At 33.4% G+C, this 228,746-nt stretch carries 274 protein-coding genes, 13 tRNA genes and 1 rRNA gene (2 of these 288 cut by a window edge); 114 read left to right on the top strand and 174 right to left on the bottom strand.

Annotation, left to right across the window (positions count from 1 at the left end):
• The 4 genes in view from MY1_RS02300 to MY1_RS02285 are tightly spaced (at most 7 nt apart) and all read left to right on the top strand, a layout consistent with a single transcriptional unit that may run on beyond the window.
• A protein-coding gene (locus MY1_RS02300) for a chlorite dismutase family protein (protein ID WP_048109508.1) crosses the window boundary here: on the top strand, positions 1–189 show its 3' end. 489 nt of this gene lie to the left of the window's left edge; 189 of the gene's 678 nt are visible here — the last part of the coding sequence; the start codon falls outside the window, past its left edge; the stop codon is at positions 187–189.
• Entirely contained in the window at positions 189–734 is a 546-nt protein-coding gene (locus MY1_RS02295; protein WP_007549950.1) for a DUF1802 family protein, read from the top strand. Before MY1_RS02300 ends, MY1_RS02295 begins: the two co-directional genes overlap by 1 nt.
• On the top strand, positions 731–1,726 hold the full coding sequence (locus MY1_RS02290; protein WP_007549949.1) for an aldo/keto reductase: 996 nt from the start codon (positions 731–733) through the stop codon (positions 1,724–1,726). The genes MY1_RS02295 and MY1_RS02290 overlap by 4 nt, the downstream gene beginning before the upstream one ends.
• 7 nt (positions 1,727–1,733) lie before the next feature.
• Positions 1,734–2,072, top strand: a complete 339-nt coding sequence (locus MY1_RS02285) for a hypothetical protein (protein ID WP_007549948.1) — start codon at positions 1,734–1,736, stop codon at positions 2,070–2,072.
• On the opposite strand, the gene ahbA is transcribed toward MY1_RS02285, so the two are convergent.
• The gene (ahbA, locus tag MY1_RS02280; protein ID WP_048110300.1) at positions 2,069–3,085 is read right to left on the bottom strand and encodes a siroheme decarboxylase subunit alpha; all 1,017 of its coding nucleotides are present in this window, start codon (positions 3,083–3,085) and stop codon (positions 2,069–2,071) included. The genes MY1_RS02285 and ahbA overlap by 4 nt on opposite strands.
• A 106-nt stretch (positions 3,086–3,191) precedes the next feature.
• Here ahbA and MY1_RS02275 point away from each other — a divergent pair, with 106 nt between their 5' ends.
• The 4 genes from MY1_RS02275 to MY1_RS02260 are packed head-to-tail and all read left to right on the top strand — an operon-like array spanning position 3,192 to position 6,427.
• Positions 3,192–3,845: a precorrin-2 dehydrogenase/sirohydrochlorin ferrochelatase family protein gene (locus MY1_RS02275; protein ID WP_007549946.1), complete on the top strand. Its 654-nt coding sequence runs from the start codon at positions 3,192–3,194 to the stop codon at positions 3,843–3,845.
• Positions 3,842–5,107, top strand: a complete 1,266-nt coding sequence (hemA, locus tag MY1_RS02270) for a glutamyl-tRNA reductase (RefSeq protein ID WP_007549945.1) — start codon at positions 3,842–3,844, stop codon at positions 5,105–5,107. Before MY1_RS02275 ends, hemA begins: the two co-directional genes overlap by 4 nt.
• 31 nt (positions 5,108–5,138) lie before the next feature.
• Positions 5,139–6,119, top strand: a complete 981-nt coding sequence (gene hemB / locus MY1_RS02265) for a porphobilinogen synthase (protein WP_048109506.1) — start codon at positions 5,139–5,141, stop codon at positions 6,117–6,119.
• Positions 6,116–6,427: a hypothetical protein gene (locus MY1_RS02260; RefSeq protein WP_007549941.1), complete on the top strand. Its 312-nt coding sequence runs from the start codon at positions 6,116–6,118 to the stop codon at positions 6,425–6,427. The genes hemB and MY1_RS02260 overlap by 4 nt, the downstream gene beginning before the upstream one ends.
• 28 nt (positions 6,428–6,455) lie before the next feature.
• On the opposite strand, the gene MY1_RS02255 is transcribed toward MY1_RS02260, so the two are convergent.
• On the bottom strand, positions 6,456–7,376 hold the full coding sequence (locus tag MY1_RS02255) for a hypothetical protein (RefSeq protein ID WP_007549939.1): 921 nt from the start codon (positions 7,374–7,376) through the stop codon (positions 6,456–6,458).
• A gap of 120 nt (positions 7,377–7,496) precedes the next feature.
• On the opposite strand from MY1_RS02255, the gene MY1_RS02250 reads away from it, so the two are divergent.
• Positions 7,497–8,042 carry a DUF1722 domain-containing protein gene (locus MY1_RS02250; RefSeq protein WP_007549938.1) on the top strand — a complete coding sequence of 182 codons (546 nt, stop codon included), beginning with the start codon at positions 7,497–7,499 and terminating at the stop codon, positions 8,040–8,042.
• Between the two features lie 20 nt (positions 8,043–8,062).
• The gene (locus tag MY1_RS10065; RefSeq protein WP_007549936.1) at positions 8,063–8,203 is read left to right on the top strand and encodes a deoxyribodipyrimidine photo-lyase; all 141 of its coding nucleotides are present in this window, start codon (positions 8,063–8,065) and stop codon (positions 8,201–8,203) included.
• Between the two features lie 5 nt (positions 8,204–8,208).
• On the opposite strand, the gene MY1_RS02245 is transcribed toward MY1_RS10065, so the two are convergent.
• A complete protein-coding gene (locus MY1_RS02245; protein WP_007549935.1) occupies positions 8,209–9,588 on the bottom strand; it encodes an NAD(P)H-binding protein in 1,380 nt (459 codons plus the stop codon).
• Positions 9,589–9,841: 253 nt separating this feature from the next.
• On the opposite strand from MY1_RS02245, the gene MY1_RS02240 reads away from it, so the two are divergent.
• Both MY1_RS02240 and MY1_RS09465 read left to right on the top strand, forming a co-directional pair.
• Positions 9,842–10,684: a cobalamin B12-binding domain-containing protein gene (locus MY1_RS02240; RefSeq protein ID WP_007549934.1), complete on the top strand. Its 843-nt coding sequence runs from the start codon at positions 9,842–9,844 to the stop codon at positions 10,682–10,684.
• A 119-nt stretch (positions 10,685–10,803) separates the two neighbouring features.
• Positions 10,804–10,986, top strand: coding sequence for a hypothetical protein (locus tag MY1_RS09465; protein ID WP_007549933.1), 183 nt, complete (start codon positions 10,804–10,806; stop codon positions 10,984–10,986).
• 5 nt (positions 10,987–10,991) lie between these two features.
• On the opposite strand, the gene MY1_RS02235 is transcribed toward MY1_RS09465, so the two are convergent.
• Together MY1_RS02235 and MY1_RS02230 are read right to left on the bottom strand one after the other, a co-directional pair.
• Entirely contained in the window at positions 10,992–11,615 is a 624-nt protein-coding gene (locus MY1_RS02235) for an HD domain-containing protein (RefSeq protein ID WP_007549932.1), read from the bottom strand.
• Between the two features lies 1 nt (position 11,616).
• A complete protein-coding gene (locus MY1_RS02230) occupies positions 11,617–12,234 on the bottom strand; it encodes a hypothetical protein (protein ID WP_007549930.1) in 618 nt (205 codons plus the stop codon).
• A gap of 187 nt (positions 12,235–12,421) precedes the next feature.
• Here MY1_RS02230 and MY1_RS10060 point away from each other — a divergent pair, with 187 nt between their 5' ends.
• Positions 12,422–12,544, top strand: coding sequence for a hypothetical protein (locus MY1_RS10060; RefSeq protein ID WP_007549928.1), 123 nt, complete (start codon positions 12,422–12,424; stop codon positions 12,542–12,544).
• Positions 12,545–12,589: 45 nt separating this feature from the next.
• On the opposite strand, the gene MY1_RS02220 is transcribed toward MY1_RS10060, so the two are convergent.
• A tRNA-Leu gene (locus MY1_RS02220) sits at positions 12,590–12,691 on the bottom strand.
• A 258-nt stretch (positions 12,692–12,949) separates the two neighbouring features.
• Positions 12,950–13,378 carry a hypothetical protein gene (locus MY1_RS02215; protein ID WP_048109490.1) on the bottom strand — a complete coding sequence of 143 codons (429 nt, stop codon included), beginning with the start codon at positions 13,376–13,378 and terminating at the stop codon, positions 12,950–12,952.
• A gap of 280 nt (positions 13,379–13,658) precedes the next feature.
• On the opposite strand from MY1_RS02215, the gene MY1_RS02210 reads away from it, so the two are divergent.
• Positions 13,659–13,964 carry a single stranded DNA-binding domain-containing protein gene (locus tag MY1_RS02210; RefSeq protein ID WP_007549924.1) on the top strand — a complete coding sequence of 102 codons (306 nt, stop codon included), beginning with the start codon at positions 13,659–13,661 and terminating at the stop codon, positions 13,962–13,964.
• 65 nt (positions 13,965–14,029) lie between these two features.
• On the opposite strand, the gene MY1_RS02205 is transcribed toward MY1_RS02210, so the two are convergent.
• On the bottom strand, positions 14,030–14,635 hold the full coding sequence (locus MY1_RS02205; RefSeq protein ID WP_007549922.1) for a hypothetical protein: 606 nt from the start codon (positions 14,633–14,635) through the stop codon (positions 14,030–14,032).
• A gap of 78 nt (positions 14,636–14,713) precedes the next feature.
• Positions 14,714–15,712: a coiled-coil domain-containing protein gene (locus MY1_RS02200; protein ID WP_237698780.1), complete on the bottom strand. Its 999-nt coding sequence runs from the start codon at positions 15,710–15,712 to the stop codon at positions 14,714–14,716.
• 60 nt (positions 15,713–15,772) lie between these two features.
• On the opposite strand from MY1_RS02200, the gene MY1_RS02195 reads away from it, so the two are divergent.
• Positions 15,773–16,084 carry a hypothetical protein gene (locus tag MY1_RS02195; protein WP_007549920.1) on the top strand — a complete coding sequence of 104 codons (312 nt, stop codon included), beginning with the start codon at positions 15,773–15,775 and terminating at the stop codon, positions 16,082–16,084.
• Here the strand turns inward: MY1_RS02195 and MY1_RS02190 are convergent.
• Positions 16,073–16,741, bottom strand: coding sequence for a phosphatase PAP2 family protein (locus MY1_RS02190; RefSeq protein WP_048109484.1), 669 nt, complete (start codon positions 16,739–16,741; stop codon positions 16,073–16,075). The genes MY1_RS02195 and MY1_RS02190 overlap by 12 nt on opposite strands.
• A 132-nt stretch (positions 16,742–16,873) precedes the next feature.
• Here MY1_RS02190 and MY1_RS02185 point away from each other — a divergent pair, with 132 nt between their 5' ends.
• Complete coding sequence (locus MY1_RS02185) at positions 16,874–18,085, top strand: phosphoglycerate kinase (RefSeq protein ID WP_007549918.1); 1,212 nt, start codon at positions 16,874–16,876, stop codon at positions 18,083–18,085.
• On the opposite strand, the gene MY1_RS02180 is transcribed toward MY1_RS02185, so the two are convergent.
• The 15 genes from MY1_RS02180 to arsM all read right to left on the bottom strand — a co-directional run bounded on the left by MY1_RS02180 (position 18,074) and on the right by arsM (position 32,846).
• Positions 18,074–18,421 carry a hypothetical protein gene (locus MY1_RS02180; protein WP_007549917.1) on the bottom strand — a complete coding sequence of 116 codons (348 nt, stop codon included), beginning with the start codon at positions 18,419–18,421 and terminating at the stop codon, positions 18,074–18,076. The two genes, MY1_RS02185 and MY1_RS02180, sit on opposite strands and share 12 nt — an antisense overlap.
• 1 nt (position 18,422) lies before the next feature.
• Positions 18,423–18,866 (bottom strand): iron-sulfur cluster assembly scaffold protein, encoded by a 444-nt coding sequence (locus MY1_RS02175; RefSeq protein WP_007549916.1) that lies wholly within the window; start codon positions 18,864–18,866, stop codon positions 18,423–18,425.
• Positions 18,863–20,107: a cysteine desulfurase gene (locus tag MY1_RS02170; RefSeq protein ID WP_007549915.1), complete on the bottom strand. Its 1,245-nt coding sequence runs from the start codon at positions 20,105–20,107 to the stop codon at positions 18,863–18,865. The genes MY1_RS02175 and MY1_RS02170 overlap by 4 nt, the downstream gene beginning before the upstream one ends.
• A gap of 2 nt (positions 20,108–20,109) precedes the next feature.
• Positions 20,110–20,427 (bottom strand): Rieske (2Fe-2S) protein, encoded by a 318-nt coding sequence (locus tag MY1_RS02165; RefSeq protein ID WP_007549914.1) that lies wholly within the window; start codon positions 20,425–20,427, stop codon positions 20,110–20,112.
• Complete coding sequence (gene sufD / locus MY1_RS02160; RefSeq protein ID WP_007549913.1) at positions 20,424–21,821, bottom strand: Fe-S cluster assembly protein SufD; 1,398 nt, start codon at positions 21,819–21,821, stop codon at positions 20,424–20,426. Before sufD ends, MY1_RS02165 begins: the two co-directional genes overlap by 4 nt.
• A gap of 27 nt (positions 21,822–21,848) precedes the next feature.
• The gene (gene sufB, locus MY1_RS02155) at positions 21,849–23,249 is read right to left on the bottom strand and encodes a Fe-S cluster assembly protein SufB (RefSeq protein WP_007549911.1); all 1,401 of its coding nucleotides are present in this window, start codon (positions 23,247–23,249) and stop codon (positions 21,849–21,851) included.
• 249 nt (positions 23,250–23,498) lie between these two features.
• Positions 23,499–24,683, bottom strand: a complete 1,185-nt coding sequence (locus MY1_RS02150; RefSeq protein WP_007549909.1) for a coiled-coil domain-containing protein — start codon at positions 24,681–24,683, stop codon at positions 23,499–23,501.
• Between the two features lie 207 nt (positions 24,684–24,890).
• Complete coding sequence (locus MY1_RS02145; RefSeq protein ID WP_237698779.1) at positions 24,891–27,011, bottom strand: PKD domain-containing protein; 2,121 nt, start codon at positions 27,009–27,011, stop codon at positions 24,891–24,893.
• A 197-nt stretch (positions 27,012–27,208) separates the two neighbouring features.
• Positions 27,209–28,009 (bottom strand): uroporphyrinogen-III synthase, encoded by an 801-nt coding sequence (locus MY1_RS02140; RefSeq protein ID WP_007549903.1) that lies wholly within the window; start codon positions 28,007–28,009, stop codon positions 27,209–27,211.
• On the bottom strand, positions 28,002–28,763 hold the full coding sequence (gene cobA, locus MY1_RS02135; protein WP_237698778.1) for a uroporphyrinogen-III C-methyltransferase: 762 nt from the start codon (positions 28,761–28,763) through the stop codon (positions 28,002–28,004). Before cobA ends, MY1_RS02140 begins: the two co-directional genes overlap by 8 nt.
• Entirely contained in the window at positions 28,748–29,683 is a 936-nt protein-coding gene (hemC, locus tag MY1_RS02130) for a hydroxymethylbilane synthase (RefSeq protein WP_007549901.1), read from the bottom strand. The genes cobA and hemC overlap by 16 nt, the downstream gene beginning before the upstream one ends.
• Positions 29,680–30,957 (bottom strand): glutamate-1-semialdehyde 2,1-aminomutase, encoded by a 1,278-nt coding sequence (gene hemL, locus MY1_RS02125; protein ID WP_007549900.1) that lies wholly within the window; start codon positions 30,955–30,957, stop codon positions 29,680–29,682. Before hemL ends, hemC begins: the two co-directional genes overlap by 4 nt.
• Before the next feature lie 49 nt (positions 30,958–31,006).
• Positions 31,007–31,672: an MIP/aquaporin family protein gene (locus MY1_RS02120; RefSeq protein ID WP_007549899.1), complete on the bottom strand. Its 666-nt coding sequence runs from the start codon at positions 31,670–31,672 to the stop codon at positions 31,007–31,009.
• Between the two features lie 5 nt (positions 31,673–31,677).
• Complete coding sequence (locus MY1_RS02115) at positions 31,678–32,079, bottom strand: arsenate reductase ArsC (protein WP_007549898.1); 402 nt, start codon at positions 32,077–32,079, stop codon at positions 31,678–31,680.
• 8 nt (positions 32,080–32,087) lie between these two features.
• Positions 32,088–32,846, bottom strand: a complete 759-nt coding sequence (gene arsM / locus MY1_RS02110) for an arsenite methyltransferase (protein WP_007549897.1) — start codon at positions 32,844–32,846, stop codon at positions 32,088–32,090.
• Between the two features lie 63 nt (positions 32,847–32,909).
• Here arsM and MY1_RS02105 point away from each other — a divergent pair, with 63 nt between their 5' ends.
• Complete coding sequence (locus MY1_RS02105; RefSeq protein ID WP_007549896.1) at positions 32,910–33,284, top strand: winged helix-turn-helix transcriptional regulator; 375 nt, start codon at positions 32,910–32,912, stop codon at positions 33,282–33,284.
• 397 nt (positions 33,285–33,681) lie between these two features.
• On the opposite strand, the gene MY1_RS02100 is transcribed toward MY1_RS02105, so the two are convergent.
• The 6 genes from MY1_RS02100 to pstC all read right to left on the bottom strand — a co-directional run bounded on the left by MY1_RS02100 (position 33,682) and on the right by pstC (position 38,810).
• Entirely contained in the window at positions 33,682–34,668 is a 987-nt protein-coding gene (locus tag MY1_RS02100) for an inorganic phosphate transporter (protein WP_007549895.1), read from the bottom strand.
• Between the two features lie 7 nt (positions 34,669–34,675).
• Entirely contained in the window at positions 34,676–35,305 is a 630-nt protein-coding gene (locus MY1_RS02095) for a DUF47 domain-containing protein (RefSeq protein ID WP_007549894.1), read from the bottom strand.
• Positions 35,306–35,401: 96 nt separating this feature from the next.
• Complete coding sequence (locus MY1_RS02090; protein WP_048109473.1) at positions 35,402–36,085, bottom strand: phosphate signaling complex PhoU family protein; 684 nt, start codon at positions 36,083–36,085, stop codon at positions 35,402–35,404.
• Positions 36,086–36,919 carry a phosphate ABC transporter ATP-binding protein PstB gene (gene pstB / locus MY1_RS02085; protein ID WP_192805772.1) on the bottom strand — a complete coding sequence of 278 codons (834 nt, stop codon included), beginning with the start codon at positions 36,917–36,919 and terminating at the stop codon, positions 36,086–36,088.
• Positions 36,916–37,842, bottom strand: a complete 927-nt coding sequence (pstA, locus tag MY1_RS02080; RefSeq protein WP_007549891.1) for a phosphate ABC transporter permease PstA — start codon at positions 37,840–37,842, stop codon at positions 36,916–36,918. The genes pstB and pstA overlap by 4 nt, the downstream gene beginning before the upstream one ends.
• Positions 37,839–38,810, bottom strand: coding sequence for a phosphate ABC transporter permease subunit PstC (gene pstC / locus MY1_RS02075; protein ID WP_007549889.1), 972 nt, complete (start codon positions 38,808–38,810; stop codon positions 37,839–37,841). The genes pstA and pstC overlap by 4 nt, the downstream gene beginning before the upstream one ends.
• A 116-nt stretch (positions 38,811–38,926) precedes the next feature.
• Here pstC and MY1_RS02070 point away from each other — a divergent pair, with 116 nt between their 5' ends.
• Positions 38,927–39,970: a phosphate signaling complex PhoU family protein gene (locus tag MY1_RS02070; protein WP_007549886.1), complete on the top strand. Its 1,044-nt coding sequence runs from the start codon at positions 38,927–38,929 to the stop codon at positions 39,968–39,970.
• Between the two features lie 46 nt (positions 39,971–40,016).
• Here MY1_RS02070 and MY1_RS02065 read toward each other — a convergent pair whose 3' ends face one another.
• The 5 genes from MY1_RS02065 to MY1_RS02045 form a co-directional block, all read right to left on the bottom strand.
• Entirely contained in the window at positions 40,017–40,703 is a 687-nt protein-coding gene (locus MY1_RS02065; protein ID WP_048109472.1) for a hypothetical protein, read from the bottom strand.
• 149 nt (positions 40,704–40,852) lie between these two features.
• Positions 40,853–42,121, bottom strand: a complete 1,269-nt coding sequence (gene pstS / locus MY1_RS02060) for a phosphate ABC transporter substrate-binding protein PstS (protein ID WP_007549883.1) — start codon at positions 42,119–42,121, stop codon at positions 40,853–40,855.
• Positions 42,122–42,238: 117 nt separating this feature from the next.
• A complete protein-coding gene (locus MY1_RS02055) occupies positions 42,239–43,024 on the bottom strand; it encodes an ABC transporter permease (protein WP_048109471.1) in 786 nt (261 codons plus the stop codon).
• Positions 43,021–44,016: a daunorubicin resistance protein DrrA family ABC transporter ATP-binding protein gene (locus MY1_RS02050; RefSeq protein ID WP_007549881.1), complete on the bottom strand. Its 996-nt coding sequence runs from the start codon at positions 44,014–44,016 to the stop codon at positions 43,021–43,023. The genes MY1_RS02055 and MY1_RS02050 overlap by 4 nt, the downstream gene beginning before the upstream one ends.
• A 201-nt stretch (positions 44,017–44,217) precedes the next feature.
• Complete coding sequence (locus MY1_RS02045) at positions 44,218–44,670, bottom strand: PRC-barrel domain-containing protein (protein ID WP_048109464.1); 453 nt, start codon at positions 44,668–44,670, stop codon at positions 44,218–44,220.
• Positions 44,671–44,757: 87 nt separating this feature from the next.
• Between MY1_RS02045 and MY1_RS02040 the strand changes: the two genes are divergently transcribed.
• Positions 44,758–45,075 (top strand): nitroreductase/quinone reductase family protein, encoded by a 318-nt coding sequence (locus MY1_RS02040; RefSeq protein WP_048109462.1) that lies wholly within the window; start codon positions 44,758–44,760, stop codon positions 45,073–45,075.
• Here the strand turns inward: MY1_RS02040 and MY1_RS02035 are convergent.
• Positions 45,059–45,703 (bottom strand): hypothetical protein, encoded by a 645-nt coding sequence (locus tag MY1_RS02035; RefSeq protein ID WP_048109459.1) that lies wholly within the window; start codon positions 45,701–45,703, stop codon positions 45,059–45,061. The genes MY1_RS02040 and MY1_RS02035 overlap by 17 nt on opposite strands.
• 81 nt (positions 45,704–45,784) lie before the next feature.
• Here MY1_RS02035 and MY1_RS02030 point away from each other — a divergent pair, with 81 nt between their 5' ends.
• Entirely contained in the window at positions 45,785–46,261 is a 477-nt protein-coding gene (locus tag MY1_RS02030) for a hypothetical protein (RefSeq protein WP_007549877.1), read from the top strand.
• A gap of 5 nt (positions 46,262–46,266) precedes the next feature.
• Here MY1_RS02030 and MY1_RS02025 read toward each other — a convergent pair whose 3' ends face one another.
• A complete protein-coding gene (locus MY1_RS02025) occupies positions 46,267–46,626 on the bottom strand; it encodes a tetratricopeptide repeat protein (RefSeq protein WP_007549876.1) in 360 nt (119 codons plus the stop codon).
• A gap of 50 nt (positions 46,627–46,676) precedes the next feature.
• Entirely contained in the window at positions 46,677–48,191 is a 1,515-nt protein-coding gene (locus tag MY1_RS02020; RefSeq protein WP_048109452.1) for a peptidase, read from the bottom strand.
• Between the two features lie 80 nt (positions 48,192–48,271).
• On the opposite strand from MY1_RS02020, the gene MY1_RS09790 reads away from it, so the two are divergent.
• Complete coding sequence (locus MY1_RS09790; RefSeq protein WP_007549874.1) at positions 48,272–48,436, top strand: hypothetical protein; 165 nt, start codon at positions 48,272–48,274, stop codon at positions 48,434–48,436.
• Between the two features lie 35 nt (positions 48,437–48,471).
• Here the strand turns inward: MY1_RS09790 and MY1_RS09785 are convergent, their stop codons facing one another.
• Together MY1_RS09785 and MY1_RS02015 are read right to left on the bottom strand one after the other, a co-directional pair.
• The gene (locus MY1_RS09785; RefSeq protein ID WP_007549872.1) at positions 48,472–48,615 is read right to left on the bottom strand and encodes a hypothetical protein; all 144 of its coding nucleotides are present in this window, start codon (positions 48,613–48,615) and stop codon (positions 48,472–48,474) included.
• Between the two features lie 53 nt (positions 48,616–48,668).
• A complete protein-coding gene (locus MY1_RS02015) occupies positions 48,669–49,553 on the bottom strand; it encodes a hypothetical protein (RefSeq protein ID WP_007549870.1) in 885 nt (294 codons plus the stop codon).
• Positions 49,554–49,663: 110 nt separating this feature from the next.
• On the opposite strand from MY1_RS02015, the gene MY1_RS02010 reads away from it, so the two are divergent.
• Positions 49,664–49,739, top strand: a tRNA-Glu gene (locus tag MY1_RS02010).
• A gap of 36 nt (positions 49,740–49,775) precedes the next feature.
• Here the strand turns inward: MY1_RS02010 and MY1_RS02005 are convergent.
• Positions 49,776–51,188 carry an MFS transporter gene (locus tag MY1_RS02005; RefSeq protein ID WP_237698777.1) on the bottom strand — a complete coding sequence of 471 codons (1,413 nt, stop codon included), beginning with the start codon at positions 51,186–51,188 and terminating at the stop codon, positions 49,776–49,778.
• A gap of 123 nt (positions 51,189–51,311) precedes the next feature.
• On the opposite strand from MY1_RS02005, the gene MY1_RS02000 reads away from it, so the two are divergent.
• Positions 51,312–51,965 carry a phospholipase D-like domain-containing protein gene (locus MY1_RS02000; protein WP_048109450.1) on the top strand — a complete coding sequence of 218 codons (654 nt, stop codon included), beginning with the start codon at positions 51,312–51,314 and terminating at the stop codon, positions 51,963–51,965.
• Here MY1_RS02000 and endA read toward each other — a convergent pair.
• Entirely contained in the window at positions 51,962–52,525 is a 564-nt protein-coding gene (endA, locus tag MY1_RS01995) for a tRNA-intron lyase (RefSeq protein ID WP_048110277.1), read from the bottom strand. The genes MY1_RS02000 and endA overlap by 4 nt on opposite strands.
• 95 nt (positions 52,526–52,620) lie before the next feature.
• Here endA and MY1_RS01990 point away from each other — a divergent pair, with 95 nt between their 5' ends.
• On the top strand, positions 52,621–53,130 hold the full coding sequence (locus tag MY1_RS01990) for a 50S ribosomal protein L16 (protein WP_007549865.1): 510 nt from the start codon (positions 52,621–52,623) through the stop codon (positions 53,128–53,130).
• On the opposite strand, the gene MY1_RS01985 is transcribed toward MY1_RS01990, so the two are convergent.
• A complete protein-coding gene (locus MY1_RS01985; RefSeq protein ID WP_048109448.1) occupies positions 53,122–53,385 on the bottom strand; it encodes a hypothetical protein in 264 nt (87 codons plus the stop codon). The two genes, MY1_RS01990 and MY1_RS01985, sit on opposite strands and share 9 nt — an antisense overlap.
• 63 nt (positions 53,386–53,448) lie before the next feature.
• Here MY1_RS01985 and MY1_RS01980 point away from each other — a divergent pair.
• A tRNA-Gly gene (locus tag MY1_RS01980) sits at positions 53,449–53,525 on the top strand.
• A gap of 1 nt (position 53,526) precedes the next feature.
• Here the strand turns inward: MY1_RS01980 and MY1_RS01975 are convergent.
• Both MY1_RS01975 and MY1_RS01970 read right to left on the bottom strand, forming a co-directional pair.
• Positions 53,527–53,958: a hypothetical protein gene (locus MY1_RS01975; RefSeq protein WP_007549863.1), complete on the bottom strand. Its 432-nt coding sequence runs from the start codon at positions 53,956–53,958 to the stop codon at positions 53,527–53,529.
• Positions 53,951–55,264, bottom strand: a complete 1,314-nt coding sequence (locus MY1_RS01970) for a cation:proton antiporter domain-containing protein (protein WP_048109447.1) — start codon at positions 55,262–55,264, stop codon at positions 53,951–53,953. The genes MY1_RS01975 and MY1_RS01970 overlap by 8 nt, the downstream gene beginning before the upstream one ends.
• A gap of 408 nt (positions 55,265–55,672) precedes the next feature.
• Between MY1_RS01970 and MY1_RS01965 the strand changes: the two genes are divergently transcribed.
• Positions 55,673–57,190, top strand: coding sequence for a chemotaxis protein (locus MY1_RS01965; protein ID WP_048110274.1), 1,518 nt, complete (start codon positions 55,673–55,675; stop codon positions 57,188–57,190).
• Here MY1_RS01965 and MY1_RS01960 read toward each other — a convergent pair.
• From MY1_RS01960 to MY1_RS01945, 4 genes are read right to left on the bottom strand one after another with little or no spacing between them, the layout of a single operon-like run.
• Positions 57,187–59,229, bottom strand: a complete 2,043-nt coding sequence (locus MY1_RS01960; protein WP_007549860.1) for a cellulose synthase family protein — start codon at positions 59,227–59,229, stop codon at positions 57,187–57,189. The two genes, MY1_RS01965 and MY1_RS01960, sit on opposite strands and share 4 nt — an antisense overlap.
• A gap of 53 nt (positions 59,230–59,282) precedes the next feature.
• Positions 59,283–60,233: a 4Fe-4S binding protein gene (locus MY1_RS01955; RefSeq protein WP_048109446.1), complete on the bottom strand. Its 951-nt coding sequence runs from the start codon at positions 60,231–60,233 to the stop codon at positions 59,283–59,285.
• Positions 60,234–60,269: 36 nt separating this feature from the next.
• Positions 60,270–60,581, bottom strand: a complete 312-nt coding sequence (locus MY1_RS01950; protein ID WP_007549858.1) for a hypothetical protein — start codon at positions 60,579–60,581, stop codon at positions 60,270–60,272.
• 1 nt (position 60,582) lies between these two features.
• The gene (locus MY1_RS01945; RefSeq protein ID WP_007549857.1) at positions 60,583–61,428 is read right to left on the bottom strand and encodes a sulfurtransferase; all 846 of its coding nucleotides are present in this window, start codon (positions 61,426–61,428) and stop codon (positions 60,583–60,585) included.
• Between the two features lie 92 nt (positions 61,429–61,520).
• On the opposite strand from MY1_RS01945, the gene MY1_RS01940 reads away from it, so the two are divergent.
• The gene (locus tag MY1_RS01940; protein WP_007549856.1) at positions 61,521–62,336 is read left to right on the top strand and encodes an NAD(+)/NADH kinase; all 816 of its coding nucleotides are present in this window, start codon (positions 61,521–61,523) and stop codon (positions 62,334–62,336) included.
• Positions 62,326–62,832 (top strand): NOB1 family endonuclease, encoded by a 507-nt coding sequence (locus tag MY1_RS01935; protein WP_007549854.1) that lies wholly within the window; start codon positions 62,326–62,328, stop codon positions 62,830–62,832. The genes MY1_RS01940 and MY1_RS01935 overlap by 11 nt, the downstream gene beginning before the upstream one ends.
• On the opposite strand, the gene MY1_RS01930 is transcribed toward MY1_RS01935, so the two are convergent.
• From MY1_RS01930 to MY1_RS01890, 9 genes are read right to left on the bottom strand one after another with little or no spacing between them, the layout of a single operon-like run.
• The gene (locus MY1_RS01930) at positions 62,791–63,549 is read right to left on the bottom strand and encodes a sulfurtransferase (RefSeq protein WP_048109445.1); all 759 of its coding nucleotides are present in this window, start codon (positions 63,547–63,549) and stop codon (positions 62,791–62,793) included. The genes MY1_RS01935 and MY1_RS01930 overlap by 42 nt on opposite strands.
• Before the next feature lie 33 nt (positions 63,550–63,582).
• Positions 63,583–64,269, bottom strand: coding sequence for an ERCC4 domain-containing protein (locus tag MY1_RS01925; protein WP_048109438.1), 687 nt, complete (start codon positions 64,267–64,269; stop codon positions 63,583–63,585).
• 51 nt (positions 64,270–64,320) lie between these two features.
• Complete coding sequence (locus MY1_RS01920) at positions 64,321–64,752, bottom strand: prefoldin subunit beta (RefSeq protein ID WP_007549849.1); 432 nt, start codon at positions 64,750–64,752, stop codon at positions 64,321–64,323.
• 24 nt (positions 64,753–64,776) lie between these two features.
• On the bottom strand, positions 64,777–65,019 hold the full coding sequence (locus tag MY1_RS01915; RefSeq protein WP_007549848.1) for a KEOPS complex subunit Pcc1: 243 nt from the start codon (positions 65,017–65,019) through the stop codon (positions 64,777–64,779).
• Entirely contained in the window at positions 65,006–65,215 is a 210-nt protein-coding gene (locus tag MY1_RS01910) for an eL43 family ribosomal protein (RefSeq protein WP_007549847.1), read from the bottom strand. The genes MY1_RS01915 and MY1_RS01910 overlap by 14 nt, the downstream gene beginning before the upstream one ends.
• Position 65,216: 1 nt before the next feature.
• Complete coding sequence (rrp42, locus tag MY1_RS01905; protein WP_007549846.1) at positions 65,217–66,035, bottom strand: exosome complex protein Rrp42; 819 nt, start codon at positions 66,033–66,035, stop codon at positions 65,217–65,219.
• Positions 66,036–66,770 carry an exosome complex exonuclease Rrp41 gene (gene rrp41 / locus MY1_RS01900; RefSeq protein ID WP_007549845.1) on the bottom strand — a complete coding sequence of 245 codons (735 nt, stop codon included), beginning with the start codon at positions 66,768–66,770 and terminating at the stop codon, positions 66,036–66,038.
• A complete protein-coding gene (gene rrp4 / locus MY1_RS01895; RefSeq protein ID WP_007549844.1) occupies positions 66,770–67,450 on the bottom strand; it encodes an exosome complex RNA-binding protein Rrp4 in 681 nt (226 codons plus the stop codon). The genes rrp41 and rrp4 overlap by 1 nt, the downstream gene beginning before the upstream one ends.
• Positions 67,450–68,136, bottom strand: coding sequence for a ribosome assembly factor SBDS (locus MY1_RS01890; RefSeq protein ID WP_048109434.1), 687 nt, complete (start codon positions 68,134–68,136; stop codon positions 67,450–67,452). The genes rrp4 and MY1_RS01890 overlap by 1 nt, the downstream gene beginning before the upstream one ends.
• Before the next feature lie 157 nt (positions 68,137–68,293).
• On the opposite strand from MY1_RS01890, the gene MY1_RS01885 reads away from it, so the two are divergent.
• From MY1_RS01885 to MY1_RS01835, 11 genes are all read left to right on the top strand, one after another.
• Entirely contained in the window at positions 68,294–68,506 is a 213-nt protein-coding gene (locus MY1_RS01885; RefSeq protein ID WP_048109432.1) for a hypothetical protein, read from the top strand.
• Between the two features lie 56 nt (positions 68,507–68,562).
• On the top strand, positions 68,563–68,847 hold the full coding sequence (locus MY1_RS01880) for a hypothetical protein (protein ID WP_007549839.1): 285 nt from the start codon (positions 68,563–68,565) through the stop codon (positions 68,845–68,847).
• Positions 68,848–68,959: 112 nt separating this feature from the next.
• Positions 68,960–69,127 carry a hypothetical protein gene (locus MY1_RS09780; protein ID WP_179365903.1) on the top strand — a complete coding sequence of 56 codons (168 nt, stop codon included), beginning with the start codon at positions 68,960–68,962 and terminating at the stop codon, positions 69,125–69,127.
• Entirely contained in the window at positions 69,127–69,522 is a 396-nt protein-coding gene (locus MY1_RS01870; RefSeq protein WP_048109428.1) for a DUF6659 family protein, read from the top strand. Before MY1_RS09780 ends, MY1_RS01870 begins: the two co-directional genes overlap by 1 nt.
• Entirely contained in the window at positions 69,519–69,701 is a 183-nt protein-coding gene (locus MY1_RS01865) for a hypothetical protein (protein ID WP_007549836.1), read from the top strand. Before MY1_RS01870 ends, MY1_RS01865 begins: the two co-directional genes overlap by 4 nt.
• Before the next feature lie 16 nt (positions 69,702–69,717).
• Complete coding sequence (locus MY1_RS01860) at positions 69,718–69,924, top strand: hypothetical protein (protein ID WP_007549835.1); 207 nt, start codon at positions 69,718–69,720, stop codon at positions 69,922–69,924.
• A 235-nt stretch (positions 69,925–70,159) separates the two neighbouring features.
• On the top strand, positions 70,160–70,798 hold the full coding sequence (locus tag MY1_RS01855; protein WP_048109427.1) for a DNA-directed RNA polymerase subunit D: 639 nt from the start codon (positions 70,160–70,162) through the stop codon (positions 70,796–70,798).
• Between the two features lie 45 nt (positions 70,799–70,843).
• Positions 70,844–71,191, top strand: a complete 348-nt coding sequence (locus tag MY1_RS01850) for a 50S ribosomal protein L18e (protein WP_081470630.1) — start codon at positions 70,844–70,846, stop codon at positions 71,189–71,191.
• A complete protein-coding gene (gene rplM / locus MY1_RS01845; protein WP_007549832.1) occupies positions 71,184–71,645 on the top strand; it encodes a 50S ribosomal protein L13 in 462 nt (153 codons plus the stop codon). The genes MY1_RS01850 and rplM overlap by 8 nt, the downstream gene beginning before the upstream one ends.
• On the top strand, positions 71,642–72,091 hold the full coding sequence (gene rpsI / locus MY1_RS01840) for a 30S ribosomal protein S9 (RefSeq protein WP_007549830.1): 450 nt from the start codon (positions 71,642–71,644) through the stop codon (positions 72,089–72,091). The genes rplM and rpsI overlap by 4 nt, the downstream gene beginning before the upstream one ends.
• 3 nt (positions 72,092–72,094) lie before the next feature.
• Positions 72,095–72,820, top strand: a complete 726-nt coding sequence (locus MY1_RS01835; protein ID WP_007549828.1) for a nucleotidyltransferase family protein — start codon at positions 72,095–72,097, stop codon at positions 72,818–72,820.
• Here MY1_RS01835 and leuD read toward each other — a convergent pair.
• The 4 genes from leuD to MY1_RS01815 are packed head-to-tail and all read right to left on the bottom strand — an operon-like array spanning position 72,798 to position 76,560.
• Positions 72,798–73,382, bottom strand: coding sequence for a 3-isopropylmalate dehydratase small subunit (leuD, locus tag MY1_RS01830; RefSeq protein WP_007549826.1), 585 nt, complete (start codon positions 73,380–73,382; stop codon positions 72,798–72,800). The two genes, MY1_RS01835 and leuD, sit on opposite strands and share 23 nt — an antisense overlap.
• Before the next feature lies 1 nt (position 73,383).
• Entirely contained in the window at positions 73,384–74,799 is a 1,416-nt protein-coding gene (gene leuC / locus MY1_RS01825) for a 3-isopropylmalate dehydratase large subunit (protein ID WP_007549824.1), read from the bottom strand.
• 7 nt (positions 74,800–74,806) lie between these two features.
• Complete coding sequence (locus MY1_RS01820; RefSeq protein ID WP_007549822.1) at positions 74,807–75,292, bottom strand: LeuD/DmdB family oxidoreductase small subunit; 486 nt, start codon at positions 75,290–75,292, stop codon at positions 74,807–74,809.
• On the bottom strand, positions 75,289–76,560 hold the full coding sequence (locus MY1_RS01815; RefSeq protein ID WP_007549820.1) for a 3-isopropylmalate dehydratase large subunit: 1,272 nt from the start codon (positions 76,558–76,560) through the stop codon (positions 75,289–75,291). Before MY1_RS01815 ends, MY1_RS01820 begins: the two co-directional genes overlap by 4 nt.
• 91 nt (positions 76,561–76,651) lie before the next feature.
• On the opposite strand from MY1_RS01815, the gene MY1_RS01810 reads away from it, so the two are divergent.
• Both MY1_RS01810 and MY1_RS01805 read left to right on the top strand, forming a co-directional pair.
• Positions 76,652–77,428: a coenzyme F420-0:L-glutamate ligase gene (locus tag MY1_RS01810; protein WP_048109425.1), complete on the top strand. Its 777-nt coding sequence runs from the start codon at positions 76,652–76,654 to the stop codon at positions 77,426–77,428.
• Positions 77,429–77,477: 49 nt separating this feature from the next.
• On the top strand, positions 77,478–78,026 hold the full coding sequence (locus MY1_RS01805) for a hypothetical protein (RefSeq protein WP_007549818.1): 549 nt from the start codon (positions 77,478–77,480) through the stop codon (positions 78,024–78,026).
• A gap of 28 nt (positions 78,027–78,054) precedes the next feature.
• On the opposite strand, the gene MY1_RS01800 is transcribed toward MY1_RS01805, so the two are convergent.
• Positions 78,055–78,384 carry a hypothetical protein gene (locus tag MY1_RS01800; protein WP_007549817.1) on the bottom strand — a complete coding sequence of 110 codons (330 nt, stop codon included), beginning with the start codon at positions 78,382–78,384 and terminating at the stop codon, positions 78,055–78,057.
• Positions 78,385–78,484: 100 nt separating this feature from the next.
• On the opposite strand from MY1_RS01800, the gene MY1_RS01795 reads away from it, so the two are divergent.
• Positions 78,485–79,012, top strand: a complete 528-nt coding sequence (locus MY1_RS01795; RefSeq protein WP_048109423.1) for a hypothetical protein — start codon at positions 78,485–78,487, stop codon at positions 79,010–79,012.
• Here MY1_RS01795 and MY1_RS01790 read toward each other — a convergent pair whose 3' ends face one another.
• The 4 genes from MY1_RS01790 to MY1_RS09775 are packed head-to-tail and all read right to left on the bottom strand — an operon-like array spanning position 79,013 to position 82,554.
• Positions 79,013–79,447: a hypothetical protein gene (locus tag MY1_RS01790; protein WP_007549815.1), complete on the bottom strand. Its 435-nt coding sequence runs from the start codon at positions 79,445–79,447 to the stop codon at positions 79,013–79,015.
• Positions 79,448–79,501: 54 nt separating this feature from the next.
• On the bottom strand, positions 79,502–80,464 hold the full coding sequence (locus MY1_RS01785) for a 2-oxoacid:ferredoxin oxidoreductase subunit beta (RefSeq protein ID WP_048109417.1): 963 nt from the start codon (positions 80,462–80,464) through the stop codon (positions 79,502–79,504).
• The gene (locus MY1_RS01780; RefSeq protein ID WP_007549813.1) at positions 80,454–82,364 is read right to left on the bottom strand and encodes a 2-oxoacid:ferredoxin oxidoreductase subunit alpha; all 1,911 of its coding nucleotides are present in this window, start codon (positions 82,362–82,364) and stop codon (positions 80,454–80,456) included. The genes MY1_RS01785 and MY1_RS01780 overlap by 11 nt, the downstream gene beginning before the upstream one ends.
• 49 nt (positions 82,365–82,413) lie before the next feature.
• Entirely contained in the window at positions 82,414–82,554 is a 141-nt protein-coding gene (locus MY1_RS09775; protein WP_007549812.1) for a hypothetical protein, read from the bottom strand.
• 53 nt (positions 82,555–82,607) lie between these two features.
• Here MY1_RS09775 and MY1_RS01775 point away from each other — a divergent pair, with 53 nt between their 5' ends.
• Positions 82,608–83,579 (top strand): 2-hydroxyacid dehydrogenase, encoded by a 972-nt coding sequence (locus tag MY1_RS01775; RefSeq protein WP_048110271.1) that lies wholly within the window; start codon positions 82,608–82,610, stop codon positions 83,577–83,579.
• Between the two features lie 206 nt (positions 83,580–83,785).
• Here MY1_RS01775 and MY1_RS01770 read toward each other — a convergent pair whose 3' ends face one another.
• The gene (locus MY1_RS01770) at positions 83,786–84,160 is read right to left on the bottom strand and encodes a ChuX/HutX family heme-like substrate-binding protein (RefSeq protein ID WP_007549810.1); all 375 of its coding nucleotides are present in this window, start codon (positions 84,158–84,160) and stop codon (positions 83,786–83,788) included.
• 21 nt (positions 84,161–84,181) lie between these two features.
• Positions 84,182–84,469 carry a hypothetical protein gene (locus MY1_RS01765; protein WP_007549809.1) on the bottom strand — a complete coding sequence of 96 codons (288 nt, stop codon included), beginning with the start codon at positions 84,467–84,469 and terminating at the stop codon, positions 84,182–84,184.
• 82 nt (positions 84,470–84,551) lie between these two features.
• Between MY1_RS01765 and MY1_RS01760 the strand changes: the two genes are divergently transcribed.
• From MY1_RS01760 to MY1_RS01745, 4 genes are all read left to right on the top strand, one after another.
• Positions 84,552–85,862: an NAD(P)/FAD-dependent oxidoreductase gene (locus MY1_RS01760; RefSeq protein WP_007549808.1), complete on the top strand. Its 1,311-nt coding sequence runs from the start codon at positions 84,552–84,554 to the stop codon at positions 85,860–85,862.
• 52 nt (positions 85,863–85,914) lie between these two features.
• Positions 85,915–86,457, top strand: coding sequence for a hemerythrin domain-containing protein (locus MY1_RS01755; protein ID WP_007549807.1), 543 nt, complete (start codon positions 85,915–85,917; stop codon positions 86,455–86,457).
• Positions 86,458–86,586: 129 nt separating this feature from the next.
• Entirely contained in the window at positions 86,587–87,030 is a 444-nt protein-coding gene (locus MY1_RS01750) for a CBS domain-containing protein (RefSeq protein ID WP_007549805.1), read from the top strand.
• 86 nt (positions 87,031–87,116) lie between these two features.
• Positions 87,117–87,647 carry a hypothetical protein gene (locus tag MY1_RS01745; RefSeq protein WP_007549804.1) on the top strand — a complete coding sequence of 177 codons (531 nt, stop codon included), beginning with the start codon at positions 87,117–87,119 and terminating at the stop codon, positions 87,645–87,647.
• An 11-nt stretch (positions 87,648–87,658) separates the two neighbouring features.
• Here MY1_RS01745 and MY1_RS09640 read toward each other — a convergent pair whose 3' ends face one another.
• From MY1_RS09640 to MY1_RS01670, 16 genes are all read right to left on the bottom strand, one after another.
• On the bottom strand, positions 87,659–87,799 hold the full coding sequence (locus MY1_RS09640) for a hypothetical protein (RefSeq protein ID WP_007549803.1): 141 nt from the start codon (positions 87,797–87,799) through the stop codon (positions 87,659–87,661).
• Between the two features lie 162 nt (positions 87,800–87,961).
• A tRNA-Ser gene (locus tag MY1_RS01740) sits at positions 87,962–88,062 on the bottom strand.
• Positions 88,063–88,130: 68 nt separating this feature from the next.
• On the bottom strand, positions 88,131–88,577 hold the full coding sequence (locus tag MY1_RS01735) for a cupredoxin domain-containing protein (protein WP_007549802.1): 447 nt from the start codon (positions 88,575–88,577) through the stop codon (positions 88,131–88,133).
• Positions 88,578–88,604: 27 nt separating this feature from the next.
• A complete protein-coding gene (locus MY1_RS01730; protein WP_007549801.1) occupies positions 88,605–89,603 on the bottom strand; it encodes an RNA-guided pseudouridylation complex pseudouridine synthase subunit Cbf5 in 999 nt (332 codons plus the stop codon).
• Positions 89,600–90,160, bottom strand: a complete 561-nt coding sequence (locus tag MY1_RS01725; protein WP_007549800.1) for a cytidylate kinase family protein — start codon at positions 90,158–90,160, stop codon at positions 89,600–89,602. Before MY1_RS01725 ends, MY1_RS01730 begins: the two co-directional genes overlap by 4 nt.
• The gene (locus MY1_RS01720; RefSeq protein ID WP_007549799.1) at positions 90,157–90,789 is read right to left on the bottom strand and encodes an EMC3/TMCO1 family protein; all 633 of its coding nucleotides are present in this window, start codon (positions 90,787–90,789) and stop codon (positions 90,157–90,159) included. The genes MY1_RS01725 and MY1_RS01720 overlap by 4 nt, the downstream gene beginning before the upstream one ends.
• A 1-nt stretch (position 90,790) precedes the next feature.
• Positions 90,791–91,378: an adenylate kinase gene (locus tag MY1_RS01715; protein WP_237698776.1), complete on the bottom strand. Its 588-nt coding sequence runs from the start codon at positions 91,376–91,378 to the stop codon at positions 90,791–90,793.
• Positions 91,356–92,786 carry a preprotein translocase subunit SecY gene (gene secY, locus MY1_RS01710; protein ID WP_007549797.1) on the bottom strand — a complete coding sequence of 477 codons (1,431 nt, stop codon included), beginning with the start codon at positions 92,784–92,786 and terminating at the stop codon, positions 91,356–91,358. The genes MY1_RS01715 and secY overlap by 23 nt, the downstream gene beginning before the upstream one ends.
• Complete coding sequence (locus MY1_RS01705) at positions 92,779–93,204, bottom strand: uL15 family ribosomal protein (protein ID WP_007549796.1); 426 nt, start codon at positions 93,202–93,204, stop codon at positions 92,779–92,781. Before MY1_RS01705 ends, secY begins: the two co-directional genes overlap by 8 nt.
• A gap of 1 nt (position 93,205) precedes the next feature.
• Positions 93,206–93,673: a 50S ribosomal protein L30 gene (locus tag MY1_RS01700; RefSeq protein ID WP_007549794.1), complete on the bottom strand. Its 468-nt coding sequence runs from the start codon at positions 93,671–93,673 to the stop codon at positions 93,206–93,208.
• A 6-nt stretch (positions 93,674–93,679) separates the two neighbouring features.
• Complete coding sequence (locus MY1_RS01695) at positions 93,680–94,432, bottom strand: 30S ribosomal protein S5 (protein WP_007549792.1); 753 nt, start codon at positions 94,430–94,432, stop codon at positions 93,680–93,682.
• Positions 94,433–94,434: 2 nt separating this feature from the next.
• Positions 94,435–94,917, bottom strand: coding sequence for a 50S ribosomal protein L18 (locus tag MY1_RS01690; protein ID WP_048109403.1), 483 nt, complete (start codon positions 94,915–94,917; stop codon positions 94,435–94,437).
• A 36-nt stretch (positions 94,918–94,953) separates the two neighbouring features.
• Positions 94,954–95,865: an ornithine carbamoyltransferase gene (gene argF / locus MY1_RS01685; RefSeq protein WP_007549790.1), complete on the bottom strand. Its 912-nt coding sequence runs from the start codon at positions 95,863–95,865 to the stop codon at positions 94,954–94,956.
• Entirely contained in the window at positions 95,862–97,244 is a 1,383-nt protein-coding gene (ftsY, locus tag MY1_RS01680; protein WP_007549789.1) for a signal recognition particle-docking protein FtsY, read from the bottom strand. Before ftsY ends, argF begins: the two co-directional genes overlap by 4 nt.
• Before the next feature lie 4 nt (positions 97,245–97,248).
• Complete coding sequence (pfdA, locus tag MY1_RS01675) at positions 97,249–97,674, bottom strand: prefoldin subunit alpha (protein WP_048109401.1); 426 nt, start codon at positions 97,672–97,674, stop codon at positions 97,249–97,251.
• Between the two features lie 105 nt (positions 97,675–97,779).
• The gene (locus MY1_RS01670) at positions 97,780–98,400 is read right to left on the bottom strand and encodes a superoxide dismutase (protein WP_007549787.1); all 621 of its coding nucleotides are present in this window, start codon (positions 98,398–98,400) and stop codon (positions 97,780–97,782) included.
• 77 nt (positions 98,401–98,477) lie between these two features.
• Between MY1_RS01670 and MY1_RS01665 the strand changes: the two genes are divergently transcribed.
• Positions 98,478–100,526, top strand: coding sequence for a S8 family serine peptidase (locus MY1_RS01665; protein WP_048109396.1), 2,049 nt, complete (start codon positions 98,478–98,480; stop codon positions 100,524–100,526).
• On the opposite strand, the gene pckA is transcribed toward MY1_RS01665, so the two are convergent.
• Positions 100,495–102,051, bottom strand: coding sequence for a phosphoenolpyruvate carboxykinase (ATP) (pckA, locus tag MY1_RS01660; RefSeq protein ID WP_338038916.1), 1,557 nt, complete (start codon positions 102,049–102,051; stop codon positions 100,495–100,497). The genes MY1_RS01665 and pckA overlap by 32 nt on opposite strands.
• Before the next feature lie 201 nt (positions 102,052–102,252).
• Here pckA and MY1_RS01655 point away from each other — a divergent pair, with 201 nt between their 5' ends.
• A complete protein-coding gene (locus tag MY1_RS01655) occupies positions 102,253–102,660 on the top strand; it encodes a 50S ribosomal protein L32e (protein ID WP_007549784.1) in 408 nt (135 codons plus the stop codon).
• Complete coding sequence (locus tag MY1_RS01650; protein ID WP_007549782.1) at positions 102,644–103,096, top strand: 50S ribosomal protein L19e; 453 nt, start codon at positions 102,644–102,646, stop codon at positions 103,094–103,096. Before MY1_RS01655 ends, MY1_RS01650 begins: the two co-directional genes overlap by 17 nt.
• Here the strand turns inward: MY1_RS01650 and MY1_RS01645 are convergent.
• The gene (locus MY1_RS01645; RefSeq protein WP_007549780.1) at positions 103,093–103,392 is read right to left on the bottom strand and encodes an MGMT family protein; all 300 of its coding nucleotides are present in this window, start codon (positions 103,390–103,392) and stop codon (positions 103,093–103,095) included. The two genes, MY1_RS01650 and MY1_RS01645, sit on opposite strands and share 4 nt — an antisense overlap.
• Entirely contained in the window at positions 103,389–104,165 is a 777-nt protein-coding gene (locus MY1_RS01640; RefSeq protein ID WP_048109394.1) for a D-aminoacyl-tRNA deacylase, read from the bottom strand. The genes MY1_RS01645 and MY1_RS01640 overlap by 4 nt, the downstream gene beginning before the upstream one ends.
• Positions 104,166–104,204: 39 nt before the next feature.
• On the opposite strand from MY1_RS01640, the gene MY1_RS01635 reads away from it, so the two are divergent.
• From MY1_RS01635 to MY1_RS01625, 3 genes are read left to right on the top strand one after another with little or no spacing between them, the layout of a single operon-like run.
• The gene (locus MY1_RS01635; RefSeq protein WP_048109392.1) at positions 104,205–104,378 is read left to right on the top strand and encodes a protein translocase SEC61 complex subunit gamma; all 174 of its coding nucleotides are present in this window, start codon (positions 104,205–104,207) and stop codon (positions 104,376–104,378) included.
• Position 104,379: 1 nt separating this feature from the next.
• A complete protein-coding gene (locus MY1_RS01630; protein WP_007549776.1) occupies positions 104,380–104,838 on the top strand; it encodes a transcription elongation factor Spt5 in 459 nt (152 codons plus the stop codon).
• 34 nt (positions 104,839–104,872) lie between these two features.
• Entirely contained in the window at positions 104,873–105,355 is a 483-nt protein-coding gene (locus MY1_RS01625; protein ID WP_007549775.1) for a 50S ribosomal protein L11, read from the top strand.
• A 1-nt stretch (position 105,356) separates the two neighbouring features.
• Here MY1_RS01625 and MY1_RS01620 read toward each other — a convergent pair whose 3' ends face one another.
• Positions 105,357–105,788: an Lrp/AsnC family transcriptional regulator gene (locus tag MY1_RS01620; RefSeq protein WP_007549774.1), complete on the bottom strand. Its 432-nt coding sequence runs from the start codon at positions 105,786–105,788 to the stop codon at positions 105,357–105,359.
• A gap of 194 nt (positions 105,789–105,982) precedes the next feature.
• On the opposite strand from MY1_RS01620, the gene MY1_RS01615 reads away from it, so the two are divergent.
• Both MY1_RS01615 and MY1_RS01610 read left to right on the top strand, forming a co-directional pair.
• A complete protein-coding gene (locus MY1_RS01615) occupies positions 105,983–106,645 on the top strand; it encodes a 50S ribosomal protein L1 (protein ID WP_007549773.1) in 663 nt (220 codons plus the stop codon).
• Positions 106,638–107,504 carry a 50S ribosomal protein L10 gene (locus MY1_RS01610; protein WP_048109389.1) on the top strand — a complete coding sequence of 289 codons (867 nt, stop codon included), beginning with the start codon at positions 106,638–106,640 and terminating at the stop codon, positions 107,502–107,504. The genes MY1_RS01615 and MY1_RS01610 overlap by 8 nt, the downstream gene beginning before the upstream one ends.
• Positions 107,505–107,506: 2 nt before the next feature.
• Here MY1_RS01610 and MY1_RS01605 read toward each other — a convergent pair whose 3' ends face one another.
• The 4 genes from MY1_RS01605 to MY1_RS01590 all read right to left on the bottom strand — a co-directional run bounded on the left by MY1_RS01605 (position 107,507) and on the right by MY1_RS01590 (position 109,907).
• Positions 107,507–108,139 (bottom strand): trimeric intracellular cation channel family protein, encoded by a 633-nt coding sequence (locus MY1_RS01605; protein ID WP_007549771.1) that lies wholly within the window; start codon positions 108,137–108,139, stop codon positions 107,507–107,509.
• A gap of 76 nt (positions 108,140–108,215) precedes the next feature.
• On the bottom strand, positions 108,216–108,512 hold the full coding sequence (gene rpl12p, locus MY1_RS01600) for a 50S ribosomal protein P1 (RefSeq protein ID WP_007549768.1): 297 nt from the start codon (positions 108,510–108,512) through the stop codon (positions 108,216–108,218).
• Positions 108,513–108,615: 103 nt separating this feature from the next.
• Complete coding sequence (locus MY1_RS01595; RefSeq protein ID WP_048109378.1) at positions 108,616–108,963, bottom strand: hypothetical protein; 348 nt, start codon at positions 108,961–108,963, stop codon at positions 108,616–108,618.
• Between the two features lie 434 nt (positions 108,964–109,397).
• Positions 109,398–109,907 (bottom strand): hypothetical protein, encoded by a 510-nt coding sequence (locus tag MY1_RS01590; protein ID WP_007549764.1) that lies wholly within the window; start codon positions 109,905–109,907, stop codon positions 109,398–109,400.
• Between the two features lie 78 nt (positions 109,908–109,985).
• On the opposite strand from MY1_RS01590, the gene alaS reads away from it, so the two are divergent.
• Complete coding sequence (gene alaS, locus MY1_RS01585) at positions 109,986–112,676, top strand: alanine--tRNA ligase (protein ID WP_007549763.1); 2,691 nt, start codon at positions 109,986–109,988, stop codon at positions 112,674–112,676.
• 7 nt (positions 112,677–112,683) lie between these two features.
• Entirely contained in the window at positions 112,684–115,563 is a 2,880-nt protein-coding gene (leuS, locus tag MY1_RS01580) for a leucine--tRNA ligase (protein WP_007549762.1), read from the top strand.
• Positions 115,564–115,747: 184 nt separating this feature from the next.
• Here the strand turns inward: leuS and MY1_RS01575 are convergent, their stop codons facing one another.
• The 3 genes from MY1_RS01575 to MY1_RS09580 form a co-directional block, all read right to left on the bottom strand.
• Positions 115,748–116,170, bottom strand: a complete 423-nt coding sequence (locus MY1_RS01575) for a DoxX family protein (protein ID WP_007549761.1) — start codon at positions 116,168–116,170, stop codon at positions 115,748–115,750.
• 113 nt (positions 116,171–116,283) lie between these two features.
• Positions 116,284–116,766 carry a hypothetical protein gene (locus MY1_RS01570; RefSeq protein WP_007549760.1) on the bottom strand — a complete coding sequence of 161 codons (483 nt, stop codon included), beginning with the start codon at positions 116,764–116,766 and terminating at the stop codon, positions 116,284–116,286.
• A gap of 128 nt (positions 116,767–116,894) precedes the next feature.
• On the bottom strand, positions 116,895–116,996 hold the full coding sequence (locus tag MY1_RS09580; RefSeq protein WP_157832749.1) for a zinc-ribbon domain-containing protein: 102 nt from the start codon (positions 116,994–116,996) through the stop codon (positions 116,895–116,897).
• Positions 116,997–117,294: 298 nt separating this feature from the next.
• On the opposite strand from MY1_RS09580, the gene MY1_RS01565 reads away from it, so the two are divergent.
• Positions 117,295–117,585: a rhodanese-like domain-containing protein gene (locus tag MY1_RS01565; RefSeq protein WP_007549756.1), complete on the top strand. Its 291-nt coding sequence runs from the start codon at positions 117,295–117,297 to the stop codon at positions 117,583–117,585.
• A gap of 45 nt (positions 117,586–117,630) precedes the next feature.
• Here the strand turns inward: MY1_RS01565 and MY1_RS01560 are convergent, their stop codons facing one another.
• From MY1_RS01560 to MY1_RS01550, 3 genes are read right to left on the bottom strand one after another with little or no spacing between them, the layout of a single operon-like run.
• The gene (locus tag MY1_RS01560; protein ID WP_007549755.1) at positions 117,631–118,131 is read right to left on the bottom strand and encodes a hypothetical protein; all 501 of its coding nucleotides are present in this window, start codon (positions 118,129–118,131) and stop codon (positions 117,631–117,633) included.
• The gene (locus tag MY1_RS01555) at positions 118,131–118,406 is read right to left on the bottom strand and encodes a hypothetical protein (protein WP_007549753.1); all 276 of its coding nucleotides are present in this window, start codon (positions 118,404–118,406) and stop codon (positions 118,131–118,133) included. Before MY1_RS01555 ends, MY1_RS01560 begins: the two co-directional genes overlap by 1 nt.
• Positions 118,403–118,816 carry an arginase family protein gene (locus MY1_RS01550; RefSeq protein ID WP_007549752.1) on the bottom strand — a complete coding sequence of 138 codons (414 nt, stop codon included), beginning with the start codon at positions 118,814–118,816 and terminating at the stop codon, positions 118,403–118,405. Before MY1_RS01550 ends, MY1_RS01555 begins: the two co-directional genes overlap by 4 nt.
• 160 nt (positions 118,817–118,976) lie before the next feature.
• Between MY1_RS01550 and MY1_RS01545 the strand changes: the two genes are divergently transcribed.
• A complete protein-coding gene (locus MY1_RS01545) occupies positions 118,977–119,180 on the top strand; it encodes a hypothetical protein (RefSeq protein WP_007549751.1) in 204 nt (67 codons plus the stop codon).
• On the opposite strand, the gene MY1_RS01540 is transcribed toward MY1_RS01545, so the two are convergent.
• The gene (locus MY1_RS01540; RefSeq protein ID WP_007549750.1) at positions 119,177–119,776 is read right to left on the bottom strand and encodes a nitroreductase family protein; all 600 of its coding nucleotides are present in this window, start codon (positions 119,774–119,776) and stop codon (positions 119,177–119,179) included. The genes MY1_RS01545 and MY1_RS01540 overlap by 4 nt on opposite strands.
• 39 nt (positions 119,777–119,815) lie before the next feature.
• Positions 119,816–120,025, bottom strand: a complete 210-nt coding sequence (locus MY1_RS01535) for a hypothetical protein (RefSeq protein WP_007549749.1) — start codon at positions 120,023–120,025, stop codon at positions 119,816–119,818.
• Between the two features lie 114 nt (positions 120,026–120,139).
• Here MY1_RS01535 and MY1_RS01530 point away from each other — a divergent pair, with 114 nt between their 5' ends.
• Positions 120,140–121,153: an NAD(P)/FAD-dependent oxidoreductase gene (locus tag MY1_RS01530; protein ID WP_007549748.1), complete on the top strand. Its 1,014-nt coding sequence runs from the start codon at positions 120,140–120,142 to the stop codon at positions 121,151–121,153.
• On the opposite strand, the gene MY1_RS01525 is transcribed toward MY1_RS01530, so the two are convergent.
• Positions 121,150–121,854 (bottom strand): YkgJ family cysteine cluster protein, encoded by a 705-nt coding sequence (locus MY1_RS01525; RefSeq protein WP_007549747.1) that lies wholly within the window; start codon positions 121,852–121,854, stop codon positions 121,150–121,152. The genes MY1_RS01530 and MY1_RS01525 overlap by 4 nt on opposite strands.
• 35 nt (positions 121,855–121,889) lie before the next feature.
• On the opposite strand from MY1_RS01525, the gene MY1_RS01520 reads away from it, so the two are divergent.
• Both MY1_RS01520 and MY1_RS09635 read left to right on the top strand, forming a co-directional pair.
• Positions 121,890–122,210 (top strand): hypothetical protein, encoded by a 321-nt coding sequence (locus MY1_RS01520; protein ID WP_007549746.1) that lies wholly within the window; start codon positions 121,890–121,892, stop codon positions 122,208–122,210.
• A 44-nt stretch (positions 122,211–122,254) separates the two neighbouring features.
• Positions 122,255–122,362: transfer RNA gene (locus tag MY1_RS09635), tRNA-Gln, on the top strand.
• Positions 122,363–122,374: 12 nt separating this feature from the next.
• Here MY1_RS09635 and MY1_RS01515 read toward each other — a convergent pair.
• The 10 genes from MY1_RS01515 to MY1_RS01470 all read right to left on the bottom strand — a co-directional run bounded on the left by MY1_RS01515 (position 122,375) and on the right by MY1_RS01470 (position 134,743).
• On the bottom strand, positions 122,375–122,974 hold the full coding sequence (locus MY1_RS01515) for a 30S ribosomal protein S7 (protein WP_007549744.1): 600 nt from the start codon (positions 122,972–122,974) through the stop codon (positions 122,375–122,377).
• A 2-nt stretch (positions 122,975–122,976) separates the two neighbouring features.
• The gene (locus MY1_RS01510; protein WP_007549743.1) at positions 122,977–123,414 is read right to left on the bottom strand and encodes a 30S ribosomal protein S12; all 438 of its coding nucleotides are present in this window, start codon (positions 123,412–123,414) and stop codon (positions 122,977–122,979) included.
• Between the two features lie 3 nt (positions 123,415–123,417).
• A complete protein-coding gene (locus MY1_RS01505; RefSeq protein ID WP_007549741.1) occupies positions 123,418–123,882 on the bottom strand; it encodes a NusA-like transcription termination signal-binding factor in 465 nt (154 codons plus the stop codon).
• A 64-nt stretch (positions 123,883–123,946) separates the two neighbouring features.
• Entirely contained in the window at positions 123,947–124,270 is a 324-nt protein-coding gene (locus MY1_RS01500; RefSeq protein WP_007549740.1) for a ribosomal L7Ae/L30e/S12e/Gadd45 family protein, read from the bottom strand.
• 82 nt (positions 124,271–124,352) lie between these two features.
• A complete protein-coding gene (locus tag MY1_RS01495) occupies positions 124,353–125,819 on the bottom strand; it encodes a tetratricopeptide repeat protein (protein ID WP_048109373.1) in 1,467 nt (488 codons plus the stop codon).
• 54 nt (positions 125,820–125,873) lie between these two features.
• A complete protein-coding gene (locus MY1_RS01490; protein ID WP_048110265.1) occupies positions 125,874–127,028 on the bottom strand; it encodes a hypothetical protein in 1,155 nt (384 codons plus the stop codon).
• A 68-nt stretch (positions 127,029–127,096) separates the two neighbouring features.
• Positions 127,097–127,327: an LSM domain-containing protein gene (locus tag MY1_RS01485; protein WP_007549737.1), complete on the bottom strand. Its 231-nt coding sequence runs from the start codon at positions 127,325–127,327 to the stop codon at positions 127,097–127,099.
• 25 nt (positions 127,328–127,352) lie between these two features.
• Positions 127,353–131,144 carry a DNA-directed RNA polymerase subunit A' gene (locus MY1_RS01480; protein ID WP_007549736.1) on the bottom strand — a complete coding sequence of 1,264 codons (3,792 nt, stop codon included), beginning with the start codon at positions 131,142–131,144 and terminating at the stop codon, positions 127,353–127,355.
• Positions 131,144–134,491, bottom strand: a complete 3,348-nt coding sequence (locus MY1_RS01475; protein WP_007549735.1) for a DNA-directed RNA polymerase subunit B — start codon at positions 134,489–134,491, stop codon at positions 131,144–131,146. The genes MY1_RS01480 and MY1_RS01475 overlap by 1 nt, the downstream gene beginning before the upstream one ends.
• Positions 134,492–134,743, bottom strand: coding sequence for a DNA-directed RNA polymerase subunit H (locus MY1_RS01470; protein ID WP_007549733.1), 252 nt, complete (start codon positions 134,741–134,743; stop codon positions 134,492–134,494). It lies immediately after the preceding gene.
• A gap of 179 nt (positions 134,744–134,922) precedes the next feature.
• Here MY1_RS01470 and MY1_RS01465 point away from each other — a divergent pair, with 179 nt between their 5' ends.
• The 4 genes from MY1_RS01465 to MY1_RS01450 all read left to right on the top strand — a co-directional run bounded on the left by MY1_RS01465 (position 134,923) and on the right by MY1_RS01450 (position 138,471).
• Positions 134,923–135,738, top strand: a complete 816-nt coding sequence (locus MY1_RS01465) for a PEFG-CTERM sorting domain-containing protein (RefSeq protein WP_007549732.1) — start codon at positions 134,923–134,925, stop codon at positions 135,736–135,738.
• A 106-nt stretch (positions 135,739–135,844) separates the two neighbouring features.
• Complete coding sequence (locus MY1_RS01460) at positions 135,845–136,687, top strand: PEFG-CTERM sorting domain-containing protein (RefSeq protein ID WP_007549731.1); 843 nt, start codon at positions 135,845–135,847, stop codon at positions 136,685–136,687.
• Between the two features lie 63 nt (positions 136,688–136,750).
• Positions 136,751–137,602 carry a PEFG-CTERM sorting domain-containing protein gene (locus tag MY1_RS01455; RefSeq protein ID WP_370464190.1) on the top strand — a complete coding sequence of 284 codons (852 nt, stop codon included), beginning with the start codon at positions 136,751–136,753 and terminating at the stop codon, positions 137,600–137,602.
• 71 nt (positions 137,603–137,673) lie between these two features.
• Complete coding sequence (locus tag MY1_RS01450) at positions 137,674–138,471, top strand: PEFG-CTERM sorting domain-containing protein (RefSeq protein ID WP_007549729.1); 798 nt, start codon at positions 137,674–137,676, stop codon at positions 138,469–138,471.
• Between the two features lie 7 nt (positions 138,472–138,478).
• On the opposite strand, the gene MY1_RS01445 is transcribed toward MY1_RS01450, so the two are convergent.
• The 3 genes from MY1_RS01445 to larC are packed head-to-tail and all read right to left on the bottom strand — an operon-like array spanning position 138,479 to position 141,655.
• Positions 138,479–139,636, bottom strand: coding sequence for a cysteine desulfurase family protein (locus tag MY1_RS01445; protein ID WP_007549728.1), 1,158 nt, complete (start codon positions 139,634–139,636; stop codon positions 138,479–138,481).
• Positions 139,633–140,430, bottom strand: coding sequence for an ATP-dependent sacrificial sulfur transferase LarE (gene larE / locus MY1_RS01440; protein WP_048110256.1), 798 nt, complete (start codon positions 140,428–140,430; stop codon positions 139,633–139,635). The genes MY1_RS01445 and larE overlap by 4 nt, the downstream gene beginning before the upstream one ends.
• Complete coding sequence (gene larC / locus MY1_RS01435) at positions 140,423–141,655, bottom strand: nickel pincer cofactor biosynthesis protein LarC (RefSeq protein ID WP_007549724.1); 1,233 nt, start codon at positions 141,653–141,655, stop codon at positions 140,423–140,425. The genes larE and larC overlap by 8 nt, the downstream gene beginning before the upstream one ends.
• Before the next feature lie 92 nt (positions 141,656–141,747).
• Here larC and MY1_RS01430 point away from each other — a divergent pair, with 92 nt between their 5' ends.
• The 3 genes from MY1_RS01430 to MY1_RS01420 all read left to right on the top strand — a co-directional run bounded on the left by MY1_RS01430 (position 141,748) and on the right by MY1_RS01420 (position 145,139).
• Positions 141,748–142,662 carry a malate dehydrogenase gene (locus MY1_RS01430; RefSeq protein WP_007549722.1) on the top strand — a complete coding sequence of 305 codons (915 nt, stop codon included), beginning with the start codon at positions 141,748–141,750 and terminating at the stop codon, positions 142,660–142,662.
• A gap of 33 nt (positions 142,663–142,695) precedes the next feature.
• A complete protein-coding gene (gene larB, locus MY1_RS01425) occupies positions 142,696–143,478 on the top strand; it encodes a nickel pincer cofactor biosynthesis protein LarB (RefSeq protein WP_007549720.1) in 783 nt (260 codons plus the stop codon).
• A 125-nt stretch (positions 143,479–143,603) separates the two neighbouring features.
• Complete coding sequence (locus MY1_RS01420) at positions 143,604–145,139, top strand: B12-binding domain-containing radical SAM protein (RefSeq protein WP_007549719.1); 1,536 nt, start codon at positions 143,604–143,606, stop codon at positions 145,137–145,139.
• Here MY1_RS01420 and MY1_RS01415 read toward each other — a convergent pair.
• From MY1_RS01415 to MY1_RS01395, 5 genes are all read right to left on the bottom strand, one after another.
• Positions 145,134–145,457 (bottom strand): hypothetical protein, encoded by a 324-nt coding sequence (locus MY1_RS01415; protein WP_048109370.1) that lies wholly within the window; start codon positions 145,455–145,457, stop codon positions 145,134–145,136. The genes MY1_RS01420 and MY1_RS01415 overlap by 6 nt on opposite strands.
• A gap of 74 nt (positions 145,458–145,531) precedes the next feature.
• Positions 145,532–145,714 carry a hypothetical protein gene (locus MY1_RS01410; protein ID WP_048109368.1) on the bottom strand — a complete coding sequence of 61 codons (183 nt, stop codon included), beginning with the start codon at positions 145,712–145,714 and terminating at the stop codon, positions 145,532–145,534.
• 98 nt (positions 145,715–145,812) lie between these two features.
• Positions 145,813–147,093 (bottom strand): thrombospondin type 3 repeat-containing protein, encoded by a 1,281-nt coding sequence (locus MY1_RS01405; protein ID WP_007549716.1) that lies wholly within the window; start codon positions 147,091–147,093, stop codon positions 145,813–145,815.
• A gap of 134 nt (positions 147,094–147,227) precedes the next feature.
• Positions 147,228–148,403: an EB domain-containing protein gene (locus tag MY1_RS01400; RefSeq protein WP_048109366.1), complete on the bottom strand. Its 1,176-nt coding sequence runs from the start codon at positions 148,401–148,403 to the stop codon at positions 147,228–147,230.
• A 54-nt stretch (positions 148,404–148,457) separates the two neighbouring features.
• A complete protein-coding gene (locus MY1_RS01395; protein WP_048110253.1) occupies positions 148,458–151,643 on the bottom strand; it encodes a hypothetical protein in 3,186 nt (1,061 codons plus the stop codon).
• A gap of 94 nt (positions 151,644–151,737) precedes the next feature.
• Between MY1_RS01395 and MY1_RS01390 the strand changes: the two genes are divergently transcribed.
• A complete protein-coding gene (locus MY1_RS01390; protein WP_007549711.1) occupies positions 151,738–153,090 on the top strand; it encodes a cation diffusion facilitator family transporter in 1,353 nt (450 codons plus the stop codon).
• Here the strand turns inward: MY1_RS01390 and MY1_RS01385 are convergent.
• Entirely contained in the window at positions 153,087–154,265 is a 1,179-nt protein-coding gene (locus MY1_RS01385) for a ZIP family metal transporter (protein WP_048109364.1), read from the bottom strand. The two genes, MY1_RS01390 and MY1_RS01385, sit on opposite strands and share 4 nt — an antisense overlap.
• Entirely contained in the window at positions 154,255–155,286 is a 1,032-nt protein-coding gene (locus MY1_RS01380; protein WP_007549709.1) for a multicopper oxidase domain-containing protein, read from the bottom strand. The genes MY1_RS01385 and MY1_RS01380 overlap by 11 nt, the downstream gene beginning before the upstream one ends.
• 162 nt (positions 155,287–155,448) lie before the next feature.
• On the opposite strand from MY1_RS01380, the gene MY1_RS01375 reads away from it, so the two are divergent.
• A complete protein-coding gene (locus tag MY1_RS01375) occupies positions 155,449–155,946 on the top strand; it encodes a hypothetical protein (protein ID WP_007549707.1) in 498 nt (165 codons plus the stop codon).
• On the opposite strand, the gene MY1_RS01370 is transcribed toward MY1_RS01375, so the two are convergent.
• Positions 155,939–156,250 (bottom strand): hypothetical protein, encoded by a 312-nt coding sequence (locus MY1_RS01370; protein ID WP_007549705.1) that lies wholly within the window; start codon positions 156,248–156,250, stop codon positions 155,939–155,941. The genes MY1_RS01375 and MY1_RS01370 overlap by 8 nt on opposite strands.
• Positions 156,251–156,351: 101 nt before the next feature.
• Here MY1_RS01370 and MY1_RS09770 point away from each other — a divergent pair, with 101 nt between their 5' ends.
• The 4 genes from MY1_RS09770 to glmS all read left to right on the top strand — a co-directional run bounded on the left by MY1_RS09770 (position 156,352) and on the right by glmS (position 159,665).
• On the top strand, positions 156,352–156,504 hold the full coding sequence (locus MY1_RS09770) for a hypothetical protein (protein ID WP_007549704.1): 153 nt from the start codon (positions 156,352–156,354) through the stop codon (positions 156,502–156,504).
• A 150-nt stretch (positions 156,505–156,654) separates the two neighbouring features.
• Positions 156,655–157,248: a 30S ribosomal protein S13 gene (locus MY1_RS01365; protein WP_048109362.1), complete on the top strand. Its 594-nt coding sequence runs from the start codon at positions 156,655–156,657 to the stop codon at positions 157,246–157,248.
• 9 nt (positions 157,249–157,257) lie between these two features.
• Complete coding sequence (locus MY1_RS01360) at positions 157,258–157,848, top strand: 30S ribosomal protein S4 (RefSeq protein ID WP_007549701.1); 591 nt, start codon at positions 157,258–157,260, stop codon at positions 157,846–157,848.
• A gap of 56 nt (positions 157,849–157,904) precedes the next feature.
• Positions 157,905–159,665 (top strand): glutamine--fructose-6-phosphate transaminase (isomerizing), encoded by a 1,761-nt coding sequence (gene glmS, locus MY1_RS01355; protein ID WP_048109360.1) that lies wholly within the window; start codon positions 157,905–157,907, stop codon positions 159,663–159,665.
• On the opposite strand, the gene cobT is transcribed toward glmS, so the two are convergent.
• Genes cobT through MY1_RS01340 form a run of 3 tightly spaced genes read right to left on the bottom strand, consistent with a single transcriptional unit; the run spans position 159,652 to position 161,974 of the window.
• Positions 159,652–160,725, bottom strand: coding sequence for a nicotinate mononucleotide-dependent phosphoribosyltransferase CobT (gene cobT / locus MY1_RS01350; protein ID WP_007549699.1), 1,074 nt, complete (start codon positions 160,723–160,725; stop codon positions 159,652–159,654). The genes glmS and cobT overlap by 14 nt on opposite strands.
• Positions 160,722–161,333, bottom strand: a complete 612-nt coding sequence (locus MY1_RS01345; protein ID WP_007549697.1) for a hydroxyacylglutathione hydrolase family protein — start codon at positions 161,331–161,333, stop codon at positions 160,722–160,724. Before MY1_RS01345 ends, cobT begins: the two co-directional genes overlap by 4 nt.
• The gene (locus MY1_RS01340; RefSeq protein WP_007549695.1) at positions 161,330–161,974 is read right to left on the bottom strand and encodes an NAD(P)H-hydrate epimerase; all 645 of its coding nucleotides are present in this window, start codon (positions 161,972–161,974) and stop codon (positions 161,330–161,332) included. Before MY1_RS01340 ends, MY1_RS01345 begins: the two co-directional genes overlap by 4 nt.
• 73 nt (positions 161,975–162,047) lie before the next feature.
• Between MY1_RS01340 and MY1_RS01335 the strand changes: the two genes are divergently transcribed.
• Positions 162,048–162,662 (top strand): translin family protein, encoded by a 615-nt coding sequence (locus tag MY1_RS01335; RefSeq protein ID WP_007549692.1) that lies wholly within the window; start codon positions 162,048–162,050, stop codon positions 162,660–162,662.
• A 23-nt stretch (positions 162,663–162,685) separates the two neighbouring features.
• On the opposite strand, the gene MY1_RS01330 is transcribed toward MY1_RS01335, so the two are convergent.
• Positions 162,686–162,770: transfer RNA gene (locus tag MY1_RS01330), tRNA-Leu, on the bottom strand.
• A gap of 52 nt (positions 162,771–162,822) precedes the next feature.
• Here MY1_RS01330 and MY1_RS01325 point away from each other — a divergent pair.
• From MY1_RS01325 to MY1_RS01290, 8 genes are read left to right on the top strand one after another with little or no spacing between them, the layout of a single operon-like run.
• Positions 162,823–163,059, top strand: a complete 237-nt coding sequence (locus MY1_RS01325) for a DNA-directed RNA polymerase subunit N (RefSeq protein WP_007549691.1) — start codon at positions 162,823–162,825, stop codon at positions 163,057–163,059.
• Between the two features lies 1 nt (position 163,060).
• Entirely contained in the window at positions 163,061–164,299 is a 1,239-nt protein-coding gene (eno, locus tag MY1_RS01320; RefSeq protein ID WP_007549690.1) for a phosphopyruvate hydratase, read from the top strand.
• Between the two features lie 7 nt (positions 164,300–164,306).
• Positions 164,307–164,930 (top strand): 30S ribosomal protein S2, encoded by a 624-nt coding sequence (gene rpsB / locus MY1_RS01315; protein WP_007549689.1) that lies wholly within the window; start codon positions 164,307–164,309, stop codon positions 164,928–164,930.
• Positions 164,930–165,763 (top strand): MEMO1 family protein, encoded by an 834-nt coding sequence (locus MY1_RS01310; protein WP_007549688.1) that lies wholly within the window; start codon positions 164,930–164,932, stop codon positions 165,761–165,763. Before rpsB ends, MY1_RS01310 begins: the two co-directional genes overlap by 1 nt.
• Positions 165,760–166,707 carry a mevalonate kinase gene (gene mvk, locus MY1_RS01305; RefSeq protein WP_007549687.1) on the top strand — a complete coding sequence of 316 codons (948 nt, stop codon included), beginning with the start codon at positions 165,760–165,762 and terminating at the stop codon, positions 166,705–166,707. The genes MY1_RS01310 and mvk overlap by 4 nt, the downstream gene beginning before the upstream one ends.
• 23 nt (positions 166,708–166,730) lie before the next feature.
• Complete coding sequence (locus MY1_RS01300) at positions 166,731–167,483, top strand: isopentenyl phosphate kinase (RefSeq protein WP_007549686.1); 753 nt, start codon at positions 166,731–166,733, stop codon at positions 167,481–167,483.
• Entirely contained in the window at positions 167,476–168,117 is a 642-nt protein-coding gene (idi, locus tag MY1_RS01295; RefSeq protein WP_007549685.1) for an isopentenyl-diphosphate Delta-isomerase, read from the top strand. Before MY1_RS01300 ends, idi begins: the two co-directional genes overlap by 8 nt.
• Complete coding sequence (locus tag MY1_RS01290) at positions 168,114–169,094, top strand: polyprenyl synthetase family protein (protein WP_007549683.1); 981 nt, start codon at positions 168,114–168,116, stop codon at positions 169,092–169,094. Before idi ends, MY1_RS01290 begins: the two co-directional genes overlap by 4 nt.
• Before the next feature lie 46 nt (positions 169,095–169,140).
• Here MY1_RS01290 and MY1_RS09630 read toward each other — a convergent pair whose 3' ends face one another.
• From MY1_RS09630 to MY1_RS09765, 3 genes are all read right to left on the bottom strand, one after another.
• Positions 169,141–169,314: a hypothetical protein gene (locus MY1_RS09630; protein WP_157832748.1), complete on the bottom strand. Its 174-nt coding sequence runs from the start codon at positions 169,312–169,314 to the stop codon at positions 169,141–169,143.
• Positions 169,315–169,380: 66 nt separating this feature from the next.
• The gene (locus MY1_RS01285; RefSeq protein WP_007549680.1) at positions 169,381–170,181 is read right to left on the bottom strand and encodes a helix-turn-helix transcriptional regulator; all 801 of its coding nucleotides are present in this window, start codon (positions 170,179–170,181) and stop codon (positions 169,381–169,383) included.
• Between the two features lie 173 nt (positions 170,182–170,354).
• A complete protein-coding gene (locus tag MY1_RS09765; RefSeq protein WP_007549679.1) occupies positions 170,355–170,504 on the bottom strand; it encodes a hypothetical protein in 150 nt (49 codons plus the stop codon).
• A gap of 418 nt (positions 170,505–170,922) precedes the next feature.
• Between MY1_RS09765 and gltX the strand changes: the two genes are divergently transcribed.
• On the top strand, positions 170,923–172,629 hold the full coding sequence (gene gltX, locus MY1_RS01280; RefSeq protein WP_007549677.1) for a glutamate--tRNA ligase: 1,707 nt from the start codon (positions 170,923–170,925) through the stop codon (positions 172,627–172,629).
• Between the two features lie 11 nt (positions 172,630–172,640).
• Complete coding sequence (locus tag MY1_RS01275; RefSeq protein ID WP_007549675.1) at positions 172,641–173,510, top strand: fumarylacetoacetate hydrolase family protein; 870 nt, start codon at positions 172,641–172,643, stop codon at positions 173,508–173,510.
• Here the strand turns inward: MY1_RS01275 and MY1_RS01270 are convergent.
• Positions 173,507–174,283 (bottom strand): GNAT family N-acetyltransferase, encoded by a 777-nt coding sequence (locus tag MY1_RS01270; protein WP_007549673.1) that lies wholly within the window; start codon positions 174,281–174,283, stop codon positions 173,507–173,509. The two genes, MY1_RS01275 and MY1_RS01270, sit on opposite strands and share 4 nt — an antisense overlap.
• 51 nt (positions 174,284–174,334) lie before the next feature.
• Here MY1_RS01270 and MY1_RS01265 point away from each other — a divergent pair, with 51 nt between their 5' ends.
• From MY1_RS01265 to MY1_RS01250, 4 genes are read left to right on the top strand one after another with little or no spacing between them, the layout of a single operon-like run.
• Positions 174,335–174,643 carry a Rieske (2Fe-2S) protein gene (locus tag MY1_RS01265; RefSeq protein WP_007549672.1) on the top strand — a complete coding sequence of 103 codons (309 nt, stop codon included), beginning with the start codon at positions 174,335–174,337 and terminating at the stop codon, positions 174,641–174,643.
• A 36-nt stretch (positions 174,644–174,679) separates the two neighbouring features.
• Positions 174,680–174,949, top strand: a complete 270-nt coding sequence (locus tag MY1_RS01260; RefSeq protein ID WP_007549671.1) for a stationary phase-response protein — start codon at positions 174,680–174,682, stop codon at positions 174,947–174,949.
• 25 nt (positions 174,950–174,974) lie between these two features.
• Complete coding sequence (locus MY1_RS01255) at positions 174,975–175,733, top strand: class I SAM-dependent methyltransferase (RefSeq protein WP_007549670.1); 759 nt, start codon at positions 174,975–174,977, stop codon at positions 175,731–175,733.
• A gap of 40 nt (positions 175,734–175,773) precedes the next feature.
• Complete coding sequence (locus tag MY1_RS01250) at positions 175,774–176,121, top strand: hypothetical protein (protein ID WP_048109351.1); 348 nt, start codon at positions 175,774–175,776, stop codon at positions 176,119–176,121.
• 181 nt (positions 176,122–176,302) lie between these two features.
• Here MY1_RS01250 and MY1_RS01245 read toward each other — a convergent pair.
• Positions 176,303–176,374 (bottom strand) — tRNA-His (locus MY1_RS01245).
• A 275-nt stretch (positions 176,375–176,649) separates the two neighbouring features.
• Here MY1_RS01245 and MY1_RS01240 point away from each other — a divergent pair.
• A complete protein-coding gene (locus tag MY1_RS01240; protein ID WP_007549668.1) occupies positions 176,650–177,666 on the top strand; it encodes a magnesium transporter CorA family protein in 1,017 nt (338 codons plus the stop codon).
• Between the two features lie 237 nt (positions 177,667–177,903).
• Here the strand turns inward: MY1_RS01240 and MY1_RS01235 are convergent, their stop codons facing one another.
• The 4 genes from MY1_RS01235 to MY1_RS01220 form a co-directional block, all read right to left on the bottom strand.
• Positions 177,904–178,176, bottom strand: a complete 273-nt coding sequence (locus tag MY1_RS01235) for a hypothetical protein (RefSeq protein WP_007549667.1) — start codon at positions 178,174–178,176, stop codon at positions 177,904–177,906.
• A 79-nt stretch (positions 178,177–178,255) separates the two neighbouring features.
• Entirely contained in the window at positions 178,256–178,927 is a 672-nt protein-coding gene (fsa, locus tag MY1_RS01230; RefSeq protein WP_007549665.1) for a fructose-6-phosphate aldolase, read from the bottom strand.
• Entirely contained in the window at positions 178,924–179,898 is a 975-nt protein-coding gene (locus MY1_RS01225) for a transketolase family protein (protein WP_007549664.1), read from the bottom strand. The genes fsa and MY1_RS01225 overlap by 4 nt, the downstream gene beginning before the upstream one ends.
• A complete protein-coding gene (locus MY1_RS01220; protein WP_007549663.1) occupies positions 179,895–181,562 on the bottom strand; it encodes a ribulose-phosphate 3-epimerase in 1,668 nt (555 codons plus the stop codon). The genes MY1_RS01225 and MY1_RS01220 overlap by 4 nt, the downstream gene beginning before the upstream one ends.
• A 69-nt stretch (positions 181,563–181,631) precedes the next feature.
• On the opposite strand from MY1_RS01220, the gene MY1_RS01215 reads away from it, so the two are divergent.
• Both MY1_RS01215 and MY1_RS01210 read left to right on the top strand, forming a co-directional pair.
• Positions 181,632–182,015 (top strand): hypothetical protein, encoded by a 384-nt coding sequence (locus MY1_RS01215; protein ID WP_007549662.1) that lies wholly within the window; start codon positions 181,632–181,634, stop codon positions 182,013–182,015.
• Positions 182,016–182,050: 35 nt separating this feature from the next.
• Positions 182,051–183,523 (top strand): leucyl aminopeptidase, encoded by a 1,473-nt coding sequence (locus tag MY1_RS01210; RefSeq protein ID WP_007549661.1) that lies wholly within the window; start codon positions 182,051–182,053, stop codon positions 183,521–183,523.
• A gap of 277 nt (positions 183,524–183,800) precedes the next feature.
• Here the strand turns inward: MY1_RS01210 and rrf are convergent.
• Positions 183,801–183,920: ribosomal RNA gene (gene rrf / locus MY1_RS01205) — 5S ribosomal RNA — on the bottom strand.
• A gap of 91 nt (positions 183,921–184,011) precedes the next feature.
• Here rrf and MY1_RS01200 point away from each other — a divergent pair.
• Together MY1_RS01200 and MY1_RS01195 are read left to right on the top strand one after the other, a co-directional pair.
• Positions 184,012–185,799: a ribosome biogenesis/translation initiation ATPase RLI gene (locus MY1_RS01200; protein ID WP_007549660.1), complete on the top strand. Its 1,788-nt coding sequence runs from the start codon at positions 184,012–184,014 to the stop codon at positions 185,797–185,799.
• A 5-nt stretch (positions 185,800–185,804) separates the two neighbouring features.
• Entirely contained in the window at positions 185,805–186,632 is an 828-nt protein-coding gene (locus MY1_RS01195) for a class I SAM-dependent methyltransferase (protein ID WP_007549658.1), read from the top strand.
• Here MY1_RS01195 and MY1_RS01190 read toward each other — a convergent pair whose 3' ends face one another.
• Positions 186,633–186,851 (bottom strand): hypothetical protein, encoded by a 219-nt coding sequence (locus MY1_RS01190; protein ID WP_048109348.1) that lies wholly within the window; start codon positions 186,849–186,851, stop codon positions 186,633–186,635.
• 38 nt (positions 186,852–186,889) lie between these two features.
• On the bottom strand, positions 186,890–187,387 hold the full coding sequence (locus tag MY1_RS01185; protein WP_048109346.1) for a GNAT family N-acetyltransferase: 498 nt from the start codon (positions 187,385–187,387) through the stop codon (positions 186,890–186,892).
• A gap of 75 nt (positions 187,388–187,462) precedes the next feature.
• On the opposite strand from MY1_RS01185, the gene MY1_RS01180 reads away from it, so the two are divergent.
• Entirely contained in the window at positions 187,463–188,569 is a 1,107-nt protein-coding gene (locus MY1_RS01180) for a site-2 protease family protein (protein ID WP_048109344.1), read from the top strand.
• On the opposite strand, the gene MY1_RS01175 is transcribed toward MY1_RS01180, so the two are convergent.
• On the bottom strand, positions 188,561–189,643 hold the full coding sequence (locus MY1_RS01175) for a nickel-dependent lactate racemase family protein (RefSeq protein ID WP_007549653.1): 1,083 nt from the start codon (positions 189,641–189,643) through the stop codon (positions 188,561–188,563). The two genes, MY1_RS01180 and MY1_RS01175, sit on opposite strands and share 9 nt — an antisense overlap.
• Positions 189,644–189,693: 50 nt before the next feature.
• On the opposite strand from MY1_RS01175, the gene pyrE reads away from it, so the two are divergent.
• A complete protein-coding gene (pyrE, locus tag MY1_RS01170) occupies positions 189,694–190,299 on the top strand; it encodes an orotate phosphoribosyltransferase (RefSeq protein ID WP_007549652.1) in 606 nt (201 codons plus the stop codon).
• Positions 190,300–190,411: 112 nt separating this feature from the next.
• On the opposite strand, the gene MY1_RS01165 is transcribed toward pyrE, so the two are convergent.
• Positions 190,412–190,485: transfer RNA gene (locus tag MY1_RS01165), tRNA-Ile, on the bottom strand.
• A gap of 33 nt (positions 190,486–190,518) precedes the next feature.
• Positions 190,519–191,160, bottom strand: coding sequence for an iron-containing redox enzyme family protein (locus MY1_RS01160; protein ID WP_007549650.1), 642 nt, complete (start codon positions 191,158–191,160; stop codon positions 190,519–190,521).
• A gap of 80 nt (positions 191,161–191,240) precedes the next feature.
• Here MY1_RS01160 and MY1_RS01155 point away from each other — a divergent pair.
• Positions 191,241–191,334: transfer RNA gene (locus MY1_RS01155), tRNA-Glu, on the top strand.
• A gap of 44 nt (positions 191,335–191,378) precedes the next feature.
• Positions 191,379–192,230: a polyprenyl synthetase family protein gene (locus MY1_RS01150; RefSeq protein WP_007549648.1), complete on the top strand. Its 852-nt coding sequence runs from the start codon at positions 191,379–191,381 to the stop codon at positions 192,228–192,230.
• Here the strand turns inward: MY1_RS01150 and MY1_RS01145 are convergent.
• Genes MY1_RS01145 through MY1_RS01095 form a run of 11 tightly spaced genes read right to left on the bottom strand, consistent with a single transcriptional unit; the run spans position 192,220 to position 202,559 of the window.
• A complete protein-coding gene (locus MY1_RS01145) occupies positions 192,220–193,704 on the bottom strand; it encodes an NADH-quinone oxidoreductase subunit N (RefSeq protein WP_007549646.1) in 1,485 nt (494 codons plus the stop codon). The genes MY1_RS01150 and MY1_RS01145 overlap by 11 nt on opposite strands.
• Positions 193,705–193,716: 12 nt before the next feature.
• Positions 193,717–195,795, bottom strand: a complete 2,079-nt coding sequence (locus tag MY1_RS01140; RefSeq protein ID WP_007549644.1) for an NADH-quinone oxidoreductase subunit 5 family protein — start codon at positions 195,793–195,795, stop codon at positions 193,717–193,719.
• Between the two features lie 3 nt (positions 195,796–195,798).
• On the bottom strand, positions 195,799–197,355 hold the full coding sequence (locus MY1_RS01135) for a complex I subunit 4 family protein (RefSeq protein WP_007549643.1): 1,557 nt from the start codon (positions 197,353–197,355) through the stop codon (positions 195,799–195,801).
• Entirely contained in the window at positions 197,355–197,660 is a 306-nt protein-coding gene (gene nuoK, locus MY1_RS01130) for an NADH-quinone oxidoreductase subunit NuoK (protein ID WP_048109341.1), read from the bottom strand. The genes MY1_RS01135 and nuoK overlap by 1 nt, the downstream gene beginning before the upstream one ends.
• Positions 197,641–198,153: an NADH-quinone oxidoreductase subunit J family protein gene (locus tag MY1_RS01125; protein WP_007549641.1), complete on the bottom strand. Its 513-nt coding sequence runs from the start codon at positions 198,151–198,153 to the stop codon at positions 197,641–197,643. The genes nuoK and MY1_RS01125 overlap by 20 nt, the downstream gene beginning before the upstream one ends.
• Positions 198,146–198,643 carry an NADH-quinone oxidoreductase subunit I gene (locus tag MY1_RS01120; protein ID WP_007549640.1) on the bottom strand — a complete coding sequence of 166 codons (498 nt, stop codon included), beginning with the start codon at positions 198,641–198,643 and terminating at the stop codon, positions 198,146–198,148. Before MY1_RS01120 ends, MY1_RS01125 begins: the two co-directional genes overlap by 8 nt.
• Positions 198,643–199,941, bottom strand: coding sequence for an NADH-quinone oxidoreductase subunit NuoH (gene nuoH, locus MY1_RS01115; protein WP_007549639.1), 1,299 nt, complete (start codon positions 199,939–199,941; stop codon positions 198,643–198,645). Before nuoH ends, MY1_RS01120 begins: the two co-directional genes overlap by 1 nt.
• Positions 199,942–201,078, bottom strand: a complete 1,137-nt coding sequence (locus tag MY1_RS01110; protein WP_007549637.1) for an NADH-quinone oxidoreductase subunit D — start codon at positions 201,076–201,078, stop codon at positions 199,942–199,944.
• 2 nt (positions 201,079–201,080) lie between these two features.
• Entirely contained in the window at positions 201,081–201,662 is a 582-nt protein-coding gene (locus MY1_RS01105) for an NADH-quinone oxidoreductase subunit C (protein ID WP_007549635.1), read from the bottom strand.
• Entirely contained in the window at positions 201,662–202,186 is a 525-nt protein-coding gene (locus MY1_RS01100; protein ID WP_007402311.1) for an NADH-quinone oxidoreductase subunit B, read from the bottom strand. Before MY1_RS01100 ends, MY1_RS01105 begins: the two co-directional genes overlap by 1 nt.
• A gap of 40 nt (positions 202,187–202,226) precedes the next feature.
• The gene (locus tag MY1_RS01095) at positions 202,227–202,559 is read right to left on the bottom strand and encodes an NADH-quinone oxidoreductase subunit A (protein ID WP_048110249.1); all 333 of its coding nucleotides are present in this window, start codon (positions 202,557–202,559) and stop codon (positions 202,227–202,229) included.
• A 153-nt stretch (positions 202,560–202,712) separates the two neighbouring features.
• Here MY1_RS01095 and MY1_RS01090 point away from each other — a divergent pair, with 153 nt between their 5' ends.
• Positions 202,713–203,177 carry a redoxin domain-containing protein gene (locus MY1_RS01090; RefSeq protein ID WP_007549633.1) on the top strand — a complete coding sequence of 155 codons (465 nt, stop codon included), beginning with the start codon at positions 202,713–202,715 and terminating at the stop codon, positions 203,175–203,177.
• Positions 203,178–203,189: 12 nt separating this feature from the next.
• Here the strand turns inward: MY1_RS01090 and MY1_RS01085 are convergent, their stop codons facing one another.
• From MY1_RS01085 to MY1_RS10165, 6 genes are all read right to left on the bottom strand, one after another.
• Complete coding sequence (locus MY1_RS01085; protein WP_007549632.1) at positions 203,190–203,702, bottom strand: acyl-CoA carboxylase biotin carboxyl carrier protein subunit; 513 nt, start codon at positions 203,700–203,702, stop codon at positions 203,190–203,192.
• A 6-nt stretch (positions 203,703–203,708) separates the two neighbouring features.
• Positions 203,709–205,196 (bottom strand): acetyl-CoA carboxylase biotin carboxylase subunit, encoded by a 1,488-nt coding sequence (locus MY1_RS01080; RefSeq protein ID WP_007549631.1) that lies wholly within the window; start codon positions 205,194–205,196, stop codon positions 203,709–203,711.
• Positions 205,197–205,201: 5 nt separating this feature from the next.
• The gene (locus MY1_RS01075; RefSeq protein ID WP_007549630.1) at positions 205,202–206,749 is read right to left on the bottom strand and encodes an acyl-CoA carboxylase subunit beta; all 1,548 of its coding nucleotides are present in this window, start codon (positions 206,747–206,749) and stop codon (positions 205,202–205,204) included.
• A 118-nt stretch (positions 206,750–206,867) separates the two neighbouring features.
• Positions 206,868–207,164, bottom strand: a complete 297-nt coding sequence (locus MY1_RS01070; protein WP_007549629.1) for a hypothetical protein — start codon at positions 207,162–207,164, stop codon at positions 206,868–206,870.
• Positions 207,165–207,181: 17 nt separating this feature from the next.
• Positions 207,182–208,339 (bottom strand): AAA family ATPase, encoded by a 1,158-nt coding sequence (locus tag MY1_RS01065; RefSeq protein WP_007549628.1) that lies wholly within the window; start codon positions 208,337–208,339, stop codon positions 207,182–207,184.
• A gap of 8 nt (positions 208,340–208,347) precedes the next feature.
• Positions 208,348–209,463 (bottom strand): hypothetical protein, encoded by a 1,116-nt coding sequence (locus MY1_RS10165; RefSeq protein WP_007549627.1) that lies wholly within the window; start codon positions 209,461–209,463, stop codon positions 208,348–208,350.
• Positions 209,464–209,548: 85 nt separating this feature from the next.
• Here MY1_RS10165 and MY1_RS01055 point away from each other — a divergent pair, with 85 nt between their 5' ends.
• Positions 209,549–210,349 carry an inositol monophosphatase family protein gene (locus MY1_RS01055; protein ID WP_007549625.1) on the top strand — a complete coding sequence of 267 codons (801 nt, stop codon included), beginning with the start codon at positions 209,549–209,551 and terminating at the stop codon, positions 210,347–210,349.
• An 84-nt stretch (positions 210,350–210,433) separates the two neighbouring features.
• On the opposite strand, the gene MY1_RS01050 is transcribed toward MY1_RS01055, so the two are convergent.
• Positions 210,434–211,273, bottom strand: a complete 840-nt coding sequence (locus tag MY1_RS01050) for an FAD-binding oxidoreductase (protein ID WP_007549623.1) — start codon at positions 211,271–211,273, stop codon at positions 210,434–210,436.
• Positions 211,274–211,468: 195 nt separating this feature from the next.
• Between MY1_RS01050 and MY1_RS09455 the strand changes: the two genes are divergently transcribed.
• On the top strand, positions 211,469–211,630 hold the full coding sequence (locus MY1_RS09455; protein ID WP_007549620.1) for a DUF1059 domain-containing protein: 162 nt from the start codon (positions 211,469–211,471) through the stop codon (positions 211,628–211,630).
• A 45-nt stretch (positions 211,631–211,675) separates the two neighbouring features.
• On the opposite strand, the gene MY1_RS01045 is transcribed toward MY1_RS09455, so the two are convergent.
• From MY1_RS01045 to MY1_RS01035, 3 genes are all read right to left on the bottom strand, one after another.
• Positions 211,676–212,752, bottom strand: a complete 1,077-nt coding sequence (locus tag MY1_RS01045) for a glutamyl-tRNA reductase (RefSeq protein ID WP_007549619.1) — start codon at positions 212,750–212,752, stop codon at positions 211,676–211,678.
• 11 nt (positions 212,753–212,763) lie between these two features.
• Positions 212,764–213,513: a hypothetical protein gene (locus MY1_RS01040; RefSeq protein ID WP_007549618.1), complete on the bottom strand. Its 750-nt coding sequence runs from the start codon at positions 213,511–213,513 to the stop codon at positions 212,764–212,766.
• A gap of 197 nt (positions 213,514–213,710) precedes the next feature.
• Positions 213,711–213,788 (bottom strand) — tRNA-Asp (locus tag MY1_RS01035).
• A gap of 96 nt (positions 213,789–213,884) precedes the next feature.
• On the opposite strand from MY1_RS01035, the gene MY1_RS01030 reads away from it, so the two are divergent.
• A tRNA-Lys gene (locus MY1_RS01030) sits at positions 213,885–213,958 on the top strand.
• A 3-nt stretch (positions 213,959–213,961) separates the two neighbouring features.
• On the opposite strand, the gene argH is transcribed toward MY1_RS01030, so the two are convergent.
• On the bottom strand, positions 213,962–215,422 hold the full coding sequence (gene argH, locus MY1_RS01025) for an argininosuccinate lyase (RefSeq protein ID WP_007549616.1): 1,461 nt from the start codon (positions 215,420–215,422) through the stop codon (positions 213,962–213,964).
• Between the two features lie 49 nt (positions 215,423–215,471).
• Here argH and MY1_RS01020 point away from each other — a divergent pair, with 49 nt between their 5' ends.
• The gene (locus MY1_RS01020) at positions 215,472–215,795 is read left to right on the top strand and encodes a metal-sulfur cluster assembly factor (protein ID WP_007549614.1); all 324 of its coding nucleotides are present in this window, start codon (positions 215,472–215,474) and stop codon (positions 215,793–215,795) included.
• Here MY1_RS01020 and MY1_RS01015 read toward each other — a convergent pair.
• Genes MY1_RS01015 through MY1_RS01000 form a run of 4 tightly spaced genes read right to left on the bottom strand, consistent with a single transcriptional unit; the run spans position 215,792 to position 219,035 of the window.
• Entirely contained in the window at positions 215,792–216,541 is a 750-nt protein-coding gene (locus MY1_RS01015) for a succinate dehydrogenase/fumarate reductase iron-sulfur subunit (RefSeq protein ID WP_007549612.1), read from the bottom strand. The two genes, MY1_RS01020 and MY1_RS01015, sit on opposite strands and share 4 nt — an antisense overlap.
• Complete coding sequence (locus MY1_RS01010) at positions 216,542–216,886, bottom strand: succinate dehydrogenase/fumarate reductase transmembrane subunit (protein ID WP_048109335.1); 345 nt, start codon at positions 216,884–216,886, stop codon at positions 216,542–216,544.
• A gap of 1 nt (position 216,887) precedes the next feature.
• Positions 216,888–217,322, bottom strand: a complete 435-nt coding sequence (locus MY1_RS01005) for a succinate dehydrogenase/fumarate reductase transmembrane subunit (protein ID WP_007549609.1) — start codon at positions 217,320–217,322, stop codon at positions 216,888–216,890.
• Positions 217,323–219,035, bottom strand: coding sequence for a succinate dehydrogenase/fumarate reductase flavoprotein subunit (locus MY1_RS01000; RefSeq protein WP_007549608.1), 1,713 nt, complete (start codon positions 219,033–219,035; stop codon positions 217,323–217,325). It lies immediately after the preceding gene.
• A 95-nt stretch (positions 219,036–219,130) separates the two neighbouring features.
• On the opposite strand from MY1_RS01000, the gene MY1_RS00995 reads away from it, so the two are divergent.
• Positions 219,131–219,640 carry a PadR family transcriptional regulator gene (locus MY1_RS00995; RefSeq protein WP_007549607.1) on the top strand — a complete coding sequence of 170 codons (510 nt, stop codon included), beginning with the start codon at positions 219,131–219,133 and terminating at the stop codon, positions 219,638–219,640.
• Between the two features lie 80 nt (positions 219,641–219,720).
• Positions 219,721–220,569, top strand: coding sequence for an isocitrate lyase/PEP mutase family protein (locus MY1_RS00990; protein WP_007549606.1), 849 nt, complete (start codon positions 219,721–219,723; stop codon positions 220,567–220,569).
• A 29-nt stretch (positions 220,570–220,598) separates the two neighbouring features.
• Here MY1_RS00990 and MY1_RS00985 read toward each other — a convergent pair whose 3' ends face one another.
• A complete protein-coding gene (locus tag MY1_RS00985) occupies positions 220,599–220,883 on the bottom strand; it encodes an AlbA family DNA/RNA-binding protein (protein ID WP_048109332.1) in 285 nt (94 codons plus the stop codon).
• Between the two features lie 117 nt (positions 220,884–221,000).
• Here MY1_RS00985 and MY1_RS09450 point away from each other — a divergent pair, with 117 nt between their 5' ends.
• A complete protein-coding gene (locus MY1_RS09450; protein ID WP_081470627.1) occupies positions 221,001–221,558 on the top strand; it encodes a HEAT repeat domain-containing protein in 558 nt (185 codons plus the stop codon).
• Here the strand turns inward: MY1_RS09450 and MY1_RS00980 are convergent.
• Positions 221,540–221,613 (bottom strand) — tRNA-Ala (locus tag MY1_RS00980). The genes MY1_RS09450 and MY1_RS00980 overlap by 19 nt on opposite strands.
• 123 nt (positions 221,614–221,736) lie before the next feature.
• Between MY1_RS00980 and MY1_RS00975 the strand changes: the two genes are divergently transcribed.
• The 7 genes from MY1_RS00975 (at position 221,737) to MY1_RS00945 (ending at position 226,433) form a co-directional block, all read left to right on the top strand.
• Complete coding sequence (locus MY1_RS00975) at positions 221,737–222,582, top strand: FAD-binding oxidoreductase (RefSeq protein ID WP_007549603.1); 846 nt, start codon at positions 221,737–221,739, stop codon at positions 222,580–222,582.
• Positions 222,583–222,626: 44 nt separating this feature from the next.
• Positions 222,627–222,700 (top strand) — tRNA-Pro (locus tag MY1_RS00970).
• Between the two features lie 50 nt (positions 222,701–222,750).
• Entirely contained in the window at positions 222,751–223,353 is a 603-nt protein-coding gene (locus tag MY1_RS00965) for a nucleotidyl transferase family protein (RefSeq protein WP_007549602.1), read from the top strand.
• 478 nt (positions 223,354–223,831) lie between these two features.
• A complete protein-coding gene (locus MY1_RS00960) occupies positions 223,832–224,749 on the top strand; it encodes a branched-chain amino acid transaminase (RefSeq protein ID WP_007549599.1) in 918 nt (305 codons plus the stop codon).
• A complete protein-coding gene (locus tag MY1_RS00955; protein WP_007549598.1) occupies positions 224,750–225,685 on the top strand; it encodes a Gfo/Idh/MocA family protein in 936 nt (311 codons plus the stop codon).
• On the top strand, positions 225,682–225,951 hold the full coding sequence (locus tag MY1_RS00950; RefSeq protein WP_048109330.1) for a Trm112 family protein: 270 nt from the start codon (positions 225,682–225,684) through the stop codon (positions 225,949–225,951). The genes MY1_RS00955 and MY1_RS00950 overlap by 4 nt, the downstream gene beginning before the upstream one ends.
• A 5-nt stretch (positions 225,952–225,956) precedes the next feature.
• Positions 225,957–226,433: an acyltransferase gene (locus tag MY1_RS00945; protein WP_007549596.1), complete on the top strand. Its 477-nt coding sequence runs from the start codon at positions 225,957–225,959 to the stop codon at positions 226,431–226,433.
• Here the strand turns inward: MY1_RS00945 and MY1_RS00940 are convergent.
• The 3 genes in view from MY1_RS00940 to MY1_RS00930 are tightly spaced (each overlapping or abutting the next) and all read right to left on the bottom strand, a layout consistent with a single transcriptional unit that may run on beyond the window.
• Positions 226,430–226,660: a hypothetical protein gene (locus MY1_RS00940; RefSeq protein ID WP_048109328.1), complete on the bottom strand. Its 231-nt coding sequence runs from the start codon at positions 226,658–226,660 to the stop codon at positions 226,430–226,432. The two genes, MY1_RS00945 and MY1_RS00940, sit on opposite strands and share 4 nt — an antisense overlap.
• The gene (locus MY1_RS00935) at positions 226,657–227,649 is read right to left on the bottom strand and encodes an MraY family glycosyltransferase (protein WP_007549594.1); all 993 of its coding nucleotides are present in this window, start codon (positions 227,647–227,649) and stop codon (positions 226,657–226,659) included. Before MY1_RS00935 ends, MY1_RS00940 begins: the two co-directional genes overlap by 4 nt.
• Positions 227,650–228,746: the 3' portion of a DEAD/DEAH box helicase gene (locus tag MY1_RS00930; RefSeq protein ID WP_048109326.1), read on the bottom strand. The gene runs 1,030 nt beyond the window's last position; only the last 1,097 of its 2,127 coding nucleotides appear in the window; the start codon falls outside the window, past its right edge; the stop codon is at positions 227,650–227,652.

The following is a 228,746-nucleotide window of genomic DNA, read 5'->3' as shown; positions in this document are numbered from 1 at the left end:
ACAACATATTCTTTTGGCATTCATGATGAAGACTTCATGTTAGCATTTGAAGTGGACGAAATCAGAGATTTTCAAGATTTGATAATGGATTTGAGAGAAACAAGAGTTTCAAAATATGTACAAAAAGATACTCCAATGATCGTATGTGTTAAAAAAGACATTGTTCCTTTGATAGGAAGTCTTGGATAGTGGAATCTCTAAAAGAATGGGCAACTATTGTTAGTGCACTAGAAAACGGTGATCAAACAGTTCTTTTAAGAAAAGGTGGGATATTAGATGTCACATCAGGATTTAGGATTGAATCAAAAAAGTTTCTATTGTTTCCCACACAAGAGCATCAAGAATACAATCACATAAAACCACAATTTCATAAATATCTCGAACAAGTAAAATCAAACCCACCAAAAAACGGATTTAACAGAATTACATCGTATGCTGAAATATTGGCAGAAATAGACATTTCAGTAGAAGAGACAATAAAAAAATTATCCTCATTTCATATTTGGAGTGATTCCTACATCAATGAAAGAAGAAATTGGAAACCAGAAAATCCTATGAAAGTCATGTTTTTAAAAGTCTACAAGATTCCGGAATTAAGTATACCATTAAAATCTGAATACCAGGGTTGCAAATCTTGGATAAACATAAATGAAGAAATTACAGAGGGGAAAACTGTTTTGAGTAATACAGAAATTGAATCAAAACTAGATGAGTTCAAGGAGATAGTAAATTGAAGTATAAGACATTAGGGAGAAGCGGAATCAAAGTATCTGAAATTGGATTTGGGGCATGGACACTAGGTCTCGATTGGTGGGGTAAGAAAATAGAAGAAGATGAAGGAAAACGAATGCTCAAAAAAGCATACGATTTAGGAATTAATTTCTTTGAAACAGCTGATATGTATGGTAAAGGAATAACCGAGAAACTAATTGGACAAGTTTTCAAAGGAATGAGAAATGAAGTAGTAATTTCGACAAAATACGGATATGATTTTGCAAATGCAGAGCAAATAGGACATGCAGAACTACCTCAAAGTTTTGAACCAGAGTTTACAAGAAAGGCACTTAGTGCATCACTTGAAAGACTACAAACAAATTATGTAGATGTTTATGGATTACATAATCCAAAATTAAATCACATTAGAGATAACACCACTTTTAATTTATTTGATAATTTAATCCAGGAAGGAAAAATAAAAGCGTCACAAGTTGCACTTGGTCCAGCAATAGGATGGGCACAGGAAGGACTAGAAGCTATGGAAAGAAAAAGTGTCACAGCAGTTCAAACAGTGTATAATATTTTAGAACAAACACCAGGAAATGAATTAATTGAAAAAGCAGAGAAACAAAATGTTGGAATTTTAGTCAGGGTACCTGATGCATCAGGAATTCTCACAGGCAAAGTAAAAGCAGAGACGGTAATTCCAAGCAATGATCATAGAAAAGACAGAAAACAAGAATGGAGGCAAGAGGCACTAAAAAAAGTAGAACAGTTCAGACCAATTGCTGAACGAAACGGATTAAACATAACAGAATTTGCAATTAAATTCATTTTATCAAAAAAATCAATCGGATCTGTCTTACCCACAGTTGTAAGTGTTGAAGAAATTGAATCATTTGCAGCAATATCAGACGGTAAATATCTGAATTCCTCAGATATGAAAGAGATTGATGACTTGTATAATACATGGCCTACATACGAATTAAAAGCAACTCAAGCAAATTAGTTTTCAAATGGACAAATCATTAGATGTCATAAAGACATTAGAGATTATAGACAGAATGAAATTTGCAAAGATTGGAGAATATAAAAAATGGAATGCCATAGTTAAAAAAATTAAAAATAATGCGGAACTAAGTCCTTTAGATTTAAAATATTTTTCAAGCATGACAAGAATTTACAAAAATTCAAACAAAACTGTGAGAAGTAAAGCATACCACACAAAACTATCAAAACAGGATGAAAAACCACCATGTAAGATTTGTAGGAATAATTCAGAGTATTATTGCAACATGAATGATCAATACTTTTGTATGATTCATGTAGTAGGACACGATGAAAACGAATTCTAAGATGCTGAGATTGTTTCTTCTAAAGTAAAATTATTTTCAACAAAATATTCAACACGGGTCTTTTTAAATTCACGTGTACTAAACAATATTTTGTAATCATCCACATTAATTTGATTTTGAATAGTTTTTGCAACCTCTCCTGCTTCACTTTCAGATTTACAATGAATCATAGAAAATACACTATATGGCCAATCAGGATATGTTGGTCTTTGGTAACAATGACTGACTTGAGGGAAAGCACCTAATTTCGAACCAACTTCTGAAATTTTATCATCAGGTACATTCCAAACAATCATGCCATTAGCTGTAAAACCAACTTCCCTATGTCGCAAAATTGCGGCAAATCTTCTCATAACTCCAATTTCCTCATAATACTTTAGTTTATCAAATAATTCACTTTCAGTGAGTCCGAGTTTTTTTGCAGGAATTAAAAATGGTCTATCAACAATATCCATATCTTTTTGCAATTCACGGATGAATTCTTTGTCTTCTTCAGTAGGAACAAATTTTATATTTTTAATTTCTTTTTTTGCTTCAGTTGGTGCAATATCATGTTTTTTTTCATCAACCATATCCAGTTTTACTCCAATTTTGAACAATTGGATTGTTGGAAGCATTCTAACTTTTTTAATCCCTTTTAAAACAGAAAATTTGTCAACCTCAGATTTCAAATCTGAACCAGGTGGCACAGCTAAAGTAAACCATAGATTAAACTGATGATCCCGTTCATAGTTATGACTTACACCAGGATGACGATTAATTTGATTTGCCACATATTCTAATTTATTAGATTCAATCTCCATTGCCACCAATGAGCTTTTGTAACCAAGTCGTCTTGTATCAAATATGGCACTAAGCTGTCGCAGTACTCCAATTTTTTTTAGATTCACTAGTCGTTCTTTTATTATTTCAGGAGTAGTTTCAAATTTTTTTGCAATGTCGTCAAAAGGCATTGGGGTGAGTGGAAAAGTCCATTGAATCTCATTAAGAATTTCCTTATCCAGATCATCCATGGATTGAGTCAATATAACACCAATCTCATCATTCAATTAAAAATGTAGCTAGGGCATTACGCATTAGTGTTTAATGTATAAATAGAAACAATTATTGTTTTGATCGGTGATAGTTAATCTAAATCTTCAGGGCAAAGTAGTTATCGTCATCGGAGGAGGAAACGAAGCACTAAAACGAATTAATTCATTATTAAAAGAAGAGTGTCAGATCATAGTAATTAGCAATACGATAAACAATCAGATAAAAAACCTAATAAAAAATAAAAAAATTAAATTTAAAAAACAAAATGTCCAAGATACATCTATTCTTTCAATCCATAAACCATACATGGTAATCACAACAACAAATGATAAAAAACTAAATCAAAAAATAATTAATGATGCCAAAAGTAAAAAAATCATAGCATATAGTTCTGATAATCCAGAATTAAGTGATTTTTCGAATCCTGCAATTATAGATTTTGAAAATTTAATTCAAATTGCAATATTTACAGGTGGAAAAAGTCCAGCAATGGCTAAAAAATTGAGAATTGAATCAGAGAGAGTATTCAAGAAGTTAATTACAAAAGAAGAAATCAGTCAAATGAAAATTCAGAATATTGTAAGAGAAATTGCAAAAAATAAGATCGCCAAACAAAATGAAAGAAAAAACTACCTCAATAGCATAATGAGTAACAAAGAGATCAAACAGTTAATAAAAGAAGGTCAGCTGAAAAAAGCAGAAAATCAAGCTAGATCAATATTGAGGAACTGGAAATGAACCAAAACATAATCAATGCAAGGATTACTTTTCGTAACGCACCTATTCATATTCTTGAAAGATTTACCATAAGGGACTTAGAAAATGCATATGTTCACTTCAAAAAACATTCAGGGTTAGAGGAATGTGTAATTATTCAAACATGTAATAGAATAGAACTGTTTGGTAAAGCAAAAAATTACAACATTGACAAAATTAAAAAAACATGGGCCTCATTAACTGGACTGGAAGAAGAAGCATTTGAAGAAAACATAGAAGTTGTTGAAAACCTGGAAGCTATTCATCACCTACTAAAACTCACATCAGGATTAGATTCAATGGTCATAGGAGAAGAGCAGATTCTAGGACAGATAAAAAACTCCATAACATCGGCTAGAAATGCAAAGGCGTCTGGTCAGCACCTAAATAATTTATTTGATAAAGCAATCAGAATAGGAACAAGAATTAGGAATTCCTCAGGAATTAATCGTGGAGGCATCTCAGTTGGATCAATGGCAGTAAAATTAGCTGAAGAAAACGTAGACGAGTTAAAACTAAAGAAAATTTTGCTAATTGGAACTGGCGAGGTATCAACGCTTGTTGCAAAATCACTTGCACGAAGAGGATATGATTTTGTTGTAACTAGCAGGACAATGGATAGATCCCAGGCATTTTGTGAAACCATGGGAGGAAAACCTGTAAAATTCGAAGATGTCTTATCTGGATTTGAAAATTATGATGTATTATTTGTCGCAACAACTGCTCCTTACTTTTTAGTTACTCAAGAAAGAATAGTAAAAGCAATGAAAATAAAGAAAAGTGGAATGATGATTCTAGATTTATCAAACCCTAGAACAGTTGATGAGAAAGTTGCAACTATAGGTGCAGTGAAATTAATGAATTTAGATCAAATTGCCGAGATGGTTGAAAAAAATATGAAATCACGATTAAACAAGGTAAAAAGTGTTGAAAATATAATTAGTGAGGAAGTATCTGTACTAGAGGCCTCAATGAAAAGATTAGATGCAGAACCATTGGTAAAAGATGTCTTCAAAAATATAGATTCTCTAAGAGTAAAAGAATTACAAAAAGCACTTCAAATGCTTAATGAAAAAGATGAGAAAAAAATCAAAATTATTGAAGAATTGACAAAGGCTGTAGTAGAAAGTATCGTATCAACACCTATGAATAATATCCGCAAGGCATCAGAACAAGGTGAGCCAGATATTATCGAAATGGCAAGTAAATTATTTGACTATAAAAAACAAAAAGAATTAGACTAGAATTATATCTGACCCAGAATAAATTTTGATGATGTCATTTCCAACCAGACGACTTCGTAGATTAAGAACATCAGAAAAAATGCGAGAATTAATTCAGGAAACCACTTTAACACCAAGAGATCTAATTTGTCCAGTATTTGTTCAAGAAGACCTCAAATCTCGAATAAAAGTTGAATCAATGTCAGAAATTGAGAGATTACCTTTAGAAGACATCAATGACGAAATTGGAACAATCTCTGATCTAAACATCCCATCTATCATGCTGTTTGGAATTCCTACAAAGAAAGATGATGCAGGTACTTCGGCATTTGATGATAAAGGAATTGTTCAAAAGGCGATTTCTCAGATTAGAGAAAATTTTGGGGATAAAATAGTAATCATGGCAGATGTATGCTTATGTCAATTTACATCAACAGGTCATTGTGGAATAATCAAGGGAGATAAAGTAGATAACGACTCTAGTCTAGAAACACTAGCAAAAATTGCAGTCAGTCAAGCAAAAGCTGGTGTTGATACTGTTTCACCATCTGCAATGATGGACGGACAAGTATCTGCCATTAGAAAAGCATTAGACGAAGAAGGTTTCAAAGATGTGTCCATAATGTCGCATTCTGCAAAACACCGTTCATCATTTTATTCACCATTTAGAGATGCAGCAGAATGTGCACCAAAGTTTGGAGATAGAAAGACGTACCAAGTTCCATTTACAAATGCACGTGAAGCAATGATGGAAGTTGAAATGGACATCAACGAAGGAGTAGATATTGTAATGATTAAGCCAGCTTTAGCATATCTTGATTTGATAGCAGAAACTCGTAGAAGATTCAATGTTCCAGTTGCAGCATATAGTGTATCTGGAGAATATGCATTAGTTAAAGGCGCATCAAAACAAGGCTGGATAAATGAAAAAGACATTACAGAAGAGATACTTTATTCAATTAAACGAGCTGGTGCAGACATGATTGTAACATATTTTGCAAAATCTGCAGCAAAGTTTCTTCAAAAAGCATGAGAAACGATGAACGTTTTGAGATAGAAAGGGCTTTTGATTTATTACCACACATAGTAGGCTCAAGCTGGGCAGTAATTTGGTTTAGATTAAACAAAATTAAAAATCCTACTCGTGAAGAGTATAGGAAAAAAGTTTTAGAATACCTAAAAATGATGGAACCTGTCTTTGAATCATACAAAACAGACAAAGGTCTTACAGAGATAGCAAAATACATTGAATCAAGAAAACAAGAAGAATATCATAAAATTATTTCTGGGACAAACGTAGAAGTTGAGAAGAGATATAATCGATATATTGACTATGGATAAAAAAATAAAAAAGAGTTATGAAAAAAGCCTATGGTAGTCCTAAAGGAATAGACATCTTGCCATATGGTTCAGATATTCTAAAGAAATATTCCTTAGATGAATCATATTCAAATGTAGTTCCACCATATCCAATGTTTGGTCCAAATAACATGTTGAATATTTCAGAGGTACCAGGTTTTACGACAATTTGTCCATTTGTAAAATCCATTCCAGAATACTTGAATGCTTTATCGCCATTCCAAACATCATAGTTACAAACTGCAGGACCAGTACACATCATAGAAACATTGTCATTACTAGTGTTTACAGCTAAAATTCTTATGGATAAAATAGCTTGCCCACTTTCAGATATTTCAAATGAATTTCCTTCAGTGTCTAGACCTGTCCAATAATAAACTAGAGGACCTACATGGTATGATTGTCCATTTGCAATTATTGTGTAAGCTTCGATTGCATGTTTTGCGGTTCTTTCACAATTTAATCTAGGATATGCCTGTTTGATTTCGGCGCATTTTTCTAATTCTGCTTCAAGTGATGCAAGTTTTGAATCATCGGATGAAACAGGTAGAGATTCAGGAGATTTAATTTCAGCAGAAACTGAAATCACTCCGGTTTTTATCAAATGCTGAATACCATTGACAAATTCTTTATCTGTAATTGTTCCATCTGCCCACCATCCTGCATTATTTTTTATCCATTCAGGAACTGATTGAGATTTTTCTGCAGACATAGTAGTTGGAGGAATTACAATTACATTTTCTTTTATCAAAAATTGTATTCCTTGAATGAATTCAGATTCAGATATTGTACCATCTGCCCACCATCCTGCATTATTTTTTATCCATGCTGGAACTCCTTCTGCACTAGCAAATGTAGTTGAACCAACCAAAATAATTGCAGTTATGATGGTAATTGTTGTTTTCATTATTGATTTTTTAGCAGTTATCATATTTAAGATGGTGCTAAATTTCCATATAGTGCTAACTCCTAAGAAAAGAGAAATTTAGACTAGTGCCAATAGGAAAAAAATGAAATTGGTTATTTAAGCAATGAAACAAAAATAAAAAAAGTGAATAAACTAAATCCATACTTTAATGATAAAGATTGCAAAATATCTGAAAAAGACATATCAGATTATGTGATACAAAGATTTGAAGATGTAAAAAGTTCAAATAAATTCAAAAACATGTTAGCGTTTCACACTGCCAACAAATTCATGATAATGGCACATGATCAAGTAGAGTTAAAAAAATTAGGAAATATTGTTGCAAGTCATAGAAAAATACCATTTTCAGAATTATTACAAGAGTATGAGAATCATCTAAAACTCGCAATGGATAAAAAACCAACAGTAAGAACACATTCTAATGTAATCATGCATATTTTTGGTTATTTTTTAAAACATTTAGATCAAAATGAAAAAAGAACATTTTTGAATAATTTAGATCAATTTAGGGAGGGTAAAAAAACCATAGGTCAGATTCTCTTAGAGATAAGCCCTATTACTTATCGTTGTGATGATACATATCTTGCAAGTCAAACATATTTTTTGTTATATTCAGATATTGAACATAGATCAATATTTCAACCAACAAATATCAAAGAGGATGAATAACGTAATTAAGATAATATCAAATGTCAAAATATAATAAATTTCTATTTGTATTTTGTCGAGATTTAAGATTAGAAGACAATACAGGATTAATTTATGCATTAAAAAACTCTAATCAAGTTATTCCATGTTTTATTATAGATACGGAGATTATTAATAATTAAAAAATCTAAACAGGTTTCCCTTTGTTTTGATAATCAATGACCTTGTGAAAAGTATTATGAGATGCAATTATTGCAATCGATACAACAGCAAGTCCTATAAAATTCCTTAAAGCGAACATTTCATTTGGAGGTGAAGCCAATATAGAAGTATTAAAAACAAGATTGAAGTTATCAAGTGACCAAAAAATCAGAGTTATCCAAGATAAAACACCGCTGATCATAAATCCCAATCTAGTTTTACTATTAACAAAAATAATTGCAGATACAATTCCAGCATACCAAATAATTCCAGCTAAAAGCCAAATTGGCGTATAAACTTCAGGCCGATCATCAAGCCAATAATGCGTAGTTCCAATTATTGCCATCACAGTTAGGGAACCAAGTAAGAGTTTTTGATTTATTTTAAAGCCAGTTTTTTCTTCTCTATGATTTATTTCGGGAGGATTTTCTCTCATCTCTTTTGTTGCAATATCAATGGATTCTCTAACTGATTTTAATTGAATTGGGATAATCTTAGTAATCGAATCGTCATTTACGACTGTATCATGAACTAAACTATCTATCAATGGGCGTGCTAGAGAAGCCTTTACAGGAGTAATTAGATCCACCCAATACGATGAAAGCCTAGTTGTTAGAAAAGGAATTTGGATTACAAAGAGATTTTTATTTAGATAAGCAGAGTAAACACGCATTAATTCTTCATACGTCATTTTATCTGGTCCTCCAATTTCATAGATTTTACCACTTGTTTCAAGATGACTCATACAACCTACAAGATATTTTATAACATCATCAACCGCAATAGGTTGTGCAAGTGATTTTACCCATGACGGTGTAACCATAATTCGTAATCGTTCTACAAGATATCGAAGCATTGCATATGAACCTCCTTGGGCACCTATGATCAAAGATGCTCGTAATTGAGTTACAGGAATACCACCAGAAGCAAGTATTTCACCAACTTCTTTTCTGCTCTGCATGTGAGGGGATAATTCCAAACTGTCATTTACTAACCCACCAAGATAGATTATTCTTTTCACATTAGCTTTGGTAGCAGCTTTGAGAAAATTTTGAGCTTGAATTCGCTCTCTTGCTGCAAATTCCCTCCAATGTTCCTTATCTCCTTCCATTGAATGGAGAAGGTAATAGACAATATCAATTCCAATCATTGCTTTTTCTAATTGCTCAACATCAAAAACATCAGCCTGGACGTACTTTACATTATGTGTATCAGAAAGCTTTCTCCTACTCATCCCCTTAATAGTAAAACCAGAAGAAGCTAATGTCGAGATTAACCTAGAACCAATAAATCCAGTAGCACCCGTAACTAATATGGAATAAGAAGCGAATCCAGAAGATGTAGGATGACCTATTTTTTGATTCATGATTTATTTAATTTGAGATTACTTGATACACCTATTTTCAAATAAGATAACTGCAAATCATAGAAAAAGTGCATAAAAACGCTTAATCAAATTAATTATTTAAACTAGTGCTACAGTAAATGACTAGTGCCAAATACTAATAAAAATCGAAAATATGTTTCAAAACAAGGCTAATTTCATTTAAGGTATAAAAAATTTAGCACTAGATGTAAAAGTTAGCATTAATTAAATAGTGCATATAATAAAAATTTACATGGTATACATTAGGGCTAAAAAAGTAAAATCAGATAATTATCTATATTTAGTAAAAAGTGTCTGGGATTCTAAAAAAAATACATCAAAACAAGAAATTGTAAAATATTTAGGAAAAGCATCAGAAGTAGTTAAAGATGACATACCACTAGACTATAGAAATGATCCAAAGATTTTAGCGGTTTTGGCATCACATAATCCAAAAGATATAACAAAAAGAGAGGAATCAACAAAAAAATCAAAGCAAGCACTTTACAAAAAATTAACTGAGGGAGATATTCAATCATCTGTAAAAATTTATGAAGAATATATGAAGATTTTTGATCCAGCTGACTTTTTTGATAAGATTTTAAGACCAGTGATGTATAAAATAGGAGAAGATTGGGCAAACAATACAATCAGCATTGCAACAGAACATGTTGCAAGTAATGTTGCACAAACACTAGTTAAAATCATAATGGATAAAGTATCAAGTAATACAAACAAAAAGAAAATTCTAGTATGTGTTCCACTTGGAGAAGAGCATCATTTAGGATGTGATGTGTTAGAGACTTATCTTTCAATAAAGGGATTTAAAGTATACAACATAGGAACATCAATACCCACAGAATCAATACTTAGTTTTATTGAATATAACAAACCAGACATAGTATTGGTTTCAATAACTTTGGAAGACAACATATCAGCAGGTCAAAGATTAGTCAAAAAAATAAAAGATCAATATAGCATTCCAATATTAGTAGGCGGATTTGCATTTCAATCTGAAAAAACTCATAAATTTAATGCCAACGTTATTCCGGATGTAAATTTGGATGAAATTCCAAAGATTATCAGAACGACATAAAAAACAACATAATTAAAAATTAGCACTAGTCTCATATTCAATTTCAGTTTATATCAATATAACACGTAAATGAAATATGCAAAAAAAGAACCAATTACGAATCCTTGTGGTGAAATTTAATGGGTAGAACATGTAAAGGAATTTGCCAGATGCATAAAGCAGAACCAGTTCCAAATAAGATCAGATATGAAATTGGACAAAAAAGGTGTACTTTTTGTGGTATATTTTTGTCACTGGACGATACTCGATGTATTTGTTGTAAAGCGGTTTTGAGAACAAGAGCCAGAGGCAAGAAAAATTGAATCAACTATTGAATTTCATTTTTTAGTTGATTCAAAAAATTATTCAAAATTTTGGTTCTTTTTTTAGCCTCAATTTTACCAGATTGTGTATTCATGAGGGATTCCAATTGGAGCAGTTTTTGATAAAAATGATCCAGGGTCCAAATTTTATCGTCTGGAAGTCTATTTTTACAAAATGGATCTTTTACATTATAAAATGGTCTTTTTTCAGAACCACCAACTGCAAAAACTCGAGCAATTCCTATCGCTCCAATGGCATCCAATCTATCGGCATCCTGAAGAATTTTACCAACTATTGTTGAAGGAATTTTATTTTGAGAGAAACTATGATCATGTATGGCATCAGAAATTATTTGAATTTCTTCATTATCAAAATTAAATTTTTTTAAAATTTTTTTTGATTTTGCAGCACTTTGTATTGAAGAAAGTTTTGAGCGTTTGTCAGACTTTGGATATGAGACTATATCGTGAAGTAAAACTGCGCAGAGAACAAGTTTTTTGTTTACTCGTTCTTTTTTACATATCATTTGGGCATTTTTATACACACGCATTATATGAGCAAAGTCGTGTGCAGAATCATTATCTATTAACCCTCGTACTTCCTTTTTTAACAAATTTACAACGTCCATATTAAAATCTCCACAGCCTTGGCCTTACAAATTTTAATTTTTTGTATGTAATTAAATGGGCCCAATTAATTGAGGTAAAAAATATAACAGTACCAATACTTATTCCATCTAATAATAAAATTCCAATATAGCGTTCTTCAAAAATTTCAAGAAGAGGGGTTAAAACAATATTACTGATAGACAACATTACATAATAAGATAAAGCCCTTCCAAACCAAAATCCAACATACAATCCAAAACTTTTTGCCCTCATCAAGCCATATGTAATAAACAACATGTTACTAGGAAGTGGGGTAGCTCCAAATAGAAAAGATGCAATAAAGTATCCATGTTTTTTTCTATTAAGAAAATCACCGATTATATCAAGATTGGATTGTTGTTCAGAACCTACAAATTTTCTAAAATAACTACTTATGTTTTTTAAAATGAATCTTCCAATTGTTGCTCCAGTTGCTCCAATTATTGAAAGGGTCATCAAATTCAAACTTGGGTCTAATGCATAAAATGATGATAGAATAATCCATGTCGGGGGCACTAGTATTGGAGAAGCATTTACTCCAATGAGAATAAGAAAAATTCCAAAATAAGAAAACTCGGTAATAATTTCTAAAATATCCAACTTATCTTCGATATAATCACGATTTTTTTATTTCTAAACCCTTGGATTGAACTTTAAGCATGAAAATACAACAAAATGATCGTAAAAAGACAAAAAATTACAAAAAAAACAGATCAATGATCAGAAATTGGAAGAAATTGCATCAATCGTTCAATATACTTATAAGCAAATTACGCATATACAACACATGGCAGAAGGAAGATGGAAATGTTTTAGATGCAATCTTACATTCAAAGATGAAAATATTGCAATGATGCACAAAAAAATTTCAAAACATTCCATTACCAAAGTAAAACAAATCGTAGCCTAAATTTTTCAAAAAATATCGAATATTTTCAGAATTTTAAGAGGATAGTGCAGAGGGTGGGATTTGAACCCACGAACTCCTGAGAGAAAGGATTTCCTATTTTTGAGGATCTTGAGTCCTTCTCGGTTGACCGGGCTTCGATACCTCTGCAATGAGACTCAATAATGACCGATATTTTTCGATTGCTATTGGATTAAAATTTGAGAAAAGATCGTAAAATGTCAAGAGTTTTTTAGAATATATTTTCCAAGTATGAAACATTACAAAAATAGTTTAAAAAATAAAGATAATACGTTTTGTGAAAAAATAAAATAGGATAAACCCAAAATCTCACTTGGTAATTAGTGATTATAAGGGTAAAAGATCATAAAATAAGATGTAAAAAATAAAAAAGAAAAATCACTCACACTAGTTTTTTACTTGTGTGAATGGGGTTATCCAAGATTGGACAATGTTTCTATTCAAGTCAGCAAAAGCACTTACGTTATCATTGAATGTTTTGATATTTTGTACTGTTGCATCAATTGTGGTTTTTACAATTTGATTTTGGACAGTATTTGCTTGAACAACTTGCTTGTTAATATCTACAAATGTAGTTTTCATTGCATCTGGAATTTCAGTTGAAAGACCATTCTTTTTTGCAAATTCTTGCTGCATTGAGAGTGAAGCATCGATTGTTTTTTCGCAAGCTTTGACACATTCTTCTTGCAAATGGGTCATTGATTGAAAATACTGTGGTACATTTTTTGTAACGTTTTCAAAGTATTTTTGAACATTTTGCTTGTACATTGAATATGCATTACCCGACTGATTTGATTGTGGGTTTTGTGTATTCATGCCATTGATTTCATATTGGGATATATATATTATTGGTAATAAATGGTAATCAATGGTAATAGTTGGGTATAATCGTCATTTATAACAAAAATACGAAATTATCCCAGATCGAACATAAAATGCTAAAATTAACATAATTTTCACATATTTTTATTGTTCATGCTACCAAATCAATGGGTTTAGAAAATCTCAAGATATTTTTTGAGATTAAATTGAACTTTTTTAATCAATCAAAAATATTTAAAAAAGCTTATAATTGTCCAAACTAGAGTCAAAACACATGGCAGAATTTCAATCAGTAGCAGAAGTAAAAAAAATGCGAAGCGGTATTAATCTTAAAGCTGAAGTAAAAAGTAAAGGAGAACCAAGAACAGTGAATCTCAAGACAGGTGGTACTGTTGATGTATGCGATGCAGTAATATCTGACGGTGCAGATGACATGAAACTAACATTATGGGGAGATGATATTAAAGCAGTAAATGTAGGAGATACAGTAGTAATTACAAATGGATACACAAATGAATTCAAAGGAGAAGTTTCCTTAACAAAAGGCAAATTCGGCAAGATGGAAATTAATCCACAGTAATTTTTAATGTAGATTTTTTACTCATCAACTAGTTTCAAAAATTATAATTTAAGCAAAATAATCATTCAGAAACTTCGTTTATTGTTTTGGATATTTTTCCAGTCTATAAAGTATAAAATAATCCCTATAATTAACATAAAAATACCAAAAATCAATAAAATACCAGATATTGCTAAAGGTAAAATTTTATTTATAAATGGAGAATTTGGATTTGATAACCCATTAGAATTATCAGGATCTTCAGAAATCATCACTACAACATCAACCATTCTAGAACCATGATTTTGAATTTCAAAGTTTAATGTGTCAGATTTAGTAATTTCTAGCATCTCAAAAATTATTGGACCATCTTGTGGAAATACACCGAAATCATCTCCATAAATATTAGAAATTGATATTGAAAGATTATCCCCATTATCATAGTCAAGTATCTGAACTCCCCATAACAAAGGAATGTCATAAGATTTTGGACTGTAAGAATAATATCCTAACCCACCTGGATAAATTGAGATTTTTTCAGATATTTGATTAAACATTCCTTCAAACATAGAAGGAGCATAAAAATCTCCATCAGTAAAACTAGAAGTTGGAAAAACAGATACGATAATCAAAAGAGATACAATCACTAGCACTAAACCAGAAATACCAATTATAGGACCACGTTTTTTCATTTTAATTAAAATTCTAAAGATAAGGCCTACTTTAACACTAACGATATTTCTGAGAGATGTTATCTAAATGAGATAAAATTACTTTCTAGATTTTGACTTTTTCTTTGATGCCTTCTTTGCTGGAGCTTTGGACTTTTTCTTTGATGCCTTCTTTGCTGGAGCTTTGGACTTTTTCTTTGATGCCTTCTTTGCTGGAGCTTTGGACTTTTTCTTTGATGCTTTCTTTGCTGGAGCTTTGGACTTTTTCTTTGATGCTTTCTTTGCTGGAGCTTTGGACTTTTTCTTTGATGCTTTCTTTGCTGGAGCTTTGGACTTTTTCTTTGATGCTTTCTTTGCAGCTTTTAGTTTTGATAATTTTCGTTTTTTAGCCAATATTGCCTGAAGAGTAGAAGACGCTTTTTCAAGTGCTTTTGCAGCCGCTGCCTCAGCTTTAGTTTTTTTCTCTAAATCCTTAGTCAGTTTTTCAGCAGCCTTACGACTGGCACTCATTTTTTCTCGCAAAGAGGGTTTAGATTTGGCCTGTTTTTGGATTTTTGTGCTTATTTTTGATTTAACATCATTGATTTGTGCGACCTCATCGGTGATCTTTTTTGCCATTTTTTCCCTGATTTTTATCTCAGATTCCAGTTCCTGAATATGATCTTGAATTGTATTAATTCTAAATTTTGCATTTTGTTCCTCTTCGGGATTTTTAGCAAATTCCAGTTCTTGTTCAAAATTAGTTAAAGATTCTTTTTCACTGTTTAAACGCTCGTTTGCAGACGCAATTAATCTTTCAATACTTTCTAATTGGGATGTTTTTTGATTAAGTACTCCAGAGACATCGGTTACATCTTCCTTTTCAGATTCAATTTTTCTATCAATAGAGTGTAAACCTGATGACGATCTTCTTTCAAGTGATCGCAACTGTTGGAGTTGTCTTTCAGACTGTTTTCTTAAATTAGTTGCTTGTTGTTTCTTTTGTCTTAGTTTAACTACTAATTTTTCTAGTGATGCCAATATTTGATTCAAGACAAATCCGTCGGTTAAGTTATGAATATAATCATGATTTGACTTACCAGTTAAGAAAATTAACATACATTGATCGCAGAAATAGATTTTTAAAAAAATATTAGTATAAAGAATTATTAAAAAAGAATGGATTTTCATCCAAAAGACTTGCCAATAGCTAAGACGTATGATCTCAAAGATGTCAAAGATGCATCAGATGCTGTTGATGATATGGTAAAAATTGGGTTCAATAATCAAAAAGAAGGCTTCAAAGTTCTAATGCCAAAGGAAGCAAAGATTGCAAAAAGAATTGGATACACCGTGACAACAGGTGTCACACATGGGCTTAGACAAAAAAATGAAATCAGAGATATAAAATATTGGACATATCATCACGACAAAGATCATTATGCCATAGTCTTGATTAGCAATAAAATATTAACAGAATTAGGTTTTTGATTTTTCAAATATTTTGTATAATTTTGTTCTTTTTGCCATTACACCAGCTAACATTATTCCAAGAACTGTACCTCCTATCACATCCATTGGGAAATGCTGAAGAACATACACCCTGCTTATCGACACCAATAATGGGTAAAGTAACAACAAGTAACATCCCCTAGGAAATCGTTCAGATAAGGCATAGCCAAGCACTATTCCAAATATTATTGCCCTGGCTGCATGCCCAGAGGGATAAGAAGCATTGTACCCACCTTCACAAAACAAAGCAAATGTATCATGACTTATTTCAACTGGAAACGGAGTACCAACATATTCAAAATCTGGCCTATCTCTGTCCACTCCACATTTTATGTATCCAGTAAGCAATGTGGATAAAACGATTAAAATCATCAAAGTAATTCCAATTCTTCTAGTCTTTTTTACCAAAAGCATCAATATGCCAAAACCCAGCATCCAAATGGTATCACCGCTTTCAGTAATGATTTGCATCGTAATATCTAATGCAGGATTATCATCATTATTTGCAACAAAAGAAATTACAGACTGATCAAAGCCTTCTGTAATTTGAAAATAAACCAACATAGATAAAATTACAAATAAAAATACCAGTAAAACAAATGATCTAGACCGTATATCAAAAATCCAATTTTGCAATCAATTAAACCTCAAGTATGTTATTTTTAATTTTTCTCAAGTAGATAAGCATTGAAAATATTTTCAAAATTTATCAAACCATAACAAAAAAGATCGGCTAAAGAATTTAACCAAGGGGATAATAGAAGAGGCGTGAAGGTACTCACATTAGATGATTTTGACCTAAAAGGTAAAACCGTTTTTTTGCGAGTTGACATGAATTGCCCCATAGATCCGGATACTATGGAGATCTCTGGAACTAAACGTATTGAAGAAGCTATTGAGACCTTAAAATCTCTAGAAGAAGCAAAAGTTGTTGTTGCATCTCATCAAGGGAGAGTTGGAAACAAAGACTATACAGGAATGGACAATCATGCCAAAGTTCTTGAAAAATTAATGGGTAAGAAAATCAAATACGTGGAGGATGTCATTGGCATTGCTGCACAAAATGAAATAAAGAATTTGAAAAATGGTGAAATATTACTTTTAGATAATTTACGTTTATGTGCTGAAGAAAATTACGAGTTCACACAACAAGAAGCTGCAAACACGATTATGGTCAGCAGGTTATCAAAGTTGTTTGATCTTTGTGTGTTGGATTCATTTCCTAGTGCACATAGATCACATCCATCCATAGTTGGATTTCCTTATGTTCTTCCAGCATGTGCAGGAAGAATCGTAGAAAGAGAGGTAAGAAACCTCGACGAGATAATGACAGTTGCAAAAGCACCGCATGTGATAGTGTTGGGAGGTTCCAAGGTTCCTGACAGATTAGAGGCAATAAAATTACTGATTCAAAATGGCCGCGCAGACCATGTATTGTTAACAGGATTAATTGGAAATGTATTCATGCGTGCACAGGGAAGAATTCGTTACCCATTGGGGATAAAAAGAGAAGATGAAGTGGTATCTAAAGCCCATGCTCTTATTGGTGAGTATCCAGATGTTTTTTCAACACCAGTAGACATTGCAATTGACAAAGATGGAGATAGAGTAGAGATGGATGTACGAGAACTTGAGGTTGGAGACAAAATTTATGATTTGGGACCAAAAACTGTAGAACACTATTCAAAATTAATTGCTGGTGCAGGAACTGTTTTCATAAGCGGGCCTGCAGGGTTCTTTGAGAAAGAAAACTTTAGTTTTGGAACAAAGGGGCTGCTCACATCGGTTGCAAATTCCATGGCAACAACAATAGTTAGCGGAGGTCATTTGACATCGGCATTAAAAAAATATGGACTTGCAGAACAAATAGATCATATCAGCACTGCAGGTGGAGCACTGGTTCTTTATCTAACAGGTGAAAGACTACCAATGATAAAAGCACTAGAAGAAGCAGCTACAAAATACAGATCAAATAGTTGAATTACACAAAGGGTTAGGGCAAATCGGTTTTTCATTCATTCCAAGATACACATCGAAATTACATGTATTGCAGTGTTGTTTTTTCATAGGTTCAAACAACTTCATCCAAATCGTTGTAAAGTTTTGTGCAATATTTCTTGCAAGACCAGAATTGCAAATATCCATAAAATACGATTCAATGTCATCTATAATCCAGGAAGGATCCAGATCGCCATTCTGTTTTATCTTTTCAAAAATTTCATCATTAGTAAATTTTTCATCAACATCATTATGGTTTTCAAAAATTATTTTTCTGATTTGAAGTTGAATAGGAGTTACAGGAACAAAGCTATCCATGTTAGTACAGGCTTGCTGCCTCTTCTTTTAACTTATCGACATCTTGCGAATCTTTCATATGAGTTCCAAGATAAGAGTAGAGAGCAGATTTCAATACCTTAAGCGAAAGCAATGCACATTTTATTCGAACTGCCTGCAAATGTTCTAACCCAAGCTCACTTAATACATCATGTTTAGTAATATTTCGAACTTCATCAATTCCCTTACCTTTTGTAATCTCAGTTAGTACTGAAGAGCAGGCCATACAGATGGCACAGCCTTTACCATGAAATTTGATATCAGATACCTTGTTATCGGTAATTTTCATATCAATGTCAATACTATCACCACATAATGGATTTGAGTCATGAAAAGTAACATCAGGATTTTCTATTTTTCCAAAATTAATTGGATTTCTTGAATAATCAATTATCATCTCATGATAAATGTCTGCATTGCCGCTCATAATTTGAAAATCCTCGCAACTTTAGTTAATGCTGTAATTAAAGAGTCAACTTCTTCTTTAGTATTGTAAATGTAAAAACTAGCTCGAGATGTAGCTGCAACATTTAGTCTTTCCATCAATACTTGAGCGCAATGATGTCCTGAACGAACTGCAATTCCTTCCTCATCTATTATTTGAGCTACATCATGAGGATGAACATCTGAAAAATTAAATGATATTACACCTCCTCTTTTAGAAATGTCTTTTGTGCCATAAATCGTAAGTCCCTTTACTTGGGATAGTTTTTCAATAGCATATTTAGTCAGTTCAATTTCATGTTCTCGTATATTTTCCATTCCAAGTTTTGTAAGATAGTCAATTGCAGTGCCTAACCCAATAACATCAGCGATGTTTGGAGTGCCAGCTTCAAATTTGTAAGGCAGATCATTCCAAGTGGTTTCATACTTGTGCACTTCTCTTATCATATCACCACCACCATGAAACGGATTCATAGTTTCCAATACAGATTTTCGTACCCATAAAACTCCAATTCCCGTAGGTCCTAGCATTTTATGACCAGAAAATGCAAAAAAGTCACAACCTAATTTCTCAATGTTTACAGGCATATGAGGTACAGCTTGTGCACCATCAACTAAAGTAAGAACACCATGTTCTTTACATTTTGAGATTATTTTTTCTGCATCAGTAATTGTACCAAGAACATTAGACATTAAACTAAATGTTACAAGTTTTACTTTACCTGTTGCAAGGTATTTATCAAGATCATCTAAAATTAATTCTCCATTATCATCCATTCCAATGTATACTAACTTGGCTCCCTTTTCCTGTGTCAAAAGCTGCCAAGGTACGATATTGCTGTGATGTTCATATTCAGTGGTAACTATGATATCATCTTTTTGTATATGATTTCGACCCCATGCATATGCAACTAAATTAATTGCTTCAGTTGTTCCCCTAACAAAAATAATCTCTTCTCTATTTGATATATGAATAAAATTTGCAATCTTATCCCTAGTAGATTCATAAAGTTCGGTTGCCTCTTCTGCCAAAGCATAAACTGCCCTGTGAATGTTTGCGTTATGATTTCTATAATAATCAGTAATGGCATCAATTACTTGGTTTGGTTTTTGTGTTGTAGATGCATTATCCAGATACACAAGTGTTTTGTTATCTCTAACTATACGTTGTAAGATAGGAAAATCTTTTCGTAAATTCGCAAAAGTAGTTTGTGCGCTTTGCATTTCTAAACCTCCACATAGATCTCGTTTTGATCTATTTTAACATTGTATGTGTTTAATGGTATTTCAGCAGGAAGATTCTCAGGTTTACCATTTTGCAAATTAAAAACAGAGAGATGTAACGGACATCGCACACCTTCATCAGTAAGAAATCCTGTAGAAAGATCCGCATCTGCATGAGTACATATTAGATCAGTTGCAAAAATTTTTCCTTTTTGATTTGCTAAAAGAATTTTTTTATCGTCATGTGTAAATCCAAAAAGCTGACCTGTCTTTACTTGGTCTAATTTACACGCTTTAATCCACTGGGCCAGGTTAATCACCGATACTTGTAGTGCTGCTCAATTTCAGAATCTTCGTTGTAACGTGTTTCTTCAATTTCAACAAACTTTGTGAGCTCTTCATCAGTGTTAATTGTTAATTCGCGTGATTCCCATTTAGATTCAATCAAGTATGCAATCCATGCTCTAACTTGGTATGACATTTTTCGAGATAATGGCTCCAAGAATCCTTCAATAATTGTTCTTTCAGCCTCAGCTTCGGTAAGACACCTTGTTTTTAAATAGAAAATCTGTTCCTCATCAATTTGGGCAACAGATGCAGAGTGTGTTGCTTTAACGTCATTTGTAAAAATCTCCAGTCCTGGAATGGCATCAGATTTTGCATCCTTATCAAGTAGGATAGAGCGACCAGACAAAAATGAATTTGATTTTGTTGCTTTTTCTTTAATTCTAATCATTCCTTTGAAAAGTGATTTTGATTTATTTCTTAAAATTGATTTTTCAACTACTCGGGCATCAGTAGATGGACTTTCATGATTCACGTTTGTTTGAATATCAAAAGATTGTTCATTGTTTCCAAATATCACTTCAGAGTCATTTGAGGATGCACCAGTTCCATTAAGAAAATATTCTATTTTGTATCTAGATAGCATTGATCCAAACAATCCAGAGTACCAATTTACTTTGGCATCTTGTCCCAAGTCGGTTCTTCTAGTAGAAAAGTTTACAGTTGTTTGATCCATCATTTGCAATGTTGTAACATCAAGTTGTGCATTTGCGGCAATGTTTGTGTTTAATAATTCAAGGTATGCTTGTTGTTTTTGTGCCTTAAAAGAATATAATTCCTGAATGATTACCGCCTTACTGCTTTCATCTGCAAAGATAACATTTCTTGCAATGGTAGAAATTCCATCATCGGATAAGCAAGACAAGATATGAATTGGTTTTTCAAGTATCAAATTACGTGGTATGTGGATAAAGATTCCGGAATTAAATGCAGCATTGTTTAGTGCAGTAAACTTATCTTCTTTTGAATTTGATGCCTCTAATGCTTTTTTTACTAGTTCAGAATTATTTTTTATTGCATCATCAATGGAAGTGATTACCAATCCTTTTGATTTTAGATCATCAGGGATGTGAATTTTGTGTGTATTACTTCCTATTTGGATTATGCTAGTCTCTTTTTCTAATTCAGATAATCTTTTTTGAAGAAATGATGGAACATTACTAGTCGTAGTTGCAGAAAATGAAACTTGTTGAGGATCCATTTTTTTTGCGTCAGTGTATTTGTTGTATAATGGAGACGTCTCAATTGGTAATGCATCATAAATGGATAATGAACTCTGTCGGTATTTCTTTAACCAATCAGGTTCATTTCGTGATGAAGAGATTTCTTCAACATGTCGAGAGTTAATTTGCGATAGTGTTTGAGACATGATTAATCGAAATTGAAAGTGAGTGGTTTAACCCACTGAGTCGTCCATCTCTAATTTGATGAGGCGATTTAATTCTACGGCATATTCCATTGGTAATTCTTTTGTGAATGGTTCCATGAATCCATTGACAATTAGAGATAGTGCTTCTTCTTCTGTAAAACCTCTAGTCATCAGATAGAAAATTTGTTCATCTCCAATTTTTCCTACAGTTGCTTCATGGGTAATTGTTGCGTCTTCTTGATTAATTTCCATGTAAGGATATGTATCAGTTTTTGATGTATCATCTAATAGTAATGCGTCACATCTTACAGTTGATTTTACATTGGTTGCGCCCTTTGCAACATTGAGTAATCCTCTGTAAGTTGATCTTCCATCTAGTCTGCTGACAGATTTTGATGTAATTTTTGATGTTGTGTTTGGTGCAAGGTGAACCATTTTAGCTCCAGTATCTTGGTGTTGTCCTTTTCCTGCAAAAGCAATTGATAGTGTTTCACCGTATGCTCGCTCACCTAACAGATAGATTCCAGGATATTTCATTGTGAGTTTACTTCCAATGTTTCCGTCAATCCATTCTACAGTTGCACCTTCATATGCATAAGCACGTTTGGTAACTAGATTATACACATCACTACTCCAGTTTTGGATTGTGGTGTAACGTAACTTTGCATCTTTGTGAGCTACTAGTTCAACTACTGCTGAATGTAATGATTCAGAAGAGTAAACAGGTGCAGTGCATCCTTCGATATAGTGAACCTCAGAGCCTTCGTCAGCTATGATAAGGGTTCTCTCAAATTGTCCAATGTTTTCAGCGTTAATTCTGAAATATGCTTGTAATGGCATGTCAACTTTGACTCCTGGTGGAATATAGATAAATGAGCCACCACTCCATACTGCACTGTTTAATGCTGCAAACTTGTTGTCCTCCGGAGGAATAATTTTACCGAAATATTTTTTGAAAATTTCAGGATATTGTTTTAGTGCAGAGTCAGTATCCAAAAACAAGACACCTTGTTTTGCCAAGTCTTCTCTTAGACTGTGGTAAACAACTTCTGATTCGTATTGTGCACCAACACCTGCCAAGAACTTTTTTTCAGCTTCTGGAATTCCTAATTTATCAAAAGTAGCTTTTACTTCAGCTGGAACATCGTCCCAATTCTTTTCAGTTTTCTCAGTTGCTTTTGCATAATAGTAAATATTTTGAAAATCAATAACACTAAGATCTCCACCCCAAGTTGGCATTGGTTTTTTCATGAAAATTTCAAAAGATCTCAATCTAAAGTCAAGCATCCATTGTGGTTCATCTTTCATTTTGCTAATTGCAATAACAGTCTCTTTTGAGAGTCCTTTTTTACTGAGATGTACATACAAGTCAGTAGAGTCTTTAAAATCATATTTTGTATAATCCATGTTTAGATTTTCTGTAGCCATGCATAGCATAACATCGTTATATTATAAATACATGAGGAAAAATAGGCACAGCTAAATAGCTTAAGCTAAACTTGAGAGTTTAAACAAAATATCGATTTGAAAATCAATATTATGCACAGATGTACGCATAATAGAATATTTTAATGATAAAAAATATTCAGAACATTTTCAAATTGATTTAATTGACATTAGATAAATTTGATGCTCTCAAAGTTCATCAAGTCAAATCCATAAAAATAAAAAAAGAGATTAGTTGACAGGAACTGCGAAACCATTTTCAATCATTCGAAGCGCCGAATCAGATTTTAAGCACATTGGCAATCCGTTTGATGATTTCATTACAAGACTGTATCCTTCACGACATTCAATTTCTCCAGCATCAATTCCTGCAGCTACTTGCTGTCGTGGTGAAATCCACGCTAATTGCGCAGATTTTGCCTTTTCAATGAATTCTGCTCTAAGTTCTTGTTTTTCCTCATCAGTTAAGATAGACGATTTTTCTCGCAATTCAGATTTTAGTGCCTTCATCTCTGCATGTCTTGCTAAAATATCAGCTTTTTTCTCATCAGTGAGTTTACCTAACATTGCAGATGCATGATCTTTGAATTTTGTTTGTAGTTCAGATCTTTTCTCATCTAAATCACCATGCTTTTCTTGGTACTTTGCTCTAAGATCATACATTTTCTCTTGAGAAATATCAGAAGACATTATCATGGCTCGCAATCTTTGAGATATATCATGATTTTCTTTCATTCTCTCCAGTGCATCAAAGTGTTTTTCTTTGAAATCCATTGCAGCATCATGATTTTCTTTTTTGTATGCTTCTCTTTGTTCAGGTGTCATTTCACACCATTCAGAAACTTTGGCTAATTTTTCAGCGTCAGTGATTTCTGTAGCACGTTCATCAGCAGTCATTTCACAAAATCTTTGATATTCTGCTTTATGATTACTCATTTCTGTGTGTCTTTTTTGCATCTCATCTACTAACATTTGATGCTCATCAATGTAAGCATCTCTTCCAGATTCATCTAATACACAATATGCATCCAGTCTATCTTTTAGATCTGTTTTATCAAAATCTGTCAAAAATGATTCCTTGTCAGCATCAGACATTAAACAATATTTTTCTAGTTTGTCTGTCATGTCATAATCAGATTTTTGTTTAATTTCTTTGATGAAAGATTCAATAGAAATTTTGCGTTCATCTTCGCTTTGCTCACAAATACTTGCCAGTCTGTCTTTGAATTGGGCTATTCTTGGATGATCCAAAAAGAACTGCTCTTTTTCAGTATCAGTCATGTTGCAAAAGTTTGCAAGTCTTTCTTTGAGGTCGTTTTGTTTTTCATCTGATTCAGCATATACCACATTTCCAGCAGCAACGCCAGTAACCATGATCAGTGAAAAAACAATACTTAGAAGTTGTGTCTTTTTCATTATCAGATTTTGATGAACTATCCATATAAAGAATAACGGATCAATAATCAGGAATGGCTATTAACAAGAGACAGTCAGATAGGTGTGCTCAATCTATTAGTCCATCTATAACTGATGCAATAATTCATTCTTTGGTTTTCTGTATCATTTGTAATGTCAAAATCAAAGATAATACATGTTATTAGATAAAATAATTCAGATTTAAAATTAAGATTGTTTGGCAGTTGCAGTTGCTGTTGGTGCAGCGTTAACTGGGTCAACTGTAATTGTCACAGTATCAGTTGATGAACGGCCATTGTCATCAAAGACTTTGAGTTCAAAGACTAGTACTTTGATTTCATTATTTGCAACAATTGGAGATGTAAATGATGGAGTTACTGAAGATGTTGAAGACAGGGTTACTGTTTCACCAGATATTTGGCTCCACATGTATGATAGTTTTTGTTCTTCTGGATCATTGCTCTTGCTACCATCTAATGAAATCTTGACATTCTCATTTACAATTTGATCAGGACCTGCATCTGCTACGATTGGTAGATTCAATGTATTTACAACTTTAATGGTCATGCTATCAGATGAAGATAAGATACCATCGGATGCAGTACATGTCATGCTGATGGTTTGGTCTGTAGTTACTGCTGGAAGTGTTACAGATGTACTTAGAGATGAAGGCATATCAATTACAATATCACTGTTTGATGAAGTCCATGTGGATGTTACTGCATCACCATCTGGGTCATATGCTGAACAAACTAGATTAACCATGGTTCTCTCATCAGCAATTTGATCAACACCAGCATCTACGATTGGTGCACTGTTTTCTGGAACTACAAGGAGAATCAATTGGTCACTTCCCTTTTGGTTTTCAGAGTCAGTTACTGTTAATTGGAATACCATTCGTTTAGTTTCACCAGAAACTACTGATGGTGCTTTAAATGAGAATGTTGGCTTTGTAGGATCAATTGTAACTGTCTCTCCTGCTAGTTGTTTCCATTCATATGTGATTGGTAGACCTTCAGGATCAAAGCCTGAACCAGTTACAGTTACTTGAGATTCTCCAATAATCTTTCTATCTGGACCTGCATTTGCTCTTGGTGGCAAGTTTACAGTACTAACAACTACAGATACATCATCTTTGTCAGAATTGCCAGAAGGATCAGTTACAGTTAGTTCGAAAGTCAGAGTTTCAGAACTAGTATTAATCATTGGTGAGAAGAAATACACAGAGAATGAAGCCTGCTCGTATAATTCTATATTCATTCCAGATGTTTGTTTCCAAGAATATCGTAATTTGCTTTCAGCATCATCAGGATCAGTAGCTGTTCCAATTAATTTTACTAGTGCTTTTTCACCTACACTTTGATCTGGACCTGCATCAGCTAATGGGCCAGCGTTAGATGGAATTACTTTAACTAATGCTAATGCATTTGCCCATCCATTTCCAGCTGAATATCCAGTTACTTGGAACGATAGAATCATTTCGGTTTCATCTGGAAGTTCAGGAGCTGTAAATGTTACTGTTGGACCAGTGTATGAATTCAATGATACTCCTGTTCCAATTAGTTGTACCCAAGAGTAACTGATTGGTTGTCCATTTGCAGTTTGACCAGTTGCACTAAGTGTAACGGTGTCTCCTTCATGTACAGTTTGCATTGGGCCTGCTTGAATTGAAATTAATCTATTTGATAAAAGACCAGTTAATGGATAAACGCTTACGGTGTCACTTCCTACACCGCCAAAGCCATCTTCAACAGTAAGTTCGAATGTTAGAGGATTGGTTTGAGAATAATCAATATGCATTGGAAGAATAGTCAGATATTTTCCAGTAGTAGAAGATAATGGAATTGTTTGACCTGCAATTTGTTTCCAGTTATAGGTCAATGAATCACCGTCAGGATCGACAACGCTGCTGACTAAAGTAACTACGTTAATTGTTTTAAATGTGACTTGGTCTCTGCCTGCACTGACAATTGGAGCATGATTAACCGGGTTTACAATGACTTCAACGGTATCAGAACTTGCTGCACCAAATGGGTCAGTTACGGTTAATGTGAATGTCAAGACTTTGATTTGACCGTTTACAACCTCTGGTGCCATGAATGTTGGCATTGCAACATTATTTGAAGATAGTTTGACTGGTTCACCGTCAACTTGCACCCATTCAAATGTTAGAGTGTCGTCATCAGGATCAACTCCTTCGCCGACTAGTGTAACGATTCTATTTTCAACAACTTCTACGGTATTGGTTTGAGCAAAAGAGTAAGTTGATACTGTGCCAGCTAAAAATAGACTAAAAACTACAGATAGTAAGATAATATGCGAATTCACTGATTTATTATAAAATATCGGATATATATTAACTATACATATGACTTGTCTTTGGCAAGTTGATCGGAAAAAAGAAAGGTCAAAGTTGGGGAATACAAAATGAAAGTTTGGTATTTAGCCAGATTCAGAATTATTTCGAAAATAACAAAGTCAACAATCAGTAAATCATACAGATGTGATCAAAATTTCAGGAAATTCTAGGTAATTGAAAAAATAGTTTTCACAGTATCAAATGCACCTGAAACAGTATGGACCTGAGATATAGTATTTTTAATTTTAAATTTTTTGAGCTCATCAGATGTAAATGGTCCAATTGAGATTACTGATAATTTTGTCATATTTTCCAACAATGAGTTTTCATCATAATCTTTTGTCATTATTTCAAAAAATGCTCTAACAGATGATGCGCTGGTAAACACAATTCCATCTACTTTATTTTTTGAAAATAATTCCCTAAATTCATTCCATTGAGAGATATCCCTAAAGGCACAAACATCGTATAGATGAATTTCCTTTACGTTAATTCCTATTTTTTCCAATAATTCTTTCAAAAAAGGTGTTGAAGCACCACTTCTTGGAACAATTACTTTTTTTCCAACCGCATGTATTTTTGTAAATAATTCTCCAACGCCTACTGAGGAATAGATATTTGGCATGTAAGCAACTTTGATTCCTTCATTTTCTAGTGCAATTTTTGTTTTAGGCCCCACTGCCATCACCATAGTATTTGCTACAGCAAGTTGGAGTTTTTCAAATTTGGATATTTTTTTTGCAGTATCAAAAAGTAGAGTTACTGCCTTTGAGCTCATAAATACAGAGTAGTCGGGATTGTATTGTGTTATGGATTCTAAAAACTCATCTACAATTTTTTCTCCCTTACTAACTAGTTCAATAGTTGGTAACGAGATTGGGATTGCGTTATTTTTTGTCACCAAATCTATGAATTCAGCGGAATCATCTTTAGAACGAGTGATTGCAATTACTTTTCCTTTAAGCATTTTTTCTCCATCCTATAACTTGAGACAAATTGACAACTTTTCCTATAATGATATTTGTAGGAGGGGTAATTTTATTTTCCTTTACGAGTTTTGCGATATTTGAAACAGTACCAATAATCATTTTTTGTTTTGGTGTAGTACCATTTTGGATTACAGCTACAGGAGTTTGTTTATCTAATCCACCTGCAACAAGTTGTTTACATATTACATCTAGTCGAGACAATCCCATCATTATTACAATAGTATCCACAGATTTTGCAAGACGTTTCCATTTTACTGATTCATTTTTCTTTTCAGGATCTTCATGGCCTGTAACAAATACAACAGATGATGCATGCTTTCTATGAGTTAGTGGAATTCCAGCATAAGTTGCAGAACCAATTCCAGATGTGATTCCCGGAACAATCTCATACTTTACTTTGTTTTCTTTAAGAAATTCAGCTTCTTCTCCACCTCTACCAAAAATTATTGGATCACCTCCCTTTAGCCGAACTACGTTTTTCTTTGATTTTGCAAACTTTACCATCAAGTCATTTGTGTTATTCTGGTGTGTAGTGTCATCCCCTACTGCCCTTCCTACGTATATTTTTTGAGCAGTCTTTGGAATCATTGAGATTATTTTCTTGCTTACCAGTCTATCATACAATACAACATCGGCTTTTTGCAATAGTTCTACTGCCCTTAGTGTGATCAGTTTACTATCACCTGGGCCTGCCCCAACTAGATACACCTTACCTGTCATTGTTTGTTCCATTCCTCCACTTTTTTTCTCCAATTTATTGCAAGGTCATTTACGCCTTTCTTGCGTAATTCCATTCCTACGGTCTTACCTAAAGATGCAGGATCATACTTGCTTCCAGACTTTTTTACAAAAAGAGATTGTTTACCATCAACAGAAAAAGCAGAAACGCTCAAAGTCATTTCATCTCCATTTGATTTAGCATATGCACCAATTGGAAATCGGCATCCAGAATCAACATAATCAGAAAGAGCACGTTCTGCTTCTATTTCCAATCTAGAGTCAGAATCTTCAATCTTTGCCAACATTGAATTTGTATCAGAATCATTTTTTCGTGAAACTATTGCAAGTGCTCCTTGGCCAGGAGATGGTGAAAAATCATCAATAGATAATTGTGTAAATGTAGTGTCTACGCCCAATCTTGTGATTCCTGCTTGTGCCAATACTATGGCATCAAATTCATTTTCAAAGACTTTTCTAATTCTGGTTTCAATGTTGCCACGAATTGGACGAACTATAACATCAGGTCTCTTTCTTGTTATTTGTACAGCTCGTCTCAATGAACTTGTACCGATAACAGCTCCTGGTTTTATAGAATCAAGATTAGTTCCATCAGATGAGATAAAAATATCATTTACCATCTCTCGTTTTGGGACAGATGACAAAATCAAGTTATCAATTAATTGCGAGGGAACATCTTTGAGACTGTGTACTGCAAAGTCCACTTCATTGTCAGCAACGGCTCTGTCAATCTCTTTTTCAAATATTCCTTTTTGATCAATTGTAAATAATGGTCTTGCATCAGTATCACCTTTAGTTGTAATTGTTTTAATTTCAAATTCAGCATCTGGATTTATTTTTTTTAGTTCAGATTTTACCCAGTTTGTTTGTGCGATAGATAGCTGACTGCCTCTTGCGCCAATTACATATTTCAATTCTTCACCGATTTTAATGCAACATCATAAGCATTTATGGTATTTTCTAGATCAGTTTTTGTGTGTGCATCAGATAAGAAGACTACTTCAAATTGAGAGGGCGCAATAAAAACGCCATTTTTTAATAATATAGAAAACATTTTTTTGAATTTTTTTGCATCTGCATTCATTGATGAGATATAATCCACTACAGGTTTGTCTGTGAAGAAAATTTGAAACATTGATGATGTAAAGTTAATTTGATGCGGTATTTTCAGGTCAGTAGCGATATCATCAATAGCATGAGTAAGCATGATATTGTATTTTTCAAGTTTTGAATATAGTTTATTTTTTATTTTATTGATTGTCTTAATTGATGCTATAGCTGCACTAACAGATGTGGGATTTCCTGCATATGTGCTTGCTTGGTAGACTTTGCCTCCAGGAGAAAGAAGATCCATAATCTCTTTTTTGCCACCTACTGCTGCAACTGCAAAGCCACTTCCCAAAGCCTTTGCCAAAGTTGTGATATCGGGTTTAATTCTGAAATGTTGTTGAGCCCCTCCAGGAGATATTCTAAATCCAGTAACAACTTCGTCAAAAATCAAAGGAACGTCATTATCTTTTGTAATTTTTCTAATCTCAGATAAAAAGTTCTTTTCAGGTAAAATTAATCCCATGTTTGCAAGTATTGGTTCAACAATAACGCCAGCAATGTCTTTATTTTTTGATATTATTCTTTCAAGTTCTTCGGAATTGTTGTATTGTACAACAAGTGTGTTTTTTGATACCTCATCTAATCCACCATCAGAAACAGAAATTCCATTATGTGCAGACCCAGAACCTGCCTTTACCAAAACAGAATCATGGGCACCATGGTAACATCCCTCAAACTTTATGATTTTTTTCTTTTTTGTAAAACCGCGAGCTAATCTTATAGCAGTCATTGTAGCTTCGCCCCCAGTGTTTACAAGTCGAACTTTTTGAATTGAAGGAAAGTTACTAACAATTAGTTTTGATAGTTCTATTTCAGATTGAGTAGGAGTACAAAACATTGTTCCTTGAGTGAGTTGTTTTGATACTGCGCTTAGAACCTCTTTACGTCGATGTCCTAAAAGTAACGCACCATATCCGTTACAGAAATCAATGTATCTTTGATTATCTTCATCCCAGATGTATGCTCCATTTGATTTTTTTGCAAAAAATGGATACGGTTCAAAATATCTAACAGGACTATTCACACCAGAAGGAATTACTTTTTTAGATTCGTTGAATAGTTTTTGAGATTTTGACAATAATCAACTCTATTTTTGGTCATTATTATTCGTAATAATTGCTAGAAGGCTATTTTTGGTTACGAAATTTGTTTCTAAATAAAAATGCAGTAATTACAGTTCCGACATATGGAGCAGTCCAATATAACCATAAATTTTCAAACACTCCAGAAAACAATGCAGGTGCCAATGCCCTTGCAGGATTCATAGACGCGCCTGAGATAAAAGCCAAAAAAAAGATATCCAGCCCGACAATCCCACCAATTACTATTCCTCCGAATCCTCGTAATCCTTTTGTGTAAACTACAGTAAAGATTACAGTCATAAGTAAAGCAGATGCTAAAACCTCAACGGGAAATACCAGAGACATTGAGAAATCAGGATTAGGTGCGTTTGCACCAAGATTTGCTTCTGTTCCAATAAAGGTCAAAACAAACAATGAACCAAGTAATGCGCCAATGATCTCAGCTGTAAAATAAATTACTATCTGAATTTTAGAGATATGTCCAGTGATGTAAAAACCAATAGTCACTGCCGGATTAAAATGAGCTAGTGACACTTTACCAAAACAGTAAATCCCAATAATTAATGCGATAAATGGTGCAACGGCTGCAAAAGCAATTCCAAGTGTTCCACCAGTTTGCACATCATACACAATAGAACCAGTTGCAAATACAACAAGAATAAAAGTACCAATTAATTCTACGATGAAAATTTGCAAGTTAGAATAAGTCATTAGTTCTATTCCTCAAATGATTTGATCAAATCCATCACCTTTGATTTAATCTGATCACGAATTTCTCTTACTTGTTCAATTGGTTTTCCTTTAGGATCAGGGATTTGCCAATCAAGAACATCTTTTAGAAATAGCGCAGGACATGACTCTTGGTCTATACATCCCATGTTTACAGCTTTTTCAGATTCAGATATTATCTGTTGTGAGATAGTTTTTGGAGTTTGATTTTTCATATCAATACCAATTTCATTCATTGCTTGTAAAACAATGGGATTTACTTTATCACTAGGCTTTGTTCCTGCACTAATAACTTCAAAGCCTTTTGGCATGAATTTTTTAAAAAATGCTTCAGCCATTTGGCTTCTTCCAGCATTTTCAACACATACAAAAAGAATTTTTTTTGTCATGTTTTAAATTACTTAATCGCCTTTATCACTAGACTTGTAATTCTTCTTCCATTTACTTTTTCTCTTTCCATGTATACTCTTTCTTCCAAGATCTCAATCTTTTCAAAACCTGCTTGTTTCATTGATGAGATATAATTTTCTTTAGTCAAGGCACCATCAATACATTCACACCACTGTTCAGAGTTTATCTGATTTGGTGATATCTCTACATCAGTTATTAGATCAGATATTACCATTCTCCCTTCATTTTTTAAAATTCTAAAAACTTCCTTGAACGCATTTGTTTTGTTTGTCGTTAGATTGATAACACAATTGCTAATCACAGCATCCACAGAGTTATTGTTTAGTGGGATGTTTTCTTCAATGTCTCCTTTTCTAAATTCCACATTAGAATAATTTCCATTTAGAGCATTTTCTCTAGCTTTTTCCAACATCTGATCTGTCATATCAATTCCAATGGCTTTGCCTGAATTTGATACTTTTTTTGCAGCTAAAAATATGTCGATTCCTGCACCTGAACCCAAATCAACAACAATCTCTCCTTCTTTAAGTTCAAGGTAATTTAACGGGGCTCCACACCCAACTCCCAAAATTGCTTCTTGTGGGATTGATTCAAGTTCTTTTTGTGCATAACCAATTAATTTTGTTGCATCAATTGGAGAATCTCCTGATTTACACTCCCCAGGCATACAACAACAATTTGTATTTCCAGTAACTGCTATCTTTGAATATCTTTTTTTGATCTCTTCTTTGATTGATTGTTCCATATGATAGTTTACTAGGTAAACTATTAAAGTTGTCAAGTAGAAACTAATGAAGTTAGTGTAAACATGGAAACTAATAGAAAAAAGCTACCTGTAATTGCAAACAAATGTGAATTTGATGGTTATGATGTATCAAAATTACTAAAAGAAACTTCTACCATACGAGATTTGATAACAAAGAGAGCAACACTTGAAATTCTATTTCCTCTATGCTGTACAACTGAACCAGTAAGACACAAACAGTTCAAAAAATCCCTTAAAGGAATTAGCAGTAAGACATTATCCACAAGATTATCTGAACTTGTTTCTGAGGGGATTCTGACTAGAGAGACATTTGCGGAAGTACCTCCACGAGTAGAATACAGACTAACGCAAAAGGGACAAGAACTAATTGAATCAATTACTGATCTCCTTAATTGGATGAAAAAATGGTCAAAGTAAATCTTGAAAAACTGTTTTGAAAAAATGATGTATTTTGAACCACGATAAATTTCATAATCTATATAGAAATCACATCATTAAATCCTATTACAAATATCATCACAAGATGGGCAAAATATTACATCCTTAGAAAATTTTCCTCTTCGTAGAATTTCGGTTTCCATACTTCCACACTTTTTGCATTTAATTTTATGCACGATTAGTTTATCAATATATGATCTAAAAGAGTATTCTATATAATTTACAAATAACATGTAAAAAAATAAAAAAATATGATTTAGTAAAATAATTAACATACAAATAATGTTTAGAAAAATGTATTTTTGAAATTATGTTCTATATACATTTCACATACATAATTAGAATTTTTCATTACACATCATCTCAGAATTTCAGATTACATAAAAAAATTGAATAGAAGCATGATAGCATATGCAATTACAGCACTTGCAGGAATTGTAATAATCCAAGCCCACACTATTCTTTTACCTATTCCCCATCTAACTGCAGAAAGACGTCTAACTGCACCTGCACCCATGATTGAGCCAGAAATTGCATGAGTTGTACTGGCAGGAATTCCAATATGAGCCAAAATAGCTAAGATGGTAGCTCCACTGGTTTCAGCTGCAAATCCTTGGTATGGCTTTAGCTGTGTTATTCTTGCCCCCATTGTTTTTACAATTCTCCATCCGCCAAAAAATGTGCCAAGACTAATTGCTACTGCTGCAATCAATATCACCCAGAAAGGCACTTCAAAAGTTGTCAGAATTCCTTCAGTCAACAAAATTAAAACAATTATTCCCATAGTTTTTTGGCCATCATTTGCACCATGAGTAAGTGAAAAATAAGTTGCAGACACTAGTTGCAATTTACCAAAAGCAGAATTCACATTAGCGGGGTTTTTGTTTGCAAATGCTCTGACAATTAATGATGCAAGTAAAAACGCACCAATCAATCCAACTACAGGAGAAACAAGGATTCCTGTAACTACTTTTTCTAATCCACTAAAAATTATTGCGTGAGATCCTGCACCTGCAAGACCTGCACCAATAATACCACCAACAAGTGCATGACTACTTGAAGAAGGAAGTCCCAACCACCAAGTAATTAAATTCCATACAATTGCACCAAACAGTGCTGCCATCACAATATGAATTGTGACAAAATCAGGATCAATGATTCCTTTTCCAATTGTAGTTGCAACTGCTACTCCAAAAAGAAATGGTCCAACAAAGTTAGCAATTGCTGCAAGAGTTACAGCATGAAGAGGTTTTAGTACTCTAGTTCCAACAACTGTTGCAATAGAATTTGCTGCATCATGAAAACCATTGATAAAATCAAAAGTCAGGGCTACTATTATGGCACCGATAGCAAGTTCATACATAATACCACTAACCGTATTTCAGAACTATGTCTTCAATGACATCTGCAACATCCACACATCTATCAGATGCAGTTTCCATTGTTTCATAGATATCTTTTAGTTTGATGATAGTTATAGGATCATTACTCTCAAAGAGTTTTTCAATAGATTTTCTATACAAATCATCTACAGTGTGCTCAATTACGCTAGTATTTCGACAGTGAGTTATCATATCTTTAGTATTTTTGATGTTTCTTAATTTTGAAACCATGTATTCAACTTCTTTTGTTGCATTGACAAGCTCTTTTGCTATTTCTAATGTGTATGGTGGAGCAGTAGTAATTTTGTAACTATGTGTTCGTGCAGAAATTCCATCCATGAAATCAATTACATCGTCTATTTTTGAAGCAATTCTTTGCATGTCTTCACGATCAAAAGGAGTGATGAATGTTTTATTTAATTCAGCAAAAATATCTCGAGTAAGAATATCTGCCTCACTTTCAAGCTTTTTTATTATTTCATGTTGTTGAACATTATTAAGATCTGAAAATAATACAACCAATGCTTCTGCAGTCTCTACGGCTTTTTTTGCTAGATCATTAAAAATTTTTAAAAGTTGTTTGTCATTGGATTTCATCCATGAAAACATATGTCCCATGAATTCAGTGAAAATGGATGTACATTAAAACTGTTATCTAGATAGGAGTATAATTTTAAGATCTACAAATTTTTACAGTAGTAGAGATATCAAAAATTAATTAGGATTAGAACTTGAATCGTGTTCGGTTTTTGTATGTGAAGCGATTCTTTCATCGGTTGGACGGTGTTTGCCAGTAACAATGTAATTAATTGCATCACTCATGAATACTGCATGATCACCAATTCGTTCTAAATATCTCAACAAAAGGGCTTCAGCAAGAGCACATCTAGTATTAGTAGATTCTATAAGTTTTGGTAATCTTTCACGATAAATTCGATCAATGAATTTTTCATCTTCTCTAATTTCAATAGCTTTTCGTATATCCAATTCAGCAAAGGATAAAACAGCTTCTTTGATCATGTGCTTTACTTTTTTTGTAGATTCAACAAGGGATGCATTGGTGCATTCAGATACATCACCAAACAAATCACGAACAAGAGTGATATCATAAGCATACCTTCCAAATCTAGAAAACGCGTATGAAATTTCTGTAGACGAACGAATTAATCTAAAGTCATCTGCAACAGGTTGATATTTTAATAGCATGTCAAATGTGAGATCTTCCACTTCATAGTATTTTACACGTATAGAATCAGATAATTTGAGAACTTGATCTTTTGTATTTGTTCCTGTCAGATACGAATCAATAGCCAAAGAGATGGATTCAATTACCATATCACCCATTTCAGACATGATAAATGACAATTTGTGTAGTGATGGATCTATTAAACGAGTCATTTAACCAAAGTGTCCTTGCACATATTTTGCGGTTAGTTCATCTTTAGGATCTGTAAATAGTTTCTTTGTTTCACGAAATTCTATCAGGTCACCTAGATACATAAATCCAGTATAATCTGAAACACGTATTGCTTGTTGCATATTATGAGTTACAATGATTATAGCATAATCTTTTTTTAATTCTGTGATTGTTTCTTCAATTTTTTGAGTGGCAATTGGGTCAAGTGCTGATGCAGGTTCATCCATCAATAACACTTCAGGTTGTATAGCAAGTGCTCTAGCAATACAAAGACGTTGTTGTTGACCACCAGATAATTCAATGGCAGATTTTTTAAGATCATTTTTTACTTCATCCCATAGATAAGCCATCTTCAAAGAATCCTCAACAATTTCATCGAGAATTCGTTTATCACGAACTCCATTTAGTCGGAGTCCTGCAGTTACATTATCATAAATGGACATTGTTGGAAACGGATTTGGTTTTTGGAAAACCATTCCAACTTTTCTTCGGTGATAAATTGGATCTATATCTTTTGAATAAAGATCAATATCATCAATCATGACTTTACCTGTAACTTTGGCATTTTTTGTCATATCATGCATTCTGTTTAAACACCGAAGAAATGTAGTTTTTCCACAACCAGATGGGCCGATTAATGCTGTAACAGATTTTTCTTTGAATTTCATTGTAACATTTTTCACTGCTTCTATACCATCATAACTTACTGTAACATTTTCTGTAATCATTTTGTATTTTGATTCAATAGATTTTGAATCGATATTAGTAAGATTAGAGGTTGTCATATCAGTTGATTTTGTACTCAATGCAGTCATTTTATAGCATTACTCCTCTGTTTGATGAATTTACCAAAGAGTAGATTTTTTTTATTTGAAAAATAATATCTGACTCCCAAATTAATTCCAAGTATAATCATAATCAAAACTAATGCAGCCCCCCATCCCTGAAGTTGGGCACTATCATAAGGCAATAAAGAGAGCCGCCATATTCTCAAAGGTAAAGCATCCATTGGAGTATCCATACTGCTAAAGAATTGACTACTTCCAAGAATTGTCATAATTAATGGAGCAGTTTCACCACCAATTCGAGATACAGAAAGTAGTATTCCAGTAATCATACCGCTCTTTGCAGCAGAGATTACAATTCTAAATGTAATAATCCATTTTTTTAGTCCTAATGCAGTTCCAGCTTCTCGATAAGTAGTTGGTACCATTTTCAATGACTCTTCTGTAGTTCGCGCAACAATTGGAAACATTATCAAGGACAAGGCAAATGCTCCAGCCCAAACTGAGAAATGACCAAGAACTAAAACAATTATCAAAAATGCAAAGATTCCAAGAATGATTGATGGAAATTCCATAAATACATCATTAAAGAATCTAACTGATCTTGCAAGCTTGTTGTCACCATATTCAGAAAGAAAAATACCAGACATTACACCTATTGGAACGCCAATTAAACTAGACAATCCAATAATTATCAAGGTTCCTTGAATTGCAGGCCCTATTCCTCCTTCCCCAGAACCAATAGAACCAGGAGTTTCAGTTAAAAATTCAATACTAATTGCAGTTATACCATTTTTGAATACTTCAACTAAGATACTACCCAATGGAATAATAGCAATTATTACACAAGAAAAAACAATTATTCGAACAATCTTATCTACAAGTAATCTTTTTGCAACATTTTGTTTGAATAATAAACGATATTCTTGTCTTCGGGTTTGAATATCATTCAATTATTAATTGCACCTTCTTTAATTTTTAACATTCTTGTTACAAGCAAATGAGCAACAACATTAATCACAATAGCAATTAACAAAAGAATCAACCCAATTCCAATTAGTGCAGGCATGTGAATAGATGCAGGTGATGCTTCAACGAATTCATTTGCAATGATACTTGACATGGTTTGACTTGGACCAAATAACGACGATGGTATTGCACCAAGTCCAGTTGCATTTCCAATTAGCATCGTGACTGCCATTGTTTCGCCGACAGCCCGGCCTAGACCTAGAATAGAAGCACCTATCAGTCCAGTTTTAGAATATGGAAATATTGCAAGTTTGAACATCTCCCATTTTGTTGCACCAAGCATGTAAGCTGCCTCCTTTTGTTGTTGAGGCACAGCCTTCATTATCTCTCGAGATACTGCAGAAACTGTTGGAATTATCATAATTGCGAGTATAACACTTGCAGTTAGAATATCCAATCCATATGGATTGCCAGAAAATAACCAAATATTATCTCCAAATGCATCATGTAATGGAGTTTCAAACCAATCTCGAAAATAAATTCTAAAAACATACAATCCCCATAGTCCATAAATTACACTTGGAACTGCAGCTAAAAGTTCTACTAAAAATCCCAGAGGAGCTCCAATTTTAGGAGGGGCATCTGAGATAAACATTGCAATTCCTATGCTTAGCGGAACACCGATCATCATTGCAATTGCAGATGTAGTCAATGTACCCAAAATGTAAGGTAATGCACCAAATGATTCTCTGCCTTCCACAGCATTCCAATCAGTTTTTGTGATAAACGACAATCCTTCTTCCTCCCATACAGGATATGATTCTGAGACTAGTTGAAATGCTATCAATACAACTACTATCAAAACATATGCACCAGCAGTAGTAACCCCGATCTTGAATATTTTATCTGAAATTATTTTTCTTTGTTTTATATTCAGATTTACTTTATTCACATTTTTTTGTTAAAAAAATTGGATATCTAGCATATCACTATACTTTACGTGTTGATCATAATTCTATATAGTTTATCGACTAAATTGTAATTAGTAAAATTTCTGTAAAATAGACAGTGAAACTATCTGAAAACACTAAACAAACAAGGAAAATTCAGCTTAGTGGAGGTTCCACATACATCATATCAATGCCAAAAGAGTGGATTGAGGAATTAAAAATTAAAGTCGGAGAAAATGTAACTATAGTAAAAAATTCAAACAAATCATTAACTCTATTTCCAAGAGAACATGGTAATGATAAAAATCAAACTACGGCCACTATAATTTCTAGTCAAAAAGATTCAGGGGAATCAGTTAAAAGAAAAATAATTGCGGCATATCTTGCAGGGTATAAAACAATTCAAATCAAAACTAAAGGTATGAAGATTCCTTCAGAACATTCAAGAAGTGTACGAGAGCTGGTTCACTCATCTATGATAGGAACCGAGATCGTTGAATCTAGTTCAGAGGCAATGACTATTCAAATTTTAACTAGATTGCCAGAATTATCATTTGAATCTGCACTAAAGAGAATGCATCTAATGGCCATCAATATGATTAAAGAGTCAATAGAGGCTTTAGAAGAAAAAGACACTCCACATGCAGATGAAGTTATCAATATGGATGATGAAGTAGATAGATTTGGACTTTATATGCGGCGAAATTTAGTTTTGGCAGTTGAAAATCAAAGCATACTTGAAGATATGGGGTTAAAACGACCATCAGATTGTCTTGAATATAGGACTATAGTAGGCAAAATAGAAAGAATAGGAGATCACGCAAGTCTAATTGCAAAGAGAATTAAATTTATTGAAGATGAAATTGATCCAAAAACCATATCAAAAATTAAAAAATTATCTGAAAAAGCACTAGAAGTTTTTGAAGAATCAATGATGTCTGTTCAAAATCATGATTTTCAAAAAGCGGAAAATGTTGCAGAAAAGGTAAGCAAAATAATTGAGGAAGAAAAAGAAATTATGTCAAAGATAAACGACAATGGAAAAAATTCAACAGTAATAAAATTTATTTTAGAAGATCTGAGGAGAATTATAGAATATTCAGGAGATATTGCAGAAGTTGCAATTGATGAAAATATTCAGAGTATTATTTCTGAAGAATAAAATACACATAAAATATTATCATGTAAAATAAAAAAAGAAGGGAGGTTTATTTTTGATAGAAACCGTGTTCCCAACTGCTTGTGGATTTTAGATCACTTGAACTGATTGTTTTTGCATGTTCAGTTTTTTTCATGGCGTCCATAGCAGGATTACCTGGAGTGTAGCCACTACATTCAAATGCATATTGATCTACAACTGCAAATCCTTTACCAGTGTAACCTTCTTCGTTATCAGCCCTTGAAACCAGAACATAGTTAGTAATTTGACAATCTTTGTATTTGAAAGATCTAACTACATCACCGCCTGCAGCAACTAGTACTTCAACATCAAAGAATTTGAACGGATACTCCATTCCTGCATTTAGGGCATTTTTTTGAGCCTGATCAGCAGCTTGATAAAGAAGTGGTGTTCCACCTGCAATTTTTTCCATAGTAAATGCAGGTTTAGCTCGACCAGTAACACCAGATGGTGCTCTCGGATCATCATCCTGATTCAACGTTGTAGTACCAAACCCACCGCTTTGAGAAAATAGTTGGATTGGAACCATTTCAGTACCATCTCGAAATGAAAATATTGCGGTTGTAGAAATTTTTTCAACAAACACAAATTTTTCTGGTTGAACTGCAACTGTGGCTGCATCAATATCAGCAATATCAAGACCTGTAAAAGATGCAATAGCAAACACTGCAATTACACTTAGTGTCGTGACACTCACTATTTTTTTGTAGTTCATTGATATAGAAATTAATTTAGGTACTATAAATTGAATCAATGTTCTTTACATATAGAACATGATGATAGATGGTAATCGTAGTACTATATAGAAGAAGAAAATAAAAAATGAAGAAAATAAAAAATAAAGAAAATAAAAAATGAAGAGATTTAGACTTTTAGAATACCTTGAGATATAAGATATTGCAGTCCTTGGATATAGTCCTCATCAGTGATTAATCCATCTGCCCACCATTTTGCATTGTTTCTAATCCAATCTGGAATGTTTGAATTTTTGGTTTCTGTTTTAGATGTAGTTTTAACATCATAGTTCCAAAGAATTTCACCATCATATTTTACCTTAGAAAGTCCTTTTTTACTCAACTCCACAACATTGTCTGGAAGTTTAGGATACAACAGACTATGTGAAAATTCCTGTCCATCAGTTATCATCCAATGAATCATGTGAAGTGTGGTTTTTGCTTGTTCTTTGTTCTTTGAAGTATCTTTTAGATCTTCATATAACAGAAGATACGTCAAACTTGAGATAGGATATGAATTAGGACCGGGTGCATTTACCATAGACACTGCTGACCAATCGGCTTCAGATGCAGGAAGTTTATCAACAATACTAGCTGCGGAAGCAGCAATACTATCAATTGTGGGTTCAACAAATTTATTTTTGTCACCATTTTGAACAGAAGCAACAGTCATTCCGGTTTGGAATGCGTATGCCAATTCAACATAACCAATTGAATATGTTGTAGATTTTATAATTCCTGCAACACCTTCATTTCCTGCAGCAGCTAAACCTACTGGCCAAGGAACTGATTTTCCTTTTCCCACTTTTGCATTCCAACCATCTGGATCAACGGTAGCAAGGTAATCAGTGAACACAAAAGTAGTTCCAGATCCATCTGAACGGTGTGCCACTACAATATCTTGATTAGGAAGATTCAATCCAGGATTGTGTTCTTTGATTAATGGATCGTTCCATTTAGTAATTTCACCAAGAAATATACCAGAAATTACTTTTCCAGTTAATTTCAATCCACTTTTAGGAATTTCAGGAATATTGTATGGTATTGTTACTCCTCCCATTGTTTCAGGAATATGTAATGTGTTTGGAGCTAGACCTCGTTCTTTAACAGTTAATGGTGCATCAGTCGCTGCAAAATTTACAGTTTTTTCAATGTGCTGTTTAATTCCACCACCACTGCCAATTGATTGATAGTTTAGGTTTACATTCTTAAAATCGGCATTGTATTCTACCCTCCATAAATCAATCAGCGGAAATGGAAATGTAGCACCAGCACCATTTATGTTATAAACAAAACTGGTGTTTGGAGCTGCAGGTTCTGATTCAGCATTTACATTTAGTGGTGCCATAATAGCAACTATAGTTGCGATCATAAGCATAGATGTCGTCTTTGTTATCATTGAAATATCATATTTTGTAATTTATTTAGCAATAACAATAATAGATTACGAAAAAACAATATCACTCTATTAACTATATAGAAAATCAAAACAATTGTTCAGTAAGATTAGTTTTTCCTAAAATGGTTTGTTGACTTCTCTTGTAAAGACATAGCTTGCCAAACCAATCATCACTAAAACAAACACAGCAATTACTCCAATACTTAAGAATGCAGAAATTCCTCCTTCTGAAACTCCAGTCATCATCTCTCTAACAAGTAAAACAGTATAGGTCACAGGATTGAATTTTGCTATGGTTGCCAACCAATCAGGTAGTAATTCAAGAGGAAATAGTGCTGGACTCAACATAAATAATGGCATCCCAAGAAAATTAATCACTCCCCAAAAAGTCTCCTGAGACTTTGCAGTGGCTGCAACTATAACAGAAATTCCAGAAAAACCAAGAGAAAACAATACAACAATTGCCATAATTGGTGCAATCATCAACAGATTTGGAAAATTTACACCGATTGCCAAAGCAATTCCAACTATCAAACTAGCTTGCATTGCAGAGATTAAAGAGATTGCAGACATTTTTCCCAGTGCAATAGAGGAACGTGAAATTGGAGATGTTAATGCCTTATTCATAAATCCATATCGTCTATCCCACAAAGTATTGACTCCGCCAAAAATACTAGTAAAGATTGCAGTAAGTATTATCACACCTGGCGCCATAAATTCAATATATTCTCCTTCAAACCCAACAGATTGAATCAATGGTTGAGTTCCAGAAAAAGTATTACCAATTACAATAATCCAGATTGCAGGTTGAATTAATCGAATCAAAACTCCACTGCGAGATTTTTTGTATCTTTTCATCTCTCTCCAAAATACAGTATAGGTATCATACATCAGAGAATTCATGCACGTAGCCTCTTCATTTTTGCATGTTCACGTTTTCGATTAAATCCTGCATCATCATCTCTCATTTCCCGACCGGTGTAAGAAATAAAGACATCATCCAAAGTTGGCCTAGTCAACGAAATGGAAATAATTTTAATTTCAAGTGTGGACGAGATTTTAAAAATTTCAGGAATTACTTGTGTTCCGTTTGATGTAAAAATTGTTAACTTGTCATTATCTTTGTTTATCTTTTTAACATATTCAATTTTATGTAATTGTGATAAAAAATCGTCAGGATTTTTGCTTTCAAATTTTAAAGATATCACTTCATTACCCATGGCATTTTTCATATTTTCTGGAGTATCAATGATTTGAATCTGTCCATGATCAATAATTCCAATTCTATCACATAGCTGATCAGCTTCTTCCATGTAGTGAGTTGTAAGAAAGATAGTCATCTCAAATTCTTTGTGTATTTTTTTTATGTACTCCCAAATCTTTCTACGTGTTTGGATATCCAAGCCAACCGTAGGCTCGTCTAAAAACAAAACTTTGGGATGGTGTAGTAATCCGCCTGCAATATCCAATCTCTTTCTCATGCCACCAGAATAAGTAACTACAGAGTCATTTTGCTTATCAGTTAATTCAATTAATTCCAAAATTTCATCGATTCTTTTATTGATTTGATCTTTTGGGATGTGATTGAGTCTTGCTTGTAACAGTAAGTTTTCTCTTCCTGACAGATATTCATCAACAGTAGATTCTTGCTGTACATATCCTATACTTTGACGAACTTGCTTTGCATGTGTCATTACATCAAACCCAGAAACAATAGCTTGACCAGATGTTGGTTTGAGTAACGTGGTAAGTATCATAATTGTAGTACTTTTACCTGCACCGTTAGGACCAAGAAATCCAAATATTTCACCGGATTCAACTGCAAAAGAGATATCATTTACAGCCTTTACGGTACCAAAAGTTTTTGAAAGAGATCTAGTCTCTACTGAGTACATGCTCTGATCGGTTATTGCAATTATAAATTGTTAAGTGTTAATAATCTCACAAAAAATTTAAAGGTCATTTTAGTCAGTCACAACATGAAAGGGCTCTGTCAAAAGTGTCATACATCAAATGTCGAGATTACATTGGATAAAGGAATTCCTATTTGTCTTAATTGTAATAAAAAGCCATAAACTAAGAATTCTTAAAATAAATTATTCTAGTTTTTTATATCCTTCTTTTGTTACTTTAAGAATAAGTTTTTCGCCAATTCCCCAAATTTCAGATTTAGAGATTATTTTTGAATGTAATAGGCCATCTCCAATTTCAATAGACTCCAGTTCGTGAGTATCTGGGTTTTTGTGTAATCGTTTTACTTTGCCTATTTTATGACCATCAATGTCAACTGCGGGAATTCCAGTTCTAATTGGGGGTCTACCAAGCAGCAAAGTTTCCTCTGTAAATTTGTCAATGTAATCAGCACCAAGAAAATAATCTTTGTTAAATCCTTGATGAATGGTAACTCCGGAGACGATCAGAGTTTTTTGATTAATGTGAATATGTTTGACTTTGCCATAAGAAATTCCTTCCCTGTCTATGACTTTTTTTCCAACAAAGTCATCTGCTGTGGCGGTATTTTCAGGCATATCTTCGAGTTTAACTGACATGAGTTACTGTAGTCAGATTTGCTTATCATACCAAATATCATAATTTTCTAGCAATGAGGTTAAATTACTTGACAGAAGTATTGCCTAATGGTAATGAGCCAAGTATTTCGTGCGGTATTAAGCACAAAAGGCAGAAAGACAGGCAGAATACATTCAGTAATGCTTCGTGCTGTAAAGTATAATGAAAAAATCTATTTTTCAAGACACAGACCAGATGGAGACTGGTTCAAAAACGCCGTTGCAAATCCTGATGTAATCATAGAATTTGATAATTCAAGGTATACGGGCAAGGCAAAAGTAGTTGATGATAAAAAACTGGAGGAGAAGATTTCGCAGTTAAAATATCCAGGCGAAAAAAGAGCAGAAGAAAAAAGAGTTGCAATAGAGATTACACTATATGAATAATAGTGGTTAGTCCCCTTCGCTCAAACTCTACATCATTTTCCATTTCACTAACAGTAACAGTAAAGGATATGACATCACGTTGCTTGGCATTTTCTGCATGTAGTTTGAGATGAATGTCCATTAAATCAAAATCTTTTGTTGGCAAATCAGTTTCATCTAAAAATGCACCACATGTAGATTCAATTCTAAATCGATCATCTTTAAAATGAAATCCTAGTTTTGTTTTTCTTCCCTGCCTACCGCTTGATTTTACATTTACATCTATAATTCCAGGTTTTGCCATAGTATAGCTTGATTTGCCATTTACAAAAACACCAAACTCCAATGGCTTTCCTGCTGTGGATTCTGCCATCTTTTGAATTCCATCATTCATGACAACATCAACTGCTTTGATTGTTTGGGCAACTTTAGCAATCCAGTCATTTGTTCTTTCTATGGTTGAGCGAATTCCATTTCGTCTAATTTTGTCTTCATCTTCTGGAAGTTTGTAATAATCAACCCATGCTTCATAATCATGAGATATTTCTTTGATAAAATCCATGCAAGTTATTTTGTAATCATTTACATTGTCTGTTCTTTCAGAACCATCATCGATTCGTACACCGTTGTAATCCATTGGCATTGCCATAATGACAATTATTTTTACATCTAAAAAAACTAATCAGGTCACAAGATTAATGAATATAACCAGTTTCAAATTAATAATATCATGTTATTCACAGAAATAGTAATGGATCTTCAACAACAGCTAAAATCCAATCTCCCACAAATTCGCTTCATGCTAAAGAAAAATCCAGGCATGGCATATGCAAGAATAGTAGAGATCGGTAAGGAAGTTGGCAAGAAATACAATATCAAACTAGTTGTTAATTTTCCAAAAGAAGGAAGAATTGAAGAATTTGAGATGTATGGAAAAAGAGATCTTAGTTTGATTGTAGATTATGATAAAAAGAGATTTCCAATTAACCGAGAATTGATTAAAGAAAAGGCAAAGGAAGTTTTAGGAGATATTAAAGTTCAAGACGCTTACATGTATGATAACAAAGAAGGGGTCAGAGTGTTTACAGATAATTGGAAGATTGACATTTTACCTCATTCAGTTCACATCTGGACTGAATTTGATCAAAACGTTACAAAGTTTTGTGATTGGCTATTAGAAAATGCATATGAGATGAAAATAGATTAAATGTTTTAAAGAGATTCTAACTTTTCAAGCAGGCCATGTGCTTCATAGTTTTCTGGTTGTAGTTTTATGATTCTTTTGCAACAGTCAATTGCTTCATCTTTTTGTTGTAATGCAAGATGAACATTTGTTTTTAGAGTCAAAGTCTCAACGTCATTAGGTTCTATCTTAGATGCCTTTTCAAAATATGGGATTGCTCTTTTTGCATCCTCTAAAATAAAATAGATACTCCCCATCATAAACATATAATCAGGATCATTTGAAAATTTTTTCTCCAAGCTCTTTCCAAATTCAAGTGCCTCTGAATAATCCCCATCTTTAACTAGTTTTTTGAGACGTCGTTTTGGATAGCTGAATAAACCGGTCATTTAATCAACTTTAAAATCAAACAATTTGAATGTACATAAAAAAAGTATCTTTAATCAAGCCATGAGGCAGGGCCAGAACTACTCGAGCTAGAGGTTGAATCTGCTCGAGGAACTTTCATTATTCCTTCTTTGATCAAAAACTGGAGTCCTTCGATAAAGGATTTATCGTCAATTGAGCCATCGGCCCACCATCCGGCATTATTTTTAATCCAAGATGGAATTTGTTTAGCAGTAGAACTGGTGCCCTGGGATGTTGGTGGAATTTTAATTATGTTTTCTTTTATCAAAAACTGAATTCCTTGAACAAAGGAGTTATCGTCAATTGAGCCATCGGCCCACCATCCGGCATTATTTTTAATCCAAGAGGGGATATTTGAGGTAGAACCACCAGACTTGGCAGATATAGGTAGATCAATAACGAGATAATCAATAGGATTCGATGGTACAATTCCCTGAGGAGCCAATCCATAGACATAGACAACAAAATGAGCAATGCCAGGTTTATGGTTAACAGTCATATCGATTGTAGCTAGTCCAGATGGTGAATACAGATATTGATAACCCTGATCTTGTGCAACAGAACGTAATGGTGGTAAAGTGAATTTGTCATCTACAACCATTAGATCAAACTGAACTTGATTCAAAAATTCTGTGTCGTGAAATTTACTAAGGAAGTTTATCTGCCATTTCATTGGACATCCCTCAACAGGGAAATCTGGACTATAGTAAGCATGAATTTGGTATTCAAAGTTTTTAGTAGGTCTTTTTACGGATTTATTCAGAGAATCGGTACTTGGACATCCTTGGAAATTAGAATTATCTTCAGTAGAAATAACTTTTGCAAAAGGATCATTGACAACATTTTCTTTGTAATCTAATAATTCAAACTGATATTCTGTTGGAGGAATTCCAGATGAAACATGTGTGTATGTATGAGCTTTAACTGGGAATGGGAAATTATCAACTACCCAAACATTGCTTCTAACACCACCAGTCTTCCAAGATATAACAACAGTATCAAAGGTTCCAGCTTTGACAGTTACTTTTTCAATAGCGAATGGAACCACTTGCTCGCCACCAATGTTTGCAATTTTACCCCAAGATTTAGCAGAAAATTTTTTTGGTCCTTTATCACCACTTTCATCATATCCATTTGCAAAAGCAGATAACCAGACAATAGATGATTTGAATGCACCCCTATATACAGAAAGATTTTCAGTACCGCCAGATGGTTCAGGAGCTAGTTTTCCAATTTCCATGTTTCCTTTAATCACTTTATTTCCATCATAAACTACAACATCTACAAGCCACTTTTGTTCAGATCCTGCTGCTTTATCACCTTTAATCCACATATCCATTTCAAAAGGAACGCATTCTCTATAATCCACATGACACATTGAATATGAAAAGAAATCACCTTTTTTGAGACCTTCTCCTGCAAACCATGTTGGATCACCTGGAAGTTCAACACCACCTGCTTGAACTTGAGCCATTGCAGTTGGAATAGCATATGAACCTAAAATCAGGATTGAAGAAATAACTAAAACTAAAAACAATGTCTTCATTTCACAAAAAAATGCACATTACGGATAGTTAAACGTTATTCAAATAAGCAAATATAGAGGAAAAATCAAGAATTTACGGAATGTGTGAATGCTCAAAAGTTCACTTGTATGAAGTAGAGTTTAAGCTTGACGGAATGACTGTAGTTCCAACTCATAAAAATTGTGGATTTTCATTAGATGAAAAACAATCCGACAAATTCCAAAAAGAACTAGTAAAATCTTGGGGATTAGAGGAAGAAGAATAATTAAAAAGAAAAAATAAAATTAAAACAACTTTGATTTACAGTTGTTTGACTGCTTCTTTACAAACGTCAGTTTTACATTTGCAATCTGCGCTGCATATACAATGACCTTGCATATCACAATCACATGAGTAAGTTGGATCGCCGCTATCTGCTTCGCATCCACATGCTTGATCTGTCATAGATACGCAATGTAATTACTTATTTTAAAATGTTAGTACAAGATTGTGGAAAATTACGCACCAGAGACAAGGCTTAGAACAGTATTGCACGATTTTTGAATGAGTTTTGCCTGCTGTTCAAGCAGATTAGAGTCAGCTTCAATATCAAAGGCGACTCTAAGGATATGGATTAGATCTGGCTGGTGGTCAATTTTGTCTTTGATCTTTTCAAAATTATCTCGATTTATGTATCCCAAGTAAAAATAGCAATCCGAGAGCATTGAGTTTTTTATGAAATAGTCTGATTTTTGTTGAATTATTTTTGAGTGATTATTTTGTTCTACTTTATCAGAAAAACCGATGGTAGATTTGATCATTCTGTCTAAAAGAGGAAGAGTAGCTCTTTCAATTCCGACAGTTTGAGTCACAGTTGAGATATGCTCATTTATTTGATTTTTCTTGAATTTTCGCATCATATCCAACATATGAGTAGGATTTGGAGCAGATAGATTTAGAGAATAAATTGCATCAGCTAAAAAATAAGATGCACAGATTTGCCAACAAGATGAAAATACATTTGAAGTGTTAATTCCTTCTTTAGTTTTTTCACAACAAAAAAGAGAGCTAAACAGACAATTTTTTGCATTATCTGTGTAAAGAATAGAACGTTTCTCTTTTATTTTTGAAAGAAACATTCGAAGTTCCCATGATTCATCATGAATAATTTGCATTCCATCATATTTTACAAGAATGTTAGAATTAGTTTCATTTAATGAGCCATGATGAATTTTTATAAAGTTATTATCATATGAGATAATTTTTTCTGTCTCAGATTTATTGTCAAATATTGTAATATCATAGTCACATGAATCAAAAAATGAATTAATTGATCTACATCCTCCAAAACCAACAGGGAAATTTGTCAAAGATTGATCTGCGATAAATTTTTTCAAGTCCATAAAATTATTAATTTGGAATTTTGTATAAAGCAACGTACTTACTAATTTTTACCAAAGACTCATTGTCAAAACATTTCCTTTAAATTGAGATGGAGATTGTTTTGGAACAAGCTCCTGTGGTGTAGTCCGGCTAAGCATACTGCCCTCTCAAGGCAGTGATCTCGGGTTCAAATCCCGACGGGAGCATTTAATTTTTGATAATCCATTAATTTTAGGTTCGATTTATGCAATAATTTTTCGGTTTAGCGTAATGGCAAAAGCAACTGATACAAGTGATATTGCAAATGCAGTAACAAAAATCATAGTGTATGCCTCATGGGTTGGAAAGCTACCTGAAATTCCCTCTATTGTACCTTGATGCATTTGCTGAAACATTCCTGCAATAGAAGGTCCAATGGATTGACCAATCAAATTAAAAAGCAATGTCATGCCAAGTGCTATTCCTGCAAATTGAATTGGAGTAGATAACAAAACAATGTTAAATCCACCAATAAATGCAAGCGACAACCCTGCAGCAATTATCGCTAGAGTAACTGTTACCATGTAATCTGTAGAATGGAACATGAGAAGACTAAAAAATCCAATAGCACCTACTACTGTTCCAATTACAGTGAGCCTCTTATTTCCAATCTTCTCTAATGCAAAACCTGACAAGATACTACCAACTAGAAAGATTATCATAAATGGCATCTGTACAGTGGCAGTTGTTAGTTCAGAACCTCCAAAACCTAATGGTTGTGGGCTTTGTATCATAATTGGAATTGTTTGATACACCATGAAAGTGCATAATCCTGCAATAAGCAAAATCAGCATTCCAAAAAGCAGCATTTTGTTTTTCAAGAGTTTCATGTCAATTAACGGTGATTGTACTTTCTTCTCTATTGCGATAAATATTATTAATGATGTAACGGTTATAACAAAAAATAAAATAGATTCAATGACATCCTCGGTATTGTTTTCCAAGTAAGAAATACCAACTAGAAATGAAATTATTGTAATGGCAAGAAAGATGGAACCTTTGATGTCTAAAGAAATTTTATTTTCTGAAATACTTGATAATGATTTTACATGAATGAATTTTAATATGAACAAACCAAGCAACACTGCAATAGGAAAAACGGTAAAGAATGTTGCATGCCAGCCATAATTTTGAATAATATTTGCACCCATCAACAAACCTAACGTAGCACCAGCTGGAAATGTTGCAGTAAAAATAGACTGTCCAACTGCTAATTTCTTTTCAGGCAACACCTCCCTAATTATTCCAAATGCGATTGGGAACATGGAGATACCCACTCCTTGAGCTACTCTTGCTGCAATCATAAATGGTAAGCTATCTGCAAATCCTCCAGCTAAAATTCCTGCAGAGTAAATTGACATTACAATCAGCAAAACTTTCTTTCTACCATACACGTCAGATAATTTGCCAGCAATTGGGGTTGCAACTGCGCCTGCAATCATGTATGAGGATAAAATCCACGAGGATGTGCTATAGGGCATAACAAATTCTTCGATAAGTGTAGGTATTGCTGGTAAGATCATCGTTTCAGCATACATGGCAATTAATCCCAAACAACTAAGGGTTCCAAGGATAAACCAAGCTGAACGAGTAATCTTTTCATTTTTTACTGTCAATTTATGAGCAACAAAATCCAATTTTCAAGTTTAAAATATCTTTACATGAAAAAGAAATACAAGATTTGATCATAGTTGGCAAAGAATTGTTTGTTTAAATAACAAAATTATATTAAAAAAATATTGCGATTACGAGATATCAAGTTCGAAGAAGAGTACCGTTCAGATAGAAATGATATAGTTGCAGAATTTTTCTTTCCGTGTCTATCTACATGTACAGAATATGATAGATGTGTAGATTTTTTGTCAATCCGAAATCTAGCAGGCATTGCAATGGGTTTTGATAATTTTACTTCAGGTAAAGCAAGATTAAGAATGGTCACAGGCAATAAATTCAAAATAGGAGATCTTAACCTACTAACAAAACTCTTCAATGAAAAATACACCAAACGTTTTGATGGAAAGTTAATCAGAGACATTAAAATTCAAAAGCTGCAAGATTTCATAAATAATGGCCAAATTGAATTAAAAATAGCAATTACAAATTCAGAAATGGTTTCCAATTTGTTTTCAGAAAGAATTGGGATATTCAAAGATGGAACTGGAGATGCAGTGGCATTTACTGGAACTTCATCATCGCTTTCTACCAACGTTAGAGATTTTGAATCAGTGGATGTATTTACATCATGGAATGATAAATCACGAATAGAGAGAAAGATTAAAGATTTCGAAGACTTGTGGGAAAACAAAACAAAATTTGTTCAAGTTCATGACTTTATGGAAGCAGAAAGAAACAATCTTTTGAAATATTCACCTGAATGGGTGTTTGAAGTTTAAAGTTGAGACAGTTCTTCTAGACCTGCTTTGTTTTCATAAAAATTCATTCGATTAATTTTATAATAAATTACTTCTCCACGTCTTTCAATAACAGCAATTACAGGTTCTTTACCCATCTGAGTTATTTGTTCAATCTTTTTCTGAAGAGTACCCATTTTTTCTTGCTGACCTTCATTGAGACCAAAAATTAGAAATTTTGCTCCTTTTTCACCGAATTGTCCTCTTTCATAAACCCTAAAGTCAGAACCAAATCCAAATCCGTCTTTTACGACATATCCTCTAGTTTTCAAATCTCGATAGATCAAAAATTTTGTTAGGGTTTCAGGATCATTTTTTTGGCAGACACTCAACAAGTCATCAAAATTAATTTGCTTTTTGCCCTTACGAAGAATTAGTTTATCTGAATATAACAGATAAAGAGACTCAAATGACTTTAAAAATAATTTTTCTTTTTCAATTTCTCCAAACCCTTTGAGTTGAAGTTCATGAATCATTTCTTTATCGGTGACACAAGTTTGTTCTGAGATCAATTCGCCTTTCACTAAAGGGGTTTCTTCCATAATGAGAGAAGGTTGATGGTTTTCCATATAAGCATTGGAGATACGAATGGAGGTTGTCTAACCGTTAAAATATGGGCATTCAGGGTTGAATTATCATGCATGGCGCTAATTATAGAGTTGGAAAGGGGCAACCATTCTGTAGAAAAGACTTCATCAAAGGCAATCCACAGATAAAAATTGCAAAATTCCAAGGAGGAAAGAGGGCAAACTATGATTATTGTGTCCAATTACTCTTAAACGAAAAAGTCCAGATAAGACACATGGCAATTGAATCATGCAGATTATCAGCAAGTAAAAAACTCGAAGAGGCTACTGGCGAAACAGGTTATTTTGGTAGACTAAGAATTTACCCTCATGTATTATTAAGAGAAAATAAAATGGTTGCAACTGCAGGTGCAGATAGAATTTCAGAAGGAATGAGAAGAGCTTGGGGTAAAGCTACAAGCTTGGGAGCAAGAGTTGCACGCAATCAATGCATTATGGAATTTTATGTTAATGCACCACACCTAGAAAAAGCAAAAGAAGCTCTCAGAAGTGCATGTGTCAAAATACCAGGAACTCCAAACATCAAAGTAATTGACTGGCAAAAAAAGATGTCACCATAAATTTTCTAAATCTGATTTTCTACTTTTAACAAATTCTAAAAATTCTGCAAATTCAACGTCTGTTGGTTCACGACCTAGAATTCTTTTTGTTTGATAATAAAATGCGTTGTATAGTCTTCCAACAACAATACCAAGTGCAAATGATTTTGAATCATCAATATTAGAAAGGAATTGAATTAGTTGTTGTATTTCCTCTTTGTTTGAAATAGTATCATGAATCTTTTGCTTAATTTTCTCCATCAGTATTTCATCCATAGGTTAACTACGTTACATTAGTTAAAAACAGTTTAATATCCAAATTCATCCCTTAGGATTGTTGCAGTTATAGTACAGTTTGGTTAATATTCGAGCTTGCCAAGTTCGTGACCCGGGTTCAAATCCCGGTAACTGCACCATCTATCTTTGATTATTTTGTTCCAACCCGCGTCGTATGATTTCTAACGCGTTTTCAGCTTTTTCAGGCTTGGGTAGCTGAATCATAAAGACATTATCTTTTCCATATGTAGATTTTGGGGAGGAGAGTGCAATCATTGAAGTTTTTGCAAGAGACTCAAAAAAGAACAAATCTTTGTTTGCATTGATTAAAAGTTTTTCAACAATTCCGTCTTGAGAAAATGTCAAGACAACCTCTACAAAAACATGACCTAGCCCATCTTGCAATATGTTAAGATCAGTATTAATCACAAGAGACTTTCCAGCAACTTTAGAAATTATTTCGTCATACTTTCTTTCTTCTAAAATAATACATGGAACATCTTTTCCTTCAAAATCAAATGTGGTTACACCATCATGAACTTGTTCAGATAATTTTTTTAGTTCATCAGACATTTTTCTTTTCAAATATTGGTATTACCTTATCACTGGCACGTACCATAAATGGTGTGATAAACGCAGTAACAATAGATATCACACCGATCAATGGGAACAAAAATGTGCTTACAGCACCAATATCAACTCCAGTTTTGATTATAACAATTGAAAATTCTCCTCTAGGAGCAGCTAGTGTGAATGCAGAGCGAATTGCCTTTCCACGTTTTTGACGGAATATAATACTGCCAATAATGTTTCCTCCAAATTTCATACCAATTGCAATTGCAATTAGTGCAATTGCCAAGATAATGTAGTTTTGAAGTTGAGAAACATCCATCAGTGCACCAACTGATATGAAAAAGATAGCTACGAACATGTCTTTAATTGGACTAGCCAATAGTTTGGAAACTTCAGATGATTTAGATTCTGCAACTAGCACTCCTGCAAGAAACGCCCCTATAGCAACGGACAAACCAACAAGATTTGCCAATAAAGCGTAACCAAAACATACACCTAATACACTAAGTAACAAAATTTCACGATGCTCAGTTGCCGCTACTCTATCTATCAGAGGTGTGATGAGTCGGGTTCCAAGAGTAAATGTTCCAGCAATCATTCCGATTGCAACAATAATTACAATCAAAACAGATTCTATGGATACAGTTCCAACCAAAGCGATTGATTGTAAAGATGAAATTAAAATTACAGCAATTATGTCTTCTACAATCAATATTCCCAATACAAGAATAGTTGATTCTCGTTTGATTCTTCCCATCTCTTCTAAAATCTTTACAATAACAGCAGTACTGGAAATTGAAAGTGCTGCAGCAATAAACAGCGAATCCATGGAATTTAATCCAAGCACAGTTGCAGCATAAAAGATTACACCAAGTGTCATAAACAGGCCAACCGTACCAACACCGATAGCCATTTTTCCAATGCTTTTGATTTTTGCATAAGGAAATTCAATTCCTATTACAAAAAGAAGTAGTATAACGCCAATTTCTGAAAAAAGATTAAGTGCTGATAAATCAGTTAGAATTCCCACACCTTTCATCACATCAGGAATACCCACAGGAGGAATAAGCCAAGACCAAAGAGGAGACAAAGGTCCCAACAACATACCAGCAAAAAGATATCCAATGATCAGAGGTTGTTTAATTTTAAAGAAAGCAAGAGTCACAATTGCCCCAATAATCATGATAAAAGCTAAATCTGTGACAAATGATCGATGAAAGTCAGTAATTGGATTAAAGACAGCTATAAACTGTTCAAATATTGTAGAAATTCCAGACAGGTCAATCTGAAGAAAAGAGATATCCACAATAAGCTTGAACAAATTTGTTTAAAAACAGTTGCGCATACAGCAAAAAGAATTCAACAATATTTTTTCAATTAGTTAGATTTTGAACCTCTTTATGCTTAATGTTCATTAGTCTAATTGCAGAATGATGAGTAGGTCAACTGAAAATAATGTAGAGAAATGACCTGGGGTATCTGACTGCATAACTGGTAACATCACAATTACCCAAGCATTAATAGTACGGTACCATACCGTACTGTATGATTCAATGTGAATATTGCCCAAGAGGGTTTATCGAGACTTCAAATGGGCTAGCAGAAAAAACATTTCATGAGTTACTACATGAGCCAGAAGTTGTCAACAAGTAACTCATTACATTTTTTATTTTACACCTAACTTTTTTAACATCATATTGTAATGTTAATTGATATGGCTGCAAAGGATGCAAAGAAAGCAGATAAAGTTTCAAAAAAAGCCGTAAAACGTGAACCAACACCCGCAGCAATCTTAAAGAAAGTATCATCGGTGACAGATTCGAGTAAAGCATTACAAAAAGAAATCAAAGTAATGTCAAAAATTTTCGGCGATAATCAGAAGGTACTTGTATCAATGAAAGGAATGATTGATACTTTAGCACAGACATTAGAAAATATACAAAAACAATCAAAACAAATTAACATTTTAGAAGATGATACACAGAAACTTTTCGCAGGACTAAATCAAGTAAGAACTCAAGCTAATATAATTACAAAAATTAATGAGCAAACAGTTAGACTCCAAGAAGAAGTACACAAAATAAATGAATTACAAAAATCATCTCCAAAAACACTAGAGTTAGCCCAGCAAGTAGAAGATAGTATGAATTCTATGAGAAATAATTCACAGATGATAATAAAAATTGCACAAAGAATTGACGAAGTAAGAGATGATCTTAGAAAAGTAGCTGGAAAAACAGATTCATTATCAAACATCGGTAATGAGATTGACAATCTAAAAAACAGTATTGAGGAAGTAACCAAAAAAACTGGAAATATCGATGTGTCATCACAAGTGATAACCAGCTTGAATCAAGAGTTGGGAAAAATAAAAGATGATGTAAATTCGGCATCAAAACTCAGAACAGAGTTAGATGCAATTAAAATTGCAATTGATGCAGTTGCAGGCAAAGCTGCCAAGATTGATTCTTTGGGAGGAGTCATTGAGGGATTAAAGCAACAATTCACCACTATTGCAGGAAATGCTGATTCTGCGTCTAATTTGAGCATAAATTCTATTAAAAATATATCTGGAAAAATAGATAAAATTGAGACTGAAATTAATTCATTATCACATAGAGCAGATTCTACGGCATTTGTAGGAGAGGGATTAAAATCAGTCCAAGAAGATTTTTCAAATTTCAAAAAGAATGTTTTTGAAAAGACAGACAAAATAGAGGAAAAAATTTCTTCAGTCTCAGATATTTTAAAACGACAAGACGCATCAACTGCAGAGTTTCATAAAAAATCAGATAAGATCTTTGAAGAGATGCAACAGGTAAAAAGCACTACAAGTAAAGCATCTAGTGAATCATCAAAAGAAGTGATGGCATTACTAAAGCTGTCAGAATATCAATCAAACATCAGAATGCATGCAGAATCAAAGTATGGGGATTCAAAAGATCTTGAGAATATGGCAACACAAACTGCCGAGATAATCAATTTATTTGATAGATTGTCAATAGAAGCAGGAGAAAAGATTCCATTACCACATGAAGTAAGACAGTGGGCAGTAAGTAAAATTTTAGATTGTGCAGATAAATGGGAAGTCAGATTTAGTGACATCTTTACGATTCTAACAAATGCAATTGGTAAGGAACTGTTAAAAGAATCAATTAGAATTCAACAAATCAGAGATATTTATGGGATTAGAGCTGTAGATGAAATTAGAACCGAATTAAATATTTCTTAGACGCCTGGTACTTCATCAAATGTATTTAGTTGATCTTTCTTTCGTTTAAGAATTGCAAATATTCCTAAAATTGCAGCTATCCACATTGTACTAAATATGATATTAGAAATGCTGACAAACATGTATGGAGTTGCATCCATAATATTTTGACGAATAGATAAAGAGCGTTCACCTATGTTAGTCATACCAGTTTGAAATGCTGCACTATCTGGAGAAACGGTTGTAAGTGTTTGAGCAGTTGCAAGCATGTTTTCAACATCACGATCTATTCGAAGGAAGTTTGTAGATTCTGTTGGAAATACCCAGACTGGGTTTTTACTTTCAGGTAATTTCTCCATAACAATTGCCAGGTCTTGTTTAATGGCAGTTAAATGAATTTTAATGGCCTCTGGATCAGCTGAGCCGATTATTCCATCCAAGTTTCCACGTATCCTATCAAGTGGATAAACATCGGCATGGTAGCCATTAATTGACATAAACGCTCCAAAGACTATGATTCCAAGTACTCCAATCATTGCTAATTGGTATGTTCTTTTTTCCATTTTCTCTTTCTTGGTTAAAGCAGGAACGTTGAGTGATTTATTTCTTTTAAAACTTGTATGAGAGAGACTCATAAAAGAGATGTAGAAAAATCCGACGGTTTGCAACCCAATGATAGGAGCAAATACAGGGTTGTTTGAAAAAATTGAAATTAAAATTCCCATCAGACCATAAACACCAAAAAATATCTCAAGAAGAGTTGTTTTTGTAAATGGTAAATTGTATGACTTGTCTTTCCAGTTGTCTTTTTTGGTAACAATTCCATATTTAGGAGTCCTTAGAAATTCATTCTTTTTTCCAAAGATAGCATCAAACACTGCTACGCTATTATTGACAGACATTCCTGCATTGTAAACAAGTAGTGCTGGTAAAATTTTCACTTTTGATTTCCAAGACTTATGGTACATACTTTGAATTATCATAATGTATGCACCTGGACCCATTGCAAGATATGTAGCAATTGTCAAAGCGGGAATAAAACTAACCAAATAGAGATTCATGTTAGAAGCTAAAAGAACAGGCAATGTGAGAAATTGAATAAGCATTAAAGGATAAACAATGTGACGAGTTAGCTGTACAAATGCCTGAATTTTTGCTTCGATTCCAATTTTTCGTTTTAGTGCAATGTCTGTCAATAATTTAATGGCGCATTGAATCGAACCTTTTGCCCATCGGAATTGTTGCCTTTTTGCTGCATTCATTTGAGCTGGTAGTTCAGCGTTAACTACAATGTCTGGCAAGAAGAGACATTTCCAACCTTTCATTTGAGCTCTGTAGCTCAAATCAAGATCTTCAACAAGTGTGGCAGTATGCCAACCTCCTGCATCAGAGATACAATCAGTTCTCCAAATTCCTGCAGTTCCATTAAAGTTCATAAATAAATTAGAATTGCTTTTTGCTTTTTGTTCAATTAGAAAATGAAAATCAAGACTAAGTGCTTGTGCTTGTGTAATTGCAGAATAATTTTCATTTACATGACCCCAACGACATTGAACTAGTCCAATGTTGGGCTTTACAAAATGAGGTATTGCTTTTTTGAGAAACCAGTTGGGTGGAATAAAATCAGCATCAAAGATGGCTACATATTCAGTATCAGTAATCTCCATTGCGTATTTCAAAGCACCTGCCTTGTACCCTTTTCTTGTACCGCGTCTAATGTGTTCAATTTGAAATCCTTGTTTTTTGTATGTATTAACGACATCAAACAAAAGTTCTACAGTATCATCATCTGAATCATCAAGAACCATTATCACCATCTTGTCTTTTGGATAATCCATTGCACAAACTGCATCGACTAGTCTCTTTGCAACATATTTTTCATTATAGATTGGAAGTTGAATGGTAATTGTAGGCGTTCCTATTTCTATTGTTGTAGGATTTACTTTTCGTTTTATTGAGAGATATGTAAGATAGTAAAAGTTACAAGTGTATGCAGTAATAATAATGGCAGATATTATAAACAGATCAAAAACAAATACGTTAAATGGATTAAGGACCATCTTCTAATTTGACAAAATGTTTAGTCGCTATTTATAGTTGCAAAATAATTTACTTATTTTTGCTCAAAGATCTTAATTGCTTGTGGTGGACAAACGCCTTCACATGCAAGACAAAAGATACAATCAGGTTCTTTTGACATGAGTGGTTTTTTCTCAGATGCTGGATTACCAGGGGTATCAAACCATTCATAGACTCCAACAGGACATGCCTCTATACATCCTCCATCGGCAATACAAATATCATAATCAACAGAGACAAACTCTCCCCATACACCAAGTATTCCATTGTTAGCTCCTTTTCGGCCCCAAGTCTTGATTGTATATCCATTAGCATCAAAAGGAGTAGATGGTTTCATCTTTGATTTGTAAGCAACATCGATTGGTCCAGGCTTTGCTCCATCTGGAATTTCAATTTCAGCACCATCATCTTCTTCGATTTCATCTTCATTAGCTTCTGTTGCTTTTGGTTTAGCATTAAGAACAATTTTTGCAAGAGGAGTAAGATCTTCGAGTCTTTGTGTTGCTTGAGCATGATTAAGTTTCTCAGCTTTTGCAAGATATGAAATCATCTTATCTGCCAAGATAGTATTGCGCAAGATAGTATCAATGACCATCTTTGCAAAATGATCTGCCTTTTTTCTATAATCTTTAACCCAATTTGGATCACCAAATTTTTCAATTGGGAAAATTTGATAAATGATATCAACCACTTCGCCACTAACAATTTCAACGGTAACAGACAATTCTACTTCTTCGTATCCCTTTGCATCAGGATCTTTCATGTTTTGTTCTTTCCATCGATATGTTGCAAAGATTCTATCGGCATATGCATCCATTTCAAATGCCTTTTTCAGACCATCATGTACAGATTTAATCTCTAATGGGTCTTCTAGTTTAATTGGTAATCTATAAAGTCCAAGTTTGAATCCATGAAGAGGATACACCCCACGTTTTGCAGTTGGTGCTTCCATTGACCAAACGCGATCTTTTAAAAGTAATGACATCTGGTTTTTATGAATTGATTTTCTTTAAAAAGGTTATCAGTCACTGTCGTCAGGACAAGTAAGCTCTCTTAGTTCAGTATACTTTTTTTCCATTGCTTCAGCGTACTCGGAAATTTTAACGAGATTGAATTGGGTTTTTGGAAAATACCATCTAATAGCCACCCAATGTCCGATTCCATCCATGTCATGAATCATGCCTTTATCGGCTGTGACATGTAGTTTTTCATCAATGGATGTCTCCTTTACTGTTAGTCCTCGTTTGGTTTTGTCTTCTAAAATAAAATTACCCACTCCATCTTTTATGAAATAAAATGATCCTGTCTGAAGTACTGGGAGATCTAGTGACAAGTTATTTTTCCACAGGATTTCCGATCATGTTACCCCATTCAGTCCAGGAACCATCATAATTTCTAACCTTTGAGTAGCCAAGTAGATATTTTAAGACAAACCAACTGTGAGATGATCTCTCCCCAATTCTACAATAGCAGATAACATCTTTGTCTGGAGTGACTCCTTTTGATTCATAATTTTGTTTAAGTTGTTCTACAGATTTGAATGTGCCATCAGCATCGTTTACAGCAGTTGCCCAAGGAATGTTATTTGCCTTTGGGATATGTCCACCACGTTGTGCATGTTCCATTGGATATTCTGGAGGTGCTGTAATTTCTCCAGAGAATTCTTTCGGAGATCTTACATCCACCATAACAGTATCTTCTCGTCCTAATGCTCTGCTAACATCAAACAGATAAGCTCGGAGTCCTTCGTCTGGAGGTTGTGCTTTGTATGTTGATTGAGGAATCGGTGGTTCTTCTGTAGTGTATTCTTTGCTTTCTAGTTCCCATTTTTTTCGACCGCCGTCCATAATTTTTATATTTTCATGGCCATAGTATTTGAAAACCCAAAAAACAAATGCTGCAAACCAATTATTGAAATCGCCATAAAGAATTACTTCAGAGTTTTCAGTAATTCCATTTTTTGACATTAATGTCTCAAATTGTTTTTTATTAATAATATCTCTAGTAATAGGATCGTTTATGTCTCGTTTCCACCAAATTAAAGATGCTCCTTTAATGTGTCCTTTTTGATATCCGTTTACTGGATCATAGTCAACTTCAACTAATTTTCTATTTGTATTTGGAGGGTTTTTTGATACCCACTCTGTATCTACTAAAACTTCAGGATGTGCGTAATTCATGTTATTTTACAAATAGAATTCATACTTATTTGTTTTTGCAACAAATTAAATAAAAAATATCTTTTTAACTAAATGAGATTTAGTAGAACTAGTTGAAACTTCAGAAAGTAGCAGTGGTAAGTAAAGTAGGTTCAAAAGAGTCTGAAGATGCTGCAAGAGTCATTACAAAAAAGTTTCTAGCAAGAAAATCCAAAGTGTACACAATTGCACCAGTAGAAGTAGAAGGTGCAAAAAAAGTAGAGGCATTAGATGAATTAAAAAAAGAAGATCTCGATCTAGTAGTTACTCTGGGTGGAGATGGTACAACTCTTAGAGTTTTTAGATATCTTGAAAATGAAACTCCAATTCTAACAATTAACGTAGGAGGAAACAGAGGAATACTTTCGGAGATAACAATAGATGAGATAGATGACGCAATTGATAAAATTCTAAAAGACAAGTTCTTCTTAGATAAGCGAACCAGAGTAGTGGCCTCAAGTGGCGGTAAAGAATTTCCACCAGCATTAAATGAGATATACATCTGTAGAACAAACCTTACAAAAACTGCCGAGATTGAGATAAAATTTCAAAACGATACTGTAAAGCAGAAGATGGATGGAGTAATAATTGCCACTCCAAGTGGATCAACTGGACACTCTTTTTCATTAGGCGGTCCAATTCTACATGAGAGTTTGGATGTTTTGATCATTACACCAGTAGCTCCAGTTTACAGATTAGAATCAATAGTAGTGCCAGATGAAAAAATAGAAATAATATCATCTCATGACTGTAGTATAGTAATGGATGCACAGGTAGTAAAATCGGCAGGATATGGAGAACCGATAACTATAAAGAAATATAGAAAACCAGCAGTCTTTGTTAGATTGAAGAAACGAGGACTGAGACAGATGAGTAAACTTGGATTTTAGAATATTAGATGCGAGTGCATTTTATGCTGGAGTCCCGTTTGGGTCAGCAAGTGATTGTTATACAACATCTCTAGTATACGAGGAGATAAAACATATCAAAAAAAATGAGGATGCACTTGGAACTCTCTTAGAGACTAATCGATTAAAAATAATGGATCCAGATAAAGAATCAACAAATACGGCAATTGCATCTGCCAAAGAAACAGGAGACTTTCCGCAGCTATCAAAGCAAGATATTTCAATAATTGCACTGTGTATCAATTTGCAAGGTGAAATTATTTCCGACGATTTTGCAATTACAAATGTTGCAAAAAACATTGGTTTGAAGATATCACCAATCATGACAAATACTTTTCAAGATGTTGGAAAATGGGTTCATTATTGCCCAGGATGTCACACAAATCATACTTCAGGAAAAGAGTGTCCAATGTGCGGCACTCCTCTAAAGAGAAAATTACTCAAGGGAGAGTCTCCTTCCATACCAGTCAACAAATGATCCATCATACAACTTGATGTTTTGATAACCTGCAATCATTAATTGTAAAAACAAACTTGACGCCCTGTGTCCATGCATGCAATAACATACAATTTCATTCTCTTTTGACACATTACTTTGAGAGAAAAGACTTTCCAAAAAATCCCTTGTTTGAAACAACTTTCCATCGTATGCTATCCCATCAGTAAATGGAATTAATTTTGAATGTGGAATATGACCTCCCATAAACTCTTGAAGAGTTCTTGCATCCAATACTGTAAATTTGCTCAAATTATCTTTAAGTTGTATAGCATCTACACGAATTTCAGATTTAATTTTTGGAATAAATTTTGTAGGTTGTGAAGTAAATGGTTTCTTTGTTAATTCAAATCCATTTTTTTTCAAGTCCATAATAGTTGCATCAAGCAAAAATGTTTTTTCATGTCCAAAATAAAGCAGAGTCCATGCAATTCTAGCTGCAGATGGATCCATAGAGTCTCCAATGATTATTACAGTCTTTGAATCATCAATTCCAAGTGAGCCAAAAAGTTCAGCAATTGTATTTTCATCAGCGACCAAATTAGAACCGAATTGATCAAATTGAATTACTTGATCTATTGTAAGTGATTGAGATTTTGGTATGTGACCATACAAAAACATAGTTTTTGGTCGAGTGTCTAAAAGTATGATGTCTTGGTCAGAGAGATGATCTTTTAACCAACTTATTGAGACTAGCATAACGACACAGATTTGTTAATTTATTTAATAGTATCATGAATCATGTAAAGTTTTTTGATCTGATTTTTTTAGATGTTTACTTTGAGATTCAAGTACTTTTTTTATTTTTTTAGCTCTTGCATCCCCTAATCCCTCAACTTTTGCAAGTTCATTGGCAGTAGCTGTAAATACTTTCAATGGGGTTCCAAACCTCTCAAGCATCCTAACTGCAAATTTCTCTCCAACTCCTGGCAAACTACAAAGAGAAGATAATTGTTGTTTTTCTAGATCAGTTGATTTTTTTATTTTTTTTAGATATGGTCCTTTAATCGCATCAGTTCTAGAACATAATGAAACAAGCAATTTTGCAGTATGCATTGCACTGGGGGTAGGAATTATTGGAATTTTAAAATCTAAAGCAACTGTCGATAATGCACCATAAAAGATCATGGGGTTGTCAGTAATCTCTTCGATTTCATCGACATTTCCTTCCATCAGCACTATTGGAAATTCAAAGTGTTCTTTTAGTCTAGAGCATTGATCAAAAAGCCTACCATCAAAAACAGAAGACAGTAAATCACGAATACTTTTTCGTTCCACCACAGTTTCAGGTGCAACAATATAATCTCCAATTGGTAAAGTCTTCATTTCAAGATTAAGACCTACAGACTTAAGCAAGTCAGGGATACCACTCTTACGTTCTCGTTCATCTACTATGATTCGTAAATTTTCTAGTTTCACTAAATGTAATTTTCTTAATTTGTTAATATCCTTTTGAAATGAACATAATGGTTATTTTCTAGGATTATCGTCTGGTTGTGGTTTTGGAATTTGTGTACTTCCAGATGATGGTTTTGGTTGCTGAGTACCAGCAGCTGGGCCTCGCATCATTTCAGTAATTTTTGCTTCTTGTTCTTTGAGTGATTCTTTAATTCTTAATTCTTGTTTTTCAAGAACAGTTGCACGTGTTTTTGCCATTTCTTTTCGCTCTTCTAATTCATCGATTAGTTCTTTTTTTGTAGACTTTATCAAAATAGAACCAGCATGTTTGTATACATTATCATCGTCAGCTGCTTTTTTTAATTCCTCAAGTGCCTTTTCAGTTTCAACTTTTTCCATCTCAAGATGTTGTTTTTGTGTCATTATAGATTGAAGATTTTGTTGGGATTGTTGCATCTTCATGAGTTGTTCTTGAAGCCAAGGTGGCATTTGTCCTGCTGACATGTTAATACAAATTCTGGGATTTCATTATATCTTTACCGATTCAATAGAATCATAGCTTGCCTGAATTAATCTCAAAGTTGAATTAAGATTTGCTCTTAAATGAGGCATATGATCAGATTCTACAGATATTGTAATTTTTTTATCAAAAGATATGTTAGTTTTTGTAGGATTTTCTGGGTAAAAATCGTTATCAGTGTTTATTGAATCAAAAATTGCTAATGTTTTTTCTTTTGCGTCAACAATAATTTTTGCACTAAAGTTTGACATCGTATGCTGTTCCAGCTACTTTGAAACTACATTTTTTGCAAGACCATATGCCAACTGCATCTCGGTTAAACTGTTGAGAACCACATTCAGGACAATGTCTTTTTTCTTTTAGTTGAAAATGAATTTTTGAATATTGTTTTCTAATTTTAATACCATATCGTGCACCCAAGCCTTTTAGTGATTTTTGTTTTGCCATTTTATTGACCAGATTCCTTTGCTTGTTTTAACTTTTCTCTTATTTTTGCGCCTACTTTGACGGATAATTCACCACATTTTATTACTTGTTCAAAAGTAAATCCATCATTTCCTCCTTTTTGTAAAGCACAGATGTTTCCATTAGAATCAGTAGTGATTGTAATTCTTGCATCCATACTGCTCCATTCATCACCATTTGGATCAACGATTATGTGGTTTCCTATTTTGCCCATAGTTACAGAAACTGGAATAGTAGAAATTGGAACATCAGATTCTTCTCCTTCAACTAAAGTTGGCACATCATTTTTCATCTCCCATTTTGGAGTTTTTGATGAGAGAATTGCAGCTGTTGCAGCATAAGCACATGCATCAAACAAATTGCCATCATAATCAACTACAACATTATCAGCAAACACTCCAACTACAGATTTGTTTTTTTCAATTACTAGTTGAGTTAAATCAATCATATGACTTTCTCTAATGCCTCTATCTACTACTCTTGCTAGTTCAATTACATCAGGACCTGGTGGTCCAGTTTCAACAGTTGGATGAGAAAGGGGTAAAAGCTCAGCAGTGCAAATGAATATTCCTTTGTCACCCATATCTGGAAAAGGTCTATCTGGTTGAATTTTAACACCACAGATTACTTCACTGTCACCTAATCGAACTCTTGCAGAACCATTTGCTTTTGGAATTGCATTTGTTTCAATGATCAAGTTTCGTGGTTCATCTAGTGCTCTTCCGTCTACCCTTTTTCCCTGTTCTAATAATTCTAGAATTTGAGATTTCTTTAGATCATCAAGTACGCTAGTCGATGTCATTTATTTTTCCCCGTTTCCAAAATATTTGTCAGTAAGTGCTTTTCTTTGTAATTCATAAACAATTTTACAGCCTTTAATTCCAGTCTCTACGCATTTTTTGTATTCTTCTGGTGTTAACACACCATCTAATTGAAGTAATGTGATTTTTTCTAGACTTGGCATATATCCAATAGGCATATCTGCTTGTCCTGCTTGGTCTTCTTCATTATTAACATCAAGAATAATTGTGTCAGCTGCTTTTCCTGCTGCACAAGCTGCTACCATATCTCTCATTGGAATTCCAGCGTCAGCCAATGCTACTGATGCTGCAGAAAGGGCAGCACATCTAGTACCACCATCAGCTTGAAGAACTTCAATGAATACATCAACTGCAGTTCTTGGGAATTTCTCCAACATAACTGCAGGTTCTAAAGCTTCTTTGATAACTTTTGAAATTTCAATTTCTCTTCTTGACGGAGCAGGATTTTTTCTCTCAGTTACAGAGAATGGTTCCATATGATATCTAACTCGTAAAATACCAGTATCAGTGTTTGACATGTGTTTTGGATGAACGTCACGTGGTCCAAATACTCCAACTAAAATTTTATTATCGCCAAATTCAATGTATGCTGAACCATCGGCATTTTTCAATCCTCCAGCTTTAATCATGATTCGTCTTGGTTCGTCGACTTTTCTACCGTCACAACGAATTCCATTTTCATCTAGTAGAACTAGGGTTGCTTCTCTTCCGCCCATTATGATTCACCTTTTGATTCTAACATTTCTTTCACTTGGTCTGTCAAATTAGCAACATGTGCCATTTCATCAACCATTTTGATTGCCTTTTTTGCCTTTAATAATCCCTCGGGAGTCTCACAGGAGACAACAATCCAACCATTTTGGCCAATCGTAATAGCTGCGTTTGTAGCCATTTCAATCATTTGGATCATAGTGCCCCTTTTTCCAATTAAGCGTGGTACCTTACTAGTAGATATTGAAACTAAGTGACCAGAGTCAATCTTGCCAAGATCTCTATCAGCTATTGTTACAAGGGGGTCTCTAGTTCTATCAAAATTAGCAATTCTGGCTGCGACAAGATCGCCTGCCTTTAGCTTGGATGAAAGTTCATCGGCATGTGCAGAAAAATCTCGTCCAAATACATCTTGAGCAGGTAAAAATCCAACATAACATGAGTTGATATCTAATTCCCAAGAAAGCGAGGTATGAGAGACGACTTTGCCAATTACAAGATCATCGATTTTTGGGATATATTTTCCAGTCAATGGAATTACTTTAATAGAATCATCGAAAATTTCTGAAATTCCTATAGCCGTAGAAATAATTTTGTTTCCGTCCAAAATTACATTTTGTTCTGGTCTGAAAGGACCAGTTGTGATTACATCGCCAGGTATAACGTATTTTCTTTTATTTTCCATTACTTCATAACCTCAACTGTTGCAGAACCTTTGGTTATAGAACCCAATCTATCAATCACATTTGGCCTTGCTCCAGCGGGTATTTCAAGTATTGCTTTTAAAGAACCATTATTTTGCCATTCTTCTTTTTTTAAAACTCCGACAGATTTCAAAACAGCATATGATTGTGATGCATACTGTGCAGGTATTGTAATTTCAAGATCTAGATTTTCAGATTTCAAAGCTATGATAGAACGTAATTTTTCTACAATGTCTGGAACTTGTTCTTCAACATTTTTTTGTGGTTCTATTGTGATTCGTCCATCCTTTAATGCTTGTTCAATTCTCAGTGGAGGATGAGGTAAATGAGTTCTAGGATCAACGTATGTTTTTGCGATAAATGCAACAATTTGTTTTCTCTTATCATCAAGCATCTTGCGTCTTTGATCAGTAGTGAGATTCAGTTCACCTTTTTTTAGCATAATTTCTGCAATCTCAATTACATCTTCAGTTTTGAAAGCCTTGAGCAATTTTTCAGTTGACGGTTTAGTACCCTTACCAGAATCAGTATAGATTTCATCTGCAATCAATATTGAAGAGATATCTTTTTTCTTACCCATTTTGTAATCCAAGGCAGGATCAGGTTTTACTAAGATCTCAAATTTTTCGCCCTCGTAAGAATATCTAACCACAGTCACATCAGTCATTTCTGAAATATCCTATGTTAATTTGGTATTTATCTCTAACAAATACAATTTTGCTGTAAACAATACGTTCTTGTCAGATTTTCAAAATTATCATAAAAACAAGGCATGCCACAAATCACTAACCATTGTCTAATATTTGTTCATACATTACTATACCATGAGTCAAATCCAAATCCAAAAAAGGCAACCTGAGCCTTCAGAAATACTGGTTCAAAGATTTCCAGTAATAAAAGGTAAAAAACTTGAAACAACAAAATTATGCAAAATTTGTTTTGCGCCATCGATACCAAGTGTATATGATACAAACACGTACACTCCACTAGTTCTAAAATGCACAAAGTGCGGATGCAAATCTTGGGCAACACAGTAAAAGACATGCCACAATCAAGAAACCAAAACTAAGTATTTGCAAGAGAGTAACCAACCATGAATCAAATAGAATCGTTTGAAAATAATGGTTTGAACTTTACAGTTATCAAACCATATTTTGTACAGATGCAGACAAAAACTGTAGATGCAGAGATTATACTACAGAGGTTATTTCGAAGAGAAAATATAATTTTCAATAGAATTGTAATGGCCATCAAAACAAACGATAGGGCTCAAAGTACAATGCTAGCATCAGAACTAATCAAAATAAGAATATTGAAAAGAAATCTTTGTGTCACTTTAGAATTAATGTATCATTACAATATCTCATACTCCCAGTAATTAAAAAAAATAAGATTACATATTTTTAATTTTTCATAGAAAATAAAATCAAAAATAAGGCATGCCACAAATTAGTATCTATGACAATATATTTGTGAATCAAAAACCTATCATGTCAACAATCGTGATACAAAGGCAACCTGAGCCTTCAGAAATGCTGGTAAAAAGTGTCCCAGTAAAAAAAGGCAAAACACTTCAAAAAATACAAAATCCGGAATTCAAATGGGAAGATCTAGCTGGTTTATCATGGATTCTGCTAGATAAAGGAGATGAGTATTGATGGAAAGTAATCAAGTCTACATTTATGATTACACTTGCAATCAGATGTGTCAAATCAAAGGAATAAGATTTGTAGCAATAATCAATAACAAGGGAAGAAAGATTGCTGGTGGATTTAGTTCCAATATCATACCATTAGAAAAAGATAAACAAAAAATGGAAATGTTGTTTATGGAAGTAGCACTTGACTTGTCAATGAGAAAAGAATTTGATGATTCACTTGGAAACATACATGCAATAGTATCATATCGAAATAAAACAAATATCATCACAGTTCCTCATGAGGACAAATTAATGCTGATATCATCAGAACCAGAACTAGATCCAAACAAAGTGATTAGCATGGCATATCGAAATCTAAGACCTATTAAAATTCTGGAGGTAGTAAATCATTGAATATCTATGACACAAAAATTGTGGCTTGTATTGCCTGTCAAAAAGCAATAGGAGAAATTGAATTTGATTCAACCATGATTAATCCTTTATGTGGATATTGTTCTTCAATTGAAGATAAATTACATACTTCAAAAAATCATCAAGAGAATTTTAGAATTAAGATAGGACAGGTAGTATAGTTTTTTGGGGATTAGTTTGCCTGATGAGTCATGTAGAAAATGTGGAGGCACATTGATAAATTATTCATTATGTGGAAAATGTAGAATACCAACACGGTTTATTTGTAGAATTTGTGGAGGGGTGACTCTTGAACAATTTCATGAATTTATCTGCTTTAACATAATTGGATATGATGAAAAAAGAATCACATATCCTTTAACAAAGCATGCTACAGCACAGTGAACATTCTAAAAAGTAAATCTTACAAAATAGAATAGTGCGACATAAACAGCAAGTCATAAGAATACCCTCGAATCCAGATAGGAGGTTTTATGATGCACTTTAAACTAAACGGCAATCTAATTTTGAAGTATAATCGCAATGGGATAATTCAGTCTCAAATCTCAATAAATCCCATTATCCCATACCTAATTCCAGCTAGATTTTTATGTGGATTTTGAAAATTTTCTTCTAGGATTTGTCTTCTTTAGAGGTAATTAACAAGGAAAATCAAAAAATATCAATCAAGCTCAAAGGAGTTCCATTACAATATGCAAATGCGCTTAGACGGATTTGTCTTAATGGTATTCCAGTATTTGCCATTGATACGGTAGATATAATTGAAAATTCTTCTGTACTACCAGACGAGGGGTTAGCACACAGATTAGGACTGATTCCAATTAAGACAGATCTATCAAGATTCAATGAACCATCTAAATGCGATTGTAAAAGTGAGACAGGTTGTTCTAATTGTAAAGTAATGTTTGTTTTAGATTCAGGAGATTCAGATGCAACCAGAACAATATTATCAAGTGATCTTACATCAGAAGATGAATCTGTCAAGGCAACTTCAGACAAAATTCCAATTGTTCAATTAGCTGCAGGTCAAAGAATTAAAGTCGAATGCTATGCTAGACTTGGCCGTGGAACAGAACATGCTAAATGGAATTCAGCAAATATTTCAGTTTTAACTGAGACAGATAAAGAAAATGAGAGAATACTAACAGTTGAATCAACAGGAGCATTAAAGCCAGAACAGATAATCCTTGCAGGAGTAGACGAGTTAAGCAATAGATTATCAGAGTTTAAAGAAATGATTAACGAAATAAAAGAATAAACTAAGCATACACATTATATTTGGGTTTTAAACCGGATTATTCACATGACTAATCAAGTCGTCATACGCATGGCAAAGGATCTAAAGAAGGCATCTACCAAAAATGATGCTCCAATTTGGGCAAAGATGGCAAAATATGCATTAAAACCATCCATTGCAAGACGATTTATCAATTTAAACAGAATTGCTCAATTAACTAAAGATGCAGATACCGTTGTATTTCCAGGTAAAGTATTAGGAACTGGAGATATTGAACATAAGATTACACTTTGCTCATTTTCAATCTCAAATACCGCAGCAGCAAAGATTTTAGAAAAAGGTGGAAAAGTCATTACATTTTCAGAATTAATTGAAAAGAATCCAACAGGAAAAGGAGTTGTACTACTTGGCTAGTCAAGAAAACGTCATATCAACAGACAGACCAATTGTAGTTGATGCAACAGATCACATTGCAGGAAGACTCTCATCAAATGTTGCCAAATTATTGTTAAATGGAAACAGAGTTTCAATTGTAAATTGTGAAAAAATTATGTTAAGTGGAACAAGAACAAACATAATTTATCATTACAGGAAATTTTTAGAGGTAAACAGTGTCATTCATCCAAAACATGGTCCAGTTCATGCAAGAAGACCAGACACAATGATGACAAGAATGGTACGAGGTATGTTACCAAAGAAAAAGCCATCTGGATTATTAGCACATAAAAGACTAAGAACATACATTGGTTCACCAAGAGAACTAAGTGGATTTGAAAAAATTCAATTCAAACAAGCAAAAATTACAAAATCTGCAGCAAACTATACAACTATTGGGGACATTGCAAAAATAATTGGGTGGACTGAATGACAACACCAAAAACTGAAATTTATTTTGCAACTAGAAAAACATCTAGTGCACATGTATACATTACAAAAGGACGTGGTAAAATTAGAATTAACAACATACCAATTGAGATGATTCCTCAAGAGACTGCTCGAGAGGTCATGTTAGCTCCATTGGAAATTACTGGAGACTTGAGAGATAAAATAGACATTTCAGTTAGAGTAAGAGGCGGTGGATTCATGGGACAAGCTAGTGCAGCAGCTACTGGCATCTCAAGAGCACTTACAGGTTGGACTAAATCTAAAAAAGATCCAAAAGACCACCCATTTCCAAAATCAACAAGAGAAGATCTTAGACAAAGAATTACAGATTTTGACAAATATCTGATTAGCGGTGATGCCAGAAGAAAAGAACCAAAGAAATTTGGCGGACCGGGTGCAAGAAGAAGAAAGCAAAAATCATACCGTTAGGCTGTGAAGGCTATAATTTTAGCTGGTGGCAAAGGAACAAGAGGCAAGCCATATACCGAATATTTTCCAAAGGCAATGACGCCAATATTAGATAAACCGTTAATTGATTATATTACAAAATATCTAAGTTCATTTGATTTTATCAAAGAGATCATCATAATTTCAGACTATCAAGGATTGGGCGGTCAGATTAAAAATTATTTTAACCATACAAATAAAGGAAAAAAAATCACATTTGTACAAGACTCACAAAGTGGAACTGGCGGAGATCTATTACACATTGAGAATAATCTCAAAGGAGAAAATGAGTTTGTTTTGTGGTTTGTAGACAATCTATGCGCCATAGATTTAGTCAAGATGAGAAAGGTCTTCAAAGAAAAAAATAGCATAGCATGTATTGCAACAAGAACAAAAAGAAAAGAAGAGACAGGGTTTGCAGTGGTAGAAGACGGAATAATTAAAGAATTTAAAGAAAAACCAACTATGAAACTACAGTTATCTGAATGTCTAGGAGTTTACATTTTAGGAAAAGACATCATTAAAAGAATTAAAACAAAAAAACAAAAAGAGATCAATCTTTCATTTGATATTTTACAACAATTATCTAAAGAAGGAAAAATTAGCGCCTATGACATAGAAGACAGAGAATGGATAGATGCAGAATCTCCGATGGTTTTAGAAAGAAACGAAACTACGGTAAAAAAAATCATAAAACAGATGGGATTTTAGACTGGTTTTCAAATTCAGTAATTTTTTTCTCATAAAATAAAGTTTGAGCAATATCATCTAGACCTTCTAAAAGAATTTTTTTCTTGTGTGAATCAATATCAAATGGAATTGTTTTGGAATTTGTTTTGATTATTTGATTTTCTAGATCTACTTCTACATCTCCGGTTTCTAGTTGTAGTTTTTCAATTGTTTTTTCATCTAAAACAATGGGTAATAGTCCATTTTTGAAACAATTGCTATAAAAGATATCAGCAAATGAAGGGGCAATAACTACTGAGAATCCATAATCTAGCAATGCCCAAACTGCATGTTCTCTACTAGAACCACACCCGAAATTATCCCCAGCAACAAGAATTTTGGAATTTTTGTATTTAGACTCATTTAATACAAAATCAGATTTTAGTTGCTCTTGATCATTGTATCGCCAATTATAAAAAAGAAATTTTCCAAATCCAGACTTTTGGACTAGTTTTAGAAATTGTTTTGGCACAATTTGATCAGTATCTACATTTACCTTATCTAATGGAGTGATAATAGTTTTAATTTTTTTAAAAGATTGCATTTCAATTCAAATCCATTTCTCTTACATCTACAAAGTGTCCAAATATTGCAGCAGCTGCTGCCATAACAGGACTTACTAAATGAGTTCTACCACCAGTTCCTTGTCTGCCTTCAAAGTTTCTATTTGAAGTGCTTGCACATCTTTCACCAGGAGATAGGATATCTGGATTCATTCCAAGACACATGCTGCATCCAGATTCTCTCCATTCAAAATTAGCGTCAATGAAAATTTTATCAAGACCTAATTCCTCTGCTTGTTTTTTTACCATCTGAGAACCAGGAACAATCATAGCTTTGACATTAGGAGATACTTTTCTACCTTTAACAACTTTTGATGCTTCAATTAGATCTTCTAGTCTGGCATTTGTACATGAACCAATAAACACTCTATCAATTTTAATTTCAGTCATAGGTGTTCCTGATTTTAGATTCATGTATTCAAGTGCTTTTTCTGCACCCTTCTTTTGATTTTGATCACCTTTAGCAAAATCTTCTGGAGATGGAACCGATTCAGTTACATCGATTGTCATTCCAGGGTTTGTACCCCAACTTACTTGAGGTGCAATGTCATCAATATGCAAAGTATAATTTTTTTCAAATTTTGCATCGCTGTCAGTTTTTAGATTTTCTCTCCAATAATCAACTAGGAATTCATAGTTTTTTGGAGTGTATTGTCTGCCTCTAAGATATTCAAAGGTCTTTTCATCAGGGGCAATTAAGCCTGCACGGGCTCCTGCTTCTATGGACATATTGCAAATAGTCATTCGTTGCTCCATAGAAAGATCAGATATGCCTTCACCCCTATACTCAATTACTGTCCCATTACCACCAGAAGTTCCAATATTTTTGATAATGGATAGTATGATGTCTTTAGCAGTAACAGCGTGAGGGTTTTTTCGTTTTCCTTCTACTTTAATTTCAAATGACTTTGGTTTTTCTAACCAAAGAGTTTGAGATGCCAAGACATGTTCAACTTCGCTAGTTCCAATCCCAAATGCTAATGCACCAAAAGCACCATGAGTTGATGTATGACTATCACCACAGACAATAGTTGTTCCAGGTAGAGTAATTCCTAATTGAGGTCCAATGACATGAACAATTCCCTGATTAGGACTGTTAATATCAAATAGTTTAATCCCAAAATCCTTACAATTTTTTTCTAAAGTTTGTATTTGGACAGAAGATGTTTGATCTAAAATTGGAAGTCCCCTATTATTTGTAGGAACATTATGATCCATTGTCGCAATTGTCAGATCAGGTCTTCGTACTTTTCTATTATTCATACGAAGGCCATCAAAAGCTTGAGGAGATGTAACTTCATGAACAAGATGTCTATCAATATAGATTAGTGAGGGACTGTTTTCTTTTTCGACAACAACATGTGCATCCCAAATTTTTTCAAAAAGTGTTTTTCCCATTTTAATCCTAATCTGGTTTGTATTTGAATAAACCGCCAGCTTCTATTATTTTTCCAATAATGTCAGAGAAAGGTTTCATTTTGTAGGTCTTGTTTTTTGTGAGATTATTGATTTGATTTGATTTTAAATCAATGTCAATCTGATCACCTTCAGCGATATCAGAGTATGCATCCTGATCAATTTCTATAGGAAGTAAAAATGCACCATCAACTGCGTTTCTATAAAATATTCTTGCAAATGATAAAGCAAGTACTGCCTTTATTCCAGAATGAGCAAGTGCGATCGGGGCATGTTCACGTGATGATCCACATCCAAAATTTCTTCCGGATAAAATAAAATCACCTTCTTTTGCTTTAGAATGAAAATCAGGATCAAGTCCTTCCATAGCATGTTTTGCAAGCTCGGCATAGTCATGTACTTTGAGATATTGACCGGGAATTATTACATCAGTATCTATATTGTCTCTTGCATATTTTATGACGTTACCTTTCATTTCAAATCCCTCGGATCAGTAATTTTTCCAGTTACAGCAGATGCTGCTGCCACAAGAGGTGATGAAAGATATGTTTGAGATTCAACATGACCCATTCTTCCTGGGAAATTTCTATTTGTAGTGCTTATACAAATTTCATCTTTTGCCAAGACTCCCATATGTGCACCGCAACATGCTCCACATGTAGGTGGTCCTACTGTAACACCTGCATCTAAGAATATTTTGAGTAACCCATTTTCCATTGCTCGTTTGTAAATAGAGATAGAAGCAGGCAAGATTTCAGTTCTAATCTTAACTGTTCTTCCTTTGAGAATTTTAGCAGCAGCTTCTAAATCTTCATACTTTGCACCAGTACAAGAGCCAATGTATGATTTATCCAATTCAACAGATGGAGCTTCTCTTACGATTGTAATATTTTCTGGAGAAAATGGTTTTGCAACAAGCGGTTCCATTTCAGAACCTTCGTATTCATATATCTTTTCATATTCAGCATCAGCATCACCATGAACTAGCGTAATGTTCTTAGCGCCTCTGCTTGTAAGATAATCAACGACTTTTTGATCTGGTTCAACAATTCCATTTTTAGCTCCAGCCTCTGTGGTCATATTACACATTGTCAATCTGCTTTCTACGGACATTTCACTAATTCCACTTCCACCAAACTGCATTGTTTTGTATGCACCGCCTTCAGTGGAAATATCACCAATAATTTTTAAAATAAAATCTTTAGCCATCACATGATCTGGAAGTTTTCCATTTAGCTTAAAGTATAATGTTTGAGGAACCTTAAACCAAATCTTTCCATTTAGTAATACGTATGCTACATCAGTATGTCCCAATCCACATGCAAAAGAACCAAGTGCACCAGTAGTATTTGTATGAGAATCGCCTCCAACATACACCTCACCAGGTAATACTAGTGCCTCTTCATGAGAAAGGGTGTGACAAATTCCGTATTGACCCATACCATACTTGAAGTGTTTTTCAATTCCATAGTTTTTTGTAAAGTTAGATAGTTTAACCACATTTTCAGCAGACATTTTATCTGCTGAAGGAACAAAATGATCTTCAGCTACCCAAACTTTTGTTGGATCCCATAATTTGTCAACATTAATTCCTTGTTTTTTTAATTTATCAAATACTTTGATCACGCCAGGTCCAGATACATCATGGACCATTACTTTATCCACATTTGCAAATATTACATCATCTGGAGCAACCCGTTGTCTGCCAGAAGCACGAGCAAGGATCTTCTCGGTAATATTCATAATCGAAAAAGCCCTTCATACAGATTAAAAGCTTTTCAGACGTATTAGGTGTAGCATAACAATAAAAAAGAAAAGAAAGAACAACGTAGATGTGTCTCTAACTGTATCACCCTTGGTTTCAGAAAGAAAAGAAGAAGAATTCGATGTCTTTGAGACATTATTAGAAACATTAGAAAAAAATGATGAAAAACTACAAGATGGAGATGTCATAGTAATATCTACTAAATTCATTTCCAATTCTCAAGGAAGACTAGTTGATCTTAACACGATAAAAGCATCAAAAGAAGGAATTGGAGTATCCAAGAAATTTCAAATGAAAGCAGAAATTGCAGAGATAATTTTAAGAGAATCAGATAAAATTTTTGGCGGAATTTCAGGATTTGTCATTACATCAGCAGATAACATAATGGCCCCAAATGCAGGAATTGATAAATCAAATGCTAAAAAAGGAAAAATAATTCTATATCCAAATAATCCCTACATCATATCTGAACAAATTAGAAGAAAGATTTTTTTAAAATTTTTAATCCATGTTGGAATTATTCTAGTAGATAGTAGATTAATGCCATCACGTATTGGGACATCTGGTGTAGCAATAGCATGTGCAGGTATTGAACCAGTATTAGACATGAGAGCAGAAAAAGACCTTGTTGGAAATCCACTGAAGGTGACATTCCAAGCAGTTGTAGATAATCTTGCAACAATTGCAAATCACAAGATGGGTGAAGCCGCAGAATCAAAACCATTTGCGATTGTTAGAAACTCCGGAGCTAAACTCACAGATAGAAAAATTAGTCCTACTGAGATGGCCATATCTCCAGATCAATGCGTATACGTTAGAGGTTTAACAAATCCAACGAATCGCTAGAAATTTTATTGGTTCTGCTTTAAATAGAGGTTTTTTCAGCACAGAATTAATGGAATATCTAACAAAATATCCCAAAACAATTTCATTTTTGGACGGATTAAAACACAGTATTAACGTAGACAATAAAGGTGTAGAACAGCTCCATATCGTAGTTAAGAAAAGTTTTGAAGATTTAATGAAAATTTTCACATCTGAAGGATTTACCAAAGTCAAATTAGAACATAAACAACCAAATCAAATTGGAAACGGTTTGAACCTTAAACTAAAGAAGCCTTGGGAGATGCATATTAGAATGGTAGATCTAAAAAAAGGATTGATAGGAATACATGCAGAAGTTGAAGTTTCAAGAGACTATCTTCAACACCTTGTATCACAAAGAACACCTGTAATATACGAAGTAGAGGAAATAATGAAAAAATACCAAGTAGATTACAAAATATGGCACGATAAAATTAAAAAAAATGTTCACACAATTTTTGACAATTATAAAGTAAAACTTGCAACACCTAGTATTCCAGTATTCGCATGGAAACCAATGTTATTTGTAATTGGAACTGTAAGTATATTTTATCTGTGGAAATTTGTCAGTACTATCTGAGATAATCAAAAAATAAAAAGTGGATTTACTATATGCCCAAAGTTTCTTCTTTGGTTAATTCAAGATAGACTTTATCACCTACAGACAAACCCATCTCTTTGTATTCATGCATCTCAAGTTTAAGTTGGGTAACACCGCTTTGCATACCTATTCCACCCATTCCTGAGAACATTTTGTTGAGATCCTTCATCATGTCATTCATGTTGGTAAAACCCATGACCTTTGGAGCTCCAAAAGGAGATTGAGGTGATTGCATCGTTCCTTCTTTTAGATCTTTAACCGAAGAAAGAGAGACAACGACATATGGTGCGCCATCAGGAGCAGAATCAATACTTCTTACTACAAATTCCTTTTTCATAATGGGTATTTTTTACGCTATAATTTTAATTTTGATGAGAAAATGTACACATCCAGTCTTGATTTGAAGCTTTAATTACAATTTTCACGATTTACAGTTGATGAGTAATGAGAATTTGAAAATATCGTTACAATATTATGGAATATCACCTTGGGAGATTGAAGTAATTTATGGATATTTGAATTCCAGATTCATGATCAGTCAAGAAGAGATTGAAGCAAACGATGAAAATTTTGTCAGTTTTTTAAATATAGACATACCACTTGCTTTTAATGAGGAATTTTTTCAATGGTTTGATTTTAGACGCTGGGAAAAAATGAAGGCAGTATTCAAAGAGATGAAAAGACGCAGAGGTGCAGGAAATGCATTAAAGATTAACATTAATTTTTTTGGAAATCCAAAAATAATTTTTGTTATAGATACAGATGATAAACAGCTATACGATAATGCGATTGAAAAGATAGATTTTGTTTTAGAGTTACTTCCATATCATTTAGACCCAGAGAAGCTACCACCAAATGTTTTGGAAATAATCTACAAGTTTGATCCTCAAACAGCAAGATGGCGTCTAAAAACTGCAAAATCTGAAAATAAATCATATTCGTTTAGTGGAGATCGATGGAATTAATTATTTGAGATCTTTTTGAAGTGGTTCAAGTAAACTGTGCAGTTCTTTGTATTTTGATTCTAAAAATTCTAAAGCATCATCAAGTTTTTTTGATTTACCATATTTGTAACGAATGAGTTCACGATGATGCCAAAATGTTTTTCCATTTTCAACTGAAATGGTTGTAAAGTAATCAGTCCCTTTCAAATTATCAGGTAGTTTAACATCATGTGGAAAAAGCAATTCTACAATGAACCATTCATCAGCATCAGGATAATCTGAGCCAGTATCAACATCAAAAAACACATGAAGTAGATCAGACTGCATTAAACCATCGTCATTTATGGACGGATGTTTGACTGATGATTTTTTAAAATCAAGATTGACAAGCTCTGGTTCAAAGAAACCTTTGATGATAGATTTTCTAAATATTTTATTTGCTTCGTTTATGTTCAACAGTAAGGTGATCTAAAATTAAACTAGTCTATAACTTATTAGGTTTCAGACTTGCTAAACTCTGAGGGAATCAAGGATGGATGAAACATCAGTGGTAGGTAAACCGTTTTCTGATATTTTTTGTTTTGATGGGGGGTTTTCAAGGTAATTTGGGATTTTATCAGTCAGGCGGGTAGAATATTCAGAAATTATTTCATTTTGGTAAAATATTCCAATCGGGATTTTATTTCCCCATTCTAGAGATTTGATCATTGCCTGAGATATTTTTTCATTGACTTCGGTTTCATCATCATAATGTACACTATAGTCAAAATGAGTATCTTCAAGCTTGTATATTCTAGCGTGTCTCTCCATTGATTCTTCTGCCAAATCAACTCCTGCGTACCAGTCTCTTGTATTGATATCATTGTAAGTTGGGCAGGGTTGCAATACATCAAGAAATGAGAGTCCCTTATGACGAACTGCCTTTATGATTAAATCTTTTAGATGTCTGACATCATACGAATAACCACGAGCAACAAAAGTAAAACCACTAGCTACTGCCAACCCAATTGGATTTACATTATAGTTAGTATTTGGTGAAGGAAGTGATTTTGTTTTCTCACCAAGTTTTAGCGTTGGAGATGCTTGTCCTTTAGTTAATCCATAAACTCCGTTATCAAATATTATGTAAGTCATGTCAACATTTCGTCTGCCAGCTGCAACAAAATGACCAGCGCCGATTCCTAGTCCATCTCCATCACCGCCAACTGCAACCACTGTCATCTCTGGGTTTGCAAGTTTTCCTCCCTGAGCAAAAGTCAAAACTCTTCCGTGTAATGTATGAACGCCATAAGTGTTGATAAAATGAGATGTCTTTCCAGAACAACCAATTCCAGAAAAAATTGTTGCCTTATCACGTTCTATTCCCATTTCTGCCAATGCCATCTGTAATGCATTAACAATTCCAAAATCCCCACATCCAGGACACCAATCATTATGTACATCAGTTTTGTAATCTGCTAGTTTAAGCGCCATGACTTAGTACCTCTCTTTTGTTTGCATTATTTCCAACTATCTTTTTTAGTGAATCATAAATTTCAGTGCTGGTCATTCCTCTTCCAGTATATTTTAAAATAAAATAATCAATTTCTCTTGTTACATTTTGCTTTAGGATTTTACCTAACTGTCCCGAGTGATTTGCCTCAATGTCAATGATGATTTTTACATCTTTTAGAAGTGATTTGACATGTTCAGCTGGGAAAGGATGAATCAGTTTCATTTGAATAAATCCGATATCAATTCCTTCTTTTTTAAGCATAGAAAGGGCATCTAAGATAGGACCTTTGGTAGAACCCCAAGAAACTATCGTAATGTCATGGATTCCAAATGAGACAACTTGTTCTTCCTGTGGAACTCGCTGTAACACAAGGTCTAATCTAGACATTCTTTTATCCATCATTTTGATTCTAAGTTGAGGATCTTCTGTAATATGACCAAATTCATCAGATTCGTCTCCAGTATTCCAAAAAACGCCATTATCTAGACCCAATTTAGAACGTGGGGATATTCCATCTTCAGTAAATGCAAATCGCCTATACTCGCCATCTATTTTATCTAACAATAAACCCCTATCAATGGAAATTTTCTTTGGATCAAATCTTTTGCATGTAACAACTGAACTAGATAGAAACTTGTCCATCATATGAATAACAGGGATTTGATATACATCTGCATAATTGAAACATCGACCTGTATCATAAAAGCTCTCTTCAATATCTCCAGATGCATAAACAATTTTTGGAAAATCGCCATGTCCTGCATTAACTGCAAATAATAAATCATCTTGGCCATGTCGTGTAGGAAGACCTGTTGACGGACCACTTCTTTGATACAAAGTAATAACAACTGGAACTTCATTGATTCCTGCCCAACCTAATGCTTCAGTCATCAATGCAAACCCAGGACCTGAAGTAGATGTAGAAGAACGTGTACCAGTAAGTGCTGCACCAATCATCATACCCATTGCAGATATCTCATCTTCAGTTTGAATTACAATAGTTGAACCAGGTCTATCATTTTGGATTTCTAAAAGTTCGTTTGATTCAAGATATACGCTTTCATCTGAAGCTGGGGTGATAGGATAGTATGATTGAAATCTGCATCCGCTAACCATTTTTCCAATCGAGGTTCCAAAGTGACCTTGAACAAGAATTGTGTCAGGTTGTTTTTCAGTTCCTGTTAAAGAATATGGAAAAGCACCAAAGTTTGACTTGGCATAATCATACGAGAAATTTGCTGCCTGTTTGTTAATCTCTGCTATCTGAGGTTTTTTTGAAAATATAGAGTCAATTGATAAAAGCAGAGGATCAAGTGGCATTTTGATTAACCCTAGAGATAATGAAACTGCAATGACGTTAAACATTCGAATTAATCCACGAAGTTTAGGATTCTCTGTTTTTTCAGCAAGATTTGTCAATATTTCTCTAAAAGATACAGGGTATAGATGAACACCTTTCTCCTTTGCAATCTCAAGAACACCTGCAATTGTAAATGGTTTGTTTTTTGATTCAAGTTCTTGATGTAATCTTTCTTTAAAATAATTATCAAGAGTATGTACTTCATCAGTAGTTATTTTATCAAGATCAGAATCATAGATGATTCCACCACCACTTGCAATCTCATCAAAATGTCTGAAAATTGTTTCAGCATCAAATGATGCCATCAGTGTAACGTCATTTACATTTGAACGAATTTCATGATCAGAGACTCTAACTGCAAAATAACTGTGCTCACCTTTGATATTAGAGTAAAATTCCCTCTTACCAAAAATACGATAACCCATCTCGGCGCAAACTTTGGAAAAAACATTAGCACCAGAGTCTACTCCGCTTCCCTGGGGACCACCAATTAACCAAGTAAAATCAACAGAACTCATACTGATTATTCTCATTTTTAGGCATTAATAATATGATGGATAAATTATGCTAACCACCCGTAGTTGAATCAAATAACACACATTCGCATTTATCTCGTTCACCACAATAAGGACATACACATACACATTTTTCAATAGAATTACCACATTCAATACAAATAGCAAACTCCTCAGTTTCAGATTTTGGCATCTAATTATTTAGAAAGAAATCGTATAAATGGTTTGAGACAAATATCACAAATATTGCAAAAAAAGCGAGTTTTTCTCACCAGAACATTACATAATTTTGCATTAAATGAATTAAAAAAGAAATATCAAATAGAGATCCATTCAGGAGAAATCCCAATTCCAAAAACAAAACTATTGAAAAAAATTCAAAATGTTGAGGGGTTGATTTGCTTTCCATATGACAAGATTGACAAAGAAATGATAGATGCTGCAAAAAATCTCAAAGTAATCAGCACATTCAGTGTAGGCTATGATCACATTGACACACAATATGCATTAAAAAAGAAAATTCGTGTAGGATATACTCCAGAAGTTCTTACAGATGCAACTGCAGATTTAGCATTTTCATTAATACTAGACATTTTACGTCGAGTTTCAGAAGGAGACAGAACAATCAGAGAAGGAAAATGGAGACAGATTTATGGTGCATATGACTATGTAGGGATTGATCTTCAAGGAAAGACACTTGGAATTTTGGGATTAGGAAGAATAGGAAGTACTCTTGCAAAGCGAGCAAAAGCATTCGATATGAAAATAATTTATCATAATAGAAAATCCATATCAAAAAATAAAGAAAAAGCACTTAGAGCAAAATATGTCACATTAGACAAACTGATTACACAGAGTGACATTATTTCAATCCATGTTCCACACACTAAAGAAACAGATCAGCTATTTGACATGAAAGTTTTTAGAAAAATGAGAAAAACGGCATACTTGATCAATACAGCACGTGGAAAAATAGTTAATGAAAAAGATCTCACAGTAGCACTAAAGAAAAAGATTATTGCAGGTGCTGCTTTAGATGTCTACGAGAATGAACCGATTGGAAAAAAGCATCCGTTGACAAAGATACAAAATATTGTACTAGTACCACACATAGGAAGTTCGACCAAAGAAACAAGGGCAAAGATGGCAAAGATCACAATAAAGAATTTAGAACTGGGCATCAATGGAAAAAAACCCATTTACTCGGTAGGATATTGACATGCCTGGATTTACGCTTAAAACTATTCATGAAAAACTGTGCAGTTTTTATACATAGAATGTAAATTCATTTCAGATTGAAAAAATTCAAGCATACAAACGAAGAATTAGAATTAGCTAAACAACAATCTGAAAAAGAAAAGAAGAAAAAACAATTACAAGAATAATAAAATTTTTCTCCTTGTCATTTTCAGACAAGGTTTTTTTTAAAATTTAATATTCATACCATATTTTTGACGTAAATTATCATAAGTTTTTTTTCTTTCAGTATCAAGAGTCATGCTTTGATCATACATTTTTGTAAAAAATGCACCCAAGATACGATTTCTATCTTTATCAAAAAACTGTACACTAAAACTAGTACGTTCTGGCTTTTGTTCCTCAATAAACTCTGCATTTTGAATCAATTCACTATTAATGTGCATGTGTGCCGGACCATCATTGTCACCAATTGTAATCCATTTTTCTTTTTGTTTGATACTCAAAGAATTGCTTCTTATTTCAGAAACCGCTCCTGCATTTTTTATAATTAATAAAATATTGTCAATTTTCACTAGATCAGATAATACATTAAAAAGCAATACAATGCAAAGAAAAAGAAATTATTTCAATTTTTTGGATAATTGTGTATCTAATTGAACAAAATCATCTGTATCAGCATGAATACAGTCAGTTCCAACTGCTTTTAATGCTGAAAAACTTATTTTTCCATGAGGTATTTTTTCTTCGGTTTGAAGAGATTGTATCTTTCCTGAGACTATTTGTTTATGTTTATTGCATGTAACTCCAACCATGTATTCGTCTTTTTCTACAACAACTGAAACTACAAATTCTGGTGGGTTAACACATTGCTTTCCATTTTCCATTATAGAACATCTATCAGGTAGCATACTAAAACTCTGATTTTATAAGATATTAATCTTGATTATAATATATTTAATTTAATACTGAGCGATGTAAAATGGAAAAGTATTGACACATAATTTTGATCTCGTAATTATAGGCGGTGGTATTCTTGGAACTTCAATATCGTATTTTCTTAGTTTTCTAAACAAAACAAAAGAGATTGCAATAATTGAACAAGCTCCCAATGTTGCATTTCATACAAGTGGCAGAAATACGGGAAAAGTTCATGCACCATACTTGTATAATCCTGAGAAAAAAAAGATGTTTGCAAAAACATCTTTTAACGGATATGAGATGTGGGAAGAATATTCGAAATTGAAAAATTTACCATTTAAAAAAGATGGAATAATTGAAGTTGCATTTGATGAGAAAGGACACAAAGTTTTAGAGAAGTATCTGAAATGGGGTAAACAAAACGGATTACAAGATAACGACATAAAATTAATGGAAAAAAATGAATTAAAAAAAATTGAACCAGAGATAAAATGTGAGTCGGCACTTTATGTATACAAAGATGGGTCTACTGACTATTCCAAATTAACAAATGCTGTGATTAAAGACAGTACTGATAACGGAATAAAATTACTTACAAATACCAAAGTAACTCAAATAAAAAAAATCAAAAACAAATGGAAAATTATGCTAGATAATGAACATGAGATTTTTGCAAATTATATTATAAATGCTGCAGGTGGTGAATCAATAGACATTGCTCACAAAATGGGCATTGCAAAGAAATTCACAGATGTACACTTTAGAGGAGAATATTGGAAAGCACCAAAAGAGTACAGCGACTTGACAAAAACAAGCGTGTATTCTGTACCAGAATATCCAGATTACCCATTTTTAGATCCACATTGGATTATCAGAGTTGATGGAAGCTGTGAGATTGGACCAAATGCAGTACCAGTGTTTAGCCCATATGGATACAACAAAGTAGAGAACATCAAGGAGTTTATTCCAAAATTATTAGATATGTTAAATTCAGGCGCAAGAAAAGCGATTTTTGATAAACAATTTCAGGAACTTGCAATAAATGAAATTCAATCTTCAATGTCAAAATCAAAAATGATAAACAGGGTTAGGCGATTCTTGCCAAAAATAGATGTTGAAAAAATAACAGAAAAAGGAACTGCTGGAATTAGATCATCGGTGATTAATGAAAAAGGTCAGTTCGTTCCGGATGTGATTTTAGAAGAAGATACTATGTCTTTTCACATTTTGAACTATAACTCTCCTGGTGCTACAGGGGCATTACCATTTTCAGCACACGTTGTTAACCACTTAAACAAACAAGGATTGTTTCAAAGTGAAAGTTCAGACGCACAGTGTGGTCCGTGGAGATTTAGCAAAATAATTGAAAAAATGGCATCGTAGGATTTAGTTTTTATCGAAATAACTAAAATAACGAAGAAAATACTAAAGCATTGTGAGTGCAACAAATCAATTACGAGCAGATCATGATCAAGTTAGACGTCTAGAAAAAATAGTTGCAAAATGTGCAGACGAGATTTACAAAGGAACTGAAATTCCATTCTTAGACCTTGAAAAGATCACTGTCGTAATATCAGAATTTGTAGACACAATTCACCACTCAAGAGAGGAGGATTCGTATTTTCCATGTGTTGCAAGCTATGATAATCTAAAAGAGGAAATTAGAAAATTCATGATAGAGCATGAATTTGGAAGAAACATAGCCAGAAAAATTTCAGAATATCTGAAAAAATGGAAAAGTGGTCAAGATGCAAGAGAGCCAGTTGCCAGATACCTACGAACATATTCGATATTTCTATTTGATCATCTCAATAAAGAAAACAAATTCTTTGATGATGCAGAAGCAAACGTGTTATCAAAAGAGGAGGAGACTGAGATGTATGAACAGTACAGATCAGTAATAGCAATTGTAAAAAAAGTAGAACAGATGATTGCTGAAATTGATTGGTTAGAGACAAGACCATGGTATATGAAATAAGTTATTTGAAAAATTATCAAAAAATCTTATTAATAATTTCAGCATGAATCGTTAAAATTAATGATTTTATGCAAATAAGAACAGATAAAATTTAGAAATCTTTAAGTTTTTGTTCATTAAAGTTATGCGATGGAATTTTTCGGATCAAAGAAAAATAAAGATGCATCAAACAATAATTTAGAAAAAGAACTATCGCAAATTCTTGTCAAAGAAATAATGGCAAAAGAACTGATCATAGCACCACAATCTACGACAATATATCAAATTTCTAAAATGATGGAGCAAGGAATAGGTTCAGTTTTTGTAAAAAAAGATGCAGAGACCATGGGAATAATCACAGATAGAGATTTTGCAATTAAAGTTGCAGCAAACAAATACCCATTAGATATGACAGTAGAAAATGTAGCATCGTTTCCTGTAGAGACAATAAGTCCAAACAAATCAATTTTAGAAGCTGCAAAAAAAATGGCTGCAAAAAAAATTCGTAAACTGGCAGTATCTGAAAACAACAAAATAATTGGGATAATTACCACCAGCGATATAATAAGACAGTTATCAAAATTTCAAAAATAAGATAACTGATTTACCTCAGAAATGGCCAGTAAAATAATCTATGTGATATAAATTAAAGATAGTACCATAACAGATAGATGCAAAACATGAAACTAAGATGGGTTGACAGATTCATAATTGCAGCAATAATTCAAGGGGCATTAATCACAGTTATGGCCTTAGTAATTGTCACAATACAAATGATGAACAATCAAATTAACATAATTCAGTATTTATCACTGTCATTTGATGGAACTGCAAAATGGTTCTTTTTAGGAATAATATTTCATTTAATAATCATAGTTGCAGTTGCAGTTACTGCATTATTTTACAGTCATCTTGAAATCACTTTGGGGAAAAAATTTACAAAAAAATCAAACATACTAGCTGGAATACATCTTGTTGGAATGAATGTAGGTGGTGCAGGTGCAATGATGATTATGACATATGCAGGGTTGGCAGGAACAGGACTACTTTCAATTTTTACTGAAGGAAAACTTGGTCCAAAATATCCAGCAATTATGGATTCATTTATTGAACCAATTGGAGGGTTTATTGCTTTTCTTGCAATAGGAGTTGTATGTGGCGGCATAGGATTTTTAATTGCATATAGAAACAATGAAGCATTAGAAAAATAATTCAAAAATAATTAGTATCGTGGCAATCCATCATTCTTAAGATTCTTCCATTTCTTTTTATCAGAAATAGCATTTTCACTCAAATAGTTTGGTGGATTTTCAATGGTTTGTGCCATTTTTCTTTTTCTTGCATCCATCTGTCCAGGCGTCATTTCTATTCCTCATTTTTAGATAATAGATTTTGTAGTATTTTCAAAATCATAATCAAAAAGATATTTTGCTTATCAATATATGACTATAATTTTTTGATTGTGGCATGCCTTTACATTATTACTGTGTTTTAATTTGGATAAATTAATTTCAAAAAAACAGTATGGCGCCGGGAGGGAGATTTGAACTCCCGTTCCCTTGCGAGAACGCGCTTTATGGTTAATTATTTCCAGGCGCGCGCCCTACCAGGCTAGGCGACCCCGGCACATGTCTTACGACAGATTTGTTTGGGAAAATTTGATTATATATTGTGTTACTTGAAATTACAAAAAATTACTTCCAAATGTTAACTGTGATTGATTTTTCTACTTTGATTCCCATAGAATCAATTCCATCTACATTAATTTTGTAAAGACCTTCAATTACTGGAAGACCGTCATTTTTCATCTGATTCCAAACAAATTCAATTTTTTCTCCTGGGTTTAATGTTGAAATAACTTGAGATGCAGGAGGAGAATATTTTGCAATGCCAAATAAGCCACTAATTTTCAAACCATATGATGTATCTGAAAATGATATTGGGTTTGTTCCAGAATTTATCAAAGTAATTTTGATTTCTTCACCTCGCTTAAAATCAGATTTTTCAGTAACCAAAGAAAGTGAAGAACCATCCACATACACAAGTTGATTAGTGCTTTTTATTTCAAGTAAATAAAATCCAAAAGAAAAACCAGCTATGACACCAACACTGATAAAAATTACAAGACTTTTTGCTAACAATTATGATTAAGTTTTTTATTTGATTTTTTAATCCTTTGGAACAGATTTTGATCTCCATTTTTTTGGATATATGTTAGGAGCCATGATAATTCGTTTTGTTTCAAAGGCATATCCTTTAGTTGCATCACGTATCTCTTCTTCTGACATCAACGATTCTGCTAAAGCAACTGCTTCGCCTTTTTGTGTATAAATTGCAACAATGTCACCTTTTCTCAGATTTGGAGAGATTTGCAAGATTCCAGGCATTGCAAGTTGTGCACCATGACATAATGCATCAACTGCGGAGTCTCGAATTACAACAGATCTGAGTTCACTTAATGCATATTCTATAGGTTTGATCATTGACATTAGTTTTGTTTCATCTTTTTTTTCTTCCCAAAGTGCATAAGCATTTGCAAGCTCATGTAATGTTACGAGACCATCTGATTCATGGAATTGATCAACTTTAGTTCTTCGTAGTTCAATCATAGTAGCACCTGGTCCTAAAATTTCTCCGATATCATAGTATAGTTTTCTAATGTAAGTTCCTGCTTCACATAAAATTCGTGTTAAGAGTAATCTTTCTTTTTGCTCTAGTACTTCTAATTCATAAATTGTTCTAGTTCTTGTTTGTCTTAGAACTGCTGAACGTTGTGGAGGTTTTTGGAAAATTTCTCCTCGGAACATTTCAAGTACTTCATCTAGTTTTTGTTTTGATGGAAGAGAATGAAATCGTCCTAAAGCATGGTATTCTTTTGGTCCATAAAGTAAAACACCGAGTGCTTTTGTTGCCTCCCCGAGTCCCAAAGGTAAAACTCCAGAAACTTGAGGATCAAGTGTACCACTGTGACCAATTTTTGGAATTTTTAAGATTCGTTTAGTCCATGCAACAGTTTCATGACTAGTAGGTCCTGGTGGTTTATCTAAAATTATTAGACCATAATCAAGTAATTGCTCTAAAGTTCTTTTATCATAATACGTTCCATATGTATCATCAGTGATATCCTGATCAATTACAACCAAGTTTTCCAGTTGCTTTAGAGTCATAATAATTCCCTTACAGTTTCTTTTGCAATATTAATTACTTGAGTCGCATTAAGATTGTCAGTATCAATAATTTTATCAAATACAGAGATATCGTTTCCGAAATCAAAATCATATAATTTTTTATATAATGCACGATTTTTGTCGTATCTTAGTTTAGTAATCTCATATGCTTCCTTTGAAGTCATGTTGTCTCTAGTTTGCATTCTTTGTGAACTGCTATCATGTGAGCCTGATAACCAGATTTTAATGCCGTCATCGACTAGCCATGGTAAAGTATAGCTTGTAATTACCATCCCACCTTTCTTGAAAAGTTGGATTAGTTTATCATCAACTTTCTTATCAAATTCGGAATTATTCTCTCTTTGACTGAGAAATTTCATCCCATTTTCAGTATCCCACCAATCATCACCAACTGCATCAAAACCTTCCTCTTTTGCCATCTCTTTTAGAATGTCACCACCGCTAAGATATGTTAATTTGAATTCACTAGCCAATCCTTTGGCAACAGTTGTCTTTCCGACAGCTGGCGGACCAGAGATTACAATTGATTTGGTCAACTGAGATCCATTGATGTTTTTGTTAGTTTCATAATAATGCCACTAAAAGCAATTGATGAAAGAAAATACCAAGCCCAAAGATACAAAGCGTTTTCTTGAGTGCAAATGTTTTCTATATCTGCTGCTTGTTCAGCAGTGCATGTAAGATGGAAAAAGTCACCTGGAATAATGTTAAGTGAAATTGGAGACAGTGCAACAATATGCGAGAACAATACTGGCAGTACTAGATAAAATATCAAAATTAGTGGAACAAATGTAATCATCATGGGTCTCATGTTCATCTGCATCATCTCCATTGACATCTTGTTCATGTAAGATGATTTTTTGCTTAGTTCGTTAATTTTTGCTTGATCTTTTGAACGCATTGCTGCCATTCTCTCTTTTTGCCAAGCACGTGTCTCTTTCATGATTCGTTTTAGTTTAGTTTGATCAACCATTTTTTTTCTAACTGCAGCATTAAAGAGATTTAATAAAATTCCAAATCCAGTTACGCAAAATGCTGTTAAGATCAATCCTTTGACAATAGGATCATCACTTCCCAATGCTCCATGTCCGCCACCAAGAAAATCAAACATACCTCCTTCAAGAAATATTGAATTTAAAAACAGAAATACAGAATCTAAAACCATTTTACAACCCTATTGTCCTGATTATTTTTTCTGCAACTTCATCAATCATACCTTCTCGGTTAAGCACATGTTTTACTGGGGAACCTGAGATTACAGCACAAGCAGATATCATACCAGATTGAACGTCTAATTCCTTTTTAATATTGTCAATGGAGATATTATCTCTAGTTCTAGTAACATCTTTCATTCTTCGATTATAGATTTCCTCAGGTTTTGCAGAGACTGATATAAAATTGGATGGTTTGAGAATATGCAAAACATGTTCGGGCAATCCAGGATAATATCCCTCTGGAGAATTAATAAAAGCATGAGTATCAATAATTACAATATCTTCATTTAGTATTGCAAGTTTTTCTGCAGCTATTTTCTGTAGATTTTTTTGTTGAGATAGTGGTAGTTTTCTTAACTCGTCTCTGTCAGTAACACCGTTTTCTTTTGCTACATCAAACATCATACTTCCAAAGCTATGTACGCTTACACTTTTGTTATTTTTTTGTAAAATCTCAACAATTTTTTGCAATAAAGAAGTTTTTCCTACGCCAGGTATTCCTACCACTACGACTTTTCTACTTTCTACCAAGTAAAGCACCCAGACGTGGCATTACAACTTCGACTTGTTCTCGTACTAATTGAGTGTAATAGTTGATGAGAATATCCACCATAAGTAAAATTCCAATTCCAGAACCAAAAACTCCCAGAACATCAGATACTCCTGCCAACAAACCCAAAATTATTGAACCGATAATTGTAACAGATGGGATATACTTTGCAAGTAATGCTTCTACTGGTGCATTTGATCTTCTAAATCCTGGAATTTGCACGTCAGCATCAAGTAAGTTTTGAGCTGCAGTCTTTGATGAAAGACCACCAAGCTCAACCCACAATCTACCAAATACAACTACAATTCCAACCATAAACAACATGTAACCAATTGCTCTTGTCGGATCTAAAGCTGCAATTGCTAATCCTCTTGGGGGAGTAATGTAATAGATAATTCCTCCAATTGGTGTGGAGGGACTTGTCGGATCAAATTGCCCAATAATGTTCATAAACGCATTATTATTTCGAGGGTTAAAGTTTGCCCAAAACATCTGCCCAAGAAATACCGCGTTTGCAGTAAGCGCAGAGGCTAAAATTACTGGAATGTTTGATACATACATTAGTTTAATTGGATAGACTGCTGAAAAGCCTCTATATTTTGTCGATACAATTGGAATTTCAATTTTCATTCCTTGAGTAAATACCAGAATCAAAAGAATTCCCGCTGTCAAAAAGAATCCAAATATACTCGGGAGCTGATTTGCACGGAATAAAACATTTGATATATCTCCATTCATCAAAGACTGTCCAATGTACGGCACTATACCAATAGTTCCGCCATCACCAGCAGGTAAAGGACTAAAAAGACTCCATAGAATTTGTTGAGCAACACCTGCCATAATGAATAAACTAATTCCACTACCAAGACCCCATCCCTTCTGAACAAGTTCGTCTAAGAACATGATGATAATGGATGCTGCCATTAATTGCCCAATCATCACATACAAAATGTATGGCTCAGAAACCCCTGGACCATAAACTGCTATAGCATAAACTATGGTTTCAGCAATAATCACAATATATGTTACAAGTTTTGTTGCAGTTTGAAATATTCCTCTCTCTTCTGGTTTCTTAAAATCGAACTTCAGGATATCAGAACCTCGAAGCAATTGCATCAACAGACCTGCTGTAACTATTGGTCCAATTCCTAACTCAACAAGAGTTCCTTGCTGTGATGCAAAAATAACTCTGGCAAATTGTAGGAAATCAAATTCAGGTGCAGTTGCCCCAAATAATGGAGTCTGACCCATTACCATGTAAATTAATAATGCAAGACCGCTCCAAAGTAATCTAGTTTGTAAAGGAATCTTTTTTTTCGGTTTTGGGACTTGTGGGATATATGGTTCTGCCTTGAAAACAACTTTTCTAATTAGATTAGTGATAGTACCCTCAGCCATTCTCAGATAACACCTCTCCTCCTGCAGATTTTACTTTTTCTTCTGCAGATGCAGTAAATCTGGCTATTTTGACGGTATATGCGTTAGATATTTTACCGCCGCCTAGGAGTTTGTCATAACCTGCTACTTCAAGGTCTATGACTTTCTTTCCTCCTTCTTCTTTACCAAATTTTGCGAATAGATCATCGAGATCACGGACACTTGCCCATTTTCTCGTGATGATTGGATGAGGTGGGTGAGTAGAATCGTGTCCAAAATGATCTGGAACCTCTTTTAGCAAAGTACTAAAATGATATTTGTGTAATCCAGCAATTCCTAGTCCGCCTTTGTGACCACTTGCACGGTGCTGACCTACTTGTCCCCAACCCATGTGACGTCCGCCTCTTAGTTTTCTTGTCTTTCGTAATCGTGTTGCCATGTTACATCATGTTCCTCACTAATTTTGGAAGATCGTTGTTGTGTCCTAAGACTCCTTTTTGTCCATACATCTTTTTTGTACTTTTCTTGAAACCAAATCGTGGTGGAGATAATGCAAACCAAGGCTTTAGTGGTTTTAATTTAGATAGAGTTGCTTTGCCTTCTGCAAGTGCTGCACCAAGTGCGTCAGAACTTTCAAATCCTAATTCCTTAAGATCTGCTGCTGTAATTTTCTTGTAACCATCTTTTCTTGCTTTTTTATCGATTAGTTCTTTTGCCAAAGATGCATCAATTTCAATCCAAGTAACATAGTGTTTTACTTTGTTTAACATTCCCAATGTGTTGTCTTTTGCCGGTAAGATAGTTGCACGATATTTTTTATCTAATTTTAGCAATGTCATTGTAGTAGTTGCCCAATATGGACAGTCTGCTTGACCTTTAATTCGAACTACAAGATATGCGCTACCCATTTAACATCAACCCTGACTAAATGTCTGCTTTAAGCAGTCCAGAATAGCTTTTGAAGTAGAATTCATTGTTGGTGTAGAACCCTTTGCAGTTGTCCATGCGTCTTTAAGACCTGCCAACTCCAGTAATCGTTTAATTTTACCACCAGCAACCAATCCCAATCCACGTGGTGCTGGAATAATTTCAATTGTAACACTTCCACCTTTTCCTCTAATCTTAAATGGAACAGAATGTTTTTCGTCACATCTACATTCCCAACTTCCACATCCTAGTTTGATTGGACTAACATTGAGTAGTGCTTGGTTTGTTGCTTTTTCAATTGCAATTCTCATTTGTTTTGATTTTCCTTGACCAATACCAAGGTAACCATTTTGATTTCCTGTTGCAACAATAGCCTTGAATCTTGTTGATTGACCGTTTGATGTCATCTTTTGAATAATACCAACATCAATTACTTCACTTTTCAAATCAGGAAGTAGTTTTTTGATAATACCTGCTTCTTGAATTCTTAAACCGTCTTGAATAATTTCTTCAATAGAATTAATTTCACCGGATGCAACTTTTTTTCCTAAAATTGTTTTTGGAACCCAAACTTCTTCTTCTTCTTCTCTTCTTGGTCTTCTAGATTGTCCATTGGTTGGTTTTCCACCACCGTAAACTTTTTGTCCACCTCTGCCACCAGGTCCACCTCTGCCACCAGGTCCACCTCTGCCACCAGGTCCACCTCTGCCACCAGGTTTAGTTTGTGCAGTTTGACTCATTTTTACTTGACCTCGCTATCAATAGCAGATTTAATTTTTGAAGTGTCGTTTTTTACTGTAAGATGTTCGCCATTGATTCTCTCTTCTGGTGGAAAAGTTTCTGCACCTGCTGGCACTTTAAGTCCTGCATCTACAACACCTTTTAGTGCAGCTGCCATTCTTTGTGTATATTTTCTAGTACCAGTGTATAGTACTGCATTTTTTGCTCCCTTGCCCATTGCTTTCTTTCCAGCAAGATAGCCAGTAAGATATGCAGCAGGAATACTTTTTCTTGAGCCCTTCCACCCTTTTTTTAGCAAATAATTAGAGTGAGCAGAAGCGATTACCTTATCGCCAGTCATGCCAGGCTTTACAATTTGGACTTGGGTATTTTCATTAGTAATATTTACTGTGATAAAATCGTGCTTACCTATCAGTAGAGTTGAACGTTTTTTATAATTAGTTTTTTCCTCTCGTAGTCTTCTGAGGATGTTTGAATAGGCCATCTATAGAACACGAGTTTGAAACTGCTCTTATATACGTTAAGCGCGAATTATTGAAGCAAGTAAAGCCTTTTGAGTATGGAGTCTATTTTCTGCCTCATCCCATACAACTGATTGAGGTCCATCAATTACTGATGATGTAACTTCATAATCTCGTTTTGCTGGGAGACAATGCATAAAGATTGCATTACTATTGGCGTGATTCATCAATGAATCATTGATCTGATATTTTGGAAGAAACTTTTTGATTCGTTTCTGATCGTTGTTATGAATTGAAGTGTATGTATCAGTAACTACGACATCAGCATCTTTGATTGCCTTTATTGGATCAGTTGTTAGATCTATCTCAACGGACTTTGCAGATTCTTTCAGTACTGATTTGTCTGGTTCAAATCCTTTAGGTGTTGCAATAGACAGATTTACACCAGATAATGCACATCCATAAATCATAGAGTTACACACATTGTTTCCATCCCCGATCCAAGCAATCTTGAGTCCTTTGAATTTCCCTTTCTTCTCTTTTATCGTCATAAAGTCAGCTAGAATCTGACATGGATGAAATGAATCAGACAGTCCATTAATTACTGGAACACTAGAAGAGTTAGATAATTTTTCAAGTAAATTATGATCATAGACTCGTGCCATGATACAATCTACATATCGAGACAATGTCTTTGCAGTATCTTCTATTGTTTCACCCCGTGATAACTGCATGTCTTGTGATGATAGATTAATAGCATGTCCACCAAGTTGAAACATTCCGGTCTCAAAGCTTACTCGTGTTCGAGTTGATGGCTTTTGGAAAATCATTGCAAGTGTCTTGTTTTTTAGCAACGGTTTGTTGCCTTTTTTTAATTCTTTTTTTAGAATAATTGAATAATCAATTAATGCAACAAATTCTTTAGGGAACAATTCTGCCAAAGTGAGTAAATTTTTAGTTTTGAGTTTCATTTCTTGAAGAATCCAAATACACCTCTTTTCTTTTTAGACTTTTCTTCTTCTTTATCTTGTTTGTGCTTGGAATCTATCTCTTGATCTGATTCCTGTTTCTTTTCTTCTCCAGGTTTTGGTCGTCCCTTCTTAATCCATTGACGGATTGCATTACCAAGTTTTGTTGCCTCATCATCATTTTCTGGCGGAGCAATATCATACAAGTTTGAATATTTTGCAATGTCTTTGTCTGCAATTCCTTCAAACGGATCATCTGATTCAATTTGTTTAGGTTCTGGTTTAGGTTCTGGTTTTGTTACTTGAACTGGTTTTAATTTTGGTTCTGGAATTGGTTCTGGTTTTGATTCAACAATTGGTTCTGGTTTTGATTCAACAATTGGTTCTGGTTTTGATTCAACAATTGGTTCTGGTTTTGATTCAACAATTGGTTCCTCAACTAATTCTTGTTTTGGAGTTTTTCGATCTACGCCAGATAAGGAACCAAATACAGTTTCTAGAAAGAGTTCTTTGTCAAACGGTTTGAGATCAGAATATTCCTGTCCAACTCCAAGGTATAACACTGGAGTAGATGTAATTTTAACAATAGAAAGTGCAGCCCCACCACGTGCATCAGCATCACTTTTTGTGAGAATTGAACCATTGAATTTTACATGCTCAAAAAATTCCCTAGCTTGATTTACAGTATCATTTCCAGCCAGAGAATCACCTACAAATATTTTAAAATCAGGATTTACTACTTTGGTAATTTTAGCAATCTGCTCCATTAAATTTTTGCTTGTTTGCATTCTTCCAGCAGTATCAATTAGCACACAATCCATTTTGTGAGATTTTGCATAAAGAACCGCATCTCGGGCAACTGCAGCTGGATCAGAATTGTAATTTTGTGCAACTAGTTTTAGATTCAAACGATTAGTGTGTTCGCGTAACTGCTCAATAGCACCTGCTCTAAATGTATCAGCAGCTGCAACTACCACAGAATACTTTGCTTGCTGTAACATGTAAGCTACTTTAGCTAATGATGTAGTTTTTCCAGTTCCATTAATTCCTACAAATAAAATCAGAAACGGTTGAACAGTTTTCTTTTTTTCGTTAATCAACTCAAAGAGATCAACTGTACCTGCAGCATCAAATAAAGACGATATATTTGAAATCAATCTGTCTTTGACAAACTTTTCAATCTCTTTTTTGTCTACTTTGGAACCCAGTAATTGAGTTTTCAAATCTGATTTTATTGTATCAATGACTTCACTTGCAACATCAGATTCCATAAGAGAAATTTCTAATTCGTAAAGAATTTCTTCAATGTCTTTATCGTTTAGTTCTTTTTCTCCAAGACTTTTCGCTGCATTGGAAAATGCATTACGAAGTTTATCAAACATTATTTTATCCCGAAAGATCTTCTGATGTTTGTTGCATAAGTTGATTCATTTGTTCTTTACCTTGCTCCAATCTAGCCATAGCATCTTGTTTTCGCGCAGTAGTGTCTTGTATAGCAACTTCAATTTCTTTTATTCTTGCTTCAAGATAGTTTATTGAAGAATCATAAGTTTTTTCCATAGCAATTCCAGCTCCCACATTCAAAATTATTTTATTGGATGATGAGATTTTTGTTTGCACATAAGTTCCCATTCCAATTGGTACCAAACTATCAGAATCTGGCTTTTCGCGAAGTGCTTTGATAGATTCAATTGCAGATATTGCCTCTCGTAAGACATTAACAAGTGTAGCTTCACGTTGTGATAAATCTCCATAGTAAGTCTCAAGCATTTGGAGTTGCTGCATCAAGTGTTGGGCCTGTTCTTCACTCATTTACAACAAACAATCCTGAGATGGTTATAAATTCATTCATGGAAATTACTCTGAAAAATAAATCAGATTAAAAATGATGATAATAAAAAAAATAAAGATAGAACTTTATTTTACTTTGGAGTATCTGCTTTCTACTTCATCCCAATTAACTACATTCCACCATGATGAAATGTAATCTGGTCGTTTGTTTTGATATTTCAGATAGTATGCATGTTCCCAAACATCACAGCCCAATAATGGAACTAATCCTTCTGTTCTTGGACTAGTTTGGTTTGGCATAGATTTGTACTCAACCTTCTTTGTTGAAGGATTGTATACTAACCATCCCCAACCACTTCCTTGAATTACTGCAGTAGTGGATGAGAATTTCTCCTTAAAGGCTGCAAAGTTTCCAAAAGAATTATTGATTGCATCCGCAATTGCTCCTCCTGGTTCACCGCCTCCTTTTGGTTTCATGTTGTTCCAAAATAGCTTGTGGTTATCATAACCACCACCATTGAAATTAACGGCACTACGTTGTGCTTCTGGTACTTGGTTGATGTTAGACAAGATGTCTAAGATATCTTTACTTTGTACATCAGCTGGACAACTTTCTAGTGCAGCATTTAATTTGTCGGTGTATGCTTGGTGATGTTTTGTATGATGAATCTCCATTGTTTTTGCGTCAATATGAGGTTCTAATGCATCATAAGCATATGGTATTTGTGGAAGTGTGTATTTTCCCATAAAAGTTATGCAATATTTATTCAATTTATTGCTTTAGTAGACAATTGGTTTTTACTTGCTAAAAATATCGTAAAATTATGAAGCTTTGGGTAGTTTTTACAAGTATCGTGGTTGTTTTTTCATCTTTAATTATTTTTCAATTACTACCTAATGATAATTTCCACACATACATTGAACAAAGTGTTCCATTTATTGGAGGTGATATTCCAAGAATGGAAGGATTTGACGGAACAGGAATTAAAATCGCAGTAATCGATACTGGAGTTGATTATAATCATCCAGATCTTTTTGGTTTTGGACCAGATGGTAAAGTCGTCGGCGGATATAATTTCATAAATGAAGGTGAACCACCACTTGACACTAACGGTCACGGCACTCAAGTTGCAGGAGTAATTGCAGCAAATGGAATTCTAAAAGGAGTTGCCCCTAATTCAAAAATCCTAGCTTACAAAGTTTCAGAAAACGGTGAAGGAGTATCATCTGATTTGATAATCAAGGCAATCAATAAATCAATTGAAGATAATGCGGACATTATCAACATCAGTCTTGGTGTAAACAAGACAAACTCCAATATTGATAAAGCCGTTAATAATGCACTGCAAAAAGGGATTATTGTAATTACAGCAGCAGGAAACGATGGACCAATCCCTCAAACAATTGGCAGTCCAGGAAAAAATCCTGGCTCCATTACAGTTGGCGCAACATATAACAACTTGACATCTAGTCTTATTGCAACACTTGAGGTAAATGAAAAACCATACACCGTAATTCCAATGACAGGATCTGCAAAACTTGATGAGCCAATTATTGGAAAAATTGTTTTTGGAGGGTATGGAAAAGAAGCAGAACTAAAAAAGATCAATGCAACTAATGCAATATTACTTGTAGAAAGAGGAAGTGATGTAGAAGGTGAGATGTTGTATTTTTCAATTAAAGAAAAAAATGCAGTAAATGCTGGTGCAAAGGCAATGATCGTTTACAACAACCAACCTGGAATTTTTCTTGGTCAATTAATTCATGAATTCATAGAGCCAAACTACAAGCCACAAATTCCTGTTGTATCAATTGATAGAAAAGAAGGACTTGAAATTAAAGAACTTGGTGAAAGTAAAGCTAGTCTACATGTGTTTTACAACCCAGACTTTGTCGCACATTTTAGCTCAAGGGGTCCTGTTTCACCATTTTACATAAAACCTGACTTGGTAGCACCAGGTGCATACATCAATACAACTCAGACAAACGGCGGGTACAATTTTACTAGTGGGACTAGCTTTGCAGCCCCACATGTGAGTGGCTCAGTTGCGCTACTATTAGAAAAGTATCCTACCATGACAAATGATGAGATAAAATCACTTCTCATGACCACTTCAGAGATGGTATCTGACGCATATGGTTCAGAATTCTCATTAAGTGATACTGGTTCAGGCAGGCTAAATCTTGGAAAGGCATTTGATGCCAAGCTAATCATCACCCCGCCAAATTTTGTAGTTAATTTATCATCAGATAACAAAATGGCAGAAAAGGAATTAAAATTAAAACTGCTTAATGGAACTTTGGATAATCTTGATGTAACATTTGAGGGTCCTGAATTTATTCAAGTTGAAGACTCTTTGCAAGAAAATAATTTAACAGTTAAAATTAAAATTTCAGGGGAAAATTATGGAACATTTCAAGAAAAAATTTTCATAAATCATGATAAAATAAAATACACAGTTCCAATACAAATTCACTATACTAAAGCTTCAATTGGTGTGATTCAAAATGATAACTCATTGTTTTTTACAATTAATGATCCAGATTGGAATTTTGCAAAGATTTCAGTGACAAAAAGTAATACCGAGGTAACAGATGTAATCACTGCTACACCAAATAAGGATGCAAAAATGAGAATAAATCAAAACGGAGAATATTGGATTGAAGCAAAAATAAAATCAAATGACCAAACACTTGATGCATACAACACCATCATTGCAAATTCAATTGATGAGACTCAAGAGGATTTTGAAATTCTTGACATTCCACAGAGACAGGTAGCGATAGTTGTGGGAATTATAGCAATAATAGGAATTGTTGGAGCTGTAAAAATAAAATCAGCTAAGCGTGATACACAGGACCTGCTGAAATAATTTCAGGTGCAACATTTTGGAACTTTTTAAAGTTCTCAACAAACATTTGAGCTAATTTTTTAGCAGAAAGATTGTAAGAGTCTTTATCAGTCCAAGTATTTTTTGGATCCAAAATATCTGAAGGAACATCTGGTACTTCGGTTGGAATATCTAGATTAAACAAATCATCATGTTTGTATTTTACAATATTTAATGAGCCATTAATTGCCGCAGTAACCATTGCTCGACTGTATTTTATCTTAATTCTTTTACCTACACCATATGGGCCACCAGACCATCCGGTATTTACTAGGTAAACGACAGTATTGTGTTTTGTAATTTTTTCACCTAATACCTTAGCATATACTGCAGCTGGTCTAGGCATGAATGGGGCTCCAAAGCATTCAGAAAATACGGATTTTGGCTCCTTAATTCCTCGCTCTGTTCCTGCCAACTTACTTGTGTAACCTGACATAAAGTGATACATTGCACCCTCTTTTGTCAGTCTGGAAATTGGTGGTAAAACACCTAATGCATCAGCTGTTAAAAATACAATTACTTTTGGATGACCGCCTACACTTGGAATAACTGCACCTGGGATGTAATCAAGCGGATACGCAACACGAGTATTTTCAGTTAATAGATTATCATCGTAATCTGGTTGATTGTTATTTAGTACAACATTTTCTAAAACAGCACCAGGTCTAATTGCATTCCAGATTTCAGGTTCTGCCTCTTGACTTAGATTGATACATTTTGCATAACATCCTCCTTCAAAATTAAATGTCCCGTTATCAGACCAACCATGTTCGTCATCGCCAATTAATTTTCTATTTGGATCAGCTGACAATGTTGTCTTTCCAGTACCAGATAATCCAAAAAACAATGCAGTATCATCATCTTTACCAATATTTGCAGAACAATGCATTGGGAAAACTCCTTTTTCAGGCAAGAGGAAATTCATTACAGAAAACATTGACTTTTTCATTTCACCAGCATATTGGGTTCCACCAATTAAGACAATTTTTCTAGTTAAATCAATAATAATGAAAACATTAGACTCTGTACCATCTACTGCTGGAACTGCTTCAAAGTTATTGATACACAAAATAGTAAACTCAGGATTGTGGTTTTCTAGCTCCTCATTTGTTGGTCGAATAAACAAATTTCTTGCAAAGAGACTTTGCCATACATGATCATTTATCACTCTAATTGGTAAACGATTGTCTTTGTCAGCTCCTACAAATCCATCAAAGACATAAAGCTCTTTGTTGTTTACAAAAGATTTCATCTTCTCTAGTAATTTCTCAAACTTTCCTGATGGAAATTGGTGATTTACTTTACCCCAATCTACAGTATTGTGAGTCTTATCATCATAAACGATGAATCTATCATCTGGAGAACGTCCAGTGTATTTTCCAGTATTGACAGAAAGAGAACCAGTTGAATTGATTACTCCTTCTTTTTTCTCTACAGCGATTTTTACTAGGTCATCTACGCTCAAATTTCGATGTATCTTTGAGGGAGAAATTCCAAATGACTGAATTTGAGATAAGAATTTATCAACTTTGAGAGTACTTACTACTTCGATCAGAGGTAATAGCACCCCTTAACAATTATCATAGGAATCCCAGGCTTGATCATGAGATATTTCGATCCGACTCAATTTTCCTTATTATCTCTTTCCCAAAAGATGATCTTTTTTAATCTAGGAACGTATTTATTTAAAATTTCAAGAGTCAATCTAATGCCGATCAATAAAGAGAAGCTAGCAAAACGAGAAGAGATCAAAGGGCACAATCCAGATTTTGTCAGACCAGAGAGCTGGCGTTATGTTAGATTACAAACCAATTGGAGAAAACCAAAAGGAGTTGATCATCATCAAAGAAAATTAAAAGGTGGCAGAGGTCGTCCAGGACTTGTCAAAGTCGGATATGGTGGACCAAAAATTGCTAAAGGATTACATCCATCAGGATATACAGATAATTTAGTTTACAAATTAAGTGATTTGGAAAATCTTAATCCAAAAACAGACGGAATAAGATTTGGACATGGTGTAGGTACTAAAAAGAGAAAAGAAATTCTAGTAAAAGCACTTGAAAGCAAGTTCAAAATATTTAATGCAAGAGTGAGAACTGTTGGTAGTAAATCTTAAAGCTAAAAAAAGACTCGTAGCACGAGTTACAGGAGTCGGAGTTAACAGAGTTAGATTAGACGCTGATCATCTAGATGATGTAGCTGATGCAATTACTAGACAAAACATTCGAAGTTTAATCACTGCAAAGAAAATTACCATTAAACCAATTGTTGGAACCTCAAAGGGCAGATCACAAATGAAGAAAGCACAAAAACACAAAAGAGGAACAACACAAGGCTCCAAAAAAGGTAGAAAGGGTGCAAGAGTAGGAAAGAAGGACGTCTACGTTGCAAAGGTTCGCTCACTTAGAAGATTACTAAAGATTGCCAAAGACAGAAAGGACTTGACAAATCCTGAATTTTGGGCATTATACAAAAAGGTAGGCGGAAACACTGTAAGAAACAAAGCACACCTTAGATTATTGATGGAAGAGATTATAGCAAAAAGAAGCTAGAATCGATAAATAGAATTTTCCAAATCCAAAATCTTTCCATTTTGAATCTTTATTCCCTCTTTTGATAACATATTTGATTTTATTTCTTCACCGTATGCATATCCACCAATCTTTCCATCGGATTTGATAACTCTGTGACATGGAATGATCACAGGATATGGATTCTTGTTCATAATTTTTCCAACTGCTCGTTGTCCATTTTTTAAACCAACTGCTTTTGCAAGTTCTCCATAGGTGGTAATTTTTCCCTTTGGTACTTCAAGTAATTTTTTGTAAATTTTTTTATCAAGACTCATAATCTAATTACCTCAAGATTGGTTGTCTTTAGGAGTTCAAGAATTTTTTGTTTGTTTGGACCCATTCCTCCCCAATCAAGCAAAGCAGTTGTTGCCATTTTATTTTTTGATAAAATTTCAGAAAACAGATTCTCATCAATATTATCTAAGGCATGTTTTGGCACAACAGTTCCAAGGGAGTATTTGCCTTCAAGTAATTCATTTGTAAATTTATCGGGATAATGAGTTCCTCCAAAGCATATAGCAGTGGGTGATGCTTTGATGTGACCACTCATCACTTGATGAACTAGTGTAGCTACTGAATTGCATAGCGTTACATCAGTCCACTGCTTTTCAGTGGTTCCAATTTCAATGAATATTGTAGGTTTTGATAATGCGGTCGGTCCATGATGAGTTGCCTCTATAGTAATTTGAAAATCAGAAAAAACGGATCTGTTTTTCCATAAAGTTTGAAGATATGTTTTTTGGATAAATGGATGTGGTACTGCAATCTGTTTATCATTTCCACCAAACTTGGCTTCTGAGAAATTTCCAGTACTGTGACAGGTAAGTGCCAATGCTCCAGATTCTGCAGCGTGTTTTGATAGAAAAATAAATCCATCATAATCATATTTTTCTTCTAGCCAATCAGCTGAAATTGCAGGAGTTGGAATTATCAGTAAATCATAGTATTTTCCATGATAGATATCACCTTCTTTTTTCATTTCTTGAGAAAGAAAATTTGCCATATTGTATCCAGCAGGGTCATCGCGATAAGCTACTAGCAGCTCCATGAGATAAGAGATATAAGGACACCTTATTAATTTCAGGCAATGAACCCGAAGCAGACTTTGAAAAACATGGCAAATACTATGAAGATGGCAAAAAAGCCAGACAAAGATGAGTATCAACAGCATCTCAGATTAGTATTATTGGGAATTGGAGGAGTAGGTGCCATTGGATTTACAATACAGTTTGTCTTTTCGGTAATTACGTTTGGTAGGTAAAATGTCTGAAGAAGTAAAATCACACCTTTTTGCAATAAGAACCACTGGAGGTCAAGAGAAAGTGGTAATGAGATTACTTGAAGCTAAAGCAAGTAACAATAAAATGAATATTCAATCCGTATTACTAGTTGATAATCTAAAGGGATACGTTGTCATTGAAGCAATTAACCCAAGTGATGCATACATGGCAGTTGAAGGAATCAGACATATTCGCGGTCAACTAAGAGGAGAATTAGAATTCAAAGATATAGAAGGGTATCTGGTGAAGAAATCCACAGTTTCACAATTAACAGTAGATAACATAGTTGAGATCACTGGCGGTCCATTCAAAGGAATGAAAGCCACGATCACAAGAATTGATGTAGACAAAGAAGAAGCAACAGTAGTCTTACTTGATGCATCATATCAATTGCCAGTAACTGTCGACGCCAACTACCTAAAACTATCTAGTGAGTCTTAGGAAGGATTAAATTTTTCATAATAAGCTGATAAACATGGTAGACGCACAAAAAATATCTTCACTTGTAACAGGAGGAGCTGCATCTGCAGGTCCGCCACTAGGTCCAGCTTTGGGTCCATTGGGCGTAAACATCATGGAGATTATCAAGGCAATTAACGATAAAACAAAAGATTTTGAGGGAATGAAAGTTCCAGTAACAGTTTCAGTATTTCCAGATACTAAAAAGTGGGAGATCGAAATTGGAATTCCATCAGCTGCTGCATTATTGCTAAAAGAGGCCGGAGTTCAGAAAGGAACCGGCACTGCAGGAACAGCTTGGGTAGGAGACATTACCATTGATTCTGTAGTAAAAGTTGCAAAAACAAAACTAGAGAAATCATATGCAACTTCACTAAAATCTGTAGCTAAAACAATTATTGGAACTTGCTCATCACTTGGAATCAAAGTGGAAGGAAAGACTCCAAAAGAAATCACAGCAGAGATTAACGCTGGCAAGTGGGACGCAAAATTAAACTAAATTACACCACAGAATAAACTAAATCTTTATCTGTTTTTTGTAACTCTACAAAAGTTTCAGTGTTAATTATTCCATCGATTTTTCCTAGCTTCTCAATTACTATAGAGTGAAGCACCTCTAGATTTTTCGTCTGGACATTTACTATAATATCAAATCTACCAGTAACTTCAGAAATTGATGTGACCTCAGGGGTAGCCATCAGTTGTTTGTGAATAGTATCTTTTAGTTTTGGATCTCGGTTAACTCCAATTGATGCCTTTACTCCGACTCCTAAGAGAGATTCATCTACAACTATTGTGAATTTTTTAATTAATTTCTTTTTTACCAGTCTCTTTATTCTGCTGTACAAAACAGATGCATTGATTCCTAATTTTTTTGATAGTTCTGGAACTGAGATTGAACCGTCTTTTGTCAACTCTGCTAAGAGTTTCATATCAAGATCATCAAACTTCTGCAATCTATTCGAAAATGGAGGATGGTGAATTAATAAATGTAAGTTCATGAGGATTTTTGTCCCTGAATTTCAAAAATTGGCATAGAAATGTGTAATTTTTTAAAATAAAATAAGATTCTTAATTCCCATTCCTCTAAACGATTTTAAGTAGGCAATCTCGGAAATTCTTCATAATGATTACCGAGGCAAAGCTTGCAGACATGATCAAAGAGGCCAAGACAGGCAGTAAGCAACGTAAGTTTACACAGTCTGTCGAGATGATTCTAGTATTCAAAGATATTGATGTCAAAAAGGGCTTTGCATTAAACGAAGTAGTTCAACTACCAAAGACAAGCTCCCCATCAACTGTTTGCATTATGGCAACAGGAGATATGGGTCAAAAAGCAAAAGCGGCAAAAGCTGATGCAGTTGTAGGTTCTGATGAACTAGATAGATTTGCAGCAAACAAAAGAGCATCTAGAAAATTTATCAACAAATATGATTTCTTTTTGGCAGACACACAAATCATGCCAGTAGTCGGTAAAGTATTGGGTCAGCTATTAGGTCCAAGAGGTAAAATGCCAACACCAGTTCCATTTAACGCATCAATTGAATCATTTCTAACAAGATTCAGAGCATCAATCAAAGTAAGAGCAAGAGCAACATTGGCAATGTCATGTAAAATTGGTGATGAAACAATGAGTGATGCAGATTTGGCAATCAATGCACATGCGGTACTTGCTGCAGTTGAAAAGAAATTACCAAACGGAGATAAGAACATGAAAAGAATTATCATTAAAACCACAATGGGAAAACCAATTAAACAGATAGAAGAGGTCAAGAAGAAACATGCATGAAAATAGAACAAAATATCCAGCAAAAAAAACTCAGATGTATCAACAAATGATGGAGATTCCAAAAAAATACAAAGTTGTTGCATTAGTAAAGACAAACAAAGTTAGAGCATCACAACTATTACCATTAAGAAAAGCACTCAAAGGTCAGGTAGAATTTGTCTGTGTTAAAGATAGAATTGCACAAAAAGCATTAGAAAAATCAAATATTCCGGGAATCAAAGGAATTGCTGACGAACTAGTAGGTCAATGTCTTTTCATATTTACAAACATGTCACCATTCAAACTAAACGTCTTACTTGCCAAAAACAAAATCATGATGGCAGCAAGAGGTGGAGATATTGCAAGTGTCGACATTGTAGTTCCTGCAAAGAACACAGGAATTGCTCCAGGCCCAATGCTTACTGAATTCAAAGAGGCTGGAATTCCAACAAAGATTGATCAAGGTACAATTTGGATTGCAAAAGACTCAACTCCAGTAAAGAAAGGCGGAGTAATTAATGAGAAACTAGCAGTATTGTTAGGTAAATTAGACATCAAACCAGTCGAAGCTGGAATTTCACTATACACTGCATTAGAGGAGGGTCTCAAATATGCAGAAAAAGACATGGTAATTGATGTAGAAGCAATTAGAAATGCATTTGCTCAATATCACCAAGAAGCAGTATCACTATCAATCGAGGCAGCATATGTTACTCCAGAAAACATTAACCAGATTATTGGCAAGGCATCTCAGCATGCTCGCTCATTATCAGTAGAGTCTGGATTTATGACAAGTGAAACTAAAGAGCAGATTTTGCAAAAGGCAGAAGGCCAAGCAAAAGGCCTTGCATCAAAAGCCAAAGGCTACAGTCCAGCTTAATCTTAAATTCCTTTAACTTTAGGAAGATTCCAATTATACTTCATTGCAATTAATCTCAATGCAGTAGTTATTGCCAGTCCTATGATTGTTGCAGAGTATAACTCTCCACCAAAGTACAACATAAAATAAAATACCAAAATTCCAATAAAGCTTGCAGAGACATAAAATTCCTTTACAAAAACTATTGGGACTTGTGTGACAAAGACATCTCGAAGTATTCCACCACCTACTGCAGTAAGTACTCCTGCAAGCATTATTGCAAGAAAGTTTAGCCCTACTAGATTGTATGCAAACGTTGCTCCAATTATTGAAAATACACCCAGTCCAATTGCATCAAACTTCAAAAATAGATTCCAGTGTTTTTTGAGATGTGTATACAAAAAGAAAATTGCAATTCCCGATGTAACTGTTATTGCAACATATGCCGGATCAGATAATGCGTTTGGAAACTGGCCCATCACAACATCCCGGATTACGCCTCCAGCAACGCCTGTAATTGTAGCTAACAGTAAAACTCCGACGATATCGGATTTGTTTTCTATGGCTTTGAAAGCTCCCGTTACTGCAAATGCCATTGTTCCAAAGAGATCTAAAATGTAGATAAACACATGAGCGGGAATTGAAAAATCAACCAATCAATACAAAAAACAAATAATTGTTAATTAACATTGATATAAAAAATCAAAATTAAATTGAAAAAATAATAGTTGTTTATCCAAATAGTGAAGATAGACCTTCCATTGCGGCTTCTTCATTTTTACTGGTATCAACTGGTGCTTCTTTCTTTGCTTCACCTGCTGCTGCGGCTGCCGGAGCGGCTGCTGCTACTGCTACAGGTGCGGCTTTGATTGCTTCTTCGATGTTAACATCAGCCAATGCTGCAACTAATGCTTTTACTTGAGCATCATTTACTGCAGCGCCAGATGCTTTTACAACTGAGCTGATGTTTGCCTCATTAACTTCTTTTTGTAGCTTGTGAAGAAGTAAAGCAGCATAAACGTATTCCATTGTATCGAGATTTTCTTAGGGCATAATATAAAACTATGGTGGAGTTTGATTCTGTCAAATTTCAGGATCTCTGAAATTCTTTTTGCTGTCAAATATCGGCGCTTCATTGAACATCACTAAAATCTAAATCCTGTTTTCTTTCACTACGTACAAGTAAACAAACTACTATAATTATTAAAATAAATCCAACTATACAAAAACCCACAGAAAATAATCTTAGAATCCCTTCTTGTGAATCAAAAATTGCAAAAATCGAAGATGCTGAAAAAGGAATAAAAAGAATTAGTAATTGGCTAGGGGTAAAATAGATTCCATATTTTTTTATTTGTGCAACTTTGGGTTTTAATGGTTCTTTCAAACTTGATACCCAGATTGAATTTATTGATAGTAGAACCAATAACCCAGCTATAATTGTACCATTTACCTGAAGTAATGTGATATTGTCTATCATTAACTGTGAAACTTGTAATGTTATGCTATTAAACATAACAAAACTATCGGAATTAACAAAAATCCACTAAATTTATTTCTCTTTTAAGTTCAACATAGGTGGTCAAAATTATTGGAATTGTAATAACACCCAACACAATAATTACTATCAACAAGTCAAGTAATTCACTCAAGACTAGCCCCCTCCTAATCAGAGTAACCCACTTGTTATCTCCCTCTATCTTGATTCCCCACAACCTTCCATTTTGTTATTGTTCACACTTTTTGAATGGAAATATGTCTTGTTAGAATGAATTTTTTTCATGACCATTTAATTCCATTTAACTCACGCATGAGATTATCAAAATAAATAGTATTTTGAGATTTAAATCCCAAAAAGTCCTTTCTTAATACTCTAGATTCGATATCCAACAAATGACGTATAAATAGAAAAGTTTAGTTTAGAATTTTCAGACTTCGGCAAACAGAATAAAGAGTTCGTTTCAGATTTTTATCAACTAGTGTTTCCATTCTGTGTTTTAAGACGCGTTTAGCTTCATCTCTTTCTGGACCTGGTGGCAAAGACAATACATTGTTGATAAATTCAGGCAGAGTTTCCCGAATCCATCCATCTAAAATTGCATAAACTTTTGGCGGAATCAAATCGCATTTGTCTTTATCGAGATCCAATACCTCAGCATAATTTTCATGTTCTACTCTATACACTAAGGCTAAAACCACATTATCAGGCGTTGGATGTTCCAAAATCTCAGAGGAACGTTCACCTGCTTTTCCCTGAGCAATTTTATTTTTGAGGCCTACTGGATTTACAATTACTCCATTGACGCCAACTTTCCTGCCATCAACGCCAGTAACTACTCCAAAGATAAAATCATAATATTCACCATTTTTTTTAGTAGAGAAAACATGTACCCCTTCTCTTAATGCTGGTTTTCTCTTGAACATAATTTGCAAGATATTGCCAGTTTATTTAATGTATTATTAATCGACAATTCTTAATATTGGACAAATAGAAGTTCTTCGTTGGATAAAAAAGAAATTCTGAATGAATTTTCATCTGACCCAGACAGATACTATAAGGTCAAGCTATTTGAAGAACAGGGATTTGTTAGAAAATCATGCTTAAAATGTAAAAGATATTTTTGGACTCTGGATTCTCAGAGAGGATTATGTCCTGATGATGCAGACGATACTTATTCATTCATAGGAGATCCTCCAACCAAAAAGAGATTTGATTATACCCAAGCCTGGAAAGAGGTAGAATCATTTTTTGTAAAAAACAATCACACTTCAGTTTCAAGATATCCAGTCGTTTGTAGATGGCGAGATGATCTCTACTTTACAATTGCATCAATTGTTGACTTTCAAAGAATAATGGGTTCAAAAGTTGTCTTTGAGTTTCCTGCAAATCCACTTGTAGTTCCACAAACTTGTTTGAGATTCAAGGATTTGGAAAATGTCGGAGTAACTGGCAGACACTTTTCTAGCTTTTGCATGATTGGACAACACAGCATTCCAAATGCACAAGGATATTGGAAAGATGAATGCGTTGATCTTGACTTTAGATTATTGACAGAACAGTTTGGAATTAAGAAAGAAGAAGTAGTTTTTGTTGAAGACGTGTGGGCAGGTGGTGGTTCTTTTGGTTCTTCACTAGAATATTTTGTCAGGGGATTAGAACTAGGAAATGCCGTATTTACTGAATTTCAAGGTGAGTTGGGAAAACACACCATTCTAGATCAAAAGATTATTGATATGGGGGCAGGCCTTGAACGATTTGCTTGGATCACAAAGGGAACTCCTACTGCATATGACTGCTGCTTTGGTCCAATTACTAATCATCTGTTTGAAAAGATTGGAATTGATTCAGATTCCGAAATGTTACGAAAATACTTTACCGCAATTGCAAAGAATCTAGAGATTCATGATGACTTGATCGAAGTAAGAAGAAATGCCGTAAAAACAACTGGACTAACACAAGATCAAGTCAATCGAATCATCACACCACTTGAAGGAATGTATCTAATTGCAGATCATCTTAGAACTCTGATATTTGCAATTACTGATGGTGCATTACCAAGCAATGTTGGCGGCGGATACAATCTAAGAATGATGTTAAGACGAATCAATGGAACAATAGATAGAATGAATCTCAAGCTGGATATCGATGAATTAGTAGATATGCATATTGATTATCTCAGAGACACATATCCTGAATTAGATGAAAAGAGACAAGATGTCAAGACCATTTTGAAATTAGAATCAGAAAGATATGTTGAATCAAAGGTCAGAATGGGAAAGATGGCAGAACGCCTTAAAGGAAAAGGCAGAGCGCCAACAGTAGATGAGTTAATTACTTTATACGAATCAGATGGAATTACACCAGAGTATCTAAGAGAAATTGATGTAATATCTGAAATTCCCTCATCATTTTATGCAAAACTATCTGATTTGCACCAGTCAGACAAGAAAAAAGACATTGAGCAACTTCCACTTGATGACCTTCCAGAAACTGACATGCTCTTTTACAAAGATGATCCAATGGAGTTTGATGCAAAGATCCTCAAAGTTTTTGATAAATCAGTCGTGCTTGATAGAACCTCATTTTATGCAAGAGGTGGTGGACAAGAACCAGATTATGGTACCATTGCAGACTCAAAAGTAGTTGATGTAAACAAACACGGCGGAGTCATAGTTCATGAGATAGATGGAGTAATTCCAAAACAAGGCGAGGTAGTAAAGTGCAAAATAGATTCATTGCGAAGATCAAACATCACAAAGAATCATACAAGTACTCATATTCTAAACTCTTCAGCTAGAGGAGTGTTAGGTTCTTGGATATGGCAGCACTCTGCATTCAAAGAAGCTGATCATGCAAGATTAGATATCACTCATCACTCTTCACTAACTGACAAGCAAGTACAAGACATTGAAAATGCTGCAAACAATATTGTTGCAAAAGATATGGTAGTAACCATACAAAACTATGACAGGGGAACTGCAGAACAAAAGTACGGATTTAAGATTTATCAGGGAGGTGTAGTTCCAGTAAAGTCAGTCAGAATAGTATCAATTGAAGACTTTGATGTTGAAGCTTGTGGTGGAACACATGTCAAAAAGACAAAAGAAGTTGAACTGATCAAAATTACAAAGACTAAGCGAATTCAAGACGGTGTTGTCAGATTGGAATTTGTCTCAGGTCCAACTGCTAAAGAATATGTAAAACAACAAGAAATTGAAAACGCAAAAAGAATACAAGAAGAAAAACAAAAAGAGATAAAAAACAAACAACGTGAAGAAGAAAAACAAAAAGCAAAAGAAAAGATTCCAGTTTTACTAGAACAAGTTGCAGCTCAATCAAGTAGTGGAATAATAGATGAAATCGAAATTAATGTAAATAAAATAAAATCATGTTTTACAAATTCAAAACAGTACGACGAGTTTTTCCACATGAACTTTGGCAAAAAACTAGTCAAGGACAATCCAAATTCTGTGTATGTCGGAATTTTTGAATCAGGTCCAACAATTCGAGTAATAGCATATTCAGGAGATGAGGCCTCAAAGAGCAAAAATGCTGGAAATATTGCCAAATCCGTGGCTGAAATACTAGGAGGAGCAGGCGGAGGAGACGCTAAATTTGCCCAGGGTGGAGGAAAAGACACATCTAAAATAAACGATGCAATAGCCAAAGCAAAATCAATGATTTTAGGATGATGATATTATGGAAATAAGATGGAATGAGATTGAATCAAAATGGAGAAAGAGATGGAATGACTCGAAAAACTTTGAAACAGATCCAAGTGAAAAAGAAAAAAAATTCATAACAGTTGCATATCCATATCCAAATTCACCTCAACATATTGGACATGGTAGAACATACACGCTAGCTGATGTTCATGCAAGATTTTATAGAATGAATGGATTCAATGTACTCTTTCCGATGGCGTTTCACTATACTGGAACTCCAATACTTGGGATGGCAAAAAGAGTAGAGGCAAACGACAGAGAAATAATTGAGAATTTAAAAAATCTTTACGGAGTACCAGAAGAATCAATCAAGACATTTGTAGAACCAGTAAAGATTGCAGATTATTTCCACAAAGAAATCAAGACAGGAATGATTGAGATTGGATATTCTATTGACTGGAGACGGGAGTTTACAACAATTGATCCAGTGTATAGTAAATTTATCGAGTGGCAGATCAAAACATTAAGGGAAAAAAAATTAATCATTCAAGGTTCTCATCCAGTTGGCTGGTGTCCAAAGGATCAAAATCCTGTATCACAACATGATACTTTGGGAGATGTGGAGCCAGACTTTACTGAATATATTTTAATTAAATTCAAGTATGAAGATTACATCATACCAACTGCAACACTTCGACCTGAAACAATCTTTGGTGTTGTCAATCTCTGGGTTAATCCTGAAATAATTTATAAGAAAATTACAGTGGATAACGAAAAATGGATTGTAAGCAAAGAATGTGCATATAAGTTAGAATTTTTGGATAAAAAAATTACACATGATGGCGAGATAAAAGGTGCAGAACTAATTGGAAAATTAGTTACAGTTCCACACAGAAATGAATCAATCCTAATGCTTCCAGCTAGTTTTGTTGAAAGCGGAACTGGTACAGGAATGGTAATGTCAGTTCCAGCCCATGCTCCATTTGATTATCAGGCACTTGAAGATCTCAAAAAGGCCAAAATTGAGCCTGAATTAGCCTCAAAAGTAGCCAAAATTATCCCAATCTCAATTATTCAGACTGAAGGCTTTGGAGAAAATCCAGCAAAAGAAGCAGTTGAGAAATTTGGTGTCGTAAATCAAAGTGATCCAAAATTAGAAGAAGCAACAAAGGAGGTTTATGGAAAAGAGTTCTACGGTGGAAAATTAAAACAAAATACAGAACAATTTGCTGGAATCAAAGTAGCATATGCAAAAGATACAATCAAGGAATGGCTAATCAAAAACAAGCATGCAGATATTTTACTAGAACTAACAAACACTCCTGTTCGATGTAGATGTGGAGCTGAATGTGTAGTCAAGGTTCTTAACAATCAGTGGTTCCTAAACTATGGCAATAAAGACTGGAAGGAACTAGCTACCAAATGTTTTGATGAGATGAATATTTTACCACAAGAGATTAGATCAGAGTTTAACTATGTAATTGGGTGGTTGAGAGAAAGAGCTTGTGCAAGACAGCATGGACTTGGGACTAAACTGCCATGGGATAAGGACTGGATCGTAGAAAGTCTATCAGATTCTGTAATTTACATGGCATACTATACAATTTCAAAATTTGTAAATGATGGAACACTAAAGGCTGAAAAATTATCTCCAGAATTCTTTGATTATATTTTCTTGGGCAAAGGTGATGCAAACAAGGTATCTTCAATTACAGAATTAACAGTCGATGTAATTAATCAAATCAAAAAAGAATTTGACTACTTTTATCCAGTGGATTCAAGACATTCAGGACGTGACCTTGTTCCAAATCACTTGACATTCTTTGTTTTAAATCATGTTGCAATATTTCCTGAAAACAACTGGCCAAAAGAAATTGTAGTTAATGGTTCAGTATTGATGAACGGTTCTAAAATGTCAAAGAGTATGGGAAATATCATACCATTACGAAAAGCAATTCAAGATTATGGCGCAGACCCAATTAGACTAGCAATTATTATATCAGCAGAATTACTTCAGGATGCTGATTTTAACATGGAGTCAGTCTCAGGCATTCAAAACAAACTAGAATCATTATACAACGAATGCTCGAGGCTAAAAGCAGAGAAAATTGAGAATTTGGAGGCTGAAGACAAGTGGATTTTATCTAAAACCCAGAGTATGATATCTCAAGTTACCACATCTATTGAAAAGATGAGATTAAGAGAGGCATTGCATGATATCTTGTTTTCATTTGAATCTGATCTTAGCTGGTACACAAAAAGAGTAAATGCAAAAAATAGGACAAACATTTCAGGAATTTTACATCAGATAAATTCAGTACGTGTTGCAATGTTATCACCATTTGCACCACATATAGCAGAAGAGATGTGGGAAAAACTTGGACATTCTGATTTAGCATCAACTTCTCAATGGCCAAAATATTCTGAAGAGAATATCAATGCATCTGCGATTCAATCCGAAGAATTGTTAAAATTACTAATTGACGATATAGGAAATATTCTTAAAGTAACAAAAATTACTCCAAAAAAGATTACAATCTATACTGCTGATTTATTCAAATCCAAAGTATATCATTCAATTTTAGAAAAAGTGATGTCAGGACAAACAAACATGGGAATTGTAATGAAGGAGTTAATTGCAAATTCAGAAACTGCAGATGTTAAAAAAACTCCAGACTTTGTTCAAAAGACAATTAAGGATATTTTATCAGAACCAACTGAAATCAGACAGATGAAATTAGAATCAAAAGAATTTGATGAGAAAAAATTCCTGACAAATGAATTAACCGACATTGGAAAGAAGGAGTTTGGAGTAGATATTGATGTGTTTTCTGAATCAGATGATGGAATCTATGACCCTAAAGCAAAGGCAAGACATGCAAGACCATTCAAACCAGCAATATTGATTGAATAGAGATTTAGATTCAATATTAGTGACTCAGATACCATTTTTGAAAAAGTTCCACTGGCAACACATATAGCAAAATATTATTTCTTTTTTGGGTCCAACCTCCATATCAGGAATAAAAATGAGACACAGAGACTGCCATTATTTTGAGGATGAAAATGGACGCAGATAGATGTCAAAAATAAAAAAATCAGTGAAGAAGGTGTGGAATCTTCACTTTTGATGCAATGGATATCTTACCTGAACCTGTAACTAGAACAAAAAGAACCATTGCAAGTAATGCAAGATCATAATCCCAGCCTCCTTGAGATATGAAAAATCCTTTTTCCCATCTAATGTGAAATATTGCATCAAGTAGAATCACACTAAATATTATTCCTGTAATTCTAGTCATGAATCCTGCAATTAGGAATATTCCGCCAATAGTTTCTGCCAATGCTACTGGGATTTGCAGTTCTGGCGGCAATCCAAATCCAATAAGATAATCTTTCCATATTGGATTGAATTTCTGCAATCCATATACGATAAAGATTACTCCTACTGATGCTCTTATTCCCCAGTAGGTTATCTCATGGAGTCTATTTATTTTTGTGACTTGTTGGGTTACGTTCATTTTTTCTTCAGATATTCTAAAAAGTGGAGATAGTAAAACAATAGACTTTACAAATGTAAAATATACTAAACTGAAATATAATATGGATACTTTACAAATGTAAAATTATTTTTTTATGGATGCATCATTTGTTGGTTCATTCCAGAACCCATCATGTTCATCATTTCTTTGAATGCCTCTGGATTTTCTGACATGTGACCCACCATTTGCAATCTCAAATCCGGATCATTCATCATAGTAGACATCATTTTTGACATAAACATGTGATCTTCTTTCATTATCTTTGACATCTGTTCAACATGTTGAGGATCTTTTGCCATCCATTCCATCATATCATCGGGGTTTTGCATCATTTGTTGAAATATTTGTTGCCTAAACTGTGGATCATTCATCATTTGTTGTTGATTCATCATATCTGAATTCATCCACTGTTGAGACATCTTTGGATTATTTGACATCATTTGATTAAACAATTCTTGATTTTGAAATTTCATAGACATTGGATCATAAGTGCTGGCAAAATGTGCATAACTTACACCAATTCCTACAAAGAAAACACCAATAATGATTGCAATCCAAATAGGCGTACTTGCCATACAGATAATTGTCTTTAATTGTATATAATTTAAATCATAATTTTCCATATTGATTTTTAATATTTTAGATGAAATTTGTGTTATTTTCAAAAATTATTGGTTAAAAACAATAAATTAAGATCCAGAAATTACTCTGTATCATCATAACCAGTATCTCTACCACAACTAGGACAAGCCCTTTGGTTTTGATACAACTCTTTTCCACAGTTTCTACATGATTGAGGTTTCACAAAATAAATATAATTTTATTTGATTTAAAATTTTAAAAACTTGCAAATCCAGTCCATGGAAGCAAAAATTGGCTGCACTGACTGGAGTTATGATATCTGATCAGGCACGTTTTACATAAAAAGACTAGATTGGTTCTGCAGCATTGTGTACTTTGTCTATGTGCTTTGATAGCACCTCATTGTTTTCAAACAGTGAGCTACAGTAAGGACATTTACTTTGAGCCATAAATGATCTAAATTTATTGATATTCTTAAACATTTGGAACAAAAATAAATTGCAGTACTCATAAAACAATTCATGGCAGACAAGATTACAGCAAAGGAGCTAATGTCTCAAAAAAATGATTTTGTAATAATTGATGTTCGTGAAATAGATGAATTAAAAGGCGGTATAATTGAAGACTCTATTCACATGCCTTTAGGGTTGACAATTCGCAATACAAAGAAAAAACAGATCGAAGATATGCGAGACAAGAAAATCTGTACCTACTGTAGTTCTGGGTATCGTGGAAACATTGCAGCTGACGAGTTGACAAAAGAAGGATTTTATGCAATTACACTTGATGGTGGATATTCATCTTGGCTCTAAATTTTATTGAATCATAAATTTGAACAATGTCTGAAACGGAATTAGTTATGATATTGTATGGTATAATTCTTTTACACCGGTAACAGAATCGGAAACATTAGCTACTGTCTGTGATTTTTTAATTGAAGAGACAGTCTGTGTTATTTCAATTACAAGACCAGAAACAGAATCAAGCATCTCTTTTGTAGATGCAACAACACTACCAATGTCTACATTGATTCCATCAAATGAATCAATTTTTTGTTTTACAGAATCTACAAGATATGTAGTTTTGTCAATAATGCCAGTCTCCTTTAGATGATTAACCGTACTTTGCATTTTACTAGAAACTTCATTAAAGTTCTCAGAAATTATTCTAAAGTTTTCAATGTTTTTGACCATTTGAGGTGTCTGAAGTCCCTGAATAATCTCATTTATTTGGAAAGTGGTATCTCGTACCTTACTTAGTGATTCGATCACTCCAGGATTGCCTATGAGACGCATTATCTCAACTACATCAAAAGTAGTGGCTCGAATCTCACTTAGTTTACTCTTTTTTTCTTCCATCAGATCACAGATTTGTTAATACATTCAATTACGCGTGACTGGGTAGCAAAGACAATGCCACTTGCTGCAAAAAGAGAGTGCAGTATTCCAAATGCAATGCTATTTCCATGAAAGTCGTTTACTGCAAAAAATAAATTCAATCCAGTTAAAACAATAGAAATTATAGAAAAATATCTGCCAATTTTAATTACTAAATCCAATGTGTGTAAAAACAAACTAAACTTTACAGAATTAGAAATTGGTGGCAGTAAAACCAATTTCTGCTCTGTTCTCATGCTACACCTACTTTTAGCTTGAGATGTTTTGCTTTTTGAATTCCATCTTGTACAGCCTTTTTTGAATTGGGTAGTACTTTTTCGGCATCAACTACAATCTCTTTTACGGTATTTACAGAGTCTTCAATAGAGATGATTGTACTATCTATTGCGTTAGCTGTTTCTGTTACTATTCCTTTTTTGTGAATCTCTTTTGCTGTCTGGTTGATTTCATTTACAGTATCACGTAATGCAAACGAAGCTTCACGTATTGCATCAACTAGTTCTGGTATGGCACCACTTTCTCGAACTGTCTTGACTGTATTTCTCATCAAAAAGGAATATTCTTTGATGTTTTTTGAGGCATGTTGTATTTTTGCAACTGTCTCATCAGCAGTCCATTTGTGGACTTGTGATTGTTCTTTTGTCATAAAGTATTTAGAATAATTTTAGTAATAACACTCACTAAGAATTCATTCATATCTTTGATCCATATTTTCTAAAAGTTATTTGTTAAAAAATTATTTTTAGGATTGTTTTCTGAAAGAATCATTAGCAAATAATAAAAATGCCATTAAATCCGAACAGTCATTGAATGAATTAGATGAAATTTGTCTTATTTGCAGCAATACACAATCAAAGCATTCTGAAGAGCAGTGGTCATTTTGCTCTAAAAAATTAATTGATCTTGGAATTATGCGATATTGTGAGTTTTGCGGAGTAACAAAACCAGCTAAAGGAATGCATGATAGATGTAGTAAATGTGATGAAAAATATCCTTTCTCAAACCACTAAAAATGATCTTCAAAGACTACTTCAGATAATTGTAACTGTCCACCTCTAGGAGCAGCATCTTTTGCTTTTTTGCCAACAACTACCATCATAGATATGATGTGATCAGATGGCAGATTGATCAGATTACCAACTTTTCCAAAATCAAATCCCTCCATAGGGCAAGTGTCATAACCCATAGCTTTTGCTGCAAGCATTATAGTCTGAGCTGCAAATCCACAAGAACGCATTGCCTCATCTTTTTCAAGTGTTGGATTTCCAGTGTATGATTGTCTAATTGCTTTTGCAATAGATTGACGTGGGCCTTCTGGAATGTTTATCCAGTATCGTTCAGGATCTTTGTCCCATGCTTTCAAGTCAGCACATAAAATAATTACCAAAGAGGCTTCTGCCACTTGTTTCTGACCATATGATAAAGCGCAAAGCTTGTCTTTGATCTCCTGTTTTGTCACAATGACAAATCGCCAATTCTGGATGTTATATGATGTTGGAGATAAAATAGCAGCTTCCAATAATTGATTAATCTCTTCTTTACTCATTGTATAATTTTGAAAACTCTTAATTGATCTTCTTGATTTTATTGCATCAAATGTATCCATGGTTTTTATAAAATCTTTCCAAATTTAACTTGAGATAGTCTATTGTTCTTTTAGCATTGTAATTACATCGGTGTTGCTTTTCATCCATGTTTTGAGATAAGCATGAAACAGATTCTCCAGATCATCCATCAGTCCTTCTAATCTTGGATCTTGCTTCATGTCAGATAGTTGCTCTGCAAGATGGTCTAAAATTACTTGAATTCCTTGGTTTGAATTTTCAAGTTTTTCGATTGCTTGTATAGTCCCCATTTTACCTGAATTTGTATAAAATGTTCATAGTATTAATACGATTAGTTGAGAAATTCAAAAATTTGTAAAATCACCAGATAGTGTTTTTATTAGGTCTGGCCAGATTTAGGCTAAATGAAGATTGCAGTTATGGGCATGGGTGTTGCAGGAAGTTATCTTATGGCCAGACTCAAAAGTTCAGAACATGAGGTTGTAGGTTATGAACGAAGCACACAAGAGAGACATGATTCTATTTGCGCATGGGGTACAATAAAATCAGAACTAGACAAGTTTTGCAGTAAAGTAGGACGAAATTTTGATGACTTTCTAATCCATGACGGAAAAACCATGCATGTAAAGATGAATAATAACGTAAAATTTGATATCGGTCTGCATGGCTTGTGCACATATGACAAACTTGCATTAATCAAAGATTTCATTAAAGATTCTAAAATTATCTACGGCGTAGCACCAAAGCTAGAAGAACTAGAAAAAGAGTATGACATGATAGTTGATTGTACTGGATTTGCAAGAACTTATCTTCCAAAGCTAGAAGAGGATTTTTTCTTACCAACATACGAATACAAAGTAGAGTATGAAGACAAGGTTCCATTTGATGACTTTTACATTGAACCATTTCCAGGAATGTCTGGGTATTTTTGGTATTTCCCACTAGGTGAAAAGTATGCACATATTGGTGCAGGCGATTACAGAAAGAATCACATCAAGGCAACTGACGATTTTCTAAAAAAGTATGGCGGTAAAGTTCAAAAAACTAAAGGAAGGCCAATTAGACTTGCAACTCCTGGCAAGTGCAAACCATTTTACAAAGGCAAAGTTGTAGGAGTTGGAGAATCAATTGGTACTGTCTATGCGTTACTAGGTGAGGGAATCATTCCAAGTATGCAGTGTGTGGATATCTTTGTTGAGAACATGCATGACTTTGCAGCTTATGAAAAAGCAGTTGATGAACATTACAAAATTTACGACAAAGTTTTCAAGTTTGTTAGAGCAAAGATTCACAAGGACTTTAATTTCTTCAAGTCACTTCCAGACTTTATCTCAATTTTTAGATACATGAAGAAAAACGAAGCTAGATTTGGAATGGATGTAAAGATTTCTGATCTGATGAAAGTAGCAAAGGCCTAACCAAAACTTACAGAACCAAAGTTTTCTCTCATTGTTCTGCTTGATGATAAGGTATAATCATAAATTATTTTTGAATAGTCTTTGAGCTCTTGTTTCATTTGTTGCATGTCTTCTGCTAGGTAAAATCCAGGACAATCACCCGTAAACTGGTATGTAGCATGAACTCGTGCCATACCTTTTTCATTTTCAAGCCATGTAGAGAAAGGATAGAGATAACATACACCAGGCCTATCTGGATGCATACTACATCCACCTTTTTCATCTAAGAATCTACAAGAGATATGAGTCCCATCTTCCTGTATGGTCTCATCTTTTTTTCGTTTTAGATTAATTGTAGTCATTGTGGTGGTTTGGCCAGAAGGAGAAGAGTCTTGCCAAGTTGTAGTTATTGTTTCATTTTTTATAAAATCGGATGTTTTTTTGTATTTTAGACCCTTTCCAATTGTAATTAGATCATCAGATGTTAATGGTAATCTACCTTGTCGGTCACAGCAGTTATGACAGTCGGGCCAAAAACATTTCCACAAAATATATTTTTTTTCAGATGCCAAATATGGAATATGAAAAATTACATCTTTTACTTTAATGGAATAATCACTAACATCAGTTATTTTTCCTAGCATGAATTGGCGCAAAATGGGATCAACATCCCAATCTTTTTGCAATAAATTCAGTGATTCTTCAATTTCTTTTTGAGACAACTATTAAGTTATAACTTCTTTTGCAGATGTTATTAATGTTGAGTGAAAAAGGCAAATATGCATCGGCTACTGAAAACAGAAGATTTGTCTGGGCTGAAATTGTGTGGCCTTTAATTTTAGAAATTAATGATGTAGCTTTTTCATTAGAGCAATATCAAAAAAAACGTGACGAAGTATGTGAAAAAACAAATACAAAGATTGGGATTACATCCCGTGGTCTAGTATCACTAATGCAAAAAGGAATTATTAGAAAAGAAGATCATCTTTACTCTATTCATTATAGATTAATTCCATACATGAGATTAAAAGCAGAATGCGATTATGCAACTGCCATTCATGAAGTGCAGTTCAAGTAAATTAGTAAATGATTATATGCTAAAACATCAGAATTTGTTTTGGTAGCCCGATAGTCTAGCGGTCAAATAAAAAAATTTTAGATCAAGGATTCTGCCCTCTGGATCTCAAGAGTGGATAGGCGGAGACGGCAGTTCGAATCTGCCTCGGGCTACTGGTAAAATTACTATCTAGAAGCTTGTGCTATTCTTTCTAATTCATGTTTCTTCTTTACAGAAGGAGCATTTGGGTCGTTTGCTGCGGCCAAGATTAGCTGTTCGGCCATATGTTCTTCAATTGGTTTTGGATTAGAATATGTTGCATCTCGTATAGAGTCTGCAATGAACTTTAGTGCCATGTCGACTCTTCTAATTGGAGCTACATCTACTGATACATGGTAGACTGTACCACCATATACAATTCTTGTAGTGTCTTCATTTGGCGCAGAGTTTTCAATTGCTCTAACTAACACCTCAACTGGATTTTTTCCAGTCTTTAATGCAATAATATCAAATGCAACTTTAACAGTGTTGAGTACTTTGGTTTTCTTACCAGTCATACGTCCAGTGTTTTTAGCATATTTCTTTCCAAAGTGCATGACTTTGTTGCAAAGTCTTTCTACAATGTTTACTTCAGCTTTATTAAATCTCTTTAATGCTGAACGACCAAAAGTGTAGGGTAAGATTTGTCGTCTTAATGAAATTGCTGTCTTTAATCCAGGATCTTGGATTTCAATATCAGACATGTCCCATTTTCTAAATAATAAGAAATTTTTTGTCTCAGCCAATTTTATCTCCTTGGTTTTTCTTTCTTGCCAGTTACTAGTTCGTTAAGAGATGTTCCATTTACTTTGAATACTTTGAATCGTACACCTGGAATATCGCCCATTGCACCACCTTGTGTTGCACCCATTCCTTGGATGTGTACTTCGTCGTGTTCATCAATGAAATTCATTGCACCGTCTCGGGGCAAGAATGCTGTTACAGTTTTACCGTTTTTAATTAATTGAACCCTAACACATTTTCTTACAGCAGAGTTTGGTTGTTTTGCTGCAATACCTACTTTTTCTAAAACTATTCCTCTTCCTTGTGGAGCACCACCAAGAGGATCTGCTTTTTTATCAATACCAAGTTTTCGTCTTTTGTAAGTAGAGATTGCCCATCGTTGTCTCTTTCTTTTTGCGATTAGAACTCTGCCTGCGAATAAACCTAGTGGTGATTTTGTCATATTTTACATCTCCAATGTTGCTTTTTCAGGACTGTTAATCAATACACTCGTAATATCAAAATATCGTTTAGCTAAAAGTCTTGCTTTCTCAGCATTTCTGCCTTCTCTTCCTACAACAATGCCTTTCTTTCTTGGGTCTACCATAACTATTGCCTGTTTTGAACCATCGGCACGTGTATTTATTTTTACTTCAGAGACGAGTTTAGAATTAAGGAGATTTGTTAAAAATTTGGCTGGATCCTCGTCAAATTCAACGAGTTCGACATTTTTCTTTACAATGTTTTGCAATGATTTGATATGAATTCCACCTTTTCCGATTGCCAATCCCATTTTACCAGTATTTACTACAAAAATTACACGATCTTGTTTTTCATCTTCGACACAATCACGAGCAGTTGCACCTGTAACATTTTGAAAGAGTGACATCATTCGCATTTGATCTGTTGTAAGTTTAATTGATTGTGTCATTAGAATTCCTGTTTAACTCCGAACAAAATTTGTCTCATTTAAACTTAGATTAGAGATGAAATGTTTATTCATTTTTTTCCTCAGTTTCTGTATCTTTAAGAATTGATTTAATGTTTGCATCAGTTATTGATGTAAATGATATTGTTGAGATTCGGAATTGTAAGCCGCATAGTCTTCCTAATGCAACTGAAGTTCCCTGAAAGTTAACTAATGGTATTTTTTCTTTTTTCGCATCTGATTCAATTTTTGCAAACATCTCTTTTTTTACAGATTGAGACAGGACAATTAATTTGGAATCTTTCATAGAGTTCAATACTTGTTTAGTGCCAATTGTTAATGTATTTTCTTTCTGTGCATCTTTTAGTGTCTTTTCTAGTATCTTACTCATGTGTTATCCTTATTCACAATCGTCTTTACTGGGCTTTATAGGTTTATTGAAATTTTACATATAAAAAAACTAGAAATCACTCTTAATTTTGAAATCCGAAGAGAGAGCCTAATGATGAAAATACCAAAGATAATTCTTCAAAGATATTAGTTGGATTTTTTGTTTGGGTTTTTAAATTATTTTCCGTTTGCAGTTTTTCAGTCATGGTATTTTTTGAAGATACGATGTTAGATGGAATATCTGTGCTTGTAGAAGCATATTCAGTAAATACTATATTTCCCAATGAGGATTCTTGTAAAACTAATTGGAGATTTTTTCTTGCAGTATCATAACTTGGATTTTTTTCAAGGGCTTTATTGTAAAGAGAGATAGATTCGCCATATTTTTTCATATTTGCAAGGGCATTTGCTTTATTGTTAATTGCAGGAATAAAATCTGGATCTATATTGAGAGCTGCATCATAATATGAAATAGATTCTAAAGTACGACCCATTTTTCCAAGGACAGAACCTTTACTAGTTATAATTTCAACATTGTTTGGATCTTTTGATAAAGAGTCATTAAAGAAATTCAAGGACTGATCAAATTTGCAAAGTCGGTATAGCGCCGGTCCCATTCCATCATTATATGAAATGGTATCAACGAGTCTACTATGATCACAATCCAAATTAATTTGATTTAGTAGTTTTCCTAATTCTATATCTTCAACAGATAGATTATCATATTTTTTTATCTGGGATTGATAATCAACTGAATTGATATTTTTTTCAGAAGTTTTTATTTCTGGTGTTTTTATTTCTGGTGTTTTTATTTCTGGTGTTTTTATTTCTGGTGTTTTTATTTCTGGCTCTATCACAGTATCTAGTTTTTTAGAAAATTCAAAGTTTATTGTTTTTTCACTCTCACCATAATGTGCTTTTACTTGATAAGTTCCATCGATTTTAAAATTAACACCAGACTTTACAAGAAACTTTGTAGAAAATTTCAAGTCAGAATTAATTTCTCCAAAATAAAATCCGATTGGTGTACCGTATGGATCATGAACTCCAATCAGTACAGTTGGAGAATCAATTGTATTAACAGAACCTGTTATTGTGATAAAATTTTGATCATAGTATTGATTCTTGTCAGTGTTTATGGAAATAATTTCAGGTGCTATAGATTCCGGAATTATTATTTCAGGCTCAGAAGTATTACCTATAATTGTAAAAAATTCATTTTGAACTATCTTACCATAATTTAGTTTTACAGTGTATTGTCCTGATTTATCATAAAACGGAGAGTCTAATGAAAATTCTTTAGAGAAGGTACCATTGGAGTCAATAATCAAATTATTTGCAGATAAAATATCCCCTTCAGGATCAAAAAGACTCATTGCTATTATTGGCATCTTATAATTTGAGATATGTCCTGTAATCAGCATATTATCACCAGTATGATATTCGGTTTTATCAAAGTCTAGCAAAATTGGATCGGCAAATATTGAAGGTATTGTAAGTGGAAATAATACAATTAACACTAGCAATAATCCAATAGTATATCCAAACACACGGCTAAAATCGTAATTTTGTATTTATTGATTAAGTAGAAATCATACTATTACTTAATTAACAAAAACAGATGTTGATAACGAGGGAGATAGTGGAGCTGCGTTAGTCAACGAGTTCCATGTGTATGTCTCAATAGAATAATTTCCAGTTTGTTGTGGAATCCATGATTGGGAAATATCTAAATTTTGATTTGCAGATATTTCTCCTTGTATCCAAGATAAAGATACTACAAAATTATTCTCATCTTTTACTTGAAAGAGATAAACAAATTTTTGTTTATAATTTTGTGGATTTATTATCTTTCCAACGATCTGTATTTGATCATTAGTTGAGACTGCAGAGATTTGATTTCCCATACTATCTGAAAATATAATTGGTAGACTTTGCAATGCTAAAGAAGAAGTGCCAATTGTTGCAGATGTTTTTATTGCAAGATTATCAGATACAGAATAAGGTTTTGGAAGGGTATAGTCATCGTATTTTGCAAAAATTATATCTCCAGGTAATGCATAAAGTCTATTTCCACTTGATGATGAATTTTGTGTAAATGATATTGTTGAAGTAAATATGCCTGAGCTTTCCGATGTTTCTACTGCACTTACTTCTATGCCTGACACATCAGAATTTGAAGAAATTTTTATCGGAATATGATCTAAGGATTCTGGATTGAGATTAAGGTCAGGATCAATTACATGTATTGTTGCAGTTTGATCAGATAGATAATGTTCTTCAGAGAATTGAATAGATCCAATATTCCACTGTATTGGAACAGATTTAGTAAGAACAACCCCATCTGCAAATTCAAATGTTATAGTTAATGCAGAATCACTATCAGATTCTAAAAATCCGCTTGTCGGTCCATTTCCCATAGTTCTAGGAGTAGTATCAAAATCACCATCACCATCAGCATCATGGGAAAATCCTGTAAGAATTATTTCAGCGGTAAACTTTCCAGAATTCACATCAGTTTCAGTAAATTTGTATGGAGATAGTAAGTATCCTCTTGTAGAAATTTTGATTGGATGATCATCATCACCTATTGAATCAATCAAATATCTATCGGCGTTCCAGCTTGGTGCATGAATAGTCATTTTAACTTTATCAGTCCAAGTGTATACTGTTTTGTCAGTAAAGATTGGAGCGTATGGATTATCATAGTCAGGTATTTGTTCAGCATATACAGGCAATAAAAAAAATAAAAAAACCATAGGAAACAACAGAAGCATAATAGAATATTGTTTGAATTTAATATTTAAGAATGAATGATATTTTTCGGCTAAGATTCTTCATCTGGCAGCGATACTGCCAAAATGTTATCTCCGCGTAAAAGTATCTTTCCAAGTTTTACAGTTTTTCCATCAGAGATATCTTCAGCGTCTTCTAATGTCAAATTCATATGAACATCAAAGTCTTGTAAATTTCCTCTGACAGATTTGTTGTTTCTTAATCGCAATAAAATGACTTTGTCTTTGTTATTGCTCATTAAATTAGAAATTTCATCGCCCATCTTAATCACTGTTTTTTATTGTTCCTCATTTCTTCTTACTTACTTGCATGTAAAGATCTACGGTTCCACTGCCAATTGGAATCATGCTACCAACAATTACGTTTTCAGTAATACCTTTGAGTTGTTCAACTTCACCAGCTAATGCAGCATGTGCAATTGTTGGAACTGTAATTTCAAATGCTGCTCTTGCAAGAACACTATCTTTAGTACCAGCAATTCCGTGTCTACCAATTTGCTGCATGTATCCTCTTGAGCACATTAAATCAGACACTAACATGATATACCTATTATCAACTTCCAGACCTTGATCTTCTAAAGTATTTTTCAGCTCATTTATCAAAGCATTTCTAGATGCCTCTATTCCTAATGTACCTGCAATTTCAAACACGTTGTTTGTTCTAACGTTTTTCTTATCAATTCCTTGAACTTCAAGTACTTTGGCAATATTGGAACCAGTTGTTTGAATTACCCACTCGTCGTCTTTTTGAACTAGAGTTACACGTTCAATGTCTGGGACTCCTTTTACAGTGGTATTGAGTACTTTGTTTCTAATTGCAATAACAGTTGGAGCATCAGATTCATCGACTAGTTTTAGAGTGATTAGATCTCCAGTTGTTTCGATTTTGAATTTTTTGTTTGATTGTAATGCTGCCTCTACTTCACTAACAGTACATCCTCTTTCTTTGAGTCTGTTTGCACTAAGAATTAATTTAATTTGAGATGTGTAATCAGTTTCACTATCAGAGATTAATGCACTCACTTTAGTTTGCAAAACATTTCTTGCAATATCGATTGCTTTTTCTCTTGATTTTTTAGATTCATTATCAAGATAAATATCCATAGTTGGTGTGACAGGTTTCTTTCTTGCATCAACAAGTTCAATTAATCTTGGAAGACCTAAAGTTACGTTTCTTTCTGCAATTCCTGCAAAGTGGAATGTTCTTAGAGTCATCTGAGTACCAGGTTCACCAATTGACTGTGCAGTGATAATTCCTACTGCTTGTCCTGGTTCAACTTTGGCTTTGTTGTATAATGATAGACCTTTCTTACAAACAATTTCTGCACCTTCCTTACTTAATTTTGAATCAAGTAATCCCTCAGATACAAGTTCCTTTAATCTAGGATTGAATGTCTTTGTGTATTTCTTTGTTAATTCAGTAATTTCTTCTTTTGTTGCCTTCTTTCCAGAATCAACAATGATTTGTGATTCGATTAATCTATTAACATTGAATGCTTCACCATGATCACTTTTTGCAACATCTATTCCATCTTCACCATAAAGGAATTGAATGATATGACCGTGTGGATCTCTTACAGTTCCATCATATTCTAATCTAATGTGCTCTAACGCGTTGATAAGTCTACGCTGCATGTATCCACTTTGTTGTGTTCTAACTGCAGTATCTACAAGACCTTCTCTACCTCCCATTGCATGGAAGAAGAATTCAAGTGCAGAAAGTCCTTCTCTGTAATTTGATTTAACAAAACCATGTGCGTCAGGATTTTTATCATGTTCTTGATAGTGTGGTAATGCACGATTATTGTAACCAGCATGTAATCTACTTCCTCTTCTTGATTGTTGTCCTAATGCACCTGCCATCTGACCGATGTTAAGTGCTGAACCTCTTGCACCAGTTGTAGCCATAATTCTTCCAGCATTACTTTGATCAAGGGATTGATCTGCAGTCATACCAGCTTTGTCTCTTGCTTTTCCCAATTCATTTACAATGTATGCTTCTAGTGCTTCCTCAGGTCTCATTCCTCTAGTAAGCTTTAGAGTTCCTTTTTCATATTGAGAAGTAAGATCAGATATGATACCATATGTCTCCTGAATATCATCAAGAATCTGCTGTTTCTCTTTTTCAGGTACTTCAAGATCTGCATAACCATAGCTAAATCCATAATGAGTAATGTATTGTTTTACCATAATTAGAATAGAATTCAAAAAGTTCTTTGCCTTGGTGTTACCATAGTCTTTTGCAATTCTATGCAACACACTTTCTGGTTCTTCTGCACCGATTGAAGATTTATCAATTACACCACTAAGTAATTCACCGTTTTTAATTACAACGTCTTTTTGTGCACCTTTGGTTCCTTTTGACCACTTTGATGTAATGACATAGTTGAAATCTTTTGGTAAGAATAATGAGAATAATTGTTTACCAGTATACATCAAACCATCTTTAGTTTTTGTTGCAGGTTTTGGAAGTTTATCTGTATATCCACCAAGCATGGCATAATTGTAAAATTCTTGTGGAGTCAAAACAGTATCATCTTTAGTTAAAAGATAAGCGCCAGTGACAAAGTCTCTTAGAGCTCCAATAATTGGACCACCATATCTTGGTGAAATTAATTGATCTTGAACTCTCATTAAGAGAATTGCTTCTGCTCTTGCTTCTTCACTTTGAGGAACGTGAAGGTTCATTTCGTCACCATCAAAATCTGCGTTGTATGGAGGACAAACAGATGGATGTAATCTGAAAGTTTTTCCTGGCAATACTCTCACATAGTGAGCCATAATTGACATTTGATGAAGAGATGGCTGTCGGTTAAACAAGACAATATCACCATTAGCAAGATGTCTTTCTACAAGATATCCAATTTCTAATGTTTCAGCTATTGTAGAACGATCCTCAACAAAATCTAATCTAATTTTAACACCATCGGGTCTTACGATATAGTTAACACCAGGGAATTTGTTTGGTCCATTAATTACAAGTGTTCTCATTCTTTCAATATTCCATTCAGTAACAATTTCAGGAATTGTTAATTTCATTGCAACTTGTTCAGGAACTCCTACTTCAGACAAGTCCAAGTTAGGATCAGGTGAAATTACAGTTCTACTAGAGAAATCTACTCTCTTTCCAGAAAGTGAACCTCTGAATCTTCCTTCTTTTCCTTTTAATCTTTGAGTTAATGTTTTTAGTGGACGTCCTGAACGATGATGAGCTTGTGGAATGCCAGATACTTCATTATCAAAATATGTGGTTGTATGATATTGTAACAAGTCTACTAAATCTTGAACAATTAACGGAGGTGTTCCTGCTTCTTTACTTTCTTTCAGTCTTTGATTAACTCTGATAATATCTACCATCTTATGCGTTAAATCGTCTTCAGAACGAATTCCAGTTTCAAGAATAATTGATGGTCTTACAGTTACTGGTGGAACAGGTAGTGCTTGTAAAATAAACCATTCTGGTCTTGCAGTCACAGGATCATATGATAATAAGTTAAGATCATCATCAATAATTTGAGTGAATCTTTCTCTAATTGTAATTGGTAATAGTCTGTGTTCACCAATCTCTGTTTTTTCAACAAAGATAGTAGGTTTTGTAAAGATTAGCTCATATTGTGTTTTACCACAATGAGGACATTCTTTTGCTTTTTTTGCTTTTTCAATAATTTGTTCTGGAATACGTTTTTCAGAAATTACAGTATAAGCAGCGTGTTTTTCTTTAATTTTTCTAAATTCTTCTAAATCTTCTTGTGGAACCTTGAGTCTTGCACAAGAACGACAAGTTGATTGTAATAGTTTGTAAATATTATCAATAAATGCAATATGTAAAACAGGTTCTGCAAGTTCAATATGACCAAAGTGACCAGGGCATCTAGCGGCAGTATTTCCACATGTTAGACATTTTTGTCCAGGTTCAAGCGTACCAAGTCTACCATCCATAAGACCTCCTTGTACAGGCATTCCATCTTCATCATATGTTTCAGGAGCTGTAATTTCAGCTACAGAATATTTTCTAATTTCAGTTGGAGACCAAACTGAAAATCTAATTGCATCAATTGTTTTAATTGCTTGAATCGACATTATACCTTCTCCTTAATGAGTAATCTTGGAGCCACATTCAAACTTTGCATTTCTTGTAACAAAAGTTTGAATGCATATGCAACAGATACTGATGAAACTTTAGCTTTATCACCACAAACTCGGCAGATGTATTTTCTTTGTTTTACGTCATGATATGCAACTAATCCACATCTCTCACAGACAAAAATATCAGATTTATCAGATTCATCAAGTAATCTATCTTTAAGAATCATTGATGCACCATATGCAATCAAACAATCTCTTTCCATCTCACCAAATCTTAAACCACCACCTCTGGCTCTTCCTTCAGTTGGTTGTTTAGTTAACATCTGAACCTGTCCACGTGCTCTTGCATGAATCTTATCTGCAACCATGTGGTGTAATTTTTGATAATATACTACTCCAATGAAGACATCGACTGGAAATGATTTACCAGTTCTTCCATCATACATTGTTTCTTTACCAGAATATTTGAATCCAGCAGCATCCATTACAGGTTTAACTTCATCCATTTTTTCTCCTACAAATGCAGAGCCATCAAATTGACTTCCTCTTAGTGCTGCAGCCTTACCACAAATTGATTCCATGAACATTCCTACAGTCATTCTTGATGGGAATGCATGTGGATTAATCAAAACGTCGGGTGAAATTCCATCAGCAGTATATGGCAAGTCTTCAGCTTTTGCTAAAATTCCCAAGACACCTTTTTGTCCATGTCTTGATGCAAATTTGTCACCAATTTCAGGAATTCTCATATCTCTAACTCTAATCTTGTACATCTTTCCACCTTCGTTTGATTGTGTCATTACAACAGTATCAACTACACCGGTTTCAGACGGTCTGACACCAATTGAAGTGTCTCTTCGATAAGGGCCAGATGACTCAAATTCTCTATATTCTTCCATAAATCGTGGTGGACTTGTTTTTCCAATTAAAATATCTCCACCATGAACTGGAGATTCAGATGCAACTACTCCATCTTCTTCTAATAATCGATAAGCTTTTTCACCTTTGTAACCACGAATGTTGTCTTCAGCGTTTGGAATTTCAAAAGCATCACGCATTCCACCAGGATATTGTTTTGCTTCTGCATCATAAATTCTAAAGAAGAATGTTCTTCCGAGACCTCTGTCAACTGATGATCTACTTAGTACAATTGCGTCTTCAATATTATAACCATCAAATGGTAATACTGCCACAACACAGTTTTGTCCTGCTGGTCTATCTTCTAATCCTAATAATTTCATTGCTTTAGTATTAACAATAGGTGTTTGTGGGTACAACATCAAATGTTGTCTGACATAAGTACTGGTATTCATCATTGGAGTTGAAAATCCTAAACTTTGTTTTGCCATTGCAGATTCGTATGTGTTTCTTGGAGATTGATTATGTTCTGGATATGGAATTATAGAAGCACCGGCACCAAGAATTGCTGGTGGAAATACTTCAAGATGTGTATGTTTCTTTGAATCTTTTTCATCTAATGTAATATAGCAATTTTCTTCTTCGTTGGCATCAATCATTTCTAAGACTCCCATACGCAACAAGTCAGTCCATGAAAGAAGTTTTTTGGAGATTTTATCCAATAGGTCTTGTGTGAGCAATGGTTTGTTATCTTTGATAATTATCAATGGACGTAAAACACGTCCTGCATTGCAATTAACATAAAGTCGTTTTGTAGAACCTTCAATGGCAGATTGATGAAATGATATTCCAACATGAGGATGAATTTTTGAATTTCTTCTTAATTCTCTTAGCGATTCTGCTAGTTCAGCACCATCTTTGTAATAGCCAATTAATCTACCATCAACAAATATTCTAGCTCCGTCTTTTTTCACATCTTCTTTTGCATCAAAGAAGTGAATTGTTCCAAGATCATATAATTTCTCAACAATTTCTTCGGATGGAACATTTACAGAAATAATTCCAGAAAGCGCCAAGTTCTTTACCAGACCACAGTTAGAACCTTCAGGAGTTTCACTAGGACAGATTCTTCCAAAGTGTGTAGCGTGTAAATCTCTTGCCTCAAAGTTTGGTTGAGTTCTACTAAGTGGAGATTGAATTCTTCTAAGATGACTAATAGTTGAAAGGTAGTTTGTTCTATCTAATAATTGAGTTACACCAACACGTCCTCTACCCCAGTTTCCGGTTGCAATTGCATTGTTTAATTTATCAGTGATAATACCTGGACGAATTGCTGCAGCTACTGCGTTAATGCCTCTTTTTTGACCAGATCTTTCTAATTGGTATTTCATGTCTCGAACCAAATTTCTAAATGCAGTTCTAAATAGATCAGCTAACATTTGTCCTGCAAATTTGATTACTTTATTTCCATAATGATCTTTGTCATCTGGTGAGATCCAACCAAGTTTAAGTTCTAATAATTTACATGCAGCTTCACCAAGAAATTGTGCTTTTTCTTTTCTATTCTCTGGATGTTTACCCAAGTGTGGCAATAAGCCCCAATCTAAAAGAGTCTCTGCTCGTTTGATTTGGAATTCTTCCAACATTCCAGGAGCGATTCTTTTACTGATGTAAACAATTGCATCTTTTGCTGTTGGAACGTCACCTGCTTTTTCAAATGAACCTTCTAATTCATTTTGAATTTCATCAACAAGTGAAACAGCAGCTGCAATCTCTCTATCAGATTCTAATCCAAGTGCTCTAGTTAGTGTAACAACAGGAATGTCAACAGGAGAACCTGGAATTCTAGCTACAATCAAACCATCGTTTTTCATTACCAATTCTAGTTTTGCTCGATAACCAACAATTGAAGAATAAACTTTAGCTTTAAAAACTGTATTTCCACCCACACTTTCTCTGTCAACAATTATTTTGTTGTATGAAAGATCTTCTAATCCTACAATAACTCTTTCAGAACCATTGATAATAAAATAACCACCGGGATCATTTGGATCCTCGCCATGTTCAACTAATTTTTGTGTTGAAAAATTATGTAAAATGCAAGCGTTTGATTTTGCCATTACAGGTACATCGCCAATATGGACAAATCTAGATTCTAAGATTTTTCCATCTTCAACAACACTTGCTTCCATCATTACAGGTGCCGAATATGAAACATTTCTTAGTCTAGCTTCTGCTGGAGTGATATGAGTGATAGAACCATCAAGCTCCATCATTCTTGGTTGTTGTAGTTTGACTTTACCTAGTTGTATTTTGTAGGGATATTCAGCATTTTCAATTTCAATTTGTCCTACTTCGTTGATAATACTTTGAAGACCTCTTTCTAAAAATTCATCAAAAGAATTAAGATGTTGACGTGCAATACCTTCACGTTTCAAGATATCTTGAATTATTGGCCAACGTTTAACTGAAGGATCTGCCATTTAAACTTCCACCACATATCTGTAGTAAAGGCTCTCACCAGCAGTAGGACTCTTTCTTGTGATTTTTATCATATCGCCTGGTTTTACACCAAGTCCCAATATTGCAGGATCGTTTACAAAAATCAATGGTAATTCTGTGGGTTTACAATTATATTTTTTTAGGACATCTTCAGCTTCTTGTTTTGAAATAATTTCATGTTTTGGCACATAAATATGGTCAGGCACTAAAACCTGATTTTTCTTAGTTGCCATCTACAAAACCTCCATGACGAACATTAAATGTAACAGCAAACAATACACACAAACTGAAAAAAAGTCACGCTCAGGTTAATATATATCTAATCTGAAATTCGGCGAAAATCAGTCTTTTTTCTTTTTAGTCAATAATATTTTTCACAACCTTAAATAGGATAAATTCGAGCGTAAAATTGATGAATACTCATCTATCGGTGTTAGCCTTATCTGCAATTATTATTGCAAGTATTGGAATAGCACCAGCATTTGGACAAATAGTAAATCCAATCTCGGTCACTACAGACAAGACATCATACGAAGATGGTGAAATAGTCTTAGTAACTGGAGAAGTAAGAGAACTTCTTTCTGGAACTCCTATTAGTCTCATAGTAACAGCACCCAATGGAAATAGAGTAATACTCGATCAATTGGATGTCGGTTTAGACAAAAAATACAGTACTGAATTTACTGTAGGTGGACCACTAATGAGATCAGGGGGAACTTATACAATTGAAGTAACTTATGGAAGCCAAACTCGTACAGCTGAAACCACATTCTCATTTGCAGGTTCATCAGATAGTGGACCAAAAGAAACCAAAATGGCAGTAGAAGGTACTGAATTTATGGTCAGTTACAAGATAACTGGTGGTAAACTAATCAGCATCACTCCAGATGTAGAAGCAAACTCCTTGATAATTGCAATAACTGCAAGTCAAGACGGTTCACTTGTCATTACATTGCCTAGAGCTTTGATTGATGCAAAGATGGGTGATCAAGATGATACATTCTTTGTCTTAGTAGACGGAGAAGAAGTAGACTTTGAGGAAATAACAACTTCTACAGATAGAACATTGACAATTCAATTCCCAGCAGGTGCTGAGGAAATCGAGATAATTGGTACTACCGTAGTCCCAGAATTTGGTACAATCGCAGTGATGATCTTAGCAGTAGCAATTATCTCAATAATTGCAGTATCTGCAAAGTCAAAACTAAGCATTATGCCAAGATACTAAATTCATCTTTTTTTCTCTTTTTAAGATCTTGTGATCGACCCTAGAAATAATACAGAATCATTTTTAAAAATGTATATAAATACCAAGTAACCGTTTTCAATTTAGAATGAATTTTAAAAGTTCAGCAACATCAATGACATTAATCGTAATGGTTTTGTCAATAATTTCAATAACTTCAATTCAACAAGATGCATTTGCTCAAACTACAGGAATGTCAATTTCAGCTATAGCATCAGAAGGCTCTGACACAATATCAATTAACGGACATACAAAATCATCTGTTACAGATATTACATTTACAGTAATTTCTCCTAGTCTAAATGTAGTCAGCATTGATCAATTAACACCTGACAAAAATGGTGATTTTGCTACTGAATTTAAAGTTCCAATGTGGAAGGAGAATGGATTCTATACAATAAAAGCTGAACAAAGTCCACATGGAAGTTCATTGTATAAAATGTCACTTCGTGTAGAAGTCATAAACGGTATGACCTCAGAAACAAATGTTAGTCAATCTACTTTAGAAAAGGGATTTGTGGAACCAACCCAAACAGTAAGAAAAACACTGGTGATTAAAGAAGCAAATTCAATGGCAGGATCTAACACAATCAAAATTAGTGGCATTACAGATAGCGCTAATTCAATTACATTGAAAGTAATTGCACCAAATGGAAATGTGATTGTTGTTGATCAATTTGCACCAAATCTAAATGCAAATGGTCACTTTACTAAAGAGATCATAACAGGAGGCGCATTATGGAAACAAGATGGCAATTATACTATTGTGGCTCAACAAGGCAATGATAAATCTTCAATTGAAGTAGGAATAGAAAATGGTCTTGTAATCCCAGAATTTGGTACAATCGCAGTGATGATCTTAGCAGTAGCAATTATCTCAATAATTGCAGTATCTGCAAAGTCAAAACTAAGCATTATGCCAAGATACTAAATTTACAACTTTTTTCATTTTTTAAATATACATAAATAGAGACAAATTCATTTTGCAAATAAGATGAACAACCGTACGTCGTTCGCGCTATTAGCCGTTTTGACTGCAGTCGGTACTTTAACCATATCATCAGCATATGCTCAAGCATGTGTAGGTTGTTACGAACCAGATGCTGGAAGAAAAGCAGCACAACAAATGTTGTTGATGGATATGCCTGTGTCTGTTTGGACAGATAATACAGATTATTCACATGGTGATAAAATTACAGTACACGGTAAAGTAGCAAATGTTTCTGGAATGCCAATAACAGTTACTGTTGTGAATCCATTAAATTCTGTCGTTACAATTGCTCAGATAAATCCTGAAAATGACGGTAGTTTTAAAACGATTCTCAACACAGATGGTGAATTATGGAAACACGATGGTACATACACCATTAAAGTCAACTATGGAAGTGCTTCAAAAAGCAACAAAGTACTTGTTGAGTTAAGTGGTGCAACTTCAGGTAGCTCAAATAATTGTGCCTCTTCAGAAATTTATCTAAAAGGCAATTATTGTGTACCATACACTATTACTGGTGGAATGGTAACAGGTGCAAGCATCAATTCTAACGATAATGCAATTATCGTAAGAATTAACGCAAGTGAAGATGGAACACTCACATTAAACCCAGACAAATCAATTCTTGATGGTATCTTCATGGTACTTGTAGATGGAGAAGAATGGGATGATGTAGAAATCAGTGACAATCAAGTCACAGTCAACTTCTTAGCAGGTGCTCAAAAAATTGAAGTGATAGGTACCTTTGTAATCCCAGAATTTGGTACAATTGCAGTGATGATCTTAGCAGTAGCAATTATCTCAATAATTGCAGTATCTGCAAAGTCAAAACTAAGCATTATGCCAAGATACTAAATTCACAACTTTTTTCATTTTTTCATTTTAGGATAGTAAAGGAAATATACAATCGTACAACAATAATTTTTGTGAAAACTAGAATTATTTTTGTATTTTTAATTTTAGGAATGATTGTCACACTACCAGTTTTTGCTCAGTCCTTAATCACAATAAAAACAAATTCTAATTCATATAAAGAAGGAGATACGGTAGTAATTTCAGGTAATGTAAGTACCATCATAGTAGGCACCCCTATCACATTACAAATTTTCAGTCAAGGTAATTTAGTAGATGTTGCACAATTTAATGTAGCAGAAGACGGAAGTTATTCATATACAATCATTGCCGAGGGTCCATATTGGGCTAAATCTGGGGAATATACTGTAAGAGCGTCATTTGGTGAAGATAATGTTGCAGAAACTCAATTCAATTTTTCACCAAAATCAGACGTGATAGCAACTGACATATTTGAAGTTGATGCTGGCAGTTATGGCACATTTGATGTGAATTATTCTATAAATGGCGGTACTGTAAAAAATATGCTCATAGACAAAGATATCTTTGCATTAATAGTAATAATAGAATCTGAAAATGATGGATCTATCACCTTAGAAATGCCAAGAGATGCATTTGATGCAAAAAAACAAGATCAAACAGATGACACATTCATAATAATAATAGATGGCATAGAAGTGCCATATCAAGAGACTGTAACTAATACAAACTCAAGAATAATTACAATTAATTTTGAAGAAGGTGATTCAGATATCGAAATAATAGGCACTACAATAATTCCAGAATTTGGTACAATTGCAGTGATGATTCTAGCAGTAGGAATCATAACAACAATAATAGTTACAAAAAATAGATTTCAGATTCCTATTTAGAATTTAATCAAAAAGAATATTTTTCTTTAAATGGCGAAACAGAACGTAACTCAGTAGTTACTTTTTTCAAGATACTTACTGTTTCATCTATTTGTTGTTCGTTGTTAAACACACCCAAGGAAAGTCTTAAGGAACCAGTAATTTGTTCATGTGAAAAACCCATTGCTTGTAAAACATGAGACGCTTTTTGGGTGTGAACTGAACATGCAGAACCAGTAGATGCAGCTATACCATACTCATCTAGTTTTATAATCAAGTCTTCACCTGTAACACCAAGAAAAGTAAAATGGGCATTATTTGGTAAACGATTTTCAATGTCACCGTTAAGTGTAACATATGGAATCTCATTGACAATTTTTGCAATAAGGATATCACGAAGTTTTTTCATGTGGGAGATATTCTCAACAAGATGGAGTTTAGCAATCTCACATGCTTTTCCAAATCCTACAATATTTGCCACGTTTTCGGTTCCTGAGCGTAAACCATGTTCTTGACCTCCGCCTAAAATCAGGGGATCTATATCAATTCCATCTCGTATGTATAATGCACCCACACCTTTAGGTCCATTAATTTTATGAGATGAGATAGAAAGTAAATCTATACCTAATTGCTTGACATCAATTGGAGTTTTTCCTACAGCCTGAACAGCATCAGTATGAAATGGAATTTTTTGTTCATTACACAGTTGAGCAATTTTTGCAATTGGCTCAATTGTGCCCATTTCATTATTAGCAAACATTATTGAAACAAGACATACATCATCTGAAAGAGAATTTTTCAGAGTATCTAGATTGACAACACCGCGATTGTCAACAGGCAAATAAAGAACATCAAATCCACTTTTTACTAATTTTTTACACGGTTCTAATATTGCATCATGCTCAATGGAAGAAGTAATTATTTTAGAAGAAGGTTTTTTTGATGCAATTCCCCAAAGCGCCATGTTATTAGATTCTGTCCCACCAGATGTAAGGAAAATTTCTGATGAGTTTGCATTAATCAATGATGCAATTTGTTTTCTAGCTTTTTCTATAGCTTTATGGGCTAATCTACCATAACGATGTATTGATGAAGGATTACCATATTGTTCTTTAAGATATGGTAGCATTGCATCTAAAACATCATCGTGAATTTGTGTGGATGCTGCATTGTCAAGATATATCAATCTGCAATCACATTAATTTTTCCTGGTCTATATCCATCAGGATCTACTTTAACGGATTGAAATCCTATCAATGTTAATTTTTTAGTAATTTCTTCCAAAGCATCACCTTGAAGAAGAGATATTTCATCTTTCTCCACTTCAATTTTTGCAATACCGTTTAGATCTCGTACTCTAACTTGTCTTACATTTGTAATTTGTTTAACAAACGTTTCACTCAATTCAATTCTAGTTAATTTTTCATTTGTTACTCTCTGGCCCCAAGGAATTCGTGAGGCTAGACAGGAATTTGATGGTTTATCATATACGGACAATCCTACAAGTTTTGCGGTTACTCGAATCTCATTTTTGGTAAAATTGGTTTCTACTAAAGGACTTCGAATACCATTGTTTTTTAAGGCTTCAATTCCTGGACGATACTCACCTAAATCATCCAAGTTAGTTCCATCAACAATTAATTCAACATCATGTTTTTTTGCAAGATTAACTAAGTGATCACCTAATTCTAATCTACAATGAAAACAACGATCAGATGAATTCTTTACAAATTCTTCATTTTGGAGCTCATCATAATCTAAAAGAATTTGCTGAATTCCTATTTCTGAACAAATTTGTTTGGCAGTTTCTAGTTCTTCTTTTGACAAGGTTTTGTAGTCTGCAGTAACTGCGATTGCAGATACGCCTAATTTTTGAAATGCAGCATAAGCAACAAGCGCACTATCTACACCTCCAGAAAGAGCTATCATTACCTTTTTCTTTGTTCCAAACCAATCAATGAGATTATCAAGTTTAGTCATAATTAACATCTAATTTCATAATCTCTTTTCTAATCAATGATTCTGTTTCCTTAATTGACTTGTTTAAGATATTTGAGATCAATTTTAAATCATCAAATTCAATTTTAAAATCATTTTTTCCTTTAAAAGATGAAACTTTGTATTTTACTAAAAATTCATTATTATCAAAAATTAGTTTGATATTATGGATTTTTCTTGGCACAATAAAACGATCTGAAGTACTTACACGAATTCCCAAAGTCCCAGTTTCAATTACCAGAAGTTCCATAATTTCATGAAGTGATGCATCATCACATATTACAGATATGAGATTTGTAGGTCTTCCTTTTTTAGTAATACCATTGTAAATGGAAACATCCCTAGCACCTTTATTCATAATTTTTTCAATTAAATTCCCCATGATTTCTCCAGAGACATCATCAACATTAGTTTCTAGAATTTTAACTGAATCTAATTGAAAATTATTTTTTTGATGTCCTTTTACAATCTTTAAAACATTAGAAAATTCATCAAATTCCTTTTTTCCTGCACCATATCCAACAGAGATTATTTCCATGGAAGGATAGAAATCCATTGATGTTTTTGCAAGATGTACAAGTATACTAGCACCTGTAGGAGTAGTTAATTCATCTTTTACTTGGCAACCATGAATTGATAATTTAGAATTTTTCAAGATTTGAATAATTGCACTTGCAGGATTTGACATGGTTCCATGAGAAAAGGTCACAGTTCCTCCACCTACAGCAATTGGCATACAAATAATTTCTTCATCAAATAATGCTAAATCATCCATAGCTATTGCAGTTCCAACAATATCTATCAAAGTATCAATACTAGATGCTTCGTGAAAATGAACTGACTCAAAAGGAAGCCCATGAATTTTAGATTCAGATAAAATTAATGTATCAATACATGATTCTGCAAAGGATTTTGCTTTGTTAGAAAGACCAATCTCATTTGCAGAATCCATAATTGCTTTTTTAATTTCAGTGCCTTTTCTTTCATGAACATGTTCATCAATTTCTAAAAATAATGAAGTGGATTCAATTCCATGTTTATCTATTTTTTTAAAATCAATTTGTTTGATGGTTGAATTTGAAAGAAATTTTTCAGATTGCTTAAGTCCATCAATAATTTTGGTTTTATTTGCACCTAAATCCACTAAAGAACAGAGAATCATATCTCCAGATATGCCTGCAATTTGAGGATCAATAACAATTACCATAGATTAAAAATTATCAAAAATGCATATAAATTCTGTCTAAATAGATAAAAAATTTCATTAGATTTAATTATTGAAAATTTTCAGCTTCTTTCATGATTACAATAATAGGTTCAGGAAAAGTTGGTGGAGATGCAGCACTGTTTTCAGCACTAAAGCGATTAGATGATCAAATACTCTTACTTGATGTGGCAGAAGGATTACCACAAGGTGAAGCAATGGATATCAATCACATGTTATCAGAACAGGGAATAGATGTAGAAGTAAAGGGTTCAAGCAATTTTGAAGATATGAAAGGTTCTAAGATAATAGTCGTTGTAGCAGGTTCTGGAAGAAAACCAGGAATGACAAGAATGGATTTATTAAAAATTAATGCAACCATTGTAAAAAGTGTTGTAGAAAATATCAAAAAATATGCAAATGACTCTATGATAATTCCTGTTACAAACCCACTTGATCCAATGGCATACATTACTTACAAGGTATCAGGATTTGATAGAAGTAGGGTTTTTGGAATGGGTGGAATGTTAGATTTATCCAGATTTAGACAATTTATTCATGAAGCCACAGGACATTCACGTGATTCTATCAGAGCACTTGTAATTGGAGAGCATGGTGAAAACATGTTACCATTGCCAAGATTCTCATCAGTGTCTGGAATTCCACTTTCTTCATTTCTGCCAAAACAAAAACTAGATGAACTTGTACAAAATACAAAACAGGTTGCAGCTAAGGTTATTGAGTTAAAAGGTGCAACAGTACATGCACCTGGAAATGCAATTTCTGCAATGATTGAAGCTGTTGTTAGAGATAGAAAGCAAGTGATACCAGTTGCAACATATCTAGATGGAGAGTACGGTCATTCAGATGTCACAATTGGGGTTCCTGCAGTAATTGGGAAGAAAGGTGTTGAAAAAATAATTGAACTTGACCTAAATGCTGAAGAAAAACAATTATTTGATGCAGGGATACAAAATGTTAAAAGTGCAATTTCAGGCATACAGATCTAAGCATTTTTTTATTCAAACATAGATGAAACATTATTGGAAATTCATGAAATTTTAAAATCATTGGAAAAAGGAAAAATTTCATTAGATAAAGCAAAAAAACTATTATCACTATATTCAATTGAGGAAATAGAAGGTATTGCTAAAATCGATATTAACAGAAGAAAACGTAAAGGAATACCAGAAGTAATTTTTGCAGAAAGTAAAAGAATAGATGAAATTGAAAAAATCATTCAAAAAACACTAGAGAAAACTAATTCAGTAGTAGTTTCAAGAATCAAAAAAGAAGATTATTCAAAAATCTTAGCATTTGCAAAAAAATTAAAAATGAAAATTAAAACTGGAAAAAATTCATCGACTATAGTACTTTTTAAAAAACCAATTGAATTCAAAGGTGGAAAAGTAGGCATATTGGCAGCTGGAACATCAGACATAGGAGTTGCTGAAGAAGCCAGATTAATGTGTGAGGCAATGAATTGTAAATGTATTACAAGCTATGATGTCGGGGTTGCTGGAATTCAAAGAATATTTCCAATTTTAAAAGAAATGGTAAATGAAGAAGTAGATTGTATAATTGTAGTTGCAGGAATGGAAGGAGCACTAGCTACTTTAGTTTCATCGATGGTAGATATTCCAGTAATTGGAATACCGACTTCTGTAGGATACGGGTATGGTGGAAAAGGCATTGCTGCACTGGCTTCAATGTTACAAAGCTGTTCGTTAGGATTATCAGTAGTCAATATAGACAACGGTATTGCTGCTGGTGCAATATCTGCAAATATAGCAAATAGGGCAATACAAAAAAACAGTACAAAGTAACACTAATTGAGAAATTATAGAAAATTATTGGCAAATTTACCTCGTAAATCATATATACCATACTAGAACGAATCTTGTTAATATTGGCTGGAAAACGAATTGTTCTAACTGCTGATCGCAGCTTAATGACAAACTATAGAGGAAATTTTCTTTATGGATTTATTGCCTGTGGACCATATGAAGTTCTTCCAGAATGGGTGTTTGACAAAGTTTTCTGTCCTCCAGTTGAAACAGATCCAATTACAGGAGAATCAAAGGTTGCTCAAGTTGGATTAAGAAGAGTTGAAAGTGCATTACTTCAAGGATACAAACGCGATGAAGTTTTTATTGCAAATCCAGAGATGTTAGAAAAATCAATTGGACCAGATACCAAGGTAGTTGGAATCAATGTGATGGATCCTTTGGGAATGGCGCCAGTTACAACAACAATGTCACCTGAAAAATTATCTTATGTTGCTATGAAATTCAAAAAAATGTGTGCAAATATTATTCAATTAAAAAAGAAATACGATTTTCATGTAGTGGTTGGCGGAAATGGTGCATGGGAACTTGCAAAATCAGATAGAATGCAAATTCATGGAATAGATACTGTAGTCGTAGGGGAAGCTGATGAACTAGCTTTAGATTTATTTCATGATTTAGAAAAAGGCGATGCTCCAGAATTAATGCATTGTTTTGTAAAAAATATACAAAACATTCCAGTTATTGAAGGACCAACAATAAACTCACTCATTGAAGCAATGAGAGGATGTGGTAGAGGGTGTGATTTTTGCGATGTAAATAAAAGATCAAAGAAAGATTTACCATTAGAAAGACTACAATATGAAGCAAAGATCAATTTAGATTACGGATTTGACTCAGTATGGCTCCATTCTGATGAGATGTTACTTTATGGATGTGATAATAGAGACTTTATTCCAAATAGAGATGCCATAACAGAACTTTGGAAAGGACTTAAAGGACTAGGAGCCAATTTTATAGGAACTACACATATGACTTTCTCAGCAGTTGCTGCCGATCCAGAGCTAATGCGACAAATTTCAAAGATTAACAAACAAGATGAAACTGGTAGGTGGCTTGCAACAAATTTAGGAATTGAGACAGTCGCACCAAACATGGTAAAAAAACATCTAGGTGTGAAAACAAGACCATTTGCTCCTGAAGAATGGGGTAGTGTGGTAAGAGAAGGAGCAAAAATTTTGAATGACAATCATTGGTTCCCAGCTGCTACAATCATCATAGGATGGCCAGATGAAACACCAGATGATGTACAATATACTATTGATATGATGAGTGACTTTAGAGAAATGAATTTCAGAGGATTGGTTGCTCCATTGCTTTATCAAGACTTTAGTGAAAAGAATTCTATGCATTTTGGAAATTTGAATGAGGCTCAGTTTACATTATTTTGGAAATGTTGGGAAAATAATCTTCGTGTAATTAATGATATTATTCCAATTATTCTTAGAAATAAGACATATGGTCCACCAATGAAAGTATTCATGTATGGAATTCTAAAAGCAGGCACATGGGCAATAATGAGATATCTAAGAGGATTATGTAAAGATCTATTCAATGGAAGAACTCCAGATGAAATTATTGATAAATATGCAAGAAGTAGATCTGTGACTGCTCCAAAGATTCAAACAAAAAAATTATAGATTTTTAATTGCTTCATCTGCGATAGTATTTCTTTTTGGGGTTAAAGAAATAAAGTAATTTTTATCAGCTCTTTCAATTGCACTTACTTTTTTGAAAGATTTTGAATTAATATCAAATTCATAAATGCCTGTTTCAAGAGTACCTTTAGCATAAATCATAAGATAAGAATCGCCGCTTGAAGGACTAAGTGGAATGAATGCCATGATAAATCCTTTATACGAATTAATAGGCATAGTATTTTTCATGGGTGGTGCAGCAGCTGCCATATACAAGAAAATATCCTCAATTGAATCAAATTCTTCATACTCGATATGCATAAACATCTAGAGTTTGTTTGAATATAATAACTTAGAGTAATAGTTAAGAAAATTATAGAAAAATGTTTTGATTTTTAGAATTTATTATGATTTTTTGTTTTTTTATTTTTAATAATTTTAACACATACAGCTACAGATAGTACTATTACAGCAGTAACAAATGCTATTTGTCCAATTTCAATAGTGTATAAAGAGAAATTAAGTAATCCTTCAGATAACAAAAATTCAAACCTCGTTAAAATTCCAGAAAGAACCATTTTTGAATGATTCCTTCTGGATTGTTGGCGTGCAAACCAATTATTATCATAAAAATAATTTTTGGCATTAAATGTTTGGTTTAATTACAAACTTGAAATTAAGATGATTTTCTTAATTTTGCAGCTCCAATTGCACCTACAGCAGTAATAACAGAAGCAATTACAGCAGTCCATTGCAATAGAGAGTTATCATCTTCAGATTCAGAAATTGGAGTGGAATCAGTTGTTGGAATGATGTCAGGGCAACCGTCTGAATCTTGAAATCCGTTAATAGTTTCAGCTTGAGTTGGGCAAGAATCAATAGAATCTGGAATACCGTCACTGTCAGTGTCAGTTGGTTGGGCTACATCTGGGCAACCGTCTGAATCTTGAAATCCGTTAATAGTTTCAGCTTGAGTTGGGCAAGAATCAATAGAATCTGGAATACCGTCACTGTCAGTGTCAGTTGGTTGGGCTACATCTGGGCAACCGTCTGAATCTTGAAATCCGTTAAATGTTTCAGGAGAACGTGGACAAAGATCTGCAGAATTTACAATTCCATCTTTATCAGAGTCTTGAAGTGTAGTTACATCGGGACAACCGTCTGAATCTTCAATCCCATTAAATGTTTCAGCTTGGGTAGGACATTGATCTATCTTATTATCAATTCCATCATTATCAGTATCTTTTGGCGCTGTTACATCGGGACAACCGTCTGAATCTTCAATCCCATTAAATGTTTCAGCTTGGGTAGGACATTGATCTATCTTATCATCAATTCCATCATTATCAGTATCTTTTGGAGGAACCACATCTGGACAACCGTCTGAATCTTCAAATCCGTTAACTGTCTCATCTTGTGTAGGACAAGAGTCTGAAGAATCTGGAATACCGTCACTGTCAGTGTCAGTTGGAGGAACTACATCTGGACAACCGTCTAAATCTTCAAATCCGTTAACTGTCTCATCTTGTGTAGGACAAGAGTCTGAAGAATCTGGAATACCGTCACTGTCAGTGTCAGTTGGTTGGGCTACATCTGGACAACCGTCTGAATCTTGAAATCCGTTAATAGTTTCAGGATCAGTAGGACAAGAGTCTGAAGAATCTGGAATACCGTCACTGTCAGTGTCAGTTGGTTGGGCTACATCTGGACAACCGTCTGAATCTTGAAATCCGTTAATAGTTTCAGGATCAGTAGGACAAGAGTCTGAAGAATCTTGAATACCGTCACTGTCAGTGTCAGTTGGAGGAACCACATCTGGACAACCGTCTGAATCTTGAAATCCGTTAATAGTTTCAGGATCAGTAGGACAGGAGTCTGAAGAATCTGGAATACCGTCACTGTCAGTGTCTGAGGATTGTGCAAAAATGCTGTTGGGTGATAAAATGATAAGCAGCATAAAACCGAATAAAATTGTATAATTGTTCAATCTTCTTTCCCTATCTCAGCATGGGTCAGATTTACCATATAAAAAACATTAAGAACGTTTTATCGTTTCTGAATTAAAGATAAAAGTTATCAAAAAAATTTAGGTTATTTTCTAGATTTCAAATGTTTGTGAACTTTGAAACCAATCACTGTTGGTGCTGCAATGTACATTCCCAAGTTCAAAGCAATAACAGAGAGTCCCAATCCTAACACTTGCGCATCAGAGCCATCTTCAGCTAGTGTCATAATTGAGAGAGTAGATATCATTGGAGTGATAAATGCTCTTACTGCTTCTTGGAACAATGGATGCTCTCTTTCTAGATCAGCAATTGTTGGTGAGAATGAATAATAGATTTGGTTAAATCCACTCATAAATGCCATTCCAGATGAAGTGCTCATTACAGTATTATCTCTAATCTCTCTTAGGAATTGTACTTGGGGTGCTAATTCAGTTCCATATGCTGCAGTAGCAATCAAACATGCGCCACCTGATTTTTTATCATCATCGACTTTAATCACTTGACATACACCGTTTACCAATTCTGTTCCTTTACCACATACTGGTGGTTCTTCTTCTACTGGTTCTGGAACAATACATTTTCCATTCATTAATTCTTCACCAGGAGGACATTGTATTGGTTCTGGTACATCATCAACACATTTTCCATTAACTAATTTTTGACCTGTTGGACATGTAATTTCTTCAACAACACATTTTCCATTAACTAATTTTTGACCTGTTGGACATGTAATTGGGTTGTTATCACCACCTGAGATGATACCACCATCTCCTCCAGTAAATTTGAATTTAATTTCAGATTTTAATCCAGAAAAATTTGCAAAGACTTTGTAGTCGCCTGGTGCTTTGAATTGTGGACCATCAGCTTTTACAGTTGTTTGAAAAGAACCATCTGTATTAGGATGAACTTGGGCAATTGTAACGATATTGTTATCTGGTGCTCTAACAATAATGGAGACATCACCAGAACCAAGATTTTCAATATTGTTAATCAGACCGCTGATGACTACGATTCCGCCTTGTCCGTAAATGTTAAGATCAGTCTTTAAGTTAAGATTATTTTTTGGGCCTGTTACAACATCTTGGCATTCATTATTTTGCCATATTTGATTAGGGCCACAGGTAATATCCTGACAAACACCATTTTGTTCTATTTGATTATCCCCACATTCTACACTTTGAGCAGATGCATTTCCAATAAATCCATAGGATAATAGAGAAATTGATAATAATACTAGGAAACCCACGAGCTTCATTTTCATTTTGAATCAGGCATGAGGGTATTTATGTATTCAATGAAAGAAAAATTGACCTGATTATACTCGAATTATACCTTTATTGACCAAGTATTGAAGTGATTTTATAAAGTCGTCATCGGAAATTTGTCCATTATACCACCATTTGGCATTATTTTGAATCCAATCAGGAACCATTCTTTCAGAATTTTGATATTCTTTTGGAGAATTGATTATTTTTTCTTTAATCATTTGTTTTAATCCATCAATAATTTCAGAATTAGAAGACCATTGTTTCACATTGTTTTTAATCCAAGCAGGCATATCATGTGAAGCAGTAAACGAAACTAATCCAACGTTAATACCATTATGTAATAACTGAATTTTATAAACACCTGATAAAGAATTTTGATTGATTGAAAATGCAGCACGATAGTTTCCACTATCAGATATCACTGCAGCAAAGTTTTGAACTTCTCCATCTGGACGTATTAATGAGATATTTAATGGAATTCCTCTTTTATGATTACCAATACTACCAGACAAGATTATTTCTTCAGAAGAACCAGATGAGGGAATTGTAATTTTATCAGTACTTAATTGAGGTAAAGTAGAAAATTGTGCTGTTGATTTAGGATTTAACAAGTGAAATATGTTTGAATTACCAGAAGCATCTCTAGAGTCATAATATTTTGCATCAAGACTTCCTCCTGCTGTTGAAATTAGTTTTGTTCCAGCCTTATCACAAATTTGAGATGGCATCTTGAACGTTCCTTCAAATACACCAGTACTAGGTCCAGTCTCAACTAATGTAAAACCAGTAGAAGCAAGTCCTCCATACTCAACTCCATTAACAATACATCGTTTGTAACGAATATCTTTTAGTAAAATTTCTAACAAAATATTTCCTGAATTACCAACTGTATCCACATTTTGAGAATTTGGATCATTATTTACTAGATAAATATCAACAACATCACTTTTCAAATTAAGATCAGAGTCTCTGAGGGTAATTGTCACAGGTTGACCAAATCGATATGTACTTGAACCAGAAGAGATAGTACCCGAATTGGTAGAAATATCAGATTTAGTAGAAGTCGTTGTAATTACTCCAACTTTATCTAAATCAGAATAAGATATGGCAATTCCTTGTTCATCAATCAATCTATTAGTCACAATAAATTTTATTTCATCATCTATTGTTCTTAATGTTTTAATGAAATTAGGATCTAAAATGTTGAGTTGATTAGCTACAGCATATTCAAGAGTACCAACAAATTTTGAAGAGTTATCACTTGTCTCTTCTAATTCAAATCTGTAAATGGCATTATTGATATCATTGTTATTGGATAACCCAAACGAAAAGAAATCAAAAACTATCGGTTGTTTATTTTTTTCTGCAGAAATACTTCCAACTGTGGGAGTGTTATTACTTGAATCAAAATTTATTACAAGATATACAATTCCACTCCTAGTAGATAGTTGCTGAATATCGGCATCATCTAATTGAACAAGTCCATGGGATGAAGACAGATCACCAGAATCAACTATAGTTATTGGTAAAGAACCCAAAGTTCCAAAAGATAGAGTGATTGACGTATCTGTAAAATCTGTGATTCCAAAATCATTTTCAAAAGATCTAAGATCGTAATTTATCCAGTTAGTACCATCGTTATTTGAAATAGATGAATCTATGAAAAGCGATTGTAAGATTGATGCAGAAACACCAAGATTCAATGATAGTTGTTTAAAAGTTGGAATTGCCACATTTGACGTATCAATGAACAATCTTGCAGAGTTTTTGTCAGGTATTGACGAGTTAGATGTATCACCGGCATTTAATGCGGTGGCAGAAGAATGAAACTGTACATCATTTGCATTGCCAAGAGTTGTTGGATTTCCAATCTTTAAGGTAGGAATTAAAGATGAATCTCTAAAAATATCTAAATGATCTCTACTTGCAGAGTTGATATTTTGATCAGAATCTATTAAAGTTACAGGAAATTTTTTGCCTGGTGTAAGTGATTTAGTACCTTCTCCAACAGTCAAGGTAGATTTTATTGAAATTGAAGATGTTGAAGAACCTGTAAGAACAGAAGTAGATTTTTGATTATAGTCTATTTGCCCACTTTGACCTCTTGGGGCGTCAGCAAGAATTCTAACAACAGATTCATCACCATTATCAACACTATCAAAGATTCCAGAGTTTGGACCATTTTCTACTAAAGTAACAATTTTGGAAAATTGATTTCCGGGGATATCATCATCAACAAAAGTACTAGGCTGCTTATCATTTGATGTTAATTCCATTATATTTCCCAAATTAATTGAAAGTTGTCCATTATTTTTAAAACCCAAATTTGAGAGATTAGTGTTCAAATTCACTAATCCAGAAGTACCATTTGCAGAATTTGAACCCGAAGTATCAAATGCTTGGTAAAAAGTAGCAAGGGGGGAATTAACATTAAATGTCCATGAATCTTCATCTGTTGGATCTTGATTTAATTGAAAATCATTTACAGTTAGAAAAACTTGTGAATTCTGAGGATATATTGATCTATCAAGTGTTAGAGAGATGTTTGAACTTTCGTCGTATTCAAGATAAACACTTTGTGGGTTTCCACCGGCATTGTATTGAATTTGGACATCACTAAAAGAGAAGAGTTGAATTAAAGGCCATGCATCAGAATCCAATCCAATTTGACCAGTTGGAATATTGGAGTTGGTGTTAATTGACTGTGGATTTCTTACAACATTGTTAAGATTAGTAGAGCTTGTTAGTGTTCCAGTACACTGATTAAATGATGAAACGCCATTTGTAAAACCAGATAGACCATTGTTGCCTGGGACTGCAAAACCATCAGTTTCAGAAAGAGAGATTCCAAAAACAGATGATGCAGTATCCCTACTACAAAAAACACCAAAGTCTAAGCCTTTACCAGAAGTTGTAGATTGGGTAGAATCAGCTATTTTTGCTTTATCAACATTTGCAAAATATGCATACCAATTGCCATCAGTTGCTTGAATCATTCGTAAGGATTTACCATTAAGTGTGACGTCGGGTTCGCCTTTTCCTTGGTCTGTATCATGAAGATTTGTGTCGCGGATTACAACTTCAACCACCATAGAGCCAGAAAATCGGTTGTTAAATTGAGAGTTCTCTGCTGAAACAAATAGATTAGGATTGCTGGCTGCTTCTACACTAATAATTGGGGTTAACAGTATGGATGAAAAAATGCCAAGTAAAATTACATATTTGTGACTCATCATAAAGAAAAACAACGTTTATCACAAATAATCTTGTCGTATGAATTGCATTTAGAATACTTGTAATACATGAGAGGGTTACCAAGAGGTAGAAATGTTGGAACAAAAAACAAAGGTTTTACAGATTTCATTAGTAGCCATTTTTTCAGCATTTATAGTTGAATTAGTTTTTGGTTTAATTTCGAATAGTCTTGGTCTGATTACAGATAGTATTCATGCCCTATTAGATAGTGTTGTGACTGCAATACTACTTTTAGCTGCTAGATACGCAATAAAACCTCCTGATGAAGAACACACCTATGGTCATGGAAAAATTGAATCGCTTGGAGGACTTATTGGTGGAATTGCTATTTTTCTTATAGCGATATTTTTCATTTATGAATCAATTCACAGATTACAGAATCCAGTACATAATACATTACCTGGCATGTTTGCAATTATTGGTGGATTATACACAATCGGAATTGATATTTTTAGAATAGTTCTTCTTCGAAGATCAATTAAAAAAATTGGAGGGGTTACTCTCAAAGCCGATTTCTATCATGCATTTATGGATCTTGGTTCAACAGTAATTGCAATAGCGGGAATTGTGTTAGTAGTATATGGATTTTATAATGGAGACTTTATTGCCGCATTAATTCTTGGAGTTGTTTTGGTAATACTTAGTTTGAAATTAATTCATAGAACTGCATTAGATTTAACAGATATCATATCACCAGAACTTGTAAAAAAAGTAAAAGAAATTGTCTTGAATACCGAAGGAGTGATAGAAGTTGGAACAATTTTAATGAGAAAATCCGGAGATGTAATATTTACAGATGTCACAATATCTCTAAGAGGCGATACAAGTTTTGATAGAGCACATGAAATCAGCAGTACAGTTGAAAAAAACATTAAAAAGAAATTATCTAACGCGTCAATCACTATTCATTTTGAGCCAAATTGGAAAAACGTGCCTCTAAATGCAAAAATTAACGACATCGCAAAAAGTGTAGAGGGAGTTAAAGAAGTTCATAATATTATATCTCATAAGACTAAAGGAAAGACTTACTCAAATTTACATGTCATGGTAGATAATGAAATCAACCTTGATTCGGCTCATAAAATATCAGAGAAAATTGAACAAAAAATTCAAGAAAACATTCCTGAAATTGAACATGTAACTATTCATCTTGAACCATTTCTAACAGTTCCAAAAAATTTGAATGTAGAAGATAAGATTACAGAAGAAAAGATAAGAGAAATTTTAGAACAATATACTGTAATTAAAAAAATAGGACGAATAGTTTCTTTAAATTTTGAAAATATTCTTAAAATTGATATCGATTGTTCATTTGACAAAGAATTATCTATTGAAAAAGTTCACGATATGACATCTGAAATAGAACATGTCATAAGAACTCAGATTAAAAATGCTGTAATTACAATACATCCAGAACCAGATTAGATTAAGATGCTTGTCAGGTACATAACTAACATGCCTATGGCAAATCCAGAGGCTACAGAAGCACTAGAAAGAGTACTATCTCCCTCATCTCTAATCCATTTCAAAATCACAATAATTACTTGAAATATTGCGCCTGCACCTATTGAAAGAAAGATTATTGATGTAAATGGAGAATATACAAAACCACCAAGCCATGCACCAAAAATAGCTGGAGCGCCTGCAATCATTCCCATGGCGGCTAGTTTTCTAATCATTAATTTTCCTCTAGACATTGGCGCTGCAATTGCAATACCTTCAGTAGTATTGTGCAAAGCAAAGCCCACAATCAAAAATGTACTAAATGCAACAGAACCTAAACCAACAGATGCACCAATTGCTAATCCTTCTCCAAAATTGTGTAGTCCAATTCCAATTGATATCATTAATGCAATTGCAACAGGTTTTGCAAGCTTGGAAGAGTTGGCTCTTGAAACAAGTTTGTTTCCTGAATAAAGCAATCCTAGAAAAGATAATACAATTACTGTTGCAATAAGCAAAATTCCATTGAAGCTTCCAGCTAGACTTTCATTTGATACGTCTACTGCTTCTTCAATTGAATCAATTGCCAAGAAAAATAACAATCCTGCAGTTAATGCCAAAAAGAAATGGAATTTTTGTTTGCTAATTTTCTTAATGAAAGGAAGCCAAAGTAATCCTATCATTATAGGTATTATTCCAACATAAGTTCCAATTATTGCAAAAAATATTGCAAGATCTATAGTTGGCTCTAGTGCAGGAGCTGCTGCTTCTATCTCTTTTTCAAATCGTGTTCCATCACCTATAGTAATTCCAATGATGTATGGTTCAGCCTCATTCCATTCAAATGGAATTCTAACCAGAGCTGATTCGAATCGTTCAAGAAACCTATCTGGTTCTACTGCGGCAGGTTGAATTCTATCATTGACATCTGCCATTGATATCTCAACTGGAATTGGTCCAGTGTTTCTTACGGTTGCTCGAATTTCAGAATCATGAAAATCTACTTTTTCAATAGTTATTTCAGGTAATGGTATTCCTAAATCTAACAAATCAGCACCAGGTCCGAAAATATAGGCCATCATAATGATTACAAATGCAAATGGAATTAAGCCACTAACAATAATCTTGATTTTAGATGAATTATCACTAAGTTCCATATTCTACCTTCTGAGAATTCTTGTCAGGATTATCCTTTACAAGAAATATTCCAACCCATCCTTTTTCAGAGAACTCTACCTTATGGGCATGAAATAGATATTTTCCAGGATATTCGTATTCAAATTCCATAATGCCACGTTCAGTTTGTGATAATGTTATCATGTCAGTGTAAAATGATGGAACAAGATCAGTTCCTGTTGGATAATACTTATACAAATTACCATGAAGATGTAAATTGTTTATTGGATCAAATTCTACCATATTAACAACATAGACTCGAATCAATTCGTTGGTGTTAATCTGGATTGGATGGTGTTGATAATAAAATGGGATAGTATTTACGGCATAAAAATTATTTTCAGTGTCAAAATCAGTATCCAACCCATTTAAGACCATCACCATTTCGTCAGCGGGTGAACGTTTTTCCTTAGGATCAACAATGAAGACACCATAAAGACCATGAACTATGTGTTCTTCAAGTGGCATCACATGACAATGATAAGGATGAACACCAACAGGACCAGCTTCAAATTCATAAATAAATTGGCCGCCATTACCACCTACAGGTTCAAAAACACCATCCATTCCAGCTGGATGAATTCCATGAAAATGTATAGTATGTTCTTTTGAACCATTATTTATGAAATGAACTCTAACAAGGTCACCTTCAGTAGCTCTTATTGTAGGACCAGGAACAGTTCCATTAAAAGTCCAAACATTGTAAAATATTCCAGGAGAAATTTCTTGAATCTTATCATCTTCTGCGATTATTGTATAATCACGAATTGTTTGTCCAGTTTCAGATACCGATAATCTTCCATACTCAAAATTTCTTAAATATTCATCTGGATCAAACTCTACAGATGATACAGTGTAAAGCGGATCAAGTACTTCACCAGATGTCGTTACAACTGCACCAGAATGAGTAACAAATGTTTTCTGCTCGGATTGAGCCTCAGATATTGCTGGAAAAATCATTATTATTGAAATTCCAAAAATTACAAAAATTACTAGGATCATAACGTTCGAACGATTAAATTTCAAGTATAATCATCATGCAGGATTTGTTTATTTAAAAGTTAGCCTAGGCTAACTTTTTTAGCACAATCTAACTTTTGGTTATAGAATGAATTCAAGTCAAAAAAAAATTAGGTTTAAACTAAAGAATATCACAAGCAGAACATGCAAAGAACCGGTATTTTTTTTGTGATTGTGGGAGGTATAGTATGTACAGGAATAATTTTGTCATTTTATGGAAATCAAGTAATTTTTGAGGATTTGATCAAGGGAGAAGGACAAATTAAGGTCGGAGAAAGTTTGACAATTCCAGCTGAGTTAGATAATGAGACACAAAATGGAATATATGCAATTCAAATAATGGATTCTAAAGGAATTAAAGCAAAAATACTAGATCCATTTGATGTTGAAATAGAATCACAATCAATCAATGAAGAAGACTTTGAAGGGCAGTTCAAAATTACTACATCTGGCACATACAAATTAGTTATCGAAAATACAAATGATAAAGAAATTAAGATCTTTGGAGTCATAGGACCAGAACCTGACGCAGGTAAGAAATCATTAGGATTTATTTCTCTATATGTTCTCATAGTTGGATTAATTGGAATGATTATTGTTCCAATGTATGCAATAAAAAATCGTAAGAGATCTTTTAGTTAAGATAGCTATCCATTTTTTCTAAGCCTTCAATTGTTGCATTAAAGGTATCACTGTTTTCTACGATTTGAGTTAATTTTTCAGTATTTGCAGAAAAGACAAATTTTCCATTAATTGAATTTTTAAAAATAAACCCTTTTTCAATTAAGTAAGAAAGTCTTTCCAAAACATCACTTTCAGAAATAGATGATTTTTCTGCTAAGAAAGAACATTCCTTTTCACTATCTTCTAGTTCAGCTAAAATGGATGAGGTTACAGGATCAAACATGCAGTCAACTACTTTTTCGCGATCAAATGTATCATCCATTTTATTCCTAAATGTTCATGTGAATTTATAACTTATCTAATTCAAAATTATAGTCATTAGAATACCAATAAGATAATTAATAAAAAAAATAATTGCAAATAATGCAAAAGTTATGTCTCAAAGACCCTTCTGGAAAAGGAGAACATTGTTTCTGTATTGAAATTGATGCTCAAAGAGGAGTGAAAAAGTGCTGTAAATGTAGTCAATGGAATGTACACGGTAGAAACTGGACAGAAGATTCAGACTTTAGATAAATTTGAAAGTATTATGTGCATATTAGATCGTGACTAAAATAGACCTAAAGAGATACAAATTAGGAATAATCATTATCAATTCCTAATTGAAATGCTTTGAATTGACGCCTAGCATGGTTTTTATCGGGGTAACTAAGAATTTTGGAATACTTGAGTACTCAAGAATATAGACACATTGTTAGGATTGTGGGGAATGACATTCCAGGAGCTAAAAAGGCTATTGTCGGATTAACCCAGATTAAAGGAATTGGATATAATTTTGCTACTGCAATTTTAGATACTTTAAAAATTAACACTAATACAAACATCGGTTTTCTATCTGAAGCCAATGTTGAATCAATTGAAAAATTAATTACTAATCCCATAGCAGGAAATTTTCCAGCATGGTTTCTTAACAGAAGAAAGGATATAGAAACTGGAGCAAATATGCATCTGTTAACATCAGATATTCCTTTTACATTAAGAAATGATATCGAAAGAGAAAGGATCACAAACAGTTGGAGAGGTTATCGTCACATGTATGGATTAAAAGTTAGAGGACAATGTACTAGAACTACAGGCAGAAAAGGAGGAGCTGTTGGAGTTGCAAAAGCTGGTAAAGCAGCACCTGCAGCAGCAGCCGCAGCAGCACCTGCAGCAGCAGCCGCAGCAGCACCTGCAGCTGGTGCAACAGCAACAGCAAAACCTGCAGCAGCTAAACCATCTGAAGAAAAGAAAGCAGCACCTGCGGAGAAAAAGAAATAGGTGAATTGATTGGGAGATCCTAAATATCCAAGACGTATGTGGCGAAAACCAAAAAGACCACTAAATTACGAATTAAAAATGGATGAATTAAAAACTCTTGGAACTTTTGGTTTAAGATCAAAAAGAGAATTATGGAAAGCTCATACAGAGTTATCTCGAGTTAGACATCAAGCAAGATCACTACTTGCATTAAGACAAGAAATTAGATTAGAAAAAGAACCAATTTTGATGAAATCATTATCAAGAATTGGACTGGTAAGTAATGAATCAACATTAGATGATGTGTTGAATCTCCAAGTTAACGATTTACTTTCGCGTAGACTACAAACAATTGTAACAAGAAAATTCGGATTTAAAACACCTTATCAAGCAAGGCAAGCAGTAATTCATGGACACATAATGATTGGAGATAGAAAGGTAGACATCCCATCATATATTGTAACACTTGAAGAGGAAAAGAATATTCACTTTTCACCTGAATCTAACATTCCAAGTATGTTAGAAAGTACTAAAAAACCAGAAACAACTCAAGAAGTTAATTCAGACATAGATGCAGCCAAAGAATCTGAAGATGCCGTAGAAAGTTCTTCAACCAAATAATAATAAAAAACAAGTCTAACAGTAAATAACCCCTCACATTATAAAATAGATCAACTATGTGTTCAATTATCGGGTATTATGGAAATGAAGTAGCAGCACCCATAATAGTCAAAGGATTAAGGAGAATGGAATATCGAGGATATGATAGTGTAGGGGTTGCAACTGAATCAAATAGTCAAATTGAATTAAAAAAAGGAACTGGAAAAGTAGAGGAGGTAAATTCCAAGATTCAACTTGATTCATTACCTGGAAAAATTGGAATAGGCCATACTAGATGGGCAACTCATGGAAAAGTTACAGATGTCAATGCACATCCACATCCTAGCAATTCTGGAAAATTAGCAATAGTACACAATGGAATTATAGAGAATTTTGAAGAATTAAAAAAACAATTAGAAAAAGAGGGATATATTTTCAAAAGCGAAACAGATAGCGAAGTAATAGCTAATCTTCTTCAAAAAAATTATGAGAAGATCAAGAATGTCAAAGATGCAATAATCAAAACAGTATCAGAGTTGAAAGGGAATTATGCATTTGTTGCAATGTTTGAGAATGGTCAAATGGCTGCTGCAAGATTCCATGAACCATTAATTGTAGGAATCGGAAAAAACAGCTATTTTCTATCAAGTGATGTTTTAGGATTCATTGAACAAACAGATAATGCAATATACATTGAAAATGGAAATTTTGTTTTAATTGAAAAAGATAAATTGGAAATTTTTGATTTTAATGGAAATATTGTAAAACAACAGATTACTAAAGTATCAAAAGAATTTGCAGATGCATACAAAGGAGATTATGCACATTTTACATTAAAAGAAATTTCAGAACAACCTGATATCATATTCAAATCAGGAGAGAATACTAAAAATGCCATAAAAAATGCAGGAAATCATATTAAAAATTCAAATAATATCTACATAACAGGAAGCGGAACTAGTTATAATGCAGCGCTAATAGCAAAACAAATCTTAGCAAAATATGCAAAAATTAAGGTAGACACCATAATTTCAAGTGAATTACAATTTTCATCTCAGATAATTGAACCAGAGTCAACATTAATTGCAATTTCTCAAAGTGGTGAAAGTGCAGATGTGTTAGAAGCTGTGAATATTGCTAAAAAAGAGAAATGCAAGATCATATCCATAGTAAATTCGCTTACATCATCTTTGGCAAGAGAATCAGACTTCATTATTGGCATGAATTGTGGTCCAGAGATAGGAGTTGCTGCAACAAAAAGTTTCACATCACAAATTATTATAATATACAAATTAGTAGAAGTGATTTGTAATGGAAATTTTGTTATAGATTATAAAGAAATTTCAAATGCAATTTCAAAGATTCTTGAAAATCATGCTCAAGTAAGAAACATTGCTAAGGAAATTAAAGAAATCTCAGATATTTACGTTTTAGGTAGAGGAGTTCATTATCCAATAGCTATAGAATCAGCTTTGAAGTTAAAAGAACTCACATACATTCATGCAGAAGGAATTGCTGGAGGGGAATTAAAACACGGGCCTCTGGCACTTATGGATTCCAATGTTTTTGTAATAATAATTAATCCAAAGGATTCTACATATTCGGATACATTAACGAGTGCTAGAGAAATTAAAGCACGTGGTGCAAAGATAATCGGCATATCAGATGAAAAAAGCGATGTTTATGATTATTGGATAGAAATTCCAAAAACTAGTGAATTGACCTATCCAATTTCAGAAACAATTCCAATACAATTGTTATCATATTATGCTGCAATTGAAAAAGATACAGATCCAGATTATCCAAGGAATTTGGCTAAATCAGTCACAGTGAAGTAAAAAGTCTATGGTACTCTTTTTCGGCTAATGGTAAAAAATTAGATGCATTGCTTCCAGTTTTGATCATTGACGCAATCATACTACCGCCTGCACCAACTCCTTCTTTTGCATATCCTTGTGAGAATGCTTTTAGTCCAGAAAACTTTGAATTTACAAGTCCAGGGTTTACAGCTATTGCCGGTATATCAGCAATTTCTGAAACAAGTGATTTAAAATTTGCACTTTCATCATCAATGATATAGGAAGTAGTTCCAATAGCAGTGTTTTGTTCATTGAAACCAATTTTTGAGGCAAATGCCAATACGGCAGTCATTTGTGTACCACCCGCCAACATTACTTTGGTCACTTCAGATGCTGAGCTTAACATACCAGTTACAAAAGCAATCATAGGATCACCAACTTCAGATATTATATGATAGGGATTGTTTGAAGTTATTCTTTCTAATGCAGTATTTACAATTTGATTTTTTAGTTCTACAGGATTATTTGGGATACTAGAGCTTACATTAGCTTTGAATCCTAATCCACGCAATACAGCAAGTGCAGTGGTTGTACCACCCGGAATACTTTCGCCTATAATCAAACAATCAGTCATTGAAGCTAAAGTTCTTCCCACCATTCTACCATAATCTACTGCCAGCGATACTTGAGAATTATTCATTGCAGATTCAACTGAAATATTTTGTCCATGTAACAAATCGGTTTGTATAAAAGGCAGTTGGGGAGAAATCTTACTTCCAGCATTAATTACTATATGTGGAATGCTACATGATTCTAATGCTGTCTTTGTAAGTAAACCAGGTGTAGGTTTACCGTCAGGGGTCATTGGAATTTTATCTATAGTTTTACAATAACCATAGTAAAGATATTCTGCGTCTGCCGGAGGAGTAAATTTTATTGAATCTTTGTCAGCACCAGCAAATGTTATGCCGGGGATTTCACAAGTCTCAGTATAAGATATTGCAAGTGAGAATAAAAAATTTCCAGATTTAACACCATCAACAAAATCTTGGGCTTTCTTCACATTACCAAAAAATTCAAAATCATCTAAATAGCTCATTGTCCCATCATGTCAAGAAACTCTTGTTCAGTTCGTTTTTGCATGACAAAATTAGTCAACTTTTCTTTTCCAATAGTAGATGTTAAAGAATTTCCATAATTATGTCCACAGTAAAGGATTAGATCGTCATTTAATGAATAAAGAACATCAAAAAGACTGTGATACAATTCTTTGGCACTTCCTCCAGGTAGATCTATTCGTCCACAATTTCCTACAAAAAGAGTATCGCCAGAAAAAATTTTCCCATCTCCAATTAAACACATACTATCTTTTGAATGACCTGGAGTGTGTAAAACAGTCAACTTTGAATTCCCAAATTCAATTACATCGCCATCTTTTACAGCAATATCATGTTTTAATTCTGATTTTTCATGCTGAATTATTTGTGCATTGGTTAATTTCACCATACCCTCATTTCCTAGAGTATGATCAAAATGATGGTGAGTGTTTATGACATATTTTATTTTTAAATTATTTCGTTGGATGATTTGTTCAATTTGTTCAAGATCCCAAGAAGGGTCAATCACTATAGCCTCATCGGTCTCTTCATCCTCTACGACATAAGTAAAATTCTGCATGTTCCCAACTTGAATTTGATGTACTTTCATAATACTCCCTCTTCAGCCTCTGGAGGAATTCCTATCTTTTCTGCATATAATTCACCAGTCAAATCTTTTCTTTTTGGTATACCCTGTTTCATTTTATGAAATGTTACTGTCATATCAGATTTTACAAAAATATTTGCAGTTTCTCCTGTTTGTGGATCCAATCCAGATGGAACATCTACTGCAAACTTGAAGCAACTAGAATTGTTAATGTAATTAATTGCAGATACATATGGCTCCCTAATTTCACCAGATATTCCAGTACCCAATATTGCATCAATAATTACATCTGGAATAAAATCAAAATGTAAATTATCACCGCTAAGTAATTTTACAGAAGGCATTTTTTTTAAAATAGACCAATTCCAAGAACTTTCTTCAGTTTTTATTTTATCAGGAGATCCTAAAAGTTGTATTGTCACTATAGCTCCATATCCGGAAAGATGTCTTGCCATAACTAAACCATCACCGCCATTATTACCCATACCCACAAAAATCAAAATATTTTTTGACGTGACATCAAATTTTTCAACTAATCGTCGTACAGCTGCAGCTCCTGCATTTTCCATCATAAATTTTTTTAAAAAACCCATAGCATGACCATTATTTTCTATTTGATACATTTGATCTACAGTTATCTCCATAATATAGAAAAGAAATATTCCAAAATAAGAGCTTTGGCAAATGATTTATTCTAGGCTTTTGCCATACACCAACATGACATTAAAGAAAGTAAAGCCATCTTTAAATAAAATTGCAAAATCTTTAGCAGAAATTCAGGATGCTAGAGAATTTTTATTAAAAAATACAAGAGAAGTAATAATTATTTCTAGCAAATCAATCATATCGTCCCATAAAGGGGATATTAAAATAGCAAAAAATTATCTTAAACAAGCAGATATTTTGTTAAAAAAATATAAGAAAAAAACTACACCTGATCTTCAAAAATATATGATTACACCTGAACAAGAATTTGTCGAGGCTGCATCATTAATCGCCATAATTGAAAAAAAGGAAATTCCTTCAGAAAAAGAATTAGGAGTAATGCCAGAATCATATGTTTTAGGATTATTAGATTGTATAGGAGAATTAAAAAGAATGATTTTTGATAAAATTAGGATTGGAGATATTGATGATGCAACAAGAATTTTTGAAGTGATGGAAAATCTGTATTTGAATTTGTATCCATTTTCAATGTATGATAAAGTGGTAAAAGAAGCTAGAAGAAAAATAGACGTAGATCGTATTTTAATTGATGATGTAAGAGGTGCAATTACTGAAGAGAAAAGACGTTCAGATCTGATTGCAGCATTAAACAAACTTCAAAAATAGAATCTACATTAAATCAAATAATATGCGGGTGATGGGATTTGAACCCACGAACTCCTAAGAGACTAACCCCTCAAGCTAGCGCCTTTGGCCAGGCTGGGCGACACCCGCAATAAAAAATCCTTGTATGGTTTTTATAATCCTTGATTACTTTTTTGTACGTATGTTAATTCCTGTTAGATGTTTTACCTGTGGAAATTTAATTGCTGATAAGTATGAAGATTATCAAAATAAAGTAAGATCTGGAGAAGATCCAGCTAAAGGACTAGATTCTTTGGGAATTAACAGATATTGTTGTAGAAGAATGCTTTTGACTACAGTGGAAACTATTCAACAGGTTATTCCATTTTATGAAGCAATCCAAAGAAGACACCAAGAAGTCCAATCAGAATTAGAATAGTTTGTCAAAAATAACATCCATTAATGGACGTATTATTTACAATAGTCGCGGAAGTAAAACTGTTGAAGTTGACATTATATCAGAAAATAAATTTCTAGGTAGAGTGTGTGCACCTTCGGGAGCAAGCGTTGGAAAGTATGAAGCAGTAAGTTTCCCAAATGAAAAACCTGAAGAAAGCCTTAGAATGTTAAATGAGAATGTTCAAAAATTTATTGGTTTAGAATCATCAGATTTGAAGACTATACATGATACACTAAGAAGTATAGATCAATCTTCAAATTATGCAAAAATTGGGGGCGCCCTTGCATTTGCAGTAAGTATTGCTTCAATGGAATCAGCATCAAAAGCAAAGGATACCTCTTTGTTTCAAACATTATCATCAGAATCATCTTTCAAATTTCCGTTTCCTTTAGGAAATATTTTAGGAGGAGGAGCGCATGCAGGACCAGGAACTCCAGATATACAAGAAATTTTGATTTGTGCCATAGGAACAAAAACAATTAGAGATGCAATTGAAACTAATTTGGCAGTTCATAAGGAATTACGTCGTATTTTGGAAAAAGAAGATCCAAGTTTTACTAATGGACGAGGGGATGAAGGAGGATGGGCTCCAAAACTAAAAAATGAAAAAGCATTAGAACTTTCAGCAAAAGCTTGTGAGAATTTGGGATTTACATTAGGTAAAGAAGTGGCATTAGGAGTAGACTTTGCATCATCTACCCAATGGAGTGAAGAAAAAGAAAAATATGTTTACGAAAGAGCGGGATTTGTGAATTCTTCAGAAGAACAAATTGAATTTGCAGCAAATATTATTAAAAAATATAAATTAATTTATGCAGAAGATGCAGTTCACGAAGAAGCTTTTGAAGACATGGCAGAATTAACTGCTAAATTTCCAAAAACATTAGTAACAGGAGATGATCTAACGGTTACAAATAAAGACATTCTAACAAAGGCAATCAACATGAAATCATGTAATGCTGCAATCCTAAAAGTCAATCAGGCTGGTAGTCTTTACGATGCATTTGAATTTGCTAAAGTAGCTAATCAAAATAATATAAAATTAATCACATCACATAGATCTGGAGAATCTACAGATTCGCATATTGCTCATATAGGATTAGCAACAAAGTCAAAAATGCTCAAAGTTGGCATAGTAGGTGGAGAAAGGGTCGCAAAGTTAAATGAGCTTATACGCCTATCAGAGCATGATTTAATACGCGGTATGGCAGAGATTTAAAATCGCTATGAGTGAACAAACAGAATCCACAGATATCAAAAAGAAGATCCTATCTACTGGAATCAGAGTAGGAACTCCAGTAAAGACGAAATTCATGACTCCGTTTATCACAAAAGCCAGTCCTGAAGGACTCTACATGTTAGATATCGATATAACATTAGAAAAAATCAAAATAGCAGCTAAATTTATCAATCGTTTAGGAACAGATAAACTAATTGTATGCTCAGCTAGACAGTATGCCAATACTCCAATTGAGAAATTTTGTGAAATGCTAGGTTCTAAAAAATTACTTGGCAGATTTATGCCTGGAACTCTTACAAATCCATCTTTACCATATTATATTGAACCAAAATTAGTTTTAATTTCCGATCCTCAAGTAGATGTACAAGCAATTACAGAAGCTACAAATGCCGGTATTCCAGTAATTGGAATTTCAAATACAGATAACATTACATCAAAACTTGATGTAATTATTCCTGCAAACAACAGAGGAAGAAAAGCTCTTGCCACAGTATATTGGTTATTGGTTCGTCAAATTCTCATCGAAAGAGGAGAATTAAAAGAAGATGAACCAATGAAATACGAAATCGATGATTTTGAAACAAAGATAACGGAAGAGGAAATAGAGTAATGCAAATTAGAACGCCGGCAGTAGCCGGAATGTTCTATCCAAATGAAAAAAAAGAATTAAAAAAAGTAATCAAAGAATGTTTTCTACATAATTTCGGTCCAGGTAAAATCCCACCATCAAATATCAAAAAAAAAATTTTTGGAGTGATTTGCCCACATGCAGGATATGTGTATTCAGGTCCAATAGCATGTAACTCATTTTATGAAATATCTTCAGACCTACCGAATCTATTCATCATCATAGGACCAAACCATTGGGGAATAGGAAGTAGTGTAGCAACAATGACAGATACTAAATGGGAAACGCCTCTAGGAGAAATCGAAGTTAATTCTGAAATTGCAGAAGAGATTTCAAAATTAACAGATGTAATTGAAATAGATAATTTTTCTCATTCAAGAGAACATAGTCTTGAAGTGCAAATTCCAATATTACAAGAGATTGCAGCAAATTTCAAAATAGTTCCCATTGCTTTAATAAATCAGAGTAAAGAAATTGCAATTAAAGTGGGTATTGCTGTGGCAAAAATAGCTCAGAAAAACAAAGTCATGATCATAGGTTCTTCAGATTTTACACATTACGAGTCTAACAAGTTTGCATATGAACAAGATGCAGCATTAATTGAGCCTATTTTAGAGTTAGATGTAGACAGATTTTATGATATTTTACATAAAAAAGACATTAGTGCATGTGGATATGGTGCCATCGCATCAACAATGATTGCATGTAAAGAGATCGGTGCAACAAAAGGAGAGTTATTAAAATATGCTACAAGTGGAGATATTTCAGGAGATAAGAGTTCTGTTGTTGGATATGGGTCGATCATTTTCACTTGATTTCTAAAGCCTCTGCACCTGGAAAGGTCATTCTTTTTGGAGAACATTTTGTTGTGTATGGAATAAAAGCAATTCTTTGTGCTATTGATAAAAGAGTTACAGTCACAGCTGAAAAAATTCCTGAAAACAAAATTATAATTAAGTCAAACATCGGAGAATTAGAAGTTTCACTCAATAAATCAATGAATGAAATAAGTTCACCATTAAAACCATTTGTATATTTAGCAAATAAAATGATTAAAAAATATAATCAATCAGAGGGAATTAAGATTTATGTAAAATCAGAAATTCCATCAGGGGTAGGATTAGGATCCTCATCTGCATGTTGTGTAGCAGGTGCAGCCGCAATATCCAAATTATTTGAAAAAACTAGTAAAGAAAAAATTTTAGAGTTAGCTATAGAGGCAGAAAGAACAATTTTTCAAAATACATCTGGAGCAGATTGTACAGTGTGTACGTTTGGTGGACTGATGGAATATGATAAAGAAAAAGGATTCTCTCAAATTAAATCTGAACCAAACTTTCATCTAGTTATTGCAAATTCTAACATTGAGCATTCAACAGAAGTGGTTGTATCAAATGTTAAGCAATTCAAAGAAAAAAATGAAGAAAAATTTTCCATCATGTGCCAAAAAGAATTAGAATTAGTAAATCGTGTTAAAATCATGTTAAAAAATAATGATTTACAAGGATTGGGTAAATGTATGAAGGACAATCAAAAATTTTTAGAAATTATAGGTATCTCTAATGAAAAATTACGAAAAATGATAGAAAAAGCAGAAAATTCATCGTTTGGGGCAAAAATTACGGGTGCAGGTGGAGGTGGATGTATTATTGCTTTATCCGATGAATCAAATTTAGAAAAAATTATTTCGGAATTAAAGATGAATGATTATGAATGCTTTTCTGTAAAAATCGATTTTAAAGGATTGGATACTTTTTAATGGACTAGGTATTTGATGTCTGCATGATTCTCATAAAACTAGGAGGTTCTATTATCACAAATAAAGAAAAACCGCTTAGTCCTAGAAAGAAAGTTGTAGAAAATATTGCAAAAAATTTGAAGAAAATTGATGAACCAATCATTATTGTTCATGGAGGAGGATCATTTGGGCATTATTGGTCTGTAAAATATGATATGCATACTAAACCAAATAGATATGACATACATGGAGTATCTGTAGTTAAAAATTCAATGATTGATCTTAACAAAATAATATTAAATGTATTTGTAAAAAATAAGCTAAATCCATACTCTCTTCCTCCAACGGATTTTATGTCAGGAAATATTCCAGTGATAAAAAAAGTAAAAGAAATAACTGAAATTGCAAAATCAGGATTAATACCGATCACGTATGGAGATGCACTTTGGTATGGAAATAAGAAAACATACATTTTATCAGGAGATAAAATAATGACTCATTTAGCAAAAATTTTAAAACCAAGATTAGTAATTTTTGCTTTAAACGAAGATGGATTATACTCAGATCTAAAAACTAAAAAATTAATTTATGAATTAAAAGGAGAAAATCCTAAAATTTCTGAAAATAAAATGGATGTAACAGGAGGAATGACTAGAAAGGTAGATGAAGCATCTAACATTGCAAAAAGTGGAATGAATGTTTTTTTTGTAAATGGTAACAAACCAGAGAGAATAGTGAAAGCGGTTAAAAACAACAAGTATGAAGGAACATTGTTCAGAGGTAAAAAAAATGTCTGATGAGTATGTAATTTTGGTTGATGAAAACGATAATCCTATAGGTTCAGAAGAAAAGGTAAGATGCCATTTACCAAATGGAAAACTTCACAGAGCATTTACAGCCTTGCTATTTGATAAAAATGGAAGATTGGTTCTAACAAGAAGAGCAAAAGAAAAAATGTTATGGCCAGAAGATTGGGATGGAACGGTAGCTAGTCATCCAAGAGAGGGTGAGACATACACAGCATCAGCTGAACGAAGAATGCCTGAAGAAGTGGGTATTTCTTGTAAGATGGATTATTTAATGAAGTTTGAATATCATGTACCTTACAAAAATATAGGTTCTGAGAACGAAATTTGTGGTACTCTAATTGGGATTGTTGATGAATCAACTAAATTTAAAATGATAGAAGGAGAGATAGATGAGATAAAATGGATTTCAGCATCTGAACTTCTTTCTGAAATTAAAAACAATCCAAAAATTTATTGTCCATGGATGTTAATTGCATTGATATTTCTAGACAGATCTGAAAATAAAATGTTAGAAAAATATAAAGATGTTTTATCATCTTGGATTAATTCAGATTTGCAAACAGAATTGAAAAAAGCAATACATAATCATCTTCCAGATGATAAATGGAGATTAATAAGATGAAAAAAACAAGCACGATTGAAAAAAATGCAAAAATTGTCAATAGATATCTAAATTCCAAGATAAAAGGAGATCCTAAAATGCTATATGATGCAGCATCACATCTCATCATCCATGGAGGAAAAAGACTCAGACCTCATATGGTAATGAAGAGCTGTCAAATATTAGGAGGTAGTACAGTAATTGCAATGCCTGCTGCTAGTGCAGTAGAAATGATACATAACTTTACTTTAGTTCATGATGACATTATGGATAATGATGAAATGCGTCATGGAGTACCCACAGTGCATAAAAAATTTGGAATGCCAATTGCAATACTAGCTGGAGATGTATTATTTTCTAAGGCATATCAAATTATTTCAAATGCAAAATTATCCAACGATGCAATAGTTCAATTAGTTTCCAGATTGGCAAAGGCATGTGTAGATGTATGTGAAGGCCAATTATTAGACGTAAAAATGGCTGAAGAAAAAAGGATCCCTACACAAAACGAGTATATCACAATGATTGGTAAAAAAACCGCTGCATTATTTGATGTATCTTGTTCGATGGGTGCAATTTGTGCAACAGGTAATCAAAAAGATATTTCAAATTTATCAAATTTTGGTAAGAATTTAGGAATTGCTTTTCAAATTACAGATGATCTTATTGGTGTAATGGGAGATTCAAAGATTACAAAAAAACCTGTTGGTAATGATCTTAGAGAAGGTAAAAAATCCCTTCCAATTCTTATGGCAATAAAATCAGCAAAAGGTGAAGATAAAAAAGTGATTCTAAAAGTATTCGGGAATACAAAAGCAAGTAAAAATGAGCTTGAAAAAGCTGTAGATATTATTCGTTCACTTGGAATAGAAGAAGAGGTAAGAATGCAGGCGTTACATTATGCAGAAATGGCAAAAAAATCGCTTTCAAATTATTCAGGTACTGCTAAAACAGAATTAATAGATCTTTTAGATTTTGTAGTAAAAAGAAGCGTATAGATTTAAAAAAAATTTAGTTTAATAAAATAATTTACATATTGAAAATTCAAAATTTTTCATTTGGAAAATATTTTTGTAAAATAATATCCAGATATTCCTTGTCTGGTGGAAATAATGGCTTCTCATTTTTAAGATTATTTAAAATTCTTAATAAAATGTCAGTATCGCCATAGTGGTTTTGAATCATTATAATTAATGATCTCATAACATCATTAGACATTATGTGGTATAGTTCATTCCTACAAAAAAATGATATGATGTAAATTATGTGAAAATGAGTACAAAATTATTCTTTTAACTTACTCTCAATGAATTCATCTGAACCATACCAACAAAATCGGAAATAATCGAGACACCATTCATGAAACATAGGATCATCACTATAAAACATTTCAGTAAGATCGGATTCACCATCATTTTTAGGAAATAAAACACATGCCTCTTTTTCATTTAGAACTATTACAGTCTGAACATTTTTTGCCATTTTTCGTTCTATCAATCCTTTTTCAATAAGATTGTTAAATCCTAATTTTTTCAATAAATCCTTTCTTCCTTTAGGAACTACTGTGGATTCAGAGAAGATATACTGAAATTTAATTCCTTTTTTAATTTGTTTGACTAAAGGCTCGATAAGATCCAAAGGAGCTTCAGATAATATTTCATATATGTACTCCCTAGAATTTTTATAAATTGTCTTCCATTGCTCCAAAACTTTTGATATACCTTTAACATGTTGACTTACTGCAAGCTGCCCACACCGAATTTTAAATTTGTAAGGAATGTCAATAAATGTATGTTCTTCAAAATATTTTCTATTTTGGGAAAAGAAAACTATTGTTGGAACTTGTGTGCAAACCGTTTCTCCAAATGTAGTAGTGCTGTATTTTCCGTTATTTTTTTTCTCAATAAGACCACTTTCTTCTAATCTAATAAAATTTCTATGAACTTCTTGCTTGGTTGATTCTAATTCCTTTGCAATTTCGGTAGGAGTAGAATCTTTACTTAATAATTTAAATAAAATATTAAGCCTTTGAGGGCTAGCAAGATCTAAAACATAGTTTGCAGTTTTATCAATGAGATCAGCCATCAATTAATCATCTTTATCGCTGGTTAAAAATAATTGCAGATATCTTGTGGTTATTTTAATAATTTTTCAAGTTTTTCTATTTTAAACAGATCATTCTTATTTAGATAACAAATTTTTGATCAAAATTCAATAATCATCATATGTTACAGTACATAAAAAATTTGGTGAGGAGGTTATGCTCCTGCAACCAAGTAAGCGCCCATTCCAATACCCATCATGATTCCAAGACCCATGCAAATAAGATCGAATTTTACGACTTTTTTGAATGGTGCATGAACCATTTTGTTCCAGGTATTGTTTTCCTGAACAAGTTTTGTTGTCATGATTATAGTATACATTAGCAGATTATAGAGTAGAGTAAATCATAGATCACACAAGTAAGCTTGCTAGCTGACCAAGTATAATGTAGTTTAAAGAGATTGGAAAATTAATGAGAATAGAGTCATGTAGAAAGTGTGGTGAAACACTAGAAGTGAATAAAAAATGCAGTGTTTGTAAGAAAGAAAATGAATTTTTTTGTCATAAATGTGGATTTATCACCGTTGAGCAAATTCATTCACAATGTATGTTAATTGACTCTAGGTGTAAATTATTAGAAATTCCAATACAGAAAATGAAATAACATTGAATTTTAGAATAAACCCAAGAATTTTTTCTGTACGTGAAAAATATTGAGAATCTACCTAAAATCAGACAGAGTATAAAAAAGGCAATGCAAACAGCAAGACATAGGTAGATACTTTGGACGAAGAAACAAAAAAAGAGATTCGAAAAATAGCTTTACAAAATGCATTTGAACATGAAGGAAAAACTCAGGATAAAATTGTATTAGCAAAGATCCTAGGAACAAAACCAGAGTTTAGAACAAGAGTAAAAGAAATATCTGAAGAGATTAAGACAATTGTTTCTGAAATTAATCAATTATCATTTGAAGAACAAAGAAAAGAGATTGAAGAAAATTTTCCAGATATTTTAATCCCAAAGGAAAAAACTGAAGAAAGAGAAGGGCTTCCTCCACTAAAAAATGCAGAGTATGGAAAAGTAATTACTCGATTTCCACCAGAACCTAACGGATATCCACACATAGGACATGCTAAAGCAGCTATCATTAATGCAGAATATGCAAAAATGTATGGTGGAAAATTCATTTTAAGAATGGATGATACTAATCCAGAAGCTGAAAGAATGGAATATCATGCTGCAATTAAAGTTGGGTTAGACTGGTTAGGAATAAAATTTGATGTGATAAAAAATACTTCAGATGATATGGAAATATTTTATGAAAAAGGTATAGAACTAATTAATTCTGGAAAGGCTTACGTTTGTACTTGTAAAAGAGAGGATATTAGTGAAAATAGACGGGAGCGTATAGCTTGTAAATGTAGTAGAGGAGATATTAAACAAAGTAATAAAGGATGGGAGAAAATGTTTAGCAAATTTAAGCCTGGAGATGCAATTGTAAGATTTCGAGGAGATATGAAGGCAGATAATGCAGTAATGAGAGATCCAGTATTGTTTAGAATAATAGAAGAAAAACATTACACACTTGGAAACAAATATCGAGTTTGGCCAAGTTATGATTTTGCTGTTGCAATAGAGGATAGTATTGATGGTGTAACCCATGCATTTCGTTCAAAGGAATTTGAATTAAGAAAAGAGCTGATAGATGCTATTTTAGATGCACTAAATATGCGAAAACCATATCAAGATTTCTTTTCTAGACTTGAATTCAAAGGAATGCCAATATCAAAAAGAATTCTTAAACCATTGATTGAAGAAGGTAAAGTATCGTGGTATGATGATCCAAGATTACCTACTTTAGAGTCACTTAGAAGAAGAGGGATTAAACCAGAAGCAATAAAAAAATTCATCTTATCATTAGGATTAACTAAAGCAAATACATTAGCACCATTTGATGCTCTTGAGTCATTTAACAGAAAATTTGTCGATGCGGATAGTATTAGATTATTCATGGTAAGCAAACCAAAAAAACTTACAATTAAAAAATTACCATTTTCATTTGTAGAAATTGCCAATCACCCAATAAAGAATATGGGTAAAAGAAAAATCAACATTGATGAGAATTTCTACATTTCAGGAGAAGACGTTGAAAATATGAAAGGTACTCAAATCAGATTGTTAGGATTAGGCAATATCAAAATATCAAAAAATAATGGAGAGTTATTAGGAGAATTTATGGAAGGTGAATCTAATTCAGACATACAAAAAATACAATGGATTCCACAGAAAGATGCCCACATGATCAAAATTCTTATTCCAAAACAATTGTTTATTGATGAAAAATTTAATGAAGATAGTTTAGAAGAATTAGAGGTTTATACAGAACCCCATTATTTAGAATTAAAAGATGGTGAAGAAATACAATTTGTTAGATTTGGATATTGTAGAAAAGATTCACAAAATCAGGCAATTTTTACACACAAGTAAGTGAGAAAATTATGAAGATAGCAAGATTAGTTCATGAAAATAATGAAACATATGGTTTTGTAAAAGGAGATAGAGTTGCAACAAAGGATGAAATAACTTATCAAACAGGAGTTCCAATTCCACAAAGTATCAAGGATTTTCTTTTTGATGGATGGTTTGATGAAATCAAAGATAAAATTGATACTCTACCATACGAAGAAAACATTTCAAAATTTAAATTATTAAGTCCAATTCCAAATCCAAATAAAATAATATGTTTAGCTTTTAATTATATAGATCATGCAAAAGAACAGAATTTATCGCCACCTGATGAACCTGCCATAGTCCTAAAACCTAGAACTGCTTTAAACGGTACAGGTTCTGACATAATTTGCCCAGACTTTGTTACGCAGTTGGATTATGAAGTTGAATTAGCTTTGATTATAGGTAAAAATTGTAAAAACATCAATGAAAAGCAAGCTGTAGATGCAATATTTGGATATATGATACTAAACGATGTATCTGCACGCGATATTCAGTTTAAAGACAAGCAATTCACTAGAGGGAAAAGTTTTGATACATTTGCACCATCTGGACCATGGATAACAACGGCAGATGAAATCAAAGATCCACAGAACTTAAAATTAACAACCAAAATTAATGGGGAGATACGACAGAATTCATCTACAAGTAACATGTTCATAAAAATACCAGAAATAGTTTCGAGATTAAGTAAGGTTATGACTCTAGAAAAAGGGGACATCATTTCAACTGGAACTCCAGCAGGAGTAATGCTGAACAAACCTAATGCAGTATTTCTTAAAAATGGGGATAAAGTAGAGATGGAAATTGAGAATTTAGGTATTTTAAAAAATACAATCAGATTTGTAAATGAGAATTAGACCAAAGATTTTTTCATTAGATTAAATGTAATTTTGTGTTCTAATGTGTTTATTGTAGATAATTTGGCTCTAGTTAAAATTTGTATTTTTTGATATTTGTTTTCCGCTCCATAGTTTTGTATGTATAAAATTAGATCTAATGTATTGGATAATGAGCCAGAAATTAAAGTTACAATCAAAATTTTATCAAAATGCTCAGAATCAGTTAGAACTGCAATAGAAATTGGACCGGATTTATCTGAAAAAATTATTTTGTTTTGTTTGTAAAAATACAATATGGTTTTTTTATCTAAAGGCAACCATCTCCAAGATTTTACATAATGAGGAATTTTTGATTGATCAAAACTATTGCCAAATTGAATTTCATGACTATTATTAATCTGAGGAAGAAGTGAATAAAAATTCCAGGTTTGAAATATACCATAACCAAGGTTTTTTGCCATTGAAAGAGATTTGTGATTTTTAACATCTATTAACATAAAAGAAAATGGAATTTGTTTTTCTTTAGCAATTAATTCTACATGTTGGACTAATTTTTTAGCGAAACCTTGTCTACGAAAATCTGGATTAATTCGGATTCCTTCAATCCATACTTGATTTTTAGAGAAAAATGCATGAGTCATACCAATTGGATGCTCTTTCTCTACAATGAATAAATTATCTTCAGACAACCAAGAATTCCAGACATCTTGAATATAATCACCCCATGAAAAAGTATTATGACAAAAGTTCAGTATTACAGATTTATCTGAATCAACTGCATTTCTTATCATAATTGTACACATATACGAAAAAATATTAAGAATGATTGATTAAAAACGATAATGGGTAAAATTATAGTCGGAAAAACAGCAGATGTTCCTCCTGGAAAAATGATCAAAGTGTCAATTGACGGTAAAGAAATAATGGTTGCAAATGTTGACGGTGCATATTGTGCCATGGATGATTCATGTACTCATTCTGGTTCAAGTCTCTCAGAGGGAAAATTAGATGGCTGTAATGTGATTTGTGGATGGCATGGAGCCCAATTTGATTGTAAAACTGGTAAATTAGTTAAATTCCCAGCTAAAATTAGAGATGTAGCATCATATAACGTATCAATAGAGTCAGATAACATATTTCTAGAGATGTGACTATATACCTCAAATTAACATTAAATGGTGTAAAAAATGGCTGATGAAAAACAAAACAAAGAATCAATGAAAGAAGCAATTGAAACATTAAATCAAATTGCTACAAGTCATTCAACGCCAAAGACAATTAAAAAGTCAATTACAGATTTAATAGCAGAATTAAATAATGAAGAATATTCATTGTCAGTAAGAGCAAACAATACAATAAGTTTACTTGATGATGTTACACAAGATCCAAATATGCCCTCATATGTAAGAACACAGTTATGGCAAGCAGTTTCAAAACTTGAAAGCATAAGAGAATAATTCAAGTGTAGTTTTAATCATAATATTGAAAATAGAAGAATATCTCAAATCATTACCCGAAAGCATAGTTAGTGGAGAAGAAGTTCAATTACCAGAGAAATCATTTAGAGATATTTTTAATTTTTTAAAATTAGAAAAAAATGATATTTTTTATCATCTTGGATGTGGAGATGGAACTGGAATCTCCATAGCATTAAAAGAATATCAGGTGAAAAAAGCTGTAGGTGTTGATAACAATCCAGAAAAAATTAAACTAGCAAAAAATATTCTAGATAAAAATAAGATACAAGGTAAATTAATTTGTGATGACATACAAAATGTGGACATTTCTGATGCTACCGCAATTTTGTTTTGGTTTACAAATGAAGATATCATCAATAATATGATGAATAAATTTAAAGATCTAAAAGCAGGGACAAGAATAATTACAATTTGGGGGCCATTGTCAGATTGCCTTCCTGAAAAAGTAAAATTTCCATACATAATTAATTTAGTTCCTTTTAAAAAAGCAAATAGTTTACAAGAACAAGTATTAGCAGTTTTTGGAGTAAAATGTGTAGATTTTGTAACAGCATGGGAATTTGCTGAGAGATATACAAAAGCTATCAGTACTCCAGAAGTTGAAAATGATAGATTTTTGACAATTATTCAAACTCTAGTAATTTGGATTAATGCAAAGAATTTAGGAGTATCGTGTGGAGAGAAAATCCCGGAATCCATTAAAACGTACATAGACATAATGAAAACTCATTTCAATATTGATTTTGAACATCTTTTAAAATAATTTGTGCAATCCTTTTATTTTATGTAAATCATATAGAATCATGATGGATAGAATTAACATTAATGTATCTGCAATAGATTATGATAAAACAAGTAAGGCAATAACAAACCAGCTTTCACTTTTGGAAGAAATGGTTCACAGCCAAGATGATTTTGTTATGACAGATTCTGAATTTGCTTTTGGATGGCACTTTTTTGTTGTTAGTGTTAATAAAACATTAGTAGAAAAACTAGCTGATCAGATGGGAGTTGATTTTGATAAATTCAAAGGGAAGGGTTTAGAAAAAAAATTTCTATCTTGGCTTACAAGTAATTTAGAAGGTAAAATACCCAGATTTAAGCTGGCAATAAAAGAAGAAATGGAATCAAGCAAATATGGCATTTTTTAAAAAGTAATTTACCAAAAAATAAAAATATCACAATTATAAAAACTGCAAAAATGGCAGAAGGTAAAGGTTGCAATACTTGCAATTCAGAACATGATGGAAATTTTTACAGATTTTGTAAATGCTCATGTCATGACAGAATTGCACGAGAAATTGTAGGTTAAAATCATAAAAAAAATTTGTAGGCCCTCGAGGGGAATCGAACCCCTGTCCGGGGATCCACAGTCCCCTATACTAGCCACTGTACTACGAGGGCCACAAGAATAAAAAATTGTTTATCCCGTAATAATCTTTGATTTATCTCATTGAAAATTAGCCTGTAGATTTATTATTAACTAACAGAATTTATAGTCATGAGATTTTGGTGGATAGCTATGGGAATAACAATTGGGCTTACATGGATTGGCGTCAATTTCTTTCTTCCATGGAAATAGCATAAAATTCTAGAAAAGAATCAAATTCATGAAAATTATAAAAAAATAGGGAAAAAAGCGATCGCTTTAAATTTGTTAAATCGAGTTACCATTCAACTTGAAAAAAGGATTCATTACTAATAGACTACATGTTGGGAAAAAACCACAAGCGGTACCTGTAGAAAGAAAAATTGAAACCGTTGAGGGTAAGAGATTTTTGTGGATTGATCTACAAAATCCAGATAGAAGTGATATTGAAAAATTAGCTGAAACATACCGTTTGAATGCATTAAACATTGAAGACTGTATGACTAAATCAGAACTTCCAAAACTAGATAGTTATCAGGATCATTTTTTTGTGATATTACATTTTCCATCTCTATTAAGACAACCGGGAATTTCAAGAAATAGTCAGTTATCAATATTCATCGGAAAAGATTTTCTAATAACAGTTCATCAAGGGGATTTAAAGCCATTAGTAGATTTAGTAAATATTTGTAAAAATGATTTAGATGCACATAGAAAAGAAAGAATATTAGGAAAATCCGTAGAATATCTCCTCCATGAAATAATAGACATTCTAGTGGATGAACTCTTACATATATCAAGAAAAGTAATTGCAAATTTAGATGATCTTGAAGATGAAGTTTTTGATGAAAAAATATCTGTTGCAAGAAGTATAGCCTTACTTAGAAGAGAAATTAATGTAATGAGACGAATAGCAAATCCATTAAAGAAATTTGTATTAGAAATTACAAAAAATATTAAAAAATTTTCTGAGGAAGATGATCTATCACTGTATTTTGATGATGTAATAGATCATATTGATAAAGTAATTGAAACGCTGGAAGAATCTAGAGAGACAATGGAAATTTACAAAGATACTGACTTCATGTTAAGTACTGAAAAAACAAATAAAGTACTTGCGGCATTAACAATAATTTTTACATTTGCAATTCCCGGAACAGTGATTGGAACATTTTATGGGATGAATATAAATTTGCCAGGGGGGTTAAATGATCAAGTATCATTTTTAGGACCATATACAGTATTAATATTAATTATTTTGGCATCAACAATACCTGTCGCATTGATGTTTATTTATTTCAAAAAACTGGGTTGGATTGGTAGATAAAACAACATAATATTCACTGCAGAATATTATAAAAAAATAGTTTTCAATTTTAAAAAATATACCAGATAAGATAATTGCATCATATCAATTAATACTAAATTTTGTGAGTAATACACATTATAATAAAATGAGTGTAGTTATAGGTTGAATAATTTTACAGAATATCACAAAGATGATTTTTAGTGAATAAATAACATTTGAATAACATATACGAAATTAAAAAGGAAAATTGAGGTTCTATGATGAACCTTTGTTAGTACTCTTTCTTGAACCTGTTCCTCTACCAGTGATTCGGGTCATACCCTCGGTTGAAGGTCTTGGTTTTGAATCTGGTAAATCTCCTAGTCTTTTTGAGCCAGTTCCTCTACCGGTATGAATCATTCTATTTGCGGCTTGTTTTTTCTTTTCGTCTTGAATTTTTTTGTATTCGTCGCCTGCCCAGCCTTTTTTATCGTCATCAATTTCTCTGGTTCCAGTTCCCCTACCGGTTCTAATCTTGATTTTTCCCATAAGGTTAGGTAAGTTATCTTATATTTATTTAAGCTCATTATATCAGATAATTGTACATATAATTTTGGATATGTAAATTTTAAATTTTAATGTCAGAATTTCCATCTTTTAGTTTTTTCCAATCAGATAGAAAATTTTCCAGCCCGATAGTTGTTAATGGGTGTTGGAGCATTTTATCTAGAACATTTGGAGGTAAAGTTACAACGTGTGCTCCAATTTTTGCGGCATCAATAACATGTAACGGATGACGAATACTTGCAACAAGAATCTGTGTTTTAAAATCATCCTTATAATTATCAAATATTTCTTTAATGTCTTCAATCAATTTCATTCCATCCTGACCAACATCATCCAATCGGCCGATAAATGGGCTAACATATTTTGCTCCTGATTTTGCAGCCAGTAATGCTTGGTTTGGAGAAAAAACTAAAGTAACATTTACAGGAATTCCTTCAGATGAAAGAGATTTGCAGGCCTTCAAACCATCAGAAGTCATTGGGACTTTAACAACAACATTTTTACCGTATTGACGTAATCGTTTTCCTTCTTCAATCATTTCAGAATATTCAGTACTTACAACTTCCAGGCTAACGTCGCCTTTGATAATTTTGGTGATTTCTTGCATAACGTCTTTTGGATTACCACCTTCTTTTGACAGGAGAGATGGATTTGTGGTAATTCCATCCAACAAACCCATATCATTGAATTTTCTTATGGATTCTAAATTTGCACTATCAAGAAAAATTTTCATAATTTTCTACTCCTTATTTCTTTTACTTGTTTGACCATATTAAAAGATGTTATTCCATGTTTTTCCAAAAGTAGTGGAATTTCGTTATCTCGTGCAGATTCGCCAAACATATCTTGAGCGCCAATTCTTTTAATTGGGACAGGATATCTTTCAGAAACAGATTCTGCAACTGCAGAGCCCATACCTCCTAAAATATTATGTTCTTCACATGTAACTATGCATCCGGTTTCTCTGGCTGCTTTTTCTAATATATCGCCATCAATTGGCTTTATAGAAAACATGTCCAACACTCTACAAGATATTCCCTCATGTTGTAAAGATTCAGCTGCTTCAAGTGCCATTCTTACAGTAATTCCACATGCAGCAATAGTACAATCAGAACCATCATGAATTGTAATTCCTTTACCAATTTGGAAATCTTGGGATTCAGAATGAACTACTGGTGTGTTTGATCTTGCCATTCTCATGTAAAATGGACCGTATTCATTTGCCATTAATCTAGTTAATTTTGAAACTGCAATTGTATCGGCAGGGATAAAAACTCGGAAATTTGGAATCACTCTCATTATTGCAATATCTTCAATTTGTTGATGTGAACCGCCATCTGGTCCAACTGATAGACCACCATGAGAAACTACTAATTTTACATTAAGACCTTTTTTATTTCCAGGAGAAGGATATGCTATTCCATTTCTTATTTGATCAACTGCGCGACCAGGCAAAAATATAGCATAAGTGCTAGCAAAGGATATTTTTCCAGAAGCTGCAAGTCCTGCAGACATTGAAACTAGATTAGCTTCTGCAATACCTACATTAAAGAATCTATTTGGAAATGCTTTTCCAAAACCAGAAGTTTTGAGTGAATCAGTTGTGTCTGCACCCAAAACTACTATGTTTGAATTTTCTTTTCCTAGTTCAATTAGTATTTTTGAATACTCTGAACGCATGTCAGTCATAGTAGGTGGATTCAAAGATAACTTGCCTCTTTTGCTATTTGTTTAATCTGTTCTTGCTTTTCTCCAACAACATGTAGTCCAATCCATTTTTTAACGAGTTCAGAACCTCCTAATTCATTTGCTTTATCAAGTAATAATTTTCGTCTAGTTTTAAGAACCTGATTTCTAAAATCTCTAATAGCACCACGTACATCTTGTTTTCCAATAATTGCACTACCACCCACAAAAACTCGAGCGCCATCTGCAAAACAAGAACCAATATTATCAAAAGTTACACCACCGTCAGCCTCAATATAACCAGAAAACTTGTGCACATTTAGAATAGCTTTCAATCTAGTCATTTTTTCATGGGTTTCTTCAATGTATTTTTGACCAGATTTTCCAGGTACAACAGACATTACAATTAATTGATCAAGAGAGGCAATGAATTTGTAAGACCATTCAGGAAGGTCAGTATTTGGATTAATTGCAAGACCCACACCAACTTTATTTTGTTTTAGATAATCATGTATTTCACCAAAACTTGTTTCATCACAAACTTCAGCATGTACAGTAATTATATCACTTCCAGCTTCAACATAATCTTTGACATGTTTTACAGGTTCATTGATCATCAGATGAGTATCAAATGGGAGCACTGTTAATGATCGTAATTCTTTGATTTTTGTATGATCGAAAGTTTTGGTTGGAACAAATTGGCCATCCATAACATCAAGATGAATAAAGTCGGCTCTACCAGATATACATCGCTTAATCTCATTTTCAAGATTATTCATATCACCAGCAATGATTGATGGGGCAATCATAAACTGAGAATCAAGTTCTAAATCAATTATTGGTGTAACATCTGAATCAGGTGCTTTTCCATGCCATTGCGGATTATCTTCCATGTGTTCAACTCCTTTTCCTTTAATTGTTCTAGCGATAATTATTGATGGGATTCCTTTTGTAGAATTTGCTTTAGTAATAGCTGCATCTATTTGTTCAATTCTATGTCCATCAATTTCAATTACATTCCATCCAAATGATCTCCATTTATCACCTGTCTTCCATCGTGAAGCATCTTTCCACATTTCAGAGATATCATCTCCTTCTAGTTTTTCATCTAATGGCATAATTTTTTCTGTGTATGAATCCTGTTGTATAAAATTTCTATCCAAAAAGGCCGTAAGATTATCTACCTTGTATTTTGCAGCTGTCATTGCTGCTTCCCATATTTGACCTTCATCTGACTCACCGTCACCTATTATAGTATAGACATGATGATTTTTACCATCAATTTTACCAGCAAGTGCAACACCAATAGAATAAGACAAACCGGTTCCCAAAGAACCACCACAGAATTCAACTCCAGGACATTTTAGATCAGGATGACCCTGTAATTTACTTCCAAATTGTCTTAAAGTTTCAAGTTGGGATTCTGGAAAATACCCTGCAACAGCCATATTTGAAAACAAGCCAGGTCCTGCATGCCCTTTAGACAAGATCAGGCGATCCCGATCTTCCCATTGAGGATTATTTGGTTCATACTGCAAATGTTTGTAAAATAAACATCCTAAGATTTCGGCCATAGAGAAAGACCCTCCTGGATGACCAGAACCTGCATTGTTCAATGCTTTAATTACTAATTTACGAGCACGAAGAACATTTTTTTTGATTAGATAATAATTTAGTCTCATTTCTCGATTGCGATAACTACAAATTTAATAAAAATCTACTTCTGCAAAATTTTAATCTGACGATTACCAATGATGAATGTGGACATCAATGAAGAATTACCAATAATTGTTTATGATAATCAGTGTTATTTGTGTGTAAAATTTGCAAAAATGATTGAATTTCTTTCAAGAGGTAGTTTCACAATGATCGGACATTATTCAGATTTTGGTATAAAACTAAGAAAGACATTGGGAGAATCAGCAACAGAGATGTTTTGGTTAATAGATAAAAAAACCGCATATGGTGGAAGAGCAGCACTATTACCATTGTTAAAAGCAATAATTACAACAAAACATGTTAAATCAAGTAATACAAAAGTAGATGTGCAGTGTGAACAAGACTGTAAAACTGTAAAAGCCGTCTTCATAAGATCGGCAAGTTTATTTTCAAATAGTAAAAAAATAGATCTCTAGTAAATCTAAATAATACATCAAAACCAATCAGCATAATGAAGATTCGATTAGAAAACCCAAGCAATTCTAAAAAGAAAACTGCCATGCTTTGCGGATATGTATTAGAAAATTCGGATAAAATATTAGGATTACAAAATTTTAATTCAAAAATCACCTCATCAGTAGAGCAATCAATAAAGGACATGGGTGGGATATTTGGTAAAATAGCAGTAATTCCAACTAATGAAAAATTAACTCAAAGGATTCTCTTAGCAGGATTAGGTAAAAAAGAAGACTTTACAAACGATACAATCAGGTTTGTTTCAGGCAAAATTGCTCAAAAAGCTAAAGAATTGAAACTGAAGGAATTTACCATAATAGCACCACCAAGTTCTCTAATCGAACCTCTTTCATCAGTATCTCAAATAGTAGAGGGATGCAAGATGTCTCTTTATAAATTTGAAAAATATAAATCAAAAAAAGAAAATGCCGATCCTAATCTTACAATATTAATTTCTAAATCAGAGAAGATCTCAAGTTCAATAAAAACTGCAGAAATTATTTCAGACGGCGTTATTTACACAAAAAGTATTGCAAATTTACCACCCAATGAATGCACACCAACAACATTAGCAAATTTTTCAAGAATTATAGCAAAAAAGAACAATATGAAATGTAACATAATATCCAAAGTAGAACTCAAAAAAAGAGGATTTGGTGGAATTTTTGCCGTAGGACAAGGCAGTAAAAACGAACCAAAATTAATTATTTTAGAACATTTTCGTGGCCCTAAAAACGAAAAACCAATTGTGCTAGTTGGAAAAGCTGTAACATTTGACACTGGTGGAATTTCATTAAAACCAGGTGAAAAAATGGATGAAATGAAATTCGATAAATGTGGAGGATGCACAGTTATTGGAATTATGAAAGCGGTTTCAGAATTAAAATTACCAATTAACTTAGTAGGGATTATTCCATCTGTTGAAAATATGCCAGGTGGCGAAGCATATAGACCAGGAGACATCATAAAATTATACAACGGAAAAACAGCAGAGATTTTGAATACAGATGCGGAAGGTAGAATCATTTTAGCTGATGCGTTATCATATGGTGAAAAACAATATTCGCCAAAGGCAATTATTGATTTTGCAACATTAACTGGAGCCTGTATAATTGCTTTAGGAACAAACATTGCAGGTATGGTTTCAAATAATAAAAAATTAACAGATATGATTATGGAGTCTTCAAAAAGAACAACGGAAGAGATTTGGAATCTTCCATTAAATGATGATTATATGGATATGATAAAATCCGAAGTTGCTGATATGAAAAATGTTGGAATTGGAAGAGCGGCAGGTACGATTACCGCTGCAGCATTTTTAAGAAATGCTATTGAAAAAACCCCTTGGATTCACATTGATATTGCAGGAGTTGCCTGGACACAAATAGCAACAAAGGAAAAACCTTACAATCCAAAAGGAGCTACAGGTTTTGGAGTAAGATTGATTTTGGATTATTTACAGAATTAATTCAAAAATAATTTAGGGGTTTAACTGTAAGTCTAAAACAATTTTTGCAGTTTCTAAATGATCAGACATAACTATAAGATTTTAGAAAAATATAAAATTAGTATCCACGACTATTCCTATCTGGTTTATCGGTGTTAGGATTTCGAAAACCATGTTTATCCATCATATGATTTAGAAAACGTATATCATCTAAAAAGGATTGTCCACAAACAACACAGTTAGGCATTGAAATCATTATGCAAATCATAAATTCCATATTAAAAGATTGATTGAAAGAAGATGCCAGCACTGTTGCTTCCCAAGAGCTCTCGCATCTTAGTAGCACAACAGCGACGTTAGGTTTGACTTCCAAGTTCGGAATGGGATTGGGTCGCACCCTAACGCTATGGCCGGCTTGAAAAATCTTTACAGAATCTCATCTATTAAGGTAACGCCTCTTAGTGGACAGTTCAAAAGAGGTATAAATCAAGGCAAAATAGAATTACGACATGACCCATAGAGTTGCAGTACTTGATAAAGATCTTTGTCAGCCAAAAAAATGTGGTTTAGAATGCATAAAATATTGTCCTGTCAACAAGTCAGGAGCTGACTGTATCATTCTAAACGAAGAGGTAAAAAAAGCCCAGATAGATGAAGAGGTTTGTAATGGGTGTGGCATTTGTGTAAAAGTTTGTCCATTTGATGCAATTACAATTGTCAATTTAGCATCAGAATTAGCATCAGATAAAATTCACCAATACGGTCCAAATTCATTTAGATTATACAAATTACCTACTCCAAGAAAAGGAGAAGTTGTAGGATTACTTGGTAGAAACGGAATGGGAAAAAGCACTGTAGTAAATATTCTATCTGGAAACTTAAAACCAAATTTGGGAAGATATGAAAATCCTCCAGAGTGGGATGAGATTTTAAAGTATTACAGTGGAACCGAATTGAAATCTCATTTTGAAAAAATTAAAAATAAACAAATACGTGCGTCAATTAAACCACAACAAGTGCATCATGTTGCACAAGCATTTGACGGAACTGGAAAAGATCTAATAGAAAAATATGATGAACGTGGAATATCTAGAGAATTAATCAAGGAATTAGGATTAGAGAATTCTATGGAGCAAAATTTGAAAGAACTTAGCGGGGGAGAACTTCAAAGATTATCAATAGCTGCAGTTGCATCAAAAGATACAGAGTTTTATTTTTTTGATGAACCTTCATCATATAATGATGTATTTCAAAGAAAAAGCGTAGCAAGAGTAATCCACAGTCTAGCTAAAATTGGAAAAAGTGTGATGGTAGTAGAACATGATTTAACATTACTTGATTATCTCAGTGATTATATTGAATTGCTTTATGGTGAACCTGCAGCATATGGTATTGTTTCTAACGTATTATCAACTAAAATTGGAATCAATGTATTTCTTGATGGTTATCTACCAACTGAAAATGTGAGATTTAGAGACAAAAAATTTTCTTTTGATGTGTCTTCAACTTCAACAGATGAATTCCAGGAAGGAAGTGAGATTATGGCATATCCAAAACTAGAAAAAAAATATCCAAGTTTTTCAGTAACAATCGAGCCTGGTCGAGTAAGAAAAGGTGAAGTATTAGGAATAATGGGGGCAAATGCGCTTGGAAAAACAACATTGATGAAGATGATTGCAGGAGTAGAAAAACCAGATTCTGGGGAAATAGATAAAAAAATAAAAATTGCGTATAAACCACAATATCTTCAAAATGATATTGATGTAGAAGTCATAACATTATTAGACAAAGCAAATGGAAGCCAAATTGAAGGAAGTCAAGAAGAAGAACAAATACTTGAACCACTAAAAATTAAAAAACTTTACAATAAATCTGTAAAGAATCTATCAGGAGGAGAATTACAAAAAATTTCAGTTGCAGCATGTCTTTTACAAAAAGTAGATCTTTATGCATTAGATGAACCATCTGCATTTTTAGATGTAGAAGACAGAATAACTATCGCAAAGTTTTTACAAAAATTTGTTAGATCATTTGGTAAAACAGCAATTGTAATAGATCACGATATACAATTAATGGATTTGATTTCTGACTCTATGATAATTTTTGAAGGTGTGTCAGGAGTATCTGGACATGCGACACCTCCAATGCCAAAAGCAGATGCGATGAATAGATTTCTAAAATCATTGGATATGTCATTCCGAAGAGATGAGAAAAGTTTGAGACCACGTGTTAACAAATTAGAAAGCAGGCTAGATAAAAACCAAAAAGATTCTGGAAATTACTATTACAAAGGATGACTCGAATGCTAAAAAAGGCATTGGAAAGCATACTCAGCGAGCAAGAAAGTCAAGAACTTATCTCATCTTTTGATCAGATCGGCGATATAATCATTGTAAGGATTCCAGATTCATTACTTTCAAAGAAAAAAATTATTGGCGAAACACTGTTAAAACAAGTAAAAATTGCAAAAAGTGTTTTTTATCAAGCATCTGCCGTAGAAGGAGATTTTCGCACAAGAAATTTAGAAATTTTAGCAGGCGATAACAAAACAGAAACAGAATACAAGGAATTTGGCTGTAAATTTATAGTAGATGTTGAAAATGCATTTTTTTCTCCTAGATTATCTACAGAAAGGGAGAGAATATCCAATTTAGTTCAAAATGGAGAAACCATAGTCAATATGTTTGCGGGAGTAGGCATGTTCTCAGTCATGATTGCAAAAAAAAAGAAATGCACAGTGTATAGCATAGACATCAATCCAATCGCAGCAAAACTTTGTGAAAAAAATATCAAATCAAATAAACTTGTAGGGAATATAGTCTCAATTAATGGAGATGCATTACAGATAATTCAAGAACAACTACAAAATAAATCAGATAGAACTTTAATGCTACTACCAGAAAGATCAGATGAATTTTTAGAATCTGCCATCAATGCAACTAAAAATGGTGGGATTATTCACTATTATTCACATATCCATGCAGATAAAAAATCAGATGCAGGGAAACTTTCTGAAGAACATTATTTGCAGATCTCACCTGTCAAATCAGAAATTTTAGGATCAAAAATTGTAAGAGCTGTTGGTCCAAGATATTATCAAACTGTTGTAGATATAAAAATTTCAAAATAATTAATCATCAGATGAGATTGATGCAGATGAGGGTTTGGTTGTTGCCATAACATAACCAATCCATGCCACAACACCGAGAATTCCACCTGCAATCATCAAAATTGATAGTTGTAAAACAATTGGACTCCATTCAGATAACATCAATAAATATGCATAAAGAAAAAATGCTGTAATACACAATACAAAAATTGTGACACCCATGCCTTTACGCTTATCCATTAAATTGAAGTTTGTTGTGAGTTATTTATTGGTTTGAACTAATCTAATTCAATTGCCATTAGATAAGCATCTTCACCATCGCGATAATACGCATTAAGTTTTTGTCTAATAATAAATCCTAATTTTTCATATAATCTAACAGCATCATTATTACTGCATCTTACTTCAAGATAGAACTCATCGCATTTTTTGAGTTTAACACCATTTACAGATTCTTCAACTAATGCTTTTCCTATTCCTTTTTTTCTATATTCATCAAGAACTGCAACTGAGACCATATGACCTTTTTTTACGAATCCTAATTTTTTAAAATTTGAAAATCCATATTCAGTTTTACACATTATGTATCCAACATGTTTTCCTCCAATTTCTGCAACAATAAATGCCTCTGGTATTTCAGCTAACAAGCTTTCATAGAAATAATCAGAATAGTGTTCAGGAAGGGTCTTCAGATTTATTTCCATGACTGGAATAAGATCGCTGGGATCTGCTCTCCGGATGTTACAATCGCCTAATTGCCTGAGAATTACTTGCATACTAGTATAATTTATTATCAATATTTAATTTTAAACCACAAAACCATTTAATGGAAAGAAATAGCCGTAAAGAGAATGAGTGAACCTTCTCAAGATGACATAATTTTATTAGTTAATTCATTATTTGAAGTAGATCAGTTCAACAAAGGAATGTATGCGTTAGAATTTAGGATTAGCGATAATAATTTTAAATCAAAATTTGAGGATTTGGCAAGAAGATTAGAAAATATGAGTTATGTATGCAAACTTGAACAGATGGATGATGGTAAATATCTAATCATTCAAAAATTTACTCCAAAAAAACAAAGAAAGTGGTTAAGCACCTCTTGGACTCCACGAATTTTGTTTGCAATTGTCATAACTTTTGTAATGATTGATGGGTTTTATCGTACTGCAGGAACTAATTCCATTATCAATATAGGTGATCCATTAGAGATGGCAGGAATCTATACACTGTCACTTTTAGGAATTTTAGGAGTTCATGAATTAGGCCACATAGTTGCAGCTAAAATTCATAGATTAAAAACAACATGGCCATTTTTCATACCAGGAATTCCAATTATAGGCATTCCTACTTTTGGTGCATTTATTCAATCACGTGGATTAACAATTAATCGTGAAATTTTATTTGATGTAGCTATTGCAGGACCAATTGCAGGACTAATAATTGCAATAATAGTTTCAATGTATGGAGCATATACTGCCCCCATATTACAAGAAGATATTGCTCAAGGACTTTTTGCAGAATCTAGATTAATTGAATGGAATCAAGGTGAACCATTATTTATGACTGCAAGTTTAGCATTATTTGGAAAAGGTGGACCAGGTCATGAAGTAATAATGACACCAGTGTTGTTTGCAGCCTGGATTGGATTTCTAATTACATTTTTGAATTTATTACCAGCATGGCAATTAGACGGAGGACATATGGCAAGAACATTACTAGGATCTAAACTTCACAGATATGCGACATTTGGAAGTATGGCAATTCTTGTTTTATTAAATTATTGGCTAATGGCGATGCTAATTCTTGTTTTAAGTTCAAGAAACCCTAGTGCAACACCACTTGATGATATCTCGCCATTATCAAAAAATAGAAAACTAGCATACATTGGAATCATAGGTCTAGCTATTTTGTGTGCTCCTATACCATCAAATTTTATGTTTAATTTTTTATCTTAGTAAAACTCTAGCTCCATCCATTACAACTACAACTTTTTGTCTATTACCTTGTGTTTTTAGAATATAATCTAATGAAGGTTTAATTCCAGATAATGAAACCATGTTTAATTTTTTAACATAGTAATCAGGAAGTATTGAAACCAAACCAATCTGAAAATTTTTTTGAATTTCAGATAAAAACAACAAATCTTCCATTCCAGAAATATATTTAGTTGGATTTCTAAGTTGTTCAACAGTTAATCTTCCCTCAATGTATTGTTGTAGTGCATCAGAGCCTAAACCAGATTTGCATTCTGCCACTAAGATTGCCAGACCTCCATTTTGCACAGCACTGGCACAATTCCAAAGAGATGAAAGAGATTTTCCAAGATTATCATTACTAGAATCTTTACCAGTGCTAATTATCATTGATTTGTGATGACCTATATCTTTGATTGCAAATGATTCAAGGGTTTTTGTAGATAAAACAGTTTCAGATGGATGTCCTATTGAAAAATCGACAATGCCTTGAGAATTTGCTACAATTTCAATTGCTTTTATTTCAAAATTATCGGCAAATTTTTTTGCTTCATCAAAACTTTCTGTTAATTGTCCTGGAGATGGGATATTATTTTTTCTTTTTGCATATGCAGAAAGCATTGATTCCTGACCAAATTTTTTAATTAATCGGGAACAAATTGTTTCATATCCAAATAATCCATCAAACTCTAATTCACCAATGAAAACAAGATTTGAATTAGAAAGATCTGCGTTATCAAATTCGTTAATTGAACTTCCTTCAGGTAATCCAGATTTTACCAGATTCATTATTTTTTTTTCAGCTAAAATTCTAGGAAAAGGTAACGATTTTTGTTCACAAATTGTAAATAATGATGAAATAATTTTTTGAATAGATTTAGAATTATGTAATACCACAAGTTCCATAGGTTTTGTTAAATCAATTGTGATGAGTTTTTCATTGATCGCTGCATCATCTAAGACTTTACCGTCAGAGTCAATTTTTTGCTCTAAATTCTCTGCCCGAATATCAAGTACAACATCAGTAATACCATAATTTAACCAAATTTCAGGCATAGTTATTACACAATACAAACCAAAATAAATCCATTGTAATTAATTTAGACATGGAATTCATAAAAGAATTTTCAACCTTTTTGATGCAAAAAGAAATTATAAAATTTGGAGATTTTACACTTGCAAGCGGTAAAAAGAGTTCATACTATGTAGATTTGAGGCTGGTTCCTAGCTATCCTCATCAATTTAGAACTATGGTAAAAAAGCTACAAAACAACATTGCAGAAGACATAGGACTGGATAGTTTTGATTCTTTAGTATCAGTTCCTACAGGAGGCTTAATTATTGCATCAGCGTTAGCGATTGAAATAATCAAACCGTTAATCTACGTAAGAAGTAAACCAAAAGATTATGGCACTACAAAATCAATTGAAGGACAAATTCACAAAGGAATGAGAGTTGTAATGATAGATGATGTTGCAACTACAGGAGGTTCTGTTGTGAATGCCATAAAATCATTGAAAGATGCCAACATAACAATTGAAGATGCATATGTAATTGTAAATAGAATGGAAGGTGCAGATGAAGCACTCAAAGAATTAGGAGTTAAATTACATTCTCTTGCAAATGTAATGCAAATTACACATGCATTACACGAACAAAAATTCATAGAAGATGATATTTTAGAAAAAGTAAGGAAACAGATTGAAGTATAATTTTTGGCGGCTCAGACAAATGCCTTTCAATCATCTTTCAGATATAACTCTGATTCTTCATTGCAGCCAGTAAATTTTGTCTGTGGTCATTTTAAAACTAACGGAAATAATATGGGCCCAAAGGGCTTCGATCCCTTGACTCCCCGGTTATGAGCCGGGTACTCTACCAAGCTGAGTTATGGGCCCTAAGCAGATGAATTTTATCTTCAGTATAAAATGTTATGAGCTTAAACAATAAGATTCATAACAACTATCAAGCATCAAATTTTGTGCAGAAATAGATTTATCTGCAATTTGGATCAAGTTGTCTGAATCAGATGATGTTTTTTCAAGAATATTTCTCCAAGAAGCAGTATGACGAATATCAGCTTCAGTATGAAGTTTAAAGTATTCTGTAGCCTCATCGTTTGATATTCCATAAAACTCTATCAAACCATCAAGTTTTGTTTGGCTTATTTTTGGAATTTCTTTTTCAAAAGCATACATTGCACATGCACCACCATCATAAGTAGTCATTAATTCAGATAATTCTGAAACAGCTTTTCTGGTCTTTTCTAATCCATTGTAATGAGTTAACTCAGATTCAGAAATTCCCAATTCACCTGCAAACTTAATCCATGATTTAATATGTGAAGATTCTTCAAATTGATTTTCAACTAGTTCCTTGATTACAGAATTTGGAGCTTTTTCTATTATTGGAGTCATAAATGATGGAACTGCCTTTACAAGTTGAAAATATTCCTTAGAGTATCCAGCTAAAGAATCAAGAGATAATTTTCCATCAGACCACATTTGATAGAATGGGTGTTTTAACAAACTTCTTTCTTCAATCATTTCATCAATTCGTTTTATTAGATTCATATCACATCTCGTATTGTGCCAATAAAAAAATCTTTGTGGTTTACAAAAGATTTTATGGACAAATTACCCAATTTTTGTGGGTTCCAGTGGTGTAGACCGGTCAAGCATACTGCCCTTTCAAGGCAGTGATCCCGGGTTCAAAATCTAACGATGAAAATCCCGGCTGGAGCACCAAGATTTAATTACTAATGAGAAAGTTTTTTGAATAGATCAATATCTTGGACAGAAAAAATATTGAGATAAATCCATTACTTGAGACATATGGTAAGTATATAGACAAAATTAACCACGCATTAGATAGAGAACTATCACTGTATTCTGAATCTGAATTTATCGAACCGTTAAAATATTCTTTAGAGGGGGGAAAACGAATTAGACCAATTATCTTATCATTAGCTGCTGAGAGCGTAGGAAAAATTGACGATAATACTTTGGCAGCAGCATGTGCAGTAGAATTTTTGCATATGGAATCAATCATCCATGATGATATTATCGATAATGAAACTATGAGAAGACTCAAAGAACCATTTCATATCAAATATGGATATAACACAAGTGTATTGACTGGAGATTTTGTTTTAGGATTAATCCTTGCCATTTCTTCACGATTAAACAATGCAAGAATTACAAAGGATTTAGCAACAACAGCTATGTTGATGAGTGAAGGTGAAATGATAGAAAGCAGATTAGAAACTAGTGAAGATGTTACTTTTGATGATTACCTTAGAGTGATTGAATACAAAACTGCCACTGCATTTGAAGTTGCTGCAAGAATAGGTGCAATAATTGCAAATGGTAGCGAAGAAGAGATAGAAGCACTTACAGAATACGGAAAAAACATAGGAATTGCATATCAGATAAGAGATGATCTGTTAGACTGGAAAAATGAAGATAAATTATTTAATTTATTGATCAAGAAAAGTTCTGATCCTAGAGACGTTTTCAACAAAATGGAGGAGCTTTTAAAAGAATTTTCAGATAAATCTAGAACTAGTTTAAGAAAAATTGCAGACAATAATGCAAAAATAAATTTAGATAATCTTATAAAATTTACAACATTTAAGGCATAACGCCTAAGCTAAATGTAGGAGCTGCAAATTCAACAAATTTAATTATTGGATCTGGATAAATACCAAATCCTACCAAGAAGACGATAGAGAATATCATTATTGCAATTATTGATTTTGGTTCTGATACACGCTTTTCATTTTCTCCTTCAAAGTACATTTTTCTTGTGATCCAACCATAGTAAGCAAGTGATAAAGCACTGTTTAGAACTCCAGCTATTGCAAGCCAAGGTGCCCACCATATTGAAGTTCCTGCATCTAATGCACCGCCAAATAATACTAGTTTACTCCAAAATCCAGCAAGTGGAGGAACACCTGCTAAAGCAAATAGGGAAATTATCAACCCAAGTGCGGTAATAGGCATTCTTCTACCAAGTCCTTTGAGTTTATCGATATGAGTTACAGCAAGTGTAGTGATTATGCCAGTAACTGCGATGAAGGCCATTCCTTTCATTACTGCATGATTCAAGATGTGATAGAGGGAACCTTGTAAACCAAGTGAGCTGTAAGGAGATACTGCAAGCCCTATTAGGATATAGCCAGCATGAGCAATACTAGAATATGCTAGCATTCTTGCAAGGTTCTTTTGCATTATTGCGGCAATGTTACCAATAGTCATTGTCATTACTGCAATAACCCCAAGAGCTAAAGTCCAATCCAGATTTAGTACTACCATTCCAAGAACTACTATTCTAATAGTTGCTGCAAATCCTGCTTTCTTTGTTCCAGCTGCAAGTAAAGTGGTAATGGTTGGTGGTGCACCCTCATAAGTATCAGGTAACCATTGATGGAATGGAACTAGTCCCATCTTAAATCCAAATCCTGCAATAAACATTCCAACAGACAATAATGCTAATGGTAACAAGGAAGGATCAAGAGTTGCATAGCCTTGAATAACTTCGCCGATATTTGTCGAACCGGTTAAACCATAAGATAATGAGATTCCATAGACAATAATTGCAGACGATAATGCACCAAACAAGAAATATTTCAGTGCAGCTTCATTTGAGCTTGGATTCTTTTTCATAAATCCAGCCAAAACATATGTTGGAATACTCATAAGTTCCCAAGCAACAAATAACATTACTAGGTCAGTAGAGTATGCCACTAACACCATACCGATTGTAGAAAGTAGTATTAGCGAATAGTATACAGCAGGATAGTTCTTTTTTCGCATATAATTAAAGGAACCAACTGTAGTGAAGATTGCAACAATTAACATTGCAATGGCAAAGAATCCACCAAATGCATCATCTACAAGAACATCTTCAGAAAATAGTGCAGATGGAAGTATATTTCCATTAACAAATTGATATGCAACGTATCCTATAGATACAATTAATGCTGCAAATGCAATAACGGCATAAAATGAATTTGAGCCTTTTTCTTTTCTTGCAATGCTGATGATAGGTAACAAAATTCCCACGGTACCAAGTATTGCAATTATTACCAATGGAGTTGAACTAATTTCTAACATCTCATCATACTCCTATATCAACAATATCAAGACTACAAATAGTAATCCAGCTCCAAATACGAATAGATAAGATTGCGCTACACCGGTTTGAGTTCCTTGAACTACTTTAGCACTCCAACCAACTGCTTTTTGTAATCCACTATTCATTCCATAATCGATAGCAGTCTTTTCAAAATATCTGAATACGCCTCTTGAAATCCATAGAGGAGCAACTACAAAGCACCAGTAAATAATTGCATTAAGATAAAATCGATTCAAAATAACTTTATGGATAGCATAAAAGAAAATATTTGAATTTACAAATTTAACTGGATCAACCCACCTACCAATATAAAACACATATCCTAATCCAGTTCCGATTCCAAATGCAGTTAGTGATGCCGCTAATGCAACAGGATTAACTCCATCTAAGAATCCGGGCAGTATAGAGTTTTCAATTTCATGATGTATAGAATGAATTCCAAATGATTCTTCAAGATATTCAGTAAATAATTCATGTAATCCTACTTCAAATGACAAACCGATTATACCTATAGCAATTGTAAGTACGGCTAGAATTCCATATGGTACCCACATAGATAATGGAGCTTCATGAATGTGATGTCCTTCTTCTTCCATTTTTTGGATATGTTTACTCTTTGAACCATAGAATACTAATCCTAACATTCTAGTTGTGTAAAATGCAGTAATTATTGCTGTTAGTACGGCAATTGCAAATATCGGTATTGCCCATTCATGTCCTGATGTATAAACAGCACCAAAAATAGAATCTTTACTCCAGAAACCAGTTGTGATAAATGGTGCACCCATCAATCCAAGACCAGCAGCCCACATAAACGCATAAGTCTTTTTCATGTGTTTTCGTAATCCACCCATATCTGTCATAAATCTTGAACCTACAACATGTAACAATGATCCTGCAGCCATGAATAATGATGCTTTAAACATTGCATGAGAAATTAGATGGAAGAAACCTGCAGTAAATCCATTAACAAACTGTTCTGACAATCCAGCGATTCCCAGCACCATCATCATGTAACCAATTTGAGAACCGGTAGAATATGCAAGTACTTTTTTAATTTCAGAATTAACCATTCCCTGAAGCCCTAATAGAAGTGCAGTTGTTGCACCAACTAAGAGAATTATTTCAAAGAATTGATCTGCCAAAATTCCTGCAGCACTTAAAGCAAAAACTAGTGGCGCTAATCTCATCACTAGGAAAACACCTGCTTTTACCATAGTTGCAGCATGAATCAAAGCTGAAACTGCGGTTGGACCAGTCATTGCTTCTAACAACCATTCGTTAAGTGGGAATTGTGCAGATTTACCAATTGCACCACCAAATAATAATACAAATGCAGGAATTAAGAGACCTTGAGCAGACATTGATGTTGCCCAAGCTGTATCATGCATTAATTCTCTAAATCCAAATGTTCCAGCAAACAAGAATATCAAAAGCATACCAGCAATCATCATCACGTCACCTACTTTTGTCATGATGAAAGCTTTCATTCCAGCATGAGTTGGAGAATAATAATCTAAGAGTCCAAGAACAGTTCGTCCTTCAGTTCCCACATGATCTTTCTTCTTATCACGATACCAAAAGCTGATCAACGCATATGATGCAAGCCCTACACCTTCCCAACCAAAGAAGACTTGTAGTAAATTATCAGATAATACAATTAATTGCATTGAACCAATAAAGAACATCATCCAGAACCAAAATCTTGTAATCGATTTATCGCCTTTCATGTATCCTGTACTGTAAATCATAATGAGGAATGAAATCCATGCAACTACATTTGCCATAATTACTGAAAGAGGATCAGCTAATACACCAGCTTTCAAACCAATTGAACTAATCCAAGAAATTTGATCATGAACTTCATGTGCTTCTAATGCCATTGGCAATAGGGATGCGGCTGAAAGAGCACTCATCAAAGCAAAACCTACTGCAACATAACCAGTTGAGCGTTTGGATATTTTTCCAACTCCCGGCATGATTAGAGCTGCAATAAAAGGTAGAATCCAAATCAACCATGCACTTGAGGCACCTACTTCAAATGGTAAACCTAATGCTTCAGTAGCCATATACTAAACCCCCAATACTCCATTCATGTACGGAATTATTTGATTAAAGAATATGTCCGGATAAATTCCTAGAACAATAGTAAAACCTGCAAGTACCATCATTGGTGCAGTCATATACCAACTTCCTTCTTTTACTTTCTCAAGATGTTCTGGAAGTTTTCCAAAGAATACGCGTTTGAGCATCCAAAGCATGTATGACATTGTTAATGCAGTTGCAACTAGACCCAAACCAAATGTAACTGCTCGGACAGTTGATCCTTCTTCAATCGCAGTTTCTAATGCTCCAAAAAATAAAGTCCATTCACCCATAAAGCCACTAGTTGGAGGAACCCCCATGATAGTCAATGCACCAATCATTGCACATACAGCAGTAATTGGCATCTTTCCAGCTAGACCACCTAGTTGAGAAATATTTCTTGTGCCAACTTTAACAATTATTATTCCAGCCATCATGAAGAGAATTCCTTTACCAAGTGCATGTGTAACATACATCATTTCAGCACCAGATAACCCAAGTGCTGACATTGAACCGATTCCAAATAGAATGTAACCCATTTGACTTATACTAGAATATGCAAGTAGTCGTTTGATATCGTCTTGCATTAAAGCCATTGCACCGCCGTAAATCATTGTAACAAGTCCCCATATGTGAAACCAAATTGAAAGTTCAGCAAATGTATTTGGTAAAAATTCTACAATCAATCTGAAAATACCATAAGCACCGATACCAATCATAGCAGGAGACAATAATGCACTAATTGGAGTTGGTGCAGAACCGTGGACCCAAGGGAGCCAAATATGGAACATGAATACTGCTAATTTGACTCCAAGACCAATTGAAATAGCAATAGCTGAAAGCATCAAAATATCATGTGGAATTTTTGATTCATCAATATCTGCAAAATCAAAACTTCCGATAGTAAGACCAATCATTAAAAATCCTAATAATAGAACAACGGCACCTGCATGTGTCCAAAATAAGAACATTAAACCAATCTTTCTTCTAGGACCAGCACCCCAAAGAGCAACCAAAAAGAAACCAGGAATCAGCATAATCTCAAAGAACACATAAAATTCAATTAGATTTGTAGCAAGAACAGTTCCAAGCATTCCCATTGCAAAAACAAGATAAAGTGCAAAGTAAAGTCCTGATTTTGCATTAACATAGTTTGAAAGAGAAGAGGATTCAACTATTTCAGAATGTCCACTAGTTGTTGATGTGATTTCATGTTGTTCTTCTTCATATTGTTCATGAAATCTATGAATCATGTATGGTTTTGAGTAAAGTGCTAAGATTGTACTGAGTACGTAAATTATAATAGCAAATGGCGATGCTAAACCATCCAACAAGAAACCAAATTCACCAAATTGTTCTGTCCATGGATAATGTTCTTCCGTAGTACCACTTAGTGCGGCTAAAATTACTAGTACAGTTGTATAAAGCAAAAGTCCAAATGTAAACCACATTGCAGGAGTAGGACCAAGTTTTCTTCCAATAATGTAGGCCACAGGAGATAATAATAATGGCAAGAAAACTGCCTGTAAAAGTGCATATTCCATTATCCTTTCAAACTCCTAAAGTCTGCAATGTCAATATTCTGGTACATACGATATGCAACTATAATTAATGAAAGTCCTACCGCAACTTCGGCAGCAGCAATTGCAATTGAAAATAAAGCTAATGTTTGACCGCCACTATGAGGTAAGAATCGTCCAAATGCTACCAAATTAAGATTTGCAGCATTAATAATTATTTCAACTGCAAAAAGCATTCGAATTGCATTTCTTTTAACAGATAATCCGTAAATTCCAATGCCCAACAAGGCAATAGAAACTAAAACAAAATCAATCAGTTCGTTGCTCATTTTGAATATCCTCTCTTCTTGCTAAAACTAGTGCACCAGTAACTGAGCCAGCTAATATCAGTCCCATTAAAATCAAAGCTGGCCAATAATATGTTAAAAAGTCTGCACCAATATTTCTAAAATCAACTGCAGGTTCATCAGTAGTTATTGATTTGATACCTGAATCCATTATGACAGAACCTAATGCAACCATGAAAATTAACATCAATGCAATACCAGCAAATTTTCTTCTTTTATCTTCTATTTTCTTAAAGATTAATTCTCTTTTTACCAACATCACAGTAAATAAAATTAAAACAGCAATTGAACCTACATAAACTGCTAATTGAAACATTGCAACAAAAGGCGAATCTAAAAGTAAAAAGAATCCAGCAATTCCACCAAGTGTTCCCATTAATGCAATTGACCCGTAAATTAAAGATCTCATTTCTAATGCAGCAATTGCAGAACCGATTGTAATTACAGATAATGCAAGAAATACAGCATCAGCCATGAGTTGCACCTCTATCAGTAATTTGTATTGATGAATCTTGAGAAACATATGGTTTTACTTGAAGTTGAGCAGGGGTGTAAATCAAACCTTCTTTACTAAACGAAGAAAGCTCATAATCATTTGTCATATACAATGCATAAAATGGACATGCATCAACACATAATCCACAAAATACACATTTACCATAATCAATTTGTGGCATGATAGCTTTTTTATTTTGTTTGTGTTCTTCTGGAACTTTTACCATCGCTATAGCTTCGGCTACACCTTCACATGCAATGGAACATAATTGACAACCAGTACAATGATCATGAAATAGCATATGACGTCCTTTATAGCCAGCAATTCCAACACCTGTTGATGGATCAAATTGATAACCATCTCCAACAAATTTTAGTTTCTCTTCAGGATATCGTAATGTAAATCGTTTAATGGCTAAATGCTTAATTCCTGAATTTAATGCCTTGATAATTCCAGTTGCAGTATTCATTACAATATTCCTCCAGGTCCCAAGACTCCAGCGTACAACAATCCGAGTGCTATAAAGATGTTAACGAATGCTAATCCAATTAGTTTGTACCAACCTAGACTCAATAACATATCAATTCTAATTCGTGGGAAAACTCCTCGTGGCAATAGAATGAAAAATATCACCCCTACTGTTTTAATTACAAACCATACAACACCATTAAGCATCTCCTGAGAAAATACTGGCAATCCAGGAATTTTAGCTGTAATTGGACCCATCACTATTCCATCAGTAATAATTTCTTCAGGAAATGGAGGCCATATCATTGGTCCAGTCCATCCACCAAGAAACAAAACAACAAACAAAGCTGCAAATGCATAAAGTTTCAGATAGGTTCCTAATTGAACAAGACCGTAGATCATTCCAGAAAATTCTGTTAACCAACCAGCAACAATTTCACTTTCTGCTTCAGGTAAATCAAAAGGAATTCTTTCTAATTCAGCTAATATGGTAATAAAGAAAATAATTGCTCCTATTGGTAAGAAAATAATCCATGGGAAGTTAGTCTGACTTTCAACTATTTCAGAAAGATTTAGTGTTCCAGTAAGAATTACTACGCCCAATAAAGAGAGAATCAATGGAATTTCAAATGACACCATTTGATGCAATGCTCTTATTCCACCAATGAATGGAAATTTACTATTTGAAGACCATGCAGATAGAATAGTAATAATTGGAAAGAATCCAATGATTGCAAATACAGCTAACAATCCGACATCAACATCTGCAACTACCCAGCCTGGTGCAACTGGAATTAATGCAACAAATGCAGCTGCAGTTGCAACAAATATCACCGGTGCAGCCCAGAAAATGGGTTTGTCTGCTTTTGCAGGAATAATAATTTCTTTTGAGATTAGCTTAAGTCCATCTCCCATTAATTGTAAAATTCCTTCAACTTTACCACAATAGAAAGGACCCACACGTAGTTGCAGTTTTGCCAACATTTTTCTTTCTATAAAGATAGTTCCAGCTGCAATTAATGCTGCAAAACCAAATCCCGGAAATGCTGCAATTCTAAACAAATCAGTATTCATAAATGCTTTTAGAATTGGAAGAGTTCTAGAAGGATCTGCCAGCCATGTTAATGCAAGAAATGGTGTAAGTAATTTGCCATCAATAACTGGCATTTCAATATAGAATAATACAATTTGTACCGCAGGAATTCCAACTAATGTAAAAATAAGTAAGATCCAGAATAGATTATCTAAAATAGATTTTACAAATTCACTAAACTTGAAATTTGGTGCAATAACAGACATTTATCGATCTGCCTCCACAGGCCAGTAATTAAGACTCCAATAAACAGATGGCATGTTACCAAGTTTTTCACCTTTGAGAAGATATGGTAATGCAATCAAATTTCTAAATGAACCAACACTCATCTTTACGCGATAAGGTTCAGGTTTTGCATCTGATACGATATAACATCCTAAAGAACCTCTACCAGATTCTACACGTTTGTATACAGAATCAAGTCCTTTACCTTTTGGATTTGGTTTAAGTTTAACTCTAACAGAACCTGATTTTGGCATTTTTTGTAATGCTTGACGAATTATTGCACAACTTTCTAACATATCAAGCCATGGGACTTTAGATCTTGCATAAGAATCCCCTTCTTTCATCACATTAGTATGAACGTCTAATTCTTCATAGACATCATATGGTTCTTTCTTTCTAAGATCATAATCAACACCACTTGCACGAAGTACGGAACCAGTTGTTCCAAGTCTAATTGCATCTTGTCTTGATAAAATACCAGTGTCTTTTGTTCTGGCAATTAAAATTGGATTGTCATAAAATATTGCAGCATATTCTTTGATACGTTTTTCAAAATAGTTTACTTGTCGTAAACAAACATCTTCAAAGTTTGGTGGTAAATCATTTCTAACTCCTCCAGGTACAAAATGTGCATGTGTAACACGTGCACCAGTCATTTTTTCCATTAAATCAATTAAGAGTTCACGATCACCAGCAGGCCACATAAACATTGTAGAATGTCCTAAGAAAATTCCATAAATTGCAAGCCAGTACATTGTATAGATACAACGGTTAAGCTCAGATGCAATGACTCGAACATATTTAGCTCGTTCAGGTACTTCAATACCTAATATTTCTTCAACTCCTAAAACATATGGATACAATACATTACAAGAATCATGAATTACAGGTCTTTCTAAATGAGGGATATTTGTGATATAATTTCTATATTCAGCCATTTTCTCTTCTCCACGATGAACATACCCTGGATCTGGATCACATGCAACAATAAAGTCACCATCTATTTGCACAATAATTCTCATATGACCAGAACCTGGGTGTTGGGGTCCAACATTTAGAGTCATGATTCTCTCGTCTACTTTTTGGAGTGCAAGTCCTGGCGGTAATTCGGGATTCATATCTATCTTCCTTTAATTGCAAAGTCCTTTCTTAGAGGTGGTAAATCTGCCCAATCTTCTGGTAAAAGTAATCGTCTATTATCTGGATGGCCTTGAAAGTAAACTCCAAACATTTCAAAAATCTCTCGCTCATGAAATTCTACACTGTAAAATATTTCTCTAAGACTGGGAAGTTTTGTTGAATCATTTCCAGGAATTGGATTTTCTTCTCTTTGTGCCCTAGTAGTCAATACAAGAATTTGTCTTGAAAGGGAAGGATCAGTATAGGAACCTAAATGATAAACTACCTCAATTTCTTTATCTTGAGGATAATCTACACCAGAGACAGATTCAGCATGATCAAAGTTAAGAACATCTCTTAAAAATTCTGCCACTTCTTTGATATCATCTCTACCAACATCAATTCTAACTCTATCGGGTTTTACAAAGGCTACTTTAGTTTTAGAACCAAATTTTTCAACAATTTTATCTGCAATACCTTTTTCAAATTTTGGCAACTCAATTTCTTTGGCCGGTGGAGTTACTTTAGATGCAGGTTCATCAGATGTAGTTTCAATTTGTTCATTTTCAGAATCAGAACTCATTATACATACTTCCTGGCCTTCATTCTCTTAATTTTTTCTTGTAATAACATACATCCTTGAATAAGAGTTTCAGGTCTAGGTGGACAACCTGGAACATAAACATCTACTGGTAAAACACCATCAATACCTGGAAGTACATTATATGAATCAAAATACAAACCACCAGTGATTGCACATGCACCCATCGCAATAACATATTTTGGTTCTGGCATTTGATCATAAACTAATCGTAATCGCGGTGCCATTTTTCTTGTTATAGTTCCTTGAACTACAATTAGATCACATTGTCTTAGAGAACCAAATGCTTCAATGATACCAAATCTTTCAACATCATACCTTGGACTTGATGCAGCCCCAAATTCTACACTGCAACATGCTGTTTCAATATGAACAGGCCAAAGCGACCAAATTCGTCCCCAATTAATTGCATAACCTAACGGTTTATCAATTGCTTTTTCTAAAATATCTCCTAGTTTTCCAACAAAGACATTTGCATTTTGTGGTGTAATTAGATCTTTAATCAATTTAATCCTCCACTACCGTAATTTTGATTTGTATAAAAAACTACCATATGTCTCGTCTCCCTGATTGATGTAATGCAAAAGCCATTGCTGCAAACATAATTCCCAAGAAACCAATTATCGGTAAAGTAGCAGATTTTGGTAGATCTAAAAGGGAACTTCCCCATGCATATAAGAAAATTGCCATAACATCAAAAACAACGAACATCAAAATGTAAGCATAATACTGCATCATAAAATGAGTTCTTCCCTCACCTGATGGAACTTGTCCACATTCCATTGGCAAAAATTTAACAGGATTACTTCTTTTTCTTGGAGAAATCATTCTAGAAATTACAAGTGCAGGCGCCATAGCAACTACAGCAAATCCGAACATCAATACTATAGTACTATAATTGCCAGCTAATTCCCCGACCAATTTAGCTTTGAACCCAAGTTTTTGTATAAAAAGGTATGCACTTTTTTAATTTAAATTTTAGAAATGAATTTTTGAGTAAAGTACTAAATAGGATAACCAATTAATGCGATCATGGCATTGAATGTTGGAGATATTGCTCCTAAATTCGAACTTCCAGACATAGATCTTAAAATGAGGACTCTTGATGAATTTAAAGGGAAAAAGATCGTTCTTACGTTTATCGTTGCAGCAAGTTCTCCTGTTTGTGAAAATGAATTGTGTAACTTTAGAGATTCATGGAGTGAAATTTCAAATCTCGGAGCTCAGATAGTTGCAATAAGTAATGATGGACCATTTGCGAATAAAGCATTTGTCCAAAAAAATAACTTTAATTTTCCATTATTGGCTGATTACAATAGTAAAACAATTCGTGATTATGATGTTTTGATGCCACATCTGCTACACATCAAAGATTACAATGCTGCAAAACGTTCAGTATTCATAATAATGGAAGATGGAAAAATTGGATACAAATGGGTATCAGAAGATCCATTAAAAGAACCTAATTATGATGAAATTAAAAAATTTTTAAATTAAATCAGAAAATTTTTATTCTATTTCTGCGACAATATCGCTTTTAGCTACAGTTCCACCAATTTTGACTTTAATGGATTTGATTGAACCGTTTTTGTGAGATTTTATAGCAACTTGCATTTTCATAGATTCTAATGTACAAATTACATCTCCCTGTTTTACTGAATCACCTTCTTTAACAGCAATAGAAACAACCTTTCCAGGAATTTGACTCTTCAATGTTAATTGAGAATCAGAAGTTCCACTTCCTCCTGAATGTTTGAATACAATTTTATCAAGATCAGTGTGCATATTAATTGTAATTGGCACATTGTCAATAATGAGATTCATTTCATTTGTTGAATTCTCCAGATATTTTGCTCTGTGGTATTTTTGATCTAATACAAATTCAATTCCTTTGGAATCCATTTTTAGAATTTTTATTTGATGTTTATTATCATTAATTTTAATCTCATATTCATTATTACCAAGATTCCCAATAATTTCACCGTCAAATGTTTTTTCGATATCTTTTATTTTATAATCCATTTAGTATCAACTCAATTTATTTTTCCAATTAGAATTGTTGCTAGTAGAATTTTCTACTCTACTTTTATAATATTCAGAATAAACTATGGCAGCTGTTAATGCAGCATCACTTTTTTCAATTTTTTCATTTTTTAAATCTTCTTTTAATCTATCAATGATTTTATAACGATTTAAAAAATCCGTGGAGAGATTTCCACTTTTATATTCCTCAGTATTTAGAATTGTTTTGTAAAGTGGAATTGACGTTTCAACACCTTGAATGTAAAAGTCATTTAATGCGTTAAGCATACGTGTTCGTGACTCCTCAAATGTTTGACCCCATGTACAAAGTTTAGCCATCAAAGAATCATAAAATGGAGATACCGTGCAGCCAGGGTATAGATAGGTATCGCATCGAACACTTGGACCAGATGGAATTGTGACATCTGGAACTGGTCCTGTAGAAGGAGCAAAATCTAAAAATGTATCTTCAGCATTTATTCTACATTCAATAGCATATCCATTCATTTTAAGATCTTTTTGTTTGAATGGAAGTGGTTCACCATTAGCAATATCTATTTGAAGTTTAACAAAATCTAATCCAGAAACTAATTCAGAAATAGGATGTTCAACTTGCAATCTGGCATTAATTTCTATAAAATAAAACTCTCCATTATCAGCTCGTAAAAATTCAGCTGTACCTAAGTTAGTGTAATCAACTGCTTCAGATGCTTTAACTACTAGCTCACCAATTCTATCTCTTGTTTTTTGATCAACTACAGGGGAAGGTGTTTGCTCAATAAGTTTTTGATTACGTCTTTGAATTGAGCATTCTCTTTCAAATATATGGACTGCATTACCATGTTTGTCTCTTGCCATTTGATATTCAATATGTCTAGTTTTTTGAAGAAATTTTTCAACAATGATTGCAGATTTTCCTACTGCAGAGATAGATTCGCTAGTAACTGTTTCAAAACCTTCTTGTAATTCTTTATCATTATTTACTAATCTAATGCCACGACCGCCACCACCAAAAACAGATTTTAGTAATACAGGATATGAAATGTCATTAGCAATTTTTAATGCTTCTTCAACATCTTTAACAAGACCTGGACTTCCTGGAACAGTTGGAACTTTTGCCTTTAGCATTGCTGCTTTACATTGCATCTTATCACCACAAAGATCCATTGATGCAGCAGACGGTCCAATAAAATTAATTTTATTTTTTTCACATTTACTTGCAAAATCAGAATTTTCCGAAAGAAAACCATAGCCAGGATGTATTGCATCCGCTCCAGAAGATAAAATTGTCTCAATAATTTTTTCCTGATTTAGATAAGATTTTGATGGTGCAGCTTCACCAATATGATATGCTTCTGTAGCTTGCTTAACATGTAAAGAATTGTAATCCTCATCAGAATATACAGCAACTGTTTTGATTCCCAATGCTTTACATGTCTTGATTACACGTAAAGCGATTTCTCCTCTATTAGCGATTAGAACTTTTTCAATCATATTAATCACAAATTGATATTTCCATGTTTTCTCGGAAGATGTTTTGCTCTTTTGTTTGCAAGCATTTCTAATGCTTTAATCAACATTGGGCGAGTTTCAGCTGGATCAATTACATTATCAATGGTACCATGTGACGCAGCAACATATGGATTTTCAAATTTTTCTGAGAATTCTTGGATTAGTTGTTTTTTGAGTGATTCAGGATCTTTAGCACTTGATAGTTCTTTTCTATACATAATTTTAACAGCCGCTTCGCCTCCCAAGACGGCGCATCGTGCAGTTGGCCATGCATAATTTACATCGGTTCTTAGATTTTTACTTCCCATAGCTATGTAGGCACCACCATATGCTTTTCCAATTACGAGAGTGATTCTTGGAACTGTGGCCTCACAGTAAGCATAAAGAAGTTTACTACCATGTCTGATGATACCATTATGCTCTTGATTAGAACCTGGCATATAACCAGGGGTATCAACAAATGTGATTATTGGAATATTGAACGCATCACAAAATCGAATGAATCTAGCTGCTTTGTTTGATGAATCAATATCAAGTGCACCTGCAAGATGCATTGGTTGATTAGCAACAATACCAACAACTTTACCATTTAGTCTACCATAACCAACAACAACATTTGGTGCAAATAATTCATGAATTTCAAAAAATTCGTGATTGTCAACAACAGAGTTAATGATTTCTTTCATATCATATGGTTGTAAGGGATTATCGGGAATGATATGGATTAAATTGTGATCAAGCCTATTTGGATCATCATCAGTTTTTATTTTTGGTGGTTCTTCAGTATTATTTTGTGGTAGATAAGAGATCAATTTTTTTATATAATCCATGCATTCGTATTCATTCTTTGCAACAAAATGAGCTACCCCACTTTTTACTCCATGTGTCATTGCACCACCTAAATCATCAAATGAGATTTCTTCACCAAGGACAGTCTTTACCACATCAGGTCCAGTAACAAACATTGTTCCTACTTTGTCAACCATAATAACAAAATCAGTCATTGCTGGAGAATAAACAGATCCGCCTGCAGAGGGACCAATACTTGCAGTAATTTGTGGAATAACTCCAGAAGCTAATTGATTATGATAAAAAATATCAGCAAATCCATCAAGACTCATAATACCTTCTTGAATTCTTGCTCCTCCTGAATCCATTATACCAATTATTGGACAACCAGTAGTGGTTGCATGATCCATTAATTTGGTAATTTTTTTAGCCCCCATTTGACTCAATGTACCACCAAGTACAGTGAAATCATAAGCAAAGACAAAGATTTGTCTACCATTTACTGTTCCATAACCGCCAACAACTCCGTCAGTGAAGAATTTTTTGTTTTGCATGTCATATTCATAATAATGATGAGTTACAAGTGGATCAATCTCAGTAAAAGTACCTACATCTAATAAGAGATTAATTCTATCTCTGGCGGTTAATTTTCCTTTATCATGTTGATCTTTGATTTTATCCTGTCCTCCACCTTGTAACGATATTTTATTTATCTTAGAATATTCATCGATTTTTTCAAAGTGCATCTGATATAGATGAAAAGAAATCTTACTATATTAATTTAGTTTTATTTTTCGGTTTTATATCTAACATTTAGTATTTGTAAGAGAATATCAGATCGGTGGATTTTAAACTAAACATAATTTATAAATTCAGATTTAAGAGTAAAAATTTCTTTTTTACAGATTTTTGATAAGAATCGAAAGAATTTTTCTCTTCACTGCATTTTTTGCAAATACATAGCTGTGATACCTTTTGAATATCACAAATATCTTGAAATTCGCATTGTAAGCAACCAGCGGAACCGCTACAAACAATACATTTTAGTTCATTAATTTGAGCACACTTTTCATGTTTTACACCTAGTCCTTTTGCCCACAATCCAATTTCGTTTACTTCGATTTTTTCGTTACAGACAACACATGTACCAGGAAACTTCATAGGTATTTTTCTCCAACTCATTTGATTAATTCAATCTCCTTTTCTATTACATCACCAAAAGTTTCTTCTAAGTCTAAACTTAGTTTTTTATTTTTTATACAAAATAATATGTATGGCAAACATATTGTAACAAAAGCACTAGAAGAAAGATGTAATGTTTTTGCCATGACAGAAGATAAAGACTTAATTTTTTTTCCATCCCATCTAATCCGATTTAGAAGGGGCCATGAAAGATTGTATTGCGAATATCTAATTCGTTCATCATTTAAATATAATCGAATCAAAATTTCATTTAAATAACGTAATAATCTCCAATTTTGAGTTTTCATAATTTTTCCATAAAGAATATCGGCTTCAGAAATAATTTCTAATAGTTTTGCAAGCGTTTGGTTATCTAAATTACTTGTAACAATACTTGAGTAAAATGCATCTATTTTTAATCTTGGATCAATTTGCATAGAATACAAAACGCCCCTAGCTTCATCAAATGAATTTGCTTTAAAAAATGCGTTAATTCCATCTTCGACATTAATACTTTCAAACGATTTTTCAGTTTGAGGATTAAACCCAGTTACTAGAGATTGTGTTAAATTAATCATAGAACGAACATCACCTCGGGATCTATCAATTACTTTTATTATAGAACCAGGACTAAGAGTTACATTTTCTTTTTTTAAAATATTTTCAAGGTAAATTTTCAAAAGACGTGGGGGAATGGGTTTAAAAGATATAGTTTTAACAACTTTTTTGATACTTTTCATTTTATCAGAAGTATCAGAATTTGCAGCCAATATTATTGGTATAGTGGGTTCCTTTAAAATTTCAATTAATGCTTCTGCTCCACCATAATCACCTCGTCCATGAATACCATCAACCTCATCAATGAAGATCATAGGTAAGCCCAATATGCTGACATTGCCAAGTACAGGCGAAAGTATTTCGTTAATTCTAGATTTACTTCTTACATCACTTGCATTCAATCCAACCATATCATACTGAAATTGTTTTGCTGTAAGATATGCAATAGTTGTCTTGCCAATTCCGGGAGGGCCAACTAGCAAAAGAGGTTTTGTACCTTTTTTCCATTTAGTGAACCACTCAATTATAGAAGATCTTGATTCTTCATTACCAATCATATCAGAAATATTCTGAGGTCTATATTTTTCAGACCACATCAATTTAATCACTTAGGGAGTTTAGATTCAAATTCTGACCATTTGTTTGCTTTTTGTAATTGGTTATACCAATATTGATTATAATGTTCAACAGTCAAAAACAAAAATTCTAAAAATTCAGTATGAGAAAATTCTTTAGGTAGTAATTTGAGTGCTAATCGGGCATCTTGGAGATACAAATTGCTTTTTTCCAAGGTTAATTCGAATCCAGTTTTAACATCATTAGATAATAATGTATAATATAATGGCCAAGAAGGAATTTTTACAAATCCATTTTTGATCGAGTCTTCAATTTCATTTCCACATCCAACACCTTCAGCAGCTCTTGCCATTCCAAGATAGAAAATTTCACCAAGAGGTCTTTCAGCTAGGGCCATATTTCTTCCAGCTGTACCCATAACTGCACGATATTTTTTATATGATAAAGTCATCTCCTCTTCTGTAATCATGGTTGGTTTTGATTTTAATTTCTCATCAAGATATTGGCCAATCCTGGCATCTTTGAAACCTACCTCAAATTCTTTTAGAACTTGATCACCGCCTTTAGAAATTTTATTTCGAGCTAATTTTAAAATATATGGATTCATCAGTTTGTAATCATCTAAATATTCTAAATCTTCATCTTTGTCTACAATTCTATCCATTGGTTCACTTAGATCAATAGCCAAGATATGACCTTCTACGATATCTTGTCGTAATTGAGGATCATTTGTTCCAGTATAATTAGAAGATCCATCAAATAAGGCATTAAATACTGGAAAAGTCATTTTTACAAAATTGGAATTTAAGATACGAAGAACTCGATCTTTAATTATATCAGGATTTTCTAATTTTGTTTTTATAGCATTAATTTCTGATGATTGAAGAATGATTTCTGTAGAACCAACTTCATTTCCAAATGCTTGTTGTGTTATGTTTGGAGAAAGATCTGATTTAATTTCATGTAATAGATCTCTGGCAAACCTATCTGCAAAATTTGGAAATTCATTTTCTGTTTCTTCTTTATATTGAGTAAATAGCTTGTAACCTTTTGATTTGAATAATCCTTGTTTCATGATTTGTTTTCCAGGCTTTGTACTCATCAAAGATTCTTTACTTACAACAGATTGATCCTTTCCACTCACACTCGTTAAGCTACTTTATTGTTATTTATGCTTTCAAAACTAAAAATTTCTTTCACTTAAATTACGAGAAAAGAAAAAGAGGATAATGGAAGTAATTGAAATTCTTCGCAATGTTTCAAAAATGATTTATGAAAACGTTAAAGATTTAGCAGGGACAGATAACGCCGCAGGAGATTTTGGGATTGGTGCAGGAGGAGATATTTCACGTAATATTGACATTATTGCTGAAAAAACAGTATTAGATTATCTTAAAGAAATTAAATTTGACTGTATTGTATTAGGAGAAGAATGTGGTAGAGTAGAACTATCCGATAATCCTAAAGGGTTTATCATTATGGATGCAATTGATGGCTCTGCTAATGCTGTAAGGGGAGTTCCATTTTTTTGTAGTTCGTTAGCATTTGCAACCGAAGATAGGTTAAGTTCCATTACAGATGGAGTAATAACAAATCTATCAAATGGAGATATGTATTGGGCATCTAAAGATAAGGGCGCATTTATGAATGGATTAAAAATCAAGGTTCATGATAAAGACCCAATTTACAAAATTATTGGAATAAACACTTCTGGAGCATCGTCTGATTTGATGGAACAATTACAACCGATATTTGAGAAGCATAATCACATTAGACATTTTGGAGCAAATGCATTAGAAATGGCGTTTTTTGCAAGAGGATTAATGGATGTTTTTATTGACTTAAGAAATAAGATAAGGATTCAAGACATTGCAGCAGGATACATAATAATAAAGGAAGCAGGAGGTTTACTTTTGGATGCTAATTTGAATCCACTTGATGCAGATCTTAGTTACAAAACAAGAATATCATTTATTGCAGCAGCAAATCAAAAAATTATTGATGATGTTATTTTACAAATTAAAAAATAAGATTTTCTAAATATATAATAAATTAAAAATGTAAAATCTATATCATGAAAATTAAATAAATTAACATTAAAAAATTATAATTTTTTATCCGTATGATTCATACTTTATTTCATAACTTCCATCTTTACGTTTTTCTTCCTTTGTTACAAATCCTTTTGGTCCCAAGTATTCAATAACCCCATCAATTGTACCTTGATAACCACAAATGTAGACTTTGGTATTTGTAGTTGTAATTTCTTCTCCAACCATTTCTTCTAATGGTGAAACACCATTTTTATTTGGTTTGAAAAAGGATTCTACTCTTCCAACATGACCTGCCCATGATCTATTGAAAAATTCTTTAGGTCTGCTAATTGCTGCTCTATACCTAAAATTCCATTGATCTTTTCCTCTTTCAATACTTTCATTTTCATAATTTGTTAGTAATTCTTTGTAGCTTAGCTCATCAACATAACTTGCACCATGTAAAACAATTATCTCACGTTTATCTCCAGTATCATGTAGATGTTTAGCAAAAGCAATGAATGGTGCTAGACCAGTTCCACCACCTACACAAACAATTCTTCTATTATCAGGTTGACCATTTGGTAATTTATCATCAATTAGTAAAGCATTACCTGTAGGTTCACCCAAATATACTTCATCACCAACATTGGCATAAAATAGTTCAGTAGTAACACGACCTGGAAGTGGTTTTCTTACCCATCTAATTACAAATTCAAAATAATCTCGATTTTCAGGATGGGATGCAATAGAGTATGCTCTTCGAACAACCTTTTGTTCTGATGGTATTGGAAGCCCGATAGTTAGAAATTGGCCTGTAGTGTATTTTGGCATTCCATCATTCGGAACTAGACGAATAACAACTAGATCTTCTTTAAGTAATTGCATGTAAGTAATCTTAGCTTTATGTTCTACTACCATACAGAATAATTTTTGTTACTTTGGATAAATGTATTTCTGTCCAACTTAGATGTTATATGAGAATGGCAAGAGATCAAATATCCATATAAAAATAATATCATCGATTTGTGGCAATTATAGCAAAATTAATAGATCCGTAGTTTTATGAACAAAAATTTTCTTTTGATATTTATATCGAGTTAATAGACTCAGGACATGGCTAAACTAAAATGCAGTGATTATGGTTTTGAGTGTGAATTTGTATCAGAAGGTGAAATAGAACAAGTAATAGAAGAATTCGGAAAACATACTGAAGACATACATGGAATAGATTATTCAAAAGAAGCCTTAATGCAATTTATCCTTAGAAAAAAATAATAGTACAGATTAGCAATTATTAATTGTCCATTAAATGAATTAAGATTATGCAGTAATGTGTTTCATTGTTGCTTCTAGAATTGGTATTTCTTTTTCAATAATTTTTTCTACGGCAGGAATCATTCCAATTCGAGATTTCACATTTTCTTCATATATTTCAGCAATTTGATCTCTAAATAGTAATTTAATTCCAGGTAATGCAGTTATTCCTTCATCAACTGTTCTTGGATCGGATAAATCTAAAATCAGTGTTCCTTTCTTTTTTTCTTCCATTACTAATTTTAGTCTATCAAAAGTAATTAAGAAATAATCAGCAGTAGTTGCAACAAAAACTATATCATATTTATCAAATCCTGCTAAAACTTCTTCAAATGCAATTGGTTTACCCCCCAAAATTTTAGAAAATCCAGTTGAACGTTCAATTGTTTTACTTGTAACATCAAATGCAAATCCTTTTTTATTTAGAGTTTTAGCGACTCTAGCAGCAGATTCGCCTGTACCAATTAGAAGAATACGTTTCTTAGCATCCAAGCCTGCTTTTTCATCTACAATCTTCACAGAAACATCACCTAAAGATATGACATTTTTACTAATGCCAGTAGTTTCTCTAATTCTTGACGCAATACGAATAATATTTTCAAATAATTTATTCAAAATATCTCCTGAGACGTTAATTTCCTTTGCATGTGAAAGCGCAGCTTTAATTTCATTCAATATTTCTTCTTTACCAATGACTACTGATTCCAAACCACAAGCCAGCCTCAACAGATTGAGATAGACATCTGTGCCTTTGTAAACTTCAAGTGTTTGATCAAAATGATCAATATCAATTTGCTCAAGTTCAGATAGAGACTCCCATGTTTCTTTAATTTGATTTAAAACTAGTCCCTTTCCTTCAACTCTTCTTCCGTCTGGAGTATCTCCTGTTTCCAAATTACTTACGGTAAAGATTTCAACTCGACTAGCAGTTTGAATTATTATACATTCTGCAACACCTGGAATTTTCTTGAAAGTTTCACATGCAACTTTAAGATCATTAAATCTAAATCGTGCTAAGGAGTGAAGCGGTACATTTTTGAAAGTTACTCTTGCATTAATAATATCAAAATTAATTTCGCTCAATTCATCACCATTTATTCTCTTAGTTTGTTCCTTCCACCTTTTGCAGTACGGAAAACATTCATACCAACATAATAATTCTCATAAATTGATTCTAAATATGCAAGTTCTTGTTGTGTTGCAATTATATCTTTTTGAGATGAGTTTGGATCATTTTTTAATTTCTTAAGTTTTTGTTTGGTTTCTTCCAAGAAATTTCCTACTCCTGATTCATAATTAGACATTCCACCAAACTCTGGACTTAGTACATGTTGTGGAATGTATTTTGGTGTGTTATCTGTTGGAATCTCAACTTTTCTTGTGAGTTCATCTTGTTCTTCAGATGAAAGAATCGGTCTTGGAAATCGATCTTTTTTTGCTAAGAAAAATTCAGGCTCTCCCATTTCTCTTCTAAAAATTTCTTCGCTTTTTCGTTGATTAGTAAATGTTGGAGCTTTTGCTGTTGTTGCTTTTACTTCAGCTGCAATTGCTTTGTATTCTTCTTCTGCGGCTGCTTCAGCTGCAGCTTTAGCTGCCTCTGCTTTTGCAATTGCTTCTTTTGCAGCTTTTTCTGCTTCTGCGGCTGCTTTGGCTGCGGCTGCTGCCTTTGCTGCTGCTTGAGCTGCTATTTTAGATTCATCAGCTGTTTTAGTTCCTTCTGCTGTCTGAGCTGTTTCTTTTACTTTAGATTTAGATTTTGCAGTTTCTTCTGCAGATATCTTATCAGATGTTAAATCATTAACAGTTGTTGTTTCTATCTTAGATTCATCATTCTCTTTAGACATCAAATTTTACTAAAATTGCCTGAATTTTAATATTCTTGTGAGATATTGAGAAATCATCTCACAGTGAAATTAACAGATTATAAGAGAATTGAACAAGTAGAAATTTTTTCTTGATCATTCTCAATTTTATATAAAAATACGATATTTAGAGCGATCATATCATAATGAAATAGACAATATGATCATTTTAAGATAAATGGCGCCCTCGGCGGGATTTGAACACGCGTCTCAACCGTGACAGGGTCGAATTCTAGACCGGACTATACTACAAGGGCCCGAATTGTTTCAAACAAATTGCCAGATTAAAAGTTTCTGCAACAGAAAAAAATTTTGTAAAAGACTAAATTATACACGTCAAGCATTTTTGTGAGGGGTCTATGGCGCAGCCAGGTAGCGCACCGGACTTTTAATCCGGTTGTCGTGGGTCCGAATCCCACTAGACCCGCTCCTATTTTATCAATTCAGTAACTTTGCCAGAGAGATCATCGAATGCCTTAGTAATATCATTATATCGTTTTGTTGCATTAATTCTATAACTATTAATTTTCTTCACACGATCTTCAATCATTCTCTTTTGCTCATCGTATCCCGAAGAGCCAAAGGACTTTCTTTCCTTTAGAGAAGATGTAATTGTTGTGGATTCAATGATTTTCATTATAAGATTAGGAGTGACTTTAGCATCATGTGCAATTTTTGAAATTTCTTTTACAGTGAGCTTATTCAAAGATTTGTTGTATTGATGTGCTAATTGTACCAAGCCTCCTGCAATTTTATGAGTTGTTCGAAACGGAATTCCATTCCGAACTAATTTTTCTGCAATATCAAGGGCAACAAGATAACTAGATTCAGCTGCCTTTTTCATTTCTTTTTCATTAACATGTAATGTAAGAAGAATAGATTTTAAAATCAATAATGCGTTTATAGAAATTTTAGATGTTGACCAAATGGATGATTTAATTTGTTGCAGATCACGTCCATATCCAGAAGCCAGTCCTTTGATAGTAGTTAGGATTGCAGTAAGATTTCCAATTACTTCTGCGGTTTTTCCTCTTGTTAATTCTAATATATCGGGATTTTTCTTTTGAGGCATTACACTTGATGGAGATGTGAATTCATCTGCAAGTTCTATAAAGGAAAATTCAGACGTTGACCAAATAACAAAATCTTCAGAAATTCTACTCAGATTAGTCATCAGTATTGCTATCATTGAAACATATTCAGCAACAAAATCACGTGTGCTAGTAGCATCTAGAGAATTTTCTAAAACACTGTCAAATCCTAACATTTTGGCAGTGCTATGTCGATCTATTTCAATACTAGTTCCTCCAACAGGTCCTGCACCTAATGGACTTTGATTAACATGGTTAAATGCAACATAAAGTCGATCAAAGTCCCTAAACAATACATCGGCCTGAGCTATTAGATAATGTGAAAATAAACCAGCTTGAGCTTGTTGTAGATGTGTGTAAAGAGGCATTATTGTTTTTTGGTGATTTTTTGCTAGAGATACAAGTGCTTCAATAGTATCAAGTAAACAATTACAAATAATGTTAATATCATCACGAATTTTCATTCTAATATCTAAAGAAACCTGATCATTTCGGGAACGTGCAGTATGCATTTTTCCACCACTTGTAATTCCTGCTTTTTTGATAACTAGTGTTTCAATTAATTCATGAATATCTTCGGCTTCAGTCAAATTATCAAATTTTTCATTTTTTAGAGATTCTAATGCTGAAAGAATTTTTTTTGTATCATTTTTTGTAATAATTTGTTTTTCATATAACATTAGTGTATGAGCTTGACTTCCCAGAATATCATAAAGTGCTATTTGGTAATCATCTTTAATTGATGAAACATATTCTAAAGTAAGATCACTCAAATCTGTACTAAGACGAGAACGATACATTATCTAATATTCTAGAATGGTTATATATAGCATCAACGCTTTTTTCTCCATGAGTCTAGATATCAAACAACTTAGAGTGAAAATTTTTGATGAGCTATCAAAGATTGTAGATCCTGAAATCAATACATCAATTACCGATTTAGAATTAATCGATGAAGTCGATATCAATAGTAATAACGTGAAAGTAGATTTGCATCTAACTAGTCCATTTTGTCCAGCAGTTTTTGGATTTAAAATCTGTCAAGATATACATGATAATCTTTTGAAGGTAGATGGAATTGATGATGTTAAAGTAAATGTCTCAAATCACTTTATGGCAGAACAGATTAACAATCAGGTAAATAATAGTCCTAATCCCAAAAAGAAGATTTAGCTTCTAAATCCCAACATATAACCGCGGAGTAATTGGATGCCCATGGCTGGATCTACTCCTTTTGGGCATACTTGACTACAAGAGCCTGCAAAATGACATCTCCAGATACCATGAGAGTTATCAATAATTTTTAGGCGTTCGTCTTTTCCTTTATCCCTACTATCAGCGACATATCGATATGCTTGGGCTAATGCCTGAGGACCTACAAATGAAGAGTCTGTTGCCATTGTAGGACATGCCGAATTGCATAATCCACATTTAATACAATTTGAGAATTGGATGTATTGTTCTAGCTCTTCAGGAGTTTGAAGAAATTCTTTTGTGCTACTTGAAATTTCAGTATCATCACGTATCAGGTATGGTTTTACTTTATGATGAGTATCAAATAGTCGTTCAAACTTTACTGCAAGATCACGAATGATTGGAAAGTTATTCATTGGTTCAACGGTTACAACATTTGAATTCAGCTCGCTGATTTTTGTAAAACATGCCAATCTAGGTTTTCCATTAATAATCATCCCACATGAACCACAAGTAGCTTGTCTGCAAGAATATCTAACTGCAATAGAATGATCAAAATGTTGCTTAACATCAAGAATTGCTTCTAATACAGTTGTCCATTTTTCGTATGAAATATTAAATTCCATAAATTTTTTGGCATCATCATTTGCAGGATTAAACCTTGCAATACGTAAAGTGATTTTTTTCATAGTATTTTTTTCTGCCAAACTAGATTCCTGTGCCATCTACATCATCCCCGTATTAACCATTATTATTGTTCGTGAACCATATGCAATTAATGCAATCATAGCAACAACACATCCATATGAAACTGCCTTTTCATATTTTCTTCCTTGCTTCAATTCTAGTAGAATTACTCTTAACCCATTAAAACCGTGAATAGATAGTAGGATTAAGATGATTTCAAGCATACCCGCATATGGTAAGAATTTGTAGTTTGCAATTACACTTTCATATTCCAAAGATTCTGCAAATCCTTGTGTTAGACGCATCAATATGTGAACTGCTACTAATGCCACGGCAGCTAGAGCAGTTCCATAATGAATTTTCATAATAATACTTTCTCTCATTTTATTCACCAAACATTACCGCAAGTCCATACATCATCGCAATTGCAGCAAGAATTATTGCAGAATAAATTCCCATTTTGTGTCTAATGTTTTGAGAGGCTGGAATGTATGGATAATCAGGTCTAGCAGGTTTACCTACTCCAACTCCTCCATGTCCAAGCATCACTCTAATTCCATTGACAGTGTGGAAAACACACATTGCGATAACTATTGCTAAAATAGCATGTCCTTCGTTGGTTTGTGTTAGAGCAAGAAATTCATTCCATCCAACTTGACCTTTTAAAATTGAACTAGTTTCATAGATGTGACCGATAAAATATGCCAATAATCCCAACCCACTTAATCTCATTAATAGATATGCTACTCTTTCGATACCATATCTTCGAGGATTGATCATTCCACCAATGCCCTCTTTGTGTTCATCTTGATTAGTCATCTAGTATTTCCTCTCAACTGGTTGATATTTAGTAATTGTTACCGGATGTGTTTTCATAATTGGTTCTTTAGGATCATAATAGGCTAGAGTATGATGTAAAAAGTTTGCATCATCACGTTTTGGATAATCAGTTCTTGCATGTGCACCACGTGATTCTTTTCTATTAATAGCTCCAAGCAAAACAATTTCTGCAACACGAAACATTGAATCGAGTTCCATCACATTTGAAAAGTTAGTATTGTATTCATTTGCTTTGTCATCGACATGCTTCCAAGTTTGTTCTTTTAGTTGACGTATTTTTTTTAGTCCTTCGACAAGATTCTTTTCGTTTCTGAAAACATATGCTTTATCATTCATAATATCAGTTAGTTCTTGTTTAACCTCATATGGATTAGCATCACCATTACCTCGAAATATTCCATCATAGATTCTTTTTTCCTCGGCTGCAACTAAATGATGAGGCCAGGAAGTAGTCAAGTTATTTTTTTCAATATAATCAACTGCTAAACTGCCAGTGATTTTACCCCAAACTATACACTCAGAAGTAGAATTTGCTCCAAGTCGATTTGAACCATGAACACTGTTACATGCTGCCTCACCTGCAGCCCACACACCTTGAAGTTCAGTTGCACCATCAATATCAGTATGAATTCCACCCATCATATAATGACATACAGGTCTAACATCAAGTATGTCAGTTGAAGGATCTAATCCTGAAAATTTAATAGAAATTTCTCTGATACCACCTAATTTTTCTTTAATTTTTTCATCTCCAAGATGTCGTAAATCAAGTTTCATGCAATTAACGCCAGTTTCATGTTTGAATCCACGTCCTTCACTCATTTCTGTCATCATAGCTCTTGAAACAATATCACGTGGAGCTAATTCCATTTTTTCACCAGCATATTTTTTCATAAATCTTTCACCTTTGTTATTTAACAAATATCCTCCCTCGCCCCTTGCACCTTCAGTAATCAATATTCCTGAAGGCAAAATTCCAGTTGGATGAAATTGAACAAATTCCATGTCTTTGAGTGCCATGCCTGCACGTAATGCCATATCCAAACCATCTGGAGTTGAAGATAGTGCATAAGTTGAGAAACTGTACAGTCTTCCAGCTCCACCAGTTGCAATGATTAGAGCTTTACCTTTAATTGAATAAAATGTACCAGATGAAAGTTCAATTGCAGTAATTCCCATAAATCGTTTTCCATCATGAATAATTGATGTTGCAAACCATTCATTGAGATATTCAATATTTTCAAATTTTTGACATGTATCATACAAAGTTTGCATTTCAAAGAAACCAACTTTATCAGACGCATATGTAGCTCTTGGAAAACTATAACCACCAAAATTTCTTTGTCCTATTCTTCCATCTTTTCGTCTAGACCAAGGCATTCCCCAATGATCTAATTGATAAATTTCTTTTGGCATCTCCACACAAAGTCTCTCAGCAACGTCTTGATCAGCAAGAAAATCACTTCCTTTCACTGTATCATAAATATGAGATTCAATAGTATCACCTTCATCTTCAAAAAGTACAGCTGCTGTTCCACCTTCTGCAGATACAGAATGAGAACGCATAACTTGGAGTTTTGAAACAATTCCAATTTTGATTTTTGAATTTTTCCTTGCTGCTTCTATAGCTGCTCTTAGACCAGCCAATCCTGACCCGCAGATTATCAAATCAAATTCAAGAGATTCGACCATTTTGACAGAGTGACTACCTAAAAGGCGGGTTAAATATGTAGTAATGAGCGTAGATTTCAAAAAATTATTATATATCACTAGTGATATTATTGATCATGATTTCAGAATGGTTTCAAAGAGTAGGGAGTTCAATACCTAGAGGATTTTCAAGATATTTTATTTTAGAACTTCTAAAAAAGAAAGCACATACTGGAAAAGAGATCATAGATTACGCTGTAGAACAAAGTAACGGTATATGGAAACCTTCACCTGGTTTGATCTATCCGTTATTGGGAAGATTACTTGATGAAGAACTTATTGAAGAAACTAAAGATGGAAAGTACCAACTAACAAAAAAAGGGATAGAGACAGCAGAAGACGTTGACAAAGTAAATGAAATTGTTAGAAAGCAATTAGATGTTCTTTTTAGACTAGGAAATGTAGGAAGATTTGTTGCAACGGATTTGTTAGAAAAGATGTCCATAATTGGTTCAATTCTTAGCTCTAATTTTGCCAATATGACAAATGAGGAAACTGAGAAATATAGAAAATTCTTAGAATCAGAATTAAAGAAAATAGATGAGAAAAAAATTATCAAAAAAGGAAAAGAAATCAAAATAGAATAGGATTGTTTATATCATTTTTAATATTTTTAAAATCATAAATAATTCTATTTAAAAGGTATAGCATGAAAAATTTGAAAAATATGCTAAAAACAAACAAGCCACTTGTAATTCCAGGTGTGTATGATGCAATTGGAGCAAAAATTGCAGAAAAAGTAGGGTTTGAAGCTATGTTTCAAACAGGATATGGAACTTCAGCTACATTGTTTGGAATGCCAGACTATGGTTTCATTGGAGCAACTGAAACATTAGATAATGCAAGAAGAATATGTAGAGCCGTTTCAGTTCCAGTAATAGTTGATTCAGATACGGGTTATGGTAATGCATTAAGTGTTTGGAAATTGGTAAGGGAATTAGAATCAGCAGGTGCATCAGGGATTTTTCTAGAAGACCAAAGATGGCCAAAGAGATGTGGACATATGCAAGGAAAAGAAGTGATATCACAAGAAGAATACACCGAAAAATTGGGGGCAGCTATAGATGCAAGGCAAAGTAAAGATTTCATAATTGTTGCAAGGACTGATGCAAGAGCTACAGAAGGATTAGATGCAGCAATAGAACGTGGATTACAAAATAAAAAAACAGGGGCAGATGCAGTGTTTATTGAAGCACCTAGATCATTAGAAGAAATGAAAATAATTGGAAAATCCATCAAAGCACCTCTTGTAGCAAACATGATAGAGGGAGGTACAACTCCTATAATGTCAGCAGAAATATTACATAAATTAGGATTTAAAATTATTTTATATCCACTTTCAGTATTATTTGCTAATACTTTTGCAACTATGAACATTTTAAAAGAATTGAAAAAGTCAGGAACTACAAGGAAATCTAAACAAAAAGTTGTAAATTTTGATCAGTTCAATGATCTTGTAGAATTACCAAAATTCCAAAAATTAGAAAAGAGATATAGATTTTCAAAAAGAGAATAAAATAAAAAATTTCAAGTAAAGTACAGTTATCAACCGTTTCTCTTTACTTCAATTTCTATTGTTGAAACGTTTCTGGTTCTACCGTCTTGTGACTCTAATGATTCGGAGCCTATTTTTATTTCTCCAATAGAGTATCCAGCATTTTCTGTCTTTCTTGCAATGATTTGAGCTACATCCACAGCACGACCAATGCTTAGACCTCTAGCTTTGATGTAGACGGAGGGTAAGTTTGCCAATTGAATTAGCGTTGATGTTACATATGCCATCAATGGTTTCTTACCAATGAATATGGTGTTTCTGGATTCGTTTGACATAAGAAGTTCGGTATTTAACGATAATTTAAAGCTAAAAGGGAATTTTTGATTCTAGATAAAATTTTATGAAAAATATTGAACCATTATTAACTAGATCTGGGGATTTTAATGAATAATATGAAAAATATCATAGAAATTTTAGATTCAGGAACTGTTGAAGAAAAAATTAAAAATCTTGAATTTCTTTCTGATACAAATAATATAGAAATTATACAAAAAATAATTTCAAAATTAGATGATGCCGATATTAAAGTGAGAGGAGAAGCTTTTAGTGCACTAGTATTAAATGAAAATAATATTTCAGATTTATTGGTAAATAATTTGAAATCTCAAAATAAAAACATTAGAGGATACACAGCTTTAGTAATAGCTAATCGAAATGATGCTAATGCAATATCAGAAATTATCAATCTATTAGATGATCAAAGTTCGATGGTAAAAGCATGTGCTCTAGGAGCATTAGGATTTCTTAATGCAAAGGAAGCTAAAAAAGCAATTTATGATTCTCTGTCCGACTCTAATTTGGAAGTTAGAAAAAGTGCATTACAAGCAATTATTGATCTTGGATATTCATTATCAGAGAGTGAAATTAAAGAATTGTCTAAACAACAAGATTCAGAGTTGAAGAGATTGCTTGTAAGGATAAGAAAAGAAAGTGGACCGAAAGGGATTTGAACCCTCGATCTGATGCATGCCATGCACCCATCCTACCAGACTAGACGATCGGCCCAATAATCAGTAAACTGATCGAATTACGTTTTTCAAATTGGTTATTAACGTTTAGCGGTCAAAAAAAACATAAGTGTGAAATTAACACAAGATATTTAACCATAATTAGGATGGATGTAACGTTATGGTAGTAGATAACAAAGCAACCATCACCTATGTTCAGTTACTTAAGGAAGACCTTGTAATTATTAGATTAGTACCAAAAGATGGACCTGTTCCAGATTATCAGGCAGGTCAGTTTATCACATTAGGTTTACCAAATCCTGTAGAAGGTGGAAAAATTGTTAGAAGAGCATATTCAATTGCGTCACATCCTGAAAATAAAAAGTATGTAGAGCTTGTAATTAGATGGGTAAGAAAACCACTTCCAGGTAGATTAACCACACAGTTATTCAATGCCAAAGAAGGTGATGAAATTTTATGGTTAAAGCCTACAGGTAGAGCACTTTTGATAAATGAAACACTGCCAAACGGAGAAAAAGACAATAGAAGAATTATTTGTATAGGAGGAGGAACAGGTCTAGCACCATTTGTAAGTTTTGCTCAGCACCTACATGCTATTGGAGATAAAAGAGAAATAATTGTTTTACATGGTGCAAGTTATGTTGATGAGCTAAGCTACAAAGAATTGCTAACAGATTTAGAAAATGAAAGTATAGCAAAAGGAAAAGATCAATGGAATTTTAAATATAGAGCAGCTATAAGTAGACCACAAGAATGGTTTAACAGATCATGGGCAGGTCAAGTTGGAAGGGTTGAAACATTTCTTAGACCAAGAGATAATGGAATTTCACCATTAGAAGAATTGATTGAAGATAAAATTACAAAAGAAAATACAATGTTTTATGTCTGTGGTTGGCAAGGAACAATTGACGGCGTAATGGATTTCCTAAAACCAAAAGGATTTGTTACAGAACATGATAAACGTGCAGATGGAAGCTTTGAAGTAAAGTACGAATCATACGGTTAAACAACTTTTTAAAGAAATAAAATCACCTAGCAATTCTAAACTTCGGGGATGTAGGTTAGCTTGGTATACTGCCAGCCTCGGGTGCTGGAGATCATGGGTTCAAATCCCATCGTTCCCATTTTTAAGAAAGTCAATCATTGAAATATGACATTTTTCTAGTTAATGTAATTGATTACTGCTCTGTACTTAGCACATCTAAATCCTGTCACTAATGCACATGTTGAAATCATAAATGAATTAAAAAATAAAGCAGACATTGTTAAAATTATGCCTGTTATTTTCAAATCAGATAAAACGGAAATCAACAGTAAAAGCTTTCCATTTAATTTTGAAATTAGAAAAAAAATGTTGACATCCATTTTTGGAGATTCTATTACAATAACAGAAGACTACACTTTTTTTGCACCATTTAAAAAATACATGCCACCATTATTATCGCCAAAATCATGGGAGTTACGAAAGCAAATACTAAAAAATGTACAAGGGGATTTTTTTTCGTATACAGGAGACAAAACAGAAGGGTATATGCTCAAATTATACAGATTAAAACCAAAGATAGGACAAAGAAGAACATTATCAGCAACAACGGTTAAAGAAAATATCTATAATTCAGCATTAGGTAAAGCAACAAATTGGAAAAATGATGTTCCACAAAGTGTCCAACAAATAATTGAAGAAAATTGGGAAGTAATTAAAAAATTTTCAGATTCTGAGGATAGAACAACTCGAGTTTTGGGAATGAAATTTCCAAAAGAAGGATGGTCAGATTAAATCATCCAAAATACGAATATTTTATAAAAATTTAGATTGGAAAAAATAAAACAAGCTTCAAAAGATTATTTCTTTTTTGAAGCCTTTTTAGTTGTTTTTTTAGCTGCTGCTTTTTTCTTTGCTGCCATAATAGAATTGGCAAATTACTAGAATTTCTACAGGTGAAATTAAAAAAATTACACAAAATGGGTGATGTTGAGAATACAATTTTAAAATATTTTGAAAAAGAAAAAAACCGATTTGTAAGATCAGATCTCATATTTTTAGTATTTTTAGCTTCAAATATTTATTGTCTAAAAAATATCAGATTTATCAAATTAAAAATCATATGAAAACAAGAATTATTCAAGAACTCATGAAAAATGAGTACACTTGCCAAATTTAATTATCAAAATTATGTACGAATTTTAGATTTTAGAGAAAATAGCAAGAAGAATATTCCCAAATAGATTAATTACTGATATATCGGTGATTTTTTGTGAGTCTTCCTATTTCAAAATATGTTTGGTTTGATGGAAAATTTACAACTTTAGATAAAGCCAAAGTTCCAATTACAACTCATGCAATTCATTATGGAACTTCTGTTTTTGAAGGAATTCGAGCATATTGGAATGAAAATAATCTTTTTATTTTTAGGTTAGATGAACATGTAAAGCGATTTAGAAAATCAGGCCAATTTTATAATATTTCACTTAATTTTTCAGATCAAGCCATTAGCAATGCAATAATTGGAATTTGTGAAAAAAATAAAATAAAAAAATCCTGCTATATTAGACCATTTTATTTTGTAGGAGATTATGGAATAAATTTGCACGTTACAGAAAAAGCACCAACTAATGTTGCAATTTTTACTTTCCCATTTGGAGATTTATTTAGCAAAAATGGAATTACTGCAGGAGTGGGATCATGGAGAAAATTCTCAGACATGTCAAATCCACCACAAGCCAAAATGGGAGGAAACTATCTTAATTCAATAATAGCAACACAAGAAGCTAAAAGAAGTGGATATGATGAAGCAATTCTATTGGATCATAATGGAAATGTAAGTGAAGCACCGGGAGAAAATATTTTCATTGTAAGAGAAGAACAATTAATCACACCACCATTATCATCATCAGCATTAAATGGAATCACACGTGATGCAATAATAAAAATCGCAAAGAATCTAAATATTGATGTGACAGAAACTGAAATATCTAGAAGTGAATTAGTAATTTCTGATGAAATTTTTCTTACCGGGACTGCAGCAGAGATCACACCTATAATTTCAATGAATGGTAAGAAAATTGGTGACGGTAAACCAGGACATATTACTAAAAAAATGATGAAAGAGTATACAGATATAGTAATGAACAAAAACCAAAACTACTCTGATTGGTTAACTGCGGTGTATTAGATGAAAATTGTTCAGATTGGTACAGGGGGATGGGGGAAAAATCATACAAGAATTCTATCACAACTAGGTGTTCTTTCAGCAGTTTGTGATACTAATGCTGAAAGAAGTAAAGAGTATGGTGAAAAATATTCAGTTAAACATTATAATTCATTGGAAGATTTGATTAAATTTGAAGAATTTGATGGAGCATTTGTAGTAACTCCGACTTCAACACATACCGAAATTGCAACAAAATTGCTTGAAGCAAAAAAACATGTGTTTGTAGAAAAACCCATGACATACAAATCAGAAGATGGTCAAAAAATTGCAGAGTTGGCCAAAAAAAATAATTTAGTACTAACTTGTGGGTACATAGAACGATTTAATCCAGCAGTAGATAATGTGAAAAAATTTGTGAAAGAAAAAAAGTACGGAGAACTCGTAATGCTTGAATTTCACAGAGAAAATAGAATGCCTTTACATATCAAAGATGTTGGAATTATTTATGATACATCGGTTCATGACATAGATACTGCAAATTGGTTGTTTGATGATATGCCACAAGTAGTTTTTGCAAGATCAGGTAGAATAAATCATGAACATGAAGATTTTGCAAGTATTATGTTAGGATATAAAAATGATAAAGTAGCAATTATTTCATCAAATTGGATTACACCAAAAAGAGTTAGAACATTTACTGCAGTATGTACTGATGCAATAATTACATCGGATTTCATTTCCCAGGAAATAAAAATTGAGAAAAAAGAAGAAACGGAAATACCGCGAAGTGACAAACAGGAACCACTGCTACTTGAAATTCAAAGTTTTTTGGGAGCTATTGAAGGAAAAAATAATCTAATCGTAAGTTCACAACAAGCAGTAAACGTAACAAAAATAGCAGAAGCTGCACTTTTATCTAGCCAAAAAGGCATACCAATCTATCTGGATTTAAAATGAACAAGACAATGATGGATATTTTAGCTTGCCCTATAGATAAAAATCATCCTTTAGAGCTATATGAAATTAAAGAAAAAAATAATGTTGTTTCAGAAGGAGCGTTATTTTGCCCCAAATGTTCAAGATTTTATCCCATAATTGAGGAGATTCCAATAATGTTACCTGATGAGTTAAGAAATAAGGAGCAAGAGATTGAATTTCTTACTAACAATAAGAAAAATTTACCTGAAAAAATTATTACTATGGCAAACCCATGGCATTTGTGAGATAATTGGTTACAAACTTTATTTCTGAAAAAGCAAAGATAGGAGATAATGTCAAAATCTGGCATTTTTCATATATTGGAGATAATGTAGAAATTGGAAATAATGTGAAGATAGGTTCGCTTGTCCATATTGATTATAATGTAAAGATTGGAGAAAATACAAAGATAGAAGGACAAGCATACATTCCACCATTATCAAGAATTGGAAAAAATGTATTCATTGGACCTGCAGCGGTATTAACTAATGATCCATATCCAATGTGCGATAAAATGATAGGGGTAACTATTGAAGATAACGCAGTGATAGGAGCACGAGCTGTCATTAAAGCAGGTGTAACTATCGGTAAGAATAGTGTAGTTGCTATGGGTGCAGTAGTAACAAGAAATGTTCCAGAAGATTCTGTGGTCATTGGAGTTCCTGCTACAATAAGATATACACGTAAAGAATACGATAAAAAACAGAGACAATGGATGGAAAGTTAAAATTTAATTTCTTTTTTAAATATCCAATTTTTTAATTTTGATAAAATCAGAATCCAAACTATTATCAAAAGAATTGCGATGATGGCTTTGAATATAGATGTCAATAATGAATCAAAATCACCATAACCAGAGATCGAAAAAGGACCTAAAATCATCACTAAAATTCCTCCACCAACAATTATCAAAACCCACATAACAAAGATAAAACTAAAAAGACCTATTTTCAAATCACTAACCTCGTCATAAATGCAGTTATTATTGCAAGAATTCCTGAAAAAATAGCAAGTTTGAAAATTGCATAGCCAACTTGTTTTTCAGATAATGGCCCTGCTGCTAGAATTAGTCGCACTAGTGTAATAGGAGCAGTTTTATCTTTAGTTGCCTTTAATTTGAAATCTTCAGTATGCTCAACAGGCTTTCCTTTGATTTGTCTATGCTCTACAATTCGTTTCATGCTAGATAAGAACAAAAATGAGTTAATTACTGCAGGTAAAAGAGCGATTGCCGCAATAATTTCTACATGGCCAATTATTGCAATTGCACCATACATTCCACCCAAAGCTAAAGCACCAGAATCTCCAGGAAATATTTTGCTTGGAATTTTATGATATTTGTAAAATGCTAAAGCAACAAATCCTAATGGTAAACTAACTATAGCCATTTCATAGTTTTGTAAAATAAATAATGCAATACTAAGGGAAAAACTTGCAATTATCATAAAACCGCTAGCTACTCCGTTTAGTACATCAATAGAATTAATGGTATTACCTGTGATAGGAATCATGAAAATTATCAATCCAAGATAAAGAGCAGGTATTTGGACTGTACCAAATAAAGGAAAAGACAGATTGGAATCATATGCACCAAAGAAAATTATTGGGGCTGCAGCAAATATCAAAGCAAGTGGTTTAAACCATCCTCCCATTACTTTCCTATCATCCACATAGCCAATTAGAAATGCTATAAAACTAGTAATTATTATTGCAAGAATTTCATTCATTTGTAAAAACCCATATAAAATAAATTCAGATACTATAATTCCTGCAATTATAGATGGACCTCCTGGCCGTACAATCATTACATGATCCTTTTTGTTCACATCTTGGACTGCAAGATTTCTTTTGTGTAAAAATTTAATCAAATATGGAGTTGTAAAAAATACTGTAAAAAATGCAACAACACATGAGATGATTGCAGGTATGATTAATTCAGTCAACTATCTAACCTTCTTTAACTCTGACTTTATGTTATCTGCAATGGTTGAACCAATTTTATCAATTTCTGCTAATTTGTTCACTGGAATCTTTGATAAATCATCAAGAGATTTAATTCCATGTTTATATAGCACTCTTGCTCTCACACGTCCAATTCCTTTTACTTTTACTAAATCTAACAATTCTTCCTTAATTCCATAAATTATTCGTCGTCTAAGATTCTCTAATTCATCAAGAAGATCAGCACGCTCAACATGTTTTGAAATTTCTCGTAAACAATATGTTAACCAATCAGCAGTCTCAACCATCCTATGCATATCACCAGATTCTATTCCCAGATTATCAGATAGAGATAATTCAGATGATTCTGTAATCCAAGCCTGTAAAGCAAGTAAACTTCTAGAGCAATCATATTCAGACAAGGGCTCTAATATCTCTGAAGAATGATTTTCAATCATCAAACTGGCAGTTTCAAAGTCTTTATTTCTTAGTGAGAATTTAGGGAAAAATTCCTCACAATTTGAAATTAAATGTAAAAATCCAAAAGTATGTTTTCTTTCTTTAGATACATTTTCAATTGCATCCCTAAAGTAAGTTGCAGTTAATGGATCAATATACAACATCGAAGTTTTTTTTCCAAACTCGGTAGCAGCATATCTCTCACCTTTTTTAATGATTAAAAATGCACTAGTTAGAAACCTTAAGGATATATCAATGGCAAATTTTATTGTTGCTTTTCTAGATTGTAATCCACCCAACGTTTTCAAAAAAAACTCTAAAATGTTTTCTTTTTTAATTCCTGGACTTGTTACAATTACACTTAACACATGTGTTCTTAATGACTTATCATCAGTGATTTTTGATAAAATTGGTTCTGGTTCTCCACGAACATAATATTCCATTAGATCTTCACTATTTCCATTTCCAACAATTATCGATTCACCATAGTCATCATATTGTGGTCTTCCAGCTCTACCACAAAGTTGTTTGTACTCTAGGATACTAATTGGTTTGTTTGCACCAACTTTTGCATTATATCTACTGATATTAGAAATAACAACTCTCCTTGCAGGAAGATTTACACCAGCAGCTAATGTAG

It is taken from the genome of Nitrosarchaeum koreense MY1 (genome assembly GCF_000220175.1).
Lineage (GTDB): Archaea > Thermoproteota > Nitrososphaeria > Nitrososphaerales > Nitrosopumilaceae > Nitrosarchaeum > Nitrosarchaeum koreense.
Note: the sequence above shows the minus strand (reverse complement) of the source record. Positions and strands in the feature narration are given on the sequence as shown.

Coding starts and splice junctions, on each gene's coding strand:
- rpsB (WP_007549689.1), top strand. CDS start 164,307: ATGAGTGAACAAACAGAATCCACAGATATCAAAAAGAAGATCCTATCT.
- MY1_RS01405 (WP_007549716.1), bottom strand. CDS start 147,093: ATGCTGCTTATCATTTTATCACCCAACAGCATTTTTGCACAATCCTCA.
- rrp4 (WP_007549844.1), bottom strand. CDS start 67,450: ATGGAAAATAAAAGAAAATACGTTATACCTGGCGATGTAATCACAACT.
- MY1_RS00950 (WP_048109330.1), top strand. CDS start 225,682: ATGAACAAGACAATGATGGATATTTTAGCTTGCCCTATAGATAAAAAT.
- MY1_RS01290 (WP_007549683.1), top strand. CDS start 168,114: ATGAAAAAAACAAGCACGATTGAAAAAAATGCAAAAATTGTCAATAGA.
- MY1_RS01005 (WP_007549609.1), bottom strand. CDS start 217,322: ATGACTAATCAAGATGAACACAAAGAGGGCATTGGTGGAATGATCAAT.
- MY1_RS01300 (WP_007549686.1), top strand. CDS start 166,731: ATGATTCTCATAAAACTAGGAGGTTCTATTATCACAAATAAAGAAAAA.
- hemA (WP_007549945.1), top strand. CDS start 3,842: ATGAACCAAAACATAATCAATGCAAGGATTACTTTTCGTAACGCACCT.
- MY1_RS01310 (WP_007549688.1), top strand. CDS start 164,930: ATGCAAATTAGAACGCCGGCAGTAGCCGGAATGTTCTATCCAAATGAA.
- MY1_RS01085 (WP_007549632.1), bottom strand. CDS start 203,702: ATGGATTATAAAATAAAAGATATCGAAAAAACATTTGACGGTGAAATT.
- MY1_RS01010 (WP_048109335.1), bottom strand. CDS start 216,886: ATGAGAGAAAGTATTATTATGAAAATTCATTATGGAACTGCTCTAGCT.
- MY1_RS02140 (WP_007549903.1), bottom strand. CDS start 28,009: ATGCTTAAAGGAAAAGTAATTGCAATCACTCGTTCTAAAGATGATTCC.
- MY1_RS01870 (WP_048109428.1), top strand. CDS start 69,127: ATGGAAAGTAATCAAGTCTACATTTATGATTACACTTGCAATCAGATG.
- MY1_RS01795 (WP_048109423.1), top strand. CDS start 78,485: ATGAGTAATGAGAATTTGAAAATATCGTTACAATATTATGGAATATCA.
- MY1_RS01595 (WP_048109378.1), bottom strand. CDS start 108,963: ATGATAGACAATATCACATTACTTCAGGTAAATGGTACAATTATAGCT.
- MY1_RS02120 (WP_007549899.1), bottom strand. CDS start 31,672: ATGACTTATTCTAACTTGCAAATTTTCATCGTAGAATTAATTGGTACT.
- MY1_RS02105 (WP_007549896.1), top strand. CDS start 32,910: ATGGAAACTAATAGAAAAAAGCTACCTGTAATTGCAAACAAATGTGAA.
- MY1_RS01805 (WP_007549818.1), top strand. CDS start 77,478: ATGGAATATCTAACAAAATATCCCAAAACAATTTCATTTTTGGACGGA.
- MY1_RS02030 (WP_007549877.1), top strand. CDS start 45,785: ATGTTATTCACAGAAATAGTAATGGATCTTCAACAACAGCTAAAATCC.
- pstB (WP_192805772.1), bottom strand. CDS start 36,919: ATGACTGCATTGAGTACAAAATCAACTGATATGACAACCTCTAATCTT.
- MY1_RS01910 (WP_007549847.1), bottom strand. CDS start 65,215: ATGGCAAAACAAAAATCACTAAAAGGCTTGGGTGCACGATATGGTATT.
- MY1_RS01610 (WP_048109389.1), top strand. CDS start 106,638: ATGCATGAAAATAGAACAAAATATCCAGCAAAAAAAACTCAGATGTAT.
- MY1_RS01135 (WP_007549643.1), bottom strand. CDS start 197,355: ATGGAATATGCACTTTTACAGGCAGTTTTCTTGCCATTATTATTATCT.
- MY1_RS01945 (WP_007549857.1), bottom strand. CDS start 61,428: ATGAATTACGCACATCCTGAAGTTTTAGTAGATACAGAGTGGGTATCA.
- MY1_RS01215 (WP_007549662.1), top strand. CDS start 181,632: ATGATGAATGTGGACATCAATGAAGAATTACCAATAATTGTTTATGAT.
- MY1_RS01720 (WP_007549799.1), bottom strand. CDS start 90,789: ATGGTTTTAGATTCTGTATTTCTGTTTTTAAATTCAATATTTCTTGAA.
- MY1_RS02180 (WP_007549917.1), bottom strand. CDS start 18,421: ATGGATAGCTTTGTTCCTGTAACTCCTATTCAACTTCAAATCAGAAAA.
- MY1_RS01015 (WP_007549612.1), bottom strand. CDS start 216,541: ATGGCACAGGAATCTAGTTTGGCAGAAAAAAATACTATGAAAAAAATC.
- MY1_RS01815 (WP_007549820.1), bottom strand. CDS start 76,560: ATGAATATTACCGAGAAGATCCTTGCTCGTGCTTCTGGCAGACAACGG.
- MY1_RS09465 (WP_007549933.1), top strand. CDS start 10,804: ATGGGTAGAACATGTAAAGGAATTTGCCAGATGCATAAAGCAGAACCA.
- MY1_RS01400 (WP_048109366.1), bottom strand. CDS start 148,403: ATGAAAATGAAGCTCGTGGGTTTCCTAGTATTATTATCAATTTCTCTA.
- MY1_RS01820 (WP_007549822.1), bottom strand. CDS start 75,292: ATGAAAGGTAACGTCATAAAATATGCAAGAGACAATATAGATACTGAT.
- MY1_RS01470 (WP_007549733.1), bottom strand. CDS start 134,743: ATGGCAACTAAGAAAAATCAGGTTTTAGTGCCTGACCATATTTATGTG.
- MY1_RS01640 (WP_048109394.1), bottom strand. CDS start 104,165: ATGGAGCTGCTAGTAGCTTATCGCGATGACCCTGCTGGATACAATATG.
- MY1_RS09780 (WP_179365903.1), top strand. CDS start 68,960: ATGTCAACAATCGTGATACAAAGGCAACCTGAGCCTTCAGAAATGCTG.
- MY1_RS02195 (WP_007549920.1), top strand. CDS start 15,773: ATGGATTTTCATCCAAAAGACTTGCCAATAGCTAAGACGTATGATCTC.
- MY1_RS01325 (WP_007549691.1), top strand. CDS start 162,823: ATGTTAATTCCTGTTAGATGTTTTACCTGTGGAAATTTAATTGCTGAT.
- MY1_RS01000 (WP_007549608.1), bottom strand. CDS start 219,035: ATGGTCGAATCTCTTGAATTTGATTTGATAATCTGCGGGTCAGGATTG.
- MY1_RS01460 (WP_007549731.1), top strand. CDS start 135,845: ATGAATTTTAAAAGTTCAGCAACATCAATGACATTAATCGTAATGGTT.
- MY1_RS01930 (WP_048109445.1), bottom strand. CDS start 63,549: ATGCTAGTCTCAATAAGTTGGTTAAAAGATCATCTCTCTGACCAAGAC.
- MY1_RS02255 (WP_007549939.1), bottom strand. CDS start 7,376: ATGATAACTGCTAAAAAATCAATAATGAAAACAACAATTACCATCATA.
- MY1_RS01345 (WP_007549697.1), bottom strand. CDS start 161,333: ATGAAAGTACATCAAATTCAAGTTGGGAACATGCAGAATTTTACTTAT.
- MY1_RS01555 (WP_007549753.1), bottom strand. CDS start 118,406: ATGAGAACAGAGCAGAAATTGGTTTTACTGCCACCAATTTCTAATTCT.
- MY1_RS01395 (WP_048110253.1), bottom strand. CDS start 151,643: ATGAGTCACAAATATGTAATTTTACTTGGCATTTTTTCATCCATACTG.
- MY1_RS01195 (WP_007549658.1), top strand. CDS start 185,805: ATGCTAAAAAAGGCATTGGAAAGCATACTCAGCGAGCAAGAAAGTCAA.
- MY1_RS01985 (WP_048109448.1), bottom strand. CDS start 53,385: ATGGATGAAATACTGATGGAGAAAATTAAGCAAAAGATTCATGATACT.
- argH (WP_007549616.1), bottom strand. CDS start 215,422: ATGTATCGTTCTCGTCTTAGTACAGATTTGAGTGATCTTACTTTAGAA.
- MY1_RS10065 (WP_007549936.1), top strand. CDS start 8,063: ATGTCAAAATATAATAAATTTCTATTTGTATTTTGTCGAGATTTAAGA.
- MY1_RS01565 (WP_007549756.1), top strand. CDS start 117,295: ATGGCAGACAAGATTACAGCAAAGGAGCTAATGTCTCAAAAAAATGAT.
- MY1_RS01190 (WP_048109348.1), bottom strand. CDS start 186,851: ATGGATAAGCGTAAAGGCATGGGTGTCACAATTTTTGTATTGTGTATT.
- MY1_RS01645 (WP_007549780.1), bottom strand. CDS start 103,392: ATGAGTCTTGATAAAAAAATTTACAAAAAATTACTTGAAGTACCAAAG.
- MY1_RS01235 (WP_007549667.1), bottom strand. CDS start 178,176: ATGGGAAAAATCAAGATTAGAACCGGTAGGGGAACTGGAACCAGAGAA.
- MY1_RS01090 (WP_007549633.1), top strand. CDS start 202,713: ATGGCATTGAATGTTGGAGATATTGCTCCTAAATTCGAACTTCCAGAC.
- MY1_RS02055 (WP_048109471.1), bottom strand. CDS start 43,024: ATGAATTCTCTGATGTATGATACCTATACTGTATTTTGGAGAGAGATG.
- MY1_RS01275 (WP_007549675.1), top strand. CDS start 172,641: ATGAAGATAGCAAGATTAGTTCATGAAAATAATGAAACATATGGTTTT.
- MY1_RS01110 (WP_007549637.1), bottom strand. CDS start 201,078: ATGAATCCCGAATTACCGCCAGGACTTGCACTCCAAAAAGTAGACGAG.
- leuD (WP_007549826.1), bottom strand. CDS start 73,382: ATGCAATCTTTTAAAAAAATTAAAACTATTATCACTCCATTAGATAAG.
- MY1_RS01540 (WP_007549750.1), bottom strand. CDS start 119,776: ATGGATACATTTGATGCAATAAAATCAAGAAGATCAATTAAGAGTTTT.
- MY1_RS01430 (WP_007549722.1), top strand. CDS start 141,748: ATGATTACAATAATAGGTTCAGGAAAAGTTGGTGGAGATGCAGCACTG.
- MY1_RS02040 (WP_048109462.1), top strand. CDS start 44,758: ATGGTAATGAGCCAAGTATTTCGTGCGGTATTAAGCACAAAAGGCAGA.
- MY1_RS02240 (WP_007549934.1), top strand. CDS start 9,842: ATGGTATACATTAGGGCTAAAAAAGTAAAATCAGATAATTATCTATAT.
- MY1_RS01180 (WP_048109344.1), top strand. CDS start 187,463: ATGAGTGAACCTTCTCAAGATGACATAATTTTATTAGTTAATTCATTA.
- MY1_RS01990 (WP_007549865.1), top strand. CDS start 52,621: ATGCATGGCGCTAATTATAGAGTTGGAAAGGGGCAACCATTCTGTAGA.
- leuC (WP_007549824.1), bottom strand. CDS start 74,799: ATGGGAAAAACACTTTTTGAAAAAATTTGGGATGCACATGTTGTTGTC.
- MY1_RS01210 (WP_007549661.1), top strand. CDS start 182,051: ATGAAGATTCGATTAGAAAACCCAAGCAATTCTAAAAAGAAAACTGCC.
- MY1_RS01850 (WP_081470630.1), top strand. CDS start 70,844: ATGACTAATCAAGTCGTCATACGCATGGCAAAGGATCTAAAGAAGGCA.
- MY1_RS01615 (WP_007549773.1), top strand. CDS start 105,983: ATGATTACCGAGGCAAAGCTTGCAGACATGATCAAAGAGGCCAAGACA.
- MY1_RS01475 (WP_007549735.1), bottom strand. CDS start 134,491: ATGGCAGATCCTTCAGTTAAACGTTGGCCAATAATTCAAGATATCTTG.
- MY1_RS01020 (WP_007549614.1), top strand. CDS start 215,472: ATGAGTCTAGATATCAAACAACTTAGAGTGAAAATTTTTGATGAGCTA.
- MY1_RS01175 (WP_007549653.1), bottom strand. CDS start 189,643: ATGCCTGAAATTTGGTTAAATTATGGTATTACTGATGTTGTACTTGAT.
- MY1_RS01380 (WP_007549709.1), bottom strand. CDS start 155,286: ATGATCCTAGTAATTTTTGTAATTTTTGGAATTTCAATAATAATGATT.
- MY1_RS00995 (WP_007549607.1), top strand. CDS start 219,131: ATGATTTCAGAATGGTTTCAAAGAGTAGGGAGTTCAATACCTAGAGGA.
- MY1_RS02150 (WP_007549909.1), bottom strand. CDS start 24,683: ATGAAAAAGACACAACTTCTAAGTATTGTTTTTTCACTGATCATGGTT.
- pyrE (WP_007549652.1), top strand. CDS start 189,694: ATGGAATTCATAAAAGAATTTTCAACCTTTTTGATGCAAAAAGAAATT.
- sufB (WP_007549911.1), bottom strand. CDS start 23,249: ATGGCTACAGAAAATCTAAACATGGATTATACAAAATATGATTTTAAA.
- MY1_RS01480 (WP_007549736.1), bottom strand. CDS start 131,144: ATGTCGATTCAAGCAATTAAAACAATTGATGCAATTAGATTTTCAGTT.
- MY1_RS01635 (WP_048109392.1), top strand. CDS start 104,205: ATGAACCCGAAGCAGACTTTGAAAAACATGGCAAATACTATGAAGATG.
- MY1_RS01500 (WP_007549740.1), bottom strand. CDS start 124,270: ATGAGTAAGATACTAGAAAAGACACTAAAAGATGCACAGAAAGAAAAT.
- MY1_RS02210 (WP_007549924.1), top strand. CDS start 13,659: ATGGCAGAATTTCAATCAGTAGCAGAAGTAAAAAAAATGCGAAGCGGT.
- MY1_RS01535 (WP_007549749.1), bottom strand. CDS start 120,025: ATGGGGACTATACAAGCAATCGAAAAACTTGAAAATTCAAACCAAGGA.
- MY1_RS09770 (WP_007549704.1), top strand. CDS start 156,352: ATGCAAAAGTTATGTCTCAAAGACCCTTCTGGAAAAGGAGAACATTGT.
- MY1_RS09775 (WP_007549812.1), bottom strand. CDS start 82,554: ATGCCAAAATCTGAAACTGAGGAGTTTGCTATTTGTATTGAATGTGGT.
- MY1_RS02045 (WP_048109464.1), bottom strand. CDS start 44,670: ATGTCAGTTAAACTCGAAGATATGCCTGAAAATACCGCCACAGCAGAT.
- MY1_RS02215 (WP_048109490.1), bottom strand. CDS start 13,378: ATGAATACACAAAACCCACAATCAAATCAGTCGGGTAATGCATATTCA.
- MY1_RS01390 (WP_007549711.1), top strand. CDS start 151,738: ATGTTGGAACAAAAAACAAAGGTTTTACAGATTTCATTAGTAGCCATT.
- cobA (WP_237698778.1), bottom strand. CDS start 28,763: ATGGAACAAACAATGACAGGTAAGGTGTATCTAGTTGGGGCAGGCCCA.
- MY1_RS01520 (WP_007549746.1), top strand. CDS start 121,890: ATGTTGAGTGAAAAAGGCAAATATGCATCGGCTACTGAAAACAGAAGA.
- MY1_RS09640 (WP_007549803.1), bottom strand. CDS start 87,799: ATGACGCCTGGACAGATGGATGCAAGAAAAAGAAAAATGGCACAAACC.
- MY1_RS01975 (WP_007549863.1), bottom strand. CDS start 53,958: ATGTCTGATGAACTAAAAAAATTATCTGAACAAGTTCATGATGGTGTA.
- MY1_RS09790 (WP_007549874.1), top strand. CDS start 48,272: ATGTGTGAATGCTCAAAAGTTCACTTGTATGAAGTAGAGTTTAAGCTT.
- MY1_RS00990 (WP_007549606.1), top strand. CDS start 219,721: ATGCTAAAAACAAACAAGCCACTTGTAATTCCAGGTGTGTATGATGCA.
- MY1_RS01730 (WP_007549801.1), bottom strand. CDS start 89,603: ATGACTCTAAAGCAACTGGAAAACTTGGTTGTAATTGATCAGGATATC.
- MY1_RS00975 (WP_007549603.1), top strand. CDS start 221,737: ATGGTAGTAGATAACAAAGCAACCATCACCTATGTTCAGTTACTTAAG.
- MY1_RS02065 (WP_048109472.1), bottom strand. CDS start 40,703: ATGAACTACAAAAAAATAGTGAGTGTCACGACACTAAGTGTAATTGCA.
- MY1_RS01620 (WP_007549774.1), bottom strand. CDS start 105,788: ATGAAACTCTTAGCAGAGTTGACAAAAGACGGTTCAATCTCAGTTCCA.
- MY1_RS01270 (WP_007549673.1), bottom strand. CDS start 174,283: ATGATAAGAAATGCAGTTGATTCAGATAAATCTGTAATACTGAACTTT.
- MY1_RS02035 (WP_048109459.1), bottom strand. CDS start 45,703: ATGGCAATGCCAATGGATTACAACGGTGTACGAATCGATGATGGTTCT.
- MY1_RS02025 (WP_007549876.1), bottom strand. CDS start 46,626: ATGACCGGTTTATTCAGCTATCCAAAACGACGTCTCAAAAAACTAGTT.
- MY1_RS09630 (WP_157832748.1), bottom strand. CDS start 169,314: ATGTCTAATGATGTTATGAGATCATTAATTATAATGATTCAAAACCAC.
- MY1_RS02100 (WP_007549895.1), bottom strand. CDS start 34,668: ATGTATGAACTTGCTATCGGTGCCATAATAGTAGCCCTGACTTTTGAT.
- MY1_RS01560 (WP_007549755.1), bottom strand. CDS start 118,131: ATGGAAGAAAAAAAGAGTAAACTAAGTGAGATTCGAGCCACTACTTTT.
- MY1_RS01145 (WP_007549646.1), bottom strand. CDS start 193,704: ATGTTAGAAATTAGTTCAACTCCATTGGTAATAATTGCAATACTTGGT.
- MY1_RS01890 (WP_048109434.1), bottom strand. CDS start 68,136: ATGACTGATGTGACTGTGGTTAGATATTCTTACGAGGGCGAAAAATTT.
- MY1_RS02235 (WP_007549932.1), bottom strand. CDS start 11,615: ATGGACGTTGTAAATTTGTTAAAAAAGGAAGTACGAGGGTTAATAGAT.
- nuoH (WP_007549639.1), bottom strand. CDS start 199,941: ATGTCTGTTATTGCACCAAATTTCAAGTTTAGTGAATTTGTAAAATCT.
- MY1_RS01335 (WP_007549692.1), top strand. CDS start 162,048: ATGACATTAAAGAAAGTAAAGCCATCTTTAAATAAAATTGCAAAATCT.
- sufD (WP_007549913.1), bottom strand. CDS start 21,821: ATGTCTCAAACACTATCGCAAATTAACTCTCGACATGTTGAAGAAATC.
- MY1_RS01185 (WP_048109346.1), bottom strand. CDS start 187,387: ATGCAAGTAATTCTCAGGCAATTAGGCGATTGTAACATCCGGAGAGCA.
- leuS (WP_007549762.1), top strand. CDS start 112,684: ATGGAAATAAGATGGAATGAGATTGAATCAAAATGGAGAAAGAGATGG.
- MY1_RS01960 (WP_007549860.1), bottom strand. CDS start 59,229: ATGGTCCTTAATCCATTTAACGTATTTGTTTTTGATCTGTTTATAATA.
- MY1_RS01160 (WP_007549650.1), bottom strand. CDS start 191,160: ATGAATCTAATAAAACGAATTGATGAAATGATTGAAGAAAGAAGTTTG.
- endA (WP_048110277.1), bottom strand. CDS start 52,525: ATGGAAGAAACCCCTTTAGTGAAAGGCGAATTGATCTCAGAACAAACT.
- MY1_RS01070 (WP_007549629.1), bottom strand. CDS start 207,164: ATGAAGTTTCCTGGTACATGTGTTGTCTGTAACGAAAAAATCGAAGTA.
- rrp41 (WP_007549845.1), bottom strand. CDS start 66,770: ATGGGCGGAAGAGAAGCAACCCTAGTTCTACTAGATGAAAATGGAATT.
- MY1_RS01575 (WP_007549761.1), bottom strand. CDS start 116,170: ATGAACGTAACCCAACAAGTCACAAAAATAAATAGACTCCATGAGATA.
- MY1_RS01695 (WP_007549792.1), bottom strand. CDS start 94,432: ATGAGTCAAACTGCACAAACTAAACCTGGTGGCAGAGGTGGACCTGGT.
- MY1_RS02175 (WP_007549916.1), bottom strand. CDS start 18,866: ATGAGCGGCAATGCAGACATTTATCATGAGATGATAATTGATTATTCA.
- MY1_RS01050 (WP_007549623.1), bottom strand. CDS start 211,273: ATGGTAGTAGAACATAAAGCTAAGATTACTTACATGCAATTACTTAAA.
- MY1_RS01765 (WP_007549809.1), bottom strand. CDS start 84,469: ATGCTACCTGATAGATGTTCTATAATGGAAAATGGAAAGCAATGTGTT.
- larE (WP_048110256.1), bottom strand. CDS start 140,430: ATGACTAAACTTGATAATCTCATTGATTGGTTTGGAACAAAGAAAAAG.
- MY1_RS01800 (WP_007549817.1), bottom strand. CDS start 78,384: ATGAAAAAGGAATTTGTAGTAAGAAGTATTGATTCTGCTCCTGATGGC.
- MY1_RS01880 (WP_007549839.1), top strand. CDS start 68,563: ATGAATCAAATAGAATCGTTTGAAAATAATGGTTTGAACTTTACAGTT.
- MY1_RS02015 (WP_007549870.1), bottom strand. CDS start 49,553: ATGGACTTGAAAAAATTTATCGCAGATCAATCTTTGACAAATTTCCCT.
- MY1_RS01370 (WP_007549705.1), bottom strand. CDS start 156,250: ATGGATGATACATTTGATCGCGAAAAAGTAGTTGACTGCATGTTTGAT.
- MY1_RS01590 (WP_007549764.1), bottom strand. CDS start 109,907: ATGTTCAAGAGAAAACCAGCATTAAGAGAAGGGGTACATGTTTTCTCT.
- MY1_RS02200 (WP_237698780.1), bottom strand. CDS start 15,712: ATGTTAATTTTCTTAACTGGTAAGTCAAATCATGATTATATTCATAAC.
- MY1_RS01080 (WP_007549631.1), bottom strand. CDS start 205,196: ATGATTGAAAAAGTTCTAATCGCTAATAGAGGAGAAATCGCTTTACGT.
- MY1_RS01375 (WP_007549707.1), top strand. CDS start 155,449: ATGCAAAGAACCGGTATTTTTTTTGTGATTGTGGGAGGTATAGTATGT.
- MY1_RS01265 (WP_007549672.1), top strand. CDS start 174,335: ATGGGTAAAATTATAGTCGGAAAAACAGCAGATGTTCCTCCTGGAAAA.
- MY1_RS02095 (WP_007549894.1), bottom strand. CDS start 35,305: ATGGGACATATGTTTTCATGGATGAAATCCAATGACAAACAACTTTTA.
- MY1_RS01105 (WP_007549635.1), bottom strand. CDS start 201,662: ATGAGTTCTGATTCTGAAAATGAACAAATTGAAACTACATCTGATGAA.
- MY1_RS01220 (WP_007549663.1), bottom strand. CDS start 181,562: ATGAGACTAAATTATTATCTAATCAAAAAAAATGTTCTTCGTGCTCGT.
- MY1_RS01915 (WP_007549848.1), bottom strand. CDS start 65,019: ATGTCAAACTTTAGTGCAAAAATTATTGTTGACGCAAAAGAAAAAACA.
- MY1_RS01250 (WP_048109351.1), top strand. CDS start 175,774: ATGATGGATAGAATTAACATTAATGTATCTGCAATAGATTATGATAAA.
- larC (WP_007549724.1), bottom strand. CDS start 141,655: ATGGTAATTGTTATTGATCCTCAAATTGCAGGCATATCTGGAGATATG.
- MY1_RS01285 (WP_007549680.1), bottom strand. CDS start 170,181: ATGGCTGATCTCATTGATAAAACTGCAAACTATGTTTTAGATCTTGCT.
- MY1_RS01415 (WP_048109370.1), bottom strand. CDS start 145,457: ATGCATATCGAGTATGAAGAATTTGATTCAATTGAGGATATTTTCTTG.
- arsM (WP_007549897.1), bottom strand. CDS start 32,846: ATGGAACAATCAATCAAAGAAGAGATCAAAAAAAGATATTCAAAGATA.
- MY1_RS10060 (WP_007549928.1), top strand. CDS start 12,422: ATGGCAGAAGGAAGATGGAAATGTTTTAGATGCAATCTTACATTCAAA.
- MY1_RS01955 (WP_048109446.1), bottom strand. CDS start 60,233: ATGTCATTACTTTTAAAAGATCGCGTTTGGTCAATGGAAGCACCAACT.
- MY1_RS01700 (WP_007549794.1), bottom strand. CDS start 93,673: ATGGGTAGCGCATATCTTGTAGTTCGAATTAAAGGTCAAGCAGACTGT.
- MY1_RS02020 (WP_048109452.1), bottom strand. CDS start 48,191: ATGAAGACATTGTTTTTAGTTTTAGTTATTTCTTCAATCCTGATTTTA.
- MY1_RS02090 (WP_048109473.1), bottom strand. CDS start 36,085: ATGACTCGTTTAATAGATCCATCACTACACAAATTGTCATTTATCATG.
- secY (WP_007549797.1), bottom strand. CDS start 92,786: ATGGCTGAGGGTACTATCACTAATCTAATTAGAAAAGTTGTTTTCAAG.
- MY1_RS01120 (WP_007549640.1), bottom strand. CDS start 198,643: ATGAATACTGCAACTGGAATTATCAAGGCATTAAATTCAGGAATTAAG.
- MY1_RS01530 (WP_007549748.1), top strand. CDS start 120,140: ATGAAGATTGCAGTTATGGGCATGGGTGTTGCAGGAAGTTATCTTATG.
- MY1_RS01055 (WP_007549625.1), top strand. CDS start 209,549: ATGGAAGTAATTGAAATTCTTCGCAATGTTTCAAAAATGATTTATGAA.
- MY1_RS02245 (WP_007549935.1), bottom strand. CDS start 9,588: ATGAATCAAAAAATAGGTCATCCTACATCTTCTGGATTCGCTTCTTAT.
- MY1_RS01670 (WP_007549787.1), bottom strand. CDS start 98,400: ATGGGAAAATACACACTTCCACAAATACCATATGCTTATGATGCATTA.
- ftsY (WP_007549789.1), bottom strand. CDS start 97,244: ATGTTTGATAAACTTCGTAATGCATTTTCCAATGCAGCGAAAAGTCTT.
- glmS (WP_048109360.1), top strand. CDS start 157,905: ATGTGTTCAATTATCGGGTATTATGGAAATGAAGTAGCAGCACCCATA.
- argF (WP_007549790.1), bottom strand. CDS start 95,865: ATGAAACTCAAAACTAAAAATTTACTCACTTTGGCAGAATTGTTCCCT.
- MY1_RS02050 (WP_007549881.1), bottom strand. CDS start 44,016: ATGTACTCAGTAGAGACTAGATCTCTTTCAAAAACTTTTGGTACCGTA.
- MY1_RS01465 (WP_007549732.1), top strand. CDS start 134,923: ATGAATACTCATCTATCGGTGTTAGCCTTATCTGCAATTATTATTGCA.
- MY1_RS01920 (WP_007549849.1), bottom strand. CDS start 64,752: ATGTCAGCAGGACAAATGCCACCTTGGCTTCAAGAACAACTCATGAAG.
- MY1_RS01420 (WP_007549719.1), top strand. CDS start 143,604: ATGACAAACTATAGAGGAAATTTTCTTTATGGATTTATTGCCTGTGGA.
- MY1_RS09455 (WP_007549620.1), top strand. CDS start 211,469: ATGGCTAAACTAAAATGCAGTGATTATGGTTTTGAGTGTGAATTTGTA.
- MY1_RS00955 (WP_007549598.1), top strand. CDS start 224,750: ATGAAAATTGTTCAGATTGGTACAGGGGGATGGGGGAAAAATCATACA.
- MY1_RS01510 (WP_007549743.1), bottom strand. CDS start 123,414: ATGACAAAATCACCACTAGGTTTATTCGCAGGCAGAGTTCTAATCGCA.
- pstS (WP_007549883.1), bottom strand. CDS start 42,121: ATGATAACAAAGACGACATCTATGCTTATGATCGCAACTATAGTTGCT.
- MY1_RS02260 (WP_007549941.1), top strand. CDS start 6,116: ATGAGAAACGATGAACGTTTTGAGATAGAAAGGGCTTTTGATTTATTA.
- MY1_RS01665 (WP_048109396.1), top strand. CDS start 98,478: ATGAAGCTTTGGGTAGTTTTTACAAGTATCGTGGTTGTTTTTTCATCT.
- MY1_RS00985 (WP_048109332.1), bottom strand. CDS start 220,883: ATGTCAAACGAATCCAGAAACACCATATTCATTGGTAAGAAACCATTG.
- MY1_RS01065 (WP_007549628.1), bottom strand. CDS start 208,339: ATGTGGTCTGAAAAATATAGACCTCAGAATATTTCTGATATGATTGGT.
- MY1_RS01655 (WP_007549784.1), top strand. CDS start 102,253: ATGCCGATCAATAAAGAGAAGCTAGCAAAACGAGAAGAGATCAAAGGG.
- ahbA (WP_048110300.1), bottom strand. CDS start 3,085: ATGGATGATCTGGATAAGGAAATTCTTAATGAGATTCAATGGACTTTT.
- rpsI (WP_007549830.1), top strand. CDS start 71,642: ATGACAACACCAAAAACTGAAATTTATTTTGCAACTAGAAAAACATCT.
- rrp42 (WP_007549846.1), bottom strand. CDS start 66,035: ATGACATCGACTAGCGTACTTGATGATCTAAAGAAATCTCAAATTCTA.
- MY1_RS01965 (WP_048110274.1), top strand. CDS start 55,673: ATGGCTGCAAAGGATGCAAAGAAAGCAGATAAAGTTTCAAAAAAAGCC.
- MY1_RS01705 (WP_007549796.1), bottom strand. CDS start 93,204: ATGGCAACACGATTACGAAAGACAAGAAAACTAAGAGGCGGACGTCAC.
- nuoK (WP_048109341.1), bottom strand. CDS start 197,660: ATGAGCAACGAACTGATTGATTTTGTTTTAGTTTCTATTGCCTTGTTG.
- hemB (WP_048109506.1), top strand. CDS start 5,139: ATGTCATTTCCAACCAGACGACTTCGTAGATTAAGAACATCAGAAAAA.
- MY1_RS01745 (WP_007549804.1), top strand. CDS start 87,117: ATGAAACTAAGATGGGTTGACAGATTCATAATTGCAGCAATAATTCAA.
- fsa (WP_007549665.1), bottom strand. CDS start 178,927: ATGAAAATTTTTCTTGATAGTGCAAATTTAGAATCCATAAGAAAATTC.
- MY1_RS01550 (WP_007549752.1), bottom strand. CDS start 118,816: ATGACAAAAGAACAATCACAAGTCCACAAATGGACTGCTGATGAGACA.
- MY1_RS01260 (WP_007549671.1), top strand. CDS start 174,680: ATGGCTGATGAAAAACAAAACAAAGAATCAATGAAAGAAGCAATTGAA.
- MY1_RS01455 (WP_370464190.1), top strand. CDS start 136,751: ATGAACAACCGTACGTCGTTCGCGCTATTAGCCGTTTTGACTGCAGTC.
- MY1_RS09450 (WP_081470627.1), top strand. CDS start 221,001: ATGAAAAATATCATAGAAATTTTAGATTCAGGAACTGTTGAAGAAAAA.
- MY1_RS01200 (WP_007549660.1), top strand. CDS start 184,012: ATGACCCATAGAGTTGCAGTACTTGATAAAGATCTTTGTCAGCCAAAA.
- idi (WP_007549685.1), top strand. CDS start 167,476: ATGTCTGATGAGTATGTAATTTTGGTTGATGAAAACGATAATCCTATA.
- MY1_RS02205 (WP_007549922.1), bottom strand. CDS start 14,635: ATGAAAAAACGTGGTCCTATAATTGGTATTTCTGGTTTAGTGCTAGTG.
- MY1_RS01075 (WP_007549630.1), bottom strand. CDS start 206,749: ATGCACTTTGAAAAAATCGATGAATATTCTAAGATAAATAAAATATCG.
- MY1_RS01505 (WP_007549741.1), bottom strand. CDS start 123,882: ATGACACAATCAATTAAACTTACAACAGATCAAATGCGAATGATGTCA.
- MY1_RS01780 (WP_007549813.1), bottom strand. CDS start 82,364: ATGAGTTCTGTTGATTTTACTTGGTTAATTGGTGGTCCCCAGGGAAGC.
- MY1_RS02115 (WP_007549898.1), bottom strand. CDS start 32,079: ATGACAAAAAAAATTCTTTTTGTATGTGTTGAAAATGCTGGAAGAAGC.
- MY1_RS01690 (WP_048109403.1), bottom strand. CDS start 94,917: ATGGCCTATTCAAACATCCTCAGAAGACTACGAGAGGAAAAAACTAAT.
- MY1_RS01570 (WP_007549760.1), bottom strand. CDS start 116,766: ATGGCAAGTACGCCTATTTGGATTGCAATCATTATTGGTGTTTTCTTT.
- MY1_RS02170 (WP_007549915.1), bottom strand. CDS start 20,107: ATGCAAAGCGCACAAACTACTTTTGCGAATTTACGAAAAGATTTTCCT.
- MY1_RS01885 (WP_048109432.1), top strand. CDS start 68,294: ATGAGTCAAATCCAAATCCAAAAAAGGCAACCTGAGCCTTCAGAAATA.
- rpl12p (WP_007549768.1), bottom strand. CDS start 108,512: ATGGAATACGTTTATGCTGCTTTACTTCTTCACAAGCTACAAAAAGAA.
- MY1_RS01140 (WP_007549644.1), bottom strand. CDS start 195,795: ATGGCTACTGAAGCATTAGGTTTACCATTTGAAGTAGGTGCCTCAAGT.
- MY1_RS09765 (WP_007549679.1), bottom strand. CDS start 170,504: ATGACAACAAAACTTGTTCAGGAAAACAATACCTGGAACAAAATGGTT.
- MY1_RS01750 (WP_007549805.1), top strand. CDS start 86,587: ATGGAATTTTTCGGATCAAAGAAAAATAAAGATGCATCAAACAATAAT.
- MY1_RS09785 (WP_007549872.1), bottom strand. CDS start 48,615: ATGACAGATCAAGCATGTGGATGCGAAGCAGATAGCGGCGATCCAACT.
- MY1_RS01095 (WP_048110249.1), bottom strand. CDS start 202,559: ATGTTCGGATTTGCTGTAGTTGCTATGGCGCCTGCACTTGTAATTTCT.
- MY1_RS01385 (WP_048109364.1), bottom strand. CDS start 154,265: ATGGAACTTAGTGATAATTCATCTAAAATCAAGATTATTGTTAGTGGC.
- MY1_RS01630 (WP_007549776.1), top strand. CDS start 104,380: ATGTCTGAAGAAGTAAAATCACACCTTTTTGCAATAAGAACCACTGGA.
- MY1_RS01625 (WP_007549775.1), top strand. CDS start 104,873: ATGGTAGACGCACAAAAAATATCTTCACTTGTAACAGGAGGAGCTGCA.
- MY1_RS01785 (WP_048109417.1), bottom strand. CDS start 80,464: ATGGCGCTTAAACTAGCAGATTACAAAACTGATGTACATAATGATTGG.
- MY1_RS01125 (WP_007549641.1), bottom strand. CDS start 198,153: ATGGCTGATGCTGTATTTCTTGCATTATCTGTAATTACAATCGGTTCT.
- MY1_RS01410 (WP_048109368.1), bottom strand. CDS start 145,714: ATGGTTCTTTCTGGAATTTTAACGAGGTTTGAATTTTTGTTATCTGAA.
- MY1_RS01340 (WP_007549695.1), bottom strand. CDS start 161,974: ATGGAGATAACTGTAGATCAAATGTATCAAATAGAAAATAATGGTCAT.
- MY1_RS01040 (WP_007549618.1), bottom strand. CDS start 213,513: ATGTCTAAAGAGAATGATGAATCTAAGATAGAAACAACAACTGTTAAT.
- MY1_RS02285 (WP_007549948.1), top strand. CDS start 1,734: ATGGACAAATCATTAGATGTCATAAAGACATTAGAGATTATAGACAGA.
- pfdA (WP_048109401.1), bottom strand. CDS start 97,674: ATGAGTGAAGAACAGGCCCAACACTTGATGCAGCAACTCCAAATGCTT.
- MY1_RS01490 (WP_048110265.1), bottom strand. CDS start 127,028: ATGGTTTTTTTATTTTTTTTATTGCCTGTATATGCTGAACAAATACCT.
- cobT (WP_007549699.1), bottom strand. CDS start 160,725: ATGAGCTATTTAGATGATTTTGAATTTTTTGGTAATGTGAAGAAAGCC.
- MY1_RS01485 (WP_007549737.1), bottom strand. CDS start 127,327: ATGGGCGATGAAATTTCTAATTTAATGAGCAATAACAAAGACAAAGTC.